This is a genomic window from Shivajiella indica (assembly GCF_042683085.1).
Taxonomy (GTDB): Bacteria; Bacteroidota; Bacteroidia; order Cytophagales; family Cyclobacteriaceae; genus Shivajiella; species Shivajiella indica.
On the sequence record NZ_JBHUIV010000025.1, the window covers coordinates 176255 to 406940 of the forward strand.

The following is a 230686-nucleotide window of genomic DNA, read 5'->3' on the forward strand; positions in this document are numbered from 1 at the left end:
TACAAAGATTTTAAACAATTTATGGCAAAGTGACTAAATGGCCTCTAGAATCCAATTGGTTTTTCTACACATTCATTCCCAGAATCGCTAGCTCAATGACCTCAGTTATATACTCTCGGGTCAAGAGAAAAATCTAGATTTTTCCCAACTGGTAAGACACCAATTTTTTGAAACCGTAAGCAAAGTCATTGCTAGGATTTTCTTTTTTCGTTTGGAAAATTAATTTCTGTTTACCAAATTGTTAATTCAATGTTACCATGGTTTTTTTCTAATCAAAAAAATAGGAAATGAATAGTAAGAGGACTATTTATTGTTTTTCAGGTTTTAAAAGATTTGCAGTAATTTTAGGCTTTGTAACACCGATAGTATATCTAAATATTACTGGATATTCAGGTCTTGATAATTATTTTGAAATACTGAGTAAATTTCTTTTTACAATTGCCATCTTCTTTTTCTTGCAATTTTTCTTCAAAAATGAAAAAAAAACTTTTTGGTTTTTAATGTTACTTTATATCCCAACTTTAATTATTGAATTCTTCAACATTCTGATTCTCAATCAATATTTATCACATGACAATATAAAATCTATATACTATACGAATTGGAATGAAACAAGCGGTTTTGTAAGAGATTATGCAAAGTATGCTCTTTTTCCCTTATTGCTTGTTGCATTTTTGATATTTCTATTCTCAATAAATAAACAAAAAGAAGTTTCAATAAAACCAAAAAAGGCATCCTTACTCTTTTCTGCTATAATATTTGGAGTACTCTCTTTCTCAATACCATTTATCAAAAACATTAATAGTTATATATTTTTAAGTGATAAAAATATCTTTGTACATACCCTAAAAGAAGATTTTTTCAAGAAACCTCCACTAAATTTTTATTATCGTCTTAATGAATTAAGAAGTTATATAAAACGTTTTGGCAGACATTTGAAATTAAGAGAAAGTTTCAGTTTTCAATCTAACACTAAAGAAGAAAACCAGCCAGATGTGGTAATATTAATCATTGGCGAAGCTATGAGGTCTTCTAATTGGACATTAAATGGTTATGAAAAATTAACAAGTCCTTATTTGTCAGAGTTGGACAACCTAATTTCATTTAAAAGTCATTATTCTAATGCTAACCAAACTTCAAACTCAATTCCAACTTTAATTACAAAAGCCACGCCAGCAAATTTTGAACAAGCGTTTAAAGAAAAGTCCATCATAAGCTTATTCAAAGAAGTAAATTATCAAACTGCATGGATATCCAATCAATTCATTTTTTTTCTTGAAAATCAATCAGAACCAGATACATTAATTGCTAATTTGGAAAAGCCTGAAATCACAGATATTGAAACTTTAGTCCCATTTAAAAATATTTTGGATAGAAAAGGAGATAATAAAATTTTCATTTTGATCAATTTGTTAGGCAATCATACGGCTCCGCCTCTCCCCTATAAAAATCATTTTAAACCCAATACCAATGGTAAAAAAGAAATTTCATATAATGATTCCAAAGAGGAGATAATAAATGATTATGACAATAAAATTTTATTTCAAGACTTTATTCTTGGTGAGTTAATAAATTCTTTGAAAAGAGAGAAATTAAGTTCATTATTAATTTTTACTTCAGACCATGGCATTAACTTATTTGATGATGATAATTCAAGTATTTTTGGTTATGGTTCTGATAACCCTTCCATAACAGAGCTACATATTCCGCTCTTCATTTGGTTCTCAGAACAGTATAAAGAGCACAATGAAAAAAAGATTGAAATCATGATAAAAAACAAAAATAAGGTTTCAGATAACTTAAATATTTTCCATACTGTTGCTGATCTTTCTGGAATAGATTACTTGGATTTTAATCCTAAATTTAGTCTGGCTAGGAATGAGTATGAAGAAAGGGACAGTATCCCTATTTTTAATAAAAAGAAAATTGAATACATAAAACTAAGGAATTGATTTTTAATTCATAATCAATTAATATCAAATGAATTATTTCATAGTCAATCCAATTTCAGGGAGTGTAAGTTCAGCAAAAAGGCAAAATCTTATTGATAAAATTACAAAATTTCCTGAAAATAAAATCTTAATTACACAATCAAAAAACGATGCTTCTAAGCTTGCGAATATTAGTATTGAAGAAGGGGCAAAAAAAATAATTGCAGTTGGAGGGGATGGAACTGTGAGAGAAATAGCCTCAAGTTTAGTAAATTCTAATATCCCTATGGGTATAATACCAATGGGATCTGGTAACGGTTTAGCAAATCATCTAAAAATCCCAAAAAATCTCGATTTTGCAATTAATTTGGCCATGACTGGACAATCCAAAAAAGTTGATGTTGGTCAGGTAAATGATTATATTTTTTTATGTACTGCTGGTTTTGGTTTTGATGCAAATGTTGCAAAAAAATTTGCATCAATGGAGAAAAGAGGATTATTAGGTTACTTAAAAGCAATTTTTCTTGCTTATAGAGGATTTCAACCTATTTCTGCTAATTTAGACAAAAATAAAATTGAAAATTTCTTTATTTTAACATTTGCAAATACTAATCAATATGGAAATAATGCCTTTATTTCACCTAATTCAAGTGTAATAGATGGAAAATTAGAAATGGTTCAAGTCAGAAAAAGTAGTCTAAATAGTCATTTATCCATTGCGGTAAGATTATTTTTCAAGAACCTTCATAAATCAGAAAATGTAAATATCTTCTCAATACAAAATTTAAAATTAAAATTAAAACCACCCTATTTTTTTCATTTAGATGGAGACTATATACCTGAATTCCAACCTGAAACAATAAATGTTAATGTAATCCCAAAAGCTATTTCAATTATTTATTGAGAGTTCTTGAAAACCTTATATAACTCCTTGATTATTTTATAATTAGTGCTTCTTGGTTATTTCTCAAACCACTGATATTAAGCATAAAACTTAATATAAAACCCCGAAATAGCTGAAATCAGCTAATTTCGGGGTTCTTTTTTTTATAATACAATTTTGTTTTTTTAATATTTAGATTTGATCTTTCTTTTTTTGTGAAAAAACCTTTCAAAATGATAATAATTATATTGAATTATTTCATATATATTTTACTATTACGCAAATTCAACATCAATTGCTTCTTGTTTTAATTCTAACTTTCCCTCCATTACTAGGAGATGCTCCCAATTGAAGTGAAGTGGTAGTTGGTTCTGTAGTAACCGCTTCAAAATTTGCAACCAAAGTTACATTAGATCCCGGCATGGTAAAGGTAAATTCAGGGTTTGTACTGATCACTTGCCCATTTCTGGACCAATTTAGAAAGGCAAAACCTGAGTTTGGAGTGGCCCTTAATTTGACTTGGTCACCTTGTTTGTATGAACTTCCACCAGTTAAATTTTCCAGCGTTCCTCCTGAACTTGGATTTCTTTGTAAACTTAAGGTATAGGTTGGTATCTCCTGTTGCTCCCCTGGTAAATGAATAGAAGCATCATCAATATAAACAGTTGTAACTGAAGGAATAGTATTTTGTCCATAATTATTAACAGACCATTGCAATTCAGTTGTTGGCAAACCACGAATAGTATTAGGATAAGTTGGAATATTTTGTTGGTCAAAAATCAAAACATCATCCTGCCACATCATAATCCTTCCATTGTTTCCAGAAGTACTATGCCAATATCTTGCCTGAATTTTAAACCATTTTCCAATTGGAATATCTACTTGACTGAGGGCCGGTATACGATTATCCCTTGAACTTCCGCTACTCCAATCAGTCCAATATAATTGAAGATAATTATTACCTCCAGAACCTTTTCCTCCTCTTACCTCAATATGAACAATTGCTGTTTTTCTAGAACTACCATCCGAAATTCTTGCTTTCCATTGAAAAATATTATACCAAGAAACTCCCGTCATATCAATTTTCTCTGGAATGAAAAACCATGCAGTATAAATAGCATCTGGGTTATTGGTTGGTATACCATTTGCCCCCCATACATACAATTGAGTAGAGGCCATCTTCCCTCCCATGTCTGCTTGCAACTTAAACGACCTTGACCCTGATAAGGCTCTATCAGCTGAGGACCCTGAAAAAAGCACATTTTGACTATTCATTTGCGGATTACCACTCCATTCTGATAAATTCCCCGTCTCAGCACCTCCAAACCAAAGTCTTTGCCCTAAAACATTCATATTGGTTGTAGCTAGGTTGGCTGTACTTTCCGTAGCATAAGTTTTGAAATCAACGGAATCCGCCGGATTATTTTCAATACTTTTTTCCTCTGAAATTCCTAATGCATCATTCAGATTCGATTGGAAAAGAGAAAACAGAATCCCAAGCAATATTATTCCCAACATTTGAATTCCCTTTCCCTTTCTATTTAGTCTATTCATAAACTTATTTTTATAGCGCTTTTTCCGCACATTTTTATCGATTTTATTTAGCATAATCAGTGCCACTTATTACTTTTTTATAAATTTTGTGGCCGGATAATATTCATTTTTATAATTTATATAAAGTAGATAAATACCTTCATTCAAATCCGTTACATCAATACTGATCATTGAACCTATTGGTTTAGCTACATATACCTTATTGACCTCTCCTCTCATCGAAACGGTCCTAATCTCCAATTCCGATTCTTCATCTATATCATCAAAATAAATATTCAGATAATCAGTTGTTGGGTTTGGACCTATGACATAAGTTAGTTCAGGCCTAATTTCAGCAATCCTAAGGGGCTCTATTTTAGGAATTTCAATATCTATAGCCCTTGAGTTAAAATGGTTACCCATTTGGTCCGTTGCAGTGGCAATCACTTGGTAATTGCCAGGTAATAATTTTTGCCACTTCATCCCAAATGGATCTTTGTCTGCTACCCCTATGGAAATGCCGTTTACGAAATATTCGACATTTACTATGGGTACATCCAAATCTTCGAAGCCAATTCTAAATGCCACTTCCCTTAACACAGAATCTAAAGGATTCAATATCTCATAATCAAGATTGATGGTCGGAACTTTCATTTCTTCAGTGAAAATTTTAACCACTGGACTCAGAACAATACTATTGTCTTCAAAAACAAGTCTTGCCACCAAATTGTGTTCTCCTTGTGGTACATTTTTCCAAATGAAAGCATAAGGTTCTTTACCATTCGATCCCAATCTCTGATTTCCCCTATAGTATTCCACCCGTTTAATTGCCTTGTCTGTGTCATTTGGCAGTTGTACCATAATCGGTATATCAGAACCTGTAGGAAATGTTGAATTTCGGATTGGGTTTACTATTTCAAAAGGAATATATTTTACGGTTATTTTTACCTCTGATGAAATATTGGATTTTTCTGGAAACCCTCCTGTTGCAACAGCTTTGATGGTATGAAATCCTGAGGTAGCATTTTCCCAATCAAATATAAAAGGGCTTTCGGTAGATGTTCCAATCAATTGATCTCCACTGAAGTATTCAACTTTTTTCACATGTTCAGCGTCCCCACTGAACATCACAGTCATTAATATCTTCTCTCCCGCCTCAAAAGTCTGATTATCCAAAGGAGAAATAAACTCTATTTCAGGAATCAATTGTTCAGGCAAGACGGTCACGCTGACAGGTGCAGATGTCCTACTCGCACCTTTGTTATCAAATGCTTTTGCTGTTAAGGTATAAGTACCCAATTCTACATTAGGCCAGGAAACTACATAGGGAGCAATTGTTGAGGTACCTATTAGGGTGCTTCCTTTATAAAATTCAACTTTGGTAATTCTTCCATCTGAATCGACTGCATTGGCCTTAATTTTCACATCGGATCCTTCAAGTATTTTTGAACCCGATAAAGGAGCTGAAATACTAACTGTCGGTGGAACATTTTCTTTTTCTACTTCAATATTCACCACTGAAGAAACTGTCGATGCGTTTTTATCATCAAATGCTTTTGCAGTCAAAGCAAACTTGCCTACAAAAGCTTTGCTCCAGGTAATTGAATATGGTGCAGTAGTAGATGTTCCGATCAAAGTACCGCTTCGGTAAAATTCCACTTTAGTGATTTTACCATCTGAATCTGCCGCATTTGCCTCTATTTTAATATCCGTACCCTCAACAAATAAATCCCCATTTTTAGGAGAAGTAATGCTCACAGTTGGTGCAACATTTGGTTTTTCTATTGTAACATTAACAGCTGCTGAAACAGTGGCACCATTTTTATTATCAAAAGCTTTAGCAGTCAAGGTATAATTCCCGGCCGCAGGCTTATCCCATTTGAAAATATAAGGTGCTGTTGTCACTGTGCCCAATAGGGTAGTTCCATTGTAAAATTCAACTTTAATTATAGTGCCATCAGCATCAGATGCATTTACTTGAATACTTACCTCAGTACCTTCTAAAATTTTGTCTCCGCTTTTTGGTGATGTTATGGTTACATTTGGTAATTGATTAGGCTTTTCAACCACAATTTTTCTAGGAGCGGAAACAGTAGTAGCATTTTTTTCATCAAAAGCTTTGGCAGTTAAAGTATAAGTTCCTGCTAAAGGTTTACTCCATGTAATGGAATAAGGAGAGGTTGTGGATGTTCCTAAAAGCGTATTCCCATTATAGAATTCAACCTTGACTATTCTTCCATCAGAGTCAGAAGCATTGGCTTCAATTTTTATATCCGAACCCTCCATAAATATAGCACCACTGCTTGGAGAGGTTATACTAACCGTAGGAACAACATTTGGTTTTTCTATTGTAACATTTATAACCTGAGAAGTTGTTGTCGCGTTTTTATCGTCAAAAGCTTTTGCAGTCAAAGCATAACCACCCGCAGCAGGTTTTGTCCAGATCACTGAATAAGGAGAAGTGGTAGAAGTCCCAATCAGTGTACTACCTCTGTAGAATTCGACTTTTGTAATTCTACCATCTGAATCCGCAGCATTCGCATCAATTTTCAGATCCGAACCCTCAATAAATTTATCCCCGTTTTTTGGAGAAGAAATTGATACAGTAGGTAATTGATTGGGTTTTCCTACAATTATGTTGATAGGAGATGATACCGCGGAAGCATTTTTTTCATCAAAAGCTTTGGCTGTAATGGTGTAACTTCCAGTAGCTGCATTTGATATGGTTGCATGATAGGGAGGTAAGGTAGAAGACCCTATCAATACACTTCCTCTGTAAAACTCAACTTTTGAAATTTTACCATCTGAATCTAAGGCCTCGGCCTCAAACCTTATATTTGAACCCTCAAGATAAGTTGATCCATCAGAAGGTGAGATAATCTGGACAACAGGAGGTACATTTGGCTTAACTACCTCTATTTCAACCTGAGGTGAAACAGCTGTTGCTCCTTTATCATCTGTCACTTTAGAAGTCAATACATAAGAGCCAATTTGAAGATTGGTTAAAGTAAAAATACTTCTAGGATCAGATACCGTTCCAACAATTATTCCATCTTTAAACAATTCAACTTTTGTAATATTTCCATTAGGGCTACTTGCTTCAAATCTAACTGATACATCTTTGTTGGATTCAAAGGTTGAATTGTCGGCAGGGGAAGCAATTCTTATGGAAGGTTGACCAATACTTTTAAAAATTCCCACTATTTGAACATCACTATTTGGCATAGTGTATTCAAACTCTACTTTTTCACTTACTTTTTGCCCATTTACCTCCCAATGACTGAAATAAAATCCCGGTTCAGGTTCAGCCGCAAAAACTATCACCTCTCCTACTTTGGCCTCTAATTCTGTTAAATTCTCCTCAAAACCAGCACTTTCTTCATAGGATTGTGAAAAAATCAATCTCCTGACTTCTTCAAATCCAACAGATCTATTTGAAGCCGACCCATTGTCTTTATCAGTAAATAAAGGATTTGCATACACTTGGTTAAAGCCAAGATATACCATGAACACGGTAAATAATTTTAAAATAAATCTCCTCATCCCTACTAATCTCAAAATTAGGATAAAAGTTTAATTTCAGGATTGAATGAAAAATCAAGAATATTAAAATGAATCTTGTTTTTCTTTTCGACTAAAAGTATCTCTGACTTATGGGTGATTAAGTTTTTTTGGATACAGGTCTTGTAAAATATTTTTTTATAATCCATAACTAGGGCCTTTGTTAGTTAATAACTGTTTTAATTATTCCAACAAGCTCTAATTAACAAGTTTTATACCAAAAAAAATAGAAAAAATATACCAGTATAAAATCAAATCTTACACTTAAAACCTTAAAATGTAACAAAAATCAAAATAACAGATTCAAAGAGCAATTTTAAATATTTAAAAGAAAAAGAAGGTCAAAATTATTTTTTTTAATTTTTTTTTTAAAAAATATTAATTATTTATCAAAAGTGGTCTTGAAGCTGTAATTACATTTCCCAATGTATCTGTGGCAAAAACATAAACCCTTGAATCTTTGGATGGCAATCTGATTTCCACAAATTTTCCATCCTCTAAATTGGTCAAAACGGACGTGGTTTTTTTCCAGGTTTTCTCCTCATGTACCTCCCATTCAAAATTAAGTTTCCCCTTGTAATCATTTAAAATGGTCGCTGAAAGCCAAACAGATTCCCCTGGTTTTCTATAATGCCAAGGTCCAACAATAGATATATCCGGAAATTCCAGATTTACTTTTTCATCTTTTTTCCACACACTTTCCAGATAATAATAAGATGGCTTAAGTCTTCCCTTGTAATCAGTGATTCCAAACCATGTTGAAGTTCCTTCATATCGGTCTCTCCAGCTAAATGCAAATCCTCCTAAATTTTTCCCTTTATTTTTTTCGATTATTTCAACCCATTGTTTTTTGTACCATTCAGCTTTGGAAATAGAGGAAAGTTCGATCAATAGGTAATTATTCCAGTAATCTCCCATTTGGTTGTTCCAGTAACCTTTGGGACCAAATTCAGTAACTGCATAAGGAATTTCGGGGTAAAACGACTCAAAAATTGAATCTATCTTCCCAATATTTTCTTCATAATAAGAATTCACTCCAATAACATCTATGTGTGGTGCATGGGCTTTATATTGGTGTAAAACACCATACAACCTTTCATTGTCATGTTCTTCCGAGGAAAATACAGGTCTGGTAGGGTCTATTTTTTTAATCTTTAAGGCAAGATTATTCAAAAATTGCAAGTAATGTATTCTAACCAAGGCAAGGTAGGGTTGGGCATAATATTTCTTTAATAATCCCCAGGTTTCATTCCCAATGTTCCAGGCTATAATATTTTGATCTTCCTTATATTTCTCAACCGATGCAATTATCTTTTTTTCATATTCCTTAAGTTTCTTTCTGTCAAGTCTATAATCTATTTTTGGGTCAAACCAAAAACCATACATGATTTTCAAACCGTTTTCATCAGCAACTTTAAGGATATTTCTGTCATAAATACTGGGTTCATACCTCCTAATAGTGTTTGAACCCATATTCTTTATTTGCTCAAAATCTTTTTCTAATTGTTTTCTTGACAAGGGATAAAAACCTTCCTCCCAATCATGTCCCGGATTATAACAAATCCCTTTCATATAAAACGGCATTCCATCCACCAATAAGTAGTGATTACCATTTTCACTTTTTAACATTTCGGGGGAAATCACGCCGGTAACTTCATCGTCATATTCAATTTGATTCTTTGTCTGAAAAAAAGCCCCATATCCTTTAAACCAATTATTAATATCACTCAAGTCAAAAGTCCATCTTATAAAATCAGAAGATTCAGTAGGACGCCAGTCACTAAACCAATTTTTGTCAAGATCACTGTAAAACATTACAGTGGATTTGATTTCCGGATAGTTCTTTTTTATTTTTTTGATTGACTCAAAAACCCATTGTTTTGCATCTGTTCCATACGATGTTGACCCAAATTCAGCCAACATAATAGGCAGCTTCAAGTTTTTTTCTTCAATTTGTTCTTTAAACGGAAGGTAGATTTCTTCAAATGTTTTAGGTGCTTTGTCATTAAATGCTAATCCATAATTTAAAGCAGTCAAACCAATCCAATCCACATATGGTTTATATCCGCCATGTGGAAAATAGTTTTCAAAACCTTCTGTGGACCAAGGACTCCATACCCAGGAAACATTTTGGGTCCCTGAATTTTCAAATCGGGTATGTACATAAATCCACGCTTCTATAAACTCCTCGGGTGTGTTCCCTCCTGTTCCCGACCAGGGGTACATGGGATTTTCCATTTCGTGTGCAAATCTTAAGAAAACAGGGTGATTGAGATCTCTTAGAGATGCCGCCATATTATCTATGTACTCATCAAAATAACCCTCAAGGATATAATGAAACACTCTTTTATTATTTTTCAGGTCTTCATTTTCCCTGTAAGATGCAAATAAATTGGTCCATGGTTCCCAAGTTATCATTGGAATTGCCCCATGATGAATGATTTTTTCCCAGTGTTCATAAGGCAAAGAATCATCAGACCAGGGAAGGTAAGTTGAAATAATTGCCCATTTGTAATTGGATTTACCTTCCAGATCAGCAATCAGAGAAATCTCACTTTGGTTGTCAAACTGAGGATAATAAATACCAGAGTAAAACCCTCCTAGTTCTTTGTCCAATGGATCTTTAACTTTCGGATTAACATGTTGATCGCTACCTAATTTAAAAGAATTCATCACAAAAAAAGAACTTGCGAAAAATAATATCAATAAGGTAAAAATAAATGCTAAATAACTTAACCTCTGAAAAGAAAAAGCTTTGGATCGGATTGGTTTAAAATTTTGAATTTTTGAGGAAATATTTCTTAATGAAGTAAACCAGGATGATTGTCCAATTACAAAAGCAAGAAAAAATATAATCGCATTCACTGAAGCAAATAATGCCATTAATAAACTATAAGGCTGCCAATCCCAATACAGGCCATAGATTACCGCTGCTGCTGATATCAACGCAACCATTAAATTCGGTAATCCTAATAAAAAGTCTCCTTTCGTGGAATGCTCTTTTGGTGTTGGAATATATGGGACCTTAACATTAAAAATAGTATAAATAAAGCCCAAGATAAATATCCACCAAGTACCAACTCTTAAAATTCCACCAATTAAATGTAAACCTCTTTCTTCAGGTTCGTTTAACCAACCTTGGGCATAAAATCTGAAAATCAAACTGAATAGAAAAAATGGAGTAAAAAATGTGAAAAACACCATAGGATTTAATAACCATGGATACTCTCCTGTTAAAAGAGAATAAATAGGTACTAGAATATCAATTAAACCAATTAAACCAAACAGATAATAAACCGGCATCAAACCATAATGTATCTTTTGGCGCCAATTAAATTTCAAAAACAATTTGGGATAAAGGTTAACCCAAAGATCAAAAGTGCCCCTGCTCCATTTCAACTGTTGTTTATAGTAAGCCGCCAAACCACTGGGGACCAACCCTCGGGATAATATGACCGATTCATAAACAGATTTCCATCCCTTGGCATGAAGCAACATAGAAGTGTGCATATCTTCGGTCAATCCTGGAGCATGTCCTCCAATAGAATCTAATGCCGCTCTTCGAAATGTACAATTTGCACCAATAGCCTGAGCTGTTCCAAATTCGCTCATAGCCCGCATATATGGCCCATAAAATGTATAGGTTTGTTCTGCCGCTCCTTTAGCCACTAAAGATTCTCCTTGATTACCATAAGCCTGAACCACTTGAACGTATCCAATTTCCGGATCATCAAAATGATGTAAAACATGATCTAAAAAATCAGGAAATGGGGCGTGATCAGGATCCATAATCACACAAATTTCACCTTTTGCCTGTTTCAGAGCGTTGTTAATATTACCTGCTTTAGCATTTTCATGGGTTTTTCGGGTTACATGAATGACGCCCAATTCTTTACAAATTCTTTTTACATAAGGATCATCTCCTTCATCACAAAGGTAAGTGGAATGTGGATATTCAACCGCAACCATTGCCCTTAAGGTATTCTCTAGCATATCATATGGCTCCCCCGGACAAAAAGTGGTGAGCATATCTACAGAATAATTCTTTTTGGGCTTCTTGAGGATTTGAGTGGATGGATTTTTCGAAAGTAAACCTGCATAATGGTACCATTCAAATCCCACCTTTAATAATTTTAATATTAAAGAAATAGTTAAAAGATAGTATAAAGTTTTGTGCCCTACCCCTACTTCGGTAAAAAAACCAAATAAAAAAAGGCCTAAAGAAAATATTGAAAATATTAATATTAACCTACCCCAAACCAAGTTATTCCTGTTCATCACATTAAAAAAACATTTTAGACAATTACTACACGAAATACTTTATTTTATTTTTAAAATACAAAATTTATTATTCAAAAAACCTAAAAATTTATTTTTGAAATATTTTTTTTTAACTTTGGAAAAATCAAATCTAAATTATTGCATTTATGCAAAAGACAAAATTAATTATTTTTTTACTGTTAACCCTAATTATTTTCTCCTGCAATAAGACAGAAGTAAAAACTGATACTCCTACCGTTGAGGTCAAATATAAAGACGGGAGGGCACAACTTTTGCGAAATGGTCAACCCTACTTTATCAAAGGTGCAGGAGGAACAGAGAACCTTGACAAAATAGCCGCCTATGGTGGAAATTCAGTAAGAACTTGGGACATACAGGATGCTGAAAGGATATTAGATGAAGCACATGCATTGGGCCTCACAGTGACCCTTGGACTACAAGTAGGTAGACCAACCTGGGGAGATGATTTTAATTATTGGAATATTTGGCAGGTGGATAAAAAAATAGAGGAATTATTACCAACCATCGAAAAATTCAAAAACCATCCTGCACTTTTGATGTGGGGTGTTGGAAATGAAGTTAATCTATTTGGAGGAAATAAATATATAGTCTATTTCACACTGAATAGAATTGCCAAAAGAATTAAAAAAATTGACCCCAATCATCCTGTTTTAACAGTTTTTCATTTGTACGAAAAACCACATAAATACATTTCTCCAAAATATTTTATGCCCGACATAGACATTTTGGGTTTTAATGCCTTTGATAGATTACCGAACATGTACGATAAAATTTACAGTAGAACAGGCTGGAATAAGGCCTATATTATTTCAGAATGGGGCCCGACAGGTCATTGGGAAAGTGCAACTACAGATTGGGGAGCTCCTAAGGAACTGACCATGAAGGAAAAAGTGAATTTGATGAAAAACTACTGGTATTTAATGCATGGGGACAGTGTTCATTTTTTGGGAAGCTATGCCTTTTATTGGGGCTTTAAGTATGAAATAACCCATACTTGGTTCAGCTTGTTTTCAGAAGAAGGGTATGATTCGGACCAAGTTAAATTCCTTCAAATGGCATGGTCGGGTAAAAATCCGGAAAACTGGCCTCCAATTATAGAACAAATGGAAATTGACCCAAGTGAAAAAAATGGTAATGTATATTTGGAAGCAGATAAGATTTTTAGGGGAAAAGTGGTTGCATCTGATCCCGATACAGATAGTCTGTCTTTCCGGTGGGAATTGAGGCAAGAAGAATCAAAATTTTATGAAACAGGAGTTTTCAAACATAATATGGAAGACCACTTATTGCAAAAAGACTTACCAATCATAGAATTCAAAACACCAAAACAAGAAGGCGATTATCGTTTGTTTGTATTTGTTTATGATGGAAAGGGTAATTATTCAACCCAAAATATTCCATTTTATGTTGTAAATAAATAATATTTGGCCTTTTGTCATTAAGAAAACCCTATGATCGGTAATCTTCGGAACTATACTTTTTAAAGAGATATTTTAGTTTATCGGATTATTAATTAAAACAAATTGTAATAAAAAAAATATCCCCTATCTTTGCACCCTGATTAAAGGAAGTGTCCCATAGATTAGGAAGCTTTCTTTAAATTGAAAAAACTTTAAACAAACAAAATTATGAAATCACTAGAGATTATAGGGTTTAAAAGAGCAAATCTCGATGGTGCAGAACTTAAGCAGATCCGCGAGGAAGGTAGTGTTCCTTGTGTTGTTTATGGTCCGGCTATCAAAGAGCAGATTCACTTCCACTCTCCTGCCATTCTTTTCAGAGACCTGATCTACACTCCGGATGTGCACATGGTTGACCTGAATGTAGAAGGACAAAAAATGAAGGCTGTATTGAAAGATGCCCAGTTCCATCCAGTATCAGAAGTATTGTTGCACGCTGACTTCTTGGCTTTCAGCGAAGACAGACCAATCAAATTTGAAGTGCCGGTTGAGATTGTTGGTACCTCTCCAGGTATCCAAAAAGGTGGTAAACTGGAAATCAAAACCAGAAAATTATCAGTTAAAGGCTTGGCAGCTAATCTACCTGATAAAGTTATTGTTGATATCTCAAATTTGGACCTAGGCAAGTCCTTCAAAGTTGGCGAATTACAGGTTGAAGGTTTCGAAATTTTAACCAGCCCCAATGTTTCTATTGTTACCATAGGTATTCCAAGAGCACTTAGAGGTAAAAAAGGCGAGTAATCCCGATTTTAAATACGATAAATTAAAATCCTGCTTAGACCTTAAGCAGGATTTTTTATTTTTGCCCAATTCTATCAAATCAATTATTCATGAAATACCTTATTGTTGGACTTGGCAACATTGGACCGGAATATGAACTGACCCGTCACAACGTGGGTTTTCTTACTATGGACCGCTTGGCAGACAAGCAAAGGGTAGAATGGAAAAGCGATCGTCTGGCATTTACTTCCCATTTCAAATATAAAAGCAGGCAGATTTACCTGATCAAGCCCACCACCTACATGAACCTATGTGGGAAGGCTGTAAATTATTGGATGAAAGAACTCAATATTCCCAAAGAAAATATCCTGGTCATTGTTGATGATGTGGCATTACCCTTTGGGAGCTTGAGAATGAGAGGAAAGGGTTCCGCAGCAGGACATAATGGGTTAAAAAATATTGAAGCCATTTGTGGCGGTCAGGATTATCCGAGGCTGAGATTCGGTATTGGAGATGATTTTCCCAAAGGGAAACAGGTAGAATACGTACTAGGTAGGTGGAGTCAAAAAGAAATTGATGAACTACCAATTTTCATGGATAAAGCCATTGAAATGATTCTTAGCTTTTGCACGGTAGGGATTAATATGACGATGACGCAGTTTAATGATTAAGTTTTGTACAAAGTACTATGTGCCATGTGAAATCAGCATCTAGTATGATTTAAAAGAAGTTCTGAATTAAACTTAATCTAGTATCATAAAACTTTAATACTTTAAAAAGCCAAAAATTTGCTTTTATAATAACCCTGGTTTTACTTTGTAGCACTTCAGTTTACTGATTTATAAAGAAGAGGTGAGAGAACAGGCTCTATGATCCTCTGGCAACCACCCTAATCCTTAGGAAAGGTGCCAAAACCTGCCCAAAAAGGGGACTATAAATTAGATGATATGCCAAGAATAAAATACTGTTGTACCAAGTACCATGTACCATTTACCAAGACTTGGAAAATAGCGCGTTTTCAATATAAATTTTTCAGATTTTATAATCTCCGGATTTACCTTAGCACTGATTTTATCTTAAGAGATGGAGGTCTTTTAATGGCCAGGTCTATGCCCTTATTCAGTTTATATTTTAATCAACCCAACATGTTATTCACTAATAAATCAAACATCTAATATGCCCCATTTTGAAACCGAGGCCATCAGGCTCAGTAGTGCCAAATCCAATCAAAGAGAGCATTCTTCTCCCATTTACCTGACTTCCTCTTTTACCTTTGAAAGTGCGGAAGAAGCAAGGCAGATGTTTGCAGATGAAGTTGAAGGAAATATTTATTCCAGGTATTCCAATCCCAATACTGCTGAGTTGATTCAAAAAGTCTGTGCCGCAGAAGGAGCTGAGGATGGAATTACTACTGCTTCAGGAATGGCCGCAATGTTTGGAAGCATCGCGGCATTGCTCCAACAAGGAGATCATATATTGGCCTCACGATCTCTATTCGGTTCTACGCATCAACTCCTGACCAAGTTATTCCCAAAATGGGGAATTAGTTCCACTTATGGGGACATTTCAGACATTGGAAACTGGGAAAAGTTAGTACGCCCCAATACCAAAATGCTATTTATTGAGACCCCCTCCAATCCAGGACTTGAAATCATTGACCTGGAATGGGCGGGCCAATTTGCAACTGCTCATAACTTGATTTTGGTTGTAGACAATTGCTTTGCTACACCTTATCTCCAGCAACCTGCAAAATGGGGAGCCCATATCGTTACCCATTCTGCAACCAAATACATTGACGGTCAGGGAAGGGTCTTGGGGGGCTTGATTCTGGGCCATAAAAAACTCATTGAGGAAGTAACCTTTTTTGCAAGGCATACCGGCCCATCTATGTCTCCCTTTAATGCATGGATTCTTTCCAAAAGCATGGAAACACTTGCCATCCGCATGGACAGACATTGTTCCAATGCGCTGGCAGTGGCAAAATATTTTCAAAACAGTAAGGATCTGGAATTTGTAAAGTATCCCTTTCTCCCCTCCCACCCCCAATTTCATCTGGCTAAAAAACAAATGAAATATGGAGGAGGTATTGTAACCCTTACTTTAAAAGGAGGAATATACAGAGCTCAGAAATTTATTGACAACCTGCAAATGATATCAATCACACCTAATTTGGGAGACAGTAGAAGTATTGTGACCCATCCGGCCACTACAACCCACAGTAAACTCAGCACCGAAGAAAGAGAAAAAGTTGGAATTACCGATGGTCTGATCCGGATATCCGTAGGCTTGGAACATCAGGATGATATCATTCAGGACATTGAAATGGCTTTGAATAAATCAAGGTGACAAAAAGACTAAATTATTATGGACATATGTAGCGGAAAAGTAATTTTTCACGTCTTAATATTATAGATAATCAAATACTTAAGCCATGAAAAATCTATTTTTATCTCTGAGCATTCTATTTCTATTAGCCGCATCTTGCAATCCCATGCAGAACACTGATATTGGACCTATGGAAGCCAACGTCAGACAAATGTCAGCAAGCGAGACTGAAATGGTCCAAAGCAATGCTGAATTCGCTATTCGTTTTTTCCAGGAAATGGAAAAAGAAAATTTGGACAATTATTTTACTGGACCTTTTAGCATCCACCAAGCCCTTTCCATGGCCATGAATGGAAATGAAGGTAATGTGCTTCAGGAATTTTTGGATGTCCTTGCCTTTTATGGTTTAAGTGAGGAAGAAGCGAATCAAGCTGTCCAAAGTCTGACAGAATATTTGATGAATGTGGATTCCAAAGTAAAAGTGAATATAGCAAATGGGATTTGGTACAGGGAAGGGCTTCAAGTAAAGGCATCATTCAAGGATGCCATGAACACCTATTATAATGCCAATGTAAGTGCATTGGATTTTGGCCAACCCAATGCGCATCAGATCATTAACAATTGGATTGCTTCCCAGACCAATGACCTCATCAAAGATATCTTGGATGGAATCCCAGGAGATGCTGTCATGTACCTTGTCAATGCCATATATTTCAAAGGAGATTGGAAATATCAATTTGACCCTAAAAACACAAAAAAAGAAGCATTTTATCCTGAAAATGGCGGCAGTGTAGAAGTAGATATGATGGATTCTTCCGTCAAAATCAAAATGCACATCGGAGGCAATGGCAAGGTGAATTACTATGAAATTCCTTACAGTACAGGTCAATACCAAATGGCTGTCATTCAGCCAAAAAACGGCAATCTTAACGACATAGTCTCTGAAATTACACCTGAAAACCTGAACCAATGGTCAAAAAATTCCTTTGAAAGTGAAGTTGTCCTTAAAATGCCCAAGTTTAAAATCAAGCATAAAATCAACAACCTAAAAGAACAATTAATTGCCATGGGATTGGTGCAGGCATTTACTCCCAATCAGGGAAATTTCACGAAAATATTTGAAGGTGATCTACCGCCTTTAATGATTTCACGAGTTATTCATGAAGCATTGATAGAGGTGGATGAAAAGGGAACAGAAGCCGCAGCAGCTACTGTGGTGGAAATAGTTATGACTTCTATGCCAGCCGGACCCACTCGTATAACTTTAGATAAACCCTTCTATTTTTTGATCAAAGAAAAAAATTCTGGGGCCATTCTCTTTATGGGAAAATTAGGAAATCCTGGCTTGCTTTAAATGACAACTAATTATAAGATCGGGACACGGATTGTGGTATTTTCGGCATTTCTATTGACCAACTGCGCCGAAAATGAATTTGAATGCAGAAATAACAGGCTATTCTGTAATCCTATTCTATCTGAAAACTTTGAAGAGTCAGGGACTGTCATCGATGAATTCCTGCAGGAATTGCCACCAGAATTGAGTAGTCAGGAAAAATTAGAAAAACTTAGAGATTGGTTGAAGTGCAAAAGTTGTGTATCACATGTAGAAATATTCTGCAATTCCTGCATTTATACACTTCCACCAATAAGCGAACTTAAAATTACATTCATCTTAGGGGGCCGGGAAACTGATAAATTCCTTGATATCATTATGTCAGAACCTTTAAGATTTGTGGGATATCATAACTAATATTGATGTGCTTTGGATTTTGATTTGTATAAATATGGGGTGTTTGATTCTATAAAAGAAAACAAAAAGCCGGCATTTCTTCGAAACACATGAAATGCCGGCTATTTTTCAATTGAGAAAATTAATCCCTAAATGATTTATAAGCATTGATCAAGCCATTGGTAGAGGAATCATGGCTTGAGACAGACCTGTCATCCTGCAACTCAGGCAGGATAGCATTGGCCAATACTTTACCCAATTCTACACCCCACTGATCAAAACTGTAAATATTCCAGATCACCCCCTGGACAAAAATTTTATGCTCATACATGGCCACTAATTGTCCCAAAGTATAAGGCGTGATTTGCTTCACCAAAATGGAGTTGGTAGGCCGATTGCCTTCAAACACCCTATGCGGGGCAATTTTATCAACTTCTTCAACCGACTTGCCCGCTTTCGTCATTTCAGACCTTACTTCATCCAAACTCTTTCCGTTCATCAAAGCTTCCGTTTGGGCAAAGAAGTTGGACAACAATTTCATGTGATGATCTCCAATAGGATTATGAGAAATGGCAGGAGCTATAAAATCGCAGGGTATCAAATGGGTTCCCTGATGGATCAACTGGTAAAAGGCATGCTGACCATTGGTACCCGGTTCTCCCCAAATGATAGGACCTGTGCTATAGTTGACTTTTTCCGCAGTTCGGGAAACATATTTTCCATTCGACTCCATATTACCTTGCTGAAAATAAGCAGCAAAACGGTGCATGTACTGGTCATAGGGTAAAATTGCTTCTGATGAGGCTCCTAGAAAATTGGTATTCCAAATGCCGATCAGAGCAAGAATAACAGGTATATTTCGTTCAAAATCCTCCTCTCTAAAATGCCTGTCCATTGCATGGGCTCCGGATAACAATTGCTCAAAATTATCAAATCCAATGGCGCAGGCAATCGGCAATCCTATGGCTGACCAAAGAGAATACCTGCCCCCTACCCAATCCCAGAAAGCAAACATATTTTTGGTATCAATGCCAAATTCAGATACCGCCTTGGCATTAGTAGAGAGTGCCACGAAATGTTTTGCAACTGCCTTTTCATCTTTTGCATGTTCCAAAAACCAATTTCTTGCGGTATGGGCATTGGTCATCGTTTCCTGGGTAGTAAATGTTTTGGAAGCTATGAAAAATAGCGACGTCTCCGGATCCACCTTTTTGAGCGTTTCAGCAATATGTGTTCCATCTACATTGGAAACAAAGAAGATTTCCAAATTTGGGTTTTGGTACGGTTTCAAAGCCTCAGTAACCATCACAGGGCCTAAATCAGAACCCCCAATCCCTATATTTATCAATGATTTTATGGGCTTACCGGTGTATCCCAACCAAGTACCATCGAAAATTTGATCTGAAAAACTTTTCATTTGGAACAAAACTGCATTGACATCCGGCATAACATCCTTTCCTTCTACAAATACCGGGGTATTATTACGATTCCTCAATGCAGTATGCAATACTGCCCTTCCTTCAGTTCCATTGATTTTTTCGCCGGTAAACATGGCTTCAATGGCTGATTTTAAGTCAATCTCTTCAGCCAATTGTAACAATACAGCTTTGGTTTCCTCATCCAATCTGTTTTTGGAATAATCTACCAAAATTTCTTCAAATCGAATAGAGTAATTATTGAATCGGGAGTGGTCTTTAAATAGATTTTTTATTTGGAGATCCTTGTTGTCAACTTTCAATTTGAGAAGCTTTTGCCAAGCTTGAGTTGAAGTAGGATTTATATTTTTCATATTTCGGTAGTTTGGAAGAAATAACTCTGCAAAAATAGGATTTTAAATGAGGGGTTAAAATTATGTTTTTGATAACTTACATGAGAAATGAATTTAAATTCCAATGTGTGACACCCTTGTAGCCCTTCCTGATTTCACTTCTAATAAAAGTCTGATTTTCGCAAAAAATTCAGATAGAGAACCAAATGAAGCACAGGCCATTGCGCATATTACCCGAAAACATCATTCTGAGGAATTTCTTCATTGTACTTTTATCAGTATCCCCCAGGTAAAAGAGACCAATGAAGTAATCCTATCCAAACCCTTCCAAATGTGGGGGGCAGAAATGGGAGTAAACGAGTTTGGTTTGGTAATTGGCAATGAAGCGGTCTTTACTAGGGTAAAAATCAATAAGAAAAACAACGGACTCACCGGAATGGATCTATTAAGGCTAGCTTTGGAAAGAACAAAGAATGCCAAAGTAGCTCTTAATTGTATCATTGAATTACTGGGAAAATATGGGCAAGACGCCTGTGGAGGATATAAAAACAAGAATTTTTTTTACCATAACAGCTTCATTATTGCAGACCCAAATGAGGCCTATATTTTAGAAACAGCAGGAAAATCCTGGGCTAGCAAAAAAATTGAAAACTTTGGTAGTATTTCCAATGGTTTGGGAATCACTTCTGATTTTGATCGTTTACATCTGGAAAAAGAAAAATTAGTGTTCCCATTCAATTTACAACCAAAACCCAATCCATTTTCCTTCCAAGGATATTTTTCTGATTTCCTCTACACCAAAGTGGGCAGGGCTAAGGCCAGACAGGCTTGTAGTGCTGATTTATTGGCAGGAACTGGCGGAGACATGAAATTATCAGATGCCATACGGATTCTCCAAACACATCACCTTCCTGATCCAATATTTAATCCCAAAAAAGCAAACACATCCTCTCTCTGTATGCATGGTACAGGAATAACTAATCCAAGTAATACGACAGGTAGTATGATAGCTGAAATCAGAAAGGACAAGCCGAGTAGCATATGGCTTACAGGAACTTCAATGCCCTGCATTTCCATTTTTATTCCCTTTTTCTTCGGAACCCATACCATTCAAAAAATCATCAAACCGGAATCTTCTTATGACAACTCTCTGTGGTGGACAGCAGAAAAACTACATCAATGGATTTGTAAAGATTATCAACATAGGAAATCTATGATTTTTTCTGAATTAAATGAAATCCAGAAGTCTTTTCTCGAAAACGAAAAAAGACTTCTGAATGGTAAGCCCAGCATTCAGGAGCTGGAAAACTTTAGCAATTCCTGCCTTGAACAGGTTAAGGATTTCTATGAAAGGAATTTGAAAAAGGTATATTAATGAACCTTTGAAAAAAGGATAAATAATCTCTTCTATTTCCTCTAATCCCTTGCCATAGCTGTTAATTTGATTAATGAAAGACTTTTAAATCAAGCCTAATTAACATACTCAATTGCTCAAGCTAATCCGAAATGGCACTGCAGGTAGATCTTCAGTATTATAAAGATTGACTTCGGGATTATCTGCCCATGCATAACGGATTTCAGTAGGATTTTTAATAGAAGGGTGAAATACCTCCACTTTTCCAGGCGATATCAATACAGCTTTTGCTGATAAAAATTTCCCTTCTTCATCTGCTATAATAAAGCCCTTTACCTCATTTCCATAAGAAAGTTTTAATCCTTCCCCTACATAGTCAAAGGAAATCAAAACCTTTCCGTCTTTAAATTCATAATCTTTAAAACTCGGACCGGAAAAAATCACATCATTCCCATAAGCCACTTTATCTGCCACCTTCCATAATCTGTGCCCAACATCCCTTTTGTTTCTTGGATGAATATCATTGGCATTACCAATATCAATGGTCACAGCCATTCCTGTATTGGGTAATTCCAAAGTCTGGGTCTGTGCTTCCCTTAAAAAAGCCCAATTTGAATCTTGTTGCACAGTTTTCCTTTCCATAAAATTAGCCAATTGCACAAAAAGGAATGGAAAGTCCCCAATACCCCAACTATCTCTCCAACTTTTTATCAAAGTACCGAATAGTTCCCTGTAATGTTCATGCTCATTTGTATTACTTTCTCCCTGATACCAAATCACTCCTTTTATTGGATATTTAACAATAGGAGCAATCATGGCATTATACATCATTCCAGGTAGCCAGTTGTACCACTCTACCTTTGGTAATTCTTGCTCAATCCTGTTATTGTATTTCCATGGACCTTCCAAAGAGATTTTTTGATTTCCCGACCTCAAATATAACTGCCCTTTTTTACCTAAAACAGGTGCATTATCCCAAGTGTTGATCAATCTGACAGCCAGGATGTTTTCTCCTTTATTCAACATGCTGGAAGGAATAGGAAACTCTTTGACTTCATGACCCCAATCTTTGTAAAATAGTCTCCCCCCATTGAGGTAAACGTAAGCCATTTGCTGTAAGTCACCTAAATTCAACATAAATCCCTCAGTTTGGGATAGGGTGAATTTGGTTCTAAACCAAGCAATGTCTTGGAAAGGATTATCATCAGGCAAATTGACAGTCTGCCAGTTACTGTCATCATAATTAGGGTTCACTACACCCTGAATCTCACCATTTTGAGGAGCAATTACCAGTTCATTTCTAGTCAATTCCCGGACTTTATTGTCAATAACTTCCTGAATCCAATAATCCTTTCTATCTATTACATTTTTTGCCTTTTCTTTGTATTCATCAATACCTAACAGTCTTTCGGCATCAACCCATCCCTCAGTGGGAGTCCCCCCCCAATTACTCTCAATCACGCCTACAGGAACCCCTTGTTCCAAATGGGCTTTTTTTGCAAAAAACCATGCTACAGCAGAGAAATTCAGGATATTATCCGGATCTGCTTTTCTCCACTCTCCTCCTCTGACGTCAAATTTTTCTTTTGCATCATAATCATGCGGGATTTTAAAAAACCGTATCAAAGGATAATCCGAATCAGCCAATTCCTCACTTAATCCTTCCACTTGGGCACTCATCACCCATTCCATATTGGATTGTCCTCCAGCTACCCAAACGTCACCCACTTGGACATCATAATATTTCTTGCCATTTACCTCCAGTTCGTAGGGCCCGGAGGCAGGAAGTGCCTCAAATTCCAACTGCCAAAAACCTTCCTTATTGATCTTGGTGGTCACTTCTTTTCCGTTAAACCTGGCTATTACAGATTTCCCCGGACTACCATCTCCCCAAACACGAATGGGCTGATTTCTTTGAAAAACCATGTGATCAGCGAATATCTTTGGCAGAAAAACCTCGGTAATTTCTTCCTCCTGGTTACAAGCCGTAACCAGAAGTAACAATGGAATAAATATCAATTTTAGTATATAGCGAATCATAGGTTGAGGTGAATTAATGTGAGGCGAATTTATGTAAGTACAAAAAATATTGCAATGATCTTCATAGCGTATGGCCACTTAAAATCATCCCATCCTTCATTGATTTGAGATAAGTTATCACCTTACCGTCTTCACCCACTTCACAAACCCGATAACCAGGGAGTGGAGAACCCCAGCTTCCTCCAAAATGACCTGACCAAAGATAAGGTTTCTTTTGGTTCAACATTATCCCATCAACATCATGGTCATGTCCATGAAAAACAGCTCTCACGTTTGGATAAGAAGCTACCAAATCCAATATATGTTGGCAGGAAACACCATGTCGTGTCCAATCATTTTGGGAAATATGAATAGCAATGAAAACAATAGGCAGGGATCTGAAAGAGTCCAATTTATTTTGAAGAAAATCAATATCAACACAAAGGTAATCACCCGCCTCATTGGAACTATTGGCCAAAACAAACCCATACTTATCCTGAACCACAAAAGAATAATCTGCAGGAATTTCCCAGATTTTCTCCCAATCCAATTCAGAAATCCTATCATGATTTCCTTTTACAGGATAGTAAGGTACTCTTAAAGTATCATATACTTTTTTCACCTCAGACATCCATTTAGGTTCATCATGTATCAAGTCTCCATTGAAAATAACAAAATCAACATTTTCTTCCTTATGAATGGCATCAATCAACATCGCATGGGAACCTTGGAAATCGGTATTGGGCTGTCCAAAATGTCCATCAGAAGCAACGATAAATTTTAGTTTAGAGTTATCAGGAAAATCCATTTTCCCATAATTCAAAAACGGCATAAGACTGGTCATTGAAGTAAGTAAGGTGGCTTTTTTAATGAATTGACGTCTTTTCATCTACTGTAAACTTGAATCCAATAATATTTAAATACTCATCCTAAACTTTAATTATTATAATCATTATCTCCCATTTTGACTTTTTCCTTTTGACTTGGCTCTTGATTGAATTTAACCACCAATATAAAACTTTCAATAACTTCTATAGGATTACCTTAAACTATCCCAATTGATCAAAGCATTCCAGACCATCGGGGCATCATGATGGTTCAAATACCTGTGCAAAGGGTCAAAGGTAAAAGCCAGAACATTTCCCCTTCCTACTGGTAAATTAAATACCGATCCATGGCCTATGATTTCCTGCTCATTTCTAACCATACCGGCGATTACATAAGGAGGATTTTTTTCATCAGGCTTTTTTGCTTTTTCCATTTTTTCATTTTCTGCCATTCCCATAATCGGACCTTCGTAAGGCACTTCATCCTTTAAAGACTGATGACCATATTGTACCAGCATCAGATCACGGTTATATTTATCGGTTTGAAGCAAAGGTCCATTTCCTCTGAATAAAGGAAATGTTTCAGGATAGCCATATAAGACCGGATGGCCTGATTTTCTAACTTTTGCCTGAACTATAGAACCGGGATGGAACAAGCTAGATGCATTAACAGGAGAAAGCTCCGCTGCAATCCCCAACTCTGCCAGTATAAAACTGGAATTATCAAAGCTTATCAGTAAACCTCCTTCTTCCGCAAATTTCTTTAGATTATCAACACCCACAAAACCAGGTCCACCTGTCATATCACTGGTTGATGCCGGAAATCCATGAGATGGAAATTCAGCAGTTGTCGTATAAGGCAAAGGACCATATTTTTTATCCACCCCATTCACAAAATTCTTGGCATTGCCCCGAACGCGAGGAAGTATGATGACATCAAATTTAGACCTTAAGCCACCAGCTTTTAAAACATCTTTATCAATAGAAGTGTAAGGAATTCCCCTTTCCTCAAAGGTATATCTTGACCATCCTTCATCTTGGGTATTGTACCAAGTATGATAGATAGCCACCCTTGGAAGATTAACTGCTTTCTGGTTTTCGGCTGGAACGTTGGCTAAAGTAGCCATTAAATTCAAACCAAAATCTGATGCAATTTGCCCAGCTTGATTCGCATTGATCCTTCGGAAAATAATACTTCCTGCAGGAACAGTATCACCCGAAATCAGGGTTTCCTTTGTCAAAACTGATACTTCGGCATTTCTATTTTGATTTTTCACCCAATACAAAGCCGGTAAGACGGTATTCTGAGCTTTATATGGTAAAATATAAGTATTCCCGTCCCCTGAAACTTTCCCTTTATATACAGCATCATCTGTCAATAATTTCAAACTATTGATATCAAAATCAATGCTGTCCTTAGATTCTACATCAACACCGTACAAATAAGGCAAAGTCCAGGCAATGGCATCATAAGGTGGGAATTTCGCATCTTTAGGATAAGTCTGGGGAGTCAATAAAGAAACTGCCAAATTCCGGTAGGGTTGTTCTGAGAGGACTATAAAATAATCTTCATTCTCATGAACTTCAATTCCTTGAGCTTTTAGTTGATTGGCCAGATAGGCCACCATAGCAGGATCTCTTTGGTCTTTACCAATTTTAAAAGCTTTTGGGCCTTCCTTTTTTCCTTTCTCCAAGCTATTGAATCCTTTTTTATAAAAATTCCTCAACAATAGCTCTTTGTTCGTGGCTGCATAATACAAAGAAGCAATCACACCAACCTGAGTATAATTGATGTTATTTCTAAAGGACCAATATACCAAAGGAGTGGCTGGGTAAGGCCTATACCATTCCTTGGAAGATGCCAAATCCCCGGCAAACCTTGCCGTAGAATAATCCCTTAAATAGGTATCTGCACCAGCATTGCCATAGGTTTCATAGAATCTCCCATTGGAATTATGATTATTTGCTACCCAAATCCCATAACCAGGCCACCATCCATCATAAAATGCCCAGGTGAAAGCGCCGGGCATTCCTTGGGCGGAAACCTCTGCCACATCGTGGTTACCCATTACCTGCCATTCACTTTGGGTGATGGGGTCCACAAAATCATTATAAGGACCGGTACCTGTTGAAATATACAATAGTGGAACAGATTCATGCAGGTCCAACATCACAGTTGGGTGAAATTCAAAAAATCCTTTGAAAATGGATTTGGTAATTCCCTGGGAAACCTGAAGTCCATCCCTGTTATTATCATGGAAAACATACTTACCCCAGTAGGGTGCCGAACGGGGAAAACCATCATCAAATTTTTCCCTTCCCTTGGTGTAGCGGAAATACCAATCCACCTGCTTGTCCCAACCATCAGGTTCAGAAATAGGATTAATTACTGTAATGACATTCTCCCGGATAGCCTTGATATCTGATGCATCAGAAGTAACCAATCGATAGGCCAATTCCATCAACATTTCAGGTGCTCCCATCTCAGTGGCATGCATACCTCCACTGATATAGTATATCGGTTTGCTGTCCAAAATTATATCTTCTGCCTGTTCAGGATTTGTTTTTCTTGCATCGGCAAGTTTTGCCAATTGATCTTTGTAATGGTCCAAACGATCCATGGACTCCTGATTACCTATTACAATCAGGTAAAACTTCCTACCCTCTTCAGTCAAACCCATTTCCTGCATGTGAACCAATGGAGAAGAATCTGCTAACTTTTTATAATACCCATAAATTTCAGAAGATCTATGGACAATACCTTCTGTTCCGATGATATGCCCAAAATGCTTCAAAGGATTTGGGATACCCGGATGGTCCACCACATCCAAAAGGCTTTTTGGAAGGAATCTTTCATCAGTGGTAAAATCTTTGATTTTTTGGATGTAGGTTTGATCAATCTGTTGGGCTTTTATCGTCAGCGTAAATAGAAAAACTACAAAGACCCAAATGGAAGTCAGTTTTTTCATAATGGTCATATTCTATATTAGCTCAAAAAGCTACAAAATTCAACTTAATAAAAAAATTTGTTTTAGAAAGCCTAATAAAGATGGGGATAAATGGACTATAACTAAAGAAAAAACAAAATAGACTGTTATGCTCGATCCTCCAGCCGTTATGTTTATTTTTTTCTTTTACCAACTCTTTGGCTTATATCCAACATAAAAGCCAAAACAAAGGTTATGCGATGTAATAATTTAACTGAAAATAATTTATTTCTAGATCTATTTTGACTATTGGATTAAATCTAAAATTTCTATTTATTGAAAAAAATTAAAATAAAAATTAATTTTTTTTATGTAAAAATTTTTGTATTTTAAATACACATTTATGTTATTTGCAAATATTATTCATTTAGACCGCAAACATATGAGAAAATTGTGTTTTAACCCATGGGTTCCAGCAATCTTAACTTCAGCCTATTTTTTGATTGCCTGTAGTAGTGATGAGCCAAAAGACCCAAGCCCAGTTGATCCAGGACCAGAAATTGAAATTGTGGATTGGGAAAAGTTGGAAAACTTCCAGGAAAGAGTTTATAATATTGAGCTCATAGACAATAAATTTTATGGAACTGGTATTGCCTCTTATTTTTTCGAAATTGACATCAATGGTGCTGTAAATCCCCAATATTTTTGGAGTTATGTGGCACGTACTGGAAGATACAAGTTTCCTGTTTCAAATAAGGTCTTGGTATCAAGATCAGAAACCGACTTGTTCCTATTCCCTTCAAGCAATGTAAGTAGTGGATCAGTAACATCTATAAAAATGGAAGATTTAGACCCAAATTTCCGGTTTTTTGAAGATATGCCGAGATGGAATAGTGATATTTTTGGCCTGACAACAGATGGAATTGGATTGGTGCCTTACAGAAAAGTAGTAAACGGGTTCGCTACTAATAATCCAACCTTTTTAATGTTTGAAAGTAACCAGTTAGATAACTTAATTCAGATAGGGAATTCAAGCATTATAGATTTTGAATTTGCAAATGCTTATTCAAACTGTGATCGGATAGAATCATTTAAAGATTTCTTTTCTGTTCAAGTTGGTAATGCTACATTTAAAATTAATCTAGCAGGAGAGGTATCTAAATTAAGTGATTTCAAAGCGAGATCAGTTGAAGTAAACAATAAAATTTATTCTTTTGCTCACAACACAAGTAATAACCGTATCGAAGTATTAGTATCTGATTTTTTAGGTAACAATACTTCTCAAGTTGCTACAGCAGATTATAATGAAATTTTTGTTAGAGGAGAATACTTTGAAGTGAATGATGAAATTATTTTGGTTTTTAGAAATAATATTTATTGGCTACAAATTCTTAATAATGGAGTAAAGATCACTGAATTGGAAAATCAAAATCTGGATTCTGGTGATATTTATAATGTTATAATGGCACCTGAAGAAAAGGTATTGATATCAAATATTTGCAATACCCCAAAATGTGGAATATTTTCTAAAAGTCTTGAAGACTTTTTTAAACCAAAGCAGATTAAAGATCAATAATCATTCAAGAAAGAACTTTGAATCGAGAAGGGTAAGCTTTGTTCGAAGTGCTTACCCTTTTTTTATCCACCTATCAAACCAAATAAAAGCCTCCTCTTGCATGGCTTGGTCAAATTTGTGGGGACCGGGATAAAATGAACATTTATACCTATCAGAAGCACCTGCTTTTTGAAAAATACCGGAAAGGATCCCGTCAGCCTTTTTCATTTCCTCCAAAGTAAACAGGTTGTCCTCCATATCATTGAGCACTAAGGTTGGTTTGGGTGCCCGCAAAGCAAATATTTCAGGGAAATCCAATTCCCTGGGAAGCAAGGGGATATAAATCATCCAAGTATGGGTATGGGATTTGTTCAACAATAAATCAACCCAAGTAGTCATAAATCCCACACTGATCGCACAGGAAATCCTCGGATCCAAACCTCCCAACATCACTGTCCTCAATCCTCCACCAGATAGGCCTGCACATCCCAATCTTTCTTTGTCCACATCCTCTCTTGAAGCCAAAATATCCAATGCAACCTGATCTTCGGCCAAGTAAACTGCCGGCCATGAAATCCCTGCGCTAAACAGGGATTTTGCCATGATATGCTCATGGTCAGAAGCCCACCTATTATAAGCATCAATATTTTCCTTTTTACTCATATCAAAATCAAAAATTCCCATTCTCCTTTCTTCGGGAACATCTTCTAACATGACCCTCCTACTTCCGAAGGTGAAAGTGTCATGTACCATCACTACATATCCCCTTTTGGCCAATTCATTTGCCCAAGCTTTGCCTTCATAATAAGTATCTTGATGTTGCTGCACATAATCGGATACATCATTCCCGGTTTTTGCTATTTTCTCCAAACCCAAATACTTATTTCCTCCATGACAATGCAAACCCAAGACCGCAGGAAGTTTTCCTTTAGTATTTTCAGGTTTTAGGATTACAGCCCTTGTAGGATTCCCATAAGGCAATTGATAACTGATTTCTTCACAAATCAATCCATCAAATTTGGATTGCCTATGAACGGTGATTTTTGGTTTGCCTTCCAAACCCAGGTATCCCATCCTTTCCTTGGTTTTTTTTATGCCAGCATTTTTCCAGGCCTCAATGTCCGTAAATTCTTCTTTACGGAAAGACAATTCAGGTAAATCATCCAAAAACAGGCTTTTTGCCCATGGACCATAGCCTCCTAATTGGTTTTTCTGAAAGGGTTCTTGCATAGATAAGGAGTTTTGGACTATAGCAGGATTCGTAAGCAATTCACCGAAACTGCCACTCAACATTCCAATGCCGGTCATTCCTGTATATTTGATGAATTCTCTTCTGTTGGGAGTCATTGCATTTAAATTTATCTTTTTTCTCCCATAATTCCTTTTAAAACATTGATCAATACTTGTATATCTTCTAATGTATTGTAAAGATGTAAGGAAATCCTGATGGCTTTGCCCCTTACTGATACATAAATCTTATTTTCCTGAAGCTTCTGAAGGACTACTTGACTGTCCATTCCTTCAGGAAACAATACCCCGAATAGGTGCTTGGCCCTGAAATCATCTTCTTCTACCCAAAAACCATTATCTCTGAAAAATTGGACCATTGGTTGTGACAATTCCTCAACATAGGATTGAATGTGCTCAACCCCCCAATCCAACAACTGTTCCAAGGCTGTGTTAAGCATAGGCAATAAAATAAAGTTACCATACTCTCCCACATTATACCTTCCTGCCCCAGGCATGTAATCTTCCACATAATTCGTCAAGCCAGAAAAATTTTGGGCATTGCTTCTATTCACCCAGGTTTCCTCCAAGGGAACACCAGTATTAAAGAACTCCGAATAATAAGCGACTCCAATGGAATAAGGCCCCAATAGCCACTTGTAACCAGCGCAGACCAAAGCATCAATTTGAAATTCCATTACATCAATGGACAAAGCCCCTACAGATTGGGTCCCATCTACAATAAATAAAGCATTGTTTTCCTTACATTTTTTTCCAATTGCTTTCAAATCATATTGTGTACCATCGGTCCAATGAATAGAAGACATTACAACAACTGCAGTATCTTGGTTTATGGCATCCAATATCCTCTGGTTCCAAATTCTCCCTCTGTCTTTCAATACCTCAGGTGAAGGAATGGAAAGAAGTGTTTTGCCATGTTTTTGACACCATTTTTCAATAGCATAATACCCACTCGGAAATTCATCAGAAACGACTATCGCACTGACCCCATTGTCTGTCGGTAAGTTATTGATAGCAGTTGATAGACCATAAGAAGCCGCAGGAATAATGGTCACCTGTTGGGCAGGGCAATTGACCAGCTTTCCGAAATTTGCCTTTACCTTTTCTCCTGTTTCAAAAAAATCTTTGGGTTGAATAGTAGTGGGGTTGCGCTTTTTAATCAGGGCATTTATACCAACCTCTTCAACAGAACGCAATAATGGTGACATGTAAGCTCCATTGAGATAATGGATGTCTGGCGGAAGCTGAAATAATACTTTTTGGTTTTCCATATTGAAATGAAAGGTTATTTATATTCCTGCAAACTAAAGCAAAGTTGGGATTCTTAAAACCCATATTTATTCTATTATAAAACCTATTAAAATTTTTCCCTGACTTTCACTAATTTAAAGAGTTCATTGGAATCAATCAGTATAGATAAGTAAAATAACATCTGAATAGCTCAATGAAGTGTTACCTTCTAATGGGATAGCTATTATTGGATAGAAGAATGAATTTCATATTTGGTCACTGATAAAACCAATATAATAAACTAGCGAAGTCGAAAACCTATTCATCAAGCCTAAAACAACCCTTTCATTATGTTGAAGTCCCTACCAAAATTATTCCTTTTCATTTTCATTGTTTTTTGGTCCTGTTCCCGTCCTTCATCTGAGCAATCAGAAAATGAAAAAGACCCCAATATTATCACAACATTAATTTTGAATTTAGACCCAAAAGAGGAAAGCGTCAGCATTTTCAGGGAAGGTGAAAAAGAACCAATTTTGGTACAACATGCTCTAAATGATTTCAGACCTTATATCCATCCCATCAAGGCTCCTGATGGGAAGGGAATCCTAACAGAATTTAGCCCAGGACACCACAAACACCAAACAGGATTGTATTGGGGATTTACAAGGGTCAATGACCGGGATTATTTTCACAATCCCCAAGGAGATTATTGGAAAAAGGTTGCCCTAAATACCATTCAGGAATCAGGAGGTGAAGTGAAATGGCAGACTGTTTATCAACTTTTAGATGATAAAGGCGAGGCTGTCATGTTGGAAACGCAAACTTGGACAATGGTTGAAAAGGGAGGTAAATATTTTTTGGATCTGGATTGGAAAGGGGAAGCCATTCAGAATCTTGTGATCGGGAAATATGATTACGGAAGTCTTTTCCTGCGAATGCCATGGAAAGAAGGTATCAAGGGAGAAATTGTGAATGCAGCAAGGCAAAAAAACCAAATGGCTGAAGGACAACCATCCATGTGGGTGAATGTGGGAATGCAAGTGGATGGTCGGGAAGACTTTGCCAATTTTGCAATTTTTGACCATCCGGAAAACAGGGGTTATCCCAACAAATGGCGGGTAGATGGCCAATTAGGCCTTGGACCTGCCTTTACGAGAGATGCAGATTGGACTATTGAAAAGGGAGAAACCGAAACCATTAAACTCCGCTTAATGGTCTATACAGGAGAAGCCAATGACATCCAATTGACGGAATCTTGGGGTGAATTTTCAGGTAGACAGGGAATGTATGGAACCACAGAACTCTGGGGCCTTGCACAAAAAGAAGGAAGGGATGCCAAATTCCTTACCCCTCAAGAGGCTGTGGAGGCTATGACTATCAAACCTGGATACAAAGTAAATGTCTGGGCCTCTGAACCTTTAATGACCCAGCCTATGGCCTTTTGTTGGGATGATAAGGGAAGACTTTGGGTGGCCGAAAACAGAGATTATGAATCCAGAGGACATGGGTTTTCCAATGCAGGTGATAGCAGAATATTAATTCTGGAGGATACCAATGGAGATGGTGTTGCAGATACTCAAAAGGTCTTTTTGGAAGGTATTGCATTTCCAGCTGCGATAGCTGTTGGTTTTGACGGATTGTTTTTAGGAGCACCTCCACACTTGTTGTTTGTACCTGATAAAGATGGAGATGATAAAGCTGATGTTGAGGATATTGAAATCCTACTAACAGGTTGGGGAATCCGTGACCGTCATGAAACCCTTAATAGCTTTCATTGGGGACCGGATGGATGGCTGTATGGATTGCAGGGGTTCGCTACCCCTTCGAAAATCCGGAAACCATCTGGAGATGCCAAACTCTACTATCACAATGACCCCTTTCCTGAAGATTTGCTGGAAGCAGAAGGTGTTGACATCAATGGGGGTGTGTGGCGCTACCATCCTATTAAGGATAGATTTGAAGTGGTAGCCCATGGATTCAGCAACCCTTGGGGCATTGATTACGATGCCAAAGGCCAACTTCTCATGACAGCCTGTGTAATCCCCCATTTATGGCATGTGATTCCAGGTGGTATCTATCACCGTCAGGGAGGGCAACATTTCAACCCATTTGTGTATGAGGATATCAAAACCATCGCAGATCATAGTCATAGATCTGCGCATGGCGGTGCCAGGGTCTATCAGTCGGATGCATTTCCAAAAGAAGAGCAAGGACGAATCTTTATGGCCAATATTCATGAACATGCTGTTTTATCTGACATACTCATTCCTAAAGGATCAGGATACCAAGGAAAGCATGGAGATGATTTCCTGATGGCCAACAACGCCCAATGGGTGGGTTTTAGTATGGAAATTGGGCCAGATGGAGGACTGTATGTGCTTGATTGGCATGATGCTGATATTTGTGGCCAAGAAGTATTAAATCAAGAAACAGGAAGAATTTTCAGGACCATGCCTGAAAAGTCATTTGCAAAAGATTTTGAAGGAAGATACGCTGACCTTAACCTAATGACAGACCTTCAATTGGTCGAATTGCAAAAAAGCGTAAGCGACTGGCATGCAAGGAGAGCAAGAGGCATTCTTCAAAAAAGAGCTTCCCGGAAAAACCTTCATAAAACTACCCATACTGCTTTAAAAGAGATTTTTTTGCGGGAGAAAAACCAGGACTTTAGATTAAGAGCCATGTGGGCACTGCATCAAATCCAGGGTTTTTCTGAAAATGAACTGGTCAATGCCCTGTCTGATAAAGACCCGCATATACGGGCCTGGGCAATCCAGTTGCTTTGTGAAGACTTTGCCCCTTCGAGTGCTGCTATATCCCAATTCCGGAAAATGTCACAAAATGACCCCTCTCCCGTCGTCAGACTGTATCTGGCGGCAGCATTGCAAAGGATGCCTAGCCCAGAGAAATTACTTATTTCCAAAAATCTCCTTCAGCATAAAGAAGACGCAAATGACCATAATCTGCCCAAAATGTTATGGTATGGAATTGAACCCTTAATGGTAGACAACGTGGATGCATTTTTGGACTTGGCAGGAAATTCCAAAATACCATTGGTTACACAATTCATCGCCCGAAGGGCAGTAGATGGAGATGGAGTGGAAAAACTAGTTGAACTGATAGGTAAAAACGGGCCCAACACTGAAATCCTTTTGACAGGAATGCTGAGTGGCATGGAAGGTAGGAATGATTTATCTATTCCTTCCAATTGGAGAAAAGTATCTGAAAATCTTCAAAGCAAAGGTGGCATCCAAAAAGAAATAGCCATGGAAATTTCCAATTTATTCGGAGATGCCGAAGCCACTCAAAGGGCACTCGCCACGCTGAAGAATCCCAATGCTCCATTTGACCAGAGAAAAAAAGCCTTACAGACCCTCACTGCCCAACAAAACCGTGAACTGCCCTATGAACTTCCTGCGTTGATTAAAGATCCTTCCCTAAGAACCGAAGCGATCAGGTCTGTGGCTGCTTTTGACAATGAGACCTTAGGAAGGTTGCTGATTAATTCCTACTCAACTTTCAACAATGAAGAAAAACAGGCCGCCTTAGAGTCCCTTTCTTCACGTGCCAGGTATGGCAATATGCTGAGTAAAGAAATCAAGGATAAGAAAATCCCCAAATCAGAAATTTCTCCAACAATTGCCAGACAACTTCTCCGGGTAGTGGGAAGCGGCTTTATTGAAATCTGGGGACCAATCGAGCAAGTAGCAAATGACAAAGCTGCCTACGACAAATATAGAGCAATTTTGACCTCCAATGCGATAGCTTCTGCAAATATCGTTTCTGGCAAAAAGGTTTTCAATCAGGTATGTGGCAGTTGCCACAAAATGTATGGGGAAGGCGGGGAAATGGGCCCTGACCTGACCGGATCCAACCGCTCCGATCAGGAATATATACTGCTCAATGTCTTAGAGCCAAGTGCCGAGATTCAAGATGCTTACAAAATGGTCGTTATCAATACCAGGGATGGTAGAACTTATACGGGTAATGTAATTGGGGAAAACCAAAGACAAATTACGCTCCGAGTGGTAGGTCAGGATCCAATCATTATCAATAAATCCAGCATCCAATCCAAGGATATCACCGAGGTTTCCATGATGCCTCCTGGATTGTTTGAAAACCTGACTGAAAAAGAAATAGTGGAACTTATGGCCTATCTGAAGACAAATAAAAAGGTGGATTGATTAACCCTATTTTGTCACTTTAGATTAACTCAGGAAAAATTTTCACCCAATTATTGCCTAAGGAAAATAGTTCAGAATTAAAGTTTGTAATAAGATTTGGACGCTAAAACTTAAAATATAGGAAAAAGACGCAAAGAAGCCTCAAAAAAATCCAGGAATTTCGACCAGTCTTCTCCGGTAAGGTCATGTTTACCAGACCTCAGATGGTATCCGACAGATCCTTTGTGATGGAAATGTGGACTGAATTCATATTCTTCAGGTAATTCAATTTGTTTCCCATAAATCTGACTATAAGTGGTGGAAGCTAATTTTAAAGAAAGGTACTCCCCCTTTGGATCAGCCCAAAGATCTTCCATGGCACTAGCGATATAAACTGTCCTCGGAGCTAAACTGGCAATCAGCTGGTGTTGATCAAATGGCAAAGTTTCTTCTTTTCCATTGTATAGATCGAAATTATCTGTAAACCAATATGGGAAAACTGTATTGATCCGTTCTACAGTCTCGCCAAATTTCCTTCTGGATAATGCTGCACCACCACATCCGGATTCATTGGCATAAGTTACCGACCAACGGGAATCATTTGCCCCACACCATAAGGCAGCTTTTCCTCCTCTGGAATGTCCAACAACTGCCGCTTTGGTATGATCGATCATAGGATCTTGCTCAAAATAATCCATGGCCCTCATAGCACCCCAAGCCCAGGAACCTAAGCCCCGCATACCATTGGGCATTTGCATTTGCTCAGGATATAAGGTTTTCAGAATACCATCTGCAAATCTTTCCTTATCATCCGGAGACACATATTCAACATCAAAAACAGCAGCAGCATAGCCTCTTCCTACAATTTGCTGAATATCAAAAAACTGATCCTCCATATCGGCAATCAATTGATCAACAGCCCTATGACTGATCAGTAAAACAACCGGGACAGGTCCTTTTTGCAATTTTGGTGTAAATAGATGTAAAGGGATAATCTGGCTGTTTCCTTTCCTGGAGACTTTGAGTTCTATGATTTTATAGTCAGCCAAATTCCCATAAGGATTGTTGGCAGGGAATCTAGCTTCAAAAGCCATTTGATCATAATCCTTTGGCAAATGCCCATACATCTGATCTGCAAAAGCTTGAATAATTTCCGGCCTTCTGATCTTTTCCCAATCCTCAATAGATTTGATCCTCCTTCCCTCAAAGGAAACAAAAAGGTCAGGGATTACCAGGTCAGGCACCTTACTTTCATCATAGTTAGCGGATTGCTGCGCAAAGAGACAATGGCTAAAAACAAGGACAAGAAAAAAGAGCAGTTTTTCCATGATTAGAGGGTTTTGGTTATAGGAAAGCTAAAAAAGAAAAGAAAAAATTCCTATTGGGATTTAATAAGTTGACTCTTTACCTTAATTTAATACAATCATAATCCAAGGCATACTGAAAATCAATCTTTTATGAAAGCAACAATTACCTCAATAGAATTGAAGGGGCCATTCCAGTTTTTTGCATTGTCTGCAAGAGCATTCAGTATCCTGAAGCAATTGAAGTCAACCAATTACAAAGATTTTAAAAAAAGAGGCATCTGGACCAAACACTATACCATGACCCTATGGAACTCAGAGGAAGAGTTAAAAAAATTCTCTAAAAGTGGAGCCCATTTGGAAGCTATGAAAAACACAAAAAAGATCGCAAAAGAAATAAGAACAATTACGATAGATACAGAAGTTCTTCCATCATGGGAAGAGGCTAAAAGGCTTCTGGAAAATGCTAAAGTATTGAGGTTCTAAATTTTCTGATTAATCATAAAATCATTAATTAAACAGAATTAGAAATGGACAGTTTTTTTGAAGAAGCCCTAAACCAAGCCAAAAAAAGTTTTCAGGAAGGTGGCATTCCGATCGGGAGCGTACTGGTGCACAACGGCCAAATAATCGGGAAAGGCCACAACCGGAGAATTCAACAAGGCAGCGTCATTCTTCATGGGGAAATGGACGCTTTAGAAAATGCAGGAAGGCAGGATGCGGCCATCTACAAACAATCAACCATCTATACCACCCTGTCTCCTTGCCCCATGTGCACAGGGGCCATTCTTTTATATGGTATCCCCAAAGTGGTCATTGGTGAAAACAAAACGTTTCTAGGTGCAGAGGATTTACTGAAGCAACATGGCGTGGAAGTAGTTGTCCTGGACAATCAGGAATGTGTGGATTTGATGGATGCATTTATCCAAAAAAATCCGGAAGAATGGAATGAAGATATCGGTGAGGAATCTTCGAAAAAATAAGAATGATCTCTTTCTTAAACTCATCTTTAGGAAAAACTAATAAAATTTGAGTAAGCGATTCCCCTTTATTCGGGAGTAAATGCAATTCCTTGGTTGAATATGGAAATTATTATTGATCAGATTAGAGAAGCATTGAAAAACAACGTAGATGAAAAAACCATGACTACAAGTCAAAATTTTTTCAAAGAAAAGATCAAGTTCTATGGTACTTAAGGAAATTTTTGAGGTCGCCGGGATTTTATTAATAGATAAAGGCGATATGGTTCAAAAGGGATATGGCTGGATGTTAAAGGCCCCAGTGAAGCAAACCAAAATGAGGTTTTTGTTTTTTTGATGAAAAATAAATCTAAAATGCAGCACAGTGCATTAAGGTATGCTGTTGAAAAATTGCCAAAGGAATTAAAAGAAAAGGTAATGGAAAAATAAGCCCTTTAAAGAAATAAAATGAGATAAAAAATGAAGGAAAATTGTAAAATGATCGCTCTTAAAGTTAATGACCAACAATTGTTGGAACCGAAAATTGGATCAATCCTAATCCTTTATCCTTAATTCAGAAGTCTTATATCCTATCCTTATTGCCATGGCAGCAATTTTTTCACCTACGGCAATAGGTTGATGATAAAGATTCCAATGCTTGCTACCTATCTGATCTCCGATCTGATAGGCAATGCTAGCCCCTTCAGTAAGAGATGACAAATACCAAAGACCATTTTTTTGCTCAAATTGAACAGCTTCTGTTTCAGGCTGCACCAGCCCGGGCCACATCATCTGAACCAGGTCATACTCAGGTACAAAACCTAAATCCCCTACTTCCAATTGCCAGGAAGTCAAAGCATTTCTCAATTCAAGTAATTTTTCACGATATGCCCTATCTTGTGCAAGATTTTTCACTTCATAAGGATCTGAAACCAAATCATACAACTCTTCCTCTTGTTTTGTTTTCATGAAAATATATGCAACATCTCCCTTCAATTCTCCTCCTTGATCCATTTCAATCAAGGTACGCGTCATATCAATCTGTTCACGATAAGCATTTCGGTAAACCAAAGGTAACTCAGGCCTAAAGTTGCGGATATAAACAAATCTTCCGTCAATCACAGATCGGCTCATATCCACCGCTTCATCAAATCTATCTGCTGAACCGAATGCGTATTTGTGAGGCATTTTGGTTTTGTACTCTCCCAAAAAAGCCCTTCCATGCATGTAAACTGGGGGTAAAATCCCCGCTAAAGACATAACTGTGGGCCCAAGATCCATCAAAGAAACAATATCATTGACTTTTGTTCCTGCTCCATATCCATTCGGAAACCTAACTATTAAAGGAACCCTTAACCCTGAATTGCCTACTGCACGCTTTTGCCTGAGTAAAGGACCACCATGGTCGGACCAGAAAAAAATAATGGTGTTTTCCAAAAGACCTTCATTTTCCAACATTTCCAACATATCCCCTACCTGTTGATCCAATTCCATAATATTGGAATACACCCTCCCCACATCCTTTCTTACCACCGGAATGTCAGGGAAATATTTCGGAATAGAAACTTTATCAGGATTGGACAACATTGGATCTTCCTTTTTCATAAAAACTCTTGACTCGTGGGTTATTTCATGGTTGAATACGGCAAAGAATGGTTGACCCGATTCGCGGTTTTTATAGGTCGCCTCTCTTCCGATTTCATCCCATGCAGTAATTGGGGAATTGAATTGATAGTCCGTTTTTGCATTGTTGCTGGTAAAGTATCCGGCTACCCGAAGGTATTCCGTAAAGCATTTGACAAAAGGAGGGGGAACTGCTGCATATTCCGGAACATTTCTACCTCTGATGTCTTTGAGGCCATAATAATCCTTATAGGTTTCATTTTCTGGTTCTCTATAAGCATAATGCGGTCCTGTCCTCATATTGTGGGTACCAAGGCTCACAGGATACATACCAGTAATGATACTGCTTCTGCTCGGGGCACAAACGCCAACTGTCGCAAATGCATTGGTGTAAGTAATGCCCTCTTTAGAAAGGCGGTCAATATTTGGTGTTTGGATACTTGAATCCCCATATGCAGGCAAGATAGCACTGATATCTTCTACAGATATCCAGAGAATATTTGGCTTTTCGGATTGGGAATAGGCTGTAAAATGAAAGCAAAAACAAGTAATCAAAAGAAAAATAGATAATTGTAATTTCATGGCTTGGATTCATTGTAATGATTGAATATCCTAAATATTAATCTAAATATCAATCACAACACAGATTATAAAGAATTCCAAGCAAATCATTTAAAGTATAAATGAAAATAACTTTAGATAAAAGTTTAACCTGAATAAGTAGGGTTCTGATCCTATCTTTAATTTGTTTAACCCCAATTTGTCTGAAAACTTAAATTCAATTTCTTATAAATGAAGTAAAATCTATATAACCTAAACACTGTTAAAAAATTTATTAAATGTTCAATACTGAGGAATTAAATTATTAATTATTACTCCAATTAAAGAAACTGAGATTTTATTTTAAATCACAAAATCATCCAACCTTTATACATATTTCGTTTGAATAAGGAATAACAAGCTTAATTCTATTGTTATTTTTTTGAACACTGGTAAATAATATCAAAAATTCTTTCCTGAGATTTTAAATTCTATGTATTCTCCAAGTACTTTTTAAAAAAAAGGTTCTATTATTTTATTGATCATAAGCCAAGCGGTAGATCTTACCATCAAAAGCACAAAGGTATAGTTCATTGTTTTGATCTTTGCCAAAAGATGCAATTGGAAAAGTAGCTGTAAGTAATTCTATATTCTTAGCATTGTCTAGATCACTAAAATCCAAGGCCCATATTTTTCCGGACACAAAATCACCATAAATATACAAGCCCTTTAATTCAGAGATTTCAGTCCCTCTATATACATATCCTCCTGTAACTGACCTTCCAAGATTTCCGTGTGAATATTCCCAAATTGGCAATTCCAAACCAGTTTGATTGCATCCGGTCGAAGGATCAAAACAATGTAATCCTTCCATGGTTCTCCACCCATAATTACCACCTTTTTTGATGATATTGATCTCCTCATACTTATTTTGTCCCACATCAGCTGCCCATAATGTACCTGATTGGGGATCAAAACTTATCCGCCAAGGATTTCTCAGCCCATAGGCAAAAATTTCCTCACGATAACCTTCGCTGTTGCCAACAAAAGGATTGTCCCCAGGGATAGAATAACTTCTGTTATTGGTCTGCTGATTGATATCAATCCTCAAAATGGTCCCCAATAAAGTCTCCCGTCTCTGTCCATGATTTTGGGGATCACCTCCTGAACCACCATCTCCACTGGCAATATACAAGAAGCCATCTGGCCCAAATGCCAATTGTCCACCATTATGATTGGAAAAAGGTTGGTTAAACTCAAGAATGACTAATTCGCTGTTTGAATCAGCTTGGTTTGGATTGGTATTCGAAACCTGAAAACGGGAAATTACTGTTCTCCTCGGGGAAGCTGCGGTATAGTTCACATAAAGGAAACCATTATTTTCAAAATCAGGATGAAAAGCCAATCCTAAGAGTCCTTCTTCGTTACCCTGATCATTAACCTTTGATGATATATCTAAAAAAGTTGTTTTATTTTCAACTTCGGGGTCGTTTTGAAAAACAGAAATTACCCCTCTTTGCTCAACTACAAATAAACGGTTACTGCCATCTCCAGCATGCTGAAAATCAACCGGCCGCAAAAAAGAAAGATTCGGGAATGCTTCAATTACTGCCAATGTGCCGATTTCAATTGGATCCTGATCTTGCTCAGGTTCATCTGCCAAACAGGCAACCAATCCAAAAATCAAAAATAAAGGAAAAAAATTTTTGGAAACTGAAAACTTCATTATCGTTAACATAGGTACTTAAGGGGATACGTTCTTAAATCCATTTCGTTACAAGAAAACCAAATTATATGCCAGTCTCTTTAAGAAGATCTATAAAAAACATTCGGTATTTTTGAAAAGCATCAATTTGAAATTCTGAATAGTTTGGAAGAGGAAAAATCAATTCAAATATGTTTGATTGATTTTTCCCCTATCTTAAAAATGAGACTATCTCTATTGCCTATGGCCTGATGATGGTTCCATCTGCTTTTCTGAGGGTCCAGTTGGATTTAGTGGTCATAGGGTATTTAGCCGCCAACTTCTCATTTACCTCAACACCAAAGCCAGGAGCTTCATTTACAGACATATAACCACCATCCATGGTAGGACAACCTGGAAATATTTCCCTTAATTGATCTGAAAACTGCACTGACTCCTGTATCCCAAAATTCCAAATTGCATAATCCATATGGGCCTGTGCAGCATGTCCAACAGGAGAAACATCTCCTGGTCCATGCCAAGCAGTGTCGATACCATAAAATTCTCCTAACCTTGCAACCTTCATCGCAGGTGTAAGTCCACCAATCTGGGAAACATGTATTCTTATGTAATCAAACCAATGGTTAACCATAGGTTCTTTGAACTCATTGATATTATTAAAAAGCTCACCCATGGCAATCGGAACTGAAGTTGTAGCCCGAAGCTGTTTGAACCATTCCATATTTTCCGGTGAAAATGGATCCTCAATAAAAAAAGGTTGATACTCTTCTACATTTTTTATCAAATTAATGGCATCAATAGGTCTTAACCTTTCATGTATATCATGCAAGAGTTCTACTTCATTTCCGCAAACCTTCCTTGTCATTTCAAATAATTTAGGTACGGATTGCATATAAACCCTTTGATCCATATATCCATCAGATTCTTTGGCAAAACCTGCCTTTTTGAAATCAGGTGCTCCCGAAATCCCTGCCCCTCCATATCCTCCTTGTTGGATCCTTACATATTTGAATCCTTGGTCCATAAATTTTTGGACATCAGCTGCCACTTCCTCAGCAGTACTGCCATTGGCATGTGCATAACAGGGAATAGCAAAGCGACATTTGCCACCTAAAAGTTGGTAAACAGGCATATTGGCCCGTTTGCCTTTGATATCCCATAAGGCTTGATCCAATCCACTTAGGGCATTGTTGAGTACCGGGCCATTTCGCCAATAGGAACTCACATATGCCGATTGCCAAATGTCCTCAATGTTGTCAACGTCTTTCCCCTCACAAAATTCATTCAGATAGTCGATTGCCGGTAGCACCGCAAATGCCCGTTGAGTAAAGGTAGCACAGCCATAACCATACAGCTCAGGTTCAGAAGTCTCCACTTTCACCACAACCAAGTTGGATCCACTGGGTCTGGTGGTAATGGCCTTTACACTTTTGATCGTGATTGGCGCCATTCCTTTGGCATAGGAAGAGGTTTCTTTTGATTCTTTTGCGGATGCATCTGGAATCCCCCCCAATATCCCCAATGACCCGACTGCAGTACCGATTCCCAAGCCCTTCAGCATCTCCCTCCTTCCAATTAATCTATGTTTTTCCTTTTTATCCATTTGTCTGTTGATTTGATTGTAAATGTTTTTTCGATTAAAAAATGGTATTTAATACAATCTAACATTATGGATGATTTTATCCAATCCTTATTTTATCTATTTGAACCAAAACAACTTAGTTCTTTTAATCAAAAAAATTGGAGGGACGTATTATGACATACTTTATGCAAAAAAGCTGGAAATTATTGGCCAATAAAGTAAAAATAACGAAAAGTCTGTTTAGGAAATGTAGAATCCATTGTGATTCGTCAGGTATATATCATAGCATCAAAAAATACATTTTCAGCTTACCCCTGTTTTTTACATCTATTTCCCCCCTGTATTCACATGACCAATCGTCTTTTATCAATTCATAGGTTCTTTCACTGATATTTATTTTACCGGGTTCAGACATAGACTCCATTCTTGAAGCCACATTCACAGTATCACCCCATATATCATAGGCAAACTTTTTACTTCCAACTACTCCTGCCACTACCGGTCCTGAGTTAATACCTATTCTTATATCAAAAGTCAATTCATTTACGGCAATATCATTTTTAGTCTCTTCCACAAAGGCAACTATTTCTTTTGCTGCAAGGATCATTTTGTGTGCATGATCTTCTTTATTGCCATACAAGCCACTTGCACACATGTAGGCATCTCCTATTGTTTTGATTTTTTCTAAACCATGCTTTTCAATTATTTCATCAAATTTTGAAAAATAAAAATCTACTGTTTCTACCAGTCTTTCTGGTGAAAGATTTTCAGAATAGCTGGTAAACCCTTTAAAATCTGTAAACAAGACAGTAACAATATCATGTTTTTTAGTTTTTACTTTGCCAGATAATTTCAACTCTGTAGCAGTGTCTTCTGGCAGAATATTTAGTAACAAACGGTCTGATCTATCCCTTTCCTCTTCAATAATTCGGTTTGTTTTTTTGATAAATAAATATCGCCGATACCATAATAAGGCCAAAATCCCAATAAAGAACAAAGCAATGGCAATGGTAAAAGTCAAGATAAGTTGGTTTTTCCTCTTTTGTTCCAGAAGGTCAACTTCTATTTGCTTTTGGGATACTTCAAAATCCGTCCTCAAATCTGCGATCTGCTGAATATTTTCTAAATTGATAATACTATCCCGATAAGAAATATGATCCTTGTAATGTTTTAAAGAAATATCATGATTACCAGATATTTCAAAAAGTTTGGAAAGCGTAAGGTTAGCCTCACTTATTTGTTCTTTTAATCTATATTGTTTTGCCAGATCCAGACTTCTTTGGGCATAATTTAAAGCAGCCGAAAAATCCTTTCTTCTCAAGTAAATATCTGACATATAGGTCAGGTAAACTGTAATTGGATAAAAATCCTCTGATTCCTCCAATAAAACCATGGCTTCATTGATGTATTCCTCAGCAAGGGAATCCAAGCCTTGTTCAGCGTACACCATTCCAACATTTCCCAAATTATAGGCTATTCCTATAGGGTAATTTACTTTTTTGAAAAGCAATCCGGATTCTTCGAAATAATCCAAAGCTTTATCATAATTTTTAGTTAAAAAAGCTTCATCTCCAGCATTTAATAAAGCTGATGCCAATGTGAGTGTGTCAGTTGTTAACCTTAGGATGCCAATAGATTTTGAATAATAGCTTTCCGCATTTGCAGAATTCCCAATACCAGAATAAACATCAGCAATTTTTAGATATGCACCGCCTTCATAGGATTTATCCTCAACCTTAGAAGCTGCCTCACTGCTTTTTACGAAAGCATCCAGTGCTTTAGGTAAATCACCTGCAAGGAGATAAGATTGACCTTTTTGACTGTAACCTCTGTAGAGGTATAAAAAATTTTCATCCTTCAGTGCCAGCTCAATTAATTCATTCGAATATTTCAATGATTCTTCTAAATCACTGGAAAGATTAAATGATAAATTACGCAAAAGCTCAAGCCTTTCAATCCCTGTTAAGTTCCTTTTATTGTACTCAACTATTAAACTATCTGCCAGTTTTCTATCTTGGGCATGGATGAGTTGGACAAAAAAGAAAAAGAAAACTATGAATAAACCATGATTTTTGCATTTATTAAGCATGAATGCATTATTGGTTAATCCTGATCTTAGGATCCTGATTATAAGTTACCCCATTTACAACATAAGAAATATTGTACGATTCTTCACTATTGGGAGGAAATGAACCTATAACTCCTTTCCAAGTGCCATCAGGTTGTAAAGTAGGCAATGAACTGAACACATTTGTTCCACCTGTTTCAGAAATTCCTAAGATAGAACTGATATCTCCTGCTTTTTTAAAGATAATATTATAGCCAGCCTTGACATCAGTAATTAGGTTAGTATCATCATTTTCTGAGTAAACGATGTTTGTTCCATCAGAAATAGCCGGAGGAAAAGGAGCAGCATTAGTTGCAGAAATCAAAACTGTAACTGTAGGTGGTGGTGTTGGGGAGGATGGAGGAGGTGGTGGAGTTCCGCACATAATCTTTATTGTTTGAGTTAGTGAATTATTGGTTAATATAGTGATAAATATTTCAAGAAATCACTGGGGAAAAGTAAATGCTGCTTTTTTTATTATAGTTAGAAAAAGCTTGACCTGTATAGAAAAAGTAAAGTTGTCTGTTTCTGTAATAAGTGAATTGAAAATTCAGAGCATTCCTGCTAAGAGGAGACATATTCAAAATAGCGTTGCTTCCCCCGATTTTCCTCAGGCACATAGTTAAAACCAATAAATTTAAACCAGGGGATTTGTTTGGGATGATCTGAGGCAGAATACAATCCACATGTACATCCCGGATAATTTAATGTTTTCTCTTTCAGGATATTACGGAGGTCAAAACTAATTTTCAGTCCAAATTCATCCATATGGTGGCTGGCAACAAAAAAAGTTTCATATTTTTTTTCCCCTACTTTATAAAATCCCAAAATGGCAATGGCCTGGCCGTTTGATGTCTTCCAAATTTTCGAGAATCCATCCTGGTTACTTGTATCAAGCTTATTCTTGATGTAAGTTGAGTAAAAATCTATAAAATTATTTTCCTTAAGCCCCCATTCGCTTTCAGTAAGTTTCCATGGGTTATTGAGAATATACAAAATATCATCTGAACTAATACTGTCACTCATTTTTGACATGCATTTGAGAAAAATGAAATTCGAAATTTTTAGTGAAAAAAAAAACACGAAATTTCAATTGGCACAAATAATCAGTTTTGGGTCAACTCCAAAGTGCATTTTGACAATCTAATATTACATTCATAAAAATAGATTTCCTTCGGATTTGTCCTCAAATAGAAAATAGACCGGGTAAATAACTAACAAATCATCAATTATTTCAGTCTTTCACTCAGTAACATTACCTGTGCATCTTCTTTCAGTCTATGCTTCAATTTTTCATAATCCAAATCCTGTACAGCAATCTTAGCATCTATAGCTAAAACTGCAGCTGTCGCTGAAGATTGTCCCAAAATCATAAAAACAGGCTCCATGCGAATAGAGCCAAATGCTGTATGGGAACTGGATACACAGACAGGCACCAGCAGGTTTTCACATTCCTGCTTTTTGGGTAATATCGTACCATAGGAAATGCTATAGGGTTCTTTGGGCTTCACCCCGATGTCCCCTTCATTTTGGACATAGCCATTTGGACCGATCAATCGTTGCACATTATGTGAATCCAAATGATAAGAACCCATTCCAATAGGATTTGGTACAGTTTTGTCACCCAATACATCATGTTCGGTCATCACATAATCTCCTATCATCCTGCGGGATTCCCTCACATAAATCTGATGGGGCCAATGGCCGTTGTCGATAAACTCATCTTTGGCCAAACCGTATTCTGATATCCTTTGGCGTACTTTCTCAGGAACCTTGGGATCATTGGCTAAAAAATACATCAATCCCATTTGGTAATCCTCGTGGTCCTTAATGATTGCTTTCCTCTCTTCATAACTCGCTTCAGGATAGGCATAGTTTTTCCCAATATAATCCGTGCTGAATGGACCATGGTTATTGGTGTCTGTTTTAAGGTTGGGAATTGGATCAAACTTATCAAAAGTCTCATCCCACCCGGATGCATAAACCCTTGCCAACAGTTCATATCTGGAAGGGTCATAATTTTCAGGTTTTGGAAAGGGAAGCCTATTATCTGGATGTTTGCTGAGGCACATACGGAAATTGTAAGCCTGCAATTTGGAATCAGCGGTGCCATTGGGAGCTATGGGTTCTTCCGAAATTTCGGGCAACAATCCGCTTGTTGGGTCTCCTGGAATCACAAATGGGGAAATGGAATCCCTGAAATAATGTCCGTGTTGAAAAACGCCAAACTGTACACCATTCCATTTTTCTCCATAAGTATCATTGGATTCCCTTCCTACATGATAACTTACACCAGCTGCTGCCATCAAATCTCCTTCATAGGTGGCATCTATAAACATTTTTCCTTTAAAGGCTTTTCCCGAAAGTGTTTTGATAGAAATAATCGTACCATTGGATTTGGACACCCCATTTTCTCTATCCAGCCACTCACCCCTGTAAACCTGAATGTCATATTCCCTGATAAAATCCTCAAAAACCTGCTCTGCAGCATGGGGCTCAAAAATCCACATAGTCCTTTCATCTCCATCAATAGCTGGTGTACCCTGACCTATATTACCATATTCCTCCTTTTTTTGCCATTTCCAAGAATCCTCTTTTTGGTAATGCAGATAAATCCTGTGATAAAATTCCCTTGCCAATCCTCCAATCACTGATTTGTCCCCGGTATCTGTAAAACCTAGTCCCCCTGAAGATAAGCCACCTAAATGGAAATCAGGGGAAACCACCAAAACCGATTTACCCATTTTCTTGGCCTGAACTGCTGCTGTTATTGCAGCAGAAGTGCCCCCATAGATAATTATGTCTGATTCAAATGAGTTTTTGTTTTTCGTACCGCATCCAGAGTTCAAGAGCAGCATTAATATTGCAAGGATAAAGTTATTTTTGGACATATATTTTTAGTTGGGTTTCTTAGAATTCGAAATGTAATAGTTGATTTTCCCAATAGTGGTATCACTTTTTGAACCTACTTTCTTAAGCTTCTGCCTTTGTCTACGATTCCGAAATTAAACATCCTAAATTACTGGAGGTCAAAGGAAATCCCAAGAAAACTCCTTAAAGATATCTCTATAGTATGTCTGAGTACTCGCATTGAAGGTAGAATTATTCCCTTTAATGGTTTCCCTGAAAACCTGATCACAATGCTAAAGGCAATTTTTGAATAACCAATTGCCAAAATCTTTTTATGCCCTTCAATGTTTTATAAATTCCTGCCAAATATCTGTCAGTTCTCTATTTACCAGTTCCCCTGTATAAACCACCAACCTATAGCGAATTACCTCCTTTTCACCTTTGGCAATTTTCCAATTACCCAAAATCTGTCTTGAAGGTCCAATTCCCATTTCATTATCTACACGCCAAGGGGTGGGAAATGCTTTGTTCTCCGGATGGTCAAATAGGGCAATATGTGCGAAATCGTCCCTCCCTTCAAGTTTAATCCCTATATCCGTCCAAATCGATCGCTGCCCTTCTATTTCGAGATTCTTCAGCCCGGAAGCACTTACTATTTCACCAACCGTCTCTTTCACCCAAGGCATGCGGACAAAGAGTCCCCCAACATAAAACTTTTCCATCAGCACATCAGATTTGGCATCTCCGGTCCATACTAAGTCTAAAATATATTGACCCTCAAAGTGCCGCATGGCCCATTCTTGGGTTTCAACCATGACTGTCTTTCCTTCTTCATCCAACATTTCATAAACTGTCTGCCATTTTACATAATCCCATTTATCTTCAAATACTTTTGATGAAACCCCACGCCAATAATCATCTTTCCAGTTTATAAAATAATCCCGCCCGTTCACCTTTTTTAATCCCCAATAAATCCCTGTCTGGTGTGGATGATGGCTGGGACGGTATTCGGTCATCACACCATTTCCATCAGGTGCAATGAGTGGATGGATATATGGCCTTTCATCTTTCCTATTGACTTGTGTTAAAATGGGATCATTTGATTGATCATGAAATACCTTAATACTCTGTGAATCAGCATCCTGCTTAATCCTTAAGGGAATAGCCTTTTTTGAGCGTATAGTTTGATGATTATCTGAAAGCAGATTCACTACAAAGGTATCATCCAAAGGACTGATCTTTAAATCTCCCGTCTGTATGCGAATGTTCCGAAATCGGATGGAAAAACTGCCTTGGGGATCGTTTTCATTATTGGCATGTAATTGGAGACCGATAAATCCCTTTGGAAATCTGTCATCAATAAGATGGGCCACAGGCACCCCGTTTATCCAGGTCCTCATCATCGGGCCTACAGCTTCTATCCTGTATCTGTTCCATTGATAACCGTTTGGATCATCTCTTTTAAAAGCATCCTTCGCAGCTTTACTCATTTTTTCTGGAGGATAAATCCAGCCACGGTCCGTGCCTTCCTCATAAATTGCCCCGCTCCATTGCTGAGGCTTTGGATCTACTTCCATTTGATAACCATGGACTCGACCGTTTTTGAAATCCTGATAACTCAAGGATCGAAATTGAATTCCTGAATTATTCATTAAGGTATCAACTGACACTTCAAGCTCCAGTACAAAATCTCCGAATTCCTGTACTGTGCATAGAAACCCATTTGGTTGACCAGGAACAGTCCTTCCTACGATCATTCCATCCTTAACTTCCCAAATATGCTTCCCATTAAGTGCTTTCCAACCACTTAGGTCAGTCCCATTAAATAGGATTTTCCAGTTTCCATCCTGCGACCATGTTGGAGGAGAAAGGAATAAGAAAAAAGCTATTAGCACTGGTATTAAGAAAGTTTTATAATGATTCATTTTTAAATATTTTAGCTTATTTCATGATTTTTGGGAGAGATTATCTGCCTTAATTTCTTTTCAACTGAAACTCTTCTTATGACCCAAAACTTTCGAGGTTTTAACAAAAACCTCAAAGGTTGGCTTCAATCCGGCAAGGTAAATGCAATGACGGAATCACCGACTTTGGTGCCGTTTTTTCCCCCTCCACCTGCAGTAATGACCACGTATTGTTTCCCATGGATCATATATATACTTGGAGTGGCATAACCGCCCGCCGGAAGTTGGTACTCCCATAACACCTGTCCGGTGAATTTATCGAATGCCCTTATCTTTTCATCCGGAGTTGCAGCAATAAACACTAGGTTACCCGCTGTTACCACTGGACCACCGAAGCTTTTGGAACCTGTATTCCTGATCCCCCTAGCCACCAATTCCGGATATTCGCCCAAAGGCACTTTCCAAAGAATCTCACCTTTATCAAGGTCCACTGCATTTAATGTACCCCAAGGCGGAGAGATCGCAGGATAACCATCTTGATCCACAAAAAATGGAGCTACATTTGCATAGCGGGGCGCTTTTCTTTTTTCAACATCTGATTTCCCCCCTTCAGGATAATCTGATTTAATTTCTTTGCTTTCCAAATAGCTAATAAGTTCATCAAGTTGTTTATCAGAAAATTGTCTAAATGATGGCATCATCCCCCTACCATAACGCAAGACTGATTTGATGGAATCTTGATTGATCTTTATATTATTAAGAGGAGGAAACAATGGTGGATTGCCGACTTTATTTAATCCATGACAGGCTGTACAAGCTGAATTGTAAATCATCTCCCCTCTTTGCAAAGATGTAGCACTTGCCGTGTCCATGCTATTCAAAGGAATGAGGCTGTGGATAGTTGGCGCCTCATTGATGTTCACAAACATGACATTGGTGACAGGATCGAAGGCTGCACCACCCCATTCGGCTCCTCCCTGATGGCCGGGCATAGTGATCACTCCTGCCAAAGAAGCCGGAGTGTATAAAGGACCAGTTTCATATTTTCTGAAAATATTCCGAACATATTCATGAGTTTCAGGAGTTATATTGCTCAAGTCAGATTCCTGAAGCGTAGTTCGGTTTAACGGAGGCGGTTTTAAAGGAAAAGGCTGAGTTGGCCAAGCTTCTTCACCTGGAACCTTTGAGGGAGGAACAGGTAAGTCGACTACCGGAAAAACCGGTTCCCCTGTTTCCCGATCTAAAACAAATGTCAACCCTTGTTTGGTAAGTTGAATCACAATATCCCGTGATTTGCCATCAGCTGTGACAGTGGCCAAAACCGGAGCCGGAGGCAGGTCATAATCCCAAATGTCATGCCGAAGAGTTTGATAATGCCAGATACGTTTACCTGTTTTGGCATCGAGGGCAACCACACAATTCGCAAATAAATTCTCGCCCTTTCGCATTCCTCCATAAATAAAATCCGGTGCCGCAGAACCTGTAGCAAAAAACACCCAACCTCTTTCTTCATCCAAAGTAAACCCACCCCAAGGGTTTGTTCCCCCATAACTTACTCCTTCTTCAAACTCCCAGGTATCATAACCGAATTCTCCCTTTTGTGGGATGGTATGAAAAATCCACTTAAATTCCCCGGTCAGGGCATCATATCCCCTTACATCACCGGGTGATGAAGGATCCTCTTCGGGAGTTCGACCACCAATAATAATAATATTCTGGTAAACGATTCCTTGACTGGTCGCTTCAAAATCAACCAATTCCGGATCCTGGGGCAGGTTTTTTCTTAAGTCTATCCACCCATTTTCTCCAAAAGAGGTAATCAAATCCCCTGTCTTGGCATCAATGGCATATACCCTGTCTTTCACAAAATTAAATATCCGTTGATTTTCTCCCTTTGAATCCTCCCAGTAGGTAAGTCCTCTGTTCCTACCTCTAAACGGCCTTTCATCATTTCGATAATCATTTGGCCTAAAAACCCAGATTTCCTTACCAGTCGCAGCCTCTAATGCTACAGCATTAACTTCTGGTGTTGTAAAATATAACAACCCATCAATAATGATCGGGTTAGCATACATCCCTGGTCCACTGGGGTTTCCGTGATGGTATTCCCAAGCTTTCTCTAGGTTCCGGACGTTCCCGGTATGAATTTGATCAAGTTCCGAATATTGAATTCCTGTGGAATGCCCCCTGTATATCCCCCAATCCTCATAGTTATTCAGTCTGTTGGCCCATTGTTGGTCATGAGATTTATCAAAATCCGCTTTTTCGGAACAGGAAATTATTAGAAAAATAAATCCCAGAAAGAATTGTTGGTTTCCAATTAGGTATTTCATCACCATAAAGAAATATTATCATAGTGTTAATAATTCCCTAATAAGATCCATGTTTGAACTGATTCAGGGTTAAAGCAATATAATATTGAATCTGTTCAATTCTCTCTTTTTCTACATCAACGGCAAAATTCTATAAATTGCAAAATATTCTTTTCCCATCAAGAAGGAGGTATCAATAAAAACTTACATTGGTTGGATTAGCCAATTGGCATGGTACTGTCTGGGGTCAAAAAAATAGGGATGAGAAGGACTTAAGGAGAACGAATTTAATCCCCAAAAATATTTGTTTCAAATCCATCGATACTGGTCAAATTCTTATTTTTCCAATAATCTTTGATTTTTTCCTCCCCTTGTTTTTCAGACCAGTCATTTAAAGTTGTTCTTTCTTCCTTGAAATCCATATATGGAACGGCAAAACCACAAGAGGTCTGAACCAAATCAACATCCATTTCAATGATTTGTCTAGCTCCTATATTTTTCGGAAATAAACTTACATAACTATCAAATTCTATATCTCTCTTATGAAAGATTTTTGCTGTTCCATAAAGTCTTAAAATCAGAGGTTTCCCCTCAAAAGCACAGAACATAATGGTCATCCTGTTATTTTTTAGAAGATGGGCTGCGGTTTCATTTCCACTTCCGGTCAGATTCAACCAAATAATTTTATTCTTATCAATAACCCTGAAGGAATCCGTACCTTTTGGGGATACATTTACCCTACCGTCACAGGCCGCAGTTCCTACGAAAAATATTTTTTGATCTTCGATGAATCCCTTTAATTCGTTAGTAATAAATTCTAATTTCTTTCCCATAATTTGAATATCAATCAGTCTTTAAATTTACCCATAATCTGAGGCTTTATGACCTGAACTTTAAAAAAACACTTCCCAAAAAAACTCTAAAGTGTTCAAATCCAAAATTCATGCAAAGGATTTGTTTAAAGATTTAAATTTCGTCTTTATGTCTTGGTTCTTGAATTTTGGTTCTTGCTTCTTGACCTTTGGTTCTATCCACTCACTTCTCGTCTCTGCTATCTCCTACCAAGAAAAAAACCTTCGGGGTTCCAAAAACCCCAAAGGTTAGGATCCACTTCTTTTTTCTTGATTCTTGGCTCTTGGTTCTTGGTTCTAATCTCACTTTTTAAAACTCGGAGCCAATCTTTCTCCAGAAGCCCTGAGCTTGTCCAGGTATTCTTCCAAAAGCTTCTGGCTTATTTCCGAAGAATCCCCATATTTTTTCCTTATCTCCTCCAAATCTTTGTGCAATTTCTTGCGGATTTCTGCATAGGACGGATCATTATAGACATTCTTCATTTCCTGAGGGTCATTCACCCGGTCAAATAACTCCCATTCGTCCACATCATAATAAAAATGAATTAGCTTGTATTCCTTGGTCACAATGGCATAATGCCTTTTCACCATATGGATAGAAGGGTATTCGTAATAGTGGTAATATACTGCATCTCTGGTCCATTTTTCAGATTGACCGGTCAGTAAAGGGATAAGGCTCTCCCCCTGCATGTCTTCGGGTTGAGGGATACCTGCAGCCTCCAGAAAAGTCTGGGCAAAATCAAGGTTTTGGACCAGTTCATCTGATCTTGAACCAGCTTTTACTTTTCCCGGCCAAGCGATTAAAAGTGGGGTTTTAAAGGATTCATCGTACACAAAGCGCTTATCAAACCAACCATGCTCTCCTAAGTAAAAACCCTGATCAGAGGTATAAACGATGATGGTATTTTCCATCAGGCCATTGGCTTCTAGGTAGTCCAAAACCCGGCCCACATTTTCATCCACAGAAGCGATGGTTCCCAGGTAATCCTGCATATATCTTTGGTATCTCCAGCGCATTTTATCTTCTTCACTCATGTCAGGAAAAGCTTTGATAAAGTCTTCATTGACGCCTTTGAACACTTTATCCCAATTGGCTCGCTGTGAAGGATTCATTCTGCCGACTTCCCTTTGGAAGGCTCCTTTATCCCATCCTGAGGCATCAGGAATACCCAATTGATCCATCACTTCAGGATATACCTTGGAATCTCCCGCCCAATTCATATGGTGTAAAATATTCATTTCAGCTTCTTTGGCAGCAGTTCCCCTTCCAGAGTAGTCATCAAAAAGAGTAGCGGGCTCCGGAAATTTCTTTTGGGTATATTCTGCAATATGCCTTTCAGCAGGTAACCATTCTCTATGAGGTGCCTTGTGAAGATAGGCAAGGAAAAATGGTTGGTCTGCTTTCCTTTCATTTTCCAGCCAATCCAAAGTCATATCGGTAATGATATCTGTCACGTATCCTTCAACATCATAAGTCCCATCGTTTTTTGTGATAAAGGTAGGATTATAATAAGCTCCTTGGCCAGGAAGGATTTTGAACTGGTCAAATCCCTTGGGATTGTTCCCAAAATGCAGCTTTCCAAACATGGCTGTCTGGTAACCTCCCTCCTGCAACAATTGAGGAAAAGTTACATTCGTGGTATCAAATGGAAAATGGTTGTCGGTCTTTCCGTTGATATGTGTGTGTTTCCCTGTAAGGATGGTTGCCCTAGATGGGGCACAGATAGAGTTGGTCACGCTAGCATTTGTAAAAAGCATGCCCAATTTTGCAATCCTATCAATATTAGGAGTTTCAATCAGCCTGTTATCGTAAGCAGAAATAGCCTGATAGGCATGGTCATCAGACATGATAAAAATGATGTTGGGTCTTTGGGAAGAAGGTTCTTTTTCCTTACAGGAGAAAAGAATTAAAGCGGTAAGTAAGGTCAGAAAATGGTTCTTCATCACAATAGGTTTTAAGGCGGTTATTTTTGAAGGATTATAGATTTGATTTCCAATCCAGAATCAAATCCATGCTCAAGGCTTAAACTAAGCAAAACCTTCCCTTTTTCAAATCTTTTTTTGCCCACTGGAACCCATGGCCACTCTTTTTCATACACTTCTGATCTTGGAACCTTGTCGAGAGAAGGGACTTCCTTGCCCTCATTCTTTTTATCCACTTGAATAATCATTGATTCCCCATTCATTTCAACCTTCATTCCCAAAGGTTTAACATTAACCATTTCAACAAAAATGTCATAGTTAGTATCCTCCACCACCAACATTTCCCAAGAAACTTTGTCATCTGCAGAATCAAACCCCAAAACCCAGTCATTGGCCCAACCCATAACCCCCTTAAAATGGACCTGTCCAAAAAGCTCTCCATCTGGAGCAGGTAAGCAAACGGTTGGTACGACATGATGCCCGACCTGAATCAAAGGTGGATTAATACCTTTTTTGGTCATTTCCTTGAACCAGGACTGATATCTGCCCTCCAAATCTTCCGCAGTTCCTTCGAATTCAGAAAGAATGTTAGTTTTTTGTTCTGGATCTTCTAATAGGTTGAATAATGCTTTTTCATTCCCTTTTATCGTCAACAAAAACTCCTGGTTTCGGACAGCACCGGGAATGGTATCAAAATCTCTTACAACCTGATGGGTGAAAAAATACCTGTCAATCCAAAGCGAATCCCCGTTTATCAAGGGCTTCAAACTTTTTCCGTGTATATCAACATTTTCAGGCAATGCAATACCTAAGAAATCCGCCAATGTTGGAAGTATATCTATATGCCCGGCCCATGGTTCCAACTTTTTACCTTCAACACCTGGAATTTTTATGAAAAAAGGCACTCTCACACCACCTTCATCAATATGTCCTTTGATTCCTTTCATGCCTCCGTTATACCTTATACCGTTCGGGCCATTGTCTGTCATGAAAATAACAATAGTGTTATTCATCTTACCGGTTGAATTTAGAAAATCAATCAATCTCCCAATATTCTCATCAAGGTTTTCTACCATACCATAAATGCAGGCTTCCTTATTTGGCAATTCCATAGATTTGTATTTATCAAAATACCTGTCCGGAACCTGAAAAGGACTGTGGGGAGTATTATAAGAAACCATGGTAAAAAATGGCTCTTCTGATTTCATAAAAGCAATAGCTTTATCAGTTAGCACATCCGGTAAATAACCTGTGGTTTGTACTTCGGAAAAATTGTGAGTCAGCTTGGTATCAAAGTAATTATTTATATGACCCTCCGAATACCCAAAAAACTCATCGAAACCTTGTCCGATTGGATCATGGGGAAACTGTTTTCCCTGATGCCATTTTCCAAATAATCCAGTTTTGTAACCCTCAGCTTTCAGCAATTCCGCAATGGTCAGTTCCTCTTCCCTCATTACCTCCATTCGGTGCGTCACCCAAGTAGTGCCGGTAGCAAGATGGTATCTTCCTGTTAAAAGAGAAGCCCTGGTCGGGGCACAAACAGGCGAAACATAAAATCTGTCAAAAACCACTGACGAGTCTGCCAAGTTATCTATGTTTGGTGTGGAAACGTAAGGGTTCCCATTATAAGATAAATCACCCCATCCTTGGTCGTCAGTGATTACCAGCAAGACATTTAATGGTCTTTCCTGAACTTTCTCCTGACAAGAAACCCAAAAGAAAATATAGAAAATTAAGGATAAATGATTTTTATTCAAGTCAAATAATCTCTGATTTTAATAAAAATACAATAGAAAATATTTGTTCGCAACAACTTAATTTTCTTTGGTTGGAATTAGAAATTCCATTTCCTTTTCTATCGATTCAATTTTTAATGGAATTTTCTTTTTCAGGCAAATAATTCCCTGTTGAATCCATCGGAAAGGGTAATTCAAATTAAGAATCAGAATTTTCCAGTTTACAAAATTTAAATTGACCAATTCCATTTAATTGTTTAGGGTTTATTACTTGAGTTTTCAAATAATTCAGCCAGAAACTCAAAGTGTTATTCCAATTTTTAATAATTTTATCCGAATTAACCTAAAAAACCTATGATACGTAAATTTCTTTTATTTGGCATAACAGCCTTGCTTTTACTGAATTGTGGACCAAAAGAATCCAAGCAAGAAGAAGTCACAGAAGTTCTTGATGAGGAACAATCTCCTTTCGTCCATAAACCCTTAGTGACTCATCTTTACACAGCAGATCCCTCCGCACATGTTTTCAATGGAAAAATTTATATTTATCCTTCACATGACATTGAATCAGAGGTTCTGGAAGATGATATGGGTTCTCATTTTGATATGAAAGATTACCATGTCTTTTCCATGGATAATCCTGTAGCTGAAGTGATTGACCATGGTGCAGTAATAAAATTAGAGGATATTCCATGGGCAGGCCGACAACTTTGGGCTCCTGATGCTGCACAAAAAGATGGAAAATATTACCTCTATTTCCCTGCCAAAGATAAAAATGATATTTTCCGGATCGGGGTGGCTGTGGCCGATAGTCCTACCGGTCCTTTCAAAGCCCAACCAGAACCCATTAAGGGATCATTTAGTATGGATCCTGCTGTTTATGAAGATGAAGATGGAAGTTATTACCTTTATTTTGGAGGGATTTGGGGAGGTCAATTACAGTGGTTTGAGGACCAGAAACTTGTAGAAGGAAGAAAAGGTCCAACTGATGGGATTCCCGCACATGAGGAAAAAGCCCTGATGCCTTTCGTTGCCAAACTCAGCAATAATATGCTTGAATTTTCAGAAAAACCACGGGAAGTGTTGTTGTTGGACAAAAATGGAGAGCCGATCAAAGCAGGAGATAATGAAAAAAGGTTCTTTGAAGCTTCTTGGGTTCATAAGCATAATGGGAAATATTATTTTTCCTATTCTACTGGAGATACCCATTTCATAGCTTATGGAATTGGCGACAATCCTTATGGTCCATTTACTTATCAGGGAAATATCCTTAACCCTGTTCAGGGGTGGACAAACCACCATTCTATTGTGAATTTTGAGGGAAAATGGTATCTATTTTACCATGATACCGAACTTTCGGGAAAAACTCCCTTAAGAAATATAAAGATGACCGAATTAATCCATAATGCTGATGGGACTATTCAGACCATCGATCCCATGAAGAAATAATATCTGGCTCCAAGTCAAGGTAATTGATTTGGAGCCGGTTCTTGAACTTTTTTATTAATCCAAGCCAGTTTTTCCAATTCCATAATTCCTCTTTCAGCTTTACAATCTTCAAGTATCGCCATACCCATTTTTTTAGCTTTCGACCGGTAACTTGGGTTTTCTAATATTTCATGAATTGCCCTCGTGATGTCTTTTGGACTGGATTTCTTTGATAATTTTAATCCTAATCCATGATGAACCACTTTGGCCGCGTTATCTTTCTGGTCTCTGCCCATTGGGAGACAAATTATGGGCAATCCAAATGATAATGCCCTCATAATAGTGCCATGTCCTCCGTGAGTGATTACTGCATCTGAATGAGGAAAAACCTGGGAATGAGGTGCAGATTTGATCAATTTTACATTCTCCGGTAATGAGAAAAGCTCATCTTCCATCGCCAATCCCAAAGTCACCAAACCTCTCACCTTTATTCCCGACAAAGCATCTATACAAGACTGAATTACAGCTGCCTGATTTTGAAATGTAGTAGAAAGGCTGATGACTATCAAAGGATTTGAATCATCCTCAGTCCATGGGTTTTCCCATTCATTGGCCCAATCAGGGTCATCCAATATTGGCCCAATATACCTCACATTTTTTGGTACAGGTTTAATTGGAAAATCAAATAATTCTGTTGTTTGAATCAACCTCAAATCAGCCCCGTGCAATAAATCTGAAAGATTCTTTAGGGGCTGAAGCTCATAAAAAGCCCTGATCTTGTTAATTTTAGGAAGGTAGGAATTAAGTTTAATGTTAAAAACTTTCATTAATACTCTATCACGAAACCTTCCAAATATTCCCTTACCAGGTGTAAGCCCCATTACGCCGGGCGGTCTATTTGGTCCTGGCATATATTCCGGCATATGAAATAATATCACTCTGGGTATGTTACAAATCTCTCCAGCAATCAAACCAGGCGGTAGAAGAACATCCATTACCAAAATTCCGGCATCAGTTTTTTTGATTGCCTGGAGCGTTTCTTTTATTACAATTTCAGCTGGACCGAATAAAATATTGTCAAAAGTGGGCTGATTGAACAAAGTTGCATTCCAATCCTTACAAATATCCTCTTTCCTATCGGTTCTTGTAAAATATTCTTTGAAGGAGATAAAATTCAAGCCCAAAGAAGTTATAACCGGCTCAAGGCAGGGTTCAGTCAGAATTGTAACCTGATGCCCTCTTTCCCTTAATCCATTTGCCAAACCCAATACCGGGGGAATATTCCCTCCTCCGTCTATAGTAACAAATAGGTAATTGCTTTTCTTTTCCATATTTGTAGTTTTTAGGTAATTTTTCTTTGAATCAAGCCCTCAACAAGAGATTTAAAGACCTCAAATGTTTCCTCATAACTTTTCCCTAAGTCTCTACGCAACAGTTTCCATAAATAAAATTCAGTCGCTGTAATAAAGGTCAATAATTTATGCTCATAATCCGGAGCATTTACTTCTGGTAGATCAGTTGAAAAAATCCTTGCACACCATTCTCGATGGCTTTTCCGGCCTCTATTTAATATTTTTCTTGCTATGGGAAGTTCTTTTTCAACGGCCAATGTCCTGAAAGAAGCATCTCCTAATTTTTCATAATCCTGAAGTAGGATATCTAAGGCGTTCTTATATTCCCCAGTAACCGCTAAATCCCTACTATTCCTTCTACTGGCAGTATCATTTTCAACACAGGCTTCAATTAATCCTTCTTTTGAACCAAACTTTCTGAGAATGGTACGGACGGTAACTCCAGATTTTTCTGCTACTTTTTCAAGTGTGATGTCCTGGATGGAAAAGTCAACCCAAAGTTCAACCGCAGCCTTCATAATATTTATTTCATTCTCACTGGCCTTTTTGGCCCTGGCTGTCATTCTGTAAGTTCTTTTAGAAGATTGTGATTTCATGTCAGTAAAGTAGACATTAAATTTATTCATGTCAATATAAGTGACATGAAATTTTAATCAACCTAAACAAGACTCTTTAATTTCAGCTAATAGGAATAAGTGAAATTATTAAACTTGGACAGAAGCTACATTTTGAAAAGACCTGCCAATAAGGTGACTTTTCGATTTTTCCCGACAGGATCCCTTATAAAAAAAAACCAGCAGAGTTCTCTCCGCTGGCCAATCTGAAATTCTTATTTTCAAAATCCAAAATCAAATAAACTCGTTCAAAATATTCTCATACAATTCCTGCTTGCCACTGGTCTGTTTTGGTTCCCCTGAAGCTATTGCATGTGCTCTTAAGTCTTCCAAAGAAAGTTTTCCATCTTCAAATTCCTTTCCTTTGCCTGAATCAAAAGAAGCATATCTCTTCTTTCTTAATATGGTATACTCAGATTCTGTTAAAATTTTATCTGCAATCAACAAGGCTCTTGCAAAAGCATCCATGGAACCTATATGAGCAATAAAAAGATCCTCAAGATCGGTTGAATTCCTCCTCACCTTGGCATCAAAATTCACTCCTCCCCCCTTGATTCCTCCACTTTGAAGAATGACCAACATTGCTTCTGTCAATTCCTGAAGGTTGATGGCAAATTGGTCAGTATCCCAACCATTTTGATAATCCCCTCGATTTGCATCAATAGAACCCAACATCCCTGCATCTGCAGCTACCTGTAACTCATGTTGAAAGGTGTGTCCTGCCAAAGTCGCATGGTTCACTTCCACATTGATTTTGAAATCTTTATCGAGGCCATGATGTCTTAAAAAGCCAACCACTGTTGCACTGTCATAATCATACTGATGCTTGGTGGGTTCCATGGGTTTAGGCTCGATAAAGAAATTTCCTTTAAATCCTTTGGATCTTGCATAGTCCCTTGCCATTGTTAAAAATCTGGCCAAATGATCCGTTTCCCTTTTCATATCTGTATTCAACAAGGACATATATCCTTCACGTCCTCCCCAAAACACATAATTTTCTCCACCTAGCTTGATAGTAGCATCAATGGAGTTTTTCACTTGGGTTCCTGCCCAAGCCACTACATCAAAATCCGGATTGGTAGAAGCTCCATTCATATACCTTGGATTACTGAATACATTGGCTGTACCCCAAAGTAATCTAACACCGGTTTCTTTTTGTTTTTCAAGGGCATAATCGGTAATAATTTTCATCCTCTCCTCATATTCAGCAATACTGCCCCCCTCATCAATCAAGTCCACATCGTGGAAACAATAATACTCAGCTCCGATTTTAGTGAAAAATTCAAATGCAGCATCCATTTTATCTTTTGCTCTTTGAACCGCATCCGCGCTGGCATCCCATGGACGAACCATAGTACCCGGACCGAATGGGTCTGCTCCGGTAGCACAGAAGGTATGCCAGTAGGCAATGGCAAATTTGAAATGATCTTTCATAGGCTTCCCTGCCACTACTTTATTTGCATCATAATATTTAAAGGCGAAAGGATTCTTGGAACCCTTACCCTCAAACTTGATTTTGTCAATTCCTGGAAAATAGGTTTTGGACATCTTATTTGGGTTAAAAACAGGTTTGAAATATTAAATTTTGGATGAAATTATTCAATTTTTCTGAATATGGAAAACGTTTGCAACAGCTTTGTGATCGAAGTAAGCAAAACCATATGGAATCGGTTGCAAACCTGACGAACGGAAAGTCTAAACCATTAAACTTCTTAAAAATCAATTGAAAGGAGGGCAGCAATTTCCCCTGTCAAATATCAAATCCTTTCTTGATGGTATCTGCAATTTGTTGCATCTCCTCAGAAGATAATTTTAACTTTGGTCTTGAGAAATTGATGTCGTCCATACTGCGTAAAGGAATGAGATGAACGTGCACATGGGGGACCTCCAAACCAATCACTGCCACCCCAATTCTGGTGCATTTGATGGTTTTATCCATTGCTCTGGCAACTTTTTTTGCAAAAACATGCAATCCTGCCAATACATTATCCTCGAGATCAAAAATATAATCCACTTCAACTTTGGGAACAACAAGTACATGGCCTTTTGCCAAAGGCATGATATCCAAAAATGCAATATACTGATCATCTTCTGCCACGATATAGGCAGGGATTTCTCTATTGATTATTTTAGTAAATATGGTTGCCATGGGATAAAAATAAAAAATCCCGAGGTAGAATCCATCGGGAGAATTAAATATTAGTAAGCGATGTCCAAAACCTCAAATTCCAGCACACCTGCAGGGGCATTAATTTGGGCAATCTCACCCACAGATTTACCTAGAAGACCTTTTCCAAAAGGAGATGCCAAGGAAATCTTTCCGGACTTCAGATCAGCTTCTTCCTCTGACACCAAAGTGTAGGTAACTGTCATACCATTTTTGATATTTTTAATTTTTACAGTGCTAAGGATTCCAACCTTTGAAGTGTCTAGTTTGGAATTATCCATTACACGGGCATTTCCCACCACTTCTTCCAGTTTGGCAATTTTCAATTCCAGCAAACCTTGTGCATCTTTGGCCGCATCATATTCGGCATTTTCACTTAAATCTCCTTTGTCTCTAGCTTCAGCTATTTGCTTGGCAATATCAATTCGGCCTTTTGTTTTCAGTTCCTGAAGCTCATCCTTCAACTTTTTCAGTCCTTCTTCAGTGTAGTATTGTATTTTTCCCATGGTAATTAATTTTACTTAGACTATGAAAAATAAAAGAACGGTCTCATTTCTGAAACCGTTTCTTCTTATCCACTTTTATTATGTTGATAAGCAAAGGTAAGTAAATCCTTAAGACAAAGCAAAAGAAAGTGGCGACAATTAAAATCCCGCCAATTTTATTTTTTTCAATAAAACCTGATTAATCTTTTCATAAGATTCATGAGTCCATCCGGCAATGTGCGGGCTGAATATAACATTTTCCCTTTCTGCCAATTTCTCAAATGATTCTTTTTGCTCAGGAGTAAAGGTGTTGAATTTTTCATTTTCCAACACATCCAGTACCGCCCCTTTTATAATACCTCTGTCCAATGCCTTATTCAACGTGTCAAAAGTTATTATTTCACCTCTAGCAGTATTGATAAAATAAAATGGCTTTTTAAAACCTAAAAGTTGATCAAGATTTAGAAAATTCCTGGTTTCTTTTGTCAAAGGCACATGAATACTCAAAACATCGACTTCTTCCTTAATTCGTTTTAAGGAAACCTCCTCTACATTATCATTCCCAAAACCCTTTTTATATTTATCATATGCCAAGATGGTCACATCAAAGCCTGAAAGTTTTTTGGCGAAGGAAGAGCCCATATTGCCGTACCCAATAATACCTACTGTTTTACCCTGTAACTCCACTCCTCTGTTTTCTTCCCTTTTCCATAAACCCTTTCGCACCTCGAAGTCTGCCCTACCAATATGATTGAACAGGGCCAATAGCCCTCCTATTGCATGTTCTCCAACAGCATCCATATTACCCTCAGCCGCATGAAACAGTTTAATATCGTGTTCTTCCAGGTAGTCTAAATCTATCTTGTCCAAACCGGCACCTGCTCTACCTATAAATTTCAACTTAATGGCTTTTTCCAACAATTCCCTATCCAATGGAGTTTTAGATCGGATAATTAAACCCATAAAACCCCCAATAATCTCCAAAATTTCGGACCTTTTTATTTCAGGTCTGTAATCAACCGCAAAACCTTCCTCTTTCAATAAAGGAATGATAGAAAGATGCATTTCGTCAATGATCAAAACAGTTCTTGGATTTCCCCACGATTGGTTCATAATTAAATCTAAAATTGAATATATTAAGCTGCTTCCTTACAAAAAGTAACTTTGGTTGGACCAAGATATTTAGTCAACGAGGAAATGATATTATGATCCGATCCTTCCTCATCACCCCCACCCATTACAATGATTTCATTTCCCCCGGACTTTAAGTGGATTTTTAAGACAGGTTTTTTAATGAGGGCTTTTCTTATAAACCAAATACCAAACCCCATCATTACCAGGTAAACAAAAAGAATGATCACTGCACCCCAAATTGCTGCATCCTGGCCAAAAAAGGGTAAACTAAGTTTTTGAAAAGGAATTAAAACCAGAACAGAAGTAATCAAAATCAATCCAATCCCAAATGTTGATTTAGGATGCTTTACTGTCACATCATTTAAAATCTGTACCCTTTCTACGTTTTCCCAACTTATAAAACCAGATTTTGGAGAAAGGAACTGGATTCCATTGTCTGAAACCTGGTACCAATAATTTTTATCATTCAGTTTTGCTGGCATAATGACATCATAATTTTAGAAGGGCCATGGCAACGCCAAAATAAACTGCCAGGCCCAAAAGGTCATTGGCAGTAGTAATAAAGGGTCCTGACGCAATGGCTGGATTAATACCAAATTTATCCAATACCAAAGGTGTCACCGTACCCATAAAGGAAGCCAAAAGGACTACACAGAACATCGCAAGTCCAATTGTTAATCCAAATATACTTTCAAAACCATAAATAAAAACGACCACACTGAAAACAAATGCGCCTAACACCAAACCATTCACTAGGGCAATCATCAGGCCTTTGATAAACCTTTGCCAGGGAGTATCATTGAACACAGACTTTGACGCCAAGGTCTGAACAACAAGGGAAGAGGATTGTATACCCACATTTCCCCCTGTAGCTGCCACCAAAGGAATAAATGACGCAAGGGCAATGTATTTGCTCAATCCATCTTCAAATAACCCAATGATCTTTGCCCCCATCAAGCCTCCAATTACCCCAATGAGCAACCAAGGCAATCTGGCTTTTGAAATCCTGAAAACAGAGTCAGACTCTTCAATATCCGCCGAAATACCGGTCATCGCCTGAATATCTTCTTCTGATTGCTCACGGATTAAATCCAAAATATCATCTACAGTAATCCTTCCTACCAATCTGTTTTTTGCATTTACTACCGGCAGAGATTCCAAATCATACTTTCTCATAATTTCTGCTACTTCCTCTCCTTCCATATGCGTTGGTACAGAAATCAATTCCGGTTCATAGATATCAGAAATTTTAGTGTCTGAAGAGGCAAGGATTATTTTCTTCAAAGAAACCCGGCCTAGGAGATGCTGTCTATTGTCCACAACATAAATGGAATATATTTTCTCCACATTTTCCGCCTGTCTTCTAATTTCTTCAATGGTCTGAATGACATTCCAGTTTTTATTTGCTTTTATAAATTCCTTGGCCATCAAACCTCCTGCAGAATATTCATCATATCGTAACAAGTCCAGAATGTTGGCAGACTTTTCTTTCACCTGCAAATTGCTGATGACATCTTCTCTTTCCTTCGTTGGCATTAAGATAAGGATGTCAGCTGCATCATCAGATTCCATCTCATCAATAAGCGCAGCCAATTCAATAGGATCCATTTCCCTGATAACTTTGACCAGGGAATCCTCATCCAACTCAATTAAAATATCTGCGGCAAAAGAATGATCCAATAGGCGGAGCACATAAATTGCCTCGTCCATATTAAGCTCATCCAAAATGGCGGCAATATCGGCAACGTTTACCCCTTCTAATGATTGTTTGATAAACTCATTGTCAAGAAGCTCAATGCCTTCGCGTAGGCTCTCCAGGTATTCCTTGGATAATTCAAATGTTTTTATGGGTTCCAAGACTTTTGTAGTTTTTTTGTGAGCATAACAAATTCCTGAACATCCAACTGTTCGGCTCTTTTATCCAATATCGGATCTTCCTTCATTTCTTCAGGAATACCCAATGATTTCATACAATTTCTAAGCGTTTTCCTCCTTGTTCCAAATCCTTGTTTGACTACCCTGAAGAAGAGTTTTTCATCACAATCCAATTTCTCTACATTATTTCTTTTCAGCCTGATTACTCCTGAATTCACCTTAGGTGGTGGGTTGAAAACCCCTGGTGGAACCGAAAACAGATACTCAATATCATAATAAGCCTGAAGCAAAACGGAAAGTATTCCATAATCCTTATTCCCCTTAGGGGAAGCAATTCTTTGGGCCACTTCTTTTTGTAACATACAAACAACTTCCGTGACAATGTTTCTTTCATCCAATATTTTAAAGAAAATTTGGGACGAAATGTTATAGGGGAAATTACCTGCAATAGCATAAGGACCTTTCATAATTGTGGAAAAATCCGATTTCAAGTAATCTGCCTCAATGATTTTATCTCCCAAATCAGGGTATTTTTTATGCAGATATTGAATGGATTCTGAATCTATATCCACCAGATACAAATCCCATCCCCCATTCAAAAGGAAATCTGTCAACACGCCCATTCCAGGACCTATCTCAAGTAATTTTTTTACTCCAAGATGCCCAGTAACAGCCTTAGCAATATTTTCAGCGATACTTAGATCGACCAGAAAATGCTGACCAAGGTGTTTTTTAGGTTTGACCTTTTCCATTGGCTATACTATGATTATTTTATATAAATTGCAGATCAAAAATAAGAGAATTATCACAAAGGCCTACTATTTATTTGAGATCTCATTCTCTTGCATACCATACCGGAAAATAAAAATATCTGAACTATAATGATTATTCTTCGGAAAATGGAAATTAAATTAATATTAATTAAAGGAACCGCTTGAATTAATGAATCCAAGAAAAAATAAACCAGTCATAGGAATAAGTATAGGCGACATTAATGGTATAGGAGTTGAAACCACCCTTAAGGCGCTTTCTGACAATAGAATTCAAAAATTGATTACACCGGTAATCTATGGACATGGTAAAGTCCTGACTTTCTATCGTAAACAATTGGAGCTCGAGGAGTTCAATTTCATGCAAATCCGCAATATTGACGAGGTCCATCACAAAAAAGTCAATGCCATCAATGTTTCGGAAGAAAGCCCAGAAGTCATTCCGGGAGTAGAAACCCATGAGGCAGGAAAATTAGCTCTTGCTGCATTGGACTTTGCCATAAAAGATCTCAAAGATGGAAAATTAGACGGTCTTGTTACTGCCCCACTCAATAAAAACAACATCAACAGCCCTGAAAAAAGATTTGTTGGACATACAGAATATCTGACTGAAGCATTTGGCATACAAGAAAGCTTGATGTTTCTTGTGGCTGAAGATATTAGGGTCGGTTTAGTCACCGGTCATGTTCCCTTAAAAAAGGTAGCAGAAAATATTACGAAAGAAAATATTAAAAAAAAGCTGGATATCATGTTGAAATCTCTTCAGGAAGATTTCGGTATTGGCAAACCTAGAATAGCTGTTCTGGGCCTCAATCCGCATGCAGGAGAAGATGGTCTTTTGGGTGAAGAAGAAGAAAATATTATCAAACCATTAATAAAGGAATACAAAGAAAAAGGGCAATTGGTCTTTGGTCCTTATTCTTCAGATGGCTTTTTTGGCATGATGCACCAAAAGAAATTTGACGGTGTACTGGCCATGTACCATGACCAAGGGTTGATTCCTTTCAAATCGCTTGCATTTGAGACAGGTGTTAATTTTACAGCAGGCCTGCCAATTGTAAGAACTTCCCCTGACCATGGAACAGCTTATAATATTGCAGGTAAAAAAATTGCTGATGAAGGCTCTATGAGGGCTGCCATTCTCCAGGCCTACGATATTATAAAAAACAGAGGAGATTGGGAATCAGAAGAGGATTAATATAAAAAAAGCGGCTAAGTTGCCGCATTTTTTATATCCAGTTAATATATCGGGAATTCCTTTTCCAATCCTTTGAAGGAATCTATCATTTCCCAGATAGGTTCATAATAAGTAGATGCTAAACGGGAGGAGACAGCCCCTGTACTAATGAAATTCAGGGCGGCTGCAAGTCTTGCCTCTTCAGGGTCTCCCCAATTCTTTGTGAAATCATCCCCTACAAGGAAATTGGCTTCCAAGCCGTCAAAATAATCAGCCCTGCCATTTGCATTGGCAATGGAAAAGGTGACTGGCACTACCTCCACATCATTTTCCCGAAGAGTCCTGTTAAATTGAGAAAGTGGAAACTGACCCACAGGTTTTCCATAGGTGTTTGCCCCAATCAAGACAACTTCCATATAAGGTGACAAGGAATTAATGATCAATTCTGAAGAAGAAGCAGAACTTCTTGAAGTAATAAAAACAACCCTGCTCAAGTTCAAAGATCCAATTTTGGAAAAATTGATTGTTCTATTATTCTCAATTTTGTTTCCATTATATCTATAGACAAATGAAGGTGAATTGGAAGCACTCTGCGGAACCAAATAATTCAATACCTGGGCTGCTACATCTACAGAACCTCCCCCATTATATCTTAAATCAATAATCAGCTCATCTATACCTTCACTTATAAAGAAATTGAAGGAGTTTTCAACTTCCTGACTTCTTACTGGAGTTAAACCACTGGTCGCCCTAAAACTTTCGTAAACCCAATATCCAACTTTCTTTCCATTTGCTTCAAATACATCCTCAAAAATTACCGAATTAGCTTGAAAAGACTCTTTGGCGATGGTCCTGGTTGTCTCTGTACCATCCGGTAATTTTAACTTAAATGTATTTTGTACACCAACAGTATTAGGCCCCAAATCAAAAGAATAGGAGCCATTTGAATTCCTGTAAGATGAAATGGATCTACCGTTAATTTCAATAAACTCCCATCCCCTTTGCCAGCCATCTCTTCCTGCAGGCCCATTAGGCAAAACTGAGGCTACAAATAAATTTTCGTTCTCATCCAATGCCAATCTGAACCCATGAACCCCAGAAACCTGGCCCGTGAAAGCTGCCTCAAACTGTGCCCGGGTGGTAAGATATGTCCATCCTGGTCTATCTAATGGTGCGTACCTAAGTTTTTCCAAAAGATCTTCATTGGATAAACTTCCTGATAAATCTACATCATCGGGAATTTCGCTGGTCCAATAATACCATTCTTTCATGCTATCAAAAATAGCCTTTTGAACTGCATTTTGGACTTTTATAGGTTCAACATCATCTGATTCAGGATTACAGGCGGGGAAAATGAGGACTATTGCCAACAAAATTCCCCAGATATTCAATCTCAATTTATTCATTATCAAATTTTGGAATTTGAATAATATACGGTATTGACTTAGGAAAGATTCATATTACAAAATCATATACTTTCACAGCTGACCATTTGTTTGAATTTCTCTCAATAAATTTTAAATGATCAGGATCTGTTTGGTAAACATTCTGATCCTCTATGCTTTTGAAAAACAAGGTACAGGCAACCTGGTAGCTGTGGTCAACTACATTTCTCGCTTCAGTGGGTGCGGGAGTCCCCATATAGAATTTATCTACTGTTTTGCATTTTCCTAAAACAGCTGCTTCTTTCATAAAATCTGAAACATCCACACCATCTTTCAACCAGAAAAATACCTGGTGTATCATTTTTTGTTTTTCCATTTGTTCTGCTATAAGATTAATAGGTAAAGTTGCTGCAGCACCTGCCACAGTCAATGTTTGTATAAATTTTCTCCTGGATTTCATGCCATTTCTATTAAAGGCATTAAAGATAAAAATTTAAATTGCCTCCTGAAACATTCAAATGAAATATTAAAGTCATATGAAATATAGAAAATTGGGGAAAACAGAATGGATGGTGTCTGAAGTTTCGCTGGGTACCTGGCAAGTTGGAGGTGGTTGGGGAGGAAATTTCAATGAAGCCATAGCCCATAACATTATACATACTGCCATTGACCATGGAATCAATTTTATTGATACTGCAGATGTCTATGACGGAGGATTAAGTGAAAAGGCTGTTGGAAAAGTAGTCAGGGAAAGATCTGAAAAAATCTATGTGGCTACCAAATGCGGGAGACAAATCAATCCTCATGTCAATGTGGGCTATAAGCCAGAGGTTTTGAGGAGATTTGTAGAAGCTTCCTTAAAAAATACCGGACTTGAATCGATTGACCTAATCCAGTTACATTGCCCTCCAACCCTTGTTTACCAGAGAGATGAGATTTTCGAACTATTTGAAAGGTTAAAAGAAGAAGGCAAGATTCAGGCAATGGGGGTAAGCGTTGAATTGGTAGATGAGGCTATTGCCGCCATGAAATATGAAATAGTTTCTACTATTCAGATTATTTTCAATATGTTTAGGCTAAAACCTGCCGAAAAGCTTTTTTCCCAATCCAATATCAGTCAATTTGGAATCATTGCCAGGGTACCTTTGGCAAGTGGTTTACTGAGCGGAAAACTTGTGACAACTTCCAAATTTGACCCTCAGGATCATAGGACTTTCAACAGAAACGGGGAGGCGTTTGACAGGGGGGAAACCTTCTCAGGTGTAGATTACAATAAAGGGTTGCAGGCCGTTGAAGAATTAAAAGAAATCTTTAAAGGTAATGAACCTTTGTCCGCTTGGGCCATTCGCTGGATCCTGATGTTTCCACAGGTCAGCACGGTCATTCCGGGTGCTTCGAAAGTCCAACAGGTAACTTCCAATCTTCATGCTATGGACTTACCAACTATCAGTCCCGAACAAATGCTATCTGTGGAAGAAATCTATAAAAAATATTTCAAAGCTGAGATCCATCATTTATGGTAAAACCCAAAGAAATTAACCCGGGAAATTGAATTAAAAGAAAATTCATGTACGCTAATAAATAATTTCATTCCTTTATTTACCAAAGAATTTACTCCTTCCACTGTGCAAAACAAACGGGTACTTATCATTACTTATTACTGGCCCCCCTCAGGAGGTTCAGGGGTTCAGCGCTGGTTGAAGTTTGCCAAATACCTTCCTGAATTTGGTTGGGAGCCTGTAATATTCACACCGGAGAATCCGGATTTTGAACTAAAAGATGAAAGTCTTTTAAAAGAAATCAACCCACTTTTGGAAGTACTTAAATTCCCTATCTGGGAACCATATGGCCTATTCAGAAAACTTAAAAAACAAAAATCCGGTGACACCTCTAAAGTACTTGAAAAAAAGAAAAAAGGTTGGCTAGATAAATTGGGAATCTGGTTGCGGGCAAATGTTTTCATTCCTGATCCAAGAGTGTTTTGGGTAAAACCATCCGTGAATTTTCTGACTGATTTGGTTCAAAAGGGACAGTTTCATGCCATAATTACCACCGGTCCTCCTCATAGTATGCACCTAATCGGACTCCAACTGCATGAAAAAACAGGAATACCCTGGCTGGCAGATTTCAGAGACCCTTGGTCAAAATGGGAATTTTTGGATACACTCCCCATGACCTCTATAGTAAGAAGAAAACATGATAAACTGGAACAGAAAGTACTTTTCCAGGCAAGTGCCATCACTACCATCAGCCCAAGCTTTAAAATGGACTTTGAAAAAATGATCGATAAAAAAACTGAGCTTCTAACCAATGGTTTTGATACAGAAGACTTACCCTTGAATTGGATAGAAAGATTACCTTCCAAAGACGGAATTGAAATATTATACACAGGTGTGGTTGATGCTATCAGAAATCCAGATCCCTTTTTAATTGCTTTTAAAAAGGCATTTGAAACTTCCGGGAAAAAAGTCAAAGTACGTTTTGTCGGGAAAGTATCTGAAACTTTGGAGAAAATGGTTGCCCAGGATATTTGGTTAAGAAACCACGTTGTCATGGAAGGGTATGTGAGTCATGAAAAAGTATTTGATTTTTATGCAAAGGCCCATTTATTGCTTTTAGTTCTTACCGATACCAAAAATGCCAAAGGAAACATCCCAGGTAAATTGTTTGAATATATAGCAACCGGCAGACCTGTGGTGGCTTTAGGAGATCCAAAAGGAGATGCAGCAAAAATCTTACAGACAGCTGGTGCCGGACAGGTCTTTTCCCATAAGGATATAAAAGGAATCCAAAACTTCCTGGAAAATTTTATACCCCAAGCTGAATTCCAAGTCTCCCGCGAAATCCAAAAATATTCCCGTAAAAATCTGACAGGTCAGTTGGCGGGAATTTTGGAAAGGATTTCAATCAAATAATGGAGGGCTGGAATTACACAGTTGCTTTAAAATAATGGAACAAACTTAAGTTCTTTACCTCAAACCATAGAGTTTCTAAAATCAGGTATCTCCAATACAACCATAAAACTTAAGCTGTAAATCTCCTTTCTATGGGACTTGATAAAGAATAAAAGCAACAAAAAATTAAAAAGCCATAAGTTTTGATTTAGACCTTTCGATTCCGAAATACAAATTCGAATTTCTACCTTTAGAAGACCTCTTTTGCTATCCTATACGTAGCCTCAGCTTTACTCATTGTATAATAATGCAAAACCGGCACCCCATTCGCAATCAACTCTTTACTCTGATGGATTGCCCATTCAACTCCCACATCTTTTACATCAGCATTTGTCTTGCATTTTTCCAAATCATCCATTAGGGCATCCGGTAAGTCAAGGTAGAAAGTCCGTGGTAACATGGTAATTTGTCCCAAAGTGGTTATAGGTTTGATCCCTGGAATAATGGGTACTTTAATCCCCAATTCCCTAACCTTTTTGACGAAGTCAAAATATTTTTGATTGTCAAAAAACATTTGTGTTACTATATACTCTGCGCCGGCATCTACTTTTTCTTTGAGATGCTTGAGATCAAACTTCATACTGGGTGCCTCAAAATGCTTTTCAGGATATCCTGCAACTCCTACACAAAAATCCGTATGGAAACCTGTTTCGGTTTCTTCATGCAAATACTTTCCTTTGTTCATACCTACAATCTGTAATACTAGATCCTTGGTAAAAGCGTGGCCATTAGGTTCAGGGACGAACTTATTTTCGCTTTTAGGGGCATCCCCTCTTAGAGCAAGAATATTTTGAACCCCAATGAAATTCAGGTCAATAAGGGCATTTTCAGTTTCTTCCTTAGTAAATCCTCCACATAACAGATGGGGAACTGCATCTATTTTGAACCTGTTCATAATGGCCGCACAAATCCCTACTGTACCAGGCCTCTTCTTGGTACTCACTTTTTCTAAAAGTCCATTGGGATGTTTTTTATAAATAAATTCTTCCCTATGGTAAGTCACATCTACAAAAGGTGGCTTGAATTCCATTAAAGGCTCAATGCCTTCACATAAATCTTTTAGACTCTGACCCTTTAAAGGTGGCAGGATTTCAAATGAAAACAATGGCTTATCAGCCTGTTCAATATATTCTGAAATTTTCATATTAGTTTTCTTGTACTTCTAATGATGGTGAATAAGCGAGATTGGGAGAAAGCCATCTTTCAGCTTGAACTTTGCTCACACCTTTCCTATGGGCATAATCCACAACCTGGTCTTCCCCAATTTTCCCAAGGCCAAAATATTTACTTTCGGGATGGGCAAAATAAAATCCGCTAACTGATGAGGTCGGATACATGGCAAAACTGTCGGTTAGTGTGATCCCTGTATTCTTTTCCACTTCGAGGAGATTGAATAAAGTCTTTTTCTCGGAATGCTCAGGACAGGCCGGATATCCTGGGGCTGGTCTGATTCCAAAATACTCTTCTTTGATAAGGGCATCATTGTCCAATGATTCCTGTTTAGAATATCCCCAAATATCTTTTCTGACCAACTCATGTAAATATTCCGCTCCTGCTTCCGCTAATCTATCTGCCAAAGCCTTTAACATGATATCATGGTAATCATCATGCTTTTCTTGAAATTCCTTAAGTTTGGTCTCTATACCCCAACCAGCGGTCACTGCAAAGCCACCCAAATAATCAGTTTTTTCAGGATGTATATAATCCACCAATGAACGATTCGGAACCCCTTTCCCTTTTTTACCCTGCTGCCTTAAAAAATGGAATTTATATGGGTGGTCCCTCTTACTTTCCAATATGATCAGGTCATCCCCTTCTCTTAATACAGGAAAAATACCCACTACAGCTTTGGCCCTTAACCAATTCTTCTTAATTATCTGATCCAGCATCTGATTGGCATCTGCAAATAGTTTCTTAGCCTCTTGTCCAACAATTTCGTCTTCCAGGATTTTCGGGAATTTTCCGCTAAGCATCCAGGTATTGAAAAAAGGTGTCCAATCAATATATTTTCTTAGTATGCTCAAATCCAATTCTTTGAAAACAGTTAATCCCGGTTTTTTAGGGACAATCGGTTCATAATGCTCCCAATCAATAAAGACAGGATTTGCTTTGGCTTCATCGTAGGTAGCCATTTGCTTTACTTGTTGTTTGGCTTCATGATCTACCCTTAATTTTCTGTAAGTTTCTTTGATTTCTTGATGGTAAGCTTCTTTAGTCTCCTCTGAAATAGCTTCTCCAGCAATCGGAACGGACTTGGATGCGTCAGTAACATGAATTACCATTCCACTGTAAACAGGATCAATTTTCACTGCTGTATGGATCCTTGAGGTTGTTGCCCCACCTATTAAAAGTGGAATTTTTAAACCCTGTCTTTCCATTTCTGAAGCTACATAAACCATCTCATCCAAAGATGGGGTAATCAAACCACTCAACCCTATGATATCTACTTTGTTCTTTACCGCCTCATCAATAATCTTCTGCGCATCGACCATCACACCCAAATCAATGATCTGATAACTATTACACGCCAATACCACTCCTACAATATTCTTCCCAATATCATGTACATCGCCTTTTACTGTTGCCAGTAAAATTTTCTTGATACTGCTTTGCTCTGCATTAAACCCTATATCACCAATCTTAGGCATAAACGGTTCCAAATATGCGACGGCCTTCTTCATCACCCTAGCAGACTTTACCACCTGTGGAAGAAACATTTTACCTTCTCCAAATAAGTCTCCTACTACATTCATACCATCCATTAATGGACCTTCAATTACCTTCAATGGGTTTTGATACTTTAACCTTGCCTCTTCGGTATCCTCTATAATATAATCTATGACTCCTTTTACAAGTGCATGTTCAATTCTTTTTTCAACCGGATCGGATCTCCATGTCTCTGTAACAGTTTCCTTTTTTTCATCTGATTTGACAGTTTCTGCAAAAGCCAATAATGTTTCAGTCGCATCATCAGACCTGTCAAAAAGAACATCTTCAACTTTTTTAAGAAGGTCTTTTGGAATATCATCATAGACTTCCAACATGGTAGGATTGACGATACCCATATCCATTCCATGTTGAATGGCATGGTAAAGAAAAGCCGCATGCATCGCTTCTCTTACCGGATTGTTACCTCTAAAGGAGAAACTAACATTACTTACTCCTCCGCTGACCTTGGCCCCAGGTAAATTTTGTTTGATCCATTGAGTGGCGTGAAAAAAATCAAGTGCATTTTTCCTGTGTTCTTCCATACCGGTAGCTACTGGAAAAATGTTTGGGTCAAAAATAATATCCTGAGGGTTAAAACTGACTATTTTGACCAAGATATCATAACTCCTCTTGCAGATATCAATTCTTCTCTGATAAGTATCAGCCTGACCTCCCTCATCAAAAGCCATTACTACCACAGCAGCTCCAAATTTTTTGATGGTTTTTGCCTGGTGAATAAATTCTTCCTCTCCATTCTTCAAACTAATGGAATTAACAATCCCTTTTCCCTGAATACATTTCAGACCTGCCAAAATAATTTCCCAGCGGGATGAGTCAATCATAATAGGAATTCTGCTTATTTCAGGCTCAGAGGCAATCAGGTTTAAAAATTTCTGCATGGCCGCGACCCCATCCAACATGCCTTCATCCATGCAGACATCTAAAATCTGCGCGCCTCCCCTGACTTGATCCAGAGCAATTTCAAGCGCTTCATCATATTGTCCGTTCAAAATGAGCCTTGCAAATTTTTTAGATCCGGTCACATTGGTCCGCTCACCAATATTAACAAAATTGATTTCTGGGGAAAAAACCAAAGGTTCTAAACCAGAAAGTTTTAATAGGTTAGATTGTTGGATTTTACTCATCTTCTTTCTGCTCGAATTCTAATTTTCTAGGCTGATACTTTTCTGCAATTTTTGCAATTGCAGCAATATGTTCTGGCGTAGTACCACAACAACCTCCTAGGATATTGACATGGCCTTCCTTCAGAAATTCCTCTATTTGGTTGGCCATTTCTTCTGCTCCTTGATCATACAGACCAAATTCATTGGGTAATCCGGCATTGGGGTAAGCAGAAACATAAAAAGGAGCATTGTCAGCAATTACTTTTAAATACGGTCTTAATTCCTTTGCTCCGAGCGCACAGTTCAGCCCTACACTAAACAAAGGAACATGGGAAACCGAAATCAGGAAAGCTTCAGTATTCTGACCCGATAGTGTTCTTCCTGATGCATCAGTAATGGTTCCAGAAATCATTACAGGAATTCCCCCTTCCTCGGGACTTAAAGGAAGCCCCCTTTCTTCAAAAACTTCCTGAATGGCAAATAATGCTGCTTTCGCATTTAAGGTATCAAAAATAGTCTCCACCAATAAAATATCAGCTCCTCCATCCAAAAGTCCTCTTACCTGTTCCTTGTATGCTTCTGACAATTGATCAAATGTTATTGCCCTAAAACCCGGATCGTTCACATCTGGGGAAATTGAGGCTGTTTTATTTGTCGGTCCCAAAGCACCTGCAACAAATCGGGGTTTTTCCGGATTTTTAGCAGTAAATTCATCAGCAACCTTTCTGGCAATTTTAGCAGAATGGAAATTTATATCATAGGCTAAGTGCCGTAGACCATAGTCCTCCTGAGCAATAGAAGTGCCGCTGAATGTATTGGTTTCAATGATATCGGATCCTGCTTCCAAATAGGCAGCATGTATGGCCTTGATGATTTCAGGTTTTGAAAGGGACAATAAATCATTATTGCCTTTAAGAGGTTTGGGGTGATTAGCCAATTCAGGGGTCCTGAAGTCTTCTTCTGAAAGTTTATACCGTTGGATCATGGTGCCCATGGCACCATCCAAAATCAGGATTTTTTTCTTGGCTAAGGAAAGTAATAACTCGCTTCTGTTCATTACATTATCAGATAAAAGCTTATGCGAGTCAAACCGGATGAAAATGAAATTCTTCCGCTCATCTTTTTCCGGCGTTTCCGGAATGGGAATTAGCACCTTGTTTATTCAGGTTGCTAAGACTTCACAGGGCCCATCCCTCAGTCTTTCTCGATAAGCAAGTTCAAAGTTAATCTCAAAAAATTAAAATTATTACAATTTTCTAAAAATTATCAGTTTTTACATTGAAAACTCCCATAAGCGCTAAAATAATTATAGATATTTCAATGTTTCACCTCTTTGTTTGAATTAACAATTAACTCTCTTATTTTGGGCAAAAATAAAATCCTAAACCATGAAAAGACTTATTCTTGCTTTTATTTTGCCAGTACTTTTAAGTTGTTCCAATGAAAACACAACTTCATCAACCATTGAAAAAACCAGTACTTGGAATGCAGAAAAAAAACTGGAAGAATTGGGGATTACTTTGCCGGAAGCCAGCTCTCCTGTTGCCAATTATGTGAATGCTGTAAGAGTTGGAAATCTGCTTTTTTTGTCAGGAAAAGGACCTGGACTACCTGATGGTTCTTATATAACAGGAAAAGTCGGAGAAGATTTAAGTATAGAAGAAGGTAGAGAGGCTGCAAAATTGGTTGGAATTGCTCAACTCGCTGTTTTAAAATCAGAATTGGGTGACTTAAATAAAGTAAAAAGAATTGTAAAAGTCCTGGGTATGGTAAATTGTAGCCCGGAATTTACCCAGCAACCTCAGGTAATCAATGGTTTTTCCGATTTAATGGTAGAAGTTTTTGGAGAAAAAGGAAAACATGCCCGATCTGCAGTCGGCATGAATGCCCTGCCTATGAATATTGCAGTGGAAATCGAGGTTATTGTTGAGGTTGAAGATTAAAAACTCAAAGCCTGATTCCAACACTGAATTGAAGGTAAGGATTAGCCATATATTTGAACATAGATAAGCCTGCAAGATTGTAAGGACTCAATGCGATTTCATATCCTGAATGTGCACCTAAAACCAAATCAAAGGCATTTTTTTGGTTTAGTGGAATGCCATAGGTAATGAAAAGCTCTGGTTTGGCCATGGCACCATAAGTTCTTAGATAACCATCGTAATCAGGTTCTTCAAACAATCTTGGGAAATCCGGCTTATTGTCATAGGTAATTGTGTATCTCAGGTTCCCAAAACCCAATCCTGCCAAAGCACCCATTTCAAGGTTTCTTAAATCCAAAAATTTAAGGCCTCCATTTGCATAAACACGGATGCTACTTAAGGTATGGGATTGGGTATCACTTGCCTTTCCGCCTAAACCAAGATTGAAAAAGTCTATCCCATACATTAAATTTTTGCTATAACCCAACACTTTCAGGCCCCAATTGCTTGGTTTACCCGAGAATGGCTGTAATCCATTGTCAACCAAATGCCTGTTAAGTGCATCAGGACTTGTAAAATGCACGCCATAAAAGATATGTGCCCCCAAGGCTGCATCCTTATAAAAATAGTTGTAATCAGGTAATGTCAAGCCAGCTCCAATCTTAAAAAAGGCCCCGGATTGTAGCGTATTAAAACTGATCCCATTTAATTTCCATGAATCTTCAAGTGGACTGAATGAATAGCCAAATTTTGCAATTAAGGCCAATGCTTCATCTCTACCTGGGATGGGGACATCATAACTCATGTGAAATCCAAATTCCGTTAAAAATCCTGACAGATTGAGTGAATTCTTATGGATATTTCCATCTCTTAAAATAAATCCATGCTCAGGATTTTGAAGAAATTCGTCTAAATTATCTGATTCATTTTCTTTTAACATTTGAAAATTCAGAAACCCGGATCCAACTGACATGTAATGTATCAATTGAAATCTCCCCTCCTCAGTTAACGAAAATCCAACATTGAGTAAAAATCTTGTAGTTCTATAATCGATTTCATATCCGTTGAAAAATGATTTTGGACCGGAATTCTGGCCTAATTCGAGACCTAAAATAAAATCATTATACCTGGCTTGGTAACCAAAATTAAAATTAGTGTAACCCTTCCTCATGGGTGTAAGGCCCTTATTTTCAAGCAAATTATTGAATTCCCTCAAATTTGAACCAGTCTTGCCAATAGTTAAGTACATTGTCGACCGACTTGCTCCATCAGACTGACTATAAACTAAATGGCTGGCCAAACCAAATAAAATACAAATGATTAAGGTCCTCATCAGATTGAATTACATTCCAAAAATAAAGCTAAACTCGAAAACAACGTTGAATTAAATGAATTTTATACATTTAAAAACTTAATGATTTTAGAATATAAATTATCAGGATTAAATGGCTTGGGAATAAAATCATCCATTCCAACTTCTTCCAATTGAACCTTCACATCTATTAGAGAGGATGCAGTCAATGCGATGATAGGAACATTTCTCTTAGATAGATCCCTGTGTCTTCTGATGTACTGGGCCACAGCAAAGCCATCCAATTCCGGCATCTGTAGATCCAGTAAAATAAGATTAAATGAATGAAGTTCAAACTCTCTAATCGCTTCTCTCCCATCATTTGCCATCACAATTTCATGGACACCCCATTTTGTAAGAAATTTATTGATCATAATCTGATTGACCAAATTATCCTCAGCCACCAAAATCTTTGCATTTTGAAGGTTTTTATCTGATGATACAATTTTCTTAAAATGGATATCAGTAAAAGCTTTGATTTTTTCAAATCTGATCACGAATGAAAATACAGTTCCTCCCCCATTTCTTGCTCTTACATCAATTTCTGAGTTGAACAATTTCAATAGTCTTTTAACAATTGCCAATCCTAAGCCCGTCCCTCCGAATTTCCGCGTCGTTTCAGCACTAGCCTGGGTGAAAGCTTCAAATATTGTTCCCTGTTTTTCTTCAGGAATTCCTATTCCTGTATCTTCGAATACAAACTCAATGGCTATGTCTTCTGAATTCTCATCGAAGCGGGTCAATACTATTTTTATGTAGCCCGTTTGCGTAAATTTCACTGCATTGGACAACAGGTTATTCACAATCTGTCCCAATCTAACCGGATCTCCAAAAAGTCTGGTAGGGATATTTTCATCAATTTCCAGAATAATATCCAATGACTTTTCTCTTGCTTGATAGGTGTAGGAATGAATTATCCTGTTAATAACATTCCTAATCTCAAAATCAACATGTTCAAGTTCTACCTTTCCAGAATCAATTTTGGTAAAATCAAGAATATCATTGATTAAGCCCAATAAATTTTCAGCAGAAAACTGCAGTGTTTTTAAGTTTTCCAGTTGATCAGGCCTTGGATTATCCTCAATCAGAAGATGAGACATTCCAATGACAGCATTCATAGGTGTCCTGATTTCATGACTCATGATAGATAAAAACTGGGATTTTACACGGGAAGCCTGTTCCGCTTTTTCTTTGGCATAATAAAGCTCTCTTTGTGCTTCTTTTAGTAAGGTGATATCTCTTGCAATCCCATTATAAAATACGCCCTCTTCTGTAGAAATTAATTTGCCATTGGAACTGAAAATCCTAAATTCCCCATCTTTCCTCTTTAGTTTGAATTCAAGTACTTGATTTATTTCCAGAAAATTAATCTGCTCAGAAGCCATTTTTTCAAACTCAATCAGATCACTTTCATGCAAAAATTCTGTAAGTTTTCTTTGCAAAACTTCAGCAGGCTGGTAACCTAAAAATTGACTGACATTGGGAGAAACATAAGTCAAGGTCAAATCAGTATCCATAGAAAAAATAATTTCCGTAGACTCTTCCACTAACCTCCTATATTTTTCCTCACTTTTTCTTAAGTTTTCCTTGGCTTCATATTCTTCATTGATATCCCTTAATATACCCAATGCATATTCCACTTCATCATCATGCAGAATAGGTTTAATGATCATTTCATAAATTTTCTTCCTAAAAATCAATGTTTTATGAACATCTTTTTTTTGCAGTAATGCTGTTTTTACTGCTGGCTCTATCTCACTAAGGTTGTATTTATGGACTTCTGATAAGGTTTTGCCTTCAAAATCTGAGGGTCTCATTCCCCAGTTCCGCATGGTGCTCCCCTGAGCTACAATATATCTTAAGTCTTTGTCAATGAGAAAAACACTGGTTAGAGGTATATTTGATGCCAAAACCCTATACCTCTCCTGACTTCTGATAATTTCTTCTCTTGATTTTTTTCTTTCTGTAATATCCTGTAAAAGTCCTTCATGCAAGACCACTTTTCCTTCTTGGTCCAAGATCTCCCTTGATTTATCCTCCACCCACCTGTATTCGCCACTTTTTTTCCTCAGCCGGTATTCGCCTGAATAAGCAGGAATTCCCTTCAAGTCTGATCCCTTAAGATGGAATGCCATTAACTCTTCTACATCATCAGGATGAATCAAACTTAATATGCTCTCACCTCTTGTAATCAGATCTTCAGCATTGTAACCGAATTGCTTGATGTTTTCAGTAATATACAGAAATTTAAAATTTGCATTTGGATCAATAGTAAAAAGGACCGCGGGACTACTTTCCACTACCATTTTGGCCCTTTTCGCCAAGGCTTCCTGCTTTTGTAAAATGGAAAGGTTTCTTATGACAAATGAATAACCCAATTTGTCCCCATCATCATTTGAAAAGGCCTGTACAGATAAATCATAGGGCTGAACTAGACCATTTAAAGCCTTTAAGTTTAATTCTTTTCTAAAAACTTTTGAATCTCTTAAATCTGTAATCGCTGCTTTGATCTCAGCAACATCCTCTGAGAGGAAATCAAAAAGATCAAAAACAGCTCCTTTAAATTTACTTTCAGGAAAAATTCTACATTCTGCTAAAGCAGCTTTATTCATATATAAGATACTCCATTGATTATCCGTTACAAAAATCGGATCATCCACTTGAGCAAGAATTTGAGATTGCAGTTTTAGGTAGTTCTCAGCATCTCTTTTGTGGGTAATGTCGGTACAATACCCGTATATTTCCGGTTTACCATTCTCATCAACCGATTTGACTTCAATATTATAGTTGACTATTTTTTCTTTACCATCTTTGGACTTAATAATGAATTCCCCTGAAGACCCGGCTTTTTCATATAATGTTTTTCTAATATTCTTTAAAAGACCTTTTCTTTCCCCTTTATCAACTTTTCTAATTAATTCAATTATGTTTATTGCGGTAATTTTCTCATCCAATTCAAAAATTTTATTTAGACCTTTTGAAAAAAAGAGTTTGTTCTTGCTGAAACTAAATCTCCAGGACCCGGATTTTGCCAAAAGTTCTGTCGATTCCAAAAGTCTTTCATTCCTATCCAAGCTCTTTTTGATGGCCCTGTTAATAAAACTTCCGGCATAAATATCCCCTAATTGCCTCAATACATACTCATCCTTTTCATGCCAATCCCTTTTTCCCTGTACAGCGTCCAATCCAAAAAATCCAATAAGCCTATTTTCTGAGAAAATGGGAATTAAAATTACAGATTTTATTCCTTGTTGTTGATATACTTCCTTTTCAACTACCATGGAATCATCCAATTCTTCCACATCCGGGATAATGAGAATTTCTCCATTTCTCAAAGACCTGATCGTATGGGCGTCTTCTTCAATAGGGATAAATTTCAAAAAATCGATCTGTGGATCGATTCCATCATTGGTCCATTCATATGCATATTCAAGCATCCCTATTTCGTCCTGAACTAAAAAAATGTATGCCCTATCTGCTTTTTCAAATTCGCCTAACATTAAAAGGGATTCATTAAAAACCCGGTCAAGTTTCTGAAAATCAGCATTGACAAATTTTGCAGAAATTTTGTTGATCAAAATCTCAAGCTCGTATCTTTTTTGAAGTGATTTCTTTGCTTTGTAATATTCAGTTACGTCTCTTGCGGAGAATAAAAATCCTTCTACAGCCGGATCATCCAATAAATTTTTGACAAAACTTTCCAGAAAAACACGCTTCCCATCCGGTTTCCTTACCCAAAAATCAATCTTTTCCTCTTCTTTGGATTCCCAAATCCTTTCAAAATTTCCCTCAGTAATTTCAATTAAACCTTCTTTAATAAAGTCCCTGAGAGATTTACCTATTAAAGCATCCGGTTCAATCCCTAACTTATCAATTACCGCAGAACTGACAAACTTAAAATCACCATTTTTATCTAAAATGACCAAAAGATCATGACTATTTCTTAAGATAGTTTGGACAAACCCTAATTCCTTTAGATAATCTTTAGACTGGATCTCAGCAGAAGTTGGGTCCATCAAATCACTGAGGGTAATATGGTGCCTTCCCTTTGCCAGACAATATCTTTGATCATTGTTGGAAGTTAGATTGATAAATCCCCAATGGTATTTATGCAATATCCCCTTTTTGTCTTTAATAGTTCTAAGAAAATCAGTTTTCGGAACTTCTCCACCAAGAAAAAATCTATAGAGCTCATTTTGACTGGTACCATTATTGACAAATTCCTGCCATTTTTTAAAATTATGTTCAAAATTCTCTATCCAGTATTTATTAATGAAGATGATTTGATCTTCACTAAAAACCATCATTGGATCAGATACTTCATCGAAAAAGCTGAAAACGGAAATATCCAATTTTTCAAAATATGCCATACGGTCCGGTCCTCTATAGTAAAATGTAATCGACTATTTAATTGTTACTCAACCAAATCAAAACCAAAAGATAAGCTAACTAAAATAAATTGTAAAATCATCCTTCCAACAAATTTAAAGATGTCAAAAAAATAACTTCAAATAAAAAAACAAAGCTAGTTTAATACCTTAAAACCCATTAACTTATTCAAATATGAATCAAAACTTTAGTAGTTAAATTCTGAATTAATTTGATTATTCAATTAATTATTTAACTTTTTTAAGTAAATGAAAATGAAAAATACCTAATGTTGGGTATTTTTTTCACCAAGATTAATATTTAACATTGTAATACTTTTTAGAGATTCTCTAATAAGTGTTTAAGTTCAAATAAGGGTTATCCCAAAAAATAAAAGCCCCAGTAAGTTACGGGGGCTTTTTTTATTTTATCCAAAATTACCTTTGAAATGTTTTAATTTATATCCAACCTCCACCCAAGGCTTTATATAATCTTACATTTGTTTGTAATTTTTGCGTTTTCAATTCAACCAATTCAATTTCTGCCAACAGCGCTCTGCTTTGGGCATTGATAACTTCTAGGTAGTTCGCATAACCAACCATAAACATGGTATTGGAATTATCGACTGATCTTTTTTGGACTTCAACTTCATTAGTTTTGAGCTGGACTTGCAATTGATATGCTTCAAACTGATTAACCAAATCCAGAATTTCCAAATAGCTTTTCAATACCGTCTGCTCATAATCATACCAGGCAATTTGTTGCATTGCATTTGCGGTTTCAAATCCCATTCTAATCTGGTTTCGGTTAAAGATGGGAGCAGTAAGCCCTGCTCCAAATTGATAAACCGTAGAGGCAGGATTAAAAAATAACCTACTGAAATCAAAAGCGTTGAAACCGGCCATTCCAAACAAATTGAAGTTAGGGAAAAAAGCTGCTCTTGCTGCTTTCACATCTGCATTGGATGCCAGCAATTCTCTTTCCGCAATTCTAATGTCAGGTCTATATATTAATAATTCAGAAGGCAAACCCACTTTGATCAATTCAGGGATTTGAAGTGCATTATCTAGCGTAGTCCTATCATGATCCAATTGGTAAATACCCAATAAACTCGTAATATAAAGTTCAGTTGATCTCAATTCCATTTGTTTTTCAACAAAAAGGGTTTTGGAATTAATAAGCAATGCCTCAAATTGGTCTACGGCAAGTTGATTTTCCTTTCCTGAATTTTTTAAGTCTTTGGAAAGATCAAATGCCGATTCTTGGAGTCTAATGTATTCATCCAAAATTCGGATCTCCTCATCCAGACCAATTAACCTATAATATCCAACTGCAATTTCCGAAATCAACCAAGTTTTGACATGGTTTGCCATCTCCTGTGATGCGAGGAATCTCGCAGATGCTGCCTTCCTCATATTCCTATATTTACCCCATACATCCAATTCCCAGTTAAATCCGGCACCTATGATAAAATCCTGATAGGGATCAGGGATTTTCTTGTCTTCAGGCACCGTCGGAGAGAGGTTTGAATCGGCATTCCCTACACCGTCCATAGTATATTCTCCGAATTTAGTTCTAGATGCTCCCGCAACACCATTGAAATCAGGCAACCAGCCAGCTTTAGCTACTCTATAATTTGCCTTGGCTATCCGGATTCTTTCCAGGGTTTTTAGGTTGTCCTGATTATTTTCAAGACCGATTTTGATAAGGTTTTTAAGGATTTCATCTTCGAAAAATTCCTCCCAATGCAATAAAGCTGCTGAGTTACCTTCATCTTTCTGATCAGTTTGAAAATCAGTGGGTATCTGAAGGTTTTCGGGTTTTGGGGAAATTTCGGCTGTCTTACATCCTTGAAGGGTTAGTACAAAGAATGCTACTAATCCAACTATATTACAAATGAAATTCTTCTTCATGACCATTATGCAGCAATAGCAGGTTTTTCGGTTTCTTTTCGCTTTAATTTGGTGGCCAATGTTTCAAATACAACATACAGGCCCGGAATTAGGAATACACCTACGATTGTTCCGATAAGCATACCTCCTGCAGCCGCCGTACCAATGGTCCGGTTACCAATAGCTCCAGCGCCAGAGGCAATTGTTAAAGGAATCAAACCGGAAATAAAAGCAAAGGAAGTCATCAAAATCGGCCTTAATCTTTCCACTCCACCATTGATAGCACTCTGTAATATTGACAATCCTCTTTGACGGTTTTGAATAGCTATTTCAATGATCAAAATAGCGTTCTTGCCCAAAAGTCCAATCAACATAACCAAAGAAACCTGGGCATAGATATTGTTTTCCAATCCAGTAAGCTTAAGGAAAAGAAATGAACCGAAAATACCGGCAGGTAAGGAAAGGATGACAGGCAATGGCAGGAAATAACTTTCATATTGTGCGGAGAGCAATAAATAAACAAACACCAGACACAATAGAAAAATGTACACTGCCTGGTTACCTGAGGCAATCTGTTCTCTGGTAATACCTGACCATTCAATATCAAAACCTCTAGGTAAATCCGCTGCCACCTCTTCAACAGCCTTAATGGCATCTCCACTGGAAAAACCAGCGGCCGCATCTCCTGTAATCAAAGCAGAGGTAAACATGTTATATCGGGTCAGTTGTTCTGGGCCATACACCCTTTCCATTGTCAGGAAATTGGAATAAGGAACCATCTGACCCTCGCGGTTCTTAGCATACATAGCCAAAATAGATTCAGGGGAGGTTCTGTATTCAGGAGAAGCCTGAATCATTACCTTATACATTTGCCCAAACCGAATAAAATTTGATGAATAGAAACTACCGACATAACTTTGAAGTGTTTCCATTGATTCATTTACATTCACACCTAATTTGGCTGCTCTATCATGGTCCACATTCAAAATGTACTGAGGAAAATTAGGCTCAAAGTTGGTCACCACTTCCTTCAACTGCGGCCTGCTGCTCAGGTTATTTATAAATGACTGGGTTACTTCAGCCATTTCATTTAGTGTTCCACCTGTTTTGTCCTGAAGCCTGAGTTCAAATCCGGATGCATTACCAAAGCCAGGTACTGGAGGTGGAGAGAAAAACTGGATCTGAGCACCTTTAATATGAGAAGTCCTTTCCTGATAATCCAAAATCAATTCATTGACATTCTTATCTCTACTTCCCCAGTCCACCAAATTGATCATACCCATTCCATAGGAGGCACCTGCTGTTTCTGTCATTAAGGAATATCCTGCAAGAGTTGATATGGTTTCTACTTCTTCTAAAGGTAAAAGACTGGATTGTACAGCATCCATTACTTCTCTTGTCCTTTCTACTGTAGCACCTGGAGGAGTGGTGACATTCACATAAATCATCCCCTGATCTTCATTCGGAATAAATCCGGAAGGAACTACTGAGATCGCCCCATAAGTCAGTACAAAGAAAAGAACCAAAGCGCCAAATGTTATAACCCTCCTACCTGCTATATTCTTTAGAATAAAGGCATATTTGTTGGAAAGTGCATCATATTTTTCATTGAAATGATAAAAGAATTTCTGCATAAACCCTTTGGATGGGTCATGTTCCACATCTGATGGTTTCAACAATAGGGCGCATAAAGCAGGAGATAATGTAAGTGCATTGATACCTGAAATTACAATCGCAATTGCTAAGGTCAAAGAGAATTGCCTGTAAAAGATCCCTACCGGACCTGAAAGGAAACTCACTGGAACAAAAACCGCTGACATCACCAATGTAATGGCTACAATTGCACCTCCGATTTCTTTCATTGCAGCCAAAGTAGCGTCCATGGCATTCATTTTTAAATGATGCATCTTGACATGGACAGCCTCAACCACCACAATTGCATTGTCCACTACAATACCGATAGCAAGTACTAAGGCAAAAAGTGTCAGCAGGTTGATGGAGAATCCAAAAAGCTGCATAAAGAAAAAGGTACCAATAAGTGAAACAGGTACCGCAATAGCTGGAATCAGTGTGGATCTAAAATCCTGAAGGAAAATAAAGACCACAAGGGAAACCAATAAGAAGGCCTCTATTAGGGTTTTAATCACTTCAAAAATGGAAGCATCCAAAAATCTCGACACATCATAAGAAACATTGTAAGACATACCTGGCGGAAAGGAAGATGCTTCCAATTCTGCCATTTTGTTTTTAATGTTATCGATGACGTCTTTGGCATTGGAACCAGGTCTTTGTTTGATCATAATTGATGCAGAGGGCCTTCCATCAGTCATGGAAACCATACTGTATTCCTGAGCATCAAATTGAACATCCGCCACATCTTTTAATTTAAGTAAAGACCCATCAGGAAGCGCTTTCAATGTGATATTTTCATAATCCTCTTCCTGATTGAACTTTCCAGTATATTTCAACACATATTGCAAAGCTTGGGGATCCCTGTCAGATGCAATACCTGATTTACCTGGAGCGGCTTCCACATTTTGTGAACGAATAGCCTCTGTAACATCTTGGGGAGATAGATTATATGCCACCAAACGGTCAGGTTTCAACCATATCCTCATAGCATAATCCTTAAATCCCATGATCTGGGCAAACCCAACCCCATCAATCCTTTTTAGTTCGGGAAGAATGTTGATATCAGCAAAATTGTAAACAAATTTTTCATCCTGAAGGCTATCAGTAGTTGTTAGGTTCAAATAAAGCAACATACTGTTTACCTCTTTTTCTGTTTGTACCCCGGCCCTGATAACTTCTTCCGGTAATTCATCCAAAACGGTAGCGACCCTGTTCTGCACATTCACTGCTGCTTGGTCGGGGTCAGTTCCAACTTTAAAAACAATATTAATCAAAGTTATACCATCATTGGTATTTACAGAGGTCATATAAGTCATTCCAGGAACCCCGTTAATTGCTCTCTCAAGCGGGGTGGCCACAGCTTTGGACAATACCTCGGCATTGGCGCCTGTATATTTGGCAGTAACCACCACTGAAGGAGGAACAATTTCGGGAAATTGTGTAACCGGCAAAGTAAACATGGCCAATAATCCCAAAAGTGTGATAAAAACCGAAATTACAGTGGATAAAATCGGCCTTTTAATAAATATTTCAAACATGATATTGGTCTTTAGAAATGAATCATTTACAATGAAGTGGACAAAGTATCATAGGCTTCTTTTTCTGAAACCATGGCAGGACTTACAAAAACACCATCTTTAACCTGCTGAATACCTTCATAAATAATCCGGTCACCTTCTTCAAATCCTTCTGCTATATAATATACCCCATATCTTTGGACAGGCTTGAAACTTCTTACTTTTACCTGATTGTCTTTGTCAAGGATATAAACATAGCTGTAATCCTGAATCTCAAAAGTTGATTTTTGGGGAACCAAAAAAACATTTTCGAGTTGGTTACTCAATTGTATTTTACCACTTGCTCCATGTTTGATCAACTGATCTGGATTGGGAAACCTAACACGAAAAGCAATTGAACCTGTTCCCCGTTCAAAATCTGCCTCCAATGTTTCTAATTTTCCGGTATATTCAAATACTTCCCCATCTGAAAGAATCAATGTGACATCCGGATTAGAAATAAGTTCTTCTCCCTCCATCTTAGCTCTCATATAGGTTAAATATTCATTTTCTGTTACCTTGAAATAGGCAAAAACTTCATTGATATCTGTAATATTGGTCAGCAAATCTCCAGAAGTTACCAATGCCCCGCTTTTCTTTGGAAATCTGTCTACAATACCGTCAAAAGGTGCCCTGATTGTTGTATAAGACAAACCTGTTTTGGCATTCTTCAACATGGCTTCTGCTTCAGCAATTCCGGATTCAGCCACTTCTTTTTTTGATTTGGCCAATTGAAGTTCAGAAGGGGAAATTATGTCCTTTTCAACAAGAATTCTAAGCCTCTCCATTTCTAATGTTGCTGCCTGTGCTTCTGCTTTAGCCTGGGATAATTTGGCATTTGCAGAATTTACCATTTCTGTAAACTCAAGTGATGAAAGTTGAAAAAGAATTTGTCCCTTTTTTACAAACTGTCCTTCATCAACATAAATCCTGTCCACAAAGCCTTCAACTTTTGCACGGATTTCCACAAATTGAACTGCCTGGATTTCACAGACATACGTTTTTGGAAATTCTATAGTTTTGGGAGTTAATTCAAGCACTGGAATATTATCCAAAATCACTATCTCCTGATCTTTGGAGTTTTTTGAATTGCAGGAGAATATACCGAAAACCAGAAATGTCAGTAAAAGCGTTAATGATTTTAATCCGATATTTTTTGACAAGACTCCAAGAGTCCAGCCTAGATTTATTGATTTCATAGGTTAGAAATAATTGAAGGCTTAGTTCCTCTTAGGTCTAAGCATCTAATTGTGATAAATTGTAGTAATAGCTTTTTAAATCGAACGAAACGGAAAATATCCCTCTTACTCAGGGCGCGTTACTCAATATGGTAAACTTAAAAATGATATCCTTGGCTCCTGAAATATGAACAATGTCCTGAGTGAGCTTTGTCAGTGGAGCATATTTGGCAATGAAAATCCGAAGTATACGATCAAAATATTTAATAGACTGAAACTTGGCTATTCCAGTAGATTTTACACCTGAAGGCCTTGAAATCGAAGTTGGGAATTTTACGTAATCAAAATCAGCTTCAGCAATTAATTCAACAGTGTATTCTATGGATTCAATTTCTTCAAATCCATCAAATACTGCCAATACCACAAAAAACATAGCCAGAGCAAAAGCTAAGTATTTTAACCCTAAACTAAATTTATTTGGCATATTTGAATTCATCGCGCAAAATTAATGAATAATTCAATTAATGCTTAAATTTATTTTCAGTTTGGAAATAATTCATCTGATTTTTTTCCAATTAACCAATGATTACCAAAAAAGGTTTAAAATAAAAAATTACAACTTTCATTTTTAATGAATTATTAATTCAATTGCATTCTTTCTTACAATACATTTAATCAATATTTAAATATTTTTCAAAATAAAATATCGAATAAAAAATCCAAGAAATTTAAACCATATTTTGATAAATGGTCAAAGGATCTTTTGTTATTTAAATTCAAACAGCACTATATAAAGTAAGAATCTAAATATTATGCGGATAATTAAAACCCAAACTACCCCTAAAAGTTTTAATTTGAAAAGCATTTACTACTCCTGATGAAAGTTCTTTTCATTTTTTAAACCTATTTAAATTGGACTGTTGTAACTTGACGGCTAATTTTCAAAATGCCTGAATAATGAAAAAAGATTTAAGGATAATATTTATGGGTACACCCGAATTTGCTGTACCCTCATTGGAAATTCTCATAGAAAAGGGTTGGAATATTCTGGCGGTCATAACTGCACCCGATAAACCAAAAGGAAGGGGACAGAAATTAATTCCTTCCCCAATAAAAGAATGTGCCTTAAAATATGGAATTCCAGTCCTTCAGCCTACAAATCTAAAATCTTCTGATTTTTTAGCACAATTGGAAAATTATCGGGCAGATGTACAGGTAGTTGTTGCATTTAGAATGCTCCCTGAATCTGTTTGGAATATGCCTCCTTTGGGGACATTTAACCTTCACGCATCGCTACTTCCCAATTACCGGGGTGCAGCCCCCATCAACTGGGCAATCATCAATGGAGAAAAAGAAACTGGGGTTACAACTTTTTTTTTAAAACATGAAATAGATACCGGAAGTATAATTTACCAAGAAAAAGAACCCATTTTTCCTACAGATAATGTCGGCACTCTTTATGAAAGACTCATGCTAAAGGGAGCAAAACTGGTTTTGAAAACTATAGAAAAAATCGCAGAAGGTAACTTATCTCCAACAGTTCAGGATGAAAGTCAAGCGCTGCACCATGCTCCTAAAATTTTCAAAGAGACTTGTGAAATTGATTGGAATGAAAGTGCCGAGTCTATACATAATCTGATAAGAGGGCTATCTCCTTATCCAACTGCATGGACTATTTTAGGTGGCAAAAACTGTAAAATTTTTGAATCTGAATTGAATGAAAAAGATATCAACGGTTTGAAACCCGGAGAGTATTTTTCTGATGGTAAAAGTCATTTGACTTTTCAGACCGGTAAAGGATCATTAAAAATTCTCGGGCTTCAACTTGAAGGTAAAAAAAGATTGGAAATCCATGAATTTTTGAGAGGAAACAAAATCTAAAAACCACCATACTAATCTCTTTCTTTTGACTTTAATTGAAATAAAATTGTGTTTTTACCATGGCATTTTTTAAATTAGAAAATCAAACATTCTTAAATATGAAAACTTTAATACAGGCTTTATCTCTTATTTTTATTTGTATTTCCTTTTCTTCAGAAGCACAAATTATGAAAAGACTAAAAGATGCTGCTGAAAGAGGTGTTAGCAGGGCTGTTGAAAAAAGAGTTGAAACTGAGATGGAAAAATTAGCCCAAAGACAACTTGAAAAAGTTTTTAGAGATGTTTATGGCCCTTCCGGAATGCCCGGAGTTGATATTAACAAAGTTCTAGAGGGGATCAGCCAAGATGTGGCCATTTCTGATTCCTATGAATTCACCGGTTATTCTGTAATAGAAATAACAGGAATTGATGATAAAGGAAAAACAGTTGAACCCACTATGATGCGTTCATTCCTTTCGGATGATGCCTTGGTGATCGGTATGGAAATTGAGAATGAGGAAACCAAAAAAGAAGAAATGAAGACTGTGCTCATTTATGATCTGGAAAGAAATGCTTCAATAATTTTAATGGATAGTAAAGGAGAAAAGTCTAGAATGGCCTATGGCATTGACTTGGCCAAAATAGAGGAAAGCGTTGAAAATGATTCAATCTCTGAGGGTTATGAAGTAAGTTTCAGAAAAACAGGGAATACCAAAACAATTTTAGGCTACAATTGTGAGGAATTTGAAACTGAGGATGAGGATGGAAAAGCGCTTTACTGGGTAACTGACCATCCAATAAAGGGAAGAAACACCTTTTGGGGGGAAAGTAATCCAATATTAGCAGCCAGGATGCAAAGTCAAAAAAACATCAACTTCAAGGATCTTCCAAAAGGGAATATGATGGAGCTTAACTATGTAAGTAAAAAAGACAAGAGCAATTTATGGATGAAAGTCATTGAATTAAATGATGATTCTGAACAAAAATTTATAATGTCTGATTATCCGAATGTTTTTGCCGGCATGCAGGAAAAATGATTTTTAAACTGAGAGAAACCTTGGTATCTTGTCGAAAAAATCAATCACCTTGAAAATTTCTATAATTGTTGCAAAGGCTAAAAATGATGTCATCGGGAAGGATAATCAATTGATCTGGAAACTTTCCTCCGATTTAAAACTTTTTAAAAAGATCACCTCCGGGCATCATATCATCATGGGAAGAAAAACCTATGAATCGGTAGGTAGGCCTCTACCCAATCGGGTATCTGTAGTGATTTCAAGAAATAAAAATTTCGAATTACCCTCTGGACATTTAGTTGTTCACTCCCTTGAAGAAGCCATTCAAGTCTGCATAGGCAGGCATTTAGATCAGGTATTTATTATAGGCGGCGCTGAAATCTATAAACAGGCAATAAAAATAGCAGATGAATTATTGGTCACCCAAGTAGAGGCAAGTCCTGAAGGAGATGCTTTCTTCCCTTACATTGATCCCAAAAAATGGCAAATCATTTCTTCGGAGCATTTTGAAAAAGATCAAAACAATCAGCATAGTTTTGATTTTGTGATTTATAAACGGATTACGAAATGAAAGATCAGGTAATTTGGATTACCGGCGCCTCTTCTGGAATCGGCGAAGCCTTGGTAAGAAAATACACTGCTGAAGGTTTTAGAATAATTTTATCCTCAAGAAATTTGGAATTGCTTAATCAAATTAAAGAGGCATCCAAATCTCCTGAGAATCTTTTCGTACTTCCTTTAGATCTAAACAAACCTGACTCTTTTGTAGAAATATGTGAAAAAGCTATTGCTGTTTTTGGAAAAATTGATGTTTTGATCAATAATGGAGGTATTAGTCAAAGGTCTCTGGCTGCTGAAACAGCTTTATCTGTTGACAGAAAAATAATGGATGTAAATTTTTTCGGAACAATTGCTCTTTCTAAAGCTCTATTGCCACATTTTTTAAAAAACAATCAAGGTCATTTTGTAGTGGTAAGTAGCCTTGTCGGAAAATTTGGCTCTCCTTACCGGTCGGCATATGCTGCATCAAAACATGCCCTCCATGGTTTCTTTGATTCTTTAAGGGCTGAGCAGTTTAAAAACAATATCCATGTTACGATGGTTTGCCCTGGATTTATAAAGACCAAGGTGTCAATTAATGCCCTCACTGGAGATGGCTCCCCTCTGAATAAAATGGATGACGCACAGGAAAAAGGCATTTCTTCAGATGTCTGTGCCTTGGAAATTTTTAAGGCTGTGAATAAAAAGAAAGAAGAAGTTCTAATTGGTGGGAAAGAGAAATATGCAGTCTATCTTAAAAGGTTTTTCCCAGCCTTGTTCTCAAGAATATTGAGAAAAGCGAAGGTAAGGTAAGACTTAAAAACGGCTCTGTTTTTCTCAAAAACAATTTAAATTCAAAATAGAAATGACCAATTATAGTGAAATAAAAGCTGAAATAATCGCTATTGGGGATGAATTGCTCTATGGACAAATAATGGACACCAATAGTCATTGGATCAGTCAGGAAATGGACAAGATCGGTGTTAGGGTAGTTAGAAGGACCACTGTCGGAGATAATCGGGATTCAATTTTGTCTGCTTTCAAAAGCGCGGAAAGCAGGGCAGATATTATTCTTATGACAGGCGGTTTGGGCCCAACCAACGATGACCTCACTAAGCCTTTGCTAGCAGAGTATTTTGGCTGTGATTTGGTCCTTTTCCAAGAGGCTTTAGAGGCTGTCCGGACATTCTTTGAAAAGAGGGGAAGAGAGTTAACTGATTTAAATAAACTACAAGCCCACCTACCTTCAAATTGCACCTACATTCCCAATGAATTGGGAACTGCACCCGGTATGTGGTTTGAAGAAAACGGCAGAATATGGATGTCCATGCCCGGAGTACCTCATGAGATGAAGAAATTAATCTCGGATCATGTCATTCCAAGAATAAAAGGTATGTTCAAATTACCCCATATTTACCATAAGGTTATCAAAACGGTAGGAATTGGAGAAAGTTGGTTAGCAGACTTAATTAAAGACTGGGAAAAAGAATTACCCAATCATATTAAATTAGCTTATCTTCCTTCTTTGGGGCAGGTAAAGTTGAGATTGACTGCATTTGGAGAGAATGATAATGAATTGGCAAATGATGTAGAAAAAGAGATAGAGAAAGTAAAACCCCTTATTGAAAAATATATCTATGGATATAATCAGGAAAAATTGGAGGAAGCCATAGGAAGGCTACTCAAATCACATAACAAAAAAGTCGCTTTGGCCGAAAGTTGTTCCGGAGGATATATATCCCACTTGATTACTTCAATTCCCGGCAGCAGCGATTATTTCCAAGGTGCTCTAATACCCTATCATAATCGGTTCAAAAACCGGATTCTAAATGTGGATGCCACCACATTGGAAGAAAAAGGAGCTGTAAGCGAAGAGACGGTGATGCAAATGTCAGAACATATCCGAAACCTTTTTGATGCGGATTTGGGTCTTGCCAGTAGTGGTATTGCTGGACCAAGTGGTGGATGGGCCGAAAAACCTGTGGGCACAGTCTGGATTGCATGCGCCATGCAGGGTAAAACAGTTACAAAAAAACTTCAATTGACACAAGACCGAATGTTGAACATACAGTTAACCGGAGTAGCTGTACTTAATTTACTACGATTATGTATAGAAGGGAAAACAGAATAAAAATTTTCTATTTCAATTTTGGATTGGACAAAATAAAATTTAATTTTAAAACTCGGAAATAAACCAAATTAAATAATATAAGTATGGCAAACGTAGAAATGCTTATGCCCAAAATGGGTGAGAGTATCATAGAAGGCACCATTCTTACTTGGCTAAAAAAGGAAGGAGATTCCATTGAACAAGATGAATCGGTTTTAGAAGTGGCCACAGATAAGGTAGATACCGAAGTACCTGCAACCCATGGCGGTATTTTAAAGAAAATTTTGGCTAAAGAAGGAGAAGTAGTGGCTGTAGGAGCCCCAATTGCTATCATAGAAACGGAAGAAGAAAGTCATGATGATTCTTCTGAACCATTAAAAGAAAAAAGTAAAGAAGAATTAATCGCTGCAGCACCGGCCCAAACTAAAACTATTTTGGCAACTTCCACAGCAACATTATCTTCTGAAGGTGATGACAGGTTTTATTCTCCACTTGTTCTCAGTATTGCAAAGGAAGAAAATATCAGCAAAGCAGAATTATCCAAGGTGATGGGTACCGGTAAGGAAGGACGAGTTACCAAACAGGATATTCTTCAGTATGTAAAAACCAGAGAATTCAGGAAGTCAACTGAAATAGATCAAGAAATCGCCCATAAAACAATGACTTCTTCCATTTCCATAAGATCCGAAGGGAGTATTTCTGCAGAAGATGAGATCATTGAAATGGACAGAATGCGAAAAATTATCGCTCAAAGGATGGTAGATTCCAAGCGAATTTCCGCACATGTGACTTCATTTGTAGAAGCCGATGTAACAAATATTGTTTTATGGAGAAATAAAGTTAAAGATGCCTTCAAGAAAAAAGAAGGGGAGTCATTAACCTTTACGCCATTCTTTATGGAGGCAGTAGCCAAAGCAATTAGGGATTTTCCAATGATAAATATCAGTGTAGATGGTGATAAAATCATTAAAAAGAAAGACATTAACATCGGAATGGCGGTGGCTTTGCCTACGGGAAATTTAATTGTTCCAATCATAAAAAACGCGGATCAATTAAATTTAATGGGCTTATCCAAAAAGATCAATGATCTTGCGAACAGAGCAAGAAACAACAAACTCTCTCCTGATGAATTGGAAGGAGGTACCTATACAGTTTCCAATGTTGGTTCGTTTGGGAATGTTATGGGCACACCTATTATTCCCCAACCTCAAGTTGCTATCCTGGCTATTGGTGCAATTCAGAAAAAGCCAGCTGTTGTGGAAACCCCAACAGGTGATGTAATAGCCATTCGACACAAAATGTTCCTTTCACATTCTTACGACCATAGGGTGGTAGATGGCTCATTAGGAGGAATGTTTGTACGAAGAGTTGCCGATTACTTGGAGGCTTTTGATTTGAATACTGAATTATAAAAAAAGAGGTCTTAGACCTCTTTTTTACTTTCAAGTTCTTTAAATCTTTCTGCAAAAACACGGGCAATATCATGAATACTTACAGGTTTAGTCAGGTAACTGTTCATACCGGAAGTTAAGGCTTCATCTATGTCCTCTTTGAAAGCATTGGCAGAAAGACCAATAATTTTCAAATCCTTATCCATTGATAATTGCCTTATTTTTCTTGTTGCTTCTAGTCCATTCATTTTGGGCATCTGAATATCCATCAAAATTAAGTCATAAACATTTGATTTGACGGCTGCAATTGCTTCCAATCCATTTCTTGCTATTTCAACCTCATAGCCCAATTGTTCCATCAACATCATCATAAAAGTCAGATTGGTGTTATTATCCTCCACGAGAAGGATTTTCAAAGGACACCTTTCTGCCAAATTAACAAGTTCTATTTCCTCCTCATTTATTTCAAAATTTCCGAATTGACCGAAGTCCTCCTTTTCTGAAATAGAGGTCCCAAAAACACTGAAAATAAATTCTGATCCTTCTCCAGGTTTACTCTTGATTTGAAGTTCACCTCCCATTAGCTCCACCAATTTTTTGGAAATTGCCAATCCAAGTCCTGTTCCTTCATATTCCCTCGTGTTGCTTCCATCCAATTGAACGAAAGGCTCTGTCAGCATCCCAATGTCCTCTGGTGGAATACCTGACCCATTATCCTTAATACTGAAATATAAAATGATGTTTTCCTCAAGAACAGATTCCACTGAAATTTCAACATGGACTTTCCCTCCCTGAGGAGTAAACTTCATGGCATTTCCTAAAATATTTAGCACAACCTGAGCTACCTTTTCTTTATCTAGCTGTACCAAGCTTGGGACCAAAGGGCCAAACTTATAAGTGAATTGGATTTTTTTCTTTTCTACTATTCCTGAAAAAATCTTAAATATCCTTTGCATTTCCAATTTAAAATGGAATTTACTAAGGTTGAGATTCATCATCCCAGATTCAATTTTGGAATAATCCAAAATATCATTGATTATGTTTGAAAGAGACTTACCAGAGTCTTTGATCACATTTAAATATTCTCTTTGCTTTTGGTTCAATTTCGTATTCTCCAACAACTCCACTATACCCAGCAAGCCATTCATTGGGGTTCTGATTTCATGACTCATATTTGCCAAGAACTCCGATTTTGCCCTATTTGCAGATTCTGCAGCATTTTTTGCTTCCTGCAATCCTTTTTCATATAATTTTTGGGTGGTAATATCCCTTGCCATGGATACAATTTTTTCCTCATCCAATTTAAAAACCCTGGCTTCAAAAATTCTTTTCCCTATGGGAAGCATAAATTCAAATTCAATTTGCTGGATTTTATTGGTAGCTATGGTCCTTTCAAATGCCTGGATCAGATCGGTTCTCATTGGTTCAGGCATGATATCCTTGAAGTTTAGTCCCATTATCGACTCTGGGGGAGTTAATAACAGCGATTCATCTTTTACATAATAGTCCAAGAAGACACCATCATTATTGTAAATAAAAATAAGGTCAGGTAAACTGTTCAATACTGCTCTGAGTCTGTTTTCGCTTTTGACCAATTTTTGCTCTGATTCAAATTTATATTGGATATCTGTACAAATACCTACATTTCCATTGAAGTTTCCTTTTTCATCATACAAAAGCTTTTCAAAAATTTTTACCCGGACCCAATTTCCGTTTTTATGTTTCATATCAAATTCCAAGGAAACATTTTGATTCCGCTCTGCTATCGCCGACTCTAAAGTTGAATTGATATATTCCCGCTGATCAGGATTATGGTAATTTTTGAAGTTGGACATAAAATCTTCCTGAGAATATCCCAAAACATTGACAACCTCCTCTCCAACTGCCGTCATTTTTCCATTTGCATTTTGAAAATAAACAAAGCCCTTTGATTCCTGAAGCAATAAGGTTTGTCTTCTGAACAATTCTTTGATTTTTTCAGAACTCTTTTCCAGGGCAATATTTGAGCTTTGAACATTTCTTATTAGTTTGAAAAGTACCAACAGGACAGTCACCAATACCACCAAGAGGCCAAAAAGCAAATAGAAATAGTTAACATATACATCAAATCCAATTGTAGAAATATCCTGAGTAAATACTATTCCAAACTTTTTTTCAAAAGGAACCAATTGAAATGGGTAATAATGGATAGAGGCCTGAAATCTCTCTTGTGAATCTGAAGCAGAAAAACCACCTAATAGATCTCCTTTTAATCCTAAATTAAGATCTGCTGAAAGATTATTTAAAACATGGTCTTCATAATCTATTTTAGTATCTGAATTTTCAAAATTATAACGTTTAAGAACGCCATCCTTCCAAATAAACTTCCCATTTTTTGACCCCAAATAAAAATTACTCAATTGATCATTAAAAAACCTATCCAAATTTGTGGTTGCAATAATACTTACTCCTTTACTTTCATTTTTTAGGTCTAAAACTTCTCCGTCTTTTCCAGTTGGAATTTGCTCTTTCTCTTCATAAAAGACTTTTAAAAAATTATTCCTATCATCAAAATGAAATGAAACTATATGATTTGGAAAAACAACTACAATGGTATCCAGAACATCTCTGTGGTTATTGAAAATCCTTCTTGCTCTTTTTTCAAAAGCCAATTCTTCATTTGAAGTTCTTTCATATGTCCATGGCTCCAGGTTATTTACAAAGAACAACATGTCCTCATACATCAAATCGAATGACTTCTGAATGTCTTTCCCTGCAATTTCTACTTGTTTGTTCAAGGACTGTTGAATAGAATTTAACTGACTGTCCCTTAATGCCTGAAAAAAACTGACCGCTAAAAAAGATATTAATACAGCTACAATTATCCCAAAAAAAACAAACCATTGGTATAGTCCCTTTCTTTTTCCATACTCAAATTCCTCTTTATTCATCATCAGAACGTTAAATCTAGGACATACCAATTCAATTTGGACATTTTAGCAGCTGAAACTTTAATTTCAACACCTGAATCCCTTAAAATATATTCATCCTCACTGGAAAGAATAATTTGTGAGGCCAATTTCCTAACCTCCCTGTTTTTACTGCTGAATAAATTAAAATCCTCTTCCCTATAACTGTCAGAGGTAATTGTTTGGGTATAAGTATGATTTTTTAATGGAGGGAGTGAAAGTGCTTCAATACCTTTAGCTTTCCCTGCAACCAATTTTCCAGTTGAGTCAATTATAACAAAATTACTATCGAACTTATCCAAATAGGCTTCAATGATATCATTCAATGTAATATCAAAAGCCAAAACCATTTTTAAATCATTTTCAAAATAAATGGGATTCAGTAAAGATATCATCCAACCTTTACCCACAGGGTCAACATAAGTTTCATCAACCCAAATGGTCTCTTTGGAAGGGTTGTGTTGTTCATCTGCGAAATAATAAAAATTAAATGATGTCACATCCAAATCGGGATCCAACATGGAAAAAGCATCATAAGGGGGATATAATCTATTAATTTGAAGTTGACTGTTAAAGTAAACCTGAGAAACTACAGGATGTTTATCAATAATGGCCCGAAAGGCAGAATCCAGAGAGTTGGTAAGATATAAAAGTTCCAAAGCTTCTTGCTTATTCTCCGAAGTTTCAGAAATGTAAATTGTGCTGAGGTTTGGATCAGAATTAGGGGAAACATTTGAAAAAGCCCCTCTAAACTTATACTTATTTTTATCGGCTTTGGATAAAATCTTTTCTTTATTTTCAAAAAGATAGTGTACAAAATTCCCTAAATTTTTGATTTCATCTTCCAAAACCTTAAAATCATATTCTAATAATGAAATAAATGTTTGAAGTTCTAATTCTACATCTTCCGACTTAGATTTTTGAGACTGGGAACAGGAAGAAATTATGAATAATAGCAAAGAAAGAAAGATAAGGCGAAATCTCATTCCAAATTCAGTTAATCATTAAATCTAAAAATTTTGAATCTGTTTTTGAAAACTTTGCCCCATTTCTTTAAATCTTGATTTCACTTCTTCAAAAAACCAACCCTCACAAAATCCATCAAGGTCATTTTCATCCAATACATCTATTTCAGGTATTTTAAAAGTCTGTTCCATTGGACCAAATTCAAATTTAAGTATGAATTTATTGTTCCAGTTAAAAATGGAAATCCTGATTTCTTCCTTGAAAAATTCTTTAACTACTCTCATGAGGGTCTTCTGACTTCAGAAGTATAGGAAATTTCTGATTTTAAAGAGGAAGCCACTGAACAGTATTTTTCCACGGATAAAGCTACTACTTTAGCAAATTCCTCTTCTTTGGCATCTGGAGAAATCAATACAAACTTTAATTCAATATGGGTATAATAAGAAGGTATTCCATCATTTCGGACACCCTCGATCTCTACAAAAAAATCATTGATTGTCTTCCTTTTCTTTTTCATCATTAACACCGCATCAACTGAAGAACATCCTCCCAAAGCTGAAAGAAGTAAATCCATAGGGGACTGTGCTTTTTTATTGGGAGCGTCATACATATCAATATCAACTTTGTTGCCCTGTAGATTGGATGCCTCATATTCATAGTCGGCCTTCATTCGAACCGTAACTTTCCTTTTACTCATTCCTGTATATAAGTTTATGCTTTATTTTTTTTTGTGACGTCCCATTAACACCTCGATTACCTCATTGAGTTCAACTTCTTTTGCCTCCAATAAAACCAAATAATGAAAAAGCAAATCAGCTGCTTCACCCAAAAATAATTCCTTGTTGTTATCTTTTGCTTCAATGACTATTTCTACCGCTTCCTCTCCAACTTTCTGAGCAATTTTATTGATCCCACTTGCAAAAAGTGAAGTGGTGTATGATTTTTCATCTGGATTGTTTTTGCGATCTTTAATTATTTGTCTTAAGGTTTCTAAAAACACAATCTTAGTATTATTCGGTTCCGTAAAGCAAGTGTCATTTCCTGTATGGCAAACTGGCCCTACAGGCTTAGCTTTCACCAGCAAAGTGTCATTATCACAGTCCAAAGTAAGGGATTCAAGCATCAAAAAATTCCCCGAGGTTTCCCCCTTGGTCCAAAGCTTCCCCTTTGTTCTGCTAAAAAAAGTTACTTTCTTGGTCGCTAAGGTCAGGTCCAATGCTTCCTGGTTCATATATCCCAGCATTAAAACCACATTACTGTCTGCATCTTGAATGATAGCAGGAACCAATCCGTTAACTTTTTCAAAATCTATATTTAAATCATTCATATTTGCTTTACCATTTTTCAAAGATACCTTCCAAATAAGACCTATTATAATCTAACCGGAATTTCTTCTTCTTTTAAATATTCTTTCAAATGGGGAATCGGAATTTCCTTAAAATGGAAAATACTTGCCGCCAGGGCAGCATCTGCCTTTCCAAATGTAAAAACATCCTTAAAATGGACCATATTTCCAGCACCTCCTGAGGCTATGACCGGAATAGATAACATGGAAGATATCTCAGCAGTGATTTCATTGGCAAAACCTGCCTTGGTTCCGTCATGATCCATGGAAGTCAATAAAATTTCACCTGCTCCTCTATCACAAACTTCTTTTGCCCATTCTTGGGTTCTAATTAAAGTAGGCTTTCTTCCCCCATGGGTATGAACAAAATCAATACCATCTAAATTTCGGGTATCTATAGCCACCACGATACATTGAGAACCAAATTCCAATGCCATCTCATTGATTACTCCAGGGTTTTTCACCGCAGCAGAATTGATGGAAATCTTGTCAGCACCTGAGTTTAAAAGGACTTTCACATCCTCCACAGTGGAAATTCCTCCGCCCACTGTAAAGGGGATATTGATGGCTTTTGCAATTTTTGTTACAAGCGCAGAAAGGGTCTTTCTTTTGTCCACAGTAGCAGTGATATCCAAAAAAACCAATTCATCTGCACCCTCATCAGAATAGATTTTTGCCAGTTCCACTGGATCCCCTGCATCCCGTAATTGAACAAAATTTACACCTTTCACGGTTCTGCCGTCTTTGATATCAAGACAGGGTATAATTCTTTTTGTCAACATTTTCGATTTTCCAAAATACAATGTATGGATACATCTCCTTATTTTATGATATTATATTTTTCTTTACTCAACTTTTAAATTAAAAAACTTTTTATTTGCCAAATTCTGACATCTCCTTCAGTGTAATCTTTCCTTCATAAAAGGCCTTACCTACTATCGCACCATACACCCCAATCGCATCCAACTTTTCAAGGTCTTTCATATTAGCTACTCCACCACTTGCAATCAATTTTATTCCAGGAATTTCTTCTAAAATTTCCCTGTATAAATCCAGGGAAGGCCCCTTCAATAAACCATCTTTTGCCACATCTGTACAGATTACATAGGTAATCCCTTTAGAATGATAATCTTTGATGAAATCCATTAATTCTACTCCTGTGGTCTCCTGCCATCCTGAAATAGCAATTTTCTTATCCTTTGCATCTGCGCCTAAAATGATCTGCTCTCCTCCATATTTATTAATCCACGACTGGAAAAGATCGGGATTTTTCACAGCAATACTTCCTCCGGTAACCTGTGATGCACCTAATTGAAATACATTTTCAATATCCTCATCGGATTGGACCCCTCCTCCGAAATCAATCTTTAGTGTTGTAGATTGGGCAATTTTAGCAAGAACCTCTTTATTGATTATTTTTTTGGCTTTTGCACCATCTAGGTCTACTAGGTGAAGACGCCTAATACCGGCATCCTCAAACCGTTTAGCCATTTCCACCGGGTTATCATGATACTCTTTTTTCTGACCATAATCACCTTGGGTAAGCCGGACACATTTCCCCCCTATAATATCTATTGCTGGTATGATTTGCATTTTTTTAATCAAATTGATATACAAATTTTTGATTGTCAAGGAATTGGGATTTTTTAACCCATTTAAATTTTTAGGAAATTTTCAAGAATCCTTTCCCCTACTTTTCCACTTTTTTCCGGGTGTGCCTGCATGGCATAAAAATTTTTCCAATGCATTAAACCTGCAAAATCATGTATGTAGTGGGTTTTAGCAATGGTAAAATCGCTAACTTCACAATAGAAACTATGCACATAATACACGTAAGAATCATTATTCAATCCTTGTAGAAGGGGAGTCTCAAGGTCATAAAGGTTATTCCATCCCACATGAGGAACTTTGAACTCCTCAGAACTTTCAGGAACAAATCTCTTTACTTTCACAGGAAAGACACCTAAGCATGTAGTATTATTCTCTTCTGAATATTCACACAACAATTGCTGACCCAAACATACCCCAAAAAAAGGCTGATGAAGTTGAGGAATGAGTTTATCCAGCTTTTTTTCCCTTAAATACCTCATGGCGGTACTCGCCTCTCCTTGCCCTGGAAAGATAACCTTATCCGCATTTGCTATAAGTTCCAAATCATCGGTCAATACTGCTTCCGCACCCAAGCGTTCTAATGCATAGACCACGGATTGGACATTGCCAGCATTGTATTTAATTACCGCTACTTTCATTTGATATTTTTTTTACCAGGTCCACCTGACCATTTTTTATTGGAAACAGGATTTTTTAGTTTTTTTAATAAAAAAACGTTCCTGACCTTCTGGTCACAAACGTTTTTATACAAGAAATTAAATACTAAATCCCTCACTAAGCTTATTTTTGAGCTGCTTCGGAGACCATTTCTTCCAAAACACCTTCAATTTCAGCAAGAGATTCATACAATTGTTCATAACCTTCGATTATGAAGTATTTATCCTGAAATTTATCTTTCCAATAAGGCGTGTTCATGATTCTTCTTACATTATACTCATAGTGGGAAGGTTCATCTGAAAGACTGTATTTGGTTTCACCTGCCGAACTTAAAATTCCCGCTCCATAAATTTTTATTTCCCCATCTTCCCTGATTAATCCAAATTCAATTGTAAACCAGTAAATCCTTGAAAGCAACTCAATTGCCCATTTGTTGTCAATGTATTTTAAGGCAATCCCACTTAGATTTTCAAGGAAATCAACGTAATGTTGGTTTGTCAACATCGGCATATGGGCAAAGGCATCGTGGAACATATCCGGTTCCTCCAGATAGTCCAACTGTTCCATCTTTCTCAACCAGGTAGAGGAACAAAACCTTTTGTTGTTCATCAGCCCAAAAAACAAATCGTCATCTATAAGTCCTGGAACCACTTGTATTGCCCATCCTGTTGATTTTGCAAGCCTTTTATTGACATCCTCAAAATCCGCAATCCTATCTGCAGTAAAATTGATTTCCTTTATTCCATCCAAATAAGCCTTTGAAGCAGTCTTTGGAAGATTCGCAAACTGTCTTTCAAAAAGAATTTTCCAAACTTTGAAATCCTCCTCTTGGTAAGCAGCATAATCCTGCCTCATTTCTATTAATCTGGGGTCTGAAAAGACCCATTCTTTGGGTTTATTAGTCATTTTATATTTGGGTTAATTCATTTATAATTTCACAAATCCAATGAACTTAATTCACTTTTTTCTAATCCTGAACAAGGGATAATTTTTCTGATGTTCTGAAAATATACTGTAAAGATATAATTTTCAGAATATAATTTTTTTGGCCTCTAATTCTTCCAGATTGATCATAACAGTTCAAACTTTTTGCGAAGAGCAAAGGTCTTTCTTATCCAATCTGCCAAAAGGGCACTCTGTTCAAAATCAAGGGTCTGTTGACCGTCAGAATATGCTTTTTCAGGGATTTCGTGAGTTTCATAAATGATACCATCTGCTCCCGCCATAACTCCTGCCAATGCCATTTGAGGAACAAATTCCCTTATTCCAATTCCATGGGAAGGATCGACAATTACCGGTAAATGCGATTTTGACTTCAATATTGGAACGGCATTAAGGTCCAAAGTGTTTCTGCTCGCCCTTTCATAAGTTCTTATTCCCCTTTCGCAGAGAATTAATTTTTCATTACCTCCTGAAAACACATATTCCGCAGATTGTAACAATTCCTCAATTGTTCCGGAAATGCCTCTTTTGATCATAACCGCTTTATCTACTTTTCCCAACTCATCCAAAAGATTGAAGTTTTGGGTATTCCTTGCCCCTACCTGATAAATATCTGTATAAGGGTACATCTCTTCTATTTGGGAAACCTGCATCACCTCAGTCACAATTTTTATACCTTCTTCTTTAGCAAGGTTATACCATAATTGAAGTCCCTCAATCCCTAAACCCCTGAAGGCATAAGGACTGGATCTCGGTTTGAAAACACCGCCCCGCATCATCTTGATCCCATTTTCCTTCAGGTGTTGGATTATTTTCCTAATCTGCTGCTCAGACTCTATAGAGCAGGGACCCGCAATAATGGCCATGTCCCCATCTTTGATACAGACTCCATCTCCCAAATCAATGGAAGTTGGATTAACTTTCCACTTTTTGGACACTAACTTGTATTCATCTGATACAATATGGATGTCCTTTATACCTTCTTTTTTACCTATTTTTCGGATGTCGAATTCCTTTTTCCCTATCCCTACTAGATAATCTCCCAACTGGGTTTTCACTTCAGTGATCTTATACCCGATTTGATTAACTTCTGCCTTAAGTAAATCTTTTTGCTTTTCGCTGATATCTTCTTTTAATTGAATGATCATAACCTTATTGAATTACTGATTTTATATAGGATTTGATATCCGATTGAAGGTCCTTACTTTCTTTTATTTTTTTTATGAAAGCACTCCCTATGATAGCACCGTTACTGTATTTTGAGGCAATACCGAAAGTTTCCGCATCAGAAATCCCAAAACCTATCAATCGGGGATTCTTAAGATGCATACCCATAACCCTTTTAAAATAATTGATTTGCTCATCTGAAATACTGGATTTAGCCCCTGTAATGCTGTGGGAAGAAACCATATAAATAAACCCATTGGTTTGATGATCAATCTCTAATATCCGTTTCTCACTGGTCTGAGGGGAAATTAGAAAAATATTTCTCAAACCATAATGGTCAAAGAGGGTTTTATATTCATCTAAATATTGCTGCATGGGTAAATCAGGAAGAATTAATCCATCAATTCCTATTTCGTTACATTTCCTGCAAAATGCTTCCATACCGTATTGAATTATAGGATTCAAATATCCCATTAGAACCACCGGCAAGTGGATGCCACGGCGAAAATCACCCAGTTGCTCAAATAACTTTTTCAGACTCATGCCATTCTGCAAAGCAATCATATTACTTTCCTGAATAGTCGGGCCATCAGCAATTGGGTCGGAATAAGGAACACCAATTTCAATGATATCTGCCCCTGCATCCTGTATACCTTTCATTATTGAAAGGGTATCATGTAACTTGGGAAAGCCTGCGGTAAAGTATACAGCAAGCACCCTTTCTTTTTTATTCCTAAATAGTGAATCTATTCTGTTCATTTCTTAAAATTGGATTATTCAACTTGGATTTTGAATATTCTGAAATTGGTAATTGGTAATTGGTAATTATTAATTGGTAATTGGTAATTGAAAATTTAATAACCGCCCCACTTAATATAGGTATCCAAATCCTTGTCTCCCCTTCCTGAAAGATTAATAACTATGATATCATCTTTTTTATATTGAATCATATTCAGGGCATGTAGGGCATGAGCTGTTTCAATTGCAGGGATGATGCCTTCCAATCTACTCAGTTCAATTCCTGCTTTCATGGCATCTTCATCTTCTACAGCCACAAATTCCGCCCTCCCTATATCAAATAAATGGGCATGTACCGGCCCGATTCCCGGATAATCCAATCCCGCAGATATGGAATGGGGTTCCACTACCTGTCCATCTTCTGTCTGCATCATCAAAGTCTTACTGCCATGTAAAATCCCAGGTGTACCCAAAGCTGTTGTCGCAGCTGATTTCCCGGAATTCACCCCTAGACCTGCCGCCTCAGCCGCGATTAGTCGAACTTGGGGAATATTATAATAATGATAAAAAGCTCCTGCAGCATTGCTGCCACCTCCGACGCATGCAACCACCAAATCTGGGTTTTCTGTTCCCTCCTTTTCCTTCAACTGCCATTTAATCTCCTCTGAAATCACGGATTGGAACCTTGCGACCATTTCTGGATAGGGATGAGGTCCAACTACAGAACCTATAATGTAATGTGTATCCACCGGGTTGTTGATCCACTGCCGCATGGCTTCATTGGTAGCATCTTTCAAAGTTTGACTTCCGGATGTGGCAGGAACTACTTTGGCTCCCAAAATCTTCATCCTCTCTACATTTGGGCGCTGTCTTTGGATGTCCAGTGCCCCCATATAAACCGTACATTCCATCCCCATCAAAGCACAAACTGTAGCTGTAGCAACCCCATGTTGGCCTGCGCCGGTTTCTGCAATAATCCGTTTTTTACCAAGCTTTTTTGCCAAAATGATCTGTCCAACCGTATTGTTCACTTTATGGGCACCAGTATGACATAAATCCTCCCTTTTAAGATAAATTTTTGCTCCGTATTTTTCAGATAATCTCTTGGCAAAATATAAAGGAGTAGGCCTTCCTACATAATCTTTGAGTAAGGAATGGAATTCTTTTTGAAACTCCTCAGAAGCCATAATTTGCTCATAATTCTCCTTTAATTCTTCAATGTTGGGATGTAACATTTCGGGTATATATGCACCTCCAAATTTCCCATAAAAACCTTTTTCGTCTACTTTAATCATAATTATTCAGGTTTTGAATGACTCCAGCCAATTCCGCTGAAGCTTAAATTTTTAAATTACTTTTGAACACCTTGATCATTTCTATATCCTTCAATCCAGGTTCCAATTCAAATTTTGAATTGATATCCACTCCAATCATTTGGGGTATTTTTTGCTTAAAACTTTGTATCAGTCCCCCATGCGCGATACTTAGCCCACCACTTAACAGAAAAGGCTTTTGGTAAGGATAATCCAACAACAATTCCCAATTGAATATTTTACCACTTCCGCCATATGCCTGGGTAAAGGTGTCAAAAAGGAAATAATCCACCGTTGGCAAATATGGTTCTAAATTCTCCCATAATATTTGCTCATTTACAGAGATGGCTTTTATAATCGGTAATCCGATTTGCTCTTTGATTTTTTTTACCTGCTCTGCACTTTCATCACCATGTAGCTGCAAAGCATTTAAACTAAAAGTAAAAACTTTGTCCCTTATATCCCTCCAATCCATATCCACAAAAACCCCAACCTTATTGATTGCAATGTCTTTTAATACACCTGCATAAATATCATCCACAAATCTGGGAGAAGGGGGATAGAAAATAAGCCCCATCCAATCTGGATTCACTTGATGTACAAGTTCCCTGACATTGTCAGGTTCCCGCATGCCACAAACCTTTAGTTTCATTTTTATTTTGCCGGGGTCTGTATTTCATTAAGTAATTTTCTGTAGGAGTTCATGAAATTCAAAGCAGCCTGATGTGGGCGATTGGATTTCATAAAATTCTCTCCTATCAAAAAGCCATCAAAACCGGCATTTTTCAAATTCACCAAGGTTTCAGGATGGGAAATTCCACTCTCAGAAATTTTAACAAATTCTGAAGGAATCATATCCACCAACTCAAAAGAAGTATCCAAAGAAACTTCAAATGTTTTGAGGCTCCTGTTATTGACCCCGATCAAGTCTAAATATTCATTTATCGCACCATCCAATTCACCCTTATTATGGACCTCCATTAAAACTTCAAGCCCTAAAGATTTGGCAAAGAATGCCAATTCCTTTAACCTTATGGGCTCTAAAGCTGCCGCAATGAGCAGGATACAGTCTGCTCCTATGGATTTTGCTTCAATGATCTGATATTCATCGATGATAAAATCTTTCCGGAGAATTGGACAAAAATTGAATTTTCTTGCCATGGTGAGGTCTTCATTTTTTCCTCCAAAAAATTCCTTGTCTGTCAAGATGGATAATGCTGAAGCTCCTGCCTGCATATAACCAATAGTAACCGCTTCAACCGAAGCATTGACGTTAATATCGCCTTTTGAGGGGGATTTTCGTTTGAATTCGGCAATAATCCCAGTCTTATCCGCTCTAGTAATATATTGCTTCATGGAAACTACTTCGGAATCATAATAAATACTTTTCTCAAGTAGTTTTACAGGAACCAAACTTTTTTTCTCAGCAATTTCTGATTTCTTATGTGAAATTATCTTTTCTAAAATATCCATGGAAGTTAATTTGAAAATGAAACAAAGGTTTTAGGATTTACAAGTGCTTGGAAAACCCTTAGAGCTTCTCCGCCCAACAATGATTCTTCTGCTTTGGAAATTGCGGTTTCAAAATCTATATTTTGATCTGAGGTAACCAAGGCTGCAGCAGCATTGGCTATAACAACTGCATTCTGTTCTTTTGTGCCCTCCCCCTTCAATATGGATTCAAATATTTTTGCAGAATCTTCCACTGTCTTACCTCCGAGTATTTTTTCCGGTGAAATTTGAGTAAGACCTAAGCTTTCAGGACTGATCAATTTCTCTCCTTCGTTTGAAATCATTTTAAAATTTCCTGTCAATGAAATTTCATCATATCCATCTAAGGCATGAATGATACTGAAATTCCCTTCATGTTCCTGATATAAATAGGCATAAAGTCGGGCCAGTTCCAGGCTGAATACCCCCACCATTTGAATCTTTGGAAAACTAGGGTTGACCATAGGACCCAACATATTGAAGAATGTTTTCACCCCAAGTTCTTTTCTAATAGGAGCTACATTTTTCATCGCGGGATGAAATAAGGGTGCATGTAAAAAACAGATTCCTGCTTCATCTAGACTTTTGCGGATTTTTCCCTCATCATTTGTAAATTCATATCCAAAATGTGCCAACAAATTTGAGGAACCACAAATGGATGAAACACCTGTATTTCCATGCTTGGCTACATGTTGTCCGGCCCCAGCCACAATAAAAGAAGCTAATGTTGAAATGTTAAAAGTATCTTTACCATCTCCTCCTGTACCACAAAGGTCCATGGCATCATATTCCGAAATCCCAACTGGAATACAAAGTTCGAGCATTGCATCCCGGAAACCGGCGAGTTCTTCAACGGTGATGCTTCTCATTAAATAAATGGTCATAAATGCTGCTATCTGACTTTGGTTATATACACCAGTTGCAATATTCTTCAATACTTCCCTAGCCTGTTCTTTAGAAAGCGTTTTATGCTCGATTAAATGGTTTAAAATTTCTTTCATTTTGTTATATTCTCTTTCTTCTCAGATTCTGGAGACTTTAATTATTAGTCATTGATAATTCAAAATTGCTCATTGGTGATTTTTCAGCTTTTCAACCAATTCTTCATGATTTCCAAACCAAATTCGGTTAATATAGACTCCGGGTGAAACTGAAGTCCTTTTACCTTGAACTTCCTGTGCCTCACCCCCATAATTTGGCCATCTGGTGTCCTTGCCATCACTTCCAATTCAATAGGTAAATCTTGTTCGTTAATCACCCAGGAATGATATCGCCCAATATTGAATCTTTTTGGAAGACCATTGAATAATAAATCCTCTTCTATAGTTACTTCGGAAGCCAATCCATGAACAACTTCGGAAAGATTGATCAAGGTACCTCCAAAAGCTTCTCCAATGGCCTGGTGTCCAAGACAAATTCCAAGTATATCTTTTTCGAAAGCAAATTTTTTAATCAATTCAGGCATGATACCCGCTTCTGATGGTATTCCTGGACCGGGAGAAAGTAATATTTTATCATAAAAGACCACATCCTCCAAATTGATTTTGTCATTTCGGATAATATCCATTTGCGGCCCATACCCCAACTTTCTGATCAGGTATACAAGGTTATAGGTAAATGAATCGTAGTTATCTAATACCAGTATTTTCATGTTCAAATTAATTCTGCTGTCTTGAGAGCGACCCTTAATGCCTCGAGTTTATTGGAAACCTCTTGTAATTCCGATTGGATTGAGGATTTTGCGACAACACCTGCACCTGCCTGGAACCTGAGCTGATTATTTTCAGAAACAAAGGATCTAATCAAAATCGCATGGTTGAAATCTCCATTGAATCCAAGGAAACCAATGGCTCCTCCATAAAATTTCCTGGAGGTGTTTTCCAATTCATCAATCAGTTCCATGGCTCTGTACTTAGGAGCTCCGGAAAGTGTTCCTGCCGGGAAAGTATCCGCCACCAATTGAAGTGGATTGGCATTTGGTGGTAAGATCCCAGTAACTTTTGAAACCAAATGAATCACGTGGGAATAATATTGAATTTCCTTAAATACTTCCACTTCTACTTTTTCCGAAGACCTGCTTAAATCATTTCGGGCCAAGTCTACCAGCATCACATGCTCGGAATTTTCCTTGGGATCGTCATAAAGCTTCATTGCTAAACTTGCATCAGCCTGATCATTTCCGGTTCTTTTGAATGTGCCAGCAATGGGGTATATCGTAGCCTTGTTATTTTTTACTACAATCTGGGCTTCCGGAGAACTTCCAAAAACCTTATACGATCCATAATCAAAATAAAACAGGTAAGGGGAAGGATTGACAGATCTTAATGCCCTGTAAACATTGAATTCATCTCCTTTAAATTTGGTGGTAAACCTCCTGGATAAGACAATCTGAAAAACATCCCCTCTGAAACAATGCTCCTGTCCTTTTTTAAGAATGTCAAGAAACTCCTCATCTGTGTAGTTGGAAAACTCCTCTCCAACCAATTTGAAAGAATAATATGGTATATTTTTACTGTTCAAAATCGTCTCAAGCTCATTAATATACCCTAACCTTTCCGATCCTTCAACCTGGTGTTCAAATAGATACATCTCATTTTTGAAGTGGTCGACTACTATTACATTTTGATAAACTGCATAATGCATCATGGGCACATTATCTGGGGTGGAGTTTCTCAATCTGATATCCTCAAAATAGCCTACCGAATCATATTGCATATAGCCGAAAAGCCCGTTACTTATGAACTTGTGTTTCCCATTTCCATCTGAAAATTTAGAAGAAAAATCCCTTAGAAAATCAATAAGTTTAAGGTCTGGATGGACATCATAGATAAGGCTTTCTCCATTAGGTAAGACTTCCCTGATTTTCCCATTGTTAAAAGAAAAAGTAGCGATAGGATTGAAACAGACATAAGAATAGCTATTTTCCTGTCCATGGTAATCAGAACTTTCCAACAGGATTGGATTGGCAAATCTATCCCTTACCTGAAGGTAAATACTTACCGGAGTTATCGTATCCGCAAGTAATTTTTTGAAAGTTGTTTTTATAGTAAATGATTTCATAATTCAGCTTTAAAACAAAAAAGGCCTGCCGGGAAAAACCCAGCAAGCCTTTTAGATATTTTTACAAACAAAGATCAGGCAATAGCTATCGGTTCTTCCCCGTAATGAGAAGTTAAGTGCCACCACCAATATTTTGTTTGGTTCATTTTCATTTATGACTTCAAATCTAGTTATGCATTTCTAGAAATAAAACAGATTTATAAAAAAAAGTTGAAAATTCTTTTATGTTTTCTTGAAGTTATTGATCTGATAATCATTGAGACTTTACATTCAAATTCACTTTTTAAAATGACCAAAGGTAATTTTTTCTTAAATTTGAAATCTATATGAAAAATCTTCCCCAATATTTTAAACGTGTTTTTGATGATTACCAGGTATTGGTCAAAGTCAATCCAGATGATTATACAGGTACTGAATTGATTATACATCCTGATGGAAAAATAGAAAAAACAGAAGTGGAGTTTGATGAAGAAATATTTGAAGATTTACAGGTAGATGAATTTGTCAATTGTAGTCCTTTGGAATTCAATTTACACTTGGCAAAAACAAAAAGCTGATTTTAAATTTTTTCTTTTTAGAACCGACAAAATTTCTTCTACACCCTCTGCATATTCATGTGCTGTAAAGACGAGGCTTAATTTTTTTTGAGTGATATCCGACCTGATGATACCCCCAAAGCTTTCTTCCTGTTGTGCAAACCCATTCTGCAAGAGAATTAATAGAGTGAAAAATAAATATATCTCAGTTGGAATTCTTTTCATTTAAGGATACAATTTACAAAACGCATTTTTAAATCCAATTATGAGCACTTATGCAGTTATTTTTATGTAAAAATGAAACAACCTGAGAAAAATCACTTTCTTTTTTAATTCTTTTTGATAGCTTAACAACATCAATTATTTAGAACAAGGATAATTTCTCTTTTAATCACTTTCTTTCCATGATATTAGGAATACTAAAGGAACCACAGGATGAGTCTAGGGTCGCTTTTTTACCTGAAGCTGTAAAAACACTACTTTCCTGGAAGGTTTCGGTCTGGGTCGAAAAAGACGCCGGATCAAAAGCTTTTGCATCAGATGAGCTCTATCAGTCAATTGGTGCAGAAATTCACAACAGAAATGAGGTAATTTCTCAATCAGATCTCCTTATAGGGATACAGCCGATCTCTGAAGTGGAAATATCCTCTATGAAGCCAAGAGCGGTACTGATGGGTCAACTTAATGCTTTATACAATCCTGAGCTTACCAAATATTTAATAGAAAACAACCGGACCGCCTTTAGTATGGAACTTGTCCCAAGGACAACGCGGGCCCAAGCAATGGATGTACTTTCTTCTATGGCAACAGTCACAGGGTATAAGGCAGTATTGATGGCAGCGGATTTGCTGCCCCGTTTTTTCCCCATGTTTATGACAGCGGCCGGAAGTATTACCCCATCCCGGGTTCTTATCTTGGGAGCCGGAGTTGCTGGACTTCAAGCCATTGCAACTGCGAGGAGACTTGGAGCCTCTGTTTTCGCTTTTGATGTAAGGCAAGCTGCCAAGGAGGAAGTACTTTCCCTTGGTGCAAAGTTTGTGGATGTGGAAGGAGCCAAAGAAGATAAAAGTGCGGGAGGCTATGCAGTCGAACAAAACGAAGAGTTTTTACAGCGCCAAAAAGATACCATCCATGAACATGCTTCCAAGGCAGATGTGATTATCACTACCGCCCAAATCCCAGGAAGGAAAGCCCCTCTCTTGGTAGAAGAAAGAACAGTTAAAGTGATGAAACCTGGTTCAGTGATCATAGACCTAGCTGCTTCTTCAGGAGGTAACTGCGCCCTTTCCCAACCCGACAAAACTGTTGAGATCAACGGAGTAAGGATAGTCGGTGTCGGAAATCTAGCCGCGAAAATGCCACAAGATGCCAGTAAGATGTATGGTAAAAATTACCTGAATTTTCTAAAACTCATCATCAAAGATGGAAATATCAATCTGAATTTTGAGGATGATATCGTTCAAGGCACCTGTGTTTGCCATGACGGGAAACCTGTCAGCTCTAGAATTCAAATCTAAAACAATTGATTATGGAAGAAATATTAAAATATATAGGGGATAACATGGAAATGATATATTTCCTGGTGTTGGCCATATTACTCGGTGTGGAAGTTATTTCAAATGTTCCGGCAATATTACATACGCCATTGATGTCAGGAGCCAATGCCATTCACGGGGTAGTCGTCGTAGGCGCGATCATTGTCATGCTCCAGGCCTCCCCCGATAATTACCTTGCCTTAACTGTAGGATTTCTAGCAGTTATTGTAGGGACCTTAAATGTGATCGGTGGTTTTGTAGTAACTGACCGTATGTTGGAGATGTTTAAGAAAAAACCCAAGAAATCATGAGCCTTAATTTACTAGAAATAAGCTATTTGATAGCTTCCCTTACCTTTATCATAGGCTTAAAAATGTTGAGCCATCCTGATTCTGCTAGAAAAGGAAATCTAATAGCAGCAGCAGGAATGTTAATTGCCATTGTAGCCACTCTTACCATATTCCAGGAGTTTGATTCAGGAAAAATGCTCAACTATGGTCTCATTTTCGGTGGACTAGTGATAGGTACAATCATTGGTACTGTCATGGCAAAAAAAGTCCAAATGACAGCCATGCCCCAAATGGTTTCCTTTTTTAACGGAATGGGCGGAGCCTGTGCAGCATTGATTGCTATTATAGAATATCAGCACCACCAGCATACCACAGTCACCGGATTTGACGGAGAGTTATTGGTCATGCTTTTAGGTCTTCTTATTGGATCAGTATCTTTTTCGGGTTCCATGATTGCTTATGGAAAACTTGAAGGTAAAATCAAAGACAAAGCCCTCCCAATGAATCAGGCCATCAACATGATTCTTTTGGGTGCAATTGTGGTGTTAATTCTTTATCAGCTATTTGCTGAATCTACTCCTTTGGAATTTTATATTCTACTTGGATTGGCATTGGTTTATGGGGTGTTGTTTGTGATGCCTATAGGTGGAGCGGATATGCCTGTGGTCATTTCCTTATTGAACTCTTTCACTGGTATGGCCGCTGCATTTGGCGGATTCCTTTATGGCAATAAAGCCATGTTGACTGGCGGTATTTTGGTGGGTTCCGCTGGAACAATTCTGACAATATTGATGTGTAACGCCATGAACCGTTCATTGACTAATGTATTGCTGGGCGCCTTTGGTGGAACTGCCGGTGGGGCTGCTAAAGGTCAAACTGGTGATCAAACCGTCAGGGAAATCAGCATTTCAGATACAGCAGTTCTGCTTTCCTATTCCCAAAATGTTGTTATTGTTCCTGGATACGGTCTTGCTGTTGCTCAAGCCCAACATATTTGCCATGAATTGGAAAAACTTTTGGAAGAAAAAGGTGTGGAAGTGAACTATGCCATACATCCTGTGGCAGGAAGAATGCCAGGACATATGAACGTCCTATTAGCTGAGGCTGATGTGCCTTATGAAAGGTTACAGGAAATGGAAGAAATCAACCCCAAAATGCCAAATATGGATGTAGTGGTGGTAATTGGCGCAAATGATGTAGTAAATCCTGCCGCAAAAAATGACCCATCTTCTCCCATTTATGGAATGCCGATTTTGGAAGTTGATCAAGCCAAAAATGTCATCATTCTTAAAAGAGGCATGAGTGCTGGATATGCCGGCATTGAAAACGAATTGTTCTTTTATCCAAAAACCAGAATGTTGTTTGGTGATGCTAAAGACTCTTTACAAAAGCTTGTTTCTGAGGTAAAAGAGGTTTAAAGGATACCATAGGAAAAGAAATTTGAGATTATTTGTATCGATGTATTTCCTTTGATAAATAAATTTCTGAACAAGACAACTCATAAAAGGAGGTCAAATTTCTGACCTTCTTTTTTTGTTTTATACACGGTCATTATTATAAAATTATGCATTTGAGATTATATCAATAAATCCGCTTATTTTTTTACCTTTATGCATCATATATTAATATTTCTTGATATAATTCATGTTAAAGAATACAAAAATTGCCATTATTGGTTGCGGCAACTTAGGAACTTCCATAGTGAATGGTTTATTGGACCGTGGAGAGATTTTACCCCAAAACCTTCATGTCACTAAGAGAAATCCCTCTAGCCTCCTCTTTATTCAAGATAAAGGAGTAAAAGTGCATTCAGATAATGTTCTTGCGGCAAAAAATGCCGAATTGGTTATCCTTGGTGTCAAACCATATAACGTATCCTCAATTTTAAATGAAATCAAGCATGTTCTTGATCCTAAAAAGCAAGTTATTGTTTCATTGGCCACAGGAATCACTTTGGATGAAATGTATGAAGTACTTGACCATGATACAAAAGCATTCAGGGCCATGCCAAATATTGCCGCAGATATAAGGGAATCTATAACTTGCATTTGCTCCAGAAACAGTAATCAACTTGCCGAAGACCAGGTTAAGGATTTATTCAATAGCATTGGATTTACTATAACGATAGATGAAAGTTTGATGGAAGCAGCCACTGTGCTAGGGGCTTGCGGGATTGCTTATGTATTGAGATTTATGCGTGCCATGATCCAAGGAGGCATTCAAATTGGTTTTGATGCCCAAACAGCAAGTAAAATTGTAAACCAGACGGTGAAAGGTGCTGCTGAGCTTATGATTCAAAAAAACATGCACCCTGAAGAAGCAATTGATAAAGTGACAACCCCTAAGGGATGTACTATAGTTGGCTTGAATGAAATGGAGCATCAGGGTTTTTCTGCGGCGATGGTACGTGGCGTGTTGGCCTCATACGAAAAAATAGAAAAAATATAATCCCAATGTTTTAATTTGGATAAGGCGGTAAGTCAATTTCAATCATTATCAAAAATGATTGAAATAAATTCGAACCAAATTTTATTTTTCTAAAGCATTTGTCTAAATTTGCGGTCTTGAATTATCAGGAGGTACCGTGAAATTCTTAAGATCTTACAATATTGATATCATCAAATTAAAAGAAGGAAGACATTCTTTTACATTTGAGGTAAGTGATGAGTTCTTTAAATTTTACGAAGCTGAGGAATGGATCAAAGGATCCAACATTACTGTAACTGTAAATATCAACAAAACTTCCTCTGTTCTAGAAGCGGATTTTGTTTTTAATGGAACGGTTAGATTAATCTGCGACAGGAGTTTGGAGGAGTTTGATTACCCAATTGACCTCAGGGAAAAGGTCATTTATAAATACGGGGCAATTGAACAGGAGATCAGTGAAGATGTTTTCATGATTACAAAAGACACATCAAGTATCAATGTGGCTCAGTTGTTTTATGAATTCATCATGCTGGCCATTCCAGCCAAAAAGATTCATCCAGACTATCTATATGAAATGGATGAGGATGACTTTAATGAAGAAGGTAGCCTGGTCTACATTTCGGATGAAAAGCAAGAATTAAATATGGAAGAACAGGAGGAACAAAACTCTTCAGTACTTCCAGTAGACCCAAGATGGGAAATATTAAATAAGTTAAAGAAAAAAGATTAATCTAAAATAGTATAGAGATGGCACATCCTAAACGCAAAATTTCGAAAACCAGAAGAGACAAAAGAAGAACTCATTATAAGTTAACTGCTCCAGGTCTTGCCCAATGCCCTACTACAGGTGAATTCCATTTACCTCACAGAGCATTTTGGCTTGATGGTAAACTGTATTACAGAGGACAAGTTATCATGGAGAAAGAAGTTCTAGCTTAACGATTACAAAAAAGACCTTAAAAAAACCATCCTGAAATCACTCGGGATGGATTTTTTTTTAATATGGGTATAGTGAAAACTGATTTTGTATGAACTATTACATTCTAAAAGCCAAAAATCCTTGGTGAAAAAGCACATTTTAGATAATTTTGTGGCCTTGCTTGGCCAAATGTCTGTGAAGTGCATTCAATATGACTTTAAAGCACTTTAGACCAAGGATTTAGTAAAAAGCTAATTCCAAGTTTGAAATAAACATTTAATGAAAAAAACCAGAGCAGTAATTACAGGTGTTCACGGATGGGTCCCTGAATATATTTTGACCAACCGGGAATTGGAAACCATGGTAGACACTAATGACGAATGGATTGTCACCAGAACCGGTATAAAAGAAAGAAGAATCCTCAAGGGAGAAAACCAGGGAACTTCGGTAATTGGTATCAACGCGGTTAAAGGTCTTCTCAAAAAAACCAATACTGATCCTGAAGATATTGATCTGATCATTTGCGCTACAGTCACCCCGGACATGCCATTTCCAGCAACTGCAAATATCATAGCAGATGGTGTGGGAGCTAAAAACAGTTTTAGTTTTGATATTTCGGCAGCCTGTTCTGGATTTTTATATGCACTTACCATGGGAAGTCAGTTTATAGAAACAGGAATGCATAAAAAAGTAATCGTAGTTGGAGCAGATAAAATGTCTTCCATCATTGACTATGAGGACAGAGCTACCTGTATCATTTTTGGTGACGGGGGTGGTGCTGTATTGTTAGAGCCTACCGAGGAAGAGTTTGGGGTAATGGACTCCTTACTTCATGCTGATGGCTCAGGGGCACCCTATCTTCATATGAAAGCTGGAGGCAGCAGAAAACCCGCAAGCATTGAAACAGTAACTGCAAGGGAACATTTCGCATACCAGGAAGGATCCACTGTTTTCAAATTCGCAGTAACCAACATGGCAGAAGTAAGCGCCCAGGTGATGGAAAGAAATAACCTTGTGGCTGAGGATGTTGCCTGGTTAGTACCCCATCAAGCGAATAAGAGGATAATCGATGCAACAGCTAACCGCATGGGAATTGGTCCTGAAAAAGTGATGCTCAATATTGAAAAATATGGAAATACTACTGCAGGGACTCTTCCACTTTGCCTTTGGGACTATGAACCAATGCTCAAGAAAGGCGACAACTTGATTTTGGCAGCCTTTGGTGGAGGATTTACATGGGGAGCGATATATCTTAAATGGGGATATGATCCAAAATAAAAAAAATAATAAATAAAAGTATGGCTTCAACTGCAGATTTCAAAAATGGACTTTGTCTTGAAATGAATAATGACATATTTTCCATCGTGGAATTCCAGCATGTAAAACCCGGAAAAGGGGCGGCATTTGTAAGAACCAAACTGAAAAGTCTGACAACTGGAAAAGTATTGGATAAAACTTTCAGTGCAGGTGAAAAAGTAACCACCGCAAGGGTAGAGAAAAGACCCCATCAGTTCATTTATGCAGATGATATGGGTTACCATTTTATGGATACTGAAACTTTCGAACAAATCCCTATTCAGGAAAAACTGATTGAAAGAGCTAACCTATTAAAAGAAGGGCAATTGGTAGACATTTTGGTTCACGCCGAAACTGAAACCCCATTAGCCGTGGAATTGCCTGCATTCGTGGAATTGATGATCACCTACACGGAACCTGGCATAAAAGGAGATACAGCAACTAATGCCTTGAAACCTGCTACTCTCGAAACAGGTGCGACGGTTATGGTTCCTTTATTTGTAGACCAGGATACAATGATCAGGGTGGATACAAGAGATGGATCTTATTCTGAAAGAGTAAAATAATTTTAAAATGCATTGTGATTTACCTATATTACACTGCTTGATTTCCTAATTCCCAGAACAAACCCAAACAAATATCCTAGAGGATATTGCTAAACTTAACTTATCATGAAAGCAAAAGAAATTCAGGATTTAATAGATTTTATTTCAAACTCCGGACTTGCCGAAGTGAAAATTGAAACAGAAGAATTTAAACTTTCTATAAAAAAATATTCGGAAGCTCCTGTAGTAAAAGTTGAATCTGCTCCAATAGCTGCTCCTGTTCCTGTAGCTCCAGCCGCTGCTCCTGCTGCTCCTATTGCTGCACCTGCTGCAAAGGAGGACACCAGTAGGTATGTGGAAATAAAATCTCCAATGATTGGTACTTTTTACAGAACGCCAAATCCTGATTCCGAACCATTTGCAAGTGTAGGTGATACAGTATCTGTGGGTCAAACGGTATGTATTATTGAGGCGATGAAACTTTTCAATGAGATTGAATCTGAAGTTTCTGGCAAAATTGTGAAGGTATTGGTTGATAATGCTCAACCAGTAGAGTACGATCAGCCTTTATTCTTGGTAGATCCAGCAGGATAATTATTGTTTAATAAACCAGAGTAACCGTGTTTAAAAAAATATTAATAGCCAACCGTGGAGAAATTGCCCTGAGAATTATCCGGACCTGTAAGGAAATGGGTATAAAAACAGTAGCAGTTTACTCAACAGCTGATAAAGACAGCCTACATGTACGCTTTGCCGATGAAGCGGTTTGTCTTGGTGCACCTCCCAGCCGTGATTCTTACCTGAATATTCCAAGGATTATCGCCGCAGCTGAAATCACCAATGCTGATGCCATCCATCCAGGTTATGGTTTTCTTTCCGAAAATGCAGAATTTTCTAGGATTTGTGAGGAGTATGGAATCAAATTTATAGGTGCGAGTCCTGAAATGATCAACAAGATGGGCGACAAGGCTACTGCAAAAGCAACTATGAAAGAAGCTGGGGTTCCAACTATACCCGGATCAGAGGGTTTATTGGATAGTGTGGAACATGGGATAAAAATTGCAAATGATATGGGTTATCCTGTCATCCTAAAAGCAACTGCAGGAGGAGGTGGCAGAGGGATGAGGATTGTCAGGCAGGAAAGCGAATTTAAAAAAGCATGGGACGACGCACGTCAGGAATCAGGAGCTGCTTTCGGTAATGATGGGCTATACCTTGAAAAGTATGTGGAAGAACCACGCCATATAGAAATACAAATCGTTGGTGATAGTACCGGAAAAGCATGCCATCTTTCCGAAAGGGACTGCTCCATACAAAGAAGACATCAAAAACTGGTGGAGGAAACCCCTTCGCCATTTATGACTGATGAACTTCGTGAAGCTATGGGCCAAGCTGCTATTAAAGGTGCAGAAGCCATAGGATATGAAGGTGCCGGAACCATTGAATTTTTGGTGGATAAAAACCGGAATTTCTACTTTATGGAGATGAATACCAGAATCCAGGTAGAACATCCGATTACGGAAGAAGTAACAGATTTTGATCTCATCAAAGAGCAGATTAAAGTGGCAGCAGGTGAAAAGATTTCAGGCAGGAATTATTTCCCAAAGCTTTATGCCATGGAATGTAGAATTAATGCTGAAGACCCTGCTAACGGTTTCCGGCCAAGTCCAGGGAAAATTTTAAACCTGCATATGCCTGGAGGTAGAGGGGTAAGGGTCGACAGCCACGTATACGCAGGATATGTAATCCCACCAAACTATGATTCTATGATTGCCAAACTTATTGTCAGTGGGCAATCAAGGGATGAAGTGATTGTTAGAATGAAAAGAGCATTAGAAGAGTTTGTTATTGACGGAATTAAAACTACCATTCCCTTCCATATCGCACTATTGGATAATGAAGATTTCAGAGCAGGACACTTTACGACAAAGTTTTTGGAGACCTTTGACTTCAGTGTAATCAAAAAATAACTTAAATCCGGTCAAATGACCGGATTTTTTATTTAAAAAAATATAGAGTTTTCCCAAGATTTTTATGAAATCAAAAACTGTCTTCTTGGGAAAAGCTAAAATATTTTTTGGTATTTATTGAATTTTTTAAATAAGTATTGCCGTAATATTAAAATTTTACGAAATTACTTCCCTTGAATTGCAATACCCAAATATCCAATGAAACTGTACCATATTCTCCCAATTTGTCTCTCGATTTTAATTTTTTCCTGTAAACCTAATGGGCAGGAACAACTGAACCTATCTGAGGGAGAACAAATCAGCTATAATATTCACATTCGGCCTATTCTATCAGACAACTGTTTTGCCTGCCATGGTCCGGATGCCAATAAAAGGGAAGCTGGTCTAAGATTGGATATTGCCGAAAATGCCTATGCTGCTCTAAAAGAAAGCCCTGACAAATTCGGAATTACTCCTCATGATATCTCTCAATCCGAGCTTTACAAAAGAATTATTTCTGATAATCCAAGCGAGTTAATGCCACCACCTGAGTCCAATCTCAAACTTACTGAAGAGGATATTGCTCTCATCAAAAAATGGATTGAACAAGGGGCAGTTTATGAACCCCATTGGGCTTTTGTAGCTCCTAAAAAAATAGAGGTTCCCCAAGTAAAGGATGAAAAATGGCCGAAAAATGAAATTGACAACTTCATTTGGGCCAAAATGAACAAATTAGGTCTAAATCCAAACGATGAGGCAGAAAAGCATGAATTACTAAAAAGAGTAAGTCTTGACCTGACCGGTCTTCCCCCTACACCCGAGATGATCAAGGATTTCGAAAAAGATACAAGTGCTGATGCATACGAAAAAATTGTGGACAAAATCATGGACCTTCCCAGCTTTGGGGAGAAAATGGCTGTCCTTTGGATGGATATTTCAAGGTATTCGGACTCATATGGCTATCAGGATGACAATATCAGGACACAATGGCCATATAGAGACTGGGTCATTCATGCATTTAACAAAAACCTTCCTTATGATCAATTCATTACCTGGCAGTTGGCTGGTGATATGTTGCCAAATGCTAGCAAGGAACAGATATTGGCAACCGCATTCAATAGGAACCATAAATATACAGAAGAGGGGGGCGTAATCGATGAAGAATATCGGGTAGAATATATTCTGGACAAAACCAATACTTTCAGTAAAGGAATACTAGGGATCACTATGGAATGTGCCCAATGCCATGACCACAAGTATGACCCAATTTCTCAGAAAAACTTCTATGAGATGTTTGCCTTTTTCAACAATACTCCTGAAAAAGGATATGAAGGGGATGTTTCCCAATCCAAACCTGCCAAAACCCCGATCCTTTGGATAGAAAAAGAAGATATCGATAATCTTCTTACATTCATCAACCATCAAGACTCGAGTAAGATCATGGTCTCAGTGATGGAAGAATTGGATACAGTTAGAACAACATATATTCTAAACCGGGGCCTGTACGATGCCAGAACTACTCCTGTTGGTCCAAATACCCCAGAAAGTATATTTTCATTTTCCCAAAATCTCCCCAAAAACAGGCTGGGACTTGCCCAGTGGACAGTGGACAAAAACAATCCTCTGACAGCAAGGGTATTTGTCAATTTGATGTGGCAGGAAATTTTCGGCCGGGGAATCGTCAAATCCACCGGTGATTTTGGGATGCAGGGAGACCTTCCCTCCCATCCTGAGTTGTTGGATTGGCTCGCTGTCGATTTCATGGATAATGGGTGGGATATCAAATATCTTCTCAAAAAAATCATGACTTCGGCCACTTACATGCAATCTTCCAAAGTCACAAAAAAACATTTGATTACAGATCCTGATAATATCTATTTAGCCAGATCCCCAAGATTGAGATTGCCTGCTGAAAATGTCAGGGATTTGGTATTGGCAAGTTCGGGCTTGCTCGTATCGGAAATCGGGGGGCCAAGTGTAAAACCATACCAACCTGAGGGACTTTGGGAAGCTGCCACATCAGGCCGGGGTGAACTTAAGACTTACAAACAAGATATGGGTGAAAAGCTTTACAGAAGAGGACTTTACACCTTTATTAAACTCACTTCACCCCCTCCGATGCCCATAATTTTTGATGGTTCGAATAGAGATCAATGTGAAGTGAATCGGGGAAGAACCAATACCCCCCTTCAGGCATTGGTCATGATGAATGACCCTTTGGTAATGGAAGCGTCACGGGTTTTGGCGAGTCAATTGACTGAAAATTATATAGAACCTCAAACCGCCATTGAAGAGGCATTCAAAAGAATCCTGTGCAGAGAACCAAATTCGAAGGAATTGGATGTGCTTTCGGGCTATTTTAAGGAAGAATTGGAAAGATTCAACAAAGACCAAGCCTCAGCGGATGACTTATTGAGGGTAGGTGAATACCCTATCATAAAAGAAAAAATAAACCCAAATACAGGTGCCTTGATGCAGGTAATTTTAGCGATATATAACCTTGAGGAAGCAATAACCAAAATCTGAAATGGAAAAAGAGCAATTTGAATATGGATTAAACGAGAACAGGAGGAAGTTTCTTTCCAAGGTAAGCTTAGGAATTGGCAGTTTGGCTTTGGGTAGTCTTTTGATTCCTGATCTGTTCAAAGGCAAAAGCAGTGAAGATTCCTTGATGGAGGCTTTGCCTCATTTTGCTCCAAAAGCAAAAAGGATCATTTACCTTTTCCAAAACGGTGCACCTTCACAATTGGAATCATTTGACTACAAACCATTACTAAATCAACAAATAGGAAAAGAACTTCCGGATTCCATCCGTGCAGGACAAAGACTTACTGGAATGACCGCAGGTCAAAGCTCTTTTCCTTTAGTAGGTTCATTTTTTAAATTCAACCAATACGGTGAATCAAGAGCTTGGATTTCCGAAATGTTTCCCCATACTGCCAAAATTGTAGATGATATATGCATTATCAAATCAATGCATACTGAAGCCATCAACCATGATCCCGCTTTGACATTTTTTCAGACGGGGGCTCAGGTAGGCAACCGGCCAAGTATTGGTGCTTGGCTAAGTTATGGATTGGGAAGTGAAAACAGTAATTTACCTTCTTTCTGTGTCCTTTTAAGCAGAGGCAAAGGAAACGGGCAAGGTGTATATTCCAAACTTTGGACAAATGGGTTTTTGGATTCTGTACATCAAGGTGTCCAGTTTTCCGCAAGTGAAGATCCTGTGCTATATCTTAAAGATCCCAAAGGAATGAACCGGGAAGATCGTAGGAGGATGTTGGACAAGCTGGCAGAATTGAACAATATGAATTATGAGACTTTTGGAGATCCAGAGATTCAGGCCAAAATCCAGCAATATGAAATGGCTTTCCGGATGCAAACTGCTGTACCGGAAGTCACCGATATCAAATCAGAACCTGACAGCATCATCAAAATGTATGGGCCGGATTGTTTGATCCCAGGCACCTATGCTGCCAATTGCCTGTTGGCAAGAAAACTTTCCGAAAACGGAGTCCGCTTCGTCCAATTATACCACCAAGGCTGGGATGCACATGACAACCTGCCCAATCAATTTGTCGGACAGGCCAAAGATGTAGATCAGGCCTCTGCTGCATTGATCACAGACCTTAAACAGAGAGGCCTCTTGGATGAAACTTTAGTGATTTGGGGAGGAGAATTTGGAAGAACAAATTACTGTCAGGGAAAAATACAGGTGGACAATTATGGTCGTGACCACCATCCAAGAGCATTTTCCATCTGGATGGCAGGAGGAGGTGTCAAGTCAGGAATGGTATATGGGGAAACAGATGATTTTGGTTACAATATTGTGGAAAATCCAGTTCATGTCCATGACTTCCAGGCCACTCTCCTGCATTTAATGGGAATTGACCATGAAAGGCTTACCTACAAACACCTTGGAAGAAGGTATAGGTTGACAGATGTACATGGTAAAGTTGTCAAAGACATTTTGGTTTAACAGTTCTGAAAGTATGCCCAAAAACCAAAAAATCTTTTCTATTCTAGAAAATTCGTTAATTGCATTACATGGATTGATCTTTATTCTTGTCATCGGACAAGATTATATACAATTACCCTCTTTTTTGGAGGTATTTGGCAGAATGCACCCTCTAGTGCTCCATTTTCCCATTGTCATGTTATTTTTGGCAGCATTGCTGTTTTGGTTTCCTGATGCATGGGGAATCAACTCGAAGGTCGCATTGAAATGGCTGTTGCTTTCCGCTCTTTTCTTCACAGGGATTACTGTTCTCGCAGGGCTTTTTTTAAGTGTAGAAGATGGCTATATCAAAGAAGATTTTGAAAACCACCAATGGACAGGTTTGCTTGTATTTTGGCTAGGCACTTCTTGGTATTGGTTTTGGGTAAAGGAAAAGCTTTCCATCGCCAAAGGCCTTTCCTTGGTCGTATTGGCTTTGGTCTTAGCTACAGGCCACTTAGGGGCTTCATTGACACATGGGGAAGACTTTCTTTTTTCACCGTTAAAAAGTGTAGAAGCCACTCCTCCGGTAAGTTTCGAGGAAGCTTTGGCTTATGATCATGTCGTCAAACCTATCCTGGAACAAAAATGTTTCAGCTGTCATAAGGCAGGAAAAGTCAAGGGCGGACTAAGAATGGATGAAATCCAATACATCCTGAAAGGTGGTGAAATGGGGCCTGCTATTGATATGGAGGATCTTGAAAATTCCCAGATCCTTGTTCATATTTTGATCCCCTTGGAGGAAGAATTCCATATGCCTCCAAAAGGAAAACCGCAATTGACCGAAACAGAACTTGAATTGATCCAAAGTTGGATCTTAGATTCGGCTCATTTTGACAAAAAACTGACCGCCTACAATCCCGAAAGCGAATTCTTTGCTTTAGCAAAAGAGAAATTTGTAAGTCAGGAATCCAAATCCTATACCTTCAAGGCGGCAAATGCCAAAACCATAGCAGAGCTTAACAATGATTACAGAAAAGTGGCAGCTATCTACCCAACTTCACCGGGATTAAGGGTTACATTTTTTGGGAAAAACCAGTTTGACCCCAAAACGATTGATGACTTGAAAAGAATCAAAGAACAGATCGTAGAACTTAGTTTTCAAAACATGCCACTTAAAGATGACGATCTTCAAAAACTTACTATTTTCCCTAATCTTGAAGTACTCAACCTTAATTTTACGGGAATCGAAGGGAATACTTTGAGTGAACTGAAAAAACTTAAAAACCTGAAGCATCTTTCCCTCAGTGGTAATCCACTCTCAAAAGCGGCTTTTGAAAGTCTTAAAGAATTTGGTCAGCTGAAGGATTTATTTGTCTGGACCAATAAAAATTCTGATGCTATATCAATGCTAAAAGCGGCATTACCTAATACCAAAATCGAAGGGGGCTTTCAGGATGATGGCACTTTATACCAGTTGAATCCGCCTCAGATCGAGTCCGATAAATCAATTTTCACAGATAAAATTGAAATATCCCTGAAGCATCCGATCGGTTCGGTGAAAATTTTCTATACCCTAGACAATACTTTGCCGGACAGTACCAATCACCTAGTATATACAGAACCCATTAGATTGGATAAAAATGTAACGCTCAGAGCACGAGCTTTTGCAGATGGATGGCTTGGAAGTATTGAAAAGCAGGCAGTATTTTTTAGGTCAAAAATACAACCTGATAAGTATGAATTGACATTCCCACCTAATCCCCAATATAAAGGATCGGGTGCGCTTACTTTGTTTGACCTGGAAAAGGGGGATGAGGATTTCGCCTCAGGAAAATGGTTGGGCTTTCAGGATAAACCTTTTGAAATTCAAATGGATTTCAATTCTCCCCAAAGTATCAAAAACATTGCCTTCAGTACTTTGGCCGCAGAAGGGTCATATATTTTCCCCCCTTCCAAGGTGGAAGTTTGGATCAAAACCCAAAATGTAGACTGGAGATTAATCGATTCTCAAATACCGGATCAACCAACAAAAAACAGAAATCGTTTACTTCAGATGTATGAATCCAATATCAACCAAAGTGAGGTTACTGCCATTAAGGCCAAACTCACTCCTGTCAATCCATTACCGAAATGGCACCCCGGTGCCGGTGCAAAAGGATGGGTATTCATAGATGAAATCCTGATCAATTGATATGAAGGCCTACCAAAGGTATATTGAGCAAGTTCAATCCAAACTTAGGTCAGTTTTTGACCAGGCAGAAAAGATCGAAAAAGCAGCCAAATGGATAACTAATTGCCTTGCCAACAATGGCTATATATATACAAGCGGAACAGGACATTCCCATATGTTTGCGGAAGAAATCTTCTATAGAGCGGGTGGTTTCGCAAGGGTTATTCCAATACTCGATGAAGCTTTGATGTTACATAAAGATGCTTCTTACAGTACTGAAGTGGAACGTATGGAAGGCTATGCTTCTAAACTTTTGGAAGAATACCGCATTTCTCAAAAAGATATTTTTATCATTTCTTCCAATTCAGGGAGAAATACGGTAAGTATAGAAATGGCCATGATTGCCAAAAATCGAGGAGCGAAAGTAATTGTAATTACCAATCTAAAACATACCCAGTCAGTGGAGTCCAGACATTCCTCAGGCCTCAAACTATATGAAGTAGCAGATCTTTTTTTTGATAATTTTGGAGAAATTGGGGATGCTTCAATAAGCATTGAAGGGCTGGAATTTAAAGTTGGCGCTACCTCTACTGTAATTGGGGCTACAATTTTGCAAGCCATTATGGTTCAGGCAACAGAAAATTTAATATTTAAAGGTATTGAACCTGAAGTATTCAGTAGCTCCAATTCAGATGAAGGGGAAGAACACAATGATGCCTTAATCAGAAAATATAAGGGTATCATAAAGGGACTTTAAAATCTAAAAACCCAAAATAAAATTTTCAATTTTAAGGATTTGATAAAGGTCTTGGAAATATAGGGCTAGGACATGCTCTAAAAACTTTTTGAGATTTGAACTTTGGAGCTTGTATTTAGTAATTTGGTTATTGGTTATTGGTAATTGGTAATTGGTAATTGGTAATTGGTAATTGGTAATTGGTAATTGGTAATTGGTAATTTTCACGACATCTTCCCGACCAACCACCTGGCTATTGCTGGAAAATGTTGTCCTATAAATGCCATAAACCTACCATGTCCGGTAAATACATAATTTTTCTTCTTTTTTGCTATGGCCTTTAGCATCACCTTAGCTGCTTTTTCTGTTGGCCACATTAAATTCGCCGGTCTGGGATCAGGATTATCCGCATGAAAGACACCTTCATTATCTACTTTAGCAATATCAGAATCTATAAACCCAGGATGGAGTACCGTACAGTTCACGCCTGTACCTTTTAACTCCAGCTGTAAAGTCTGCCCAATAGAATGCACGGCTGCTTTTGAAGCTCCATAAGCTCCCACTCCCGGATTAGGCACATAACTTGCCACGCTCCCAATCAACACTATGCTTCCTTTGGATTCCTGAAGGTAGGGAAAGGCATATTTGAAAGTTAAGGCCAATCCTATAACATTCACATCGAATTGCCTTTTCCATTCCTTGGAATGAAGATTTTTGATTTTTCCAACCACCCCATATCCCGCATTGGCAATGGCTATATCAATTCTTCCAAAATGACTGTTGATAGCCTGAACAGCCTTCGCTATCTCATTTTCATCCAATACATCACAAGGAACTACTAAACCATCCCCTCCAAGAGATTTGACAATGGCCAATACTTCCTCCAATCTATCTTTTCTTCTAGCAGAAAGCGCAATTATAGCCCCATTTTTGGCAAATTCATAAGCCATATATCTCCCTAATCCAGAAGAGGCTCCTGTTATCCATACTACCTTATTCTTGAACATGAATCAATGTAATTATTTTATTTGATTGATGATAATCCCTTTCTTTTTTGTTATTAAAAATTTGATTAAACAAAATTCATAAATCCTTCTTTGCTTCAAATGTACCTTTATTTTAAAAGATTTCTTAACTTAATTTATTTGATTTTATTTCATAAATATCTTATATTCAATTAATTGTCTCACTTAAAATTATTTGGTTTATGAATATTTTGATTATTGGGGCTACCGGCCAACTAGGCTATACCATTGCGAAAAAACTCACTGAGAAAAACCACTCTTATCAGGTTATTGCAGGCTACAGAAAAACATCTTCTATTGAAGAACTTCAAAAACTGAAGAACATCCATTTCCGGGAAGTTGATTTAACTGATCCAAAAACAATTGAAAAAGGACTTATAGGCATAGATACTATTATATGTACAGCAAATTCAGCGGTACCAACCAATAGACATGATAATTTCAAATCCGTAGATGAAAAAGGGGTTAAATCTTTAATTGATCTATCTGTAAAAGAAGGAGTTAAGCAATTCATTTATGTTTCTGCTGCGAAGTTTGCCAAATGGGACAACAAAGTACCCTTAACCAAAGCAAAGAGATATGTAGAAAAGCATTTGATCAACTCCTCCCTTAATTATACCATCTTTCAACCCACTGCTTTTATGGAGATTTATTTTCCTTATATGGGAACTGATATTACATTAAAAAACTCCCCTATTAATACAATTCAAAGGCCCTTTAAGTTTGCCAATAATTTCTATGAGGGCATAAAAAATTCCATGAAAGATAACAATACGATAAATATTGTAGGAAATGGTAAACATAGAGTAAGTTTTATTAGCCTTGAAAATGTAGCTGATTTTTGTGTGAATGCCATAAACAACACGATGGCAAACAGACAGGTGATACCCATAGGTGGCCCTGAAGCCCTATCTCCCTTGGAGGTGAAAAAGATTTTCGAAAAAGTATATAATAAATCTTTGAAAGTGAAATCGACCCCTCCTTTTGTTATGAAAATATTGTCTTGGATATTAGGACCTTTTAACAAGGCGGCATCCAATATCATGGCCATGAACTATGTTATGGCCACCTCTGATTCTGTCATACCTGACATGCGAAAAAAAGCTGATCAATTCGAAGTTGACTTGATTTCAGCTGAAAAATTTTTGATGAATCAATCAAAACCCTAAACATTGTATTCCCCAGGCTATGGAAAATAGAAATGTTAATGTAGTAATTAGGAGAAAAGTATACTTGGGAATCTACCAAAACATTCTAAATCGGTCAAAATCTAGGTTAAACATTTTTTGGGACTTAAAAACACCTTTACACAAAGTTTATTTATAAGTCCCAATTATTGTTTATTCATAAATTCCAAGAATATCAAACACAAAAGCATATTCCAAGGCAATTTCCTTCAAACTTTCAAACCTTCCGCTGGCACCTCCGTGACCTGCATCCATGTTCGTATACATGAAAAGTTTGTTATTATCTGTTTTTTTAGTTCTTAGCAAAGCAACCCATTTTGCCGGTTCCCAATATTGGACCTGTGAATCATGTAAACCGGTAGTCACCAGTAAATTGGGATAAGCTCTTTCTTTCACATTGTCATAGGGGGAATAAGAAAGCATGTATTCATATTGTTCCTGGATATTGGGATTCCCCCATTCCAACCATTCAAAGGTTGTCAATGGAATAGTTTCATCCATCATGGTGGTCACCACATCTACAAAAGGAACGGCGGCAATTATTCCACGGTAAAGTTCTGGTGCCATATTGACTATTGCCCCCATTAATAAGCCACCTGCACTTCCCCCGGATGCAAATAATTTATCCTTTGCCACATAACCATTGTCCTGCAACCATTTTGAGCAATCAATAAAGTCATTGAAAGTATTTTTCTTGTTCATCATTTTACCATCCTCATACCATTCTCCTCCCATTTCCTGGCCTCCCCGAACATGCGCAATGGCATATACAAATCCCCTATCCAATAGACTAAGACGGGTAGGACTGAAATATGGATCCATAGAAGCACCATAAGAACCATAAGAATAAATCCATCCAGGCATTGATCCGTCCTTTTTGAATTTATCCTTTCTATAGACAATTGACATAGGAATTCTCTTTCCATCCCTGGATGGAACCATTATTCTCTCCGTTTGATAATTGGCCTTATTAAAATCCCCTAATACCGGTTGCTCCTTCATTAAGGTTTTCTCCTTAGTCACCATATTATAATCATAGGTAGAATTTGGTGTGGTCATAGAGGTATATGAATAACGGAGTACTTGGGTGTCAAAATTGGGATTGTAACCCAAACTTGCTGCGTAAGCAGGTTCCTCAAACTTCATTTCATGTTCGGACCCATCACTCCGTTTTATGATTCTGATTTTGGCTAATCCTTCAAAAGTTTCCTGTATAGCCATATATTCTTTGAAATAATCAACCCCTTCCAAGAAAATCTCCTTTCTGTGAGGAATAACATCCTTCCAATTCGCAGAAGAAGGACTGGAAACAGGAGTTTCCACCAATCTGTAATTGACCGCATCTAAATTTGTATAAATGTAGAATTGATCACCTCCAGCATGATCTACATAATATTGCACATTATCAATCACCCTTTCAATTAACTTTGGTTTGCCTGGTAGATCCGCATCAATAAACAGAGCATAAGAGGCATCGGTCCTTCCTGATCCGATTATGACATACTTTTTTGATTTGGTTTTACTGACATAACAATCCAAGGTGGGATCTTTTTCTTCAAACACCAGTTCGTCCTGATCAGTCGTATTACCTAGAACATGTCTTTTAACCTGAAATACCCTTAAAGTCTTTTTGTCAGGAATGGAATAATAAAAGGACTCGTTATCATTTGTCCATGCAATACCTCCACGGGTATCATCAATCCTGTCAGGAAAGATTTGCCCTGTTCTTAAATCCTTGATCATTACCGTGTAAAAATTCCTCCCTTGTGTATCCATCATAATAGCTGCTAAATTATGGTCTGGACTTACAGAGGTATAAAAATTCAAAAATGGTTGATCTTTGCCCAACTCATTTCCATCCACGATTATTTCCTCAGGGGCGCTCATATTTCCTTTTCTCCGGCAATAAATGGGATATTCTCCACCTTCAATATAGCGTACATAATAGAAATAATTATCAAGCTGGTAAGGAACAGAAGTGTCATCTTCCTTGATCCTGCTTTTCATTTCCTGAAAAAGCTTTTCCTGAAACGACTTGGTATGGGCCATCATGGTATCCAAATAGGCATTCTCTGCATCGAGATAAGCAGTCACTTCGGGATTTTCCCTATTATTCATCCAATAATAGTTATCTACCCTAAGATGCCCATGCTTGGACAGAATTTCAAAGGGCTCAATTTTAGCAATTGGGGGCTGAACATCGGGTAATATCACTTGGGGTTCTTTTTTGGAACAGGACATAAATGTATGGCTACAAATAACAAACAGGAATAAAAAAGATCTTTTCAACATAGGGGAAGTATTACAAGCATAAGAAATACAAATTTACACAATTAAATCAGTGAATTGATATCAGAATATTTTCTTGGTTTTCAGTTTAAAAAATCTCACAATTTTATAGTAAGGCATATTCACTACTAAAATCCACTAACGTTCAGTGTGTTACAAAAAAATCCGAAGATTAAAATATCTCCGGATTTTTTAAATTATCTGAATTTACCTTTCAGCATGGCGAGTTTAGCTGCAAGATCGCCTTCCATCTCAGGCTCTTCCCTTCTTTTCTTCTCGCCATGCTGCTTGGCTTTTCCTCTTTCGGCAAAAGGATCGGATTTCATGCTTAGCCCAATTCTTTTTCTAGGCATATCAACCTCCATCACAGTAACTTCCACTTTTTGGTTAACAATCACCACCTCAGCAGGATCATTTACATACCTATCAGCCAAATGACTTAGATGAACCAAACCATCCTGGTGCACACCAATGTCCACAAATGCCCCGAATTTGGTTATATTGGTAATGATCCCAGGCAATTTCATCCCTACTTTTAAATCGGATATCTCATTCACTCCCTCCTGAAAGTTGAAGACCTCAAAAGTTTCCCTCGGATCCCTTCCTGGCTTGGAAAGTTCTTCCATGATGTCCTGCAAAGTTGGTAGGCCAACTGTTTCAGAAACATAGTTATTTAGGATGATTTTTGACCTTAATTCTTCAGAACTCATCAGATCGGTCACTTTTGCGCCAATATCACTGGCCATCTTTTCAACCAATTCATACCTTTCTGGATGTACTGCAGAGGAATCCAATGGATTTTTGGCATTCCTGATCCGCAAAAAGCCAGCAGCCTGTTCAAAAGCCTTATCCCCTAGCCTTGGGACTTTCCTGATCTGATCCCTACTTTTGAAAGGGCCATTTTCATTTCTATAAGTTACAATATTCTGTGCCAATACTGGCCCCAATCCTGAAACATAAGTCAGCAATTGCTTGGAAGCTGTATTCACTTCAACTCCTACCCCATTCACACAGCTCATAACGGTATCATCAAGTGAGTTCTTCAAAGCCCCCTGATCCACGTCATGTTGGTATTGCCCTACTCCAATGGACTTGGGATCAATTTTCACCAACTCGGCCAATGGGTCCATCAACCTCCTACCTATCGAGACAGCACCCCTCACAGTAAGGTCATATTCCGGAAATTCCTCTCTTGCGACTTCAGATGCAGAGTAAATAGAAGCTCCGCTTTCATTCACCATAGTTACAATTACCTGCTTAGGAAGACCCAATGATTTTACAAAGGCTTCTGTTTCTCTACTTGCTGTTCCATTCCCGATTGCTATGGCTTCGACATGGTATTTTTCCACCAAATGCCTAAGCGTCGCCCCAGCTTCCACAGTTTTCTTTTGTGGTTCATTAGGGAAAATGGTATCGTAACTCAGCAATTGTCCTTGAGGTCCAAGACAAACCGTTTTACAACCTGTCCTGAAACCAGGATCAATGGCCATCACCGATTTTTCCCCCAAGGGAGCTGCCAGCAACAATTGTCTTAAATTTTCCGCAAAAACCTTAATGGCTTCTTCATCTGCTTTTTTCTTTGTGTATAGCCGGACTTCGGTTTCCATGGAAGGTTTCAATAATCTTTTATAGCAATCTCTAATGGCCAATTTTACCTGATCGACGGCTGAATTGGCTTCATTGGCAAGTACCAACTTGTCCATCAAGTTGATTGCGGATAACTCTTCCGGGCATGAATCCAACATCAAAAATAACTCTTTCTCCCCTCTTCTCATGGCTAAAACCCGGTGAGATGGCGCTGTTTTGACCGGCTCGGTCCAGTCATAATAATCTTTATACTTGATGGCCTCTTCCTCTTTTCCTGGAATCACCTTGGATACAAATTGCCCCTCCTCAATGAAAAGATCCCTCATCTTTTTCCTTAATTCGGCATTTTCATTGATCCATTCAGCTATTATATCGCGTGCTCCCTGAAGGGCCTCTTCAATAGAATTGACTTCTTTTTCTGAATCCAAATACTTTTCCGCTTCTGCATCAAGATCGAATGAGGTCTGGTCAAAAATCATTGAAGCCAATGGTTCCAATCCTTTTTCCCTGGCAATGGTCGCTTTGGTCCTCCTTTTGGGTTTGTAGGGTAAATACAAATCCTCCAAAATCGACATAGTTTCCGCCGCATTGATTTTTTCCTCAAGTTCAGCACTAAGTTTTCCCTGCTCTTGAATTGATTTCAAAATGGCCTCTTTCCGTTTGTCCAAATCTCTTAATTGTTGGATACGGTCACGAATTGAAGCCACTTGTACTTCGTCTAGACTCCCTGTTGCCTCTTTCCGGTACCGGGAAATAAAAGGGACCGTTGCACATTCATCCAGCAATTCTACCGTATCGGTCACCTGCTTTACCTTAATTCCAAGTTCCTCGGCTATTTTCAGAAAATGATTAATATTCATGCTTTGAAAATTAGGGCTGCAAAGTACAAAGCTTTAAAAAACCTTCATAAGCTTGAATAAAAAAATGATGAGTTCGTTTTCTAATTCCTTGATTCTCTTCGAAATTAATAAAATAAGAATCCCTGTAGAAAATTCCATAGGGATTCTAAATAAACTATTGATCAAAAGATGTTTAACTTCTTAATTAATCTTTTTTCTTACTCAATACTGATTTAACAAGATGGATTTCACTTAAAAATGAAAAATCTATAGCCAAATATTCAGGTTTCTGGATCCTTTATTTAAAAAATTCCAGTCTAAAACCCTACTTGTAAATCCTGATTATTAACCCTCCATTCAAACTGAATGGCACAATGGGAGACCATCCACTTATTCCGGTTCCTGAAGAAGGACTCCACCATAAGCTTCCTCCCTCACTTACAATTGGCATTAATAGGTTCCCCTGCATTCTAAATCCAATTCTATCAGATAAATAATACCGCATTCCCGCTTGGACACCCACTGTAAATTTTGTACTGCTTTGATTTTCCCCATCTGGAAAGGCAAGATTGGAAGCCCCTAATTTTACCCCTCCAAAAAATGTAACTTTTTCAGAAACAGTGAGTAGCCTGTTTACTCCCGCCATGACAAAATGTAACCTGGCACGTGAATTCTCTTCTTCCACAAGATAAACTGAAGAAGCATTGGCATTAGTGCCAAAATAGGTATAAGAAAACTCGAATTCAGTCACATCATTTGGAGTAATGTATCCAAAACTGATCCCAAAATTGGCATTACCTTCCAATTTGGCTGTACCACCGGTTATATCAAAAGTGGAAGGAAAAGTATATCCTGAAAATGGATTAATTTCAAATGTTTGGGCATTGGAAAAATTGCCTACAATTCCAAGCATTGAAAAAAGGGTGAAAATCAAAAGCACTCTCATATTACTCCAGATTGATTCTAATAAAATTGATTTTTCAACTAACATCTCATTAAAATTAAATCAATATAAAGCAATTACAAAACGAATGGATTACTTTAAATTACTGATTAATCCCCCCTGAATTTGTTTAATATTAACACAGTATGAATTATCACATAAAAAATAAACCTACGGGGGTAACTTTGTATTGAATAAGGAGAAAAACAGAATGATTGATTGGAAAAAAGAAATTAAAAGCTGGGGTATCATCTTTGCTATATTTGCCTTTTTATATTTTACAGGTTTGATAACCCCGATCCTAGGAGGTGTGCAATCCCTTTTACTTGCAACGGGAATAAAAAAACCGAAAATTACCTTGGTGGACAAATCCAATACGGAATTTGACTATAGGGGGGCCTTTGTCGATATGGACGGAAACAGAGTAAATCTTGAGGATTTTAGAGGAAAAACTATTTTCATCAATTTATGGGCAACCTGGTGCCCCCCCTGCCGGGCTGAAATGCCGCATATTTCAGAAATGTACAAAAAAGTTAAGGATACGGAAAACCTGGAATTCCTTATGATTGCTTTGGATGAAGAGATGGGAAAAAGTAAGGATTTTATAGAGAAAAAAGGATTTACATTCCCAGTTGTCCATGCTTCCTATGGTTTGAACAATTCCCTTCAAAGCCAGTCCATTCCCACTACCCTCGTGGTAAGCCCTGACGGTGAAATTGTTTTTTATCAGGAAGGTATGAGCAACTTTGACACAGAAGAATTCAGAAATTTCCTGACTTCATTTAACTGAAATATCCCTTAATAAATTTTATGTCCAGGAAATTTAAATACTTCTTGCTGTTGAGATTTTAATTCAGGATTTTGAAGAAAAATCAACAGCTATCATGAAGTCTTTGAAATATTCCTGGATACTTACCCTTATTCTTGTTCAGCAATCTTTCGCTGGTTTGGCCCAAAAATCCCTTTGGTATAAACAGCCTGCAAATGCTTGGGAGGAGGCTTTACCCATAGGCAATGGCCGCTTAGGTGCCATGGTTTTTGGACGGACGGAAAAAGAGAGAATTCAGTTAAACGAAGATTCTCTTTGGCCAGGAGGACCGGATGACTGGGATTTGGCTGTAGGAAAAAGATCAGATTTGGAAGAGATAAGGACCCTTTTAAACATTGGAGAAAACAAAAAGGCCGATTCACTTTTAGTTGCCAAATTTTCAAGAAAAAGCATCACACGCTCCCATCAGACACTAGGCGATCTCTGGATTGATCTTGGCCATAAAAACATCAGCAATTACAAAAGGGAACTTTCCTTGGATAGTGCATTGGCCACTGTCTCCTATGAAGTGGACGGTTTCCCTTTCAGCCAAAAAGTTTTTTCTTCCTCTCCCTCACAAGCTATAATCGTTGAACTGAAAACGCTACATCCCAATGGGATCAATGGCACTGTAAGACTCAGTAGACCGGAAGATGACGGACATCCAACCGTGACTGTCAAAACTACTTCCAACCAAACACTACAAATGGATGGGGAGGTGACTCAAAGAAGAGGGATGATTGATTCAAAACCCAGTCCAATCCTACATGGAGTAAGGTTCCAGACCATTGCTTGGATTGAAAACGAGGGAGGAAACCTGAAAGCCAACAATGAGGGGATCATTCTTGAAAATGTAAAAAACATGACCATCAAAATGGTCACCAACACCTCCTATTATCATCCGGATTTCAGGGGTGAAAACCAAAAACTACTACAGGCTATCCAGGGGAAAACTTTTGAAGAACTTTTGGAAGAACATGTGAATGATTACCAATCTTTATTCAAAAGACTTGAATTTAAGTTAGGAGAAATATCTGAAAACAATGTTCCAACAGACAAAAGGATTCAAAATGTACAAGAGGGAAAAGAGGATCTTTTTTTAGAGACCCTTCTATTTGATTTCGGAAGGTATCTTCTGATTTCTTCTTCAAGGCCCGGTACTCTACCCGCCAATTTACAAGGCATTTGGAACGAGCATATTGAGGCACCATGGAATGCGGATTACCATATGAACATTAACCTTCAGATGAATTACTGGCCGGCTGAAGTAACTAATTTGTCAGAACTCCATGAGCCCCTTTTTAACTACATGGACAAGTTGATCATTAGTGGTAAACTGACTGCAGCAGAAACTTATGGTATGAAAGGTGCTGCTTTGGCACACGGGTCTGACCTTTGGCATATGACTTTCCTTCAGGCAGCACAGGCTTATTGGGGAGCATGGATAGGTGCTGGCGGTTGGATGATGCAACATTTTTGGGAAAGATATTTGTTTACCGGGGATAAGGAATTTCTAGAAAAAAGATTCATGCCTGCAATGACAGAAATAGCTCAGTTTTATTCAGATTGGCTGGTTAGGTATCCGGAAGATGGGCTATGGGTATCATCACCCTCAACCTCCCCGGAGAATAGTTTCATCAATTTAAAAGGAGAATCTGTAGCCTCAACTATGGGAGCTGCCATGGATCAACAGATAATCGCAGAAGTATTTGATAATTATATCAGTGCCTGCGAAATACTTCAAATCCAACCTGATTTGTTATATGAGATTAAAGCAAAGAGGGAAAATCTCCGATCCGGACTGTGGGTTGGACAGGATGGAAGGCTGTTGGAATGGGACAGGCCCTATGAAGAACCCGAAAAGGGTCACCGTCATATGTCACATTTATATGCTTTCCATCCCGGAAATGCCATTTCAAGAACACGAACTCCTGAATTATTTGATGCAGTCAGAAAAACCTTGGATTACAGGTTGGCAAATGGAGGAGCAGGAACAGGTTGGTCCAGGGCATGGTTAATCAATTTTTCTGCCAGGCTTCATGATGGTGAAATGGCACATGAGAATATCAAAAAGCTTATCCAGATTTCCTTATACCCAAATTTATTTGATGCCCATCCCCCCTTCCAGATTGATGGGAATTTTGGATATACAGCTGGCATAGCTGAAATGCTGCTCCAAAGCCATGATGGCTTTATCCATTTACTTCCTGCACTGCCTAAAGCTTGGGAAAAGGGTTCTATCAAGGGCTTAAAAGCCAGGGGAAATTATACTTTGGATATCAGTTGGGAAAATGGGGAATTGAGCAATGCCTCAGTCTTTTCTCAACTTGGGGGTAAAGTTATAATTAAATACCAAAGCAATGAAATAGATTTGGAATTGGGCAAAGGGGAAAGATTTGAGTTGGAACTTAAATAAATAATCATGCAAGAAGTCATTATTATCGGAGCAGGATTTTCGGGAATTTCTGCGTCAAAAAAATTGAATCAGGCAAATATCCCATTTCTGGTACTTGAAGCTAGAGATAGATTAGGAGGGAGAGTGTATACCAAAAAATTGTCTGAAGACCTCTATCTTGATTTTGGGGGCCAGTGGATCGGTCCAGGCCAGGATAGAATGTATGAACTTTGTAGGGAATTTGGCTTAGAGTATTATGAAACCTATGATCAGGGGAATAACCTTTTGGACTTCGGTAAAAAGGTCAGAAAATTTAAAGGATTAATTCCAAAATTGGACATTGTTTCTCTGATCAATCTTGATTTGGTTCTCAAAAAATTAGAACGCATGGCCAAAAGCATTTCTCTTGAAGAACCTTGGAACCATCCAAAGGCTATGGAATATGACAGGATTTCTTTGGCTGAGTTTATCTCAGTAAACTGCAAAACTATCTCCTGCAAAAAAATAGTAAGCTTGGCATTGGAAACCGTATTTGCTTCAGAATTAAATGAAATCTCCCTTCTACACGCTTTATTTTATATTAAATCCGGAAGGGATCTCAACACCTTGATCAATATTAAAGATGGTGCGCAACTCCACAGGATTGTGGGTGGGATGCAAAGTTTGATTGAAAAAATGGCGGCCCCTTTTCACGATAAGATACATTTTAACAGAACCGTTAAAAAAATCCTTCAGGAAAACGAGGTCATAAAAGTGAAAGGTGAAGATTTTGAATTAACCTGCAAAAAATTAATCATAGCGATTCCGCCACCTTTGGTATCAAAGCTTGAATTCGAGCCCATGCTTTCCGGCAAAAAAAGGCAAATTATTGACAGAATTTCTATGGGTCAGGTCGGAAAATGCTTTATGGTATATAAAAAACCCTTCTGGAGAGAAAATGATTTCAGTGGACAGGCTTTTGCGGATGCAAACTCTCCTTTTCAGTCTATCTTCGATTGTTCTCCCAAAGATACCAAATATGGGATTCTAATGGGATTTACCATTGCCAAAAGAGCAAGGGAATATTTTACCAAATCAAAAGAAGAAAGGAAAAATATCATGAAGGGGAAACTGATCCAATATTATGGCAATGAAGCTGCAGAACCTCTATTATATGAGGATTTTACCATGACAGATGAAGCTTGGAGCAGAGGGTGTTATGCAGGTTTATATCCTACCGGTGCATGGACAGGATTTCAAAATGCCTATTCCAAAGCCGAAGGCAATATTTTATGGGCGGGGACAGAAGCATCACCAATTTGGTTTGGTTATATTGAAGGAGCTGTCAGGGCTGGAGAAAGTGCTGCAGAATCGGTTCGGTTAGCATACAAAAATTCATAAAATCACCCTATTTCATGGTTGTTTTAACGATTTATACGTTCAATAAAAGGCTCCATAAATCATCTCGTTTTAAAAATAGCACCTAAATTTCATGAAAATAGTTCTTTCATTAATTCTATTGGTTATTACAGCCTGGATCATTTGGGCAAATACTGGATTTAATTCAAAACTTCCTGATATAACAAGTGAAATCAGTTTGATTGAGGATATTTTACCTTTTCATCCTGATAGCACAAGAGGAAATATAGTAGGAATTCAACCCTACATGTTGGAAAGTGATTACCTTAATAAGGATCAATTTTCCTCAAAACTGGAAACCTATTTTCAAGCTGCGAAAGAATCAGGTTTTTTCAGAGAAAATACCCTTGTCATTTTACCTGAATATTTGGGAACTTGGCTGGTTATTGCCAATGAAAAAAAATCAGTTGGCACTTCAAATAGCCTAACCTTGGCGATGGTTCAGTTGGTGCTCAGTCATCCTCTTCAATTTTTTGATCATTATCTGATGTCGAAGCAGGAAAAAGACCGCATTGCTGCAGCATTGTTTCGGATGAAAGCAGAAAGCATGGCCTCCATCTATCAAGATTCCTTTTCTTATTTGGCTAAAAAATACAAAGTCTACATCATAGGAGGGTCCATTAATTTACCAGGTCCTCAGATTATCAAAGGTGAAATACAAGTGGATAAAGAAGAACCGATTTTCAATACTTCATTCGTATTTGGCAGCGATGGCCATGTCTTACAGCAACATATCAGAAAGGCTTATCCTATTGAATCAGAAAAGCCTTTTATAGAAAATTCTCCTACCAATAAAATACCTCAATTTCAACTTGCAGAATTTAAAATTGGTGTTTTGGTCTGTGCAGATTCCTGGTATCCTGAATCTTATGAAGCCATCCAAGGAGTAGATCTGGTCTTGGTCCCTTCTTATTGCGCTACAGATGGTGCAATGGAAATTCCTTGGGCCGGCTATAATGGTGCTCCTGCTCCAAGGGATGTTGATATCCATGATATCGGAAATATCAGTGAAAGGGAAGCTTGGGAAAAATATGCTTTGCCAGGAAGAATCGCACAATCAGGGGCATCATCAGGCGTCAATGTTTTCCTTAGGGGGAGGCTTTGGGACTTGGGAACAGACGGACAACCTTTTTTTATAAGAAATGGGGAATTGCTGAAAATAAACGCTGCCCAAAAAGGCGGGATTTGGAATATGGATTTTTAATTTTCAAAGTTTTTGGGTTATTCAAAATGTGAAAAATTTAAATATCCAGCTAATAAATTAAATATTCTATAAACAGGATGCGATTTTCTATAATCGCATTCCTGTCTAAATTCAACTATTTTGCTGGCAATACCTGACAGGAAACCTCCCCAAATCCAACCCTGATCCCATTTCTTTCAGCATGCCCCTTCATGATGACCGTGTCTCCGTCTTCGATAAATTTTCTTTCCCCTCCCTCTTCTAATTTTACTGGTTTAGTGCCCTTCCATGCCAACTCCAACATAGAACCATAACTGTCTTCAGTAGATCCTGAAATCGTACCGGATGCCATCACATCACCTACATTGATATTGCAACCATTGACGGTATGATGTGCCAATTGTTGGGCTATGTTCCAGTACATATATTTAAAATTGGAGGAACAAACCTTGGTAGATTGCATACCTTGAGGTTGTATAAATACCTCAAGGTTAATATCAAAAGCATGATCTTTGGAACATTGAAGGTAAGGTAAAACTTCTGGATCCTGCTTTGGCCCCTTTACCCGAAAGGGTTCCAAAGCTTCCAAAGTCACCACCCATGGAGAAATGCTGGATGCAAAATTCTTCCCTAAAAACGGTCCCAAAGGCACATATTCCCAAGCCTGAATGTCTCTGGCTGACCAATCATTGAACAATACAAAACCGAAAATATAATTTTCAGCATCTTGGGTCTTGATACTGTCTCCCATTTTTGTTGGTCCACCGGTAATAAATGCCAATTCCAATTCAAAGTCCAATCTCTTGCTGGGTCCAAATTCAGGCTTATCCATATTGGGATCTTTGAATTGCCCTTTTGGCCTATAAATTGGAATCCCTGAGGGAATAATGGAAGAGGCACGCCCATGGTACCCAACTGGGAGATGCTTCCAATTGGGCAATAAGGCATTTTCAGGATCTCTAAACATCATACCCACATTGGTGGCATGTTCCATACTGCTGTAAAAATCCGTGTAGTCCCCTACCTTCACTGGCATCAACATTTGTGCTTCATTACGGTTTACCATTGCCTTTCCCCTACAGGTATGTTCACGAAGCAGTTCGTTTTCCTCTTTCAATAAGTTTTGAACAATCTCTCTTACTTTTTTTGTAACGGGCTTCCCAAGCGCAATTAAATCATTAAGCGCATTTCTTAAGAATATATCATTAGGCAGTTGGGAAAGCTCCGAAAAAAAACCTTCTTCATGTAAGACTGATAAGTCAACGATTTTATCCCCTATGGCTATCCCCATCCTGGGAGAAAGTCTTTTGTTTTGAAAAATACCATAGGGCAAATTGTAAATCGTAAAATCTGAATCTTGAGCTACCTGTACCCAGGAAGTCAATGGTATTATACTTGGGTTACTCATTTGTAAAAGTTTATTTGCCCTGCAAAGGTATGTTTTTGGGGCAGAAGACAAAAATTTGTTGGTAAATGGGTGCATTCAAAAAACCAATATCCACATTTTTTTATTTATTCTGAACCCACATTTTGTAAAACCATGTACTCTAAAATAATAAAACTCCCTTTACATTATTTAATATCAATAAATCTCAAAGTATTCAATTAAAAGAATTGGAATAATTCCTTTATCCGTTGCTAAATTACCTAATTTTCAGTAACTTAAAATTCAATAAATTCCAAATAACCTTTAATTTCTATTATTATGGGCGTTTTAAAAGTTATCGAAGTTTTAGCAAATTCCAACAAAGGCTGGGAAGATGCAGCCAGAAATGCAGTTGCTCACGCCTCCAAAACGGTCAAGCATATCAAGTCTGTCTATGTCCAAGAACAAAGTGCAACTGTCACCAATGGGGAAATCAGCCAGTATAGGGTAAATGTGAAAATCACATTTGAAATTGAAGATTAAAGATAAAACCTGTATTCTTTTGATTAGAAACGAAAGAGTACAGGTTTTTTGAATTCAATATCAGGTCGAATTCTTTTGATTGGACAAAAATGTTACCTCCCAAAAATTTTCTTTTATACACTCAAAATCCTCTTCCTTTTTGACATATATCATTTTTTCCGAAATCCGAAGTCCCCATTTCTTACTTTCCTCTAGCCTCTTTTACCTTACACAATTCTTCATTTCTCATAGTTCAAAAGTATTTTTATCTTAATTTTGCGCCTTGAGTTTAAAAAAATCTCTCTTAAAGATGTCATTAGCGACCAAATACAATCCAGAAGCCGCCGAGGCCAAGTGGTACAAATACTGGATGGAGCATAAATTTTTCTCCTCCGAAGTTGATCATAGCAAAGAACCTTACACCATCGTTATCCCTCCACCAAATGTGACAGGTGTACTACACATGGGCCATATGCTCAACAATACCATTCAGGATGTATTGGTCAGAAAAGCACGCATGGAAGGCAAAAATGCCTGTTGGGTGCCCGGAACAGACCATGCTTCCATCGCCACAGAAGCCAAGGTAGTGGCTATGCTGAAGGAAAGGGGCATTGACAAAAAATCCCTCACCAGGGAAGAATTCCTGAAATATGCCTGGGAATGGAAAGAAAAATACGGCGGGATTATCCTTGAACAGCTGAAAAAGCTAGGGGCCTCCTGTGACTGGGACAGAACCAAATTCACTATGGATCCGGACCTCAGTGACGCTGTCATTTCCGTTTTTGTGGATTTGTACAAAAAAGGCAAAATCTATCGTGGTGTAAGGATGGTCAACTGGGATCCCCAAGGAAAAACCGCCCTATCGGACGACGAAGTGATCATGAAGGAAATTCAGTCCAAGCTGTTTTATATCAAATATAAAATCGAAGGTTCTGAAGATTTCCTAACCATCGCTACCACCCGTCCGGAAACCATCATGGCAGACGTAGCGATTTGTATCAATCCAAATGACCCTAGGTTTACCAACCTGAAAGGCAAAAAAGCAATCATCCCATTGATTAACAGGGCCATCCCAATCATTGAGGATGAGTATGTGGACATGGAGTTTGGTACAGGATGTCTGAAAGTGACTCCTGCACACGATATCAATGACTATGAACTAGGCCTTAAGCACAAACTGGAGGTCATTGACATCCTGAATGATGACGGCACTTTGAATGAAAAAGCCCAGATTCTGGTAGGAGAAGACAGGTTTATAGCCAGAAAAAAAATCGGCAAACTTATAGAGGAGGCTGGACAACTGGACAAAATAGAAGACTACAAATCCAATGTAGGCCATTCTGAGAGGACCGATGCAGTCATCGAACCCAAGCTTTCTTTACAGTGGTTCCTTAAAATGGAGGAAATCACCAAACCAGCTTTGCGATCGGTTATGGAAGACATCATCCAGCTTCATCCGCCCAAGTTCAAAAACATGTATAGGGCCTGGATGGAAAACGTTCGTGACTGGTGTATCTCCCGTCAGCTGTGGTGGGGCCATCAGATACCTGCCTTCTACCTGCCCAATGGGGAATTTGTGGTTGCCAAAACCAAGGGAGAAGCCCTTGCAATGGCCAATGAAAAATTCCAGACTTCTTATACACTTGATGACCTAAAGCAAGATGAAGATGTGCTGGACACCTGGTTTTCCTCTTGGTTATGGCCTATCTCTGTATTTGATACTGAGGTATTCACGACAGGCAAGCCTAACGAAGACCTGAAATACTATTATCCAACCAATGACCTCGTTACTGCACCGGAAATTCTTTTCTTCTGGGTAGCGAGAATGATCATAGCAGGATATGAATATATGGGCGAAAAACCTTTCACAAACGTATACCTGACCGGTATTGTGAGGGACAAACTCGGTAGAAAAATGTCCAAGTCCTTGGGGAACTCCCCTGATCCCTTGGACTTGATCGCCAATTTTGGAGCTGATGGGGTAAGAACGGGTATGCTATTCTCCTCCCCCGCCGGTAATGACCTTCCATTCGATGAAAAATTGGTCGAACAGGGAAGAAACTTCGCGAACAAAATCTGGAATGCCTTCAGATTGGTGAAAGGTTGGGAAATTGATGAAAATGCATGGGGAGAAAGTAACAGGTCATCAATCATTTGGTTTGAAAATAGGTTCAATGAGGCATTGACTGAAATCGAAGATCACTTCCAGAAATTTAGAATTTCAGACGCTTTGATGAGCACCTACAAACTGGTGTGGGATGATTTCTGCTCCTGGTACCTGGAAATGATCAAACCAGCTTATCAGAAGCCGATTGATAGACCAACCTATGATAAGACCATTGTCTTTTTCGAGAATATTTTAAAAATCCTTCATCCCTTTATGCCATTCCTTACCGAGGAACTCTGGCATCAAATTAAGGAAAGAAAGTCTTCTGAGGCACTGATCGTAACCTCATGGCCAAAAGCCAAAGCCTTCGAAGCGAAACCTATTTCTGATGCTGCCCAGATTTTCGAAGTGGTTTCTCAGATAAGAAATATCCGTTCTTCCAAAGGGATTTCTCCAAAAGAAGCCTTTGCCCTGACAGTAAACACCAAGCAACCTGAACTATATAAGAGTTTCGAGGAGGTAATAAAGAAACTGGCCAACCTTTCCGAACTGGCTTTTGGGGAAAAGGTGGACAATGCAGTAAGCTTTGTGGTAAAAGCCGATGAATGCTTTATCCCCTTGGAAGAGCAGATCGATGTAGAAAAAGAAAAAGAAAACCTCCTCAAAGAATTGGAGTATACCAAAGGCTTTCTAAACTCGGTGTTGAAAAAACTCAGCAATGAGAGATTCGTTGCAGGTGCGCCTGCTGCAGTAGTAGAAAGTGAAAAGAAGAAGAAAGCGGATGCCGAAGCTAAAATCAAGACTTTAGAGGAAGCTTTATCAAAAATAGGGTAATATTTTATTCAGGAATGCTCAAAAAGCCAAACATTCAATCCGAAATTAAATTTTGGATTGAATGTTTTTTTTTGCATAATATTTCAATTTTTTGAAACTAATAGATTATTATTACCGTAAAGACAATATGTCCTATTTTAAAATCTTTTTAGTATGAAACATTATTCTAAAATTATCTTAGCTTCTTTGCTTTTTCTAGGTATCCTTGGATGTGAAACCAATGAGGACCCCAATCCAACACCCCAGCAAGAAGATTTCCCTGATCTTCAGATTTTCTTGGATAAATTTGAAGATGAGGCCAAACTGAGAGGTTTTAATTTCAATTTTTCAGGTTTAGATATTACGTATGTGGACGAAATCCGCTTTTCTGAAATTGAAATTTACTGTGGATACGGTTACATCAGGCATCCTCAAACGGGCAGAAGAACTGTCCTTATTTCAAAATCTACAAATTGTGATTGGGCAAATAAAACAGATATTCAGAGAGAAAATCTGTTTTTTCATGAAATAGGCCATGCCTTTTTGAACCTCCCACATGACAATGCTTCGAAGTGTGATGGCAGGCCATTATCCTTAATGGCTAATGAATTCGATAACTTTAATATTTATAAAGAAAATGAACCCGAGTTACGGGAATATTATTTGGATGAGTTGTTTGACAGGTTAACGGCCAATCAACAGTGCATTGATTTTGGGCAGGACTTTGAATTAAATCCAGTTTTTTTTAAAAACGATATAAATGACTCTATGTGGAGATTTTCGAACGATAATGGAAACTATGGCATATCCGGAGGTATCAATGAAGCATCCGGGAATCCATTTTTCCAAATTTCTTCGGAAGGAAACGGTCAAAATACAGGATATGCTTTTAGACAAATTGACGCCCCTAACATCCCCGAAGGAGCAACTGTCAAACTCCGAGCAAAAATCAGTTCAGAAAATCTAGAAGGACCCGGAGTAGCTATTGCTCTCCGTGTGTATGAAACCGAAATAGGACAAAGTGGGGCAGCTACTGTAGAATCTCATGTATTGAGTACGGAAATGAATCCCATCAACGGAAAATTGGAGAATAAATTGATTGAATTAACGCTTACCAATTTCACCAGAAAAACCATCATTATGATTCCATTTGCGGTAATGATGCCGGGAACATCCGGAGAAGCTTCCTTTGATGATTTTGAAATTTTGGTAGAGCCAGGTAGTTAAAATTAATTTTATTTATCAATATATATTTATTGTTTTTCAATAATTTTTTTCTGATATTTGAAAAACTTTAAATGTATATACTATGAATCTCACAGAACAGTGGAAAGAAAAATGGGTGACCCAGCCAGGATTAATACTGATCACCGTGGTGATTTGGTCCATCTTTATCGGTCTTTGCATCAAAGCGGGAGCTTTGCTGTTTACTTTTGTTTACAGCTTATTTAATCCCATTGTTGCCCAGGACCTTTACGAAGGTTTAAATCTTTATGGACTTTTGAATCAACATTTTTGGAATTATGTTGGAGTCATGACATTCCTGCTGATAATTACAGGTCAGAAAGCTTATATGTTTTATTTAATGATCCTAGTTTTCCTAAAAATCAACCTGGTACATCCTTTCAGCAAAGAGATTTCCAAAAAAATTTCAGAAATAAGTTATGTGGCGCTAAACATAGGTTTGACCATCATCCTTGCCTCGGCATATTTCAAATGGCTCGAAAAAAGGAGTTTCGATGTACCTGCTCTTGATGGATATATTGGAGGGGCTTTCGAATACTTGTTGATGGCTGCCCTTATTTATGCCATAGCCCAAGTGTTTAAAAGAGGGGTAGAAATCCAGTCTGAAAACGAGTTAACCATCTAAGCCATGCCAATAATTGTGAATTTGGATGTAATGATGGCCAAGCGAAAAATGTCCCTCAATGAACTTTCCGAAAAAGTAGATATCACCTTGTCCAATCTTTCAATATTAAAAACCGGAAAAGCCAAAGCCGTACGCTTCAGCACCTTGGAAGCTATCTGCAAGGCCTTGGATTGTCAGCCGGGGGATATTTTGGAATATGTGGAAGAATAAATCCTTTCATATTAAAGAAAAGCATTTTTGCTCTAAACTAATAAACAGCTTTACGCCTTTCTCACAAACTCAGACTTAAGGGCCATAAACCCAAAGCCGTCGATTTTGCAATCAATATTGTGATCTCCTTCAACCAAGCGGATATTCTTCACTTTGGTCCCCGATTTTATCGGCTTGGGAGCGCCTTTGACTGGTAGGTCTTTTATAATGACCACTGCATCACCATCAGCCAATATATTTCCATTGGCATCTTTCACAATAAGTCCTTCTTCTGTTTTGTCTTTTTCAGGAGTCCAAACAAAGCCACATTCGGGACAGACCATTTGGTGGTCCACTTCATAGGCATAAGGTGAGTTACAGGCTGGGCAAGGTGGCAGATTTTCCATTGCAGAAAGTTAAAATTTCTTCTATTAAATCAAACAAAAAATCTCTACCTATCTGGCTTTCAAATATTTATTTTTTTGCTTAAATAGGAATAAAATACGATCAGAATGTTGAATCTTGAAAACATAGGAGCATTGGTCTTGGCTTTACTTATTTTAATAGAGCTTATTGTTGCATGGAAACTTCAGTCCAATCAGGAGGTAATCCATGACATGTTGGCCAATTTTACAGTGGGATTGGTTATTTTACCTGTGGGATTAATGATGAAAGGGGTTGCTTATGGCCTTTATTCCATAGTCTATAGTTTTGCTTTTTTCAAACCTGAAACAACAATATGGCTTTGGATTGCAGGCTTTATTGCCTGTGATTTTGTGATGTACCTATTTCACCTCCTTGGACATAAATCCCGTATTTTTTGGGCAGCACATGTAACCCATCACTCTTCTGTTCATTTCAATCTTTCTGTTGGTATCCGGGTAAATTTCTTCCATACACTCTACCGTTTTTTGTTTTGGGCTCCTCTTTGTCTTTTAGGTATTCCTCCATGGATGATTTTACTCAATGAGACCATTTCCTATTTGTGGAATGTGATCATCCATACCGAACGCGTAAAAAAATTAGGATGGCTGGACCTAATATTAAATACCCCCTCCAATCACAGGGTCCATCATGGTAGTAATCCCCAATATATTGATAAAAATTTGGGAGGGATATTAATCATCTTTGATCATATTTTTGGAACTTATCAAAGAGAGGACGTAAAACCTGTATATGGAATTACCCATAATATCCAAACACATAATCCTGCAAAAATCCTGCTTCATGAATACCAGGATATTTTTAAACAATTACCTAAAATCCCATCCTGGAAAAGAAAATTACAATTTTTGTTCTTGGCACCTGGATCAGAAAAATGGAAACAAATCCCACAAAGCTTTGCCAAATCCAAAAACCTGATTACTCAATCTTTAGAAAGCTGAAATACCTAAAGAAAACTTATTACTACCCCTTGATTACCGCCAAAGGTCGTAGTCTTGCAATTTTTTTTGCCAACCCTGCCTGATGAACTACCTCAATTACTTCCTCAATATCTTTATAGGCAATAGGAGCTTCCTCACTGACCCCTGATCTTGAACCGGCCCTCACAAAAATATTTTTTCCAACCAATTCTTTTTCCAATTCATGAATATTCACTGCTCTTTGGGCTGCCCTTCTGGACATTCGCCTTCCTGCTCCATGACAAGTAGACCCAAACGACTCATCCATAGCCTGAGCAGTCCCTGCCATGACATAGGAAGCAGTGCCCATACTTCCTGGAATAATAACAGGCTGACCAGTACTCTTATAACATTCGGTCACTTCTGGATGTCCAGGACCAAAGGAGCGTGTGGAACCTTTACGGTGTACAATCAGCTTTTTCTTTTTGCCTTCAACCACATGTTCTTCCACTTTGGCAATATTATGGGCCACATCATATAGGACTCCCAATTTCGTATCTTTGCCTTTGAAAAATTCTTTCCAGGCATTGCGGATTTCCCAAGTGATCACCTGTCTGTTGCACCAGGCATAATTTGCAGCAGCTGCCATGGATTTAAAATATTGTTGCCCTTCCTGAGAATTAAAAGGCACACAGGCCAATTCCCTATCCGGCACCTCAATTCCATATTTTCCCATGGAAGCAACCATCAGTTTCATATAATCGGAAGCAATCTGATGCCCCAAACCTCTGGAACCGGTATGGATTAATATGGTCAGCTGTCCCTCCCTCAACCCAAAGATTTGGGCAACTTCCTGATCAAATATTTTATCTACATAAGAAACTTCCACGAAATGATTACCTGAACCAATGGTACCCAATTGGTCAATACCCCGCTTTTTAGCATATTCGGATACACATACTGGGTCAGCATTATCCAGTCTTCCGCGAGATTCTATTTTATCAATATCTTCTTTATTTGCGTAGCCATTTTTTAAAGCCCATTGAACACCTAGGGTTAGGACTTTATCCAACTCTTTTTCGCTCAATTGTATATTCCCCCCTTTTCCGACTCCTGAAGGAATCTGCGCATACAACGCTTTAGCCAACTCTTCACCCCTACCTTTCAGATCCTCCTTTTGTAAATTTGATGTTAAAAGCCTGACGCCACAATTGATGTCATAACCAATACCTCCAGGAGAGATCCCTCCATCAGGCCAGGCTGTCGCAGCAATTCCTCCAATGGGAAATCCATAACCTTCATGGACATCGGGCATAACAATGGACGCCTTGGTTATTCCGGGCAACATAGCTACATTGGTCAACTGCTCCAAAGACTTATCTCCTCCTATTTCTTCCAAAATCTTTTTCGAAGCGTAAACCTGTGCTGGCACTCTCATTCCTTTCTTGACATGAGGAGGAAGTTCCCAGAGGTAATCACTCTTTTTAACCAATTGACTTTTAAGCTCCATTTTTTAAATATCCAATACAATGATGGTTTCAAACATCCCAGATTTATTCTTCTTCACCTGCGCCTCATGGTAAGTAACTGCCTTTATATCTTCATCAAAAGCCCCTACCCTACTTCCAAAGATTTTCGCTATGATTTCTTTTTTTCCTATATGCTGAATTTCCAAATCAAAAAACACCGCTTTTTGGATATGGGAAAACATCAGTACTTCATTTAGAAATTCCACCAAAAGCGATGTCATATCCACAGAAACCAATGATATCGCAATAATTTCAATAGCCTGTTGTGGCTTTTCAAATACGTCAGCTTTCAAAATCCTTCCAATCCCCTCCAAACCGGCCCTAAAGAGTTCCTCCTCTGAACTCCCTTGAATTTTCATCCTAACATCAGCAATGTGGGGCAAATACTCAAGTGACTTCATATCGCGCATGTCTTTTTACTTGGAACTATAAGTTAGGAAAATTACAGGTATGATGCTTGAATTCCCCCTAGTTATAAAAATTTTACCCCATCAAAGATATCCTAAACAAGGATTTCTAATTTAAGTTATAAATTGCATGTTATAAACCCATAAAATCAAATCAAAAATGAAAAAACAAGTTTTATTATTTACCGGTATTTTATTTGTATTCCTATTTGGATTCAAGGTTGAATCCATGGCGCAATTGCAGATCCCAGCTGCAAGTCCTGCAGCATTTGTTTCCCAAAATGTTGGATTCACTAAAATAAGCATTGATTATTCTTCCCCTGCTGTGAAGGGTAGAAAAATTTTTGGAGAAATAGAAAAGTATGGAGTGACTTGGAGAGCAGGTGCGAATGCAGCCACTATGATTGAATTCAGTACAAGTGTGAGTGTGGGAGGAAAAAACCTTCGAGCAGGGAAATATTCCATCTTTATCACTCCCCGTGAATCCGGTGATTGGACTATCCACTTTAACGGAAAAGGAAATTCAGTATTCACTTACATGAAAGACGGCAAAATTGATGAGGAAGCTTTAGCAAAAGATGATGTTGCGTCCATTAATGTTGCCCCAGAAAAATTAAGCGCTGTACAGGAAAGACTAACTTACACCATTTCAGCTGAGAATAACAAAGTCGCCAAGGTAAGTATGGCATTTGAAAATGTAAAAGTATCATTTATGGTGGATACTCAGGTGGACCAGAAAATGGAAGGTTTTAAAACAGCCTTTTAATCCAGATTAAACGAAATTAAAAAAGGTGACTTTAAACGGTCACCTTTTTTGTTTAACTTTATTTGAACCTTCAAACCCAAATGGATAAACTTACAATCTCCACATCGATACAGATTAACAAAAATCCTGAAAATGTATTTGTAGCAATCATTGATCCTGCCCATATGGCCCGCTATTTTATCTCCAAAAGTTCAGGAAAAATGGAATCAGGTAAAACGTTAGAATGGGAATTTCCTGAATTTCCGGGAAGTTTTCCGGTGAGAGTCTTATCTGTAAAACCGTTTGAATCCATCAATTTCGAATGGGATGGAGATAGCCACCCGCTAACAGTAACAATTGACTTAGAACCCAGGAATAATGGAGATGCTACTTTGGTGAAGGTGGAAGAAAAAGAAATGGAAGTCAATGAGGAAGGCTTAAACTGGCTGAAAAACAATACAGCAGGATGGGCCAATTTTCTTGCCTGCCTTAAAGCATATCTGGAATATGGCATCAATCTGAGGAAGGGTGCCTTTGACTTTATGATCCAACAATAAAACCTATCCAATAACCCCTAACCCAACACACTATGAAAAACATCAAAATTGAAATCAAATGGGCGCTGATCTTTGTAATTATGCAACTTTCATGGATGGTTCTTGAAAAGGTATCAGGGCTACATGATGTCCATATTGACAAGCATGCCATTTTCACCAATGGAGTAGCCATTTTGGCTTTTTTGGTCTATGCCCTTGCTTTCTTAAACAAAAGAAAGAACTTTTATCATGGTAAAATGACTTATTTACAAGGATTCGTTACCGGTTTATGGATTACCCTTTTTGTCACTTTACTAACGCCAATCACCCAATATATCACCTCCTATTGGATAAGTCCTGAGTATTTCTCCAATATGATAGCTTATAGTGTAAATCAGGGAAAAATGAGTCAGGAGGAAGCAGAATCCTTTTTTAATTTTAACAGTTACCTAATGCAAAGTACGGTTTTTGCTCCTGTTGCCGGATTAATCACCAGTGCTATTGTGGCTATCTTCACCAAGAAGTCTTAGACGGCTGAAAATTTAGAATGAAGAGTGGAGAGTAAAGGATGAAGGATGGAAAAATGATGAGTGAGGAATTTGTAAGCTTGTAATGATTAGTTCCAGATTCATAATGATACTTAAAACTTAAAACCATTAAGAAACCCAAAAATTGATTAATGAATCGGAAAGATCTATTAAGGTGAAATTGTCCTACCTGAGGCAAAATTCAAACGAAATAATTCCGTGAAAATAAACAAAAAGTGTATCTTGGTTTTTTAAAATATTTCAAAAACCCCAATTAATAATGGAACCCAATAAAAAAGACAATTCAGGCCAAAGCCGAAGAGATTTTATAAAAAATGCGGCCCTTGCTTCTTCGATATTCATTGTTCCACGCCACGTACTCGGTGGTGTCGGATTTACTGCTCCTTCAGACCAATTGAACCTGGCAGCCATTGGTGCGGGCGGTAAAGGTATCAGTGATATAAAAAATGCTTCGGTCAATGGAAGGGAAAGGGTGGTAGCATTATGTGATGTTGATTTTTCGGGATCTGCCAAGCAATCTATTGAGAATTTCCCCAATGCCAAATTGTATGCTGATTACAGGGAAATGTTGGATAAGGAAAAAGATCTTGATGCTGTTACCATTTCTACTCCAGATCATGTCCATGGTCCTGCTGCAAAATATGCCATGGAAAGAGGGAAGCATGTTTATGTGCAAAAACCTCTGACCCATAATATCAGGGAGGCTAGAATGCTTACTGAATTGGCAAGGGAAAAGAAAGTAGTCACTCAGATGGGTAATCAAGGCGCCTCAAATCCTCTATTGGGTATGGTCCAAAAATGGGTTGACAGTGGAAAATTAGGTAAAATATCCAAAGTACAAATATGGACCAATAGACCTGTTTGGCCTCAAGGTTTTGCTTTCCCCAAACCTGATCCAAGCCAAAAACCGGAAGCCTTAAACTGGGATTTATGGTTAGGCCCTGCTCCGGAGATCCCTTATACTCCAAATCTTCATCCTTTCAACTGGAGGGGTTGGTGGGATTATGGAACCGGAGCATTGGGTGATGTAGGCTGTCATTTGATAGATATTCCTTTCAGAACCTTAGGACTACATTATCCAATGGCTGCTGAGTGCAGCGTTGGTACTGTATTTACCAAAATGTGGACTCCTGACTATCATCCTGAAGGATGTCCTGCTTCTTCCTTTATCACCATCAATTTTGCAGCCACAGATAAGAGCAGATCTCCCATTGAAATGACTTGGAGCGATGGGGGAATTAGACCCTCAAGACCTGAAGCAATCCCTGCAGATCATGATATGGGCGGCACTAACTCAGCCAATGGTGTTCTAATAATTGGAGAAAATGGAGTGATTTCCACAAACATCAACGACAGTTCCCCTTTGATGCCAAAATTATACATGAACGACGGTCATACAGAATTTGGACCGGAAAAAGAAGATATGGAAGAGCCTGAATATGGCCACCAACGAAAATGGGTAGATGCCTGCAAAGCAGGATTTGGAAGTAAAGAACATAAGGATCTTACCTCTTCCTTTGATTATGCTGGGCCAATGACAGAAACGGTTTTAATGGGAAACCTCGCTATCAGAAGCTATATGTTACGTAAAGAAAACAGCAGGGGTCAAATGGAGTTTTTTGGAAGAAGAAAATTACTCTGGGATGGAGATAAAATGTTGATTACCAACCTAGAGGAAGCCAATCAATTTGTAGGAAGGCCTTACAGGAAAGGATTTGAAGTATAAATGAGCGCGGGTATCAAAGCCCGCGTTTCTTTTTACAAGCCATCTTTGCAAAATATGAAACAATCCCTTGTTCACATCGCATTAGTAGTCAATGACTATGATGAAGCCATAGATTTTTACACCAAAAAACTCAAATTCATCCTAACTGAGGACACTTACTTATCCGAAACAAAAAGGTGGGTTATTGTCACTCCTCCAGGTGGTGGCGGTGCTTCCCTTTTATTGGCCAAAGCTAGCAATTTGGAGCAAAAAAGCAGAATTGGAAATCAAACTGGCGGAAGGGTATTCCTCTTTCTTCATACAGATGATTTTGAAAGGGATTTTAAAAATTTACTGGTTCATGATATAAATATCATTAATGGTCCAAGGGATGAAATCTATGGCAAGGTGGCAGTTTTCGAAGATCTGTATGGTAATCAATGGGATTTAATCCAACCTTCCAGATATAAGTAAAGACCCAATTCATCTTTTTATTTAAGAATTCATGGCTCAGCACAATCCTTCTTCTCCAACTATCTGGACTGGAAGACATTCAGATACCAAAGAATATTGGTATCAAATGGTCAAATGTCTTCCTGACCAAAATATTCCAAACTTGAAAAATTCCAGAACAGTAGTCATTTTGGGCTATGTAGGTGACGAGGGGGTTAAAAGAAATCAAGGTAGGATAGGGTCAAATAAAGGGCCTGAAGCTATCAGAAAGGTAATGGGTCCCATGGCCTACCACCTGTCTGAAACCGTTAAAATCTTTGATTTGGGTAATGTTTTTACCCAGAATCATGACATGGAATCAAGCCATGAAATGATAAAGGATATGCTATCAAAAATTATAAAAAATCGGGCTTTCCCTATAGTTCTAGGAGGAGGTCATGATCTTGCATACCCACATGGAAGTGCTCTTTTTCAATATGTTCTCGAAAAAGGAGAAAAGCTCGGAATAATTAATTTGGATGCCCATTTTGACCTCAGACCTTTTATAAACGGAAAGGGGCATTCAGGTTCTCCTTTTTTCCAGTTGGCAGAAAAATATCATTCAGAATTCCATTACCTCTGTTTGGGAATCCAAAGAGCAGGCAATCCCATCTCCTTGTTTGAAACGGCCACAAAAAAGGGGGTAAACTGGATTGAAATGGAAGATTTTTATTTGGAAAATTGGGAGCAAATAAAAAATCAATTGGATAGCTTTTGCCAAAATGTGAATAAAATTTATCTCTCAATTGATTTGGATGGTTTTTCCTCTGCTTACGCTCCAGGAGTCAGTGCCCCCTCCCCTATGGGATTTTCTCCCGAAATTGCAATGAAAGTATTAGACTTTATTGCCCGTTCCGGTAAGCTTTTGAGCATGGATGTCGTGGAACTTAACCCGGATTTTGATCAAGATAATTCCACTGCCAGACTAGCCGCAAGATGCATTGAATTTATCGTAAGAAAGATGTATTAAAAAGGCTAATTTCTAATTGAAATCACCTGATTTTCTGATCTTAATCATGTTTTGGCTGCCTGTTTTTTGGTAACTTTATCATGCTGCAAAATAAATGTTTAACACTTAAACATATTTAACCATGGGTGCAATAACTAAAAGAGACAGAGGTTTTTGGCCAAAAATGGTTCAAGACTTCTTCGGGGCTGAAAACCCTTTTGAGGTAGATGAGAAATTCTGGTTCCCTGAAAAAAGCATTGAAATTCCTTCCGCAAATGTCATTGAGAATGACAAAGAATTTAAGTTGGAATTATCTGCTCCGGGTTTTGACAAAAAAGATTTCAAAGTTGAGGTAAATGATGGAATTCTGAACATCAGTGCTGAAAAAGAAAAAAAATTTGAGGAAGAGAAAGAAAATTACCGTAAAAAAGAATTTTCCTATTCCAGCATCAGGCGTTCCTTCCGCTTACCTGAAACAGTGATGGATGAAAAAATAGATGCAAAATATGAAAACGGCATCCTAAATGTTGTGCTTCCTAAAAATGACAAAGAAGGCAATAAGCCCAAAAAAACCATCACAGTCAATTAACCGGATTTTTCTCAAAGGTTAAGCTCCAATCTATATAGGTTGGAGCTTTTTTAATGATGTCCTGATTTCTCAGCTGGTTTCATCCCTAAAATAACAAACATAAACCCAAATGGATGGAATCTTTGAAAAAGTTTTGAACTGTTAAAATATACCTTCCGATTATTTCCATTATTTTGGAGATAAATTTATTTCATCCAAGTTTCCGAGGGTATCATGACCTTAATCAGAAGAGCGTTTCTTTCAATGGCTTTTTGTATATCATTACAAATATCTACCCATGCACAGACCTTTAGGATTTTTGAAAAACCAATCCTTTTCAATGAAGAAAGAGCTGCCTTATCCTTGGAATATCTTAAAAAAAGACATGGAATTGAACAAGAAACAGCAACAATTGATCCTACAATGGTAGTGGTCCATTGGACAGCAGTACCGACTTTAGAAGCAACCTTTGATATTTTCAATCCGGTACACCTTGGAGGAAGACCTGATTTGAACAGCGCAAGCAATTTAAATGTCTCTGCCCATTTTTTGGTAGACAGAGATGGTACTATTTTTCGCCTTCTCCCTGACACAACTTTTGCAAGACATACTATTGGATTGAATTACACTGCCATTGGAATTGAAAATATTGGAGGCCCTGATGCCCCATTGACAAAGGCACAGCTGAAATCCAATGCAGAATTGATCCGATATTTACATAAAAAGTACAAACTTAGCTATGTCATTGGCCATCATGAATATTATGCATTTAAGGGCAGTGATTTGTGGAAAGAAACCGATCCAGATTATCTTACACAAAAACAGGATCCTGGGGATAAATTCATGAAAAAACTGAGGAAAAAATTAATAGACCTAAATTTCAAATACAAACCATAATCAGCTATGAAAATAAATTTTTCATTGTCCGCTTTTTTTAAATGCCTGATTTTCGGCATTAGCATTTTGCTTATTTTACAATCCTGTAAATCCAGTCAATCAACAAATTCTGATGCCATATCTGAGAGAATCCGAAAATCCGGTACTTTGGCAGATGGCACACTGTATGTAGATAAAACTTATACCAATACAAGTGGTAGATTAGATTACAGAATGTTTGAAATGGAATTACCTGAAAACCCAAGGGAATTCCGTGGAGTTTGGATTGCGACAGTTGCTAATATCGATTGGCCTTCCTCAGCCACTGATCCTTATGAAAAACAAAAAGAAGATTTTTTAAAGTTACTGGACTATTACAAATCACTGAATTTTAATACGGTAATTGTACAAATAAGAGCAGCAGGAGATGCTATGTATCCTTCTAGATTTGCACCTTGGTCAAGATATCTTACTGGCCAGGAAGGCCTAAAACCACAAACCAATGAAGATCCACTTTCATGGATGATTCTGGAAACCCATAGGAGGGGAATGGAGTTTCATGCCTGGCTGAATCCTTACAGGGCCACAATGAACCTTGATACTGCATCCCTCAGTCCAGAACATGATTTTTACAAAAACAGGGATTGGATGGTAAAATATGATACAAAATATTATTACAATCCCGGTTTACCTGAAGTTCGGGAACATCTGATCAATATCATTCAGGAAGTTGTTAAAAACTATTTGGTAGACGGTATTCATTTTGACGATTATTTTTATCCTTATAAAGTGAACGGTGCCAAGTTTGATGATGAAATAGCTTTTGAAATTTATGGTATGCCAGATCAAAAAATTGAAGATTGGAGAAGGGAAAATGTGAGTTTATTGATATGGGAAGTAAGCGAAGCAATTAAATCCCAAAAGCCATGGGTGCAGTTTGGCGTTTCTCCTTTTGGCGTATGGAGAAATAAAGACAAAGATCCACTGGGTTCAAAAACCAATGCTTCTCAGACAAACTATGATGACCTATATGCAGATGTTTTATCTTGGATGAGGTTTGGTTGGATTGATTATTTAATACCTCAAATATATTGGAGTATGGATTATAATTTGGCCCCCTATAGGGAATTGGTCAGTTGGTGGTCCCAAAACAGTTTTAATACCAAAATTTATGTCGGAAACGGACCTTATAAGGTAAGAGAGAATTCAGATACTGCATGGAATGATCCAATGGAAATACCTAACCAATTAAGTTTATCAAAGGTCAGTCCGAATATCTATGGGAATGCCTTTTTCAGTGCAAAGTCTATGTATTTAAAAAACAGGGATGTTGCAGATTTGATCAGGCAAAACCATTTTAGGTTTCCTGTTTTACCTCCTATTTCCATCAGAAACCCGGTAAGCCCTGAACCATTGCCTACTCCAAATCTGATTCTTCATGGAGATGGATATGCATTCCAATTTGAAAGAATAATCAAACCTGATTACAGATTTGCTTTGATTTATACCGCTCCAACTTTGGAAGATTTGATGGAAAGGGCAGAAAACACCAAATTCCAAAAAACATATCTAGATGATAATGACAGGTTTGTGATTCCAATTTTATCCCCTAATAACCAAAAATTTATAGCCTTGAGCTTTATTGATAAATTTGGTTCAGAAACAAAACCGTTGGTATTCGAAATTCAAAGTAACATCCTCAAATAGGCGCCATGAAAGACATGTTGGTCCGATTGATTGACTTACCGGATATATCTGATCTAGAAATGAATTTGGGTAAGGACAATATCATGTTCAGAAAACCCATTCCCCCTGAAAAATCGTTTGTTATGGATTGGGTGAAAAATCATTTTGGTCAATACTGGATGAATGAGGTTGATGCCGCATTCTCTTATCTTCCAGTAAGATGTTTTATTGCCCAGCAAGAAAATGATATTTTAGGTTTTGCCTGTTTCGAATCTACCTCAAAAAATTTTTTTGGCCCAACAGGAACTTTAGATTCCATGAGAGGGAAAGGAATTGGAAAAGTTTTATTGGTCAAAAGCCTTCAGTCACTCAGAGAAATGGGTTATGCCTATGCAATTATTGGAGGGGTTGGACCAGTCGATTTTTATAAAAATACCGTCAATGCAGTTGTAATTGAAGGTTCTGAATCCAGTATTTACAACCATCTTCTCCGAAAAAAGAAATGAGCAAAGCGGTGAAAAACAATCCCTGGTTTTGGGTACCCCCACTTTATCTCACAGAAGGGATCCCTTATGTTCTGATTATCACCGTATCAGTAATCATGTATAAAAATCTGGGTATTGACAACTCAGATATTGGTCTTTATACCAGTTTACTTTATTTGCCATGGGTAGTCAAACCACTTTGGAGCCCATTTGTTGACCTGTACGGCACAAAAAGAAAATGGTTCCTGGTCATGCAATTGGTTTTATCGCTTTCTTTCCTTGGGGTGGGATTGGCCTTGCCTACCAATCAATTTTTCGTACTAAGTTTGGCTTTTTTCTGGGTGGCTTCCTTTGCTTCAGCTACAAATGATATCGCTTCAGACGGTTATTATTTACTTGCTTTAAAAGAAGAGCAGCAATCCTTTTTCATAGGTTTAAGAAGTACTTTTTATAGAGTGGCCATGGTTACAGGACAAGGCTTATTTGTAATTTTTGCAGGATATTTAGAAACTAGATATGGAGACAATACAAAGGCATGGTCTCTTACTATGGTAATGATTTCCGCTTTAATGTTTGTTTTGACTTTTATTAACCTCTTTACCACTCCTAATATTGAACAATCCAAAAATTACGAAAAGGAAGAGTCTCTGACATTTGTAAAAGTTTTCATTTCTTTCTTTGAAAAAAGGCAAATTTTGATCGCCTTGGTTTTTATCCTGCTATACCGGTTGGGTGAATCACAATTAGTAAAAATGGCTTCTCCTTTTTTATTGGATAGTCGTTTAGAGGGAGGGTTGGGATTAAGTACCGGAGATGTTGGACTTATTTATGGAACCTTAGGTATCATAGCCCTTTCCTTAGGTGGAATTATTGGAGGTATAGTGATATCAAGGGATGGACTTGGCAAATGGATGTTGCCCATGATTCTTGCATTAAATGTTCCAAACTTCTTCTATTATCTCTTGGCTTATTTCCAGCCGGAATCAGTTTTTTTTGTAGGTCTGGTAGTAGTGGTAGAACAGTTAGGTTATGGGTTTGGTTTTGCTGCATTTATGATGTATCTCATCTATGTTTCTGAAGGCCCCTCGAAAACTTCTCACTATGCCTTGGCGACTGGTTTTATGGCCTTGGGAATGATGATTCCCGGAATGATATCGGGATTTATTCAGGAATGGCTAGGGTATGAGGGTTTTTTTATTTGGGTAGTGATTGCAGCTTTTCCAGGTATTTTTTTGGTAAATTATATAAAGTTTCCATATGATTACGGAAAGAAGAAAAAAGAATAAATAAGTTTTTGTAAATTTATCCCTGTATAGCCCTATAGGTTTGGAGGTCCAAACCGGATATTTGAGTACCCTACTTAAACATTTATACCTCTTTTTATGAATTTAAAAGAAAAAATAGGCCAATTTTTCTTTCCAGCGGCTTTTATACATGACTCGGAGGAAAATATCGCTGTTCTTGAACAAATTATCCGACAGCATCATATTGGTGGATTGACTTTTTTCCATAGCCGACATGCAGCAGCTGCAAATTTTGAGAATAGACAGGAAAACCTTGATTATCATGATACCCTCCAAAAACTTTTGGGCTTAATTGAAAGGTATCAGAAAGCCTCCAGAACACCCTTACTCATCAGCATTGATGCAGAATATGGTCTTGCTATGAGAATAGAAAATACTCCCCAATATCCATATGCTATTACTTTAGGAGCGATACCTGAAAGCCAAAAAGATCTAATTTGGGAAGTAGGTTACCGTATAGGAAAAGATTTAAAACAATGCGGCATTCATATCAATTTTGCTCCAGTCGCTGACATCAACAGTAACCCCAATAATCCTGTTATCGGATATCGGTCATTCGGAACTGATAAAATGAAAGTTAGCCGATTTGCAATGGCGATGTACAAAGGAATGGAAACAGCAGGAGTTTCAGCTTGTTACAAGCATTTCCCTGGACATGGGGATACAGATATTGATTCCCACTTAGGACTTCCCATTATTCATAAGTCAAAGAAGGAACTTATGGAGTTAGAATTATTCCCATATATAGAAGGTATCAAATCAGGACTGAAAATGATTATGGTCGGTCATCTTGCAGCTCCAGCACTTTCTTCAGGAAAAAATATTCCTGCATCAATTTCAAAAGAAATAATCACAGATTTACTAATTGATGAATTGGGTTTTGATGGTATTGTTGTATCAGATGCACTCAATATGAAGAGTGTAAGTGATTTATTCAGAGAACCAGGAAAACTGGAATTGGAAGCTTTTAATGCAGGGGTTGATATCCTTTGTTTTTCCGAAAATGTTTCCGAAGGCATTCAAATGATTGCCGATGAAGGAAAGGAAAAAAGAATTAACCGTTCTTTTGAAAAAATTATGGATCTTAAGAATAGGTTGGGCCTAATGGACAGAAAAACTGTAAAAAATGTCTATTTTGATTGGGATGATCACCATGCATTTAATGAAAAATTGGCCTCTCATTACATTTCAGTCTTGGTGGATAATGATACCGAATCAGATATCATTGACAGCCGCTCTTTTGCAAAGGTGTCTGTTTTCAGTCCTCTGTTCAATCCTTTTTTTGGAGAATTGGACAACCACCAAAGCACGCCTTCATTTGAAATCAATTCTGTAAAAGATTTAGCATGGAAAGACCTCCAGCAATTTGAAAATTTACTTATTGCCCTATATGTACCTTCCGCCAAACCCATAAATCATTTTGGATTGGATATGGAGGTTATGAAAAAACTTGCAGAATTGACAATGAATAAAAAATGTCAACTCTATTTATTTGGGAACCCTTTGGCAATTAAAGAACTGCCAAATAAAAGAAAAGTCTGTAAAATAATCTGTGCTTATCAAAATTTTGAGAACGTCCAAAAAACAGCCGCACTACATTTTTTGGACGAACTCGATACAGAGATTAGATTTGATATGTAATCTTTAATTTCTTGTAAGTATTCTGAATTGATCCATTACTCTGTAAGTGGCTCTGGTAAGATCAGTTTGTATTTCAGGAGACATAAAATCAAAGGCTGCTGCGGTATATCCCTGCCAAATGGTATTTCCTCTTTTATTGTCTATCACATAAATAACCAATAGACCTTCATTTTCCAGATATTTTACCCTATTATAATTTTCATCCTTCTCCCTTTCTTCCTCTTCCATCAACTTTTCCATATCAATATGCTCACTTCTTCTCTCCAACCAAAAATCAAAATTGGGTTGTTCGTACCCTCTATATTTTACAGGATCCCTGAATACTTTATAATTAATTAACAAGTCAGGCTTTTCATCTTGAAACTTAAATCCTTGGGAACCTAACCTATTGGAGATGGTTTTTTCAATGGTTTTGAAATATTCAAGGCTATCTTCAGAAGGGAGATTATTTGGACTTCCCACAAAACCGAAAGTTTTGTACCTTTTAAAATTACCTGAATAATTAAAATCGTATTCAGCAATATAATCTTTCTGGCTCATGCATGAAACAAACATGAAGGTTAGGATTAACAGAGTAAGAGAAGGTTTCATAGTAATTGAAATTAAAGTGGTTTCTACATGTCGTTTCTTTTATTAGGTTAACTTTGAAGGATAAATGATTGTTTTGGAATTTCATTGATAATCAGACTATTTTACGAAATTTATTGTTCTTATTCAAAAATAAATTCAAGAATTGAATCTGATTTAAATGTTTAATTTGATTAAATGATTTAGCTCATAAAATGGATATATTTATTATTGGTGATGTCCATGGTTGTTTCTTCACTTTTCTGAAATTATTAGAAAATTGGGATCCAAAAAGAGAGAAATTAATACAGGTCGGAGACTTGGTGGACCGTGGAAATTTTTCACCTAAGACCATTCGTTTAGCTTATGAAATTCAAATTGCATTTGGAAAACAGTCTATTTTTCTAAGGGGGAACCACGAACAGATGATGGTTGATTACCTGTTGGGGAAAGACCTTATCAACAACTGGAAATTCAATGGTGGAGCGGAAACTTTGATACAGTTTGAGGAAGAAGGAATAAATCCCTATTCCTATCTATCTTGGATTAAAAATCTCCCGCTTTTTTGGGAAAACAAGAAAGTTTTTATTTCTCATGCAGGAATATCTGAACATGCAGCTGATCCCTTTGACCCTAATGATAACGTAGGAGTTTTATGGAACCGAAAACATTTGAAAAACATTGGGAAATTGCAGGTCATTGGCCATACTCCTAGGATTGATGGATTGCCTGAATTTATTAAAAATGCCAATTGCTGGAATATAGATACGGGTGCTTACAGAGGAATTTGTTTGACAGGAATCAAACTAAAAAATGATGGTTCCTATTTAGAATCCATCAGTATACCAACAGACCCAAGGGATATTGATTGAATCATTACAACTGAAAAACCCTATCCACACAATCAGGAACATCTTCCTGATAATGGCTGACATAGATCAAGGTGATCGGTATCAATCCACAAATCTGGTCAATGGTATTTTTGAACAACACCCTTTGGTACTCATCCATTCCTTGCGATGCCTCATCCAATACCAATAAAGATGGCACTTTAATCAAAGCTCTTGCCAAAAGAATAAATCTTTGTTCTTCTAATGAAACTTGCCTTAATAATTTCCCCGCTAAAGTTTCAACTTTAAATAATTTCAACCATTTCATTGCCATGTCCTCTTGCTCTTTATTAACTTTTCTAAATAAGCCCATGGTATCAAATAAACCCGAAAGCACTACTTTTAAACAAGTCTGATTGGCGGGAAAAAATCTCGAAAGTTCAGGGGCTACAAACCCAATTTGCTTTTTAATATCCCAGATACTTTCCCCACTTCCTCTCTTTTTGTCAAAAAGCCAAATATTGTTGGCATAGGCTTGGGGATTTTCACCCAACACAAGACTTAGCAAGGTTGATTTACCAGCTCCATTTTCCCCTTTTAATAACCATTTTTCTCCGGGATTGACTGTCCAGTTGATGTCTTTCAAGATTACCTTTTCACCATATTGTACCTTGATGTTTTCAAGATGAATAATACGTTTAAAGCCCTCCTCTTCATTTTTGGACAATAATCGCTTAAGCAAAAGACCATCAAACCCTTTTAATTGGATTGGAAAAAATTCTGACAAGTCAAGACTTTTCCTTTCCATTGTCTCTTTTACCTTTTTGTCACCCAAGACCGCCACATGGCTTATTGATGCGGGAATTTCATGACTATTGGTTGAAATCATCACATGAATACCGGATTCCCTTATTTCCTGTAGAATCCTATCAAAACTATTTCTTGTCTGAATATCAAGCCCGGTTAAAGGTTGATCCAAAAGCATTAATTTGGGATTTTTCACTAAAGCAGAAGCCATTGCTAAGCGCCTCGTTTCTCCATTGGAAAGTTTGATCAAGGATTTGTCCTTCAAACTTTCTAACTTAAATAGATTCAGTACTTTTTTAATATTCCACTCACCCTTCTGATGGTCCAATCCCAAAAGATATTCTGCAACCGTCAAGGTCTCTTCAGAGTCCATTGAATTGAATCTTTGCTGATAATAAAAATTCTGGAGATTTGATTTATTTCTGAAGGCATATTGCTGAGAAACTATCGCAATTAAGTCCCGAAATGAATGGACTTCTTTTGACTCTTTTTTCTCTTGTTGATATTTTTCGGCAAAAAAACGTAAAATTTCGCCCTTAGTCACCATCGTCCTTCCCAAGATTGTATCCAAAAAGGCTGTCAATTCCACCCCGGAAGAACCAATTATTGCCCAATGTTGCCCTTCCTCCCATTCAAAATCCATATCCTCAAACACAATCTTTTCTAAAAACCTTACTGTAGCATTTCGTATAGAAAGAACTTTCGCCATTTTTATCTCTGATTGGATTTTGAAGTTTAGAATTTGGAGTTTTTAAACTTTGTTTTTACTATCAATAATTATAGTAACAGGCCCATCGTTGATGAGAAACACCTTCATATCAGCCCCGAATTCTCCAGTTTGTATCTCTTTACCCAGTTCAGACTCCAATACTCCTATAAATTTTTCATACATAGGTATAGCAAAATCCGGTTTGGCAGCTTTTATATAAGAAGGCCTATTCCCCTTCTTTGTACTGGCATGCAAGGTGAATTGAGAAATTAATAGGATATCTCCACCGACATCCAAGATACTCTTGTTCATGACACCAAGGTCATCGGGAAAAATCCTGAGATTTACTATCTTTTTTGAAAGCCATTCGATATCCACCTGTTCATCGGCATCTTCAATCCCCAATAGAACCATCAATCCAACACCTATTTGCCCTTTGATTTCAGCATCAATTTTAACTTGGGACTCCGAAACCCTTTGAATTACTGCAATCATAATTAGAAACTTTGCATGTCCTTGGAAAATACCACCTCCACCTTCACCGATTTTGTTTGATTGGCATGGAAAATCATTGCCTTTGCTACCTGATAATCATAAATAGGACGGTATTTCTTTGCTAATTTGAACCAGATCAAGGGTTTCATAAAAATTTTGGCCACTTCTTCCCCAAATCTAAATTCCTTTCTCTGCCCCATCAACAGAGAGGGACGGAACAATCCCAAATAATCAAAAGGAATTACTTTTAAATCTTCTTCCACCTCTCCTTTTACTTTATTATAAAATACCGCAGATTGTGGATCTGCCCCTAATGCCGAAACATACAAAAAATTGGTAACTCCGATTTTCTGAACCCATCCGGCAAAATTCAGGACAAAGTCATGGTCTACTTCATAAAATTTTTCTTTTGAGCCTGCTGATTTGATGGTTGTACCTAAAGTACAAAATGCATGCATTTCTGATGATTTGTTTTCTATTGCTTCCACCAAAGGAAACATCATTCCTCCTAGGTCTTCGGAGCGCAATTTAGCCTCTAAATCCCATTCTTTAATTTTTGCCATTTCACCTTCTATCTGGACAAGCTTTTGATGTTTTAGTGCCAGTTTTCTCCTTCCTACAGAAATTATGGTATCATAAGTACTATCCTGAATCAATTGATGTAGTAATTGCATACCAATCAACCCTGAAGTACCTGCCAGAAATGCTATTTTTTTCATTTATCCGAATTTCAAAGATTTCTTTTGATTTTAAAACCTGTCAAATTATGTTAGGTCCTATTATTTTCCCATGATCGGAATTCCTCCACTTCATGCTTCACTGAATTAAATATCGCTATCAGAACAGATAAATCATCAGTAAACCCAATTAAGGGTAAGAAATCAGGGATTATGTCCAGTGGAGTAACAAAATAAACCAGCCCAAGGACTATAAGTCCTAATGTTTTCTTGGAAACTTTAAAATCTCCTGAACGATGTGCCTGAACCATTCTTTTAAAAACCATGATTGGTTCCAGGGCTGACTGAACTTTAGGGTTGTGGGATACGGCTTCAAGCCTTTCTTTGACCTGTGAAATCAACTTATTCAATTTTCCATCCTCACCGGCGATTTCAAAAGCCTTCTCCTGATAAAGAAGTTTTGCTTTAGTAAAAAAATCACTTGTTTTTTCTCTAAAGGAAGCCATAATTAATTTTTAAAAGAAAATTCTGATTTCATCCTTCACGCTTTTCAATGCAAACTGAATGGCATCATTCTTTTGATCCAATGAAAGTTGGAATATTTTTTTGGCCAAATCAATCCCTCTTGCATCCTCAGGCATTTGTTGTATCCCGGTATTCACCAGAGTGATTACACTCTCAACTGCCCTTCTTATACTTTCCCATGTTTCATCAGAGAAATACACTTGTTGGGATAAATTGTGGTTAAACTCTTCTCTAACCTCGAAAAGCAATTGTGTGTATAAATCCCTTGCTGTGAACTCGGGATTATTTACCCTTCGTACCAGATTATTGGGTGTAATCCTTTCCAACAGAAGGCAAAGCCTTTCTCCAGCTTGCAACCTCACAGGAAGAATGGTTTGAGAATTTTGGGTTTTAATGTCAACCAGCATTTTCTCTCTGTCCTTCTTTAAAAAAGACATAATTGTAAGGTACATCCCATAGATTACCAATCCCGCAGGCAATATAATTTTTAACAAATCCGATAAATATGCCATAGTATATTTAATTATGTTCCGAATATCTGAAAATATTAGGTGCTATAAAACTTTGAGTTTTGATATTTTTTCAACCTAAATTTGAACTTCATAAAGAAAAACTGCATTTAAAAGGCATGCTAATACCGATCAACATAACAGAGAAAGCTGAAAAAGAAATAAAAAATATCATCAACACCAAAAATATTCCCAAAGATTACTTTTTAAGAGTTGGTGTGAAAGGGGGTGGTTGCGGTGGAATGTCCTATTTATTAGGTTTTGACAAACCAAAAGATGGTGACGAGCAATTTGAGATATCGGGAATTTCAGTCCTCATTGAGAAAAAACATTACATGTTTTTAATGGGTATGGAAGTTGATTTCTATGAGGGAAATGACGCAAGGGGTTTTACATTTGTCAATCCCGATCTACCCAAAAGACATGATCAGTAAATTCAACCCTACTGGAATTATATATTTAACCATCCAATATTTATTTCACCTTTTATGACTTAGATGAATTTGGTATTGGTAATAGGAAGATTGAAGAAGGAAATCTGAATTAACTTCTTCTTTTTAATTCTTCAATCTTTTCCCTTTCTTCCCCCTTCAATCTCAACAATCTGATTATTCTGTCAGGAGAGGGTTTTCCAAGAGATGAAAAAACCAAAGTAATTGCAAAAGCAATGGTGTAACCTGAATTTTTAAACAATAAAAGTCCTGTAGTGCAGAAAAATACTGACCCAAAAAGGATCCAAAAACGATCAACAGTTGCCTTTGAATACATTTTCATTTTCTTCTCAAGATCAAATTCTCCAGAATTTATCCTATTTATGACTGAATGAAAAGCTATGTAATGATAACCCAAAGCAGCATAAACAAACCCAATTCCAAAATAATCCAAAAAAACTGGTAACTCTGGGAAATCATATTCTAAAGTGCCGTTTTGAAAAGACAAGAACACAATGGCAAAAAATGGAATAGGAATGGCTATCAATATTAGCACATTCCTTTCCATTTTGTCATACATCTTTTTAAGGCTATTTTTTTCCAAATCCTTTATTCGATAATTATTTTCACGTCCGAACTGGCAGGTTTTGATGAACAGCAAAGAATATATCCCTGCTCAATCTCAGAAGCACTCAAACCCGCGTCTTCAATCATATCTACTTTCCCTGAAATCAACTTTCCCCTGCAAGCTGTACACAAACCGCTTTGACAACTGTAAGGCATGTCAACATCATGATCTAAACCTGCTTCAAGAATGGTTTTTCCTGCAGGTACTTCAAAATGGAAAGTTTCTCCCTCAAGAACCACATCTATTTCCCTTGATAACTCAGGAGCCAATTTTCCAGCAGTTTTAAGAGCTTCTTCCTTAGCATCAAGATCTGTATAAAAACTTTCCTTAATGATTGATTTGGAATCAATACCCATACCCTCCAAAGTGGCAACAGCTGTCTCCATCAATCCTTCAGGACCACATACAAAATACATCGTTTGGTCCAATTCAGGATAACGTATACTTTCTAAGGTATTCTTTAATTTGGCTGCATCTAATCTACCTTTAAGTCCTGTCCAATTGGAAGAAGGTTTACTTAAATTATGGATAACCATTAACCTGTTTTCGTATTTTTCCTCTAATTGTTCAAGGGCCTTTTTAAAAATAATCTGGTCTTCTGACCTGTTACAATAGATCAAAGTAACTTTGGAATTGGGTTCATTTATCAGTACGGATTTTAGAATACTGATGACAGGCGTGATTCCACTCCCCCCAGCTAACATGACAAAATGTTTTTTGTTTTTGGAATGAAAATTACAGGTAAAATTGCCCATAGGTTTCATTATTTCAATGGACTTACCTGCTCGGATTTGGTTATTGAGGTAATTTGAAACCAAACCCTTATCAACCCGTTTTACGGTAATTCCAGGATGAGGATCCAGGTAAGGGGAAGTACATAAACTATAGGAACGTCTTTCCTCCTTGCCATGAATGTCAAGTATCACAGTCAAATATTGACCGGGTTTATATTCTAAAAAGGGCTCTGGTTGCTCAAAATATATACTTACAGTGTCATCTGTCTCTTTGATAACTTCTCTAACTTTCAGGGATAAATATTTATCTCCAATATGATTATCTTCTTTTTTCTTTTTAAATAAATTGAACATTTCAATTTTCTTTTACACGATTTGCTTTTTATTCGAACCCAAAATTAATGCACGGTTTTCAATTTGTGCATCCCATGGATAATTATTATCTCTGTTAACAACAAATAAATCTTAAACAGGTTTCATATTCCTAAAAAAACACGAATTTAATTTTATGCTGGATTTATTCCTATGGATTAAAATAAAGTCAAAATACTACAACCATTCTTTTGGATTTTATTAAGATATAAAGACAGGTTTTTCAGGCTTTAAACCTAAATTGCAGGCTCAAACGAAAATACAATCAACATGATGCTGACAAACCTGACTGCTATTGGTTCTGTAGATGGCAGATATGGAAACAAAACTGTTCCTCTAAGGGCATATTTTTCTGAATTTGCCCTGATTAAATACAGAGTTCATGTAGAAATAGAATATTTCATTGCCTTATGTGAGCTTCCTTTACCCCAGCTTCAGTCTTTTGATAGGAATTTATTTGCTGCTTTAAGACAAATAGTCAGCAACTTCAGTGTTTCGGATGCTGAAAAAATCAAGGAAATAGAAAAAACCACCAACCATGATGTAAAAGCTGTCGAGTACTTTATCAAAGAAATGTTTGATAAGCTGGGGCTTCAATACTATAAAGAGTTTATTCATTTTGGGCTTACTTCACAGGATATCAATAATACAGCCACTCCTTTGATGCTAAAAGAAGGATTGGCAAATGTCATTTTCCCAGCTTTGCAGGAGGTGATAGATAAACTAAAAAGCCAGGCATTTGAATGGAGAGATATACCCATGTTGGCCAAAACGCATGGACAGCCAGCCTCTCCCACCCGATTGGGAAAAGAAATGCAGGTTTTTACAGTACGTCTTGAAAACCAAATGAAATTATTGGATCAAGTCCCTTTTTCAGCAAAATTTGGAGGAGCAACAGGTAATTTAAATGCACACCATGTGGCATATCCCGGATTTGATTGGAACAGTTTTGCCAACAATTTTGTGGCTACATACCTGAAATTGGAAAGAAGCTATCCGACCACTCAAATTGAACATTACGACAATCTTGCAGCATGTTTTGATGGTCTAAAAAGAATAAATACCATCCTTCTGGATTTTTCCAAAGATATCTGGCAATATGTCTCCATGAATTATTTTAAGCAGAAAATAAAAGCCGGAGAAGTAGGTTCCTCTGCCATGCCCCACAAAGTCAATCCCATTGATTTTGAAAATGCAGAAGGCAACCTTGGAATAGCCAATGCGCTTCTGGAGCACTTAGCTGCTAAATTACCCATCAGTAGATTACAAAGAGATCTTACAGACAGTACAGTGCTCAGGGTAATAGGGGTACCTTTGGCACATATGCTCATTTCACTTGAATCTTTAGCCAAAGGATTAGGAAAATTGGAACTTAATAAAGCAGCTATCGATGAAGATCTTGAAGATAATTGGGCGGTAGTAGCCGAGGCGATTCAAACTATTTTGAGAAGGGAGGCTTATCCAAATCCTTATGAGGCTCTTAAGGATCTGACAAGAACAAATGAAAAAATCACTGAATCTTCTATCAAAAATTTCATAGAAAAGTTGGATATCTCCAATGATTTGAAAGAAGAATTAAAAAAAATTAGCCCTTTTAATTACACAGGAATTCTTTAATCTCCGGCTATTTCCCCCAAAAAAACCGCATAGGCAAATTACTGTGCGGTTTTTTTGTTCATTTATTTTTTAAAAGGGAATCCAAAGTTCAACAAATATTTTATTTTTAAGATAATGAAAATCGGTTTTCAATTACCGAAATAAAATAAACCCAGCAATCATCCACCTATGCGTCAAAAAATATCCATATTTTCTTATTTAAGCAATGACTTGCCCGCAGGTTTAGTTGTGTTTCTTGTGGCTCTTCCCCTTTGCTTAGGAATTGCATTAGCATCAGGAGCTCCGCTCTTTTCCGGAATAATTGCTGGCATTATAGGGGGAGTAGTGGTTGGCTCCCTTTCAGGATCACATACCTCTGTTTCAGGGCCTGCAGCGGGGCTTACAGTAATTGTTCTTAATTCCATTGACGAACTGGGATCTTTTGAAATATTTCTCTCTGCGGTTGTTCTGGCAGGTGCCCTACAGGTATTTCTGGGAATACTGAAAGCAGGGGTTATTGGCTATTATTTTCCTACTTCAGTGATCAAAGGAATGTTGGCAGGAATTGGCATCATTCTTATTATCAAACAGATACCCTATGCCTTTGGAGTAAATGAATCGCAGGACCTGGCCCAATACATTCCTTTTGTTAATGACATTGGAGCAGTTATGGATCTCAGAAACCTTACCAAAGAATTTGATATCGGGGCAATCATCATTACCTCAGCATCCATTTTTATACTGTTCCTTTGGGAAAAATCATTTATCAAAAAAAGTAAAATACTAAAAACCATTCCTGCGCCATTGATCGTGGTAGTGATGGGTGTAGGTATCAATAAATTCTTCAAGTATTTTGTCCCCAAATTATACCTAGATATTGAAGATAAGGTTGTTCTTCCCCAAGTGAGTTCTTTCGAAGGGTTTATCAACCTGTTTACCTTTCCTGATTTCTCTCAAATTGGAAACAGTGACCTTTGGTTGGCCGCATTTACCATTGGAATTATTGCAAGTTTAGAGACACTACTCAGTTTGGAAGCTGCAGATAAAATTGACCCTTTTAAAAGGATTTCACCTCCAAATAAAGAGTTATTGGCTCAGGGAATTGGCAATATGGCCAATGGATTAATAGGAGGATTGCCTGTAACTGCGGTAATAGTAAGAAGTTCAGCAAATGTAAGTTCTGGAGCGAGAACAAAGTTTTCAGCCATTTTCCATGGAATTCTTCTTTTTGGAAGTGTCATGCTCATTCCAGGCATTTTAAATTTGATCCCTGTGGCCTGTTTGGCAGCTATCCTATTACAGGTCGGATATAAGTTGGCTAAAATTTCTCTTTTCAAAACCCAAGCCAAATTGGGATGGGATCAATTTTTACCTTTTTTAATCACCATCATTGGTATTGTGGTATTTGACCTTCTAATTGGAATTGGTTTAGGTATGGGAGTTGCAATTGTATATATCTTACTCAGAAATTTACAAAATTCACACCTCATGGAATCCGGCTTTAAAGAAAGCGGTGATTCTATCAAAATCACTTTGTCTGAGGAAGTCAGTTTCCTAAATAAAGGAGCATTAATAAAGACTTTAGAAGAAATCCCGGATGGGAAACATGTCATTATTGATGGATCAAAATCCAAAATAATTGATTATGATGTTTTGGAGGTAATAGAAAACTTCAAAACCAATGCTCCAAATAGAAATATTGAAGTAGATACTATTAAAATCAAGTCAATAAAGACCAGTAGTCTACATTGACGGGAGAAAAATTTCGGCCATCATACACCTGGCACTTCCCCCACCAATTTTTTCAATGGTAGGAATTTTTGGAGCGATAATTTCTGTAAATCTTCCAAAAGTCTGTATCTGGGCATGGCTTAATGACAGGTATGCCGCATCTGACATTACGGTATATTTCTCCCCATCTTTATTTTTGACTTCTAACATATTCCCAGCAAAAGAAAATTTTTGCTTAGTGGATATAGGAATTATTTTTTTGCCGGTTTTTTCAAGGTATTCCTGAACTTTGAGTTTCTCTGTTGCCAATGGAATACTGTCAAGGCAAACTACTGCTAATTCACTTCCTACATGCATCATCACATTGGTATGGTAAATTGGAGAAATAACATTTCCAACCAACTGGCTTGCCTCAAAGTCGATAATTTCATAGCCCATAATTCTTCCAAAATAGTTTAATGGAACCTCGTGTGTCCTTTCTGAACGGCAGGCATAGGCAATCTTATTGCTCCTATCTAAAATTAAACTTCCTGTACCTTCCAAATACTGTCCGTCTTTCTCAAAAAAAGTCATATCTACAATTTCTGAAATCCTAAATCCCCTCTTCATCAACATTTCAATCAAATCTTTCCTTCTCTCCAATCTCCTATTTGGAGAAAACATAGGATAAAGCAGCAATTTTCCATCTTCATGTGTAGTGAACCAATTATTAGGAAATACTGCATCTGTTTTTTTGGGTTCATCTGTATCCTCAGCAACCAGCACCTGAATACCTTTTCCCAATAACAGTTCAACAAATTGGTCGAATTCCCTCTGAGCCAAATGATTGATTTCAGAAGGCTTCCTTTCATCATTGATTTGATAAAAATTATTGGATGCGGTTTCAGGATTGAAACCAAAATTGGCAGGACGTACCATTAATAAAGTTGAGGTAGTTTGCTCGGGCATGTACATTAATTTTCCATAGCAAATTAGTTATTTTTTATCATACCGGTATAAGACAGGATCAATATTGAACCTTTTTTCACTTAGCGTATAATAGCTTTTCCCAGATGGATGAAATGTTATAGATTCTCCCTGAGGTTCCGGCTTATAGGGAAGAATCTGGGCCTTTCTGGAAAGTGCTTTAGGAATACTTTCATTTTCATGCCTTTGCCAATAATAAACTGTAAAATAATTTTTAATGATGATCTGTGATCCATCCTTTGAAATATCAGCTGCTACCGACATGGTGAAGGGCAATTCCAATACTTTTTCCAATTCAAATTTTTTGGCCTTGAAGGCATCTTGAGGGGCTTTATATAAAATATTCAAACTATCTCTTTTAGATAAAATAAAAATATCCTGAGTTATTGGGTCTATCATCAAAGTTTCCGCATCCCTAGGTCCTTCAGGATAATACAATTTCAAGATTTCCGGTTTGACAACCATTTTTTCTTCAATCTCTTTTGGTTCAGGAAAACGGTAAATCTTGACATGATCATATTCCCCATTATTATCACCGATTTCTCCCACATATATATAGTTGATCATTGGGTCAGGTCCAGGCCCAATAGCTATATCTTCCCAATCCCTGTTTTTTACGCCAGATAAAATAATTTTACCCCAATCTTTTCCTAAAGTGTCAATGAGATACACAGAAGGTTCTCCCCCACTGTCATTGTGAGTATATAAAATACCGGGATGAGTTCTGGAGAATGCCAAGCCACTTGCCTCATCAATTTTCTTGTTTTCCAATCTCCCTAATGGCTTGGGGCCTGAAAATAAAGAATCCTGATAATCCGGTATCAAGGGAAGAACTCTTGTCTGGGGAATCTTTTGGGAAAGTACCAAAGGAATGGTAAGAAAAATCAATATTGCTTTGAATATAGAGGAGGTTATATAGTTCATATTTGGAATCAAGCAAATTATAAACCTAATTTTCAAACTAATAGTTAAGGATTGTTAAAAAAAAAGCTGTCCATTTTAAGGACAGCTTCTCCTATTTTCAGGTGATTTACAACTTTACTCGGCTTTTTCTTTTTTATCAACCGTTATGGTCAGTTCATCTCCTTCCCCTGAATAATCTGCCATGATGATATCACCTTCAGATAATTCCCCCTTCAGGATTTCTTCAGCCAAGGCATCTTCAAGATATTTCTGTATAGCCCTATTTAGAGGCCTCGCACCGTATTGCTGGTCATAGCCTTTTTCTGCAAGAAAATCTTTTGCCTTGTCTGTTAATTTGATTTTATAGCCTAAATCAGTTATTCTTTTGAACAATTTACCAAGGCTGATATCAATTATTTTGTGGATGTGTTCTTTGTCAAGAGAATTAAACACCACAACATCATCCAATCTATTTAGGAATTCAGGACTGAATGCCTTTTTCAAAGCACTTTGAATGGTGGATTTCATCACATCATCCATACTCTGTTGTTTGGATTTAGATGCAAATCCAATACCGGCTCCAAAATCCTTCAAATCCCTAACCCCAATATTCGAGGTCATGATAATGATGGTATTTCTGAAGTCTACTCTTCTTCCCAGTCCATCTGTAAGAATACCATCGTCCAATACCTGCAATAAAATATTGAACACATCTGGGTGCGCCTTTTCAATTTCATCCAATAAGACAACAGAATATGGCTTTCTTCTCACTTTTTCAGTAAGCTGACCACCCTCTTCGTATCCAACATATCCTGGAGGCGCTCCAACCAATCTTGACACACTGAATTTCTCCATATATTCGGACATATCGATCCTAATCAGTGCATCTTCTTTATCAAATAAGTAAGTTGCTAGCATTTTCGCCAGCTCTGTTTTACCAACTCCTGTGGGGCCCAAGAAGATAAATGACCCAATGGGCTTTTTAGGATCCTTTAATCCTACTCTGGTTCTTTGAATAGCTTTGGTAAGCTTTTTAATGGCTTCTTCCTGGCCGATAACCTTTGAAGAAAGTTCTTCTTTCATATTTAGAAGTTTCGCCCCTTCATTTTGTGCTATCCTTTTGGCAGGAATACCGGTCATCATAGCAATTACTTCTGCTACATTATCCTCCTCCACAACATATCGCTTTGTCTTACTTTCCTCTTCCCATTTTAATTTGGCAGAATCTAACTGCTCCAGTAATTTTTTCTCCTTATCCCTTAACTGGGCAGCCTCTTCATATTTCTGACTTTTGACTACCCTGTTTTTTTCAACTTTTATCTTTTCAACCTCCTCTTCAAGTTTGAGAATCTCTTCAGGGACATGAATATTGTTTATATGGACCCTAGCTCCTGCTTCATCCAAAATATCAATGGCTTTATCTGGAAGGAAACGGTCAGAAATGTAGCGGTCTGATAATTTAACACAGGCATCTATTGCTTCAGGAGTATAAATCACATTATGATGATCTTCATACTTATCCTTGATGTTATTCAAGATTTGAATGGTCTCTTCCGGAGAAGTAGCATCAACCATCACCATTTGAAACCTTCTGGCCAAAGCTCCATCTTTTTCTATATATTGCCTGTACTCATCCAGTGTGGTCGCACCAATACATTGTATTTCACCCCTGGCTAAGGCAGGTTTAAACATATTGGAAGCATCCAATGATCCACTTGCGCCTCCAGCACCCACAATAGTGTGAAGCTCATCTATAAAAAGGATCACATTGGGGGATTTTTCCAATTCATTCATTACTGCTTTCATCCTTTCCTCAAACTGCCCCCTGTATTTGGTTCCTGCTACCAAGGATGCTAGATCCAATGTAACTACTCTTTTATTAAATAGTACCCTGGAAACTTTCTTCTGTACAATCCTTAAGGCTAGACCTTCTGCAATTGCTGTTTTACCTACACCTGGTTCTCCGATTAGGATCGGGTTGTTTTTCTTTCTTCTTGAAAGAATTTGAGCAACACGTTCGATCTCTTTTTCTCTTCCGATAATCGGATCCAACTTATCTTCTTCTGCCATCTTGGTCAAGTCCCTTCCAAAGTTATCCAATACGGGCGTTCTGGACTTTTCTCCGGCACTCTTGGTAGGACTCCCTGAAGAACCACTTCCAGATGATGATCCGAAAAGCTTTGATCCATCTTCATCAGGATCATCTGCTTCTGCTTTGGACCTTGGTCCTGTATCGGTTTGAAATTCCAACATCTCTTTTACGGAATCATAATTAGTATCAAACTTGTGCAGTATTTGAGTTGCTATGTTGTCCTCATCTCTTAAAATCGATAGCAACAAATGTTCTGTTCCGATTAATTGGCTTTTGAATATTTTTGCCTCGAGGTAAGTGATTTTCAATACCTTTTCTGATTGCCTGGTCAAAGGAATATTAGCCAGGTTTTTAACATTGTGGTTGGCCGTTCCTTTAACCGCTCTTTCAATGGAATTTCTAAGTTCTTCCAAAGGAACCCCAAGTTTTTTAAGTATGGAAACAGCCACTCCTTCCCCTTCGCGAATCATTCCCAACAAGAGGTGCTCAGTACCAATGTAATCATGCCCCAACCGTAAAGCTTCTTCTCGGCTGAGGGAGATCACCTCTTTAACTCTGTTTGAAAATTTTGCTTCCATTTATTTCCTTTCTGAATTTTTTTGAAATCTGTACTAATGTTACCGAATTTGTTTTAAAAACACAATCCTTTTAACGATTGTTCAATCATTTTTTTTGAGAAGCCTGAAGAATGTTTTTTGCCTCATTTCCTTCACAAAAAAGTAGATCGACCACGCTAAGGTCTGGTGCAAAGTCTACGCCAAAAAGCTGAATATAGGGTTGGGGATTATAAAAACTCCTTTCAGAAAAACTTTGTTTAGCATCTAAAATCCCCCGAATATCTTCTTTTGGCCCAATTTGCCCATTATCATTACTAATGGTAAGTCTGACATTGAGTTGGAGTAATCTAAGACAAACTGTCAGTAATTCAAAATTTAAATCAAACAAATAAGTTAAATTCTTCCCATAAACCCTATCCAAATAAGGAAAAAAATATTCAAAAAATGGTGCTTTTCCATAAGCCGAAATTATACCTCTCAAATGAACATTTTTCCATTTTTGGCTATAATCTATTTTAATATCCTTGTAGGCCACCTTTTTGTTTCCTCCCAAAACAGGGACGGAAAGCGTTTCAATTTTATTGGCCATGCGGATTCTAGTCCTATTCCTGTAGGTCTGCTTTTGATATCTTTCCCCACTATCCAAGAAGACTTCTTCATGACCTAAAATTGCAGTAAAATATTCCAATGATGGAAGATAAAATAATTCCGTAAATATCGCCATTAGAGAAACCCGATAAATTTCTTTACTTCTAACAATTCAAAGTATATCTTCAAGTGATCCCAAACCCTCCCTAACGATTTCAATATCGTTTCCAGTACAATCTAAAACAGTAGAAGCAACGTTTTTACCATATCCTCCATCTATTACTATATCTACCAAATCCCGATATTTCTCAAATATAAGTTCAGGATCTGTACTATATTCAATCACCTCATCCTCATCATGAATCGATGTAGTCAAAATGGGAGAACCAAGCTCCTTAACCAATAATCTTGGAATAGAATGATCAGGAACCCTGATGCCAACCGTTTTTTTATTGCTGTTTAGAATTTTGGGAACCTGATTGTTTGCCTCCAAAATAAAGGTGTATGGTCCAGGAAGGGCTTTTTTCATTACCTTAAAAACCGGGGTGCTCAAGGCTCTGGTATATTCGGAAATGTTGCTGAGATCATAGCAAATGAATGAGAAATTGTGCTTTTTAACCTTTATCCCTTTTATTTGAGCAATCCTTTCCACTGCCCTTTGGTTATGTATATCACAGCCCATTCCATATACAGTGTCGGTAGGGTAAATGATTACTCCCCCATCTCTTAATACATCCACTATATGTTGAATCTTCCTTGTTTCAGGATTTTCAGGATATATTTTTATAAATTCTGCAGCCATAATTCCCGTTGGGCAACAACCCAAAGCCCTTAAATTTTTTAACTTGTTTTTTTCCCCTTTTACCGGAATCCAAAATAAACTAAATGATAACCGAAGTTAACGGGCCAATTGCACAAGTCAAAATAAAAAAGAATATTTTAAACAGCGTTAAAATTTTTATCAAAAATCAATAATCTGATTACTAACATTTAACATAAACCCTTATGATAAAACCATTCAATAAAAAAATTTAAAATGGGTATATCAGCTTCTGCCCAATCAAGTAATTTTAGGTTTCCAACGTCCTCCCAGACCACATTAAGGTGTTCTTTCAAAACCAAATTACCACCTAATGACCTACAAAGAAAAGGGATGAGTTCAATTTCTTTTTCGGGAGAATAGCTATGAATATTACTTTGAAAACGTTCTATGATTTCTATTTCCAAATTCAGTTCCTCCTTGATTTCCCTGATTAAACATTCCTCCGGACTTTCATTTTCTTCAATTTTACCTCCCGGAAATTCCCATTTCAAGGGTAAAGCCATTACTTCACTTCTTTGGGCAGATAGAACTTTTCCTTCTTCCAAAATAATTGCACAGGTTACTCGGATACGTTTTACCATAGATTCAAAGGAATATTAGCCCCCTAAACAAAAATCCCTATTTTTGCCGTTACTCTTATTGATAAGGACAATTATTATGTTCGAAGACAAAAAAACAAAAATCTACCTCATTGTCATCATTACTTTCTCAGTTTTGCTGACTTCCCTGTCTTTTTACTTTTATCAGGCATTCTTCAGCCCTAATGCATTGGTTGATCAAAAGGATCCTTATATGTTGAGAATTCCCAGTAATGCAACTTTCCAACAGGTTTCGGACAGTTTGTATACCAATGAAGTAATCAATGATCTGATTACTTTCAGTTTTGTGGCCAAAGTATTAAAATACCAGGAAGCAATAAAACCCGGATTGTACACCATTCCTGTAAAAACAAATAATTTAAATTTAATCAGGTTGCTACGTTCGGGTAACCAGACTCCTGTTAAAGTGACTTTCAATAATGTAAGAACTAAGTCTGATCTTGCTGAAAAAATCACTAAAAACCTCGAAATAAATGAAAGTCAATTCAAGGAACTGTTAATGGACTCTGTTTATATCAGGAAGTTTGGTTTTGAGGAAGAAACGGTCATGTCCATGTTTATTCCAAACACATATGAATTTTGGTGGAATACCAGTGCAGAAAACTTGTTTGACAGAATGTACAGAGAATATGAAAGCTTTTGGACTGAGGCAAGAAAAGAAAAAGCAAAAAATATAGGTTTGAATCAAATTGAAGTCTCAACACTTGCCTCAATTGTACAGGCAGAAACCCAAAAAGCAGATGAAAGAGCTAGGGTAGCTGGTGTTTATATGAACAGACTTAGGATCAATATGCCTCTTCAAGCTGACCCTACCTTGGTTTTTGCGGTTGGAGATTTCACTATTAAAAGGGTTCTGAACGTACACAAAGAAATAAATAGCCCTTATAATACCTACAAATATACCGGTTTACCTCCCGGTCCAATCAACCTTCCTGAAATTTCGGCAATTGATGCTGTTTTGAATTTTGAAAACCACCAATTTCTTTATTTCTGTGCGAAGGAAGATTTTTCCGGATATCATGCCTTTGCCACCAATTTAAATGATCATTTGAATAATGCGAGAAGATATCAAAATGCATTAAATAAAGCTAAAATCTATTAGTATGTTCCAAGCAGAAACCTCTATTCGTGTCCGATATGCCGAAACCGATCAAATGGCTTATGTTTATTATGGAAATTATGCCATGTATTTTGAAGTGGCAAGGGTTGAAGCATTGAGGACCGCAGGCTTTTCCTACAAACAAATGGAAGAGGATGGAATTATTATGCCTGTGCTTGAACTCCATAGTCAATTTTTGAAACCGGGAAAATATGATGAGTTACTGACCATTAAAACCAAGATTCCAGAACTTCCTGGAATACGTATAAAATTTGAATATGAAGTAATCAATGAACTTGGTGAATTAATTACCAAAGGTTGGACAACTTTAACTTTTTTGAAAAAAGAAAACCACCGCCCCTGTAGACCTCCGCAATATTTACTAGATTTATTACGACCATATTTTCAATAATCTACTTTTAAGTGAAAAAAAGGATTCGATTATTTTCTATAAAATTTACCCGTAGAGCAAAGCTTTTGAGGAAATTCCATTTTGGAAACCCAGACCAAAACCTTTATGATGTGGGGAAAATTTTTATGGAACAAATTCGAAAAGATGAGATCAGTGAAAGGGCTGGCGCCATGGCATTTAGCTTTACCGTGGCCATGTTTCCCTTGTTGCTTTTCCTGTTAAATATGATCCCTTATATAGGTTTGTTTTTTTCAAATGTAACCACTCAAAATATCCTTTTATTTATCGGTGAAATCATTCCTGCCAGCATTTACAAGGAAGCAGAAGCAACCATCATGGATATTGTGAGCAAACCACGGCAAAGCTTACTTTCTATTGGATTTTTTCTTGCATTATTTCTGTCCACAAATGGAGTGGTTTCAATGATGAATGCCTTTAATGCAGTGTATAGGACAAAGGAAAACCGCTCTTTTTGGACTACAAGATTTATTGCTGTCAGCATAGTTATGATCCTTGTTTTGGCCATTTGCGGAGCAGTTGTAATTATGATTTTCGGAAGTAGTATCCTGTATTCTATTTCTGAATGGGAAATTGTGTCTAGCTCACTTTATTATTACATGTTGTCTTTTTTCAGGTTTATTGTCCTTTTATCTGTTTTTACTCTTGCCACTGCTTATATCTTTAGGTTTGCACCTGCGGTACATGATAAATGGCATTTCTTTTCAGCAGGTTCTATTACTGCTGGCGTTTTGATAAACTTCAGTTTCTATCTTTTCTCTTTTTATTTGAACAATTTTGCAACCTACAATAAACTTTATGGATCAATAGGTGCAATGATCGCAGTTATGTTGTGGCTTTTTATAACCTCTTTGATTATTCTGATTTGTTTTGAAATAAATGTCAGTTTGGATAAAGCTGCTGAACGAAGGATGATCACAGAAAAACTTGCAAACAAAATATGATAAAAGTCATGTTTTGTCGGAGTAAAAATCAAGTCAACTACGCTTAGTTGTCTTTAATTTTGTCCAATATTTTAATCTGAATTTGTATGGAAACCAATAAAAGCATTTTTATTGCCACAGCGCAACCATTTAGCGGAAAGTCAATTGTTTCATTAGGACTTGTGGATATTTTGTTAGGAAAAACCCAAAAAATAGGATATTTCAAACCTATCATTAATGATAAACCGGAAATAAAAAGGGATCCTCATATTGACACTTTGATCAATCATTTCAAACTACCCATCCAATATGAAAAGGCTTTTGCCTATACAAGAGAAGAAGCCAATCATTTGGTGGAGTCTGGATTTCAGGGGGAAATTATCGATACCATTATCAGCAAATATAAAAGCCTTGAGGAGGAATTTGACTTTACAATTATTGAAGGAAGTGATTTTTTGGGAGAAGGAACAGCTTTTGAATTTGATGCAAACGCAACAATTGCAAAAAATCTGGGTACTCCCGTCATAATAGTTTCATCAGGAGATGGAAAAACCATACCGCAAATCCTTAATTCAATCCTGGTAACCCTTCAGAATTTTCTGCAGAGAAAAGTAAGGGTAATAGCGATAGTTTTAAATAAGGTTGAACCTTCGGAAGTGGATGAAATCAGAAAATTGCTCAAACCACAGCTTAAGAAAAATATAATCCTCAGTGTCATTCCAAAGATCATTGAACTGAAAAGTCCTACATTGAAGGAAGTAAAAGATCATTTAGGTGCCAAGGTATTATTTGGAGAAAAATTTTTGTCAAACAGGGCTGATCACTTCATTTTTGGAGCAATGCAGGTTCCTAACTTTTTAAACCATATCGTTCAAAATGTATTGATTGTAACTCCAGGTGACCGAGCGGATATCATATTAGCCTCCCTACAAGCAAACCTCTCCAAAAATTATCCAAAAATTGCAGGAATTGTCACAACTGGAGGATTCGATATCGCTGAATCTGTAATTCGTCTGATAGAAGGATCCAACACCATGGTGCCGGTTTTAAGGGTTGAGGAACCTTCTTTTTATGCTGCTACCAAGGTCGCAGGCATACATTCAAAAATTTCTTCAGAAAACGCGGACAAAATCAATATTGCAATTAATACTTTTAGGAAATATACTGATATTCAGTCACTTGAAAAAGAAATCGCAGCATTTAAACCTGTTGGAATGACCCCTAGAATGTTCCAATACCAATTGGTAAGCTGGGCAAAAAATCGGAAAAAACATATAGTTCTGCCAGAAGGAAAAGATGAAAGGGTGCTGAAAGCTGCAGATAGACTGCTTAAGCAGGGAATTGTTGACATCACTTTATTAGGAGATGTAAATGAAATCATGACCAATATCAGTCGTATGGGATTGTGTATGACCCAGGAAAACTGCCATATCATTAATCCTCAGGATTCTCCTTTGTTTGATGACTATGTTCAAACACTTTTTGAATTGAGGAGAGGTAAAAACATGCCTTTGGAAGTGGCAAAAGATTTAATGACAGACGTTGCTTACTTTGGAACCATGATGGTTTACAAGGGGCATGCTGATGGTATGGTTTCAGGTGCTATCCATACCACCGCGCATACTATAAGGCCCGCACTTCAGTTTGTAAAAACCAAGCCTGGAATCTCCTTGGTTTCCTCCATTTTCTTCATGTGTCTTCCAGATAGAGTCACTATTTTTGGAGACTGTGCCATCAATATTGATCCTACGGCCGAAGAATTGGCAGAAATTGCTATTTCCTCTGCGGAAACAAGCAAAAAATTCGGAATTGAACCTAGAGTGGCTATGTTGTCCTATTCTTCCGGGGAGTCAGGAACAGGCGAAGATGTAGAGAAAGTACGTAAAGCTACTGATATTGTCAAATCCAAAAGACCGGATATTAAAGTGGAAGGCCCTATTCAATATGATGCTGCAGTTGACCCCATCACCGGCCAGCAAAAAATGCCTGGTTCAGAAGTGGCCGGAAAGGCGACTGTTTTGGTATTTCCTGATCTTAACACAGGAAATAACACTTATAAAGCAGTTCAAAGGGAAACAGGGGCAATAGCCATTGGACCAATGCTTCAAGGTCTCAACAAACCGGTAAATGATTTAAGTAGAGGATGTACCGTGGATGATATTTTCAATACCGTAGTAATCACTGCTATCCAGGCTCAGGAAGATTGAATTCCGTCTTTAACCTGAAAATAAAAGTCGCAATCAAGGGCAAAGAAAATTAATTCTATGAAAATATTAGTATTGAATTCAGGGAGCAGCTCTCTAAAATACCAGCTTTTTGAAATGCCAAATGATAAGCCGCTATGTAGCGGTTTAGTTGACAGGATAGGGTTAGAAGGCTCTACCATTACCCATAAAATTTTTAGAGGTCAAACTGAAGACAAACTGAAACTTGATGAAACTGTCAAAGATCATGAAGAAGGTCTATTGAAAGTCACTCAGTTGCTTACAGATTCAGAAAAAGGGGTTATCAAAAACACCAATGAAGTAGAGGCCATTGGCCATAGGGTAGTTCATGGGGGAGAACAATTTGCATCCACCACATTGATCAATAATGAGGTGAAAACAAAAATCAAAGAGCTTTTTGCAATTGCACCCTTACACAATCCACCAAATCTTTTGGGAATCACCGTAGCTGAAAGGGTATTCCCAAAAGCCAAACAGGTAGCAGTTTTTGACACAGCTTTTCATCAAACCATGCCTGCGCTTTCCTATAGATTCGCCATTCCAAAGGAAATGTATACTGAGATGGGGATCCGTGCTTATGGTTTCCATGGAACCAGTCATCAATATGTTTCTAAAAAAGCTATCCAATACTTGGGAAATCCAAAGGCAAAAATCATTACTATTCATTTGGGAAATGGAAGTAGTATGACTGCTATTGATTCAGGAAAATCGGTGGACACCAGTATGGGATTGGGACCTATGGGTGGATTGGTCATGGGAACCAGGGCCGGAGATGTAGATCCATCCATCATTTTCCATTTGATCAATGAAAGAGGCTATGACCCTAAGGAGGTCAATGACATTTTAAATAAAAAAAGTGGATTACTGGGATTATGTGGATTCAGTGACATGAGAGATGTGAAGCAGGCCATATTAGAAGGAAACCAGGATGCTAAACTGGCATATGACCTTTATGCCTATAGAATTCAAAAATATATTGGTAATTTTTCTGCTGTTTTGAAAGGACTGGATGCCATTGTATTTACTGCAGGAATAGGTGAAAATGACATCCAAATGAGAGAAGCTGTTTGCTGTGACATGGGCTTTTTTGGCATGGAACTAGACAAAAATAAAAATTCATTGCCAGGTAATCACTTAAGAGAAATTAACACATACGGTTCCAAAGTTAAAATTTTGGTCATTCCCACAAATGAAGAATTAGAAATAGGCCAGCAAACATATTCTCTGCTAAAAGATTGAATCTACGTTTTTTCCATTTCAATCCGGAAATAAGCTCTTATCGATATTTGGTATTATTTTGATAGCATTCTTATAATACAATTTTTTCAATACTTCATCAGATAGACCTAAACCGTACATGCTCCAAAAAGCATGGTACTTTTTATAATATGGAAAGTATTCATCTTCTGTTTCCAAAACTCTGAAGTAAGTATAAAATTCTTCTTTATTATACGAATCTTTACCAAAAAGAACCCTGTCCTGGTATTTGGTAAAAAAAGCATTGGCACGCTTGGGCTGCCTTCCGAATTCTGCAATTACTGCACCAATCCCAAAATATACATTGGGGTATTTTTGAAGATGTGCCTCTGCTTTATCCAGATCATTCGCCATCCAGCCCATATGGGCATTGATAAAGGTAGTTTTGGGATGCTTTGCAAATACATCATGCTGCTCGGCAATGATCTGCTCAAAAGGAGCAGGGTCAGTATCACTTCTTTTTCTTCCCGGATTTAACTTCAATTCCAACCATCTCTCATTATTGGCGTCCAAGGGTTGCCAAAATGGAGCCGGATCAGCTGAATGAATCAAAACAGGAATCCCTAATTCTCCTGCCTTAGCCCATACCGGATCTAAATCAGGATGGTTTACAGGAACCCTCTGTCCATGTATATCTTTAACGGAAAACCCAAGACTTTTGTAAATCTTTAGACCGTTCGCGCCATTTTTTACATCCTCTTCCAAATCATTAACAGCTTTTTCAATCCATCCTTTTGAACCGAAATCTGTGAATGAAAGATTGGTGAATACTATAAATCGTCCAGGAGCAATACCATTAAACCTTCTAATCATAGCATACATATAAGCTTTGGCTTCCTCATCATTCCCTGACCTTGCAAAACCTCTTCCGCTTAAATTAACCATTACTGCCATGTTTATCTCATCCATTTCACCAACCAATCGGTTGACGGTCTCCTGACTAACGTTCCACTGGTGACTATGCACATCAATGAATGGGAATTTGGCCCTATACACGGGATTTTGCGGTACAACAAGGGTGGAAGGAGGATTGTAATCCTCGAAACTCATTTCCTGGGAAAGAAGCGTACCGTAAAAAATTACCAGAGGAAAAATCAAAAAGAATCTCATAAAAGCAAATCCTGATCCAAGGCACAGGGAATTTTTCATAAATATCATTAATTAAGTATGATTATTAGACACATTTAGTTAATCAATGGTTTAATTTTATTAAGGCGGAATATTTTAAAATTTCAGGAAAGAACCTGGCCGCCTATCAAAATTATCAAAGGAAAACACCAAAGTATCCTGCTTTCAGTCTATTTGTACAAAAAAGAAAAGTTCAAAATTCTTTTTTAACCCCTAAAGGCATCTTTTTCCTACCTAATAATATAAAAAACAAACCGCTTTTTATCTAAGGACATACTAAATTTTCTTTTTATTTTTAGATAATATCTATCAATCGCACTATGAAAAAACATGTTTTATTAACCATCTTGTTCACTTTGACATTAACTGTTTTATTTGCTCAAAAAGAAGAAAAAACAGATAAACTCATCAAAGACTCAAATTCATCAAAAAATGCCTTTCTAAAAGCTGACCCGGAAATGGCAGGATTTTTTGATAGATCTGCCGGTTATGTTATTTTTCCAAATGTTGGTAAAGGAGGTTTAGGTGTTGGAGCTGCTTCCGGCAATGGAATTCTTTTCGAAAAAGGGAATGCAGTAGGCCGGGCAAAAATGACCCAGGTTACCATAGGTTTTCAAGCTGGTGGACAAGCTTATCAAGAAGTTATTTTCTTTGAGGATCAAAGGGCATTGGAAAGATTCAAAGACAATAAATTCGAATTTTCCGCCCAAGTGTCCGCAGTAGCTGCTGCTTCAGGTGCATCCGCTGACGCCAAATATGATGATGGTGTTTTGGTTTTCACCTTACCAAAAAAGGGGTTAATGTATGAAGCTTCAGTTGGTGGACAGAAATTTAGCTACACTTCATTCTAATGATTTGAGGTTAGAAATATCCATTAAAAAAGAGGCTGTCCCATAAAGATGGACAGCTTCTTCTTTCTGAAACCAAATTCCAATTATCAGAAGGAAATACCTGCACCAATTTGAAAATATCTGTTGGCATTTCCATTATTTACATCCATAAGTCCATAATGATACCTTGCTTCAATTGAAATCATCAAAATTTTAAACCCTAGGCCAATATGGGCAGGAACATCAAATCCACTTGTCTTATTATTATCATTTAAAACATCTGAGCCATTCAAAAGATATTCTTCACCGATTCTAAAATTACCATTTATACCTCCTTGGGCGTAAACGGGCCCTAATTTTACCCTTAATGCCAGGGGTATGCTTAAATAGTCTATAGATCTATAATTGCTGTCATCACTTTTGTGACCATTTTGAATGTATTCAAGGCCATAATTGATCATTAAAAGATCCCCCAAACCAATCCTGCTGTTCTTGAAAATACCCACATAAAACCCAGGCAAATCCCCATCTACCTGGTCACCATCATTCCATGTACCTGATGATTGATAACCACCACGAAAACCTATATCCTGAGCCATTGTCTCAAAATTCATTGAAACTATTTCAATCAATAAGAAAACTAAGATAACTTTTTTCATAATTATGGATTTTTCAAATCGCTCCTACTCTATTGGCTTTTCGGATTCCGCCTTACTATTTCTCGATATGAATCCTTTTTATTTTCCTTAATTCTATATTCAATCTTTTTCAGCTTCTTTATTTTTAGATTTATCCAAATGATCAACATTCACCTGAAAACCCTGAGGTTTGTAATCTTTTGGTAAGTATTGGGAAGGTATAGTACTCATATTTCCATCCCTTGCTGCCCTATAATGAGGAGACATAATTTCAATACCTTTTTCATTACAGACATCTTGAATATTCTGATGAAGCTCAGATTGCACTATCCCCCATTTATCAGTAAGATGCGTATATCCCAAAATTTGGTAAGCAACATAGAAATCTTCCAAGGCAGTCTGCAAAACAAATGGTTTTGGATGTTTATTGATTCCTCCAGTCCGCATTGCAGCTTCAATTAAAGCATTGTGCATGTCTCGCCACGGCACATCATATCCAATGGTTACAGTAGTGTGTACCATAACTCCATCCTCAGCTGCAAAAGTGCTATAATTAACGGTATTACCTAAAAGTACAGTGGAATTGGGGATGGTTATTTCCTCATTCTTAAGTGTTTTCAACTTCGTCACCAAAACTGTTTTATCTATTACAATACCCATATTGTCTCCGATTTTGATCCTATCTCCTATTTTAAAGGGCCTCATATAGGTGATGACCAATCCCGCTATCAAGTTGGCTATGGCAGAGGAAGAACCAAGAGAAAAAAGTATTCCAATAAACACTGAAACACCTCTGAAAATCCCTGATTCAGATCCAGGTAAATATGGAAAAATCAAGATTATGGTAAAAGCCAAAAGTAGCAGCCTGATGATACCAAATGTAGGCATAGCCCAATCCTGGTGAAATCCTGAAATTTTAAGTTTCCCTAATTCGATTTCCGAAAAAATATACCTTATGAATTTAATAAAATACCTCATTACCAAAATGATAGCCAAAATGGTAATCAGGTTGGGAAGAAACTCCCATATTGAAATGAAAATAAATTTAAAAGGTGACCAAATTAAATCAAAAAGTACTTCAGACCAATCTTGGGTCAAAATAAAAATACTGAAAAACAAAGACAAAGCAATATATCCTAAAATGATAAAGACAGCCCATTTTGCTATTTTTAGAAAAATTAGAATTAATTCTAATTCTTGTTTAATATTTAAAAATGTATAATCCCGATATTTTAGGTCATGCAACCATTTTAATTGAGAAGTTTCAACTCTTTTCCGAAACCTAATAAATAATTTATTGATAAAATGAAATATTAAAACCGCAATCGCAACAACCAGCAGCCCCAACAAACCTCTCCAGATATAGTTTGAGATTTTTCTTTTCTCTTTGACTTCTTTTATATAATTGTATATAAAAAGCTTTAATCTTTCCGCAATTTCTTCCTGGGATTTTCCGTTGATTTCTGCATCCATATGGGTAACCCCTACCAAAATCAAATCTCCATAAACTACATCTACTGTCAGGTCAGATTTTACGACTTGAAAATATTCCAATTTGAAATCATCTTTTTCATATAAATCTTTAATCCTATTTCCGATATGTAAGGCCCTTTCCTCAGGACTAAATGACCCTATTTTTGAATGCACATAAAAAAGCGTATCAGACATAAGGCCAATAACCGGAAAGCCCTTTTGCTTTTCAGTATTTCCCTCTTGTTGAGAATTTTTTGTGGAATCATTTTGAATTTGGGCAAAAGAAAGACTCACTGCAAAAAGCAGAAAAAACAACAGTAAAAATTTTTCAATTCTCCACATAAGAAAAATGATTAGATAATTTAAATAGAATTAAATTCCGTAAAATGAATAATATTAAATTTAAATTTTAATTTATTTTATAACTTCAGAATAATTTAAAATTAACTTTCTTAAACGTATTTACCAACTACTGTATTTTTTTCTTGTACTTTCATACTATCAAGATGAATTGAATTTTATCCTTACTAATGGATTTGAAAGATCAAAACTTTTCTTGGGTTTCAAATTGAAATGGTATTGACTGAATCTTTTTTACACCCATAAATCCGAATTTGAAATTTCACTAATTTCAATGTAAATTAAACTTCCTTTTTCATTCATTTTCCTGATTTTTATCATGAATTTTTTGAGTTTTTAATGCTATGTTTCTCATTGTAAACTTGGTCGTTAACACTTCAAAATCAAATTCTTATTTAGGAAAAATCACCATGAATCCAAACCCCAATTTGAAATTTTCATTAATCCATCCAGGAATTTTAGAAGCCCTTTTAAATTGGTTAGAAAGTATTTTCGTCCGGGTTCCTCGGGAATCACTGAAGATAATTTTTCTAATTATTCTTACTTGGATACCATTAGTAATCCTTACAGCCTTTCAGGGATTACTGTTGGGGGATAAAGTGGAAGTTCCATTTTTATATGAACCTTCAACTCATATGAGATTATTGTTAGCTGTTCCTATGTTCATACTTTCAGAAAAATATGTCGATAAGAGGATACTGATAATTATTTCCCAATTTCTTAAAAACGGAATGGTTAATGAAAATAACCATAATCAATTCGAACAAATCCTTCAGAAATTCCAAAGAATTGCAAAAAAGAAAAGGAGTGAAATTGTAATTATCTTACTTGTTGTAGTTTATGGGAGCTTTCGCTTAGTTTTCAATAATTTTAACATAACTTCTTGGATTTTCCCTTTTGAATCCAATGAACATAAATTATCATGGGCAGGATATTGGTTGGTTTTTATAAGTTTACCCGTTTTTCAATTTTTAATAATAAGATGGATGTGGAGATGGATCCTGTGGTTGAGATTGTTGCTGGCTATTTCAAAAAGCGGTATTTTGATCTTTCCTCCCCATCCCGATAAAGCCGGAGGGTTAGGTTTTTTAGGTGAAAGACCTTTGGTTTTTGGAAGTTTTTCACTTGTACTTGGGGTAGTTTATGCTTCAATATTGGTAAATAGGATTTTATATTTGGACTTTACCCTGGATCAACAAATCCCATTCCTCATTGCTTTTGCTGCCTTCAGTTTAATCATAAACATCGTACCCTTAATTTTCTTCTCAGAACTCATGCGCCAGACTCGCTTAAAATATCTACATTATTACAATTCATTGGGTGTTGATTTTATTAAGGATTTCGAAGAAAAGTGGCTTTATCAAAAAAAAGAAAAAACAGAAAGTACGGCCCAGCAGGGACTAACTTTAAACCTTCATTATAATAACATTTATGAAATGAAAACCTTTCCTTTTGATCTAAAATCAATGCTTGCCAGCGTAATCCTTACGATATTACCGCTTGTTCCACTTCTGTTGTTTTATATTCCTTTTAAGGAATTACTTGAATTTACTTTTGGAATGCTCTTCTAAAGAGCATTGATTATCAGAAGATTTTGAATTGACAAACCAAAAATCAAAAATTTTTTAACCTTTTTTCACAAACCAATGCAACCTATTTTTATTGACCTGTATCTTCTTATATGAAAGCCAACTGTAATGTTATTTAAGAAAACTTTTACCACAGAAGCGGAAATCATCAAAGGTTGCCTTAAGGGTGAGCGTAAAGCCCAGCAACATTTGTATGAGTCCTATTCTAAAAGGTTTTTGGCCATTTGCTTAAGGTATGTTAAAGACAAGGACTTGGCAGAAGACACCATGATAGAAGGTTTTATGAAGATCTTTGAAAAACTTCCCCAATTCGAATCAAAAGGCAGTTTTGAAGGCTGGATGAAAAGGATTATGGTAACCCAGTCTCTGTTGACCCTTCGAAACAACCGGAATCTCAATATGGAAGTATATGCCGAAACCCAATTAGAGATTTCTGATTCAAGTTACGAACTCAACCATTTGGAAGCTGATGACTTGGTCCAATTGATCCAGGAACTTCCGATTGGTTACAGAACCGTCTTCAATTTATATGCTGTGGAGGGTTATAGCCATGCTGAAATTGGAGATTTATTGGGAATATCTGAGTCTACTTCAAAGTCACAGCTCAGCAGGGCAAGAAATGTATTAAAACAAAAAATAGCCGATCAACAAAGTAAAGAAAGGAGAATCAATGGCTAATGTAAATAATAAATTTGACCAGTATTTCAGAGAAAAACTGAGAGAACATGAAGAAAAACCTTCAGAACTTGTTTGGGAAAGATTGGAAAACCAACTGGACAAAAAGAAGGCAGGAGGATATCCCTTCTTGAAAATTGCGGCGACGATACTATTGTTATTGGGATTGGGTTATATCATTTGGAACTCTTCTGATAAAAATGAACAAGCTCCAGAACTCCTTTCTGATGTGATTGAGAATGAATCCCAAGTTCAAGAACCAAACGAAAGCTTTCAAAACACTATCAAGGAAGAAAAGCCTGAAAATGAAGAACCAAAAATAATTGAACCTAAGGAAGCCCCAAAAACTGATATTGTTCCAAAGAAAAAGTCCGATTCAAAACCAATAAAACAAAAAATTTCGGAGGGACCCAAATCTTTATTAGCCAAAGCTGAAACAGAAGCTGAAAGGGAGAAAAGCAAAGAAACCGCTATAGAACTTCCAAACCTTACATTACCGGAGTTAAATATTGAGGAAGCCATTGCTTCCAATTTGGAAGAGGAAGAATCAACAGAGGATTTTGTGGAATATAGGATCATCATTAAATCCAATGGTCTAAAAGATGAACCTAAAAAACAAACTTTAATTGAGGGAATTGAAAATAATGTCAATAAAATCGGTGGATTTCTGACAAAAGTGGAACAAGGTTTTGCAGACCTGCAGGATGCAAAGGACAATCTATTTGCCAGTAATTCTACAAAAAAAGAAAGAAGTAAATAATTATAAGAAAACTAACCATGAAAAAATATCTTTTACTATTTAGCTTAATGGCATTGGTGAATTTTGCTTTTGGGCGGAGCGATGAAAGGTTTTTGGTCGAAAACGACACCATCATCGTGGAATTTGGAAAGTCTGGAAAAATCGTCCTTGTGGTAGACAATAAGGAAGATTTTGAAAGATTGAAAGCGATGAATATCAACCAGATTATCCGGGAGCTTGATCTTCAGATTGATGAAGATACAGGGGAATTGGTAGTAGTTGAAGTCACCGGTAAAAACGGCAACAAAGAAATCGTCAAAGTAACAGAAGATTGGAATAAAACTGAAGTCACCGTCGGTGGAATCAAAATTCTTGTAGATGAAAGCAGCCCTACAACAAAGGTAAAAGTAGAAACAGGTCTAAGAAAGAAAAGTGATCCCCCTTTCAGAACCTATTTCAATTTTGATTTGGGTCTTAATAACTACCTGGATAACAATGGAAATTTTCCAGGAACAAGTCAACCATATTCAGTCAAAGGTTGGGGAAGTTGGGCTGTCGGTATGAATTTCTTTGCTAGTCAAAAAATAAGCAAGGGATTCCGTTGGGATATGGGTTTAGGCTTTCAATGGTACAATTTTAAATTTGAAAACAGAGATTTTCAGGCGGTTAGAGGAGAAGATATGATAGACTTCATACAAAGAACAGATGTTGATGGATTTAAAAGTAAAATTTCTGCATCCTATCTTACTGCTATGGGTTTATTCAAGCTTGATTTTGGTACCATGCATGACAAAGGAAGGAAAGGAATGAGGCTTGCATTTGGACCTTATGCAGGCTATAGACTTGGCGGAACCAGCAAGTATGTTTATAGGCCATTAGACGGCGGAAACAGAAGAAAAGAGCATGTCAATACGGGTATTTATCTTAATAATTTCAGGTATGGTCTTCGAGGAGAATTTGGTTTCGGAAGGATTAATTTCTTTGCTACTTATGACCTAAATACCTTGTTCCAGGAAGGAAAAGGACCCGAATTGAATCCGATAGCTTTTGGTATCATTTTCTAAGACCATACAATGCTTTAACTAACTAAACCAATGAAAACCACAATTATCACCCTATATATCTTTCTTCTGGCAATCTTGGGTTATGCCCAAGAGCCAGAAGTAGAAGCAGCTGTTGAACCGCAGTCTCAACATTTCAGGGTTTTTGAAACTGATGTAGTTGTTACAAAAAACAAAGATGGTTCAAAGACATGGGAATTCACTTCCGAACCAAAGGATTACTCTTCTGAATATTATACCAAGAAATACAATCCAAGGCATGGTAAAGGCTTGAACTTTGACTTAGGTATCAATACTTGGAAAGGAGATGATGATGCTCCCGCAGTCAAGCCTTGGGGAAGTTGGAATCCTGCTATCAACTTTTATTACCAATACCGGGCATCAAGGAATTTCCATTTAAAATCAACCTTGGGTGTCAGTTGGTATAATTTCAAATTTGAAAACAGAAATCTTCAGGCTTTAAGAGGTGATGAAGGAGTTTATTTTGAGGAACATCCCAGTGGGGCTGGTACAAAATCAAAGATTTCAGCCTCTTACCTCAATGTAAGTGTTATCCCAACTTTAAGGAGTAACCATGGAAACTTTACATTTGGTGTTGGCCCATATGCAGGTTATAGGTTGGGAGGAAGAGGAAAATTTGTTTACAATGATGAAAACGGGAATAAAGCCAAAGAATTTCAATTTGGGAATATGTTTGCCTCAGACTTTCGGTACGGTCTAAGGGCTGAGGTAGGAGTTGCTGATGTCAAACTCTATATAAACTACGATTTCAATGAAACATTTCAACAAAACAAAGGTCCCAAAGTCAATGCGATTAGCTTTGGTATCATTTTATAAAATCCAAGAACTATGAAAACAACAATTAAATTATCGATCTTATTGGTGCTAATTGCTTTAATGGTAACACCTTTTGATGTTTCGGCCCAAGTAAAAACATTGGTCGATGTAACTAAATCCTTCAATGGAATCAATAAAATCGAGGTTTCGGGTGGCGCTCTGGAGATTGAATATATTGGAAGTGCCAAATCAGATGTTTCTGTAAATGCCTACTTGGAATCAAATAACTACGATCAGGACATTGTCTTTGTAACAGTTGGGAATGTTTTAAAAATCAGCCATAAAACCTCCTCAACGAAAGTGACTGTGGGAAATTCCAGAACAAAAGGCCATATTAAAATCCAAGGACCTGAAGAAATGGAATTGGATTTAAAAGGTGGTTCTGGGAAAATAAATGTTGAAAATGTTGTTGCGATTCAAACAATCCTTTCTGTTGGATCAGGAAACGTTTCAGCAAAAAATATTAAAGGCGATATCAAAGCAAATGCAGGTTCTGGTTCAATCAATATTGCAGGAATTGAAGGCAATATAAAGGGAAATATAGGTTCTGGCTCAGCCAATATCCAGGATGTTAAGGGTAATCTTGAATATTCATCCAGTAGTGGTGGTCTCACTGCAACATCCATTGACGGCGTTGTCCATATTAGCCTAACCTCAGGAAATGCAAAACTTGAAAATGTGACGGAATTGGGAGAACTAAAAATGACTTCTGGCAATTTCAACGCAACAAATGCAGGCCTTGGTGCAGGAACAAGGATAAATGCAACTTCAGGAAATTTCAGGATCCAAACTCCATCTGACCTTAGAGACTTTAATTTCAACCTTAGTGCCACTTCTGGGAATTTGACTGTTGGAAATTCAAAAAGCGGTCGGAATCTCAATATAGACAATGGTTCCAATAAAAATATCAATGGAAGTATTACATCAGGTAATATTTCCATTGTTAATCAAAATTAATTTTCGGACATACCATTTTAATTCTCAGGTAAATCCAGATGTGAAAAAAAATCTATATCAATCTGGGTTTACCGGAGAAATTTTCCCAAGGATTATTTATTTACTGTTCTATAATGCATTATTTGTTCATTCTTGAAGGAAATTTAACAGCTAGTGCATTTAGCTTGAGGTATTACAAAAAAAATCCCTACACTAAACCCTTATGAAATCCAACCTAAGATAATCTATCTTGGATCAATCAATTACATTTTACATGAGTGGTTTAAACTTTTTTCTTGAAATAGGTTCTAAATGTTTAACTTATCATTGAATATTTAAACCTACTTGCCTCACATGGAACCCATTAAAAAAGAAGACCTCAGTCAGGAAATTTTTGATATGTATGATTATTATGTTCATGGGCAGATCAATCGAAGGGAATTCGTCAATCGTTTGTCTAGGTATGCTGTAGGAGGATTGACCGTATCAGCTATTTTAAATTTTTTATTGCCTAATTATGCAGAAGCAAAACGATATTTTGAGGATGATCCCCGATTGATTTCAGAATATATAGAATACGACTCTCCAAAAGGAGCAGGGAAAATGAAAGGGCTTTTAACAAGGCCAGCTGATGCCAAAGGTAAGATCCCGGGAATTATTGTAGTTCATGAAAATAGAGGCTTAAATCCATATGTTGAAGACACGGCCCATCAGGCTGCATTGGACGGCTTTATTGCTTTCGCTCCCGATGCCTTAACACCCTTTGGTGGATATCCAGGGAATGATGATGAAGGGAGAGAAATGCAGGCAAAAAGAGATAGAAATGAAATACTGGAAGATTTCATTGCCGGATTTGAACTACTAAAGAAAAACGAACACTGTAATGGAAATGTGGGTGTGGTCGGTTTTTGCTTTGGTGCATGGGTTTCTAATATGATGGCAGCACGCTTGCCGGATCTTAAAGCTTCCGTTCCATTCTATGGAGGTCAAATTAGTTCCGAAGATGCTGCTAAAATCAAAGCTCCTTTACAATTACATTATGCAGAACTGGACACACGAGTAAATGCTGGTTGGCCTGACTATGAAGCAGCCTTAAAAGCTAATAATAAGGAATATGAGGTGTATTTTTACCCAGGGGCCAATCACGGTTTTCATAACCACTCTACACCACGGTATGATAAAGAAGCCGCCGAGCTTGCCTGGAAAAGAACGATTGAATTCTTTAAAAAACATTTGAACGGATAAAAGGATTTCTTTTTTTACCCTCAATAAATCTTCCAAGAAGCCCCATTTCGAAACTTGGTCATCAAATCAGTTCAATGGGCTTCTTGGCTTTTATCTATTTCATTTACCTGTCAGTCTGAAATAAAAGACTCAAATCCAAGTTTTGTCAAAGCAGCATTCAACTGAGATTTACTGCTTTTGACAGTGGATAAATCCGCTAATTCCACCTTTCTAAAATCAATAGGATGACTCTCACTTTGAAGGGAAATAAATCCGGACGTCAATGGCATTCCATCAATTTTAATCTCTGGATCAAAGGGAAACACATTTCCTCCTCCGCTTTGGGGTTTTCTATAAGTCAATACAGATTTTCCCTCCAAAATATGGTGGACAATAGAGTCCCCCAAAACCAAAAATTCAGCGGTAACCCATTGGTCACCATGATATGTTTTGGATGTTGAATTGATGCAATGCGGAGTAAACAATTCCCCATTTATAACTACGTTTGTACCTGGAGTACATAAATTACTGGTAGTCCTTTCATTGATCCCATCGCCTCCCAAAAACTGTCCTTCAATAGAAATAGGGAAATCCTGGTCTTTTAAGATGGTAGCAGGATCCTGACAATGCAACATAGCTCCCGAATTCCTATATGCCCATCCTTCGCCACCTTGAGCTTGGTCTCCTATAAATCTGTATTCAACACGCAAAATATAATGGGAAAAAGGCTGATTATAGTAAATATGACCATATTGTTGATCAAATTCTTCATATCCATCATATCTTACCTTTAATAATCCGTCCTCCACGCGGAAGGTATTTGCAAAATTATCATGTAAATCGTGTTTGGCAATTTTGATGATCCAATCATTCATGTCCATTCCATTGAATAAATCCTTCCATTCAATATCCAGGTTTTTTTCTTGTTGAGAATTACAGGAAAAAAATATTATCATCAGGCTCAAGTAGAGATGGATGGTTTTCATTATTAATTTAGATTTGATATACATTGCTTAAATTACATAAAAAATCCTTTGGACTGGACAAATCCAAAAAAGTAATATGAATCTAAAGATTTTATTCATTTTAATTGGCTTTTTCTTAATGGGGAAAGGACCTAACGAACAAAAACCTTCCTATCTTAAAAAAGACAAAGAAACCAAAAATGTCTCCATCTATGATTTTAATTGGATTGTAGGTTATTGGGAAGGCACTGGATTGGGAGGTCAATGCGAAGAACTTTGGCTTCCTCCTGTTGACAATAGCATGATTGGAACTTTTAGGTTTTTCATGGATGGTGTTCTGATTTTTACTGAATATATGCATATCTTGGAAGATGACGGAAAAATATTTCTAAAGCTTAAACATTTTAATAGAGACTTAAGTCCATGGGAAGAAAAAGACATTTGGACCACTTTTCCTTTCATTAAAATGGAAGAACATACCGCTTATTTCGAAGGTCTTACTATTCAAAGGGATGGTGATGAAATGATACTTTATCTTAGCATAAGCTCAAACGGGGAAAGAAGGATTGAAGAATTCAAATACAGGAAAAGTGAATTTTAAGCTACGCTTTTTTACAATCCAAGAATGTACATTTAATCGATTATTCTAACCTTTATTAGAAGAGGTTTATGGTCTGAAAATTCAACATCCAATGCTTCTACCGAAATAATTCCCCAATTCGTTTTGTTGTCAAGCCAAAAATAATCAATTCTAATGTCGGGGGATTTACTGGAATAGGTCATTTGTGGATTTGAAAATTCCAGGGCAGCATCTTTGAACTCTTTTGCCAAAATGGAATACCCCATTTCATCCGGCTCAAAATTGAAGTCTCCCGTAAGGATTACTGGATTTTCAATTCCTTTCGTTAGATCTTTTATTGATTCAACTTGGGCTACTCTATTTTCTTCGTATTCATGACAAAGATGCGTTCCTGCAAATGAAACTTTTCTTCCATTCTGTAATGTGATATGTGCTAGGGCCACACTCCTTCCCTCTCCTCCCTTTGGTGTTGGCAACTGAATATTTTCAAACCTTGCCGGAAACCTGCTTAAAATAGCCTCGCCATATCCTCCACCAGAAAAATCTAATGCTTTGGCAAAAAAACCTTTCATCCCTGTTAAATTTTCCAATTCCAATACCAAGTCTTTCTTTTCTCCTTCATAAAAATCTTTAGTTCTATTTGTCATACTATCCACTTCCTGCAAGGCAACCAAGTCCGGTTTTATCCCATTGATCAGTTCGGCAATTTCCCTGATATTGCTTTTCCCCGGTTGATATTGATCTTCTCCATGATAAATGTTATAAGAAAGTAAGACTAATTCGTTTTGCTGTGCCATGATAGAAAAACAAGTGCTCCACCAGACCGGAAATACCATTAAAACCCTTAAGAACCATTTTTTCATCTTCCTATATTCAATCAAAAAAAAAGGGTTGACGTGGTCAACCCTTTTTTTTAAAGAATTAATTCCCAACATACTTATCCCAGTTCAATTCTGCCTGAGGATGTGGGAATTGGTTAAATATAGTTCCACCATCATATGATGTTGGAATTTCATTCAGTTTATTATATCTCCTTGCATCTATCCAACGGTGCCCCCATGGTTCAGCCCAAAGAGAATACCTTCTCTGATAAAGAATCTCATTGATCAATGCTTCCTGAGTAGTAGCTCCAGTATAATTTCCGATTCCAGCTGCATTTCTTATGATGTTGATGGCATTAACTGCTTCATTTGTCTGTCCCAAATTGGCATGAGCTTCCGCTTTCAACAAAATCAATTCTTCGTTTCGGATAAATGGGATGGAAGCCGTATTGCTTGCCCACCTATTGTCCTGATGGGTACCTACCAAAGTTCCAGCATCAGTTGAAACGGTGATTGGTGCAGCTGTTCTTTCATAAAACTTATTTGCCACCCTTAAATCATTCGGAGTAGCATCATCCAGCATTGAAGGATGTACCACAATCATGGTAGTGACAACTGCATCTCTTACATAGAATAAAGGATTAAAGATGTCAGGTGCAGCTCCATAGGGATGGGAAGGACCTGAATTCAAATTACCGCTTAAATCCATAAAAGAAGCATCCAAGGCAGTAAGAACACCTTGCCAATCTTTTCTATAGGAATTCAAACGGGCAGCTATTGCTCTGTTAACCTGCTTTAGAGCCACATTAGTATTGAACCCATCAAAACCTCTAGTCAATCTGAAAGGAAAATTACCGCTTCCAGCTGCACTAAGATCCTGATCTCCTTCATCCAATACCGTCTTGATGTAATCCAAGGCTTGTTCATAAGAAACAAAATCTCCTGGATTCAAAGGATCGGCTACATCTATCCTTATCCCGTTTTGGTACACCCAATTAGCAGGTATCATAAATTGATATCCTTTAATCGTCTTTGCAAATCCAGCAACTGCTTTTCGGTCAGCCTCAGATAATGTACCAGCACCTAATGAAGCTTGGATCAAAACATCTGCCTGCTTAATTGCCTGGTAAGGTGAAGCCCAGGAACCTCCCCCTGTAACACCAAAACCGAAATAAGCATTATCAGGTGTTCTACCATTTTGACCCAGCCAATCCGTTTGGAAACGGGGATCAGATGCATTCAGGTACCATATTTCCCTACCAAAAGTATTCCAGGCCTGGGAAATATTGGTCACATAACCTCTATGCCTTGATTCAAGACCTGTCAATAAGAATTGGATTTGTTCCCTGGTAGCATTATTGCTAACACTTCCTACGGAAGGGTTGTTGGGATCCTCTATTTCATCCAATTCAAGCGGATTACAGGCAAATAAACTTAAAGATGCCATTACCGCAATTCCTAAATATTTATTTAATTTTTTCATGATTTTCAGCTTTGGTGATTAAAAGTCAATAGTCACATGGAAGAATATCCTTCTTGGTGTAGGATATGGAGTTATATCCACATTGTTTGCCACTGCTTGAGCACCAAATGTAGAAGTTTCAGGATCATATCCCTGATAGTCTGTGAAAAGGAAGGCATTGTTGATCGATGTACCTATTCTGACATTTTCCACACTATTTCCAAAAGCTTGATTCAATGCCGTTTTTGGAACAGTATAATATAAACCTATCTCTCTGATTTTTAAGAAAGTGGCGTCCTGTACCCATCTGCCGGCATTATTATATGGAGCAGGTGGCCTTTGTCTTCCGTTAGGGATCCCATCTCCATTGTCATCATTAAACCAACCTTTTGTTGTACCACCTGCATCTGTTAGGAAGTTAGAAAGGTTGATGTTGTCTCCACCTTTTCTATATTCCATAAGGAAAGAAAATTCAAAGTTTTTTGCAAAAGTGAAATTATTCACCCAAGACATATTGAATTTTGGCTGCGCATTACCCCATATGGTAAAACCTCCTGGAACAGATGGATCTGCGGGAGTTCCCACAATCGTGGTAGGAGAATATCCTTCAGCATAAAGAAAAGTACCTAAGCCAGCTCCAAATCCACCAGATATATAAGTTGGAATCCCCAATCTTCTCATATTCAGCCTATTTTGCCAATACATAAGCCTGGTATTCCAACGGAAATTGGATTTATCCACCACTACACCAAACAAAGCCAGTTCAATCCCCTTATTTTCAAGTTCAGCCTCATTACTTGGTGTGGAAGTCACACCAGTAGCAGGAGAAAGTGAAAGGTTTTGAATATTATTCTGCGTGTTTTTGATGTAATAAGTAGCCTCAAGACCAATCCTATTGTTAAAGAAACCGGCATCAACACCAAATTCCAATTCACTGGCTGTTTCAGGAAGAATCGCAGTGTTTCCTATTTGGGCAGAAACTACTGACCCTAAAAGACCTCCAATATTGGTTCCATTAAGGGCCGTAAATGTAGCACCAAAAGGAACCGGGCCTGCTGTTTCACCATACGCAATTCTAGGCTTCAAAGCAGAAAAAGTCGATTTGGATCCCCAGAAATCAAAATTGGCTAAGTTGAAAGCAACCGAAGCTCTTGGAAATGCAAAGAATTTATTCGGATCACCATTTAATGTGGATTTATCCCATCTTATACCTACAGTACCGATAATTTTGTCCTCAAAGTTGGCTTCCTGCTGTAAAAATACACCCGCCTCTTGTACTTCAGAGAAAAACTGTTGGTTGATTTCCTGAACTGTGGCTTGTTGAATATTGATCTGACCGGGAGCCAGGCCACGGCCTCTGTTAAACAAGATGTTATCTTTAAAATCCAACCTTACCAAACCTGCCTGGCTATTCATATTTACTCTGCCCAAATTCCAGTTATAAACCAAAGCAGCCTGAAGATTGGTGTTGAAACTTTCCTGCTTACCCCAAAGTACGTCTCCTGGATTCGCCTGACCTCTTTGGAATTGTAAAGATTCCGGAAGATGGACCAATGTGGTATTTTGCAGAAAATCTAGACCTCCACCAAGTTGTAGCTTTAAAAAACTGTTGGCTGATTTGAATAAATCAGCATCCAATGTAAAGGCTTGAACAAACCTATTGACCAAAGAATTATTAGTTCCCAAATCGGTAACTGCTACAGGGTTTTCAGAGAAATATGGGTTAATTGGATATGTTCCATCCTCATTTCTCCTTAAATCATAGTAATTCGGAACATATGCGATATTATATCCGATACTGGCACCTGTGTTGTTTTGGTTACCTGTAAATCCTCTGTCTGTATCGGTACGGATATAATTGGAAGATACACCCAAACGGATAGATTCGGTTATTTTATGATCGATATTTGCTCGGATGGAGGTTCGTTGAAAACCAGTATTCCTAACAGTACCATCTTCATCTGCAAGATTTCCACTTACAAAGAATTTGGTTTTGTCATTTCCCCCAGATACAGTTAATCGGGTATTGGACAAAACAGCATTGTTATTGTAGAAGTAATCTTCATAATCCACAAAAGTATTGGAAGCTTGAGCTGCCCTAAATCTTTCCAATTCTATAGGCCTCCTAGCTTCAGGGAAGAAGAAATTGATCTTCTCTTCACTCCAATTATCCACTCCCAATAACCTTAATGGTTTTGCAAAACCTATATCCTGAGATAAGGAAACAGTTGTTTTACCTGCTGCTCCTCTTTTCGTCGTAATAATAATTACACCTGCATTGGCACGTGTACCATAAATGGCAGCCGCAGATGGACCTTTTAATACCTCAATGGATTCAATATCGTTAGGGTTCAGGTCAGCCAATCTGTTGGCACCATCATCCTGATTCGAACCACCGGCTCCTGAAACAGAAGCTCTACCTGTTCTTTGGAAGGAATTGTTAACATAAACACCGTCCAAAATAATCAAAGGTTGGGATGCACCGGTCAATGTGGAAATCCCTCTAAGCTGAATGGAAACACCTCCTCCAGGAGCACCAGAATTGGATCTGATATTTGCCCCTGCAATCTTGCCATACAAGGCCCCATCTGTTGTTTGGATATTGGTTGTTCCAACTAATTCCTGGGCGGAAACCGATGAAACTGCATTGGCCAGATTACTTCGTTTCACATTGGAGGCTAAGCCAGTAATGATAACCTCCTCAAGATTGGTAGCATCCTGAGCTAATGATACTTGAATTGAACTTGTACTTGGGTCAACATTTACATTTTTACTTATGTAACCCAATGAAGAAATTACAAGTACAGCCTGTTGGTTTCCATCAACAGTGATTGAAAACCTACCATCAAGGTCTGCAACAGCCCCCCTGGTGGTATTCCTGACGAGAACTGTGGCCCCAATAAGGGGTTCTCCCGTCCGCTCATCTGTCACAGTACCCGTCACGGTATACTGCGCCCAACTCCATCCTACTGTTATAAGTAGAAGAAAAAGGGTTGTAGTGATTCTGTAAAATTTTCTCATAGATCTTTTTTTGTAATACAGTAGAAAATATTACATGAATATAGTTATTACCAAGCAATATCGTTTGGAAAATCTCCATGAATGGTCAAAAAACCTTCCAATAAGTTGAAATAAATACTAAAAAATAGGCCTGGTAAAACAGATTTGTTTAAAATATTAAAATTTTCGTTAATGTTTCGCTTTCACTCCTAACTAAAATAATTAAACCCTGATTACCCCCTTAAATACTTTATTTTCTTTATTCAAAGTTTTTCTGTCAATATCGCTAATGCAGTTTTTATACCTTCCTTAAAATTTCCTAACCTAATGTTTTCATTAGGACCATGCTGGTTATTATCCGAATTCACTGTTACTACGGTGACAGCAGGTACATTAAGCGCATCAACAAAAGGTGCAATAGGAAGTGAACCTCCACTAATCCTATTTTTTATTGGCTCTTTCCCAAATGCTCTGACAAATGCTTTATTCAACCAAATCCCGGGTTCAGAATCAAAGGGAGTTCTAAATGCCTGGTAAGAAATACTCCCCTCCCATTTGATCAACTTTGGATATTTTACCCTTTCCTCATCTGTAGGGTTATGGTCCAAAATATGGAATCCCTGATTTGAAATATGATTTCTAATCAATCCAAAAAGTCTTTCCGGATCACTTTCGGGTACCAACCTGATATCAATTTCTGCAATGGCGTCTGCAGGCACAATAGTCCTTACCTCATCCCCTATCCACCCTGAAGACATTCCCCGAATATTCAGAGAAGGATACTGCAAAGATTCCTGATAAGTATTCCCCACTTTGTCCGTACTACCAATTCCCAAATTCTTTTTTATTTCATTTTCGTCATCAGGAACGCGGCTTAAAATCTCTTTCTCTTTGTCAGTAAGGTTTATTCCATCATAAAAACCTGGAATTATCACCCTACCTTCCTCATCTTTCATTGATGCCAGAAGTTTAGAAAGTCTAAAGGCAGGATTTGGAGCATAATTACCATAATGACCACTATGCTGTGCAGCTCTTGGTCCAAAAACGGTCAAAGTAATCTGGGAAATCCCTCTTGCCCCAAAAGTAAGGGTAGGTTCGTTACTTAAATGCCTGGGACCATCCATTATCAACATCATATCCGCAGCAAGGACATCCTTATATTTTGAAACAGCGTCACCCAAATTTGGAGAACCTATTTCCTCTTCAAAATCCAAGATGACTTTGACATTGTAATTTGGCATTAATTTCCTCTCTATCATCGCATCCCATGCTGTCAGAAACATAGCAAAAGGACCTTTATCATCAGAAGATGATCTCGCAAAAATCCTCCAATTGGGGTCATAATCGGTCTTTAATAATTCCATAGGAATTGTTTCCCATTGACCTGTTTCATTTCTCTTCTTTAAAGTGGGTTGAAAAGGATCAGGTTGGTTCCATCTTTTTTTGTCTACAGGTTGTCCATCAATATGGAAATAAAACAACACGGTTTTTTCTGCATTGGGGACTGACTTTTCTGCAAACAATAATGGAAAACTTTTGGTCTCTAACCTTTTAACATCCCAACCTCTGTTTTCCAGATTGTCCTCACACCATTCTATATTAGGGACCAATTGTGCAGGGTCGTTCGAATCATTAGGAATTGAAATCAATTCATTCAAAATCTGAATCCCGTTCAGGAAATGGGCATCAGTGACTGCATCCAAATCAATTGGGGTATTAATCTGGGCAGTCAAAGTGACTTTAATAAATAAATTAAAGAAGATGAATAATGGAATTTTCTTCATATCTGAATACATTGGGCATTGAAAATCAATATTTCCCTAAAGGATTCAAAGAGCGATTTGATAAGCGGTAAATCCGCACCAAAACACCTTATTAAGTACTCAAATCTTATAAATCTCTGCTAATAAAAAAAGGCCGTCCCAAATAGCGTGACAGCCTCTTTGTTAACTTTATTTCAATTCCCAAAAATGACAAAAATCTTATTCAAAAGTAAAAACCACAATGACTTTGTCATTTAATTTTCTCTCTTCCGGCCTGAATATTGGTTCCTCACTCACATCCATGGCAGAAGAAGCCATCATCATTTTCGCCTCCCTCATGACAGGATAAAAGTTGTCTGTTTGGGCATTGTAGTTTACCCTATGAACTTTGATTTTTTCAATTCCCAGACTATTGGCAATGATTTCTGCTTTGTTTTTGGCATCTGCAATAGCCAACTCCAACAATAGCTTTTCGGAAGATTTTTTTAGATTATCTGAAACTGTTAACTGGACATTAAAACCCATATTTGCAGTTTGATGAAGGGTCTCTGTTATCTTCACTAAATCCTTTTCAATATTTTTTACAACAATTCTAACGTTTTGGGAGGCCACATAACCACTGTCTTTTGAGGTCCCTTTGGTATAAACCCTATTCACATAAACGTAATAATTGTCTACAAAAAAATCATAATTCTTAATTCCTGTTTTTATTAAAGCATCTTCTATCGATTTTGTTTTCTTGTTTAAAGCATTGGTAGCATCAGAAACTTTTAATGCTTTCTCAACCAGGGAGAGCTGAATATCCGCTTCATCAGGCATGATGCTGATTTCACTTTTACCTTCTACCTCAATGATGGGTATTTGTTGAGCCATCATAGAAACAGAAATAAATAATGAAGTAAGAAAGAGAGCTGATTTTTTCATAACGAACAACTTTATTTTAAACCATTTATTTCAAAAAGTAAGCCGATAATCCATGTTTTAATTTTTTTTAACTATTTGAGGTCTAAAATGTCCTTTATTTTATTAATTTTTTCCATTTCATGATAGATTCCTTCATAATCATCCGCTAATATTTTATCTCTGAATTTCGATAAATTAAGAATATACATACTCAAAGCCTCTAAAATATTTTTTTTGTTTTCCTGAATAATGGGAGCCCACATAGCAGGCGAGCTTTTAGCCAATCGGACTGTTGATGCAAAACCACTGCCTGCCATATCAAAGATATTCCTATCATCTTCCATTTTATCCAAGACTGTCTTTCCCAACATAAATGAGGAAATATGAGACAAATGGGACACAAATGCCAATTGACTATCATGTTCTTCAGGATCCATAAACCGGATTTTCATATTCAATGCCTCTAATACTTCATATGCTTTGGCTTTAAGATGAATATCGGTTTTTTCCATTTCACAAATAATGAAAACCTTGTTTTCCAATAAATCCGATTTGGCAGCTTTAGGTCCTGAATATTCTGTACCTGCAATAGGATGTCCTGCCAAAAATTGGTGTCTCTTAGGGTGATCTTCTACTGATTTACATAGCTTTGATTTAGCAGAACCAAAGTCAATTACCAAGGTATTTTCATTGATATTATCCAAGCATTCCTTTAGTAAAAAAGTTAAGGTATCAGCAGGAGTTGAAAGAATGATTATATCGGTATCTGGGTCTGCCTTTTGTTTAATTTCATCAATTATTCCTAAATTCAAGGCGTCCTCTAGATTTTTTTGATTGTTATCATAACCTGTAAAAACTATGTGAGGAAGGACTCTTTTTAAAGCTAAGGCAAAAGAGCCGCCCAACAATCCTAATCCAACAATATGAATCTTTTTCATTTTTAAATTTTATTTTAATTCTACAAAAATTCTAATCGCTTAATCGCTGCTTCAATTTCTTCATTTTTAACACATAGGGATAGCCTGACCCAGCCCTCACCTTGTTTCCCAAAAATATCTCCAGGTGTAACAAAAATGTTTTTTTCATAAAGGAGTTTATCGACATAATCCCTACAATTGATCCCGTTGGGTAATTTTGCCCAAATAAACATCCCGACAGTATCTATACTGAATTCCAAATTCAGTTTTTCTGCAAATTTCCATAATAGTTCCCTCCGTAACCCATAAACTTGGTTTAAAGAATTGTACCAATCTCTATCCAAGTTAAGGGCAGCTATTGCCGCATTCTGGATCCCTAAAAACATTCCCGAATCAACATTGCTTTTTACCTTGGTTATGGCTTTAATATTTTCCGAATTTCCTGTTACACAACCCACCCTCCATCCTGCCATGTTAGCGGTTTTACTCAAAGAATTCAATTCAATGGCAATTTCTTTGGCTCCTTCTACCTGAAAAATACTTTTGGGGGTATCTTCTAAAATAAAACTGTAAGGGTTATCATTTACCAATAGAATATCATGCTTTTTTGCAAAATTGACCAACCTTTCAAATAAATCCAGATCAGCTTTTGCCCCGGTTGGCATGTGGGGATAATTCACCCACATTAATTTCACTTTTGATAAGTCAAAATTTTCCAGTTCTTCAAAATCAGGGTACCAATTATTTTCTTTCCTAAGCCTATAATAAATCGGTTTTAAACCTAACATCTTGCTAACTGAACTGTAAGTAGGGTATCCAGGGTCAGGAATCAACACATGGTCCCCTTCATCCATAAAAGTCATAGAGACATGCAAAATACCCTCTTTTGAACCAATAAGTGGCAATATTTCATCCAGGTGGCTTAAATGGACATGATAATATTTTAGATAAAAATCAGAAAAGGATTTTCTCAGCTCTGGTATTCCCTGGTAGTTTTGGTATCCATGAGAATTAGAATCCCTTGCAGTATCACATAATGCCTCAACCACAGAAGGGTGCGGAGGTAAATCAGGACTTCCAATACCCATATTGATGATAGGTTTCCCCTCCATTTGAAGCTTTTTAACTTCTTTCAGTTTCTGAGAGAAATAGTATTCTTCAATTACATTTACCCTTTCAGCAAATCCTTTCATAAGTCCTTTTTGTCATTCAACCTAACATTTTCAAGATTATCTATTGCTCAAATATTCTCCAAAAACCTTTACTTCACCACCATTTTCAATGATTTTATTTAATACTTGAATATAAGTGTGATAATTTTCAAACTGGGTATCAATAAAGAAGGCATAATCCCAAGGCTTATCAATTACAGGTATGGACTGTATCTTACTAAGATCAAGGTCATTTTCACTCATTAAGGTCAAAAGTTTTGCCAAACTACCCTTTTCATTTCTAATAGTCACTTTGAGCGATGCTTTATTGGGAATGAAATCAGGGATTCCCTTTTGTTTTCCCAAAATGATAAAGCGGGTAAAATTGTTCTGGACAGTTTGTATGTCCTCTGCTAAAATTTCAAGTTGATAAATTTCAGCAGCAGTTTTACTGGCTATGGCTCCTAATCCTTTGATTTTTTCCTCTGCAATTCTTTTCGCTACTGTGGCAGTATCAACATCATCTATTAAAGAAATCCGGGGATAATCCTGAAAAAAAATTTTACACTGCAATAAAGCCATTGGATGAGATCTCACTTCAAAAATTTCGGATATTCTTTGTCCGGGAAGGACCATAAGATTATGGGAAATAGGAAGATAATATTCACCCAGAATAACAAGACCATACCTATCTATCAATTCATAATTTGGTAGAATCGCTCCTGCAATTGAATTTTCAATAGCCATGACACCTACCTCATCAATTTCTGAGTAAATTGATTTGGCTACTTCCTCAAAAGTCCTGTAGGTACTTATGGAACCTCCTTTCCCAAAAAGATTTATGGCTACCTGATGGTGAAAAGACCCGGGAATTCCTTGGATTGCTATCTTCATGGTTATTTTTTGAAAATAAAATAAACGGCCAAAACAAGGAATCCAAACCCGATTATGTGATTTGCTCTGATGCTTTCATTTTTAAAAAAAAGAAAGGTAAAGGCCATAAAAACAACCAATGTGATAACTTCCTGAAGTACTTTCAATTCAACCAGGGAAAAAGGACCTCCATTTTCTTTAAATCCTATCCTATTGGCAGGTACCTGGAAAATATATTCAAAAAATGCTATGCCCCAACTGATCAAAACAATAGATATTAAACCTAAATTTTCAAACCAACGAAGTTCTTTGAACTTCAAATGACCGTACCAGGCAAAAGTCATAAAGGTATTGGAAAGAATCAGCATTAAGATGGTAATTATGCCTTTCATTATGGGAGGAATTTGGAGGTAATGTAAATCAAATCAACGGTCTTAAATCTATTTTATTAATCCAACATGTTTCCAAAAACTTGGATAGGATTTGTTCACTACTTCCGGGTCTTCAAAAATCACTTCCGTTTTGGTCATTAATGGCATAAATGCCATAGCCATTCTATGGTCATCATAAGTATGGATTTGGACTTTTGATGGCATTTCCACAGACGGAATCAAAGTAAAAATTTCAGGTTCGGTTTCTTCAAATCTCGCGTTGAACTTTGCTAATTCCTGTTGGAGGGCAAAAACTCTATCCGTTTCTTTTATCCTCAAACTTTCCAATCCTGTAAAATTGGTTTTTTGGCCAATAATAGCACAGGTAACAGCCACTGTCTGTGCCAAATCAGGACAATGGGTAAAATCATAAGCATTCAAACCCTTTACTTTTTGCTTCGTCAAATAGACACCACCATCCTTAAACTGACTTTTAACTCCCAACTTATCCATAATTTCAACAATTGCCGCATCACCCTGCAAACTGTTTTCTTTCAGACCTTCTAAATACAATTCCCCTTCATCAACACAGGCCAAAAGGCTAAACCAATAACTTGCACCTGACCAGTCACTTTCCACATGGAATTCTGTAGGAATATAGGATTGATGTGGAACATTGATTGTATTTTTTTCCCAAGTGCTATTAACCCCGAATTCCTTCATTAACTCAATGGTCATCTCAATATATGTTTTTGATCCAACCTTTCCCAAAAGTTCCAATTCCAACCCATTCGGCAAAACTGGAGCAATCATAAGAAGCGCAGAAATATACTGACTGCTCACATCCCCTCTGATTTTTACTTTATTTGAGGTTTGTTCTTTCAAACCATGAACTGCCAAAGGGGGATATCCTTCATTGTTCATATAATGAATTTCTGCTCCAATTTCCCTTAAGGCATCAACCAAAATTCCGATGGGCCTTTCGCACATTCTTGGAGTACCAGTCATTACCTTATGCTGATTGGTTACTGCGGCATATGCTGTTAAGAACCTCATGGTTGTTCCTGCATCCAACACATCATATATGGGAGGGTTAGTTTCCAACAATCGAATCATGGTTTGGGTATCCCTTGCCTCTGCAAGATTAAACAGTTGATTTTCTCCTTTAGTCAAGGCGTCTATTACCAATACTCTATTACTTTCACTTTTTGAAGAAGGTAATGGTATCCTCGTGAAAGAAAACTTATTTATTTGACTAAGTTTCAAGGTATTCAATTTAATTTTATTTTATTTTGAAAAATCAGTTTAAAGATTGATAGAATAGAATGGATTCCTCAATTTCCTCATTTTTCACGCTAATGTTGTAATCACAATCCCCAATTTGTTTTAGCAGTGAGAAATTAATGGTCTTACCCTCATTTTTTTTATCCTGGCTGCAAAGTTCAATAATAGAAGAAATTGCTTCTTTTTGAATATTAAATTTCCCATATATACTTTTCAACATTTGCACTATTTCATTTAACTCCTCATGGCTTAAACCAAGTTTCTTGTGGGAAAGGTAAGCTTCGCAAATCATTCCAATTGCAATGGCTTCACCATGAAGCAGATGATCGGATGAATTCAAATAATAAGATTCGAAAGCATGGCCAACAGTATGACCAAAATTCAGGATTTTTCTTAAGCCGGATTCCTTAGGGTCTTTCTCTACTACCTCCTTTTTGATAGCTACAGATTTCTCAATAATATCTCTCCAGGGTTGGTTTTGCCATCCCTCAACTTTTAAACAGTGGAAATAATTTGAATTTCGAATTAACCCATGTTTGATAATCTCAGCATATCCTGATCTTAATTCAGTTTCCGGTAATGTTTTCAAAAACAAATCTGAAATTATTACTGCTTCCGGTTCTGTAAAAACTCCAATATGATTTTTATAACCATGAAAATCTATTCCCAATTTTCCACCAACACTGGCATCTACTTGTGAAAGAAGCGAGGTAGGGATATTAATAAATCTGATACCCCGTTTGTAGGTTGCAGCACAAAATCCACCCATATCTCCTGTTACTCCTCCACCAAGATTAATAATCAAAGATTTTCTGTCAAAACCTTCTATAGTCATCCATTTCCAAATGAGGGAACAAGTCTCCAGATTTTTATTTGCCTCTCCAGCAGGAAAAGCATAAATCTTGGCGGCAATCGGAAGTGCCTCAGCTATTGAGGGATAACAATGAATTGAAGTATTGGAATCCATAATCACACCAATTTGGGAGTAATTTAATTGTCCTAAATAATTCTTTAGGTCTTCTGAAATCCGGGATGAGAATAAAATGAACTCCAAAATCTTAAGATTAAATTGAATAAATAAATCGAAACAACGACAAATGTCTTTGGGTGTTTTTCAACAATTAAATATTGTCTAAAAATTGATTTGAAAATCTTTGAAGTATTTTGATGAAATACCCTCAAAGATTTTCAAAATCAGTAATAAGGGAACAATATCTCTTATAAAATTTAACTTTGTTTTTTAACTGGATCTGCTTCACGAAGTTGCTTTTCCTGCCTCTTTACAGATTCTTCATGAATACAGTAAAGCAACTCTTTCATAAATTTTTCACTTAAATTTTTCTTGATTCCCTTTTGGGTTCTAGATTCCATCACATACTTCCATCTATCTGATTGAAAAACGGTGAGGTGATGTTCTCTTTTGTAAGCACCTACCTGATCAATGAGCGAAAACCTTTCCTGTAGGATATCAAGTAATTGATCATCCAAATGGTCAATAGCATTTCTGAGATCTGACAATCTTTCGCTCGGACTTTCTTCTAACAAAGTGTCTTTGAAATCGATTTGAGAGAGAATCTCCTTTAACCTGGCAGGGGTCACCTGCTGTTTGGCGTCTGACCATGCTTTATCAGGGTCGTGGTGAGTTTCTATCATCAATCCATCCAAGCCAAAATTGATAGCTCTTTGGGCCGTTTCAAGAATTCCTTCCCTATTACCCACAATATGGCTAGGATCATTGATCACTTCCATTCCTTTCCATTCTCTTTTTAAATGGATAGGCATAGACCAATTAGGTTTATTTCTGAACCTTTTATCATAAGAATCTGAAAAACCTCTATGAATGGCTGCCAATTTGTGAATACCTACAGCATGTAATCTTTCCAAAGCTCCTATCCATAACTGAAGATCTGGGTTCATGGGATTTTTTACCATAACCGGAATATCCACCCCTCTTAAAGCCTCCGCTATTTCCTGAACAGCAAATGGATTTACAGTGGTCCTCGCGCCAATCCATAACACATCAACTTTATGTTTTAACGCGGTTTCGGCATGGGCAGCATTTCCAACCTCTGTTGTAATTGGAATATTTAGGTGATGCCTTACAATTTCCATCCATTTCAGACCATCTTCTCCAATTCCTTCAAATGACCCTGGCCTGGTTCTGGGTTTCCATATCCCGGCCCTGAACATATCGGGAATCATATTTTCCTTTTTCATATCCAAACAAACTTGTTCGATCTGCTCAGGAGTTTCGGCACTACATGGCCCTGCGATGATGGTGTGACCTTTTAATCCGAGTCCCCAATCTTTGATTTGTAAGTGGTCTTGCATGACAATTTAGATTTAAATAAAAAAAGCCCGATTCTGTCGAACCGGGCTCTTTCATGGTTTATATTTTTTTATTTTTTTACCAGACAATAAGCAGCTCCGATTCGACCTTGAGGACGAAAGTAAAAGTAAAAAAAGATAAAATATGCGGTGGCTGCGATTAACATGTTTCAAATGTAAAGGGTAGTTTTTTAAAAACAAATCAAATATTAAATATTTTTTTAAATTTTATTCAACAATTTACTACCTGATTACAAATACAGAAAATTAAATATTATTCAGCCTTTTAAACAGAATAATATTTTGGAATTAATCCATTGTTCTATCTTCCCATTTTTCTTTATTTGAGATAATCTCTTCTTGTTTTTTAATTGATTCTGTATGGATCAAATTGAACAATTCCTTGATAAATTCAGGGTTAACCTGAAGGCTTTTTGCCCATTCCTGCCTTGATTCAAAAACTTTTTTCCACCTTTCCATTTGAAAAATGGCCACGTTGTTCTTTTTCTTATAGATCCCTGCCTTTTCAACCAATCTCATTCTTCTGCTCAACATCTCTAATAAATCCCTATCCACATCATCAATATGTTGCCGGATTACTTCTAGCTGTGATTCTAAAACCGGATTATCGGTCGTCGGAAAACGTGTTTCCAAAGTGTTTAAAAGTTCGGATAATGCATAGGGAGTCAACTGTTGGGCAGCATCAGACCATGCATTTTCAGGATCAATATGTGATTCAATCATGAGGCCATCAAAATTAAGATCCAATGCCATTTGAGATATTTGGGAAATCAAATCTCTTCGACCACAAATGTGACTTGGGTCATTAATTAAAGGTAATTCAGGATACCTCGTTCTTAATTCCAAAGGAATTTGCCAAGTGGGACTGTTCCTGAAAATTTCGTCATTGAAATTGGAAAAGCCCCGGTGGATAGCCCCCAACTTGTCTATTCCCGCATGATGAATACGCTCTAAGGCTCCAATCCATAAAGCAAGATCCGGATTTACAGGATTTTTTACCAAGATTGGAATATCTACACCTTTTAGACTATTGGCTATTTCCTGAACAGTGAACGGATTAACTGTAGACCTCGCTCCTATCCAAAGAATATCCATACCTGCCTGCAATGCTTCTTCGACATGTTGCGGACTGGCAACTTCAATTGCAAATTTAACTCCGTACTTTGATTTGATATCTCTAATCCAGGAAAGTGCTGGACTTCCTACCCCTTCAAAACTATTCGGACGGGTCCTGGGCTTCCAAACGCCACCTCTTATGATCCTAATCCCATTATTCACCAATACCTCAACTGTCTTTTCAAGTTGCTGCGGGGTTTCTACACTACACGGACCCGCAATGATCAAAGGATTTGATTCTTGTAGGTTCCAGTTTTCCAGTTTATTGATTTTCAATTTTTTTCTTTTAGTTTTCTAACCAAAGTTTTTTCTCCAAAGTTTGGACTATTTGAAAATAGTGTAGCCCAGTGTCCATTCAAAAAAGTCTGCTTTTCCCTTATGTGCTTTAATGCTTAAGCTGGTAAATATTCCATTAGAAAATCGGTATCCCATGCCAACTCTTTGGTAGTACCAATTCCATTCCCCGTTATGTTTGTTCCTATGCAAATATACGCCCAGACCCATAGGAGCGAAAAGATTTTTTGTCAATACCCATTCCCAAGAACCAAAAAGTGCAAATGCGTTGGAATCCCAAAAACGAGAAGTCATAGGTTCATCCATCCTTTCCTTTGAATTAGCAGAATAGAATTGTTCCAGTCCAAGTCCAAGCCTGTGTTTGTAGGATATTTCCCTCAGAATATGAACACCAATCCCCAATTTGAAATTGTTATCATCTCCAATAAAATATTGCTTTGTACCTGGTGCCAAGTGGAAATTCAGTAAGGTCCTTTTATCTTGCTTAGGTATAGATCTGTCAGAAAATACTTTATCGTGATTTTTGGTCAATCTGTAATTTGCACCAAATGTGAAAGGAAGTAAATTTATCCCGGTATTCGGAAGACTTAACGCCCCATTTGAAAAATGCCTAAACCCAATGCCAGTATACAACTCCATCCTTTCATTTAACTCTCTAGATGCCCTGAAACCTAGATTTATGAATGCGTTTCTGTAAGAACCAATAAATAAGTTAGTTGGATTATCAATAGGGTCATAAGGATTAAAGTTAAATGATAGGCCATATGAAAAATAATAACCGAATTTCCATCTCTTGTCGGAAGGGTAGGAAAATGGAATGTCCATAAAAAAATAAACCGCATTTGGATTTCCAACCACCTCATTTTGGAAGCTGGAAGCATAAACCCCAATTCCATAAACAGGGAATCTATATAATTTTGCATAAATGCTTTCTGATCCTTTCTGAAAGCCAAGCCTTGCATCCACTCCAATGTAATTTGTATTTTTCTTAAGTTCAGCACTGCTTGCTGAACCATTTTCAATTATGGGCCCCAACTCAAAACTTACATCAAGATATTTTATTAATTTTGGCGAGTTTCCATTAAAAAGTTTGTTCGATTGGGAAAAAGCACCCTGATATAATAAAAAATTAAAGATGATGAGGATTACTTTTCTCATTTGTTGAAAGAATTTGCCTGAACTATTCGTAATTATAACAATATATCTCTCCCATTTTCCTCTCTAAAATAAATTTTAATTATATCTTTTATCTATTTACCTAAAATTCATAAATAAAAAAATATTTTTATTTATTGCTAGACTTAATTTGACTACAAAATCCTAAAGTCTTAAATAGCGAAACAAAGATAAAGCTCATGGAGTTTTTTTGATATATTTGCAGCCTGATTTCACTCCTATGAAAGTAAAACCCGAAATATCTTTTGAGAATTTAGAAGTGGCCTTCGCCTCAAAATCTGATGGAGAGTTAAAGAAAATGTATTTTATCTTTGCCACCATCAACAATAACTTAGCCGTAAGTGTAGGAACCAAATTAGCTAATTGGGCCTTTGCCCTTAAATTACCCATAAAAGGATTAATGAAAAATACCATGTTCGGACATTTTTGTGGGGGGGAAAGTATAGAAGATTGCCAACAAGTAGTTGATAAGCTTTCTGAATTTAACGTCAAATCAATATTGGATTATTCAGTTGAAGGGAAAGGTGATGAGGAAAGCTACGAGGCTACCAAAAAAGAAATTCTCAGAACCATAAAGAGGTCAGCAGGTGATGACAATATCCCATTTGCAGTTTTCAAAGTAACAGGACTTGGGGATTTTAAAATCATGACCAAAATCCAAAGTGGAAAAAAACTGAGCACCAAAGAATTGACCGCATTTGAAAGGGCCAAAAACAGGGTAGATGAACTTTGCCTTGAAGCTTTTAAAGTTGGAACAAAAATCCTTGCGGATGCTGAGGATTCATGGTATCAGGATGTATTGGATACTATGGTTTATGAAGCTATGGAAAAATACAATCGAGAGTCCTGTGTAGTTTACAATACATTTCAAATGTATAGGCATGATATGCTGGACAGATTAAAAGAGGCCCATAAAACAGCAAAAATGAAAGGTTATATTCTAGGTGTGAAGTTAGTTAGAGGGGCCTACATGGAAAAAGAAAGAGAAAGAGCAGAAAAGAAAGGTTATCCAAGCCCTATACAACCAGACAAATTATCAACAGACAGAGACTATGATGCTGCCGTCAAATATTGCGTAGAAAATATAGATACTATTTGTTTGGTTTCCGGATCTCATAATGAGCAAAGTAATCTAATGTTGACTGAATTACTTTCTAAATTCAACATCAATTCGAAGGATGACAGAGTGTATTTTGCCCAATTATATGGAATGAGTGACAACATTTCCTTCAATCTAGCCCATGCTGGCTTTAATATAGTCAAATATGTGCCTTATGGCCCTGTAGAAAAAGTAATGCCATACCTATCTCGGAGGGCAGAAGAAAACACCTCTGTTGCAGGTCAAAGCAGTAGGGAATTTGAATTGATAAAAAGGGAAATAAAAAGAAGGAAAATTTCAAAGAAATAAGAAAACATACTACGGATATTAAATTCCGCGGGAAATAAAAGAAAATTTGAACTGAAGATAATTTCACAATGCAATTATTAAGCGAACAGGAGTTAGAGAGAAGGAAAGACAGAGAGGAATTAATGAAGTTGGGGATAGACCCCTATCCTGCTGAAACCTTTCCTATCAATGTCACGGCGGAAGACATCCACAAAAACTACGAAAACAGGAAAAATGATTATAAAAGCATTTCCATAGCAGGAAGATTAATGAGTAGAAGAATCATGGGCTCTGCATCATTTGCTGAAATTCAGGACGCTACCGGAAGGCTTCAGATTTATGTAAGAAGAGATGATATTTGTCCGGATGAGGACAAGACCTTTTATAATACCGTTTTCAAAAAATTACTAGGCATTGGCGATTTCATTGGAGTAAAGGGATATATTTTCACCACCCAAACAGGAGAAATTTCATTACATGTTACTGAATTAAAAATTCTTTCCAAATCTGTAAAGCCGCTCCCTATCGTAAAAAGAGATGAGCATGGAAATGTTTATGATGGATTTACTGATCCTGAACTGAGATATAGGCAAAGGTATGTTGACTTAACAGTCAATCCTGAGGTAAAGGAGGTTTTTCTGACCCGGTCAAAAATTATCACCAACATGCGACGTTACTTTGACGACCATGGTTGGCTTGAAGTGGAAACTCCCATATTGCAACAGGTCCATGGGGGAGCAGCTGCCAGGCCTTTCCATACCTATCACAACACCTTGGATATGCCTTTATATTTAAGGATAGCAAACGAATTGTATTTAAAAAGGCTAATAGTTGGAGGCTTTGATGGTGTTTATGAATTCGGGAAAATGTTCAGAAACGAAGGTATGGACAGAACCCATAATCCAGAGTTTACTTCTTTGGAAATTTATGTGGCTTATAAAGATTATGTTTGGATGATGGAAATGGTTGAGGAACTGATAGAAAAAGTCACCTCCTCAATTCATGGAACTACGGTGGTAAAAGTGGGAGACAAAGAAATTGACTTTGCCGGACCCTACAGACGATTGACCATGTTTGATTCAATCAAAGAATATGCTGGAGTAGATGTCAGTGAAATGGATGAAGCAGGACTTAGGAAAGTTTGTGCTGAATTCGGGATCGAGGTAGACCATTCTATGGGCAAAGGAAAATTGATTGATGAAATCTTCGGTGCAAAAGTTGAAGGCTTCCTAATTCAGCCCACTTACATTACAGACTATCCTGTTGAAATGACTCCTTTGGCTAAAAAACACAGAAGTAAAGAAGGTCTTGTTGAACGATTTGAGCTATTTGTGAATGGAAAAGAAATTGCCAATGCTTATTCTGAGTTAAACGATCCCATCGACCAAAGGCAAAGATTTGAGGAGCAATTAAAACTTGCTGAAAGAGGAGATGATGAGGCCATGGCAATGGATGAGGATTTCTTAAGGGCATTGGAATATGGTATGCCACCAACTTCAGGCCTTGGGATAGGAATTGATCGTTTGACCATGTTGCTTACTAATAAATCTACCATTCAGGAGGTATTATTCTTTCCTCAGATGAGGCCAGAGAAAAAAGTATCAATTGCTTCTGATGAAGATTTTATGTCTTTGGGTATACCTTCTGGGCTTATCCCAGCTATCCGAGACCTTAACATCCATACAATTGAGCAATTAAAAGAACAGGATGTCAATAAGTTATTTAACGACATCTGTGGGAGAAGGAAGAAACTTAAACTTGAAGTTGGCAATCCCACCAAGGAGGAAGTTGAAAAATGGATTGCTTAAACTGGTGATCTACTAATCAAAAATAGGCTGTCTCATAAATTGAGACAGCCTCTTTTTTGCTTTTTTTGAATTAATTAGTAATCATATACCAAATACCTATTTTTTCTATTCTTAAGGTCATTTTTCAGAATATTCAAATCCGTATATTCATTCAGTTTAGATCCATTTTCAAGTAAAAAAATTATCATTCTCAATTTGGTAACTGCACCTCCATGAAAGCCATCCAACATTTCATCATCATTTGATCCAAAAGTTGATAAATATCTCATATTCCATAATTCAAACCCATTAATTTCAAAAGAATGTTCAATAGAACCCATAACCTGTTCCATATATTGATAGTTTCCAGATGATTCCAGGACTGCATTTACCGCATCCGCATATGGAGGCAGATATGCTATTACATAAATCCCATTATTCTTACAAAAATCAAGTAATTTATTCAATTCATTTAAAGATCTGGGATTAACTTCCATACCATGTTTAAAAATACCTTCATTATCCTCTATTTGTTGAAATGAGAATTTAAATCCAAAATCTCCTGCGGTGGAATCCCCATTCATTAGTTTTTCAATTTGCTTGCCATATAACATACTACCATCCTTTCTATATCCCATTTTATTTACATTGGCATTTAATCCTAAAATCGCTATATTTTCTTCATCTTTTACCGGAAATAATGTTTCCAAATCAATCCTTCCGTTCAAAAGATCTTCGTAAACATTTTTTAGACTTGATGAAGCAGGAAATGCTTTATAAGGTATTTTAGTTTCTAAAGAAGTTTCCCCTTGCAATGGGTCCCAAAAGGAATTAAACATGAATTGGTCTAAACCAATAATTAAAACTTTTGGGTATTTATCTTCTCCAATACTTCTTAGAAAAGGAAGATAGTCCGAAATAGAGTTAAAAATAACCTTTGTTGTCCCTGCATTAAAAAAAGAAGCATTGGTAAACATATCTTCCCGGAACTGCAGGACCCTGGAAGTTCCTATCACCATAACATCAAGTTTTTCCCTAATCTGAATTTCCTTCCATTTCAAATATTCATAATTACTTTCATCATAAAAATAACCTATAAGGTACTTTCTATTTGATTGAATAAGTTTGTCAAAGGAGTTCTTTGTAACAAAACTTTCACCTGAATTATTCAAAATATAAAAAGGCGGTAATAGAAAAATTAAAGGAAGCAATCCAAATCCCAAAATTTTAAATACAAATTCTCTCATTTCTCAGGTTAAAATTGAAAATAGATAAATTCCTGCTCAGCACCACCAAACCAAATTATGACAAATATTATGGCATAATATAACGTATACCTAAGAGGCCTTTTCCAATTTTGGCCCAAATGAGCTATACCGAATTGCCATTCTCTTCCATTCCATTCAATTAATATTAGGAAAGCGATGAAAATCAATGTTAAAAAAGCCTTCATCATCCCTGGAAAGTCGGGAATTGAAAACAATGAAATTGAAAACATTCCCGATAAATATTGAAAAGCGTGTGAAACATTATCAGCTCTAAAAAAAACCCAAGCAACCAAGGTCAAACAAAAAGTTAATAAAATCATTAACAATTCGTGGAAGTTTGGCAATAATTTTCCTTTAGCTACAATTTCCAAGTTATTTCGATTATTATCAGTAAGTAACAAGGGAAGAAAATAAATGGCATTCAATAACCCCCAAACAATAAATGTCCAATTTGCACCATGCCAAAAACCACTGACAACAAAAATGATAAAAGTGTTTCTTACTTTCATTGAAGTTCCACCTCTACTACCCCCAAGAGGAACATACAAATAATCCCTGAACCAAGTAGATAAAGAGATATGCCATCTTCTCCAAAATTCAGCTATATCTCTTGAGAAATAGGGAAAATTGAAATTTCTCATCAAATGAAACCCAAATAGCCGGGAAGTTCCGATGGCTATATCAGAATAACCCGAAAAATCTCCATAGATCTGAAATGCAAAAAAGAATGCCCCTAATAACAAAGTGCTGCCAGAATAACTATCAGGATTATCAAAAATCAAATTTACAAATTCTGCGCAATTATCCGCAATCACTATTTTTTTAAACAAACCCCAGAGAATCTGTCTCATTCCATCCACGGCCTTATGGTAATCAAAAATCCTCTTTTCATAAAACTGAGGCAACAAATTAGTTGCCCTTTCAATAGGTCCGGCTACCAATTGAGGAAAGAAACTTACAAAAGCAGAAAATGCAATAAAATCCTTAGTCGGTTCTAATTTTTTTCTGTAGACATCAATGGTATAACTCATTGTCTGAAAAGTGTAAAAACTTATTCCGACGGGCAAAACAATCTCCAATGAACTGGCATGAATTTCTTTTCCAAAAAAAGAAAAAGCGGTCACGAAATTATCCAAGAAAAAATTATAATACTTGAAAAAACCTAAAAAACCCAAATTAACCAGCATACTGGTCCATAATAATCCTTTTCTTTTAATAGGATTATCAGTATTTGCCAGCTTTATCCCTATCAAAAAATCTACAATCGTGCTGAAAATGATCAAAAACAGGAACCTCCAATCCCACCACCCATAAAAGACATAACTAGCAACAACCACCAAAAAATTTTGATATTTTAAATTTCTTTGTGTTGCAAACCAATATAGAATAAAAACAATGGGTAAAAAGACCGCAAAATCAATTGAATTAAAAAGCATCTTATTCTAAACAATAAAAACGATTAAATAATATTTACAATAATTAAATTTTGTCAAATCTATTTTAAATTAACTGTATATACAAATATTTTCAAAAAGAAATTTATTTAATCTTATTTTCTCTTTATTTATTTCAATAAATTAAATTGAGATTATTTTTCTATCCAACTTTTTCCTTAACCAGAATTACAAAAAAATTATGAATTTGAACATTATATTGTCAAATAATCAAAAAATTCATTTATTCTTTTTTAATTTAATAACTTATAACTAATAATTGTATGAACCTCAGATTGAACTCTGAATTTGGAACCCTGAAAGCAGTACTTATGCATCGGCCTGGAAAAGAGATTGACAGACTGACGCCCTATAATAAAAATTACCTTTTGTTTGAGGATGTCCCCTATTTAGAGGCCATGCAGAAGGAACATGATTTTTTTACTGATTTAATCAAACAAACCACAGGTGCTCAAGTATACCGCTTACACGAACTGTTAATCCAAACTCTTTCAGATAGAAATATTTTGGAAAATTTAATGGAGGATGCTTTAAAAAAATCAGGACAGACCCAATTTAAAGAATATATACTCGAAAGGTTCTCGACTGCTGAATGTGCCACAGTATTGACTGCGGGTATTAAAGTCCATGAACTGAAAAGAAAAATACCCAACTTGCCTTCGATGGAATTGCTGGATTATGCATTTGTTATTCCTCCAAGTCCAAATCTATATTTCCAAAGAGATCCTATGGCTATCACTCCAGGAGGAATCATTTTTTCCAGTATGAAAATGGAAGGAAGGCAAAGAGAAGCCAATATATTAAGGGCAATTTTTGAAAACCACCCCGACTTTAAAGAACATGTTAACAGGTTATATCCCCTCAACGGACATGAATCTCCTCCCAGCATCGAAGGTGGTGATGTCATAGTATTATCCAAAAAAGCCGTTGCCATTGGAAATTCTGAAAGGACTGATGAAAAAGCAATTTACCATGTTGCCAAGGCCCTGCTTGCTGAAGGTTCCGTTGAAAGGGTCTACGATGTCCATCTCCCAAAAAAGCGGCAATTCATGCATCTTGATACTGTATTTACCGTTTTGGACGAAAACCTCGTACTTACTTATCCAGATGCCTTAAATTCTGTTTTACATACTTCTCTATATACTTTGAAAGAAATTAGCGGGGATAAAGTGCATATCAAAAGACAGGTGCTTAACGAGTCTTTGCTTACGGTTTTGGAAAGGGAAATTCCTCATTTGGAAATTTTATCAACCGCAGATGGAAATCCCGATTATTCAATGCGTGAGCAATGGTTTGATGGGGCAAATGTTTTTGCAATTGGGCCAAGGAGAGTTATCTCCTACAACAGAAACATTCATACAAACCGGGCTTTAAGAAACATGGGGGTAGAGGTCCTTGAAATCCCTTCCTCGGAACTTTCAAGGGGATTAGGAGGACCTAGGTGTATGACCATGCCCCTTAGCAGGGCCAAAGTTTGAGGGTGAAATTAGTTTAAGATTTGAAATAAAATGTTAGGCTTTTGGGTAATAGAAAGTTCATCCTTCAATTTCTCTTGCCAATTCTTCATACCAGTCCAATCCATATTTTCGGACCAAGGCATCTTTCAGAAATTTATAAACAGGAACTCCCAATTTACTACCTAAACTACAAGCTGGACTACAGATGCTCCACCTATCGTAATTGAGGGCATCAAACTGATCATATTTGGTGATTCGGATAGGGTAAAGATGACAACTGATTGGTTTTTTAAAATCTATTTTTCCATCCAGGTAGGCTTGCTCAATCCCGCATTTTAAAATCCCTTTTTCATCATATAATGCATAGGCACATTCTCTGTTTTCTCCAATGGTAGGGGTACATTTGTCTCCGTCTTTATCAATCACCCAGGTACCTTGCTGCTCGATTACCTTCCTGCCCTCTTCTGTGATATAATCTTTAACTATGGGATAAACCTTTTCAAGCAATTCTGTCTCCCCATCTTCCAATGGTGCTCCAGAATCTCCCTCTACACAACATGCTCCTTTACATTTCTCTAAATCGCAGACAAAAAATTGTTCTTTGATGTCATCTGAGATTACAGCATTTCCTATTAGAATCATTTTAAATCAAATTTCGAAATACAAAGTTAGGCATATAAGACAAAATCAACCTATTCAACTCCAAACTAGTTCCTGAGCATTCTTCAAATTCTTTGGACTATTAAATATCTTAAAAGGAAATAAAAAAAAGAACCGTTCTGAAGTCTCAGAACGGTTCAACCCAGCACTATGAAGAAAAGCTTTTAAAGCCTTTCATTAATAACAGAGTTAGTTCGTTATTGTTTGTTTTTTTTTATTTTTTTTTTCATAAATTCGTTATCCGAAGAATTTTACACTTGGATTACCCAATCTATTTTCCTTTCTTCCTTTAATAATTTTCTCAAATAATACCCACCAGTTCATTTCATCAATCTTTTATCAAGTGGACTAAAATTAATATTCACTAGGTTACAATTTAATTTGCATACAAATAATTCTAAGATAAACTGATCTTTTATATTAAAATATACGTTAGTCAAGAATAAAATTATTCCCTTAATTTGCAAAGTGCAAGCCAACTTGTCGCTGTTCTGCCCTGATCTTTTTTCAGGACAGAAGAGAGGAAAGTCCGGGCAACTTAGAGCGCCATACTTCCTAACGGGAAGGGATCAGTCTGGTGAAGGCCTGATTACAGAAAGTGCCACAGAAAATATACCGCCCCGATCCCGATAGCTATCGGGACGGGGTAAGGGTGAAAAGGTGGGGTAAGAGCCCACCGCTCCGGCAGTGATGAAGGAGGCATGGTAAACCTTATGGGTTGAAAGATCAAATAGGTCCCGCAATGAAATTTGATTTCATAAAAGGTTGCTCGTCTTTATGCGGGATGGGTAGATCGATTGAACCCTGATGTGAGTCAGGGTCTAGATAAATGACAAGTTAGTCATCCATTTGGGTGATAAACAGAACCCGGCTTATAGGCTTGCACTTTTTTTTACAAAAATCTCTTTTATGGCAAAAATTCTGATTATTGATGATGAAAAAGTCATTAGATCGACTTTAAAAGAAATCCTGGAATACGAAAAATATGAAATTGCTGAAGCCCAAGATGGGGAACAGGGGTTAAAAATGATTCAGGAAGAAGATTATGACCTGGTCTTATGCGATATCAAAATGCCTAAAATGGACGGTATTGAGGTATTGGAGCAAGCTTCGAAATTGGAAAAGCAGCCCCAATTCATTATGATATCCGCTCATGGCAGTATTGAAACAGCCGTAGATGCCACAAAAAAGGGAGCATTTGATTTCATACCAAAGCCCCCGGATCTGAATAGGTTACTTCTTACAGTCAGAAATGCGCTGGATAAAAAGCATTTGGTTTCCGAAACCAAAGTTCTGAAAAAAAAGCTTTCCCAAAAACTGGATATGGTTGGGCAATCTCCTGCTATCACCCATGTAAAATTGACGATTGAAAAAGTTGCCCCAACAGATGCCCGTGTTCTCATTACAGGGCCTAATGGAACTGGAAAAGAACTCGTAGCCCACTGGCTGCATCAGAAAAGTAACCGTTCAGATGCACCATTTATTGCAGTGAATTGTGCTGCCATACCTGCTGAATTAATTGAAAGTGAACTTTTTGGACATGAGAAAGGTGCATTTACTTCTGCAGTTAAGCAAAGAGTAGGGAAATTTGAACAGGCAAATGGAGGTACTTTGTTTTTAGATGAAATCGGTGATATGAGCCTTTCAGCTCAATCTAAAGTTTTAAGGGCGCTTCAAGAGCATAAAATAACCAGGGTTGGAGGTGACAAAGACATCAAAGTTGATGTTCGGGTTTTAGCGGCAACAAATAAAGATTTAAAAAAAGAAATTGAAGAGGGTAATTTTAGGGAAGATTTGTATCACAGGCTAAGTGTGATTTTGATACAGGTACCCGCATTGAAAGACAGAAAAGAAGATATTCCTCTTCTGGTGAATAAATTTCTTGAAGACATTGCAAATGAGTATGGGATTGCCAAAAAAGAAATAAGTAAAGAAGCAATTGCAAAACTTCAGGAATTTCCTTGGACAGGGAATATTAGGGAATTAAGAAATGTAGTGGAAAGATTGGTGATCTTAGGTGATAAAACAATCAGTCTGGAAGATGTTAAAAAATATGCTGACTATTAAGCCAGCACATTTTTTATCCTTTGATTTCCTTACTGCCAACTTCTTTTGCATAGGCAGGACAGGGTTTGCTCGATGCACATGCACCAAGGGCCAAAAGTCCAAGAGCCATCAAAACTACTGCTAATCTTTTCATGCTTTTCAAATTTTAAAACCAAATATGTTTAATTCTTAAAGGATTACAAAATTAATTGACCATTAAATTACATCCTCTTATCTCACTATTATCAAATCGCCCTAAAATCTCAAGTCTATTTTGACTGTCTAAAGTGCCCAAATCCTGAGTTTCAATAAAAGCACAGGAATGGAAATTAGCCAAATCAATAATATTAATACCACCTTGCTTTCGGTTTGAATAAGAAAATGGATCGTTTATATCTCTGACCATAACGCGCATGGTAAAAGGAATATTATATTTCCCATCACTTTTTGAATATGCTTGGGACATCAATTCAGTCATTCCATATTCTGAATGGATCTGTTTTTTTCTAAAAGACTTTTTTAAAATAGAATGTACTTCTTCCCTGATCATTTCTTTTCTCCTCCCTTTCATTCCACCTGTTTCCATCACAATCAAGTTTTCCATAAAAGGTAAATCCAATTTCCCTTCAACTAAATCCAATAAAGCAAATGTAACCCCTAATAAAATGACCTTTTTTTTATCCATTTTCAGAAATTCCAACGTTTTAATTAAATCTTTATGGTTATACAAGTAAAACCCTGAAAATTCAGAACCTGACTTTTGGATCAAATGCTCTGCCATGTGCACTAGTGAACTACCCTTCCTCTCAAGATATGATGGCAATAATGAAAGAATATGATAATTTTTTATATTTCCATATTCTTTTTCGAACAGGTTGATGGAATGGTTTAAATAAAACTCTTCTGACCAATAATAATGCCTGGATGTTATGGCCCCAGTGGTCCCGCTACTGGAATAATATCCCTTAAATAAACTCATTTCTCCACAAACAACTGGAAAGTCCTTAAAAAATCGGATTGGTAAAAAAGGTATATCTTCTATTTTTCTTATTGAGTAAACTGATATTCCCCGATATTTAATGTATTCTTTGTAAATGACATTATATCTGGCCTGGAAATAAAAAAGTTCGAGTGCTTTTTCTTCAAAATTCTTTATATTCAAATTGAGTATATCCTCTTGAAAACTTTTGAAATATTTCATCGTTTTATAATTTGTCAACTGAAAATTGAGCAATTTTACCCCCTTACACGATTTGACGTAAATTTACTTTAGCATGGCCAGTGTAAAAAATTATATTTATTTATTGTTTAGCCCAATTGTATTTGCCTGTGTTTCTCCCCCAGACAATTTCCCAACGGTCCCTGAAATTGCTTTTGAGGATATGCGCTTTGTAAATACAACAGGGTCTGACTCCTTGATAGTATCTATAAATTTTAAAGATAATGAAGGTGATTTAGGCCTTAATCCAACAGATATTGACCCCCCGTTTCAACCAGTAAATTACATTAGAGATGCTTCCGGTAACCTGATAACTTTTGGAAATAGACCCCCAGAGGCTCCCCCTTTCAATCCATTGGATTGGGTAATCAATCCGATAGTAAATAATACCGTTGTAAGAGATACCGTTTGGGTAGAACAAAACCCTGACCATAACAATATTTTTATCAAATTTTTCATTAAAAGAAATGGTGTTTTTAACGAGTTTAGGTGGGAAGACCCACCATTTTATACCACATTCAATGGAAGATTCCCAAGGCTTTTCAATAGTACAACAGGACAGCCTGTAGAGGGAACAATTCAATATTCTATGTTATCATTTGGCTGGCAATCAATATTCAGAAATGACACAATTAGGATTGATGTTCATATACAGGATAGGGCACTTAATAAAAGCAATATAGTCTCCAGTCCGGAGGTAACGCTTAATCAAATCAACAGGTAATCACTTATAAAAACTAGGATAAAAAAGGCACTTTAATGAAGAAGTGCCTTTTGTTTTAATACCAAAATTGGTTTAAAGAATTTTTGGATATTTCTCTGGATTGGTCTCGTGCATCATTGCATAAACTTTTTCGACCACGTCATCTACAGATGGCTTCGAAAAATAATCCCCATCTGAAGAATATGCAGGTCTATGGGCTTTAGCAGCCAAAGTAGCAGGTTGGGAATCCAAATAATAATAGGCATTTTGTTCTTCC

The 230686-nt window shown here is 37.3% G+C and carries 190 protein-coding genes, 1 other RNA gene and 2 riboswitches (1 of these 193 only partly in view); of the genes, 87 read left to right on the forward strand and 104 right to left on the reverse strand.

Features of this window, described 5'->3' with window-relative positions; genetic code table 11:
* Positions 1-287: 287 nt before the first annotated feature.
* Entirely contained in the window at positions 288-1952 is a 1665-nt protein-coding gene (locus ACFSKV_RS17190; RefSeq protein WP_380805537.1) for a phosphoethanolamine transferase, read from the forward strand.
* A gap of 28 nt (positions 1953-1980) precedes the next feature.
* Positions 1981-2835, forward strand: a complete 855-nt coding sequence (locus tag ACFSKV_RS17195; RefSeq protein ID WP_380805540.1) for a diacylglycerol/lipid kinase family protein — start codon at positions 1981-1983, stop codon at positions 2833-2835.
* 270 nt (positions 2836-3105) lie between these two features.
* Here ACFSKV_RS17195 and ACFSKV_RS17200 read toward each other — a convergent pair whose 3' ends face one another.
* The 3 genes from ACFSKV_RS17200 to ACFSKV_RS17210 form a co-directional block, all read right to left on the reverse strand.
* Positions 3106-4368 carry an InlB B-repeat-containing protein gene (locus ACFSKV_RS17200; RefSeq protein ID WP_380805543.1) on the reverse strand — a complete coding sequence of 421 codons (1263 nt, stop codon included), beginning with the start codon at positions 4366-4368 and terminating at the stop codon, positions 3106-3108.
* A 69-nt stretch (positions 4369-4437) separates the two neighbouring features.
* A complete protein-coding gene (locus ACFSKV_RS17205) occupies positions 4438-7854 on the reverse strand; it encodes an Ig-like domain-containing protein (RefSeq protein ID WP_380805547.1) in 3417 nt (1138 codons plus the stop codon).
* Positions 7855-8286: 432 nt separating this feature from the next.
* Positions 8287-12030 carry a glycosyltransferase gene (locus ACFSKV_RS17210; protein ID WP_380805552.1) on the reverse strand — a complete coding sequence of 1248 codons (3744 nt, stop codon included), beginning with the start codon at positions 12028-12030 and terminating at the stop codon, positions 8287-8289.
* A gap of 305 nt (positions 12031-12335) precedes the next feature.
* On the opposite strand from ACFSKV_RS17210, the gene ACFSKV_RS17215 reads away from it, so the two are divergent.
* From ACFSKV_RS17215 to ACFSKV_RS17240, 6 genes are all read left to right on the forward strand, one after another.
* On the forward strand, positions 12336-13631 hold the full coding sequence (locus ACFSKV_RS17215; protein WP_380805555.1) for a glycoside hydrolase family 2 TIM barrel-domain containing protein: 1296 nt from the start codon (positions 12336-12338) through the stop codon (positions 13629-13631).
* 207 nt (positions 13632-13838) lie between these two features.
* Entirely contained in the window at positions 13839-14411 is a 573-nt protein-coding gene (locus tag ACFSKV_RS17220) for a 50S ribosomal protein L25/general stress protein Ctc (RefSeq protein ID WP_380805557.1), read from the forward strand.
* An 89-nt stretch (positions 14412-14500) separates the two neighbouring features.
* Positions 14501-15061: an aminoacyl-tRNA hydrolase gene (gene pth / locus ACFSKV_RS17225; RefSeq protein ID WP_380805560.1), complete on the forward strand. Its 561-nt coding sequence runs from the start codon at positions 14501-14503 to the stop codon at positions 15059-15061.
* Between the two features lie 165 nt (positions 15062-15226).
* A riboswitch (SAM riboswitch) is annotated at positions 15227-15330 on the forward strand.
* 236 nt (positions 15331-15566) lie between these two features.
* Positions 15567-16736, forward strand: coding sequence for a trans-sulfuration enzyme family protein (locus tag ACFSKV_RS17230; protein WP_380805563.1), 1170 nt, complete (start codon positions 15567-15569; stop codon positions 16734-16736).
* 85 nt (positions 16737-16821) lie between these two features.
* Positions 16822-18069: a serpin family protein gene (locus ACFSKV_RS17235; RefSeq protein ID WP_380805565.1), complete on the forward strand. Its 1248-nt coding sequence runs from the start codon at positions 16822-16824 to the stop codon at positions 18067-18069.
* Positions 18070-18465: a hypothetical protein gene (locus ACFSKV_RS17240; protein ID WP_380805568.1), complete on the forward strand. Its 396-nt coding sequence runs from the start codon at positions 18070-18072 to the stop codon at positions 18463-18465. It abuts the gene before it with no gap.
* Between the two features lie 121 nt (positions 18466-18586).
* On the opposite strand, the gene pgi is transcribed toward ACFSKV_RS17240, so the two are convergent.
* Positions 18587-20233: a glucose-6-phosphate isomerase gene (gene pgi, locus ACFSKV_RS17245; RefSeq protein WP_380805570.1), complete on the reverse strand. Its 1647-nt coding sequence runs from the start codon at positions 20231-20233 to the stop codon at positions 18587-18589.
* 103 nt (positions 20234-20336) lie between these two features.
* Here pgi and ACFSKV_RS17250 point away from each other — a divergent pair, with 103 nt between their 5' ends.
* The gene (locus tag ACFSKV_RS17250) at positions 20337-21587 is read left to right on the forward strand and encodes a carcinine hydrolase/isopenicillin-N N-acyltransferase family protein (RefSeq protein ID WP_380805574.1); all 1251 of its coding nucleotides are present in this window, start codon (positions 20337-20339) and stop codon (positions 21585-21587) included.
* A 108-nt stretch (positions 21588-21695) separates the two neighbouring features.
* On the opposite strand, the gene ACFSKV_RS17255 is transcribed toward ACFSKV_RS17250, so the two are convergent.
* The 3 genes from ACFSKV_RS17255 to ACFSKV_RS17265 form a co-directional block, all read right to left on the reverse strand.
* Complete coding sequence (locus ACFSKV_RS17255; RefSeq protein WP_380805579.1) at positions 21696-23606, reverse strand: sialate O-acetylesterase; 1911 nt, start codon at positions 23604-23606, stop codon at positions 21696-21698.
* 61 nt (positions 23607-23667) lie between these two features.
* Positions 23668-24474 (reverse strand): metallophosphoesterase family protein, encoded by an 807-nt coding sequence (locus ACFSKV_RS17260; protein ID WP_380805581.1) that lies wholly within the window; start codon positions 24472-24474, stop codon positions 23668-23670.
* Positions 24475-24624: 150 nt separating this feature from the next.
* Entirely contained in the window at positions 24625-27381 is a 2757-nt protein-coding gene (locus tag ACFSKV_RS17265) for a M14 family zinc carboxypeptidase (RefSeq protein WP_380805585.1), read from the reverse strand.
* Positions 27382-27742: 361 nt separating this feature from the next.
* Here ACFSKV_RS17265 and ACFSKV_RS17270 point away from each other — a divergent pair, with 361 nt between their 5' ends.
* Positions 27743-28915 (forward strand): hypothetical protein, encoded by a 1173-nt coding sequence (locus ACFSKV_RS17270; RefSeq protein ID WP_380805589.1) that lies wholly within the window; start codon positions 27743-27745, stop codon positions 28913-28915.
* Between the two features lie 51 nt (positions 28916-28966).
* Here ACFSKV_RS17270 and ACFSKV_RS17275 read toward each other — a convergent pair whose 3' ends face one another.
* Together ACFSKV_RS17275 and ACFSKV_RS17280 are read right to left on the reverse strand one after the other, a co-directional pair.
* A complete protein-coding gene (locus ACFSKV_RS17275) occupies positions 28967-30241 on the reverse strand; it encodes a dienelactone hydrolase family protein (RefSeq protein WP_380805592.1) in 1275 nt (424 codons plus the stop codon).
* Positions 30242-30252: 11 nt separating this feature from the next.
* Entirely contained in the window at positions 30253-31413 is a 1161-nt protein-coding gene (locus ACFSKV_RS17280) for an aminotransferase class V-fold PLP-dependent enzyme (RefSeq protein WP_380805595.1), read from the reverse strand.
* 309 nt (positions 31414-31722) lie between these two features.
* On the opposite strand from ACFSKV_RS17280, the gene ACFSKV_RS17285 reads away from it, so the two are divergent.
* The gene (locus tag ACFSKV_RS17285) at positions 31723-35556 is read left to right on the forward strand and encodes a PVC-type heme-binding CxxCH protein (RefSeq protein WP_380805598.1); all 3834 of its coding nucleotides are present in this window, start codon (positions 31723-31725) and stop codon (positions 35554-35556) included.
* 110 nt (positions 35557-35666) lie between these two features.
* On the opposite strand, the gene ACFSKV_RS17290 is transcribed toward ACFSKV_RS17285, so the two are convergent.
* Positions 35667-36863: a glucuronyl esterase domain-containing protein gene (locus ACFSKV_RS17290; protein WP_380805600.1), complete on the reverse strand. Its 1197-nt coding sequence runs from the start codon at positions 36861-36863 to the stop codon at positions 35667-35669.
* A 129-nt stretch (positions 36864-36992) separates the two neighbouring features.
* Here ACFSKV_RS17290 and ACFSKV_RS17295 point away from each other — a divergent pair, with 129 nt between their 5' ends.
* From ACFSKV_RS17295 to ACFSKV_RS17305, 3 genes are all read left to right on the forward strand, one after another.
* On the forward strand, positions 36993-37325 hold the full coding sequence (locus tag ACFSKV_RS17295; protein ID WP_380805603.1) for a metallophosphoesterase family protein: 333 nt from the start codon (positions 36993-36995) through the stop codon (positions 37323-37325).
* A gap of 44 nt (positions 37326-37369) precedes the next feature.
* Entirely contained in the window at positions 37370-37822 is a 453-nt protein-coding gene (locus ACFSKV_RS17300; RefSeq protein ID WP_380805605.1) for a nucleoside deaminase, read from the forward strand.
* A 202-nt stretch (positions 37823-38024) separates the two neighbouring features.
* Positions 38025-38156 carry a DNA alkylation repair protein gene (locus ACFSKV_RS17305; RefSeq protein WP_380805608.1) on the forward strand — a complete coding sequence of 44 codons (132 nt, stop codon included), beginning with the start codon at positions 38025-38027 and terminating at the stop codon, positions 38154-38156.
* 197 nt (positions 38157-38353) lie between these two features.
* Here the strand turns inward: ACFSKV_RS17305 and ACFSKV_RS17310 are convergent, their stop codons facing one another.
* The 12 genes from ACFSKV_RS17310 to ACFSKV_RS17365 all read right to left on the reverse strand — a co-directional run bounded on the left by ACFSKV_RS17310 (position 38354) and on the right by ACFSKV_RS17365 (position 56955).
* A complete protein-coding gene (locus ACFSKV_RS17310) occupies positions 38354-40003 on the reverse strand; it encodes a sulfatase family protein (protein ID WP_380805611.1) in 1650 nt (549 codons plus the stop codon).
* A gap of 493 nt (positions 40004-40496) precedes the next feature.
* A complete protein-coding gene (locus ACFSKV_RS17315; protein WP_380805612.1) occupies positions 40497-41687 on the reverse strand; it encodes a PQQ-dependent sugar dehydrogenase in 1191 nt (396 codons plus the stop codon).
* A gap of 220 nt (positions 41688-41907) precedes the next feature.
* Positions 41908-43269, reverse strand: coding sequence for an enolase C-terminal domain-like protein (locus tag ACFSKV_RS17320; protein ID WP_380805615.1), 1362 nt, complete (start codon positions 43267-43269; stop codon positions 41908-41910).
* A 259-nt stretch (positions 43270-43528) separates the two neighbouring features.
* A complete protein-coding gene (locus ACFSKV_RS17325; RefSeq protein WP_380805617.1) occupies positions 43529-45337 on the reverse strand; it encodes an adenylate/guanylate cyclase domain-containing protein in 1809 nt (602 codons plus the stop codon).
* Between the two features lie 7 nt (positions 45338-45344).
* Positions 45345-45740: a hypothetical protein gene (locus tag ACFSKV_RS17330; RefSeq protein ID WP_380805619.1), complete on the reverse strand. Its 396-nt coding sequence runs from the start codon at positions 45738-45740 to the stop codon at positions 45345-45347.
* 179 nt (positions 45741-45919) lie between these two features.
* Positions 45920-46381 carry a hypothetical protein gene (locus tag ACFSKV_RS17335; RefSeq protein WP_380805621.1) on the reverse strand — a complete coding sequence of 154 codons (462 nt, stop codon included), beginning with the start codon at positions 46379-46381 and terminating at the stop codon, positions 45920-45922.
* A gap of 203 nt (positions 46382-46584) precedes the next feature.
* Positions 46585-48213: an FAD-dependent oxidoreductase gene (locus ACFSKV_RS17340; RefSeq protein WP_380806427.1), complete on the reverse strand. Its 1629-nt coding sequence runs from the start codon at positions 48211-48213 to the stop codon at positions 46585-46587.
* A 333-nt stretch (positions 48214-48546) separates the two neighbouring features.
* Positions 48547-50130, reverse strand: a complete 1584-nt coding sequence (locus ACFSKV_RS17345) for a DUF6807 family protein (protein ID WP_380805622.1) — start codon at positions 50128-50130, stop codon at positions 48547-48549.
* 125 nt (positions 50131-50255) lie between these two features.
* Positions 50256-52442, reverse strand: coding sequence for an outer membrane protein assembly factor BamB family protein (locus ACFSKV_RS17350; RefSeq protein ID WP_380805625.1), 2187 nt, complete (start codon positions 52440-52442; stop codon positions 50256-50258).
* A gap of 266 nt (positions 52443-52708) precedes the next feature.
* On the reverse strand, positions 52709-53254 hold the full coding sequence (locus ACFSKV_RS17355; RefSeq protein ID WP_380805628.1) for a pyridoxamine 5'-phosphate oxidase family protein: 546 nt from the start codon (positions 53252-53254) through the stop codon (positions 52709-52711).
* Between the two features lie 321 nt (positions 53255-53575).
* On the reverse strand, positions 53576-55216 hold the full coding sequence (locus ACFSKV_RS17360) for a sulfatase family protein (protein ID WP_380805631.1): 1641 nt from the start codon (positions 55214-55216) through the stop codon (positions 53576-53578).
* Between the two features lie 20 nt (positions 55217-55236).
* Positions 55237-56955 carry an arylsulfatase gene (locus ACFSKV_RS17365; protein WP_380805633.1) on the reverse strand — a complete coding sequence of 573 codons (1719 nt, stop codon included), beginning with the start codon at positions 56953-56955 and terminating at the stop codon, positions 55237-55239.
* Positions 56956-57288: 333 nt separating this feature from the next.
* Between ACFSKV_RS17365 and ACFSKV_RS17370 the strand changes: the two genes are divergently transcribed.
* A complete protein-coding gene (locus tag ACFSKV_RS17370; RefSeq protein ID WP_380805636.1) occupies positions 57289-58383 on the forward strand; it encodes a glycoside hydrolase family 43 protein in 1095 nt (364 codons plus the stop codon).
* Between the two features lie 14 nt (positions 58384-58397).
* Here ACFSKV_RS17370 and ACFSKV_RS17375 read toward each other — a convergent pair whose 3' ends face one another.
* The 9 genes from ACFSKV_RS17375 to rsmA all read right to left on the reverse strand — a co-directional run bounded on the left by ACFSKV_RS17375 (position 58398) and on the right by rsmA (position 66741).
* Positions 58398-59693: a glycosyltransferase gene (locus ACFSKV_RS17375; RefSeq protein ID WP_380805639.1), complete on the reverse strand. Its 1296-nt coding sequence runs from the start codon at positions 59691-59693 to the stop codon at positions 58398-58400.
* A gap of 11 nt (positions 59694-59704) precedes the next feature.
* Entirely contained in the window at positions 59705-60340 is a 636-nt protein-coding gene (locus tag ACFSKV_RS17380) for a TetR/AcrR family transcriptional regulator (RefSeq protein WP_380805642.1), read from the reverse strand.
* A gap of 222 nt (positions 60341-60562) precedes the next feature.
* A complete protein-coding gene (gene xylA, locus ACFSKV_RS17385) occupies positions 60563-61876 on the reverse strand; it encodes a xylose isomerase (protein WP_380805644.1) in 1314 nt (437 codons plus the stop codon).
* 202 nt (positions 61877-62078) lie between these two features.
* Positions 62079-62477, reverse strand: coding sequence for an HIT family protein (locus tag ACFSKV_RS17390; protein WP_380805646.1), 399 nt, complete (start codon positions 62475-62477; stop codon positions 62079-62081).
* A 50-nt stretch (positions 62478-62527) separates the two neighbouring features.
* Positions 62528-63001: a transcription elongation factor GreA gene (gene greA / locus ACFSKV_RS17395; RefSeq protein WP_380805649.1), complete on the reverse strand. Its 474-nt coding sequence runs from the start codon at positions 62999-63001 to the stop codon at positions 62528-62530.
* Positions 63002-63139: 138 nt separating this feature from the next.
* Positions 63140-64093: an NAD(P)-dependent oxidoreductase gene (locus tag ACFSKV_RS17400; RefSeq protein ID WP_380805651.1), complete on the reverse strand. Its 954-nt coding sequence runs from the start codon at positions 64091-64093 to the stop codon at positions 63140-63142.
* A gap of 23 nt (positions 64094-64116) precedes the next feature.
* Positions 64117-64596 (reverse strand): hypothetical protein, encoded by a 480-nt coding sequence (locus ACFSKV_RS17405; protein ID WP_380805653.1) that lies wholly within the window; start codon positions 64594-64596, stop codon positions 64117-64119.
* Positions 64597-64603: 7 nt separating this feature from the next.
* Positions 64604-65971, reverse strand: a complete 1368-nt coding sequence (mgtE, locus tag ACFSKV_RS17410; RefSeq protein ID WP_380805656.1) for a magnesium transporter — start codon at positions 65969-65971, stop codon at positions 64604-64606.
* On the reverse strand, positions 65959-66741 hold the full coding sequence (gene rsmA / locus ACFSKV_RS17415) for a 16S rRNA (adenine(1518)-N(6)/adenine(1519)-N(6))-dimethyltransferase RsmA (RefSeq protein ID WP_380805658.1): 783 nt from the start codon (positions 66739-66741) through the stop codon (positions 65959-65961). Before rsmA ends, mgtE begins: the two co-directional genes overlap by 13 nt.
* Positions 66742-66931: 190 nt before the next feature.
* On the opposite strand from rsmA, the gene pdxA reads away from it, so the two are divergent.
* Complete coding sequence (gene pdxA, locus ACFSKV_RS17420; protein ID WP_380805662.1) at positions 66932-67957, forward strand: 4-hydroxythreonine-4-phosphate dehydrogenase PdxA; 1026 nt, start codon at positions 66932-66934, stop codon at positions 67955-67957.
* 41 nt (positions 67958-67998) lie between these two features.
* Here pdxA and ACFSKV_RS17425 read toward each other — a convergent pair whose 3' ends face one another.
* Together ACFSKV_RS17425 and ACFSKV_RS17430 are read right to left on the reverse strand one after the other, a co-directional pair.
* A complete protein-coding gene (locus ACFSKV_RS17425; protein ID WP_380805664.1) occupies positions 67999-69342 on the reverse strand; it encodes a S41 family peptidase in 1344 nt (447 codons plus the stop codon).
* 49 nt (positions 69343-69391) lie between these two features.
* On the reverse strand, positions 69392-69781 hold the full coding sequence (locus tag ACFSKV_RS17430) for a Dabb family protein (RefSeq protein ID WP_380805667.1): 390 nt from the start codon (positions 69779-69781) through the stop codon (positions 69392-69394).
* A gap of 76 nt (positions 69782-69857) precedes the next feature.
* On the opposite strand from ACFSKV_RS17430, the gene ACFSKV_RS17435 reads away from it, so the two are divergent.
* Together ACFSKV_RS17435 and ACFSKV_RS17440 are read left to right on the forward strand one after the other, a co-directional pair.
* On the forward strand, positions 69858-70844 hold the full coding sequence (locus tag ACFSKV_RS17435) for an aldo/keto reductase (protein WP_380805669.1): 987 nt from the start codon (positions 69858-69860) through the stop codon (positions 70842-70844).
* Between the two features lie 102 nt (positions 70845-70946).
* Positions 70947-72236, forward strand: a complete 1290-nt coding sequence (locus tag ACFSKV_RS17440; protein ID WP_380805672.1) for a glycosyltransferase family 4 protein — start codon at positions 70947-70949, stop codon at positions 72234-72236.
* Positions 72237-72465: 229 nt separating this feature from the next.
* On the opposite strand, the gene metF is transcribed toward ACFSKV_RS17440, so the two are convergent.
* The 3 genes from metF to ACFSKV_RS17455 are packed head-to-tail and all read right to left on the reverse strand — an operon-like array spanning position 72466 to position 77165.
* A complete protein-coding gene (gene metF / locus ACFSKV_RS17445) occupies positions 72466-73419 on the reverse strand; it encodes a methylenetetrahydrofolate reductase [NAD(P)H] (protein ID WP_380805674.1) in 954 nt (317 codons plus the stop codon).
* 1 nt (position 73420) lies between these two features.
* Positions 73421-76129 (reverse strand): methionine synthase, encoded by a 2709-nt coding sequence (gene metH, locus ACFSKV_RS17450; protein WP_380805677.1) that lies wholly within the window; start codon positions 76127-76129, stop codon positions 73421-73423.
* Positions 76122-77165, reverse strand: a complete 1044-nt coding sequence (locus tag ACFSKV_RS17455; protein WP_380805680.1) for a homocysteine S-methyltransferase family protein — start codon at positions 77163-77165, stop codon at positions 76122-76124. The genes metH and ACFSKV_RS17455 overlap by 8 nt, the downstream gene beginning before the upstream one ends.
* A gap of 55 nt (positions 77166-77220) precedes the next feature.
* Positions 77221-77322, reverse strand: a riboswitch (SAM riboswitch).
* Between the two features lie 174 nt (positions 77323-77496).
* Between ACFSKV_RS17455 and ACFSKV_RS17460 the strand changes: the two genes are divergently transcribed.
* Positions 77497-78051, forward strand: coding sequence for a RidA family protein (locus ACFSKV_RS17460; RefSeq protein ID WP_380805683.1), 555 nt, complete (start codon positions 77497-77499; stop codon positions 78049-78051).
* Positions 78052-78055: 4 nt separating this feature from the next.
* Here the strand turns inward: ACFSKV_RS17460 and ACFSKV_RS17465 are convergent, their stop codons facing one another.
* The 6 genes from ACFSKV_RS17465 to ACFSKV_RS17490 form a co-directional block, all read right to left on the reverse strand.
* Positions 78056-79279 (reverse strand): hypothetical protein, encoded by a 1224-nt coding sequence (locus ACFSKV_RS17465; RefSeq protein WP_380805686.1) that lies wholly within the window; start codon positions 79277-79279, stop codon positions 78056-78058.
* 146 nt (positions 79280-79425) lie between these two features.
* Positions 79426-83751, reverse strand: a complete 4326-nt coding sequence (locus ACFSKV_RS17470; protein ID WP_380805689.1) for a PAS domain S-box protein — start codon at positions 83749-83751, stop codon at positions 79426-79428.
* Between the two features lie 456 nt (positions 83752-84207).
* A complete protein-coding gene (locus ACFSKV_RS17475) occupies positions 84208-85662 on the reverse strand; it encodes a TolC family protein (RefSeq protein WP_380805692.1) in 1455 nt (484 codons plus the stop codon).
* Between the two features lie 5 nt (positions 85663-85667).
* Positions 85668-88811, reverse strand: coding sequence for an efflux RND transporter permease subunit (locus ACFSKV_RS17480; protein WP_380805695.1), 3144 nt, complete (start codon positions 88809-88811; stop codon positions 85668-85670).
* Between the two features lie 26 nt (positions 88812-88837).
* On the reverse strand, positions 88838-90028 hold the full coding sequence (locus ACFSKV_RS17485; protein WP_380805698.1) for an efflux RND transporter periplasmic adaptor subunit: 1191 nt from the start codon (positions 90026-90028) through the stop codon (positions 88838-88840).
* A gap of 109 nt (positions 90029-90137) precedes the next feature.
* Positions 90138-90491 carry a hypothetical protein gene (locus tag ACFSKV_RS17490; RefSeq protein ID WP_380805700.1) on the reverse strand — a complete coding sequence of 118 codons (354 nt, stop codon included), beginning with the start codon at positions 90489-90491 and terminating at the stop codon, positions 90138-90140.
* A 473-nt stretch (positions 90492-90964) separates the two neighbouring features.
* Here ACFSKV_RS17490 and fmt point away from each other — a divergent pair, with 473 nt between their 5' ends.
* The 6 genes from fmt to ACFSKV_RS17520 all read left to right on the forward strand — a co-directional run bounded on the left by fmt (position 90965) and on the right by ACFSKV_RS17520 (position 96945).
* Positions 90965-91888, forward strand: coding sequence for a methionyl-tRNA formyltransferase (gene fmt / locus ACFSKV_RS17495; RefSeq protein WP_380805702.1), 924 nt, complete (start codon positions 90965-90967; stop codon positions 91886-91888).
* A gap of 167 nt (positions 91889-92055) precedes the next feature.
* Positions 92056-92904, forward strand: coding sequence for a DUF4412 domain-containing protein (locus tag ACFSKV_RS17500; RefSeq protein ID WP_380805704.1), 849 nt, complete (start codon positions 92056-92058; stop codon positions 92902-92904).
* Between the two features lie 49 nt (positions 92905-92953).
* The gene (locus ACFSKV_RS17505) at positions 92954-93454 is read left to right on the forward strand and encodes a dihydrofolate reductase (protein WP_380805706.1); all 501 of its coding nucleotides are present in this window, start codon (positions 92954-92956) and stop codon (positions 93452-93454) included.
* Positions 93451-94236 (forward strand): SDR family oxidoreductase, encoded by a 786-nt coding sequence (locus tag ACFSKV_RS17510; protein WP_380805708.1) that lies wholly within the window; start codon positions 93451-93453, stop codon positions 94234-94236. The genes ACFSKV_RS17505 and ACFSKV_RS17510 overlap by 4 nt, the downstream gene beginning before the upstream one ends.
* Positions 94237-94288: 52 nt before the next feature.
* Positions 94289-95554, forward strand: a complete 1266-nt coding sequence (locus ACFSKV_RS17515; protein ID WP_380805711.1) for a competence/damage-inducible protein A — start codon at positions 94289-94291, stop codon at positions 95552-95554.
* Positions 95555-95637: 83 nt separating this feature from the next.
* Positions 95638-96945, forward strand: a complete 1308-nt coding sequence (locus tag ACFSKV_RS17520; RefSeq protein WP_380805713.1) for a dihydrolipoamide acetyltransferase family protein — start codon at positions 95638-95640, stop codon at positions 96943-96945.
* Positions 96946-96956: 11 nt separating this feature from the next.
* Here the strand turns inward: ACFSKV_RS17520 and ACFSKV_RS17525 are convergent, their stop codons facing one another.
* From ACFSKV_RS17525 to ACFSKV_RS17605, 17 genes are all read right to left on the reverse strand, one after another.
* On the reverse strand, positions 96957-99857 hold the full coding sequence (locus tag ACFSKV_RS17525) for a PAS domain-containing hybrid sensor histidine kinase/response regulator (RefSeq protein ID WP_380805716.1): 2901 nt from the start codon (positions 99855-99857) through the stop codon (positions 96957-96959).
* On the reverse strand, positions 99857-100858 hold the full coding sequence (locus tag ACFSKV_RS17530; protein ID WP_380805718.1) for a Cache sensor protein: 1002 nt from the start codon (positions 100856-100858) through the stop codon (positions 99857-99859). Before ACFSKV_RS17530 ends, ACFSKV_RS17525 begins: the two co-directional genes overlap by 1 nt.
* Before the next feature lie 24 nt (positions 100859-100882).
* Positions 100883-101122, reverse strand: a complete 240-nt coding sequence (locus tag ACFSKV_RS17535; protein WP_380805720.1) for a hypothetical protein — start codon at positions 101120-101122, stop codon at positions 100883-100885.
* Positions 101119-101535, reverse strand: coding sequence for an OsmC family protein (locus ACFSKV_RS17540; protein ID WP_380805723.1), 417 nt, complete (start codon positions 101533-101535; stop codon positions 101119-101121). The genes ACFSKV_RS17535 and ACFSKV_RS17540 overlap by 4 nt, the downstream gene beginning before the upstream one ends.
* 21 nt (positions 101536-101556) lie before the next feature.
* Positions 101557-102165 carry a bifunctional phosphoribosyl-AMP cyclohydrolase/phosphoribosyl-ATP diphosphatase HisIE gene (gene hisIE / locus ACFSKV_RS17545; RefSeq protein WP_380805726.1) on the reverse strand — a complete coding sequence of 203 codons (609 nt, stop codon included), beginning with the start codon at positions 102163-102165 and terminating at the stop codon, positions 101557-101559.
* A 44-nt stretch (positions 102166-102209) separates the two neighbouring features.
* Positions 102210-102965, reverse strand: a complete 756-nt coding sequence (gene hisF / locus ACFSKV_RS17550) for an imidazole glycerol phosphate synthase subunit HisF (protein ID WP_380805729.1) — start codon at positions 102963-102965, stop codon at positions 102210-102212.
* Positions 102966-103056: 91 nt separating this feature from the next.
* Positions 103057-103776, reverse strand: a complete 720-nt coding sequence (hisA, locus tag ACFSKV_RS17555; RefSeq protein WP_380805732.1) for a 1-(5-phosphoribosyl)-5-[(5-phosphoribosylamino)methylideneamino]imidazole-4-carboxamide isomerase — start codon at positions 103774-103776, stop codon at positions 103057-103059.
* 62 nt (positions 103777-103838) lie between these two features.
* Complete coding sequence (gene hisH, locus ACFSKV_RS17560; protein ID WP_380805735.1) at positions 103839-104432, reverse strand: imidazole glycerol phosphate synthase subunit HisH; 594 nt, start codon at positions 104430-104432, stop codon at positions 103839-103841.
* 142 nt (positions 104433-104574) lie between these two features.
* Entirely contained in the window at positions 104575-105357 is a 783-nt protein-coding gene (locus tag ACFSKV_RS17565; protein WP_380805738.1) for a phenylalanine 4-monooxygenase, read from the reverse strand.
* A gap of 164 nt (positions 105358-105521) precedes the next feature.
* On the reverse strand, positions 105522-106541 hold the full coding sequence (aroF, locus tag ACFSKV_RS17570; protein WP_380805741.1) for a 3-deoxy-7-phosphoheptulonate synthase: 1020 nt from the start codon (positions 106539-106541) through the stop codon (positions 105522-105524).
* 4 nt (positions 106542-106545) lie between these two features.
* On the reverse strand, positions 106546-107319 hold the full coding sequence (trpA, locus tag ACFSKV_RS17575; protein WP_380805743.1) for a tryptophan synthase subunit alpha: 774 nt from the start codon (positions 107317-107319) through the stop codon (positions 106546-106548).
* A gap of 95 nt (positions 107320-107414) precedes the next feature.
* A complete protein-coding gene (gene trpB / locus ACFSKV_RS17580) occupies positions 107415-108593 on the reverse strand; it encodes a tryptophan synthase subunit beta (protein WP_380805745.1) in 1179 nt (392 codons plus the stop codon).
* A gap of 43 nt (positions 108594-108636) precedes the next feature.
* Positions 108637-109263: a phosphoribosylanthranilate isomerase gene (locus ACFSKV_RS17585; RefSeq protein WP_380805747.1), complete on the reverse strand. Its 627-nt coding sequence runs from the start codon at positions 109261-109263 to the stop codon at positions 108637-108639.
* 2 nt (positions 109264-109265) lie between these two features.
* A complete protein-coding gene (gene trpC / locus ACFSKV_RS17590; RefSeq protein WP_380805750.1) occupies positions 109266-110084 on the reverse strand; it encodes an indole-3-glycerol phosphate synthase TrpC in 819 nt (272 codons plus the stop codon).
* Positions 110085-110089: 5 nt separating this feature from the next.
* A complete protein-coding gene (gene trpD / locus ACFSKV_RS17595) occupies positions 110090-111103 on the reverse strand; it encodes an anthranilate phosphoribosyltransferase (RefSeq protein WP_380805752.1) in 1014 nt (337 codons plus the stop codon).
* A gap of 83 nt (positions 111104-111186) precedes the next feature.
* Positions 111187-111753: an anthranilate synthase component II gene (locus ACFSKV_RS17600; RefSeq protein ID WP_380805754.1), complete on the reverse strand. Its 567-nt coding sequence runs from the start codon at positions 111751-111753 to the stop codon at positions 111187-111189.
* 2 nt (positions 111754-111755) lie between these two features.
* On the reverse strand, positions 111756-113162 hold the full coding sequence (locus tag ACFSKV_RS17605; protein WP_380805757.1) for an anthranilate synthase component I family protein: 1407 nt from the start codon (positions 113160-113162) through the stop codon (positions 111756-111758).
* Positions 113163-113488: 326 nt separating this feature from the next.
* Here ACFSKV_RS17605 and ACFSKV_RS17610 point away from each other — a divergent pair, with 326 nt between their 5' ends.
* From ACFSKV_RS17610 to ACFSKV_RS17680, 15 genes are all read left to right on the forward strand, one after another.
* On the forward strand, positions 113489-113719 hold the full coding sequence (locus tag ACFSKV_RS17610) for a ligand-gated ion channel (RefSeq protein WP_380805760.1): 231 nt from the start codon (positions 113489-113491) through the stop codon (positions 113717-113719).
* Positions 113720-114102: 383 nt separating this feature from the next.
* Complete coding sequence (locus tag ACFSKV_RS17615; protein WP_380805763.1) at positions 114103-115215, forward strand: Re/Si-specific NAD(P)(+) transhydrogenase subunit alpha; 1113 nt, start codon at positions 114103-114105, stop codon at positions 115213-115215.
* A gap of 11 nt (positions 115216-115226) precedes the next feature.
* On the forward strand, positions 115227-115544 hold the full coding sequence (locus ACFSKV_RS17620) for an NAD(P) transhydrogenase subunit alpha part 2 (protein WP_380805765.1): 318 nt from the start codon (positions 115227-115229) through the stop codon (positions 115542-115544).
* Positions 115541-116941 (forward strand): NAD(P)(+) transhydrogenase (Re/Si-specific) subunit beta, encoded by a 1401-nt coding sequence (locus tag ACFSKV_RS17625; RefSeq protein ID WP_380805767.1) that lies wholly within the window; start codon positions 115541-115543, stop codon positions 116939-116941. The genes ACFSKV_RS17620 and ACFSKV_RS17625 overlap by 4 nt, the downstream gene beginning before the upstream one ends.
* Positions 116942-117167: 226 nt before the next feature.
* Complete coding sequence (gene proC / locus ACFSKV_RS17630) at positions 117168-117971, forward strand: pyrroline-5-carboxylate reductase (protein ID WP_380805770.1); 804 nt, start codon at positions 117168-117170, stop codon at positions 117969-117971.
* A 136-nt stretch (positions 117972-118107) separates the two neighbouring features.
* Entirely contained in the window at positions 118108-118680 is a 573-nt protein-coding gene (locus tag ACFSKV_RS17635; RefSeq protein WP_380805773.1) for a YceD family protein, read from the forward strand.
* Positions 118681-118697: 17 nt separating this feature from the next.
* Positions 118698-118889 carry a 50S ribosomal protein L32 gene (gene rpmF / locus ACFSKV_RS17640; RefSeq protein WP_380805775.1) on the forward strand — a complete coding sequence of 64 codons (192 nt, stop codon included), beginning with the start codon at positions 118698-118700 and terminating at the stop codon, positions 118887-118889.
* A gap of 259 nt (positions 118890-119148) precedes the next feature.
* On the forward strand, positions 119149-120147 hold the full coding sequence (locus ACFSKV_RS17645; protein WP_380805777.1) for a beta-ketoacyl-ACP synthase III: 999 nt from the start codon (positions 119149-119151) through the stop codon (positions 120145-120147).
* A gap of 20 nt (positions 120148-120167) precedes the next feature.
* Positions 120168-120731 carry an elongation factor P gene (gene efp, locus ACFSKV_RS17650; RefSeq protein ID WP_380805779.1) on the forward strand — a complete coding sequence of 188 codons (564 nt, stop codon included), beginning with the start codon at positions 120168-120170 and terminating at the stop codon, positions 120729-120731.
* 105 nt (positions 120732-120836) lie between these two features.
* On the forward strand, positions 120837-121304 hold the full coding sequence (gene accB / locus ACFSKV_RS17655) for an acetyl-CoA carboxylase biotin carboxyl carrier protein (RefSeq protein WP_380805782.1): 468 nt from the start codon (positions 120837-120839) through the stop codon (positions 121302-121304).
* A 26-nt stretch (positions 121305-121330) separates the two neighbouring features.
* Positions 121331-122680, forward strand: a complete 1350-nt coding sequence (gene accC, locus ACFSKV_RS17660; protein ID WP_380805785.1) for an acetyl-CoA carboxylase biotin carboxylase subunit — start codon at positions 121331-121333, stop codon at positions 122678-122680.
* Between the two features lie 198 nt (positions 122681-122878).
* Positions 122879-125185, forward strand: coding sequence for a PSD1 and planctomycete cytochrome C domain-containing protein (locus ACFSKV_RS17665; protein ID WP_380805789.1), 2307 nt, complete (start codon positions 122879-122881; stop codon positions 125183-125185).
* 1 nt (position 125186) lies between these two features.
* Positions 125187-126638 (forward strand): DUF1501 domain-containing protein, encoded by a 1452-nt coding sequence (locus tag ACFSKV_RS17670; protein ID WP_380805792.1) that lies wholly within the window; start codon positions 125187-125189, stop codon positions 126636-126638.
* Positions 126607-128790, forward strand: coding sequence for a c-type cytochrome domain-containing protein (locus tag ACFSKV_RS17675; RefSeq protein WP_380805795.1), 2184 nt, complete (start codon positions 126607-126609; stop codon positions 128788-128790). Before ACFSKV_RS17670 ends, ACFSKV_RS17675 begins: the two co-directional genes overlap by 32 nt.
* A 1-nt stretch (position 128791) precedes the next feature.
* Positions 128792-129526 (forward strand): sugar isomerase domain-containing protein, encoded by a 735-nt coding sequence (locus ACFSKV_RS17680; protein WP_380805797.1) that lies wholly within the window; start codon positions 128792-128794, stop codon positions 129524-129526.
* Positions 129527-129729: 203 nt separating this feature from the next.
* Here ACFSKV_RS17680 and ACFSKV_RS17685 read toward each other — a convergent pair whose 3' ends face one another.
* Positions 129730-130512: an SDR family NAD(P)-dependent oxidoreductase gene (locus tag ACFSKV_RS17685; RefSeq protein ID WP_380805800.1), complete on the reverse strand. Its 783-nt coding sequence runs from the start codon at positions 130510-130512 to the stop codon at positions 129730-129732.
* Positions 130513-130712: 200 nt separating this feature from the next.
* Between ACFSKV_RS17685 and ACFSKV_RS17690 the strand changes: the two genes are divergently transcribed.
* Positions 130713-131699 carry an SDR family oxidoreductase gene (locus ACFSKV_RS17690; RefSeq protein WP_380805803.1) on the forward strand — a complete coding sequence of 329 codons (987 nt, stop codon included), beginning with the start codon at positions 130713-130715 and terminating at the stop codon, positions 131697-131699.
* A 171-nt stretch (positions 131700-131870) separates the two neighbouring features.
* Here ACFSKV_RS17690 and ACFSKV_RS17695 read toward each other — a convergent pair whose 3' ends face one another.
* The 3 genes from ACFSKV_RS17695 to ACFSKV_RS17705 all read right to left on the reverse strand — a co-directional run bounded on the left by ACFSKV_RS17695 (position 131871) and on the right by ACFSKV_RS17705 (position 137378).
* Positions 131871-133958 carry a S9 family peptidase gene (locus ACFSKV_RS17695; protein WP_380805805.1) on the reverse strand — a complete coding sequence of 696 codons (2088 nt, stop codon included), beginning with the start codon at positions 133956-133958 and terminating at the stop codon, positions 131871-131873.
* A 245-nt stretch (positions 133959-134203) separates the two neighbouring features.
* The gene (locus ACFSKV_RS17700; RefSeq protein ID WP_380805808.1) at positions 134204-136453 is read right to left on the reverse strand and encodes a Tex family protein; all 2250 of its coding nucleotides are present in this window, start codon (positions 136451-136453) and stop codon (positions 134204-134206) included.
* Positions 136454-136757: 304 nt separating this feature from the next.
* Positions 136758-137378 carry a hypothetical protein gene (locus ACFSKV_RS17705; protein WP_380805811.1) on the reverse strand — a complete coding sequence of 207 codons (621 nt, stop codon included), beginning with the start codon at positions 137376-137378 and terminating at the stop codon, positions 136758-136760.
* Between the two features lie 208 nt (positions 137379-137586).
* On the opposite strand from ACFSKV_RS17705, the gene ACFSKV_RS17710 reads away from it, so the two are divergent.
* The 4 genes from ACFSKV_RS17710 (at position 137587) to ACFSKV_RS17725 (ending at position 143180) form a co-directional block, all read left to right on the forward strand.
* On the forward strand, positions 137587-138165 hold the full coding sequence (locus ACFSKV_RS17710) for a TlpA family protein disulfide reductase (protein ID WP_380805813.1): 579 nt from the start codon (positions 137587-137589) through the stop codon (positions 138163-138165).
* A 94-nt stretch (positions 138166-138259) separates the two neighbouring features.
* Positions 138260-140599 (forward strand): glycosyl hydrolase family 95 catalytic domain-containing protein, encoded by a 2340-nt coding sequence (locus ACFSKV_RS17715; RefSeq protein ID WP_380805815.1) that lies wholly within the window; start codon positions 138260-138262, stop codon positions 140597-140599.
* A gap of 6 nt (positions 140600-140605) precedes the next feature.
* On the forward strand, positions 140606-141958 hold the full coding sequence (locus ACFSKV_RS17720; RefSeq protein WP_380805817.1) for a flavin monoamine oxidase family protein: 1353 nt from the start codon (positions 140606-140608) through the stop codon (positions 141956-141958).
* Between the two features lie 91 nt (positions 141959-142049).
* On the forward strand, positions 142050-143180 hold the full coding sequence (locus tag ACFSKV_RS17725; protein WP_380805820.1) for a carbon-nitrogen hydrolase family protein: 1131 nt from the start codon (positions 142050-142052) through the stop codon (positions 143178-143180).
* Positions 143181-143295: 115 nt separating this feature from the next.
* Here the strand turns inward: ACFSKV_RS17725 and fahA are convergent, their stop codons facing one another.
* On the reverse strand, positions 143296-144567 hold the full coding sequence (gene fahA, locus ACFSKV_RS17730; RefSeq protein ID WP_380805823.1) for a fumarylacetoacetase: 1272 nt from the start codon (positions 144565-144567) through the stop codon (positions 143296-143298).
* Positions 144568-144864: 297 nt separating this feature from the next.
* Between fahA and ACFSKV_RS17735 the strand changes: the two genes are divergently transcribed.
* The 5 genes from ACFSKV_RS17735 to ACFSKV_RS17755 all read left to right on the forward strand — a co-directional run bounded on the left by ACFSKV_RS17735 (position 144865) and on the right by ACFSKV_RS17755 (position 150047).
* Positions 144865-145068: a dodecin family protein gene (locus ACFSKV_RS17735; RefSeq protein WP_380805825.1), complete on the forward strand. Its 204-nt coding sequence runs from the start codon at positions 144865-144867 to the stop codon at positions 145066-145068.
* Positions 145069-145357: 289 nt separating this feature from the next.
* Positions 145358-147988, forward strand: a complete 2631-nt coding sequence (locus tag ACFSKV_RS17740; RefSeq protein WP_380805827.1) for a valine--tRNA ligase — start codon at positions 145358-145360, stop codon at positions 147986-147988.
* 153 nt (positions 147989-148141) lie between these two features.
* Positions 148142-149194, forward strand: a complete 1053-nt coding sequence (locus ACFSKV_RS17745; protein ID WP_380805831.1) for a hypothetical protein — start codon at positions 148142-148144, stop codon at positions 149192-149194.
* Between the two features lie 82 nt (positions 149195-149276).
* On the forward strand, positions 149277-149837 hold the full coding sequence (locus tag ACFSKV_RS17750; RefSeq protein ID WP_380805833.1) for a DUF2975 domain-containing protein: 561 nt from the start codon (positions 149277-149279) through the stop codon (positions 149835-149837).
* 3 nt (positions 149838-149840) lie between these two features.
* On the forward strand, positions 149841-150047 hold the full coding sequence (locus ACFSKV_RS17755; RefSeq protein WP_380805835.1) for a helix-turn-helix domain-containing protein: 207 nt from the start codon (positions 149841-149843) through the stop codon (positions 150045-150047).
* A 50-nt stretch (positions 150048-150097) separates the two neighbouring features.
* On the opposite strand, the gene ACFSKV_RS17760 is transcribed toward ACFSKV_RS17755, so the two are convergent.
* Positions 150098-150433, reverse strand: coding sequence for a zinc ribbon domain-containing protein YjdM (locus tag ACFSKV_RS17760; RefSeq protein ID WP_380805838.1), 336 nt, complete (start codon positions 150431-150433; stop codon positions 150098-150100).
* Positions 150434-150538: 105 nt separating this feature from the next.
* Between ACFSKV_RS17760 and ACFSKV_RS17765 the strand changes: the two genes are divergently transcribed.
* Positions 150539-151411 carry a sterol desaturase family protein gene (locus ACFSKV_RS17765; protein WP_380805840.1) on the forward strand — a complete coding sequence of 291 codons (873 nt, stop codon included), beginning with the start codon at positions 150539-150541 and terminating at the stop codon, positions 151409-151411.
* Positions 151412-151433: 22 nt separating this feature from the next.
* Here the strand turns inward: ACFSKV_RS17765 and ACFSKV_RS17770 are convergent, their stop codons facing one another.
* Positions 151434-152879: an RtcB family protein gene (locus ACFSKV_RS17770; protein WP_380805842.1), complete on the reverse strand. Its 1446-nt coding sequence runs from the start codon at positions 152877-152879 to the stop codon at positions 151434-151436.
* Positions 152880-152882: 3 nt separating this feature from the next.
* A complete protein-coding gene (locus tag ACFSKV_RS17775) occupies positions 152883-153299 on the reverse strand; it encodes an archease (protein ID WP_380805845.1) in 417 nt (138 codons plus the stop codon).
* A 166-nt stretch (positions 153300-153465) separates the two neighbouring features.
* On the opposite strand from ACFSKV_RS17775, the gene ACFSKV_RS17780 reads away from it, so the two are divergent.
* The 12 genes from ACFSKV_RS17780 to ACFSKV_RS17835 all read left to right on the forward strand — a co-directional run bounded on the left by ACFSKV_RS17780 (position 153466) and on the right by ACFSKV_RS17835 (position 164840).
* On the forward strand, positions 153466-154071 hold the full coding sequence (locus ACFSKV_RS17780; RefSeq protein WP_380805848.1) for a DUF2911 domain-containing protein: 606 nt from the start codon (positions 153466-153468) through the stop codon (positions 154069-154071).
* A gap of 80 nt (positions 154072-154151) precedes the next feature.
* On the forward strand, positions 154152-154607 hold the full coding sequence (locus tag ACFSKV_RS17785) for an SRPBCC domain-containing protein (RefSeq protein WP_380805851.1): 456 nt from the start codon (positions 154152-154154) through the stop codon (positions 154605-154607).
* A 32-nt stretch (positions 154608-154639) separates the two neighbouring features.
* Entirely contained in the window at positions 154640-155116 is a 477-nt protein-coding gene (locus ACFSKV_RS17790; RefSeq protein WP_380805854.1) for a DUF4199 domain-containing protein, read from the forward strand.
* Between the two features lie 277 nt (positions 155117-155393).
* Positions 155394-156860 carry a Gfo/Idh/MocA family protein gene (locus tag ACFSKV_RS17795; protein WP_380805856.1) on the forward strand — a complete coding sequence of 489 codons (1467 nt, stop codon included), beginning with the start codon at positions 155394-155396 and terminating at the stop codon, positions 156858-156860.
* A gap of 54 nt (positions 156861-156914) precedes the next feature.
* Positions 156915-157313: a VOC family protein gene (locus ACFSKV_RS17800; protein ID WP_380805859.1), complete on the forward strand. Its 399-nt coding sequence runs from the start codon at positions 156915-156917 to the stop codon at positions 157311-157313.
* A 31-nt stretch (positions 157314-157344) separates the two neighbouring features.
* Positions 157345-158301, forward strand: coding sequence for a formimidoylglutamase (hutG, locus tag ACFSKV_RS17805; RefSeq protein ID WP_380805862.1), 957 nt, complete (start codon positions 157345-157347; stop codon positions 158299-158301).
* Between the two features lie 121 nt (positions 158302-158422).
* Positions 158423-158869, forward strand: coding sequence for an Hsp20/alpha crystallin family protein (locus tag ACFSKV_RS17810; RefSeq protein ID WP_380805865.1), 447 nt, complete (start codon positions 158423-158425; stop codon positions 158867-158869).
* A 213-nt stretch (positions 158870-159082) separates the two neighbouring features.
* A complete protein-coding gene (locus ACFSKV_RS17815; protein ID WP_380805867.1) occupies positions 159083-159745 on the forward strand; it encodes a peptidoglycan recognition protein family protein in 663 nt (220 codons plus the stop codon).
* 6 nt (positions 159746-159751) lie between these two features.
* The gene (locus ACFSKV_RS17820) at positions 159752-161431 is read left to right on the forward strand and encodes a glycoside hydrolase family 10-like protein (RefSeq protein WP_380805870.1); all 1680 of its coding nucleotides are present in this window, start codon (positions 159752-159754) and stop codon (positions 161429-161431) included.
* 5 nt (positions 161432-161436) lie between these two features.
* The gene (locus ACFSKV_RS17825; protein WP_380805872.1) at positions 161437-161916 is read left to right on the forward strand and encodes a GNAT family N-acetyltransferase; all 480 of its coding nucleotides are present in this window, start codon (positions 161437-161439) and stop codon (positions 161914-161916) included.
* Positions 161913-163181, forward strand: a complete 1269-nt coding sequence (locus tag ACFSKV_RS17830; RefSeq protein WP_380805875.1) for an MFS transporter — start codon at positions 161913-161915, stop codon at positions 163179-163181. The genes ACFSKV_RS17825 and ACFSKV_RS17830 overlap by 4 nt, the downstream gene beginning before the upstream one ends.
* Positions 163182-163277: 96 nt before the next feature.
* On the forward strand, positions 163278-164840 hold the full coding sequence (locus tag ACFSKV_RS17835) for a glycoside hydrolase family 3 protein (protein ID WP_380805877.1): 1563 nt from the start codon (positions 163278-163280) through the stop codon (positions 164838-164840).
* Positions 164841-164843: 3 nt separating this feature from the next.
* Here the strand turns inward: ACFSKV_RS17835 and ACFSKV_RS17840 are convergent, their stop codons facing one another.
* The gene (locus ACFSKV_RS17840) at positions 164844-165380 is read right to left on the reverse strand and encodes a DUF4136 domain-containing protein (protein WP_380805879.1); all 537 of its coding nucleotides are present in this window, start codon (positions 165378-165380) and stop codon (positions 164844-164846) included.
* Between the two features lie 242 nt (positions 165381-165622).
* Here ACFSKV_RS17840 and ACFSKV_RS17845 point away from each other — a divergent pair, with 242 nt between their 5' ends.
* Entirely contained in the window at positions 165623-166279 is a 657-nt protein-coding gene (locus ACFSKV_RS17845) for a metallophosphoesterase family protein (RefSeq protein ID WP_380805882.1), read from the forward strand.
* Positions 166280-166283: 4 nt separating this feature from the next.
* Here the strand turns inward: ACFSKV_RS17845 and ACFSKV_RS17850 are convergent, their stop codons facing one another.
* Genes ACFSKV_RS17850 through ACFSKV_RS17870 form a run of 5 tightly spaced genes read right to left on the reverse strand, consistent with a single transcriptional unit; the run spans position 166284 to position 169962 of the window.
* Positions 166284-167753, reverse strand: a complete 1470-nt coding sequence (locus ACFSKV_RS17850) for an ATP-binding cassette domain-containing protein (protein ID WP_380805884.1) — start codon at positions 167751-167753, stop codon at positions 166284-166286.
* Positions 167754-167795: 42 nt separating this feature from the next.
* The gene (dtd, locus tag ACFSKV_RS17855; protein WP_380805887.1) at positions 167796-168248 is read right to left on the reverse strand and encodes a D-aminoacyl-tRNA deacylase; all 453 of its coding nucleotides are present in this window, start codon (positions 168246-168248) and stop codon (positions 167796-167798) included.
* Positions 168249-168250: 2 nt separating this feature from the next.
* Positions 168251-168967 carry a Rossmann-fold NAD(P)-binding domain-containing protein gene (locus ACFSKV_RS17860; RefSeq protein WP_380805890.1) on the reverse strand — a complete coding sequence of 239 codons (717 nt, stop codon included), beginning with the start codon at positions 168965-168967 and terminating at the stop codon, positions 168251-168253.
* A 50-nt stretch (positions 168968-169017) separates the two neighbouring features.
* The gene (locus ACFSKV_RS17865; protein ID WP_380805892.1) at positions 169018-169431 is read right to left on the reverse strand and encodes a YkvA family protein; all 414 of its coding nucleotides are present in this window, start codon (positions 169429-169431) and stop codon (positions 169018-169020) included.
* 9 nt (positions 169432-169440) lie between these two features.
* Positions 169441-169962 carry a DUF7935 family protein gene (locus tag ACFSKV_RS17870; RefSeq protein ID WP_380805895.1) on the reverse strand — a complete coding sequence of 174 codons (522 nt, stop codon included), beginning with the start codon at positions 169960-169962 and terminating at the stop codon, positions 169441-169443.
* A 116-nt stretch (positions 169963-170078) separates the two neighbouring features.
* Between ACFSKV_RS17870 and ACFSKV_RS17875 the strand changes: the two genes are divergently transcribed.
* A complete protein-coding gene (locus ACFSKV_RS17875) occupies positions 170079-170393 on the forward strand; it encodes a HesB/IscA family protein (protein WP_380805898.1) in 315 nt (104 codons plus the stop codon).
* A 109-nt stretch (positions 170394-170502) separates the two neighbouring features.
* Here ACFSKV_RS17875 and ACFSKV_RS17880 read toward each other — a convergent pair whose 3' ends face one another.
* Both ACFSKV_RS17880 and ACFSKV_RS17885 read right to left on the reverse strand, forming a co-directional pair.
* Entirely contained in the window at positions 170503-170970 is a 468-nt protein-coding gene (locus ACFSKV_RS17880) for a hypothetical protein (RefSeq protein WP_380805900.1), read from the reverse strand.
* 29 nt (positions 170971-170999) lie between these two features.
* Positions 171000-172106: a 2Fe-2S iron-sulfur cluster-binding protein gene (locus ACFSKV_RS17885; protein WP_380805903.1), complete on the reverse strand. Its 1107-nt coding sequence runs from the start codon at positions 172104-172106 to the stop codon at positions 171000-171002.
* Between the two features lie 288 nt (positions 172107-172394).
* On the opposite strand from ACFSKV_RS17885, the gene purB reads away from it, so the two are divergent.
* Together purB and ACFSKV_RS17895 are read left to right on the forward strand one after the other, a co-directional pair.
* Complete coding sequence (gene purB / locus ACFSKV_RS17890) at positions 172395-173741, forward strand: adenylosuccinate lyase (protein ID WP_380805905.1); 1347 nt, start codon at positions 172395-172397, stop codon at positions 173739-173741.
* A gap of 168 nt (positions 173742-173909) precedes the next feature.
* Complete coding sequence (locus ACFSKV_RS17895; protein WP_380805907.1) at positions 173910-175472, forward strand: SulP family inorganic anion transporter; 1563 nt, start codon at positions 173910-173912, stop codon at positions 175470-175472.
* On the opposite strand, the gene ctlX is transcribed toward ACFSKV_RS17895, so the two are convergent.
* The 6 genes from ctlX to ACFSKV_RS17925 form a co-directional block, all read right to left on the reverse strand.
* A complete protein-coding gene (gene ctlX, locus ACFSKV_RS17900) occupies positions 175464-176399 on the reverse strand; it encodes a citrulline utilization hydrolase CtlX (RefSeq protein ID WP_380805910.1) in 936 nt (311 codons plus the stop codon). The two genes, ACFSKV_RS17895 and ctlX, sit on opposite strands and share 9 nt — an antisense overlap.
* A gap of 27 nt (positions 176400-176426) precedes the next feature.
* Entirely contained in the window at positions 176427-177341 is a 915-nt protein-coding gene (locus ACFSKV_RS17905) for a hypothetical protein (RefSeq protein WP_380805912.1), read from the reverse strand.
* Positions 177342-177455: 114 nt separating this feature from the next.
* A complete protein-coding gene (locus ACFSKV_RS17910) occupies positions 177456-179990 on the reverse strand; it encodes an ATP-dependent Clp protease ATP-binding subunit (protein WP_380805915.1) in 2535 nt (844 codons plus the stop codon).
* A gap of 85 nt (positions 179991-180075) precedes the next feature.
* A complete protein-coding gene (locus ACFSKV_RS17915) occupies positions 180076-180693 on the reverse strand; it encodes a WbqC family protein (RefSeq protein WP_380805917.1) in 618 nt (205 codons plus the stop codon).
* Between the two features lie 36 nt (positions 180694-180729).
* Positions 180730-181359 (reverse strand): L-threonylcarbamoyladenylate synthase, encoded by a 630-nt coding sequence (locus ACFSKV_RS17920; protein ID WP_380805919.1) that lies wholly within the window; start codon positions 181357-181359, stop codon positions 180730-180732.
* 188 nt (positions 181360-181547) lie between these two features.
* Positions 181548-181961, reverse strand: coding sequence for a (deoxy)nucleoside triphosphate pyrophosphohydrolase (locus ACFSKV_RS17925; protein ID WP_380805922.1), 414 nt, complete (start codon positions 181959-181961; stop codon positions 181548-181550).
* A 76-nt stretch (positions 181962-182037) separates the two neighbouring features.
* On the opposite strand from ACFSKV_RS17925, the gene mltG reads away from it, so the two are divergent.
* The 5 genes from mltG to ACFSKV_RS17950 all read left to right on the forward strand — a co-directional run bounded on the left by mltG (position 182038) and on the right by ACFSKV_RS17950 (position 187895).
* Entirely contained in the window at positions 182038-183081 is a 1044-nt protein-coding gene (gene mltG, locus ACFSKV_RS17930; protein ID WP_380805924.1) for an endolytic transglycosylase MltG, read from the forward strand.
* Between the two features lies 1 nt (position 183082).
* Positions 183083-183490: an acyl-CoA thioesterase gene (locus ACFSKV_RS17935; RefSeq protein ID WP_380805927.1), complete on the forward strand. Its 408-nt coding sequence runs from the start codon at positions 183083-183085 to the stop codon at positions 183488-183490.
* 11 nt (positions 183491-183501) lie between these two features.
* Positions 183502-184452: a YihY/virulence factor BrkB family protein gene (locus tag ACFSKV_RS17940; protein WP_380805930.1), complete on the forward strand. Its 951-nt coding sequence runs from the start codon at positions 183502-183504 to the stop codon at positions 184450-184452.
* A gap of 86 nt (positions 184453-184538) precedes the next feature.
* Positions 184539-186638 (forward strand): phosphate acetyltransferase, encoded by a 2100-nt coding sequence (gene pta, locus ACFSKV_RS17945; RefSeq protein ID WP_380805932.1) that lies wholly within the window; start codon positions 184539-184541, stop codon positions 186636-186638.
* Positions 186639-186695: 57 nt separating this feature from the next.
* The gene (locus ACFSKV_RS17950; protein ID WP_380805935.1) at positions 186696-187895 is read left to right on the forward strand and encodes an acetate/propionate family kinase; all 1200 of its coding nucleotides are present in this window, start codon (positions 186696-186698) and stop codon (positions 187893-187895) included.
* 18 nt (positions 187896-187913) lie between these two features.
* On the opposite strand, the gene ACFSKV_RS17955 is transcribed toward ACFSKV_RS17950, so the two are convergent.
* Positions 187914-189023, reverse strand: a complete 1110-nt coding sequence (locus ACFSKV_RS17955; protein ID WP_380806430.1) for an amidohydrolase family protein — start codon at positions 189021-189023, stop codon at positions 187914-187916.
* Between the two features lie 338 nt (positions 189024-189361).
* On the opposite strand from ACFSKV_RS17955, the gene ACFSKV_RS17960 reads away from it, so the two are divergent.
* Positions 189362-189892: a lipid-binding SYLF domain-containing protein gene (locus ACFSKV_RS17960; protein ID WP_380805938.1), complete on the forward strand. Its 531-nt coding sequence runs from the start codon at positions 189362-189364 to the stop codon at positions 189890-189892.
* A gap of 86 nt (positions 189893-189978) precedes the next feature.
* On the opposite strand, the gene ACFSKV_RS17965 is transcribed toward ACFSKV_RS17960, so the two are convergent.
* A complete protein-coding gene (locus ACFSKV_RS17965) occupies positions 189979-190530 on the reverse strand; it encodes an outer membrane beta-barrel protein (RefSeq protein ID WP_380805941.1) in 552 nt (183 codons plus the stop codon).
* 99 nt (positions 190531-190629) lie between these two features.
* Positions 190630-192324, reverse strand: a complete 1695-nt coding sequence (locus ACFSKV_RS17970) for a mechanosensitive ion channel family protein (protein ID WP_380805944.1) — start codon at positions 192322-192324, stop codon at positions 190630-190632.
* A gap of 653 nt (positions 192325-192977) precedes the next feature.
* Between ACFSKV_RS17970 and ACFSKV_RS17975 the strand changes: the two genes are divergently transcribed.
* The 7 genes from ACFSKV_RS17975 to ACFSKV_RS18005 all read left to right on the forward strand — a co-directional run bounded on the left by ACFSKV_RS17975 (position 192978) and on the right by ACFSKV_RS18005 (position 199424).
* Positions 192978-193913: a hypothetical protein gene (locus ACFSKV_RS17975; RefSeq protein WP_380805946.1), complete on the forward strand. Its 936-nt coding sequence runs from the start codon at positions 192978-192980 to the stop codon at positions 193911-193913.
* A gap of 126 nt (positions 193914-194039) precedes the next feature.
* Positions 194040-194609 (forward strand): RNA polymerase sigma factor, encoded by a 570-nt coding sequence (locus ACFSKV_RS17980; RefSeq protein ID WP_380805948.1) that lies wholly within the window; start codon positions 194040-194042, stop codon positions 194607-194609.
* Positions 194602-195366, forward strand: coding sequence for a hypothetical protein (locus tag ACFSKV_RS17985; protein ID WP_380805951.1), 765 nt, complete (start codon positions 194602-194604; stop codon positions 195364-195366). Before ACFSKV_RS17980 ends, ACFSKV_RS17985 begins: the two co-directional genes overlap by 8 nt.
* Before the next feature lie 17 nt (positions 195367-195383).
* Positions 195384-196409 carry a hypothetical protein gene (locus ACFSKV_RS17990; RefSeq protein ID WP_380805954.1) on the forward strand — a complete coding sequence of 342 codons (1026 nt, stop codon included), beginning with the start codon at positions 195384-195386 and terminating at the stop codon, positions 196407-196409.
* 30 nt (positions 196410-196439) lie between these two features.
* On the forward strand, positions 196440-197243 hold the full coding sequence (locus tag ACFSKV_RS17995; RefSeq protein ID WP_380805956.1) for a hypothetical protein: 804 nt from the start codon (positions 196440-196442) through the stop codon (positions 197241-197243).
* Between the two features lie 12 nt (positions 197244-197255).
* The gene (locus ACFSKV_RS18000; RefSeq protein ID WP_380805959.1) at positions 197256-198200 is read left to right on the forward strand and encodes a DUF4097 family beta strand repeat-containing protein; all 945 of its coding nucleotides are present in this window, start codon (positions 197256-197258) and stop codon (positions 198198-198200) included.
* Positions 198201-198533: 333 nt separating this feature from the next.
* Positions 198534-199424 carry a dienelactone hydrolase family protein gene (locus tag ACFSKV_RS18005; protein ID WP_380805962.1) on the forward strand — a complete coding sequence of 297 codons (891 nt, stop codon included), beginning with the start codon at positions 198534-198536 and terminating at the stop codon, positions 199422-199424.
* A gap of 110 nt (positions 199425-199534) precedes the next feature.
* Here ACFSKV_RS18005 and ACFSKV_RS18010 read toward each other — a convergent pair whose 3' ends face one another.
* Positions 199535-200359: a 3-keto-disaccharide hydrolase gene (locus ACFSKV_RS18010; protein ID WP_380806432.1), complete on the reverse strand. Its 825-nt coding sequence runs from the start codon at positions 200357-200359 to the stop codon at positions 199535-199537.
* 106 nt (positions 200360-200465) lie between these two features.
* Here ACFSKV_RS18010 and ACFSKV_RS18015 point away from each other — a divergent pair, with 106 nt between their 5' ends.
* Positions 200466-200969 (forward strand): DUF6265 family protein, encoded by a 504-nt coding sequence (locus ACFSKV_RS18015; RefSeq protein ID WP_380805964.1) that lies wholly within the window; start codon positions 200466-200468, stop codon positions 200967-200969.
* 32 nt (positions 200970-201001) lie between these two features.
* On the opposite strand, the gene ACFSKV_RS18020 is transcribed toward ACFSKV_RS18015, so the two are convergent.
* From ACFSKV_RS18020 to ACFSKV_RS18085, 14 genes are all read right to left on the reverse strand, one after another.
* The gene (locus ACFSKV_RS18020) at positions 201002-201811 is read right to left on the reverse strand and encodes an endonuclease/exonuclease/phosphatase family protein (protein WP_380805967.1); all 810 of its coding nucleotides are present in this window, start codon (positions 201809-201811) and stop codon (positions 201002-201004) included.
* Positions 201812-201869: 58 nt separating this feature from the next.
* Positions 201870-203252: a RagB/SusD family nutrient uptake outer membrane protein gene (locus ACFSKV_RS18025; RefSeq protein ID WP_380805970.1), complete on the reverse strand. Its 1383-nt coding sequence runs from the start codon at positions 203250-203252 to the stop codon at positions 201870-201872.
* Between the two features lie 18 nt (positions 203253-203270).
* Entirely contained in the window at positions 203271-206252 is a 2982-nt protein-coding gene (locus ACFSKV_RS18030; RefSeq protein ID WP_380805973.1) for a SusC/RagA family TonB-linked outer membrane protein, read from the reverse strand.
* Between the two features lie 242 nt (positions 206253-206494).
* Positions 206495-208015 (reverse strand): M20/M25/M40 family metallo-hydrolase, encoded by a 1521-nt coding sequence (locus tag ACFSKV_RS18035; protein WP_380805977.1) that lies wholly within the window; start codon positions 208013-208015, stop codon positions 206495-206497.
* Between the two features lie 198 nt (positions 208016-208213).
* Positions 208214-208918 (reverse strand): SIMPL domain-containing protein, encoded by a 705-nt coding sequence (locus ACFSKV_RS18040; RefSeq protein ID WP_380805981.1) that lies wholly within the window; start codon positions 208916-208918, stop codon positions 208214-208216.
* A gap of 71 nt (positions 208919-208989) precedes the next feature.
* Entirely contained in the window at positions 208990-209835 is an 846-nt protein-coding gene (locus ACFSKV_RS18045; protein ID WP_380805983.1) for a prephenate dehydrogenase, read from the reverse strand.
* A gap of 20 nt (positions 209836-209855) precedes the next feature.
* Positions 209856-211007, reverse strand: coding sequence for a pyridoxal phosphate-dependent aminotransferase (locus tag ACFSKV_RS18050; RefSeq protein ID WP_380805986.1), 1152 nt, complete (start codon positions 211005-211007; stop codon positions 209856-209858).
* 36 nt (positions 211008-211043) lie between these two features.
* On the reverse strand, positions 211044-211859 hold the full coding sequence (locus tag ACFSKV_RS18055; protein ID WP_380805988.1) for a prephenate dehydratase: 816 nt from the start codon (positions 211857-211859) through the stop codon (positions 211044-211046).
* Between the two features lie 2 nt (positions 211860-211861).
* On the reverse strand, positions 211862-212230 hold the full coding sequence (locus ACFSKV_RS18060) for a DMT family protein (RefSeq protein ID WP_380805991.1): 369 nt from the start codon (positions 212228-212230) through the stop codon (positions 211862-211864).
* 48 nt (positions 212231-212278) lie between these two features.
* The gene (locus tag ACFSKV_RS18065) at positions 212279-213484 is read right to left on the reverse strand and encodes a 3-phosphoshikimate 1-carboxyvinyltransferase (RefSeq protein WP_380805994.1); all 1206 of its coding nucleotides are present in this window, start codon (positions 213482-213484) and stop codon (positions 212279-212281) included.
* A gap of 25 nt (positions 213485-213509) precedes the next feature.
* On the reverse strand, positions 213510-214547 hold the full coding sequence (gene aroB, locus ACFSKV_RS18070) for a 3-dehydroquinate synthase (RefSeq protein WP_380805997.1): 1038 nt from the start codon (positions 214545-214547) through the stop codon (positions 213510-213512).
* 173 nt (positions 214548-214720) lie between these two features.
* The gene (locus ACFSKV_RS18075) at positions 214721-215824 is read right to left on the reverse strand and encodes a chorismate mutase (protein WP_380806001.1); all 1104 of its coding nucleotides are present in this window, start codon (positions 215822-215824) and stop codon (positions 214721-214723) included.
* Between the two features lie 306 nt (positions 215825-216130).
* Positions 216131-217234: a chorismate mutase gene (locus ACFSKV_RS18080; RefSeq protein ID WP_380806004.1), complete on the reverse strand. Its 1104-nt coding sequence runs from the start codon at positions 217232-217234 to the stop codon at positions 216131-216133.
* Positions 217235-217282: 48 nt separating this feature from the next.
* Positions 217283-218410: an acyloxyacyl hydrolase gene (locus tag ACFSKV_RS18085; RefSeq protein WP_380806007.1), complete on the reverse strand. Its 1128-nt coding sequence runs from the start codon at positions 218408-218410 to the stop codon at positions 217283-217285.
* 238 nt (positions 218411-218648) lie between these two features.
* Here ACFSKV_RS18085 and ACFSKV_RS18090 point away from each other — a divergent pair, with 238 nt between their 5' ends.
* Both ACFSKV_RS18090 and lysS read left to right on the forward strand, forming a co-directional pair.
* Positions 218649-219836 (forward strand): proline dehydrogenase family protein, encoded by a 1188-nt coding sequence (locus ACFSKV_RS18090; protein WP_380806010.1) that lies wholly within the window; start codon positions 218649-218651, stop codon positions 219834-219836.
* A gap of 68 nt (positions 219837-219904) precedes the next feature.
* Positions 219905-221623 (forward strand): lysine--tRNA ligase, encoded by a 1719-nt coding sequence (gene lysS / locus ACFSKV_RS18095; RefSeq protein ID WP_380806013.1) that lies wholly within the window; start codon positions 219905-219907, stop codon positions 221621-221623.
* Positions 221624-221697: 74 nt separating this feature from the next.
* Here the strand turns inward: lysS and ACFSKV_RS18100 are convergent, their stop codons facing one another.
* Both ACFSKV_RS18100 and ACFSKV_RS18105 read right to left on the reverse strand, forming a co-directional pair.
* Positions 221698-222849, reverse strand: coding sequence for a hypothetical protein (locus ACFSKV_RS18100; protein ID WP_380806016.1), 1152 nt, complete (start codon positions 222847-222849; stop codon positions 221698-221700).
* 8 nt (positions 222850-222857) lie between these two features.
* Positions 222858-224306 carry an MBOAT family O-acyltransferase gene (locus tag ACFSKV_RS18105; RefSeq protein ID WP_380806018.1) on the reverse strand — a complete coding sequence of 483 codons (1449 nt, stop codon included), beginning with the start codon at positions 224304-224306 and terminating at the stop codon, positions 222858-222860.
* Between the two features lie 281 nt (positions 224307-224587).
* On the opposite strand from ACFSKV_RS18105, the gene ACFSKV_RS18110 reads away from it, so the two are divergent.
* Complete coding sequence (locus ACFSKV_RS18110; protein WP_380806021.1) at positions 224588-225802, forward strand: arginine deiminase; 1215 nt, start codon at positions 224588-224590, stop codon at positions 225800-225802.
* 57 nt (positions 225803-225859) lie between these two features.
* Here ACFSKV_RS18110 and ACFSKV_RS18115 read toward each other — a convergent pair whose 3' ends face one another.
* Positions 225860-226423 (reverse strand): DUF3109 family protein, encoded by a 564-nt coding sequence (locus tag ACFSKV_RS18115; RefSeq protein WP_380806024.1) that lies wholly within the window; start codon positions 226421-226423, stop codon positions 225860-225862.
* A 485-nt stretch (positions 226424-226908) separates the two neighbouring features.
* On the opposite strand from ACFSKV_RS18115, the gene rnpB reads away from it, so the two are divergent.
* Positions 226909-227332: RNase P RNA component class A (gene rnpB, locus ACFSKV_RS18120), an RNA gene on the forward strand.
* Positions 227333-227350: 18 nt separating this feature from the next.
* The gene (locus ACFSKV_RS18125) at positions 227351-228508 is read left to right on the forward strand and encodes a sigma-54-dependent transcriptional regulator (protein ID WP_380806027.1); all 1158 of its coding nucleotides are present in this window, start codon (positions 227351-227353) and stop codon (positions 228506-228508) included.
* Between the two features lie 184 nt (positions 228509-228692).
* Here ACFSKV_RS18125 and ACFSKV_RS18130 read toward each other — a convergent pair whose 3' ends face one another.
* Positions 228693-229688, reverse strand: coding sequence for an acyl transferase (locus tag ACFSKV_RS18130; protein ID WP_380806029.1), 996 nt, complete (start codon positions 229686-229688; stop codon positions 228693-228695).
* A gap of 73 nt (positions 229689-229761) precedes the next feature.
* On the opposite strand from ACFSKV_RS18130, the gene ACFSKV_RS18135 reads away from it, so the two are divergent.
* Positions 229762-230430 (forward strand): hypothetical protein, encoded by a 669-nt coding sequence (locus ACFSKV_RS18135; RefSeq protein ID WP_380806032.1) that lies wholly within the window; start codon positions 229762-229764, stop codon positions 230428-230430.
* A gap of 72 nt (positions 230431-230502) precedes the next feature.
* Here the strand turns inward: ACFSKV_RS18135 and ACFSKV_RS18140 are convergent, their stop codons facing one another.
* A protein-coding gene (locus ACFSKV_RS18140) for an alpha-ketoacid dehydrogenase subunit alpha/beta (protein ID WP_380806034.1) crosses the window boundary here: on the reverse strand, positions 230503-230686 show its final stretch. The gene runs 2234 nt beyond the window's last position; 184 of the gene's 2418 nt are visible here — the last part of the coding sequence; the start codon falls outside the window, past its right edge; the stop codon is at positions 230503-230505.

Excerpts from the sequence above, each read along its gene's own strand:
- ACFSKV_RS17190 (WP_380805537.1), top strand. The coding sequence starts at position 288 with ATGAATAGTAAGAGGACTATTTATTGTTTTTCAGGTTTTAAAAGATTT.
- ACFSKV_RS17195 (WP_380805540.1), top strand. The coding sequence starts at position 1,981 with ATGAATTATTTCATAGTCAATCCAATTTCAGGGAGTGTAAGTTCAGCA.
- ACFSKV_RS17200 (WP_380805543.1), bottom strand. The coding sequence starts at position 4,368 with ATGAATAGACTAAATAGAAAGGGAAAGGGAATTCAAATGTTGGGAATA.
- ACFSKV_RS17205 (WP_380805547.1), bottom strand. The coding sequence starts at position 7,854 with ATGGTATATCTTGGCTTTAACCAAGTGTATGCAAATCCTTTATTTACT.
- ACFSKV_RS17215 (WP_380805555.1), top strand. The coding sequence starts at position 12,336 with ATGCAAAAGACAAAATTAATTATTTTTTTACTGTTAACCCTAATTATT.
- ACFSKV_RS17220 (WP_380805557.1), top strand. The coding sequence starts at position 13,839 with ATGAAATCACTAGAGATTATAGGGTTTAAAAGAGCAAATCTCGATGGT.
- pth (WP_380805560.1), top strand. The coding sequence starts at position 14,501 with ATGAAATACCTTATTGTTGGACTTGGCAACATTGGACCGGAATATGAA.
- ACFSKV_RS17230 (WP_380805563.1), top strand. The coding sequence starts at position 15,567 with ATGCCCCATTTTGAAACCGAGGCCATCAGGCTCAGTAGTGCCAAATCC.
- ACFSKV_RS17235 (WP_380805565.1), top strand. The coding sequence starts at position 16,822 with ATGAAAAATCTATTTTTATCTCTGAGCATTCTATTTCTATTAGCCGCA.
- ACFSKV_RS17240 (WP_380805568.1), top strand. The coding sequence starts at position 18,070 with ATGACAACTAATTATAAGATCGGGACACGGATTGTGGTATTTTCGGCA.
- pgi (WP_380805570.1), bottom strand. The coding sequence starts at position 20,233 with ATGAAAAATATAAATCCTACTTCAACTCAAGCTTGGCAAAAGCTTCTC.
- ACFSKV_RS17250 (WP_380805574.1), top strand. The coding sequence starts at position 20,337 with ATGTGTGACACCCTTGTAGCCCTTCCTGATTTCACTTCTAATAAAAGT.
- ACFSKV_RS17255 (WP_380805579.1), bottom strand. The coding sequence starts at position 23,606 with ATGATTCGCTATATACTAAAATTGATATTTATTCCATTGTTACTTCTG.
- ACFSKV_RS17260 (WP_380805581.1), bottom strand. The coding sequence starts at position 24,474 with ATGAAAAGACGTCAATTCATTAAAAAAGCCACCTTACTTACTTCAATG.
- ACFSKV_RS17265 (WP_380805585.1), bottom strand. The coding sequence starts at position 27,381 with ATGAAAAAACTGACTTCCATTTGGGTCTTTGTAGTTTTTCTATTTACG.
- ACFSKV_RS17270 (WP_380805589.1), top strand. The coding sequence starts at position 27,743 with ATGTTATTTGCAAATATTATTCATTTAGACCGCAAACATATGAGAAAA.
- ACFSKV_RS17275 (WP_380805592.1), bottom strand. The coding sequence starts at position 30,241 with ATGACTCCCAACAGAAGAGAATTCATCAAATATACAGGAATGACCGGC.
- ACFSKV_RS17280 (WP_380805595.1), bottom strand. The coding sequence starts at position 31,413 with ATGGAAAACCAAAAAGTATTATTTCAGCTTCCGCCAGACATCCATTAT.
- ACFSKV_RS17285 (WP_380805598.1), top strand. The coding sequence starts at position 31,723 with ATGTTGAAGTCCCTACCAAAATTATTCCTTTTCATTTTCATTGTTTTT.
- ACFSKV_RS17290 (WP_380805600.1), bottom strand. The coding sequence starts at position 36,863 with ATGGAAAAACTGCTCTTTTTTCTTGTCCTTGTTTTTAGCCATTGTCTC.
- ACFSKV_RS17295 (WP_380805603.1), top strand. The coding sequence starts at position 36,993 with ATGAAAGCAACAATTACCTCAATAGAATTGAAGGGGCCATTCCAGTTT.
- ACFSKV_RS17300 (WP_380805605.1), top strand. The coding sequence starts at position 37,370 with ATGGACAGTTTTTTTGAAGAAGCCCTAAACCAAGCCAAAAAAAGTTTT.
- ACFSKV_RS17305 (WP_380805608.1), top strand. The coding sequence starts at position 38,025 with ATGGTACTTAAGGAAATTTTTGAGGTCGCCGGGATTTTATTAATAGAT.
- ACFSKV_RS17310 (WP_380805611.1), bottom strand. The coding sequence starts at position 40,003 with ATGAAATTACAATTATCTATTTTTCTTTTGATTACTTGTTTTTGCTTT.
- ACFSKV_RS17315 (WP_380805612.1), bottom strand. The coding sequence starts at position 41,687 with ATGAAGTTTTCAGTTTCCAAAAATTTTTTTCCTTTATTTTTGATTTTT.
- ACFSKV_RS17320 (WP_380805615.1), bottom strand. The coding sequence starts at position 43,269 with ATGGATAAAAAGGAAAAACATAGATTAATTGGAAGGAGGGAGATGCTG.
- ACFSKV_RS17325 (WP_380805617.1), bottom strand. The coding sequence starts at position 45,337 with ATGCTTAATAAATGCAAAAATCATGGTTTATTCATAGTTTTCTTTTTC.
- ACFSKV_RS17330 (WP_380805619.1), bottom strand. The coding sequence starts at position 45,740 with ATGTGCGGAACTCCACCACCTCCTCCATCCTCCCCAACACCACCACCT.
- ACFSKV_RS17335 (WP_380805621.1), bottom strand. The coding sequence starts at position 46,381 with ATGAGTGACAGTATTAGTTCAGATGATATTTTGTATATTCTCAATAAC.
- ACFSKV_RS17340 (WP_380806427.1), bottom strand. The coding sequence starts at position 48,213 with ATGCTGCTCTTGAACTCTGGATGCGGTACGAAAAACAAAAACTCATTT.
- ACFSKV_RS17345 (WP_380805622.1), bottom strand. The coding sequence starts at position 50,130 with ATGAATCATTATAAAACTTTCTTAATACCAGTGCTAATAGCTTTTTTC.
- ACFSKV_RS17350 (WP_380805625.1), bottom strand. The coding sequence starts at position 52,442 with ATGAAATACCTAATTGGAAACCAACAATTCTTTCTGGGATTTATTTTT.
- ACFSKV_RS17355 (WP_380805628.1), bottom strand. The coding sequence starts at position 53,254 with ATGGGAAAGAAATTAGAATTTATTACTAACGAATTAAAGGGATTCATC.
- ACFSKV_RS17360 (WP_380805631.1), bottom strand. The coding sequence starts at position 55,216 with ATGAAGAACCATTTTCTGACCTTACTTACCGCTTTAATTCTTTTCTCC.
- ACFSKV_RS17370 (WP_380805636.1), top strand. The coding sequence starts at position 57,289 with ATGATACGTAAATTTCTTTTATTTGGCATAACAGCCTTGCTTTTACTG.
- ACFSKV_RS17375 (WP_380805639.1), bottom strand. The coding sequence starts at position 59,693 with ATGGAAAAGAAAAGCAATTACCTATTTGTTACTATAGACGGAGGAGGG.
- ACFSKV_RS17380 (WP_380805642.1), bottom strand. The coding sequence starts at position 60,340 with ATGAATAAATTTAATGTCTACTTTACTGACATGAAATCACAATCTTCT.
- xylA (WP_380805644.1), bottom strand. The coding sequence starts at position 61,876 with ATGTCCAAAACCTATTTTCCAGGAATTGACAAAATCAAGTTTGAGGGT.
- ACFSKV_RS17390 (WP_380805646.1), bottom strand. The coding sequence starts at position 62,477 with ATGGCAACCATATTTACTAAAATAATCAATAGAGAAATCCCTGCCTAT.
- greA (WP_380805649.1), bottom strand. The coding sequence starts at position 63,001 with ATGGGAAAAATACAATACTACACTGAAGAAGGACTGAAAAAGTTGAAG.
- ACFSKV_RS17400 (WP_380805651.1), bottom strand. The coding sequence starts at position 64,093 with ATGAACCAATCGTGGGGAAATCCAAGAACTGTTTTGATCATTGACGAA.
- ACFSKV_RS17405 (WP_380805653.1), bottom strand. The coding sequence starts at position 64,596 with ATGCCAGCAAAACTGAATGATAAAAATTATTGGTACCAGGTTTCAGAC.
- rsmA (WP_380805658.1), bottom strand. The coding sequence starts at position 66,741 with ATGGAAAAGGTCAAACCTAAAAAACACCTTGGTCAGCATTTTCTGGTC.
- pdxA (WP_380805662.1), top strand. The coding sequence starts at position 66,932 with ATGAATCCAAGAAAAAATAAACCAGTCATAGGAATAAGTATAGGCGAC.
- ACFSKV_RS17425 (WP_380805664.1), bottom strand. The coding sequence starts at position 69,342 with ATGAATAAATTGAGATTGAATATCTGGGGAATTTTGTTGGCAATAGTC.
- ACFSKV_RS17430 (WP_380805667.1), bottom strand. The coding sequence starts at position 69,781 with ATGAAATCCAGGAGAAAATTTATACAAACATTGACTGTGGCAGGTGCT.
- ACFSKV_RS17435 (WP_380805669.1), top strand. The coding sequence starts at position 69,858 with ATGAAATATAGAAAATTGGGGAAAACAGAATGGATGGTGTCTGAAGTT.
- metF (WP_380805674.1), bottom strand. The coding sequence starts at position 73,419 with ATGAAAATTTCAGAATATATTGAACAGGCTGATAAGCCATTGTTTTCA.
- metH (WP_380805677.1), bottom strand. The coding sequence starts at position 76,129 with ATGAGTAAAATCCAACAATCTAACCTATTAAAACTTTCTGGTTTAGAA.
- ACFSKV_RS17455 (WP_380805680.1), bottom strand. The coding sequence starts at position 77,165 with ATGAACAGAAGCGAGTTATTACTTTCCTTAGCCAAGAAAAAAATCCTG.
- ACFSKV_RS17460 (WP_380805683.1), top strand. The coding sequence starts at position 77,497 with ATGAAAAGACTTATTCTTGCTTTTATTTTGCCAGTACTTTTAAGTTGT.
- ACFSKV_RS17465 (WP_380805686.1), bottom strand. The coding sequence starts at position 79,279 with ATGTACTTAACTATTGGCAAGACTGGTTCAAATTTGAGGGAATTCAAT.
- ACFSKV_RS17470 (WP_380805689.1), bottom strand. The coding sequence starts at position 83,751 with ATGGCATATTTTGAAAAATTGGATATTTCCGTTTTCAGCTTTTTCGAT.
- ACFSKV_RS17475 (WP_380805692.1), bottom strand. The coding sequence starts at position 85,662 with ATGAAGAAGAATTTCATTTGTAATATAGTTGGATTAGTAGCATTCTTT.
- ACFSKV_RS17480 (WP_380805695.1), bottom strand. The coding sequence starts at position 88,811 with ATGTTTGAAATATTTATTAAAAGGCCGATTTTATCCACTGTAATTTCG.
- ACFSKV_RS17485 (WP_380805698.1), bottom strand. The coding sequence starts at position 90,028 with ATGAAATCAATAAATCTAGGCTGGACTCTTGGAGTCTTGTCAAAAAAT.
- ACFSKV_RS17490 (WP_380805700.1), bottom strand. The coding sequence starts at position 90,491 with ATGCCAAATAAATTTAGTTTAGGGTTAAAATACTTAGCTTTTGCTCTG.
- fmt (WP_380805702.1), top strand. The coding sequence starts at position 90,965 with ATGAAAAAAGATTTAAGGATAATATTTATGGGTACACCCGAATTTGCT.
- ACFSKV_RS17500 (WP_380805704.1), top strand. The coding sequence starts at position 92,056 with ATGAAAAGACTAAAAGATGCTGCTGAAAGAGGTGTTAGCAGGGCTGTT.
- ACFSKV_RS17510 (WP_380805708.1), top strand. The coding sequence starts at position 93,451 with ATGAAAGATCAGGTAATTTGGATTACCGGCGCCTCTTCTGGAATCGGC.
- ACFSKV_RS17515 (WP_380805711.1), top strand. The coding sequence starts at position 94,289 with ATGACCAATTATAGTGAAATAAAAGCTGAAATAATCGCTATTGGGGAT.
- ACFSKV_RS17520 (WP_380805713.1), top strand. The coding sequence starts at position 95,638 with ATGGCAAACGTAGAAATGCTTATGCCCAAAATGGGTGAGAGTATCATA.
- ACFSKV_RS17525 (WP_380805716.1), bottom strand. The coding sequence starts at position 99,857 with ATGATGAATAAAGAGGAATTTGAGTATGGAAAAAGAAAGGGACTATAC.
- ACFSKV_RS17530 (WP_380805718.1), bottom strand. The coding sequence starts at position 100,858 with ATGAGATTTCGCCTTATCTTTCTTTCTTTGCTATTATTCATAATTTCT.
- ACFSKV_RS17535 (WP_380805720.1), bottom strand. The coding sequence starts at position 101,122 with ATGAGAGTAGTTAAAGAATTTTTCAAGGAAGAAATCAGGATTTCCATT.
- ACFSKV_RS17540 (WP_380805723.1), bottom strand. The coding sequence starts at position 101,535 with ATGAGTAAAAGGAAAGTTACGGTTCGAATGAAGGCCGACTATGAATAT.
- hisIE (WP_380805726.1), bottom strand. The coding sequence starts at position 102,165 with ATGAATGATTTAAATATAGATTTTGAAAAAGTTAACGGATTGGTTCCT.
- hisF (WP_380805729.1), bottom strand. The coding sequence starts at position 102,965 with ATGTTGACAAAAAGAATTATACCCTGTCTTGATATCAAAGACGGCAGA.
- hisA (WP_380805732.1), bottom strand. The coding sequence starts at position 103,776 with ATGCAAATCATACCAGCAATAGATATTATAGGGGGGAAATGTGTCCGG.
- hisH (WP_380805735.1), bottom strand. The coding sequence starts at position 104,432 with ATGAAAGTAGCGGTAATTAAATACAATGCTGGCAATGTCCAATCCGTG.
- ACFSKV_RS17565 (WP_380805738.1), bottom strand. The coding sequence starts at position 105,357 with ATGACTAATAAACCCAAAGAATGGGTCTTTTCAGACCCCAGATTAATA.
- aroF (WP_380805741.1), bottom strand. The coding sequence starts at position 106,541 with ATGATCATTCAATTAAAAGAAGATATCAGCGAAAAGCAAAAAGATTTA.
- trpA (WP_380805743.1), bottom strand. The coding sequence starts at position 107,319 with ATGAACAGAATAGATTCACTATTTAGGAATAAAAAAGAAAGGGTGCTT.
- trpB (WP_380805745.1), bottom strand. The coding sequence starts at position 108,593 with ATGATTAAAGTAGACGAAAAAGGTTTTTATGGGAAATTTGGAGGTGCA.
- ACFSKV_RS17585 (WP_380805747.1), bottom strand. The coding sequence starts at position 109,263 with ATGAAACTAAAGGTTTGTGGCATGCGGGAACCTGACAATGTCAGGGAA.
- trpC (WP_380805750.1), bottom strand. The coding sequence starts at position 110,084 with ATGGATATTTTAGAAAAGATAATTTCACATAAGAAATCAGAAATTGCT.
- trpD (WP_380805752.1), bottom strand. The coding sequence starts at position 111,103 with ATGAAAGAAATTTTAAACCATTTAATCGAGCATAAAACGCTTTCTAAA.
- ACFSKV_RS17600 (WP_380805754.1), bottom strand. The coding sequence starts at position 111,753 with ATGAAAATACTGGTATTAGATAACTACGATTCATTTACCTATAACCTT.
- ACFSKV_RS17605 (WP_380805757.1), bottom strand. The coding sequence starts at position 113,162 with ATGAAATCATTTACTATAAAAACAACTTTCAAAAAATTACTTGCGGAT.
- ACFSKV_RS17610 (WP_380805760.1), top strand. The coding sequence starts at position 113,489 with ATGAAAAATCTTCCCCAATATTTTAAACGTGTTTTTGATGATTACCAG.
- ACFSKV_RS17615 (WP_380805763.1), top strand. The coding sequence starts at position 114,103 with ATGATATTAGGAATACTAAAGGAACCACAGGATGAGTCTAGGGTCGCT.
- ACFSKV_RS17620 (WP_380805765.1), top strand. The coding sequence starts at position 115,227 with ATGGAAGAAATATTAAAATATATAGGGGATAACATGGAAATGATATAT.
- ACFSKV_RS17625 (WP_380805767.1), top strand. The coding sequence starts at position 115,541 with ATGAGCCTTAATTTACTAGAAATAAGCTATTTGATAGCTTCCCTTACC.
- proC (WP_380805770.1), top strand. The coding sequence starts at position 117,168 with ATGTTAAAGAATACAAAAATTGCCATTATTGGTTGCGGCAACTTAGGA.
- rpmF (WP_380805775.1), top strand. The coding sequence starts at position 118,698 with ATGGCACATCCTAAACGCAAAATTTCGAAAACCAGAAGAGACAAAAGA.
- ACFSKV_RS17645 (WP_380805777.1), top strand. The coding sequence starts at position 119,149 with ATGAAAAAAACCAGAGCAGTAATTACAGGTGTTCACGGATGGGTCCCT.
- efp (WP_380805779.1), top strand. The coding sequence starts at position 120,168 with ATGGCTTCAACTGCAGATTTCAAAAATGGACTTTGTCTTGAAATGAAT.
- accB (WP_380805782.1), top strand. The coding sequence starts at position 120,837 with ATGAAAGCAAAAGAAATTCAGGATTTAATAGATTTTATTTCAAACTCC.
- ACFSKV_RS17665 (WP_380805789.1), top strand. The coding sequence starts at position 122,879 with ATGAAACTGTACCATATTCTCCCAATTTGTCTCTCGATTTTAATTTTT.
- ACFSKV_RS17670 (WP_380805792.1), top strand. The coding sequence starts at position 125,187 with ATGGAAAAAGAGCAATTTGAATATGGATTAAACGAGAACAGGAGGAAG.
- ACFSKV_RS17675 (WP_380805795.1), top strand. The coding sequence starts at position 126,607 with ATGGTAAAGTTGTCAAAGACATTTTGGTTTAACAGTTCTGAAAGTATG.
- ACFSKV_RS17680 (WP_380805797.1), top strand. The coding sequence starts at position 128,792 with ATGAAGGCCTACCAAAGGTATATTGAGCAAGTTCAATCCAAACTTAGG.
- ACFSKV_RS17685 (WP_380805800.1), bottom strand. The coding sequence starts at position 130,512 with ATGTTCAAGAATAAGGTAGTATGGATAACAGGAGCCTCTTCTGGATTA.
- ACFSKV_RS17690 (WP_380805803.1), top strand. The coding sequence starts at position 130,713 with ATGAATATTTTGATTATTGGGGCTACCGGCCAACTAGGCTATACCATT.
- ACFSKV_RS17695 (WP_380805805.1), bottom strand. The coding sequence starts at position 133,958 with ATGTCCTGTTCCAAAAAAGAACCCCAAGTGATATTACCCGATGTTCAG.
- ACFSKV_RS17700 (WP_380805808.1), bottom strand. The coding sequence starts at position 136,453 with ATGAATATTAATCATTTTCTGAAAATAGCCGAGGAACTTGGAATTAAG.
- ACFSKV_RS17705 (WP_380805811.1), bottom strand. The coding sequence starts at position 137,378 with ATGAGAGTGCTTTTGATTTTCACCCTTTTTTCAATGCTTGGAATTGTA.
- ACFSKV_RS17710 (WP_380805813.1), top strand. The coding sequence starts at position 137,587 with ATGATTGATTGGAAAAAAGAAATTAAAAGCTGGGGTATCATCTTTGCT.
- ACFSKV_RS17715 (WP_380805815.1), top strand. The coding sequence starts at position 138,260 with ATGAAGTCTTTGAAATATTCCTGGATACTTACCCTTATTCTTGTTCAG.
- ACFSKV_RS17720 (WP_380805817.1), top strand. The coding sequence starts at position 140,606 with ATGCAAGAAGTCATTATTATCGGAGCAGGATTTTCGGGAATTTCTGCG.
- ACFSKV_RS17725 (WP_380805820.1), top strand. The coding sequence starts at position 142,050 with ATGAAAATAGTTCTTTCATTAATTCTATTGGTTATTACAGCCTGGATC.
- fahA (WP_380805823.1), bottom strand. The coding sequence starts at position 144,567 with ATGAGTAACCCAAGTATAATACCATTGACTTCCTGGGTACAGGTAGCT.
- ACFSKV_RS17735 (WP_380805825.1), top strand. The coding sequence starts at position 144,865 with ATGGGCGTTTTAAAAGTTATCGAAGTTTTAGCAAATTCCAACAAAGGC.
- ACFSKV_RS17740 (WP_380805827.1), top strand. The coding sequence starts at position 145,358 with ATGTCATTAGCGACCAAATACAATCCAGAAGCCGCCGAGGCCAAGTGG.
- ACFSKV_RS17745 (WP_380805831.1), top strand. The coding sequence starts at position 148,142 with ATGAAACATTATTCTAAAATTATCTTAGCTTCTTTGCTTTTTCTAGGT.
- ACFSKV_RS17750 (WP_380805833.1), top strand. The coding sequence starts at position 149,277 with ATGAATCTCACAGAACAGTGGAAAGAAAAATGGGTGACCCAGCCAGGA.
- ACFSKV_RS17755 (WP_380805835.1), top strand. The coding sequence starts at position 149,841 with ATGCCAATAATTGTGAATTTGGATGTAATGATGGCCAAGCGAAAAATG.
- ACFSKV_RS17760 (WP_380805838.1), bottom strand. The coding sequence starts at position 150,433 with ATGGAAAATCTGCCACCTTGCCCAGCCTGTAACTCACCTTATGCCTAT.
- ACFSKV_RS17765 (WP_380805840.1), top strand. The coding sequence starts at position 150,539 with ATGTTGAATCTTGAAAACATAGGAGCATTGGTCTTGGCTTTACTTATT.
- ACFSKV_RS17770 (WP_380805842.1), bottom strand. The coding sequence starts at position 152,879 with ATGGAGCTTAAAAGTCAATTGGTTAAAAAGAGTGATTACCTCTGGGAA.
- ACFSKV_RS17775 (WP_380805845.1), bottom strand. The coding sequence starts at position 153,299 with ATGAAGTCACTTGAGTATTTGCCCCACATTGCTGATGTTAGGATGAAA.
- ACFSKV_RS17780 (WP_380805848.1), top strand. The coding sequence starts at position 153,466 with ATGAAAAAACAAGTTTTATTATTTACCGGTATTTTATTTGTATTCCTA.
- ACFSKV_RS17785 (WP_380805851.1), top strand. The coding sequence starts at position 154,152 with ATGGATAAACTTACAATCTCCACATCGATACAGATTAACAAAAATCCT.
- ACFSKV_RS17790 (WP_380805854.1), top strand. The coding sequence starts at position 154,640 with ATGAAAAACATCAAAATTGAAATCAAATGGGCGCTGATCTTTGTAATT.
- ACFSKV_RS17795 (WP_380805856.1), top strand. The coding sequence starts at position 155,394 with ATGGAACCCAATAAAAAAGACAATTCAGGCCAAAGCCGAAGAGATTTT.
- ACFSKV_RS17800 (WP_380805859.1), top strand. The coding sequence starts at position 156,915 with ATGAAACAATCCCTTGTTCACATCGCATTAGTAGTCAATGACTATGAT.
- hutG (WP_380805862.1), top strand. The coding sequence starts at position 157,345 with ATGGCTCAGCACAATCCTTCTTCTCCAACTATCTGGACTGGAAGACAT.
- ACFSKV_RS17810 (WP_380805865.1), top strand. The coding sequence starts at position 158,423 with ATGGGTGCAATAACTAAAAGAGACAGAGGTTTTTGGCCAAAAATGGTT.
- ACFSKV_RS17815 (WP_380805867.1), top strand. The coding sequence starts at position 159,083 with ATGACCTTAATCAGAAGAGCGTTTCTTTCAATGGCTTTTTGTATATCA.
- ACFSKV_RS17820 (WP_380805870.1), top strand. The coding sequence starts at position 159,752 with ATGAAAATAAATTTTTCATTGTCCGCTTTTTTTAAATGCCTGATTTTC.
- ACFSKV_RS17825 (WP_380805872.1), top strand. The coding sequence starts at position 161,437 with ATGAAAGACATGTTGGTCCGATTGATTGACTTACCGGATATATCTGAT.
- ACFSKV_RS17830 (WP_380805875.1), top strand. The coding sequence starts at position 161,913 with ATGAGCAAAGCGGTGAAAAACAATCCCTGGTTTTGGGTACCCCCACTT.
- ACFSKV_RS17835 (WP_380805877.1), top strand. The coding sequence starts at position 163,278 with ATGAATTTAAAAGAAAAAATAGGCCAATTTTTCTTTCCAGCGGCTTTT.
- ACFSKV_RS17840 (WP_380805879.1), bottom strand. The coding sequence starts at position 165,380 with ATGAGCCAGAAAGATTATATTGCTGAATACGATTTTAATTATTCAGGT.
- ACFSKV_RS17845 (WP_380805882.1), top strand. The coding sequence starts at position 165,623 with ATGGATATATTTATTATTGGTGATGTCCATGGTTGTTTCTTCACTTTT.
- ACFSKV_RS17850 (WP_380805884.1), bottom strand. The coding sequence starts at position 167,753 with ATGGCGAAAGTTCTTTCTATACGAAATGCTACAGTAAGGTTTTTAGAA.
- dtd (WP_380805887.1), bottom strand. The coding sequence starts at position 168,248 with ATGATTGCAGTAATTCAAAGGGTTTCGGAGTCCCAAGTTAAAATTGAT.
- ACFSKV_RS17860 (WP_380805890.1), bottom strand. The coding sequence starts at position 168,967 with ATGAAAAAAATAGCATTTCTGGCAGGTACTTCAGGGTTGATTGGTATG.
- ACFSKV_RS17865 (WP_380805892.1), bottom strand. The coding sequence starts at position 169,431 with ATGGCTTCCTTTAGAGAAAAAACAAGTGATTTTTTTACTAAAGCAAAA.
- ACFSKV_RS17870 (WP_380805895.1), bottom strand. The coding sequence starts at position 169,962 with ATGGCATATTTATCGGATTTGTTAAAAATTATATTGCCTGCGGGATTG.
- ACFSKV_RS17875 (WP_380805898.1), top strand. The coding sequence starts at position 170,079 with ATGCTAATACCGATCAACATAACAGAGAAAGCTGAAAAAGAAATAAAA.
- ACFSKV_RS17880 (WP_380805900.1), bottom strand. The coding sequence starts at position 170,970 with ATGTATGACAAAATGGAAAGGAATGTGCTAATATTGATAGCCATTCCT.
- ACFSKV_RS17885 (WP_380805903.1), bottom strand. The coding sequence starts at position 172,106 with ATGTTCAATTTATTTAAAAAGAAAAAAGAAGATAATCATATTGGAGAT.
- purB (WP_380805905.1), top strand. The coding sequence starts at position 172,395 with ATGATGCTGACAAACCTGACTGCTATTGGTTCTGTAGATGGCAGATAT.
- ACFSKV_RS17895 (WP_380805907.1), top strand. The coding sequence starts at position 173,910 with ATGCGTCAAAAAATATCCATATTTTCTTATTTAAGCAATGACTTGCCC.
- ctlX (WP_380805910.1), bottom strand. The coding sequence starts at position 176,399 with ATGCCCGAGCAAACTACCTCAACTTTATTAATGGTACGTCCTGCCAAT.
- ACFSKV_RS17905 (WP_380805912.1), bottom strand. The coding sequence starts at position 177,341 with ATGAACTATATAACCTCCTCTATATTCAAAGCAATATTGATTTTTCTT.
- ACFSKV_RS17910 (WP_380805915.1), bottom strand. The coding sequence starts at position 179,990 with ATGGAAGCAAAATTTTCAAACAGAGTTAAAGAGGTGATCTCCCTCAGC.
- ACFSKV_RS17915 (WP_380805917.1), bottom strand. The coding sequence starts at position 180,693 with ATGGCGATATTTACGGAATTATTTTATCTTCCATCATTGGAATATTTT.
- ACFSKV_RS17920 (WP_380805919.1), bottom strand. The coding sequence starts at position 181,359 with ATGGCTGCAGAATTTATAAAAATATATCCTGAAAATCCTGAAACAAGG.
- ACFSKV_RS17925 (WP_380805922.1), bottom strand. The coding sequence starts at position 181,961 with ATGGTAAAACGTATCCGAGTAACCTGTGCAATTATTTTGGAAGAAGGA.
- mltG (WP_380805924.1), top strand. The coding sequence starts at position 182,038 with ATGTTCGAAGACAAAAAAACAAAAATCTACCTCATTGTCATCATTACT.
- ACFSKV_RS17935 (WP_380805927.1), top strand. The coding sequence starts at position 183,083 with ATGTTCCAAGCAGAAACCTCTATTCGTGTCCGATATGCCGAAACCGAT.
- pta (WP_380805932.1), top strand. The coding sequence starts at position 184,539 with ATGGAAACCAATAAAAGCATTTTTATTGCCACAGCGCAACCATTTAGC.
- ACFSKV_RS17950 (WP_380805935.1), top strand. The coding sequence starts at position 186,696 with ATGAAAATATTAGTATTGAATTCAGGGAGCAGCTCTCTAAAATACCAG.
- ACFSKV_RS17955 (WP_380806430.1), bottom strand. The coding sequence starts at position 189,023 with ATGAGATTCTTTTTGATTTTTCCTCTGGTAATTTTTTACGGTACGCTT.
- ACFSKV_RS17960 (WP_380805938.1), top strand. The coding sequence starts at position 189,362 with ATGAAAAAACATGTTTTATTAACCATCTTGTTCACTTTGACATTAACT.
- ACFSKV_RS17965 (WP_380805941.1), bottom strand. The coding sequence starts at position 190,530 with ATGAAAAAAGTTATCTTAGTTTTCTTATTGATTGAAATAGTTTCAATG.
- ACFSKV_RS17970 (WP_380805944.1), bottom strand. The coding sequence starts at position 192,324 with ATGTGGAGAATTGAAAAATTTTTACTGTTGTTTTTTCTGCTTTTTGCA.
- ACFSKV_RS17975 (WP_380805946.1), top strand. The coding sequence starts at position 192,978 with ATGAGATTATTGTTAGCTGTTCCTATGTTCATACTTTCAGAAAAATAT.
- ACFSKV_RS17980 (WP_380805948.1), top strand. The coding sequence starts at position 194,040 with ATGTTATTTAAGAAAACTTTTACCACAGAAGCGGAAATCATCAAAGGT.
- ACFSKV_RS17985 (WP_380805951.1), top strand. The coding sequence starts at position 194,602 with ATGGCTAATGTAAATAATAAATTTGACCAGTATTTCAGAGAAAAACTG.
- ACFSKV_RS17990 (WP_380805954.1), top strand. The coding sequence starts at position 195,384 with ATGAAAAAATATCTTTTACTATTTAGCTTAATGGCATTGGTGAATTTT.
- ACFSKV_RS17995 (WP_380805956.1), top strand. The coding sequence starts at position 196,440 with ATGAAAACCACAATTATCACCCTATATATCTTTCTTCTGGCAATCTTG.
- ACFSKV_RS18000 (WP_380805959.1), top strand. The coding sequence starts at position 197,256 with ATGAAAACAACAATTAAATTATCGATCTTATTGGTGCTAATTGCTTTA.
- ACFSKV_RS18005 (WP_380805962.1), top strand. The coding sequence starts at position 198,534 with ATGGAACCCATTAAAAAAGAAGACCTCAGTCAGGAAATTTTTGATATG.
- ACFSKV_RS18010 (WP_380806432.1), bottom strand. The coding sequence starts at position 200,359 with ATGATAATATTTTTTTCCTGTAATTCTCAACAAGAAAAAAACCTGGAT.
- ACFSKV_RS18015 (WP_380805964.1), top strand. The coding sequence starts at position 200,466 with ATGAATCTAAAGATTTTATTCATTTTAATTGGCTTTTTCTTAATGGGG.
- ACFSKV_RS18020 (WP_380805967.1), bottom strand. The coding sequence starts at position 201,811 with ATGAAAAAATGGTTCTTAAGGGTTTTAATGGTATTTCCGGTCTGGTGG.
- ACFSKV_RS18025 (WP_380805970.1), bottom strand. The coding sequence starts at position 203,252 with ATGAAAAAATTAAATAAATATTTAGGAATTGCGGTAATGGCATCTTTA.
- ACFSKV_RS18030 (WP_380805973.1), bottom strand. The coding sequence starts at position 206,252 with ATGAGAAAATTTTACAGAATCACTACAACCCTTTTTCTTCTACTTATA.
- ACFSKV_RS18035 (WP_380805977.1), bottom strand. The coding sequence starts at position 208,015 with ATGAAGAAAATTCCATTATTCATCTTCTTTAATTTATTTATTAAAGTC.
- ACFSKV_RS18040 (WP_380805981.1), bottom strand. The coding sequence starts at position 208,918 with ATGAAAAAATCAGCTCTCTTTCTTACTTCATTATTTATTTCTGTTTCT.
- ACFSKV_RS18045 (WP_380805983.1), bottom strand. The coding sequence starts at position 209,835 with ATGAAAAAGATTCATATTGTTGGATTAGGATTGTTGGGCGGCTCTTTT.
- ACFSKV_RS18050 (WP_380805986.1), bottom strand. The coding sequence starts at position 211,007 with ATGAAAGGATTTGCTGAAAGGGTAAATGTAATTGAAGAATACTATTTC.
- ACFSKV_RS18055 (WP_380805988.1), bottom strand. The coding sequence starts at position 211,859 with ATGAAGATAGCAATCCAAGGAATTCCCGGGTCTTTTCACCATCAGGTA.
- ACFSKV_RS18060 (WP_380805991.1), bottom strand. The coding sequence starts at position 212,230 with ATGAAAGGCATAATTACCATCTTAATGCTGATTCTTTCCAATACCTTT.
- ACFSKV_RS18075 (WP_380806001.1), bottom strand. The coding sequence starts at position 215,824 with ATGCAAGACCACTTACAAATCAAAGATTGGGGACTCGGATTAAAAGGT.
- ACFSKV_RS18085 (WP_380806007.1), bottom strand. The coding sequence starts at position 218,410 with ATGAGAAAAGTAATCCTCATCATCTTTAATTTTTTATTATATCAGGGT.
- ACFSKV_RS18090 (WP_380806010.1), top strand. The coding sequence starts at position 218,649 with ATGAAAGTAAAACCCGAAATATCTTTTGAGAATTTAGAAGTGGCCTTC.
- lysS (WP_380806013.1), top strand. The coding sequence starts at position 219,905 with ATGCAATTATTAAGCGAACAGGAGTTAGAGAGAAGGAAAGACAGAGAG.
- ACFSKV_RS18100 (WP_380806016.1), bottom strand. The coding sequence starts at position 222,849 with ATGAGAGAATTTGTATTTAAAATTTTGGGATTTGGATTGCTTCCTTTA.
- ACFSKV_RS18105 (WP_380806018.1), bottom strand. The coding sequence starts at position 224,306 with ATGCTTTTTAATTCAATTGATTTTGCGGTCTTTTTACCCATTGTTTTT.
- ACFSKV_RS18110 (WP_380806021.1), top strand. The coding sequence starts at position 224,588 with ATGAACCTCAGATTGAACTCTGAATTTGGAACCCTGAAAGCAGTACTT.
- ACFSKV_RS18115 (WP_380806024.1), bottom strand. The coding sequence starts at position 226,423 with ATGATTCTAATAGGAAATGCTGTAATCTCAGATGACATCAAAGAACAA.
- ACFSKV_RS18125 (WP_380806027.1), top strand. The coding sequence starts at position 227,351 with ATGGCAAAAATTCTGATTATTGATGATGAAAAAGTCATTAGATCGACT.
- ACFSKV_RS18130 (WP_380806029.1), bottom strand. The coding sequence starts at position 229,688 with ATGAAATATTTCAAAAGTTTTCAAGAGGATATACTCAATTTGAATATA.
- ACFSKV_RS18135 (WP_380806032.1), top strand. The coding sequence starts at position 229,762 with ATGGCCAGTGTAAAAAATTATATTTATTTATTGTTTAGCCCAATTGTA.